General features: G+C 64.2%; 213 protein-coding genes and 2 pseudogenes (2 of these 215 only partly in view). 118 read left to right on the forward strand and 97 right to left on the reverse strand.

Features of this window, described 5'->3' with window-relative positions:
• The 3 genes in view from P8T11_RS02565 to P8T11_RS02575 are tightly spaced (at most 45 nt apart) and all read left to right on the forward strand, a layout consistent with a single transcriptional unit that may run on beyond the window.
• Positions 1-47, forward strand: partial view of an ANTAR domain-containing response regulator gene (locus tag P8T11_RS02565; protein WP_268078460.1) — the 3' portion only. 571 nt of this gene lie to the left of the window's left edge; the window shows 47 of its 618 coding nt (coding positions 572-618); the start codon falls outside the window, past its left edge; the stop codon is at positions 45-47.
• Between the two features lie 45 nt (positions 48-92).
• Positions 93-1,592 (forward strand): M81 family metallopeptidase, encoded by a 1,500-nt coding sequence (locus tag P8T11_RS02570; protein WP_268078459.1) that lies wholly within the window; start codon positions 93-95, stop codon positions 1,590-1,592.
• A 37-nt stretch (positions 1,593-1,629) separates the two neighbouring features.
• Complete coding sequence (locus tag P8T11_RS02575) at positions 1,630-2,361, forward strand: pseudouridine synthase (protein WP_050448996.1); 732 nt, start codon at positions 1,630-1,632, stop codon at positions 2,359-2,361.
• Positions 2,362-2,470: 109 nt separating this feature from the next.
• Here P8T11_RS02575 and P8T11_RS02580 read toward each other — a convergent pair whose 3' ends face one another.
• Positions 2,471-3,376 carry a LysR family transcriptional regulator gene (locus tag P8T11_RS02580; RefSeq protein ID WP_268082466.1) on the reverse strand — a complete coding sequence of 302 codons (906 nt, stop codon included), beginning with the start codon at positions 3,374-3,376 and terminating at the stop codon, positions 2,471-2,473.
• Between the two features lie 274 nt (positions 3,377-3,650).
• Here P8T11_RS02580 and P8T11_RS02585 point away from each other — a divergent pair, with 274 nt between their 5' ends.
• Genes P8T11_RS02585 through adeC form a run of 3 tightly spaced genes read left to right on the forward strand, consistent with a single transcriptional unit; the run spans position 3,651 to position 9,504 of the window.
• Positions 3,651-4,826 (forward strand): efflux RND transporter periplasmic adaptor subunit, encoded by a 1,176-nt coding sequence (locus P8T11_RS02585; RefSeq protein ID WP_277550919.1) that lies wholly within the window; start codon positions 3,651-3,653, stop codon positions 4,824-4,826.
• A gap of 14 nt (positions 4,827-4,840) precedes the next feature.
• Positions 4,841-8,020 (forward strand): efflux RND transporter permease subunit, encoded by a 3,180-nt coding sequence (locus P8T11_RS02590; RefSeq protein ID WP_268078456.1) that lies wholly within the window; start codon positions 4,841-4,843, stop codon positions 8,018-8,020.
• Entirely contained in the window at positions 8,020-9,504 is a 1,485-nt protein-coding gene (gene adeC, locus P8T11_RS02595; RefSeq protein WP_268078455.1) for an AdeC/AdeK/OprM family multidrug efflux complex outer membrane factor, read from the forward strand. Before P8T11_RS02590 ends, adeC begins: the two co-directional genes overlap by 1 nt.
• Positions 9,505-9,624: 120 nt before the next feature.
• Here the strand turns inward: adeC and P8T11_RS02600 are convergent, their stop codons facing one another.
• Together P8T11_RS02600 and P8T11_RS02605 are read right to left on the reverse strand one after the other, a co-directional pair.
• The gene (locus P8T11_RS02600) at positions 9,625-9,876 is read right to left on the reverse strand and encodes a GlsB/YeaQ/YmgE family stress response membrane protein (protein WP_259248605.1); all 252 of its coding nucleotides are present in this window, start codon (positions 9,874-9,876) and stop codon (positions 9,625-9,627) included.
• Positions 9,877-10,013: 137 nt separating this feature from the next.
• Positions 10,014-10,628, reverse strand: coding sequence for an SCO family protein (locus tag P8T11_RS02605; protein ID WP_268078453.1), 615 nt, complete (start codon positions 10,626-10,628; stop codon positions 10,014-10,016).
• A gap of 247 nt (positions 10,629-10,875) precedes the next feature.
• On the opposite strand from P8T11_RS02605, the gene P8T11_RS02610 reads away from it, so the two are divergent.
• On the forward strand, positions 10,876-11,712 hold the full coding sequence (locus P8T11_RS02610; protein WP_277549429.1) for a methyltransferase domain-containing protein: 837 nt from the start codon (positions 10,876-10,878) through the stop codon (positions 11,710-11,712).
• Between the two features lie 271 nt (positions 11,713-11,983).
• On the opposite strand, the gene P8T11_RS02615 is transcribed toward P8T11_RS02610, so the two are convergent.
• From P8T11_RS02615 to P8T11_RS02635, 5 genes are all read right to left on the reverse strand, one after another.
• Positions 11,984-12,961: an IS110 family transposase gene (locus P8T11_RS02615; protein ID WP_268077791.1), complete on the reverse strand. Its 978-nt coding sequence runs from the start codon at positions 12,959-12,961 to the stop codon at positions 11,984-11,986.
• Between the two features lie 389 nt (positions 12,962-13,350).
• Positions 13,351-15,417 carry a M3 family metallopeptidase gene (locus P8T11_RS02620; RefSeq protein ID WP_268078451.1) on the reverse strand — a complete coding sequence of 689 codons (2,067 nt, stop codon included), beginning with the start codon at positions 15,415-15,417 and terminating at the stop codon, positions 13,351-13,353.
• A 480-nt stretch (positions 15,418-15,897) separates the two neighbouring features.
• Complete coding sequence (gene folD, locus P8T11_RS02625) at positions 15,898-16,749, reverse strand: bifunctional methylenetetrahydrofolate dehydrogenase/methenyltetrahydrofolate cyclohydrolase FolD (protein WP_050448987.1); 852 nt, start codon at positions 16,747-16,749, stop codon at positions 15,898-15,900.
• Complete coding sequence (locus tag P8T11_RS02630; protein ID WP_043545730.1) at positions 16,746-17,372, reverse strand: response regulator transcription factor; 627 nt, start codon at positions 17,370-17,372, stop codon at positions 16,746-16,748. Before P8T11_RS02630 ends, folD begins: the two co-directional genes overlap by 4 nt.
• The gene (locus tag P8T11_RS02635) at positions 17,369-19,123 is read right to left on the reverse strand and encodes a PAS domain-containing sensor histidine kinase (protein WP_050448986.1); all 1,755 of its coding nucleotides are present in this window, start codon (positions 19,121-19,123) and stop codon (positions 17,369-17,371) included. The genes P8T11_RS02630 and P8T11_RS02635 overlap by 4 nt, the downstream gene beginning before the upstream one ends.
• A 356-nt stretch (positions 19,124-19,479) precedes the next feature.
• Between P8T11_RS02635 and aceE the strand changes: the two genes are divergently transcribed.
• From aceE to lpdA, 3 genes are read left to right on the forward strand one after another with little or no spacing between them, the layout of a single operon-like run.
• On the forward strand, positions 19,480-22,188 hold the full coding sequence (aceE, locus tag P8T11_RS02640; protein WP_268078449.1) for a pyruvate dehydrogenase (acetyl-transferring), homodimeric type: 2,709 nt from the start codon (positions 19,480-19,482) through the stop codon (positions 22,186-22,188).
• A gap of 12 nt (positions 22,189-22,200) precedes the next feature.
• Complete coding sequence (aceF, locus tag P8T11_RS02645; RefSeq protein ID WP_268078448.1) at positions 22,201-23,865, forward strand: dihydrolipoyllysine-residue acetyltransferase; 1,665 nt, start codon at positions 22,201-22,203, stop codon at positions 23,863-23,865.
• 12 nt (positions 23,866-23,877) lie between these two features.
• Positions 23,878-25,674, forward strand: a complete 1,797-nt coding sequence (lpdA, locus tag P8T11_RS02650; protein ID WP_268078447.1) for a dihydrolipoyl dehydrogenase — start codon at positions 23,878-23,880, stop codon at positions 25,672-25,674.
• Between the two features lie 139 nt (positions 25,675-25,813).
• Here the strand turns inward: lpdA and P8T11_RS02655 are convergent, their stop codons facing one another.
• From P8T11_RS02655 to P8T11_RS02710, 12 genes are all read right to left on the reverse strand, one after another.
• Positions 25,814-26,005, reverse strand: coding sequence for a putative motility protein (locus P8T11_RS02655; RefSeq protein WP_046806427.1), 192 nt, complete (start codon positions 26,003-26,005; stop codon positions 25,814-25,816).
• Positions 26,006-26,284: 279 nt separating this feature from the next.
• Positions 26,285-27,241 (reverse strand): hypothetical protein, encoded by a 957-nt coding sequence (locus tag P8T11_RS02660; protein ID WP_268078446.1) that lies wholly within the window; start codon positions 27,239-27,241, stop codon positions 26,285-26,287.
• Between the two features lie 284 nt (positions 27,242-27,525).
• Positions 27,526-28,026: an acyltransferase gene (locus tag P8T11_RS02665; protein WP_268078445.1), complete on the reverse strand. Its 501-nt coding sequence runs from the start codon at positions 28,024-28,026 to the stop codon at positions 27,526-27,528.
• 16 nt (positions 28,027-28,042) lie between these two features.
• The gene (locus P8T11_RS02670) at positions 28,043-28,798 is read right to left on the reverse strand and encodes a cephalosporin hydroxylase family protein (protein ID WP_277549419.1); all 756 of its coding nucleotides are present in this window, start codon (positions 28,796-28,798) and stop codon (positions 28,043-28,045) included.
• Positions 28,799-29,626, reverse strand: a complete 828-nt coding sequence (locus P8T11_RS02675) for an NAD-dependent epimerase/dehydratase family protein (protein ID WP_268078444.1) — start codon at positions 29,624-29,626, stop codon at positions 28,799-28,801.
• On the reverse strand, positions 29,626-30,867 hold the full coding sequence (locus tag P8T11_RS02680) for a class I SAM-dependent methyltransferase (protein ID WP_268078442.1): 1,242 nt from the start codon (positions 30,865-30,867) through the stop codon (positions 29,626-29,628). The genes P8T11_RS02675 and P8T11_RS02680 overlap by 1 nt, the downstream gene beginning before the upstream one ends.
• Positions 30,864-31,421, reverse strand: a complete 558-nt coding sequence (locus tag P8T11_RS02685) for a dTDP-4-dehydrorhamnose 3,5-epimerase family protein (protein ID WP_268078440.1) — start codon at positions 31,419-31,421, stop codon at positions 30,864-30,866. The genes P8T11_RS02680 and P8T11_RS02685 overlap by 4 nt, the downstream gene beginning before the upstream one ends.
• On the reverse strand, positions 31,418-32,488 hold the full coding sequence (gene rfbG / locus P8T11_RS02690) for a CDP-glucose 4,6-dehydratase (RefSeq protein WP_268078439.1): 1,071 nt from the start codon (positions 32,486-32,488) through the stop codon (positions 31,418-31,420). Before rfbG ends, P8T11_RS02685 begins: the two co-directional genes overlap by 4 nt.
• Complete coding sequence (rfbF, locus tag P8T11_RS02695; RefSeq protein WP_277549415.1) at positions 32,473-33,243, reverse strand: glucose-1-phosphate cytidylyltransferase; 771 nt, start codon at positions 33,241-33,243, stop codon at positions 32,473-32,475. The genes rfbG and rfbF overlap by 16 nt, the downstream gene beginning before the upstream one ends.
• Positions 33,240-36,668, reverse strand: coding sequence for a methyltransferase domain-containing protein (locus P8T11_RS02700; protein WP_278072164.1), 3,429 nt, complete (start codon positions 36,666-36,668; stop codon positions 33,240-33,242). The genes rfbF and P8T11_RS02700 overlap by 4 nt, the downstream gene beginning before the upstream one ends.
• 258 nt (positions 36,669-36,926) lie before the next feature.
• The gene (locus P8T11_RS02705; RefSeq protein WP_277549413.1) at positions 36,927-38,615 is read right to left on the reverse strand and encodes a flagellin; all 1,689 of its coding nucleotides are present in this window, start codon (positions 38,613-38,615) and stop codon (positions 36,927-36,929) included.
• A gap of 319 nt (positions 38,616-38,934) precedes the next feature.
• On the reverse strand, positions 38,935-39,690 hold the full coding sequence (locus tag P8T11_RS02710) for an RNA polymerase sigma factor FliA (RefSeq protein ID WP_050448970.1): 756 nt from the start codon (positions 39,688-39,690) through the stop codon (positions 38,935-38,937).
• 432 nt (positions 39,691-40,122) lie between these two features.
• Between P8T11_RS02710 and flhD the strand changes: the two genes are divergently transcribed.
• The 16 genes from flhD (at position 40,123) to flhF (ending at position 59,231) form a co-directional block, all read left to right on the forward strand.
• On the forward strand, positions 40,123-40,446 hold the full coding sequence (gene flhD, locus P8T11_RS02715) for a flagellar transcriptional regulator FlhD (RefSeq protein ID WP_006219025.1): 324 nt from the start codon (positions 40,123-40,125) through the stop codon (positions 40,444-40,446).
• Positions 40,447-40,478: 32 nt separating this feature from the next.
• Positions 40,479-41,060 (forward strand): flagellar transcriptional regulator FlhC, encoded by a 582-nt coding sequence (gene flhC, locus P8T11_RS02720; protein WP_111886197.1) that lies wholly within the window; start codon positions 40,479-40,481, stop codon positions 41,058-41,060.
• A 129-nt stretch (positions 41,061-41,189) separates the two neighbouring features.
• Entirely contained in the window at positions 41,190-42,059 is an 870-nt protein-coding gene (gene motA, locus P8T11_RS02725; RefSeq protein ID WP_100855423.1) for a flagellar motor stator protein MotA, read from the forward strand.
• An 11-nt stretch (positions 42,060-42,070) separates the two neighbouring features.
• Positions 42,071-43,060 carry a flagellar motor protein MotB gene (motB, locus tag P8T11_RS02730; RefSeq protein ID WP_268078436.1) on the forward strand — a complete coding sequence of 330 codons (990 nt, stop codon included), beginning with the start codon at positions 42,071-42,073 and terminating at the stop codon, positions 43,058-43,060.
• Between the two features lie 2 nt (positions 43,061-43,062).
• Positions 43,063-43,443 (forward strand): response regulator, encoded by a 381-nt coding sequence (locus tag P8T11_RS02735; RefSeq protein ID WP_100855425.1) that lies wholly within the window; start codon positions 43,063-43,065, stop codon positions 43,441-43,443.
• Between the two features lie 30 nt (positions 43,444-43,473).
• Positions 43,474-45,624: a chemotaxis protein CheA gene (cheA, locus tag P8T11_RS02740; RefSeq protein ID WP_268078435.1), complete on the forward strand. Its 2,151-nt coding sequence runs from the start codon at positions 43,474-43,476 to the stop codon at positions 45,622-45,624.
• Positions 45,625-45,640: 16 nt separating this feature from the next.
• Positions 45,641-46,141, forward strand: coding sequence for a chemotaxis protein CheW (gene cheW, locus P8T11_RS02745; protein ID WP_006219029.1), 501 nt, complete (start codon positions 45,641-45,643; stop codon positions 46,139-46,141).
• 93 nt (positions 46,142-46,234) lie between these two features.
• Positions 46,235-47,938, forward strand: coding sequence for a methyl-accepting chemotaxis protein (locus tag P8T11_RS02750; protein WP_268078433.1), 1,704 nt, complete (start codon positions 46,235-46,237; stop codon positions 47,936-47,938).
• Positions 47,939-47,946: 8 nt separating this feature from the next.
• The gene (locus P8T11_RS02755; protein ID WP_268078431.1) at positions 47,947-48,801 is read left to right on the forward strand and encodes a CheR family methyltransferase; all 855 of its coding nucleotides are present in this window, start codon (positions 47,947-47,949) and stop codon (positions 48,799-48,801) included.
• Between the two features lie 20 nt (positions 48,802-48,821).
• Positions 48,822-49,880, forward strand: a complete 1,059-nt coding sequence (locus P8T11_RS02760) for a protein-glutamate methylesterase/protein-glutamine glutaminase (protein WP_268078430.1) — start codon at positions 48,822-48,824, stop codon at positions 49,878-49,880.
• A 50-nt stretch (positions 49,881-49,930) separates the two neighbouring features.
• A complete protein-coding gene (cheY, locus tag P8T11_RS02765; protein WP_043545108.1) occupies positions 49,931-50,320 on the forward strand; it encodes a chemotaxis response regulator CheY in 390 nt (129 codons plus the stop codon).
• Positions 50,321-50,328: 8 nt separating this feature from the next.
• On the forward strand, positions 50,329-50,964 hold the full coding sequence (gene cheZ / locus P8T11_RS02770; RefSeq protein WP_050450353.1) for a protein phosphatase CheZ: 636 nt from the start codon (positions 50,329-50,331) through the stop codon (positions 50,962-50,964).
• A gap of 181 nt (positions 50,965-51,145) precedes the next feature.
• A complete protein-coding gene (locus P8T11_RS02775) occupies positions 51,146-52,660 on the forward strand; it encodes a methyl-accepting chemotaxis protein (protein ID WP_268082463.1) in 1,515 nt (504 codons plus the stop codon).
• 110 nt (positions 52,661-52,770) lie between these two features.
• On the forward strand, positions 52,771-53,925 hold the full coding sequence (gene flhB / locus P8T11_RS02780) for a flagellar biosynthesis protein FlhB (RefSeq protein ID WP_268078429.1): 1,155 nt from the start codon (positions 52,771-52,773) through the stop codon (positions 53,923-53,925).
• 3 nt (positions 53,926-53,928) lie between these two features.
• Positions 53,929-56,049 (forward strand): flagellar biosynthesis protein FlhA, encoded by a 2,121-nt coding sequence (flhA, locus tag P8T11_RS02785; RefSeq protein WP_268078428.1) that lies wholly within the window; start codon positions 53,929-53,931, stop codon positions 56,047-56,049.
• A gap of 650 nt (positions 56,050-56,699) precedes the next feature.
• Complete coding sequence (gene flhF / locus P8T11_RS02790) at positions 56,700-59,231, forward strand: flagellar biosynthesis protein FlhF (RefSeq protein WP_418910344.1); 2,532 nt, start codon at positions 56,700-56,702, stop codon at positions 59,229-59,231.
• A gap of 390 nt (positions 59,232-59,621) precedes the next feature.
• On the opposite strand, the gene P8T11_RS02795 is transcribed toward flhF, so the two are convergent.
• The 3 genes from P8T11_RS02795 to flgA form a co-directional block, all read right to left on the reverse strand.
• Positions 59,622-60,098 (reverse strand): flagella synthesis protein FlgN, encoded by a 477-nt coding sequence (locus P8T11_RS02795; RefSeq protein WP_268078427.1) that lies wholly within the window; start codon positions 60,096-60,098, stop codon positions 59,622-59,624.
• A gap of 32 nt (positions 60,099-60,130) precedes the next feature.
• Positions 60,131-60,424 carry a flagellar biosynthesis anti-sigma factor FlgM gene (flgM, locus tag P8T11_RS02800; protein WP_268078426.1) on the reverse strand — a complete coding sequence of 98 codons (294 nt, stop codon included), beginning with the start codon at positions 60,422-60,424 and terminating at the stop codon, positions 60,131-60,133.
• Between the two features lie 127 nt (positions 60,425-60,551).
• Positions 60,552-61,268, reverse strand: coding sequence for a flagellar basal body P-ring formation chaperone FlgA (flgA, locus tag P8T11_RS02805; protein WP_268078425.1), 717 nt, complete (start codon positions 61,266-61,268; stop codon positions 60,552-60,554).
• A gap of 177 nt (positions 61,269-61,445) precedes the next feature.
• Between flgA and flgB the strand changes: the two genes are divergently transcribed.
• The 17 genes and pseudogenes from flgB (at position 61,446) to P8T11_RS02890 (ending at position 82,111) form a co-directional block, all read left to right on the forward strand.
• Entirely contained in the window at positions 61,446-61,853 is a 408-nt protein-coding gene (flgB, locus tag P8T11_RS02810; protein WP_268078424.1) for a flagellar basal body rod protein FlgB, read from the forward strand.
• Positions 61,854-61,875: 22 nt separating this feature from the next.
• Positions 61,876-62,295 (forward strand): flagellar basal body rod protein FlgC, encoded by a 420-nt coding sequence (gene flgC / locus P8T11_RS02815; protein ID WP_100855436.1) that lies wholly within the window; start codon positions 61,876-61,878, stop codon positions 62,293-62,295.
• Positions 62,296-62,314: 19 nt separating this feature from the next.
• Positions 62,315-63,016, forward strand: a complete 702-nt coding sequence (locus tag P8T11_RS02820) for a flagellar hook capping FlgD N-terminal domain-containing protein (protein WP_268078423.1) — start codon at positions 62,315-62,317, stop codon at positions 63,014-63,016.
• Positions 63,017-63,087: 71 nt separating this feature from the next.
• Positions 63,088-64,554, forward strand: coding sequence for a flagellar hook-basal body complex protein (locus P8T11_RS02825; protein ID WP_268078422.1), 1,467 nt, complete (start codon positions 63,088-63,090; stop codon positions 64,552-64,554).
• A gap of 33 nt (positions 64,555-64,587) precedes the next feature.
• Complete coding sequence (locus tag P8T11_RS02830; protein WP_259248501.1) at positions 64,588-65,349, forward strand: flagellar basal body rod protein FlgF; 762 nt, start codon at positions 64,588-64,590, stop codon at positions 65,347-65,349.
• Between the two features lie 63 nt (positions 65,350-65,412).
• Positions 65,413-66,198: a flagellar basal-body rod protein FlgG gene (gene flgG / locus P8T11_RS02835; protein WP_050450233.1), complete on the forward strand. Its 786-nt coding sequence runs from the start codon at positions 65,413-65,415 to the stop codon at positions 66,196-66,198.
• Positions 66,198-66,887 (forward strand): flagellar basal body L-ring protein FlgH, encoded by a 690-nt coding sequence (locus P8T11_RS02840; protein ID WP_268078421.1) that lies wholly within the window; start codon positions 66,198-66,200, stop codon positions 66,885-66,887. Before flgG ends, P8T11_RS02840 begins: the two co-directional genes overlap by 1 nt.
• A 2-nt stretch (positions 66,888-66,889) precedes the next feature.
• Positions 66,890-68,026, forward strand: coding sequence for a flagellar basal body P-ring protein FlgI (locus P8T11_RS02845; RefSeq protein ID WP_268078419.1), 1,137 nt, complete (start codon positions 66,890-66,892; stop codon positions 68,024-68,026).
• A gap of 5 nt (positions 68,027-68,031) precedes the next feature.
• Positions 68,032-69,009, forward strand: coding sequence for a flagellar assembly peptidoglycan hydrolase FlgJ (gene flgJ, locus P8T11_RS02850; RefSeq protein ID WP_268078418.1), 978 nt, complete (start codon positions 68,032-68,034; stop codon positions 69,007-69,009).
• Positions 69,010-69,082: 73 nt separating this feature from the next.
• Positions 69,083-70,755, forward strand: a pseudogene (gene flgK, locus P8T11_RS02855) (flagellar hook-associated protein FlgK).
• A 47-nt stretch (positions 70,756-70,802) separates the two neighbouring features.
• A complete protein-coding gene (gene flgL / locus P8T11_RS02860; protein ID WP_268078415.1) occupies positions 70,803-72,062 on the forward strand; it encodes a flagellar hook-associated protein FlgL in 1,260 nt (419 codons plus the stop codon).
• A 132-nt stretch (positions 72,063-72,194) separates the two neighbouring features.
• Positions 72,195-74,141, forward strand: coding sequence for a methyl-accepting chemotaxis protein (locus P8T11_RS02865; protein ID WP_268078414.1), 1,947 nt, complete (start codon positions 72,195-72,197; stop codon positions 74,139-74,141).
• A 110-nt stretch (positions 74,142-74,251) separates the two neighbouring features.
• Positions 74,252-76,150, forward strand: a complete 1,899-nt coding sequence (locus P8T11_RS02870) for a methyl-accepting chemotaxis protein (RefSeq protein WP_268078413.1) — start codon at positions 74,252-74,254, stop codon at positions 76,148-76,150.
• 29 nt (positions 76,151-76,179) lie between these two features.
• Positions 76,180-76,650 (forward strand): hypothetical protein, encoded by a 471-nt coding sequence (locus tag P8T11_RS02875; protein ID WP_268078412.1) that lies wholly within the window; start codon positions 76,180-76,182, stop codon positions 76,648-76,650.
• A gap of 138 nt (positions 76,651-76,788) precedes the next feature.
• Positions 76,789-78,516: a methyl-accepting chemotaxis protein gene (locus P8T11_RS02880; protein WP_268078411.1), complete on the forward strand. Its 1,728-nt coding sequence runs from the start codon at positions 76,789-76,791 to the stop codon at positions 78,514-78,516.
• A gap of 479 nt (positions 78,517-78,995) precedes the next feature.
• On the forward strand, positions 78,996-79,973 hold the full coding sequence (locus P8T11_RS02885) for an IS110 family transposase (protein ID WP_268077791.1): 978 nt from the start codon (positions 78,996-78,998) through the stop codon (positions 79,971-79,973).
• Positions 79,974-80,515: 542 nt separating this feature from the next.
• Positions 80,516-82,111, forward strand: coding sequence for a methyl-accepting chemotaxis protein (locus P8T11_RS02890; RefSeq protein ID WP_268078410.1), 1,596 nt, complete (start codon positions 80,516-80,518; stop codon positions 82,109-82,111).
• Positions 82,112-82,282: 171 nt separating this feature from the next.
• Here P8T11_RS02890 and fliR read toward each other — a convergent pair whose 3' ends face one another.
• The 13 genes from fliR to fliF form a co-directional block, all read right to left on the reverse strand.
• On the reverse strand, positions 82,283-83,071 hold the full coding sequence (gene fliR, locus P8T11_RS02895) for a flagellar biosynthetic protein FliR (protein WP_268078408.1): 789 nt from the start codon (positions 83,069-83,071) through the stop codon (positions 82,283-82,285).
• A 34-nt stretch (positions 83,072-83,105) separates the two neighbouring features.
• A complete protein-coding gene (gene fliQ, locus P8T11_RS02900; RefSeq protein WP_006219058.1) occupies positions 83,106-83,375 on the reverse strand; it encodes a flagellar biosynthesis protein FliQ in 270 nt (89 codons plus the stop codon).
• 16 nt (positions 83,376-83,391) lie between these two features.
• On the reverse strand, positions 83,392-84,183 hold the full coding sequence (fliP, locus tag P8T11_RS02905) for a flagellar type III secretion system pore protein FliP (protein ID WP_268078406.1): 792 nt from the start codon (positions 84,181-84,183) through the stop codon (positions 83,392-83,394).
• A gap of 27 nt (positions 84,184-84,210) precedes the next feature.
• A complete protein-coding gene (fliO, locus tag P8T11_RS02910) occupies positions 84,211-84,534 on the reverse strand; it encodes a flagellar biosynthetic protein FliO (RefSeq protein ID WP_100855450.1) in 324 nt (107 codons plus the stop codon).
• A gap of 12 nt (positions 84,535-84,546) precedes the next feature.
• On the reverse strand, positions 84,547-85,116 hold the full coding sequence (gene fliN / locus P8T11_RS02915; RefSeq protein WP_268078405.1) for a flagellar motor switch protein FliN: 570 nt from the start codon (positions 85,114-85,116) through the stop codon (positions 84,547-84,549).
• Complete coding sequence (fliM, locus tag P8T11_RS02920) at positions 85,109-86,116, reverse strand: flagellar motor switch protein FliM (RefSeq protein ID WP_268078404.1); 1,008 nt, start codon at positions 86,114-86,116, stop codon at positions 85,109-85,111. The genes fliN and fliM overlap by 8 nt, the downstream gene beginning before the upstream one ends.
• Before the next feature lie 2 nt (positions 86,117-86,118).
• Positions 86,119-86,733 (reverse strand): flagellar basal body-associated FliL family protein, encoded by a 615-nt coding sequence (locus tag P8T11_RS02925; protein ID WP_268078402.1) that lies wholly within the window; start codon positions 86,731-86,733, stop codon positions 86,119-86,121.
• A 170-nt stretch (positions 86,734-86,903) separates the two neighbouring features.
• A complete protein-coding gene (locus P8T11_RS02930) occupies positions 86,904-88,295 on the reverse strand; it encodes a flagellar hook-length control protein FliK (RefSeq protein WP_268078401.1) in 1,392 nt (463 codons plus the stop codon).
• A 38-nt stretch (positions 88,296-88,333) separates the two neighbouring features.
• Positions 88,334-88,783, reverse strand: a complete 450-nt coding sequence (gene fliJ / locus P8T11_RS02935) for a flagellar export protein FliJ (protein ID WP_268078400.1) — start codon at positions 88,781-88,783, stop codon at positions 88,334-88,336.
• Positions 88,776-90,209 (reverse strand): flagellar protein export ATPase FliI, encoded by a 1,434-nt coding sequence (gene fliI / locus P8T11_RS02940; RefSeq protein WP_418910343.1) that lies wholly within the window; start codon positions 90,207-90,209, stop codon positions 88,776-88,778. The genes fliJ and fliI overlap by 8 nt, the downstream gene beginning before the upstream one ends.
• Before the next feature lie 62 nt (positions 90,210-90,271).
• Complete coding sequence (gene fliH, locus P8T11_RS02945) at positions 90,272-91,015, reverse strand: flagellar assembly protein FliH (protein ID WP_268078399.1); 744 nt, start codon at positions 91,013-91,015, stop codon at positions 90,272-90,274.
• Positions 91,008-92,018 (reverse strand): flagellar motor switch protein FliG, encoded by a 1,011-nt coding sequence (gene fliG, locus P8T11_RS02950; protein WP_268078398.1) that lies wholly within the window; start codon positions 92,016-92,018, stop codon positions 91,008-91,010. Before fliG ends, fliH begins: the two co-directional genes overlap by 8 nt.
• Positions 92,008-93,687 carry a flagellar basal-body MS-ring/collar protein FliF gene (gene fliF, locus P8T11_RS02955; RefSeq protein ID WP_268078397.1) on the reverse strand — a complete coding sequence of 560 codons (1,680 nt, stop codon included), beginning with the start codon at positions 93,685-93,687 and terminating at the stop codon, positions 92,008-92,010. The genes fliG and fliF overlap by 11 nt, the downstream gene beginning before the upstream one ends.
• Before the next feature lie 320 nt (positions 93,688-94,007).
• Here fliF and fliE point away from each other — a divergent pair, with 320 nt between their 5' ends.
• Positions 94,008-94,340 carry a flagellar hook-basal body complex protein FliE gene (gene fliE, locus P8T11_RS02960; RefSeq protein WP_268078396.1) on the forward strand — a complete coding sequence of 111 codons (333 nt, stop codon included), beginning with the start codon at positions 94,008-94,010 and terminating at the stop codon, positions 94,338-94,340.
• 90 nt (positions 94,341-94,430) lie between these two features.
• On the opposite strand, the gene P8T11_RS02965 is transcribed toward fliE, so the two are convergent.
• The 7 genes from P8T11_RS02965 to P8T11_RS02995 form a co-directional block, all read right to left on the reverse strand.
• A complete protein-coding gene (locus P8T11_RS02965) occupies positions 94,431-95,234 on the reverse strand; it encodes a flagellar brake protein (RefSeq protein ID WP_268078395.1) in 804 nt (267 codons plus the stop codon).
• Between the two features lie 23 nt (positions 95,235-95,257).
• Positions 95,258-95,599 carry an EscU/YscU/HrcU family type III secretion system export apparatus switch protein gene (locus P8T11_RS02970; protein ID WP_268078394.1) on the reverse strand — a complete coding sequence of 114 codons (342 nt, stop codon included), beginning with the start codon at positions 95,597-95,599 and terminating at the stop codon, positions 95,258-95,260.
• A complete protein-coding gene (locus P8T11_RS02975) occupies positions 95,599-96,951 on the reverse strand; it encodes a flagellar hook-length control protein FliK (protein ID WP_268078393.1) in 1,353 nt (450 codons plus the stop codon). The genes P8T11_RS02970 and P8T11_RS02975 overlap by 1 nt, the downstream gene beginning before the upstream one ends.
• The gene (locus P8T11_RS02980; protein ID WP_268078391.1) at positions 96,948-97,301 is read right to left on the reverse strand and encodes a flagellar protein FliT; all 354 of its coding nucleotides are present in this window, start codon (positions 97,299-97,301) and stop codon (positions 96,948-96,950) included. Before P8T11_RS02980 ends, P8T11_RS02975 begins: the two co-directional genes overlap by 4 nt.
• A 47-nt stretch (positions 97,302-97,348) precedes the next feature.
• Positions 97,349-97,777 carry a flagellar export chaperone FliS gene (gene fliS / locus P8T11_RS02985; protein ID WP_050446577.1) on the reverse strand — a complete coding sequence of 143 codons (429 nt, stop codon included), beginning with the start codon at positions 97,775-97,777 and terminating at the stop codon, positions 97,349-97,351.
• Between the two features lie 24 nt (positions 97,778-97,801).
• The gene (gene fliD / locus P8T11_RS02990) at positions 97,802-99,190 is read right to left on the reverse strand and encodes a flagellar filament capping protein FliD (protein WP_268078389.1); all 1,389 of its coding nucleotides are present in this window, start codon (positions 99,188-99,190) and stop codon (positions 97,802-97,804) included.
• A gap of 143 nt (positions 99,191-99,333) precedes the next feature.
• A complete protein-coding gene (locus P8T11_RS02995) occupies positions 99,334-99,711 on the reverse strand; it encodes a flagellar protein FlaG (protein WP_268078388.1) in 378 nt (125 codons plus the stop codon).
• A gap of 142 nt (positions 99,712-99,853) precedes the next feature.
• Between P8T11_RS02995 and P8T11_RS03000 the strand changes: the two genes are divergently transcribed.
• Positions 99,854-100,591: an IclR family transcriptional regulator gene (locus P8T11_RS03000; protein ID WP_268078387.1), complete on the forward strand. Its 738-nt coding sequence runs from the start codon at positions 99,854-99,856 to the stop codon at positions 100,589-100,591.
• A gap of 63 nt (positions 100,592-100,654) precedes the next feature.
• Here P8T11_RS03000 and P8T11_RS03005 read toward each other — a convergent pair whose 3' ends face one another.
• The 4 genes from P8T11_RS03005 to P8T11_RS03020 form a co-directional block, all read right to left on the reverse strand.
• Complete coding sequence (locus tag P8T11_RS03005; RefSeq protein WP_050446573.1) at positions 100,655-101,821, reverse strand: acyl-CoA dehydrogenase family protein; 1,167 nt, start codon at positions 101,819-101,821, stop codon at positions 100,655-100,657.
• Positions 101,821-103,053 carry a CaiB/BaiF CoA transferase family protein gene (locus P8T11_RS03010; protein WP_268078386.1) on the reverse strand — a complete coding sequence of 411 codons (1,233 nt, stop codon included), beginning with the start codon at positions 103,051-103,053 and terminating at the stop codon, positions 101,821-101,823. The genes P8T11_RS03005 and P8T11_RS03010 overlap by 1 nt, the downstream gene beginning before the upstream one ends.
• Positions 103,050-104,024: a Bug family tripartite tricarboxylate transporter substrate binding protein gene (locus P8T11_RS03015; protein WP_268078385.1), complete on the reverse strand. Its 975-nt coding sequence runs from the start codon at positions 104,022-104,024 to the stop codon at positions 103,050-103,052. The genes P8T11_RS03010 and P8T11_RS03015 overlap by 4 nt, the downstream gene beginning before the upstream one ends.
• Positions 104,025-104,092: 68 nt before the next feature.
• Positions 104,093-104,509: a cupin domain-containing protein gene (locus P8T11_RS03020; RefSeq protein WP_268078384.1), complete on the reverse strand. Its 417-nt coding sequence runs from the start codon at positions 104,507-104,509 to the stop codon at positions 104,093-104,095.
• Between the two features lie 163 nt (positions 104,510-104,672).
• Between P8T11_RS03020 and folC the strand changes: the two genes are divergently transcribed.
• From folC to purF, 4 genes are read left to right on the forward strand one after another with little or no spacing between them, the layout of a single operon-like run.
• Positions 104,673-105,983, forward strand: a complete 1,311-nt coding sequence (gene folC / locus P8T11_RS03025; RefSeq protein WP_268078383.1) for a bifunctional tetrahydrofolate synthase/dihydrofolate synthase — start codon at positions 104,673-104,675, stop codon at positions 105,981-105,983.
• A gap of 54 nt (positions 105,984-106,037) precedes the next feature.
• Entirely contained in the window at positions 106,038-106,877 is an 840-nt protein-coding gene (locus P8T11_RS03030; RefSeq protein ID WP_268078382.1) for an SPOR domain-containing protein, read from the forward strand.
• The gene (locus P8T11_RS03035) at positions 106,877-107,365 is read left to right on the forward strand and encodes a CvpA family protein (protein ID WP_088588337.1); all 489 of its coding nucleotides are present in this window, start codon (positions 106,877-106,879) and stop codon (positions 107,363-107,365) included. Before P8T11_RS03030 ends, P8T11_RS03035 begins: the two co-directional genes overlap by 1 nt.
• A gap of 30 nt (positions 107,366-107,395) precedes the next feature.
• On the forward strand, positions 107,396-108,916 hold the full coding sequence (purF, locus tag P8T11_RS03040; protein WP_268078381.1) for an amidophosphoribosyltransferase: 1,521 nt from the start codon (positions 107,396-107,398) through the stop codon (positions 108,914-108,916).
• Between the two features lie 84 nt (positions 108,917-109,000).
• Here the strand turns inward: purF and dld are convergent, their stop codons facing one another.
• From dld to map, 7 genes are all read right to left on the reverse strand, one after another.
• The gene (gene dld, locus P8T11_RS03045) at positions 109,001-110,803 is read right to left on the reverse strand and encodes a D-lactate dehydrogenase (protein WP_268078380.1); all 1,803 of its coding nucleotides are present in this window, start codon (positions 110,801-110,803) and stop codon (positions 109,001-109,003) included.
• Positions 110,800-111,567, reverse strand: coding sequence for a transcriptional regulator LldR (gene lldR / locus P8T11_RS03050; protein ID WP_268078379.1), 768 nt, complete (start codon positions 111,565-111,567; stop codon positions 110,800-110,802). The genes dld and lldR overlap by 4 nt, the downstream gene beginning before the upstream one ends.
• 179 nt (positions 111,568-111,746) lie before the next feature.
• Complete coding sequence (locus tag P8T11_RS03055; RefSeq protein ID WP_268078378.1) at positions 111,747-112,268, reverse strand: M48 metallopeptidase family protein; 522 nt, start codon at positions 112,266-112,268, stop codon at positions 111,747-111,749.
• 87 nt (positions 112,269-112,355) lie between these two features.
• Positions 112,356-112,838: a disulfide bond formation protein B gene (locus tag P8T11_RS03060; RefSeq protein WP_268078377.1), complete on the reverse strand. Its 483-nt coding sequence runs from the start codon at positions 112,836-112,838 to the stop codon at positions 112,356-112,358.
• Positions 112,839-112,888: 50 nt separating this feature from the next.
• Positions 112,889-113,602, reverse strand: a complete 714-nt coding sequence (locus P8T11_RS03065; RefSeq protein WP_050446563.1) for a MarC family protein — start codon at positions 113,600-113,602, stop codon at positions 112,889-112,891.
• 146 nt (positions 113,603-113,748) lie between these two features.
• Positions 113,749-116,355, reverse strand: coding sequence for a [protein-PII] uridylyltransferase (locus tag P8T11_RS03070; protein ID WP_268078376.1), 2,607 nt, complete (start codon positions 116,353-116,355; stop codon positions 113,749-113,751).
• A gap of 18 nt (positions 116,356-116,373) precedes the next feature.
• Complete coding sequence (gene map / locus P8T11_RS03075; RefSeq protein ID WP_268078375.1) at positions 116,374-117,195, reverse strand: type I methionyl aminopeptidase; 822 nt, start codon at positions 117,193-117,195, stop codon at positions 116,374-116,376.
• Positions 117,196-117,985: 790 nt separating this feature from the next.
• Between map and rpsB the strand changes: the two genes are divergently transcribed.
• The 18 genes from rpsB (at position 117,986) to P8T11_RS03165 (ending at position 134,751) form a co-directional block, all read left to right on the forward strand.
• Positions 117,986-118,735: a 30S ribosomal protein S2 gene (rpsB, locus tag P8T11_RS03080; RefSeq protein ID WP_259248421.1), complete on the forward strand. Its 750-nt coding sequence runs from the start codon at positions 117,986-117,988 to the stop codon at positions 118,733-118,735.
• 181 nt (positions 118,736-118,916) lie between these two features.
• The gene (tsf, locus tag P8T11_RS03085; RefSeq protein WP_050446559.1) at positions 118,917-119,795 is read left to right on the forward strand and encodes a translation elongation factor Ts; all 879 of its coding nucleotides are present in this window, start codon (positions 118,917-118,919) and stop codon (positions 119,793-119,795) included.
• Between the two features lie 177 nt (positions 119,796-119,972).
• Positions 119,973-120,689: a UMP kinase gene (pyrH, locus tag P8T11_RS03090; protein WP_006219097.1), complete on the forward strand. Its 717-nt coding sequence runs from the start codon at positions 119,973-119,975 to the stop codon at positions 120,687-120,689.
• Between the two features lie 15 nt (positions 120,690-120,704).
• Complete coding sequence (frr, locus tag P8T11_RS03095) at positions 120,705-121,265, forward strand: ribosome recycling factor (RefSeq protein WP_100855474.1); 561 nt, start codon at positions 120,705-120,707, stop codon at positions 121,263-121,265.
• Positions 121,266-121,442: 177 nt separating this feature from the next.
• Complete coding sequence (gene uppS / locus P8T11_RS03100; RefSeq protein WP_268078374.1) at positions 121,443-122,207, forward strand: polyprenyl diphosphate synthase; 765 nt, start codon at positions 121,443-121,445, stop codon at positions 122,205-122,207.
• 52 nt (positions 122,208-122,259) lie between these two features.
• Positions 122,260-123,117 carry a phosphatidate cytidylyltransferase gene (locus P8T11_RS03105; RefSeq protein WP_268078372.1) on the forward strand — a complete coding sequence of 286 codons (858 nt, stop codon included), beginning with the start codon at positions 122,260-122,262 and terminating at the stop codon, positions 123,115-123,117.
• Positions 123,114-124,313: a 1-deoxy-D-xylulose-5-phosphate reductoisomerase gene (locus P8T11_RS03110; protein WP_268078371.1), complete on the forward strand. Its 1,200-nt coding sequence runs from the start codon at positions 123,114-123,116 to the stop codon at positions 124,311-124,313. Before P8T11_RS03105 ends, P8T11_RS03110 begins: the two co-directional genes overlap by 4 nt.
• A 43-nt stretch (positions 124,314-124,356) precedes the next feature.
• Positions 124,357-125,688, forward strand: a complete 1,332-nt coding sequence (gene rseP, locus P8T11_RS03115) for an RIP metalloprotease RseP (RefSeq protein WP_268078369.1) — start codon at positions 124,357-124,359, stop codon at positions 125,686-125,688.
• 53 nt (positions 125,689-125,741) lie between these two features.
• A complete protein-coding gene (bamA, locus tag P8T11_RS03120; protein ID WP_268078368.1) occupies positions 125,742-128,075 on the forward strand; it encodes an outer membrane protein assembly factor BamA in 2,334 nt (777 codons plus the stop codon).
• 108 nt (positions 128,076-128,183) lie between these two features.
• A complete protein-coding gene (locus tag P8T11_RS03125) occupies positions 128,184-128,744 on the forward strand; it encodes an OmpH family outer membrane protein (RefSeq protein WP_006219105.1) in 561 nt (186 codons plus the stop codon).
• A 17-nt stretch (positions 128,745-128,761) separates the two neighbouring features.
• Positions 128,762-129,859 carry a UDP-3-O-(3-hydroxymyristoyl)glucosamine N-acyltransferase gene (gene lpxD, locus P8T11_RS03130; RefSeq protein ID WP_268078366.1) on the forward strand — a complete coding sequence of 366 codons (1,098 nt, stop codon included), beginning with the start codon at positions 128,762-128,764 and terminating at the stop codon, positions 129,857-129,859.
• Between the two features lie 67 nt (positions 129,860-129,926).
• Positions 129,927-130,382: a 3-hydroxyacyl-ACP dehydratase FabZ gene (fabZ, locus tag P8T11_RS03135; RefSeq protein ID WP_006219108.1), complete on the forward strand. Its 456-nt coding sequence runs from the start codon at positions 129,927-129,929 to the stop codon at positions 130,380-130,382.
• The gene (gene lpxA, locus P8T11_RS03140; protein ID WP_268078365.1) at positions 130,383-131,177 is read left to right on the forward strand and encodes an acyl-ACP--UDP-N-acetylglucosamine O-acyltransferase; all 795 of its coding nucleotides are present in this window, start codon (positions 130,383-130,385) and stop codon (positions 131,175-131,177) included.
• The gene (lpxB, locus tag P8T11_RS03145) at positions 131,174-132,370 is read left to right on the forward strand and encodes a lipid-A-disaccharide synthase (RefSeq protein ID WP_268078364.1); all 1,197 of its coding nucleotides are present in this window, start codon (positions 131,174-131,176) and stop codon (positions 132,368-132,370) included. Before lpxA ends, lpxB begins: the two co-directional genes overlap by 4 nt.
• On the forward strand, positions 132,357-132,965 hold the full coding sequence (gene rnhB, locus P8T11_RS03150) for a ribonuclease HII (RefSeq protein ID WP_418910253.1): 609 nt from the start codon (positions 132,357-132,359) through the stop codon (positions 132,963-132,965). The genes lpxB and rnhB overlap by 14 nt, the downstream gene beginning before the upstream one ends.
• Positions 132,962-133,750: a TrmH family RNA methyltransferase gene (locus P8T11_RS03155; protein ID WP_268078363.1), complete on the forward strand. Its 789-nt coding sequence runs from the start codon at positions 132,962-132,964 to the stop codon at positions 133,748-133,750. The genes rnhB and P8T11_RS03155 overlap by 4 nt, the downstream gene beginning before the upstream one ends.
• Positions 133,751-133,912: 162 nt before the next feature.
• On the forward strand, positions 133,913-134,284 hold the full coding sequence (locus tag P8T11_RS03160) for a hypothetical protein (protein ID WP_268078362.1): 372 nt from the start codon (positions 133,913-133,915) through the stop codon (positions 134,282-134,284).
• Positions 134,281-134,751 (forward strand): DUF2846 domain-containing protein, encoded by a 471-nt coding sequence (locus tag P8T11_RS03165; protein ID WP_268078359.1) that lies wholly within the window; start codon positions 134,281-134,283, stop codon positions 134,749-134,751. Before P8T11_RS03160 ends, P8T11_RS03165 begins: the two co-directional genes overlap by 4 nt.
• Positions 134,752-134,781: 30 nt before the next feature.
• On the opposite strand, the gene ppsR is transcribed toward P8T11_RS03165, so the two are convergent.
• Positions 134,782-135,609: a posphoenolpyruvate synthetase regulatory kinase/phosphorylase PpsR gene (ppsR, locus tag P8T11_RS03170; protein WP_264616026.1), complete on the reverse strand. Its 828-nt coding sequence runs from the start codon at positions 135,607-135,609 to the stop codon at positions 134,782-134,784.
• A 180-nt stretch (positions 135,610-135,789) separates the two neighbouring features.
• Here ppsR and ppsA point away from each other — a divergent pair, with 180 nt between their 5' ends.
• Positions 135,790-138,156 carry a phosphoenolpyruvate synthase gene (gene ppsA / locus P8T11_RS03175; protein ID WP_050446543.1) on the forward strand — a complete coding sequence of 789 codons (2,367 nt, stop codon included), beginning with the start codon at positions 135,790-135,792 and terminating at the stop codon, positions 138,154-138,156.
• Between the two features lie 84 nt (positions 138,157-138,240).
• Here ppsA and P8T11_RS03180 read toward each other — a convergent pair whose 3' ends face one another.
• Both P8T11_RS03180 and P8T11_RS03185 read right to left on the reverse strand, forming a co-directional pair.
• A complete protein-coding gene (locus tag P8T11_RS03180) occupies positions 138,241-139,086 on the reverse strand; it encodes a bifunctional transcriptional activator/DNA repair enzyme AdaA (RefSeq protein ID WP_268078358.1) in 846 nt (281 codons plus the stop codon).
• A gap of 93 nt (positions 139,087-139,179) precedes the next feature.
• Positions 139,180-139,917 carry a glutamine amidotransferase gene (locus tag P8T11_RS03185; RefSeq protein ID WP_268078357.1) on the reverse strand — a complete coding sequence of 246 codons (738 nt, stop codon included), beginning with the start codon at positions 139,915-139,917 and terminating at the stop codon, positions 139,180-139,182.
• Between the two features lie 168 nt (positions 139,918-140,085).
• Here P8T11_RS03185 and P8T11_RS03190 point away from each other — a divergent pair, with 168 nt between their 5' ends.
• The 3 genes from P8T11_RS03190 to P8T11_RS03200 all read left to right on the forward strand — a co-directional run bounded on the left by P8T11_RS03190 (position 140,086) and on the right by P8T11_RS03200 (position 142,745).
• Positions 140,086-140,523, forward strand: coding sequence for an NfeD family protein (locus P8T11_RS03190; RefSeq protein ID WP_268078356.1), 438 nt, complete (start codon positions 140,086-140,088; stop codon positions 140,521-140,523).
• A gap of 88 nt (positions 140,524-140,611) precedes the next feature.
• On the forward strand, positions 140,612-141,538 hold the full coding sequence (locus tag P8T11_RS03195) for an SPFH domain-containing protein (RefSeq protein ID WP_050446539.1): 927 nt from the start codon (positions 140,612-140,614) through the stop codon (positions 141,536-141,538).
• Positions 141,539-141,563: 25 nt separating this feature from the next.
• A complete protein-coding gene (locus P8T11_RS03200) occupies positions 141,564-142,745 on the forward strand; it encodes a GGDEF domain-containing protein (RefSeq protein ID WP_268078355.1) in 1,182 nt (393 codons plus the stop codon).
• Between the two features lie 85 nt (positions 142,746-142,830).
• On the opposite strand, the gene smpB is transcribed toward P8T11_RS03200, so the two are convergent.
• Positions 142,831-143,304: an SsrA-binding protein SmpB gene (gene smpB, locus P8T11_RS03205; protein ID WP_006219123.1), complete on the reverse strand. Its 474-nt coding sequence runs from the start codon at positions 143,302-143,304 to the stop codon at positions 142,831-142,833.
• A 146-nt stretch (positions 143,305-143,450) separates the two neighbouring features.
• On the opposite strand from smpB, the gene P8T11_RS03210 reads away from it, so the two are divergent.
• From P8T11_RS03210 to P8T11_RS03240, 7 genes are all read left to right on the forward strand, one after another.
• Complete coding sequence (locus tag P8T11_RS03210) at positions 143,451-143,885, forward strand: type II toxin-antitoxin system RatA family toxin (protein WP_006219125.1); 435 nt, start codon at positions 143,451-143,453, stop codon at positions 143,883-143,885.
• Positions 143,875-144,222, forward strand: a complete 348-nt coding sequence (locus P8T11_RS03215; protein ID WP_268078354.1) for an RnfH family protein — start codon at positions 143,875-143,877, stop codon at positions 144,220-144,222. Before P8T11_RS03210 ends, P8T11_RS03215 begins: the two co-directional genes overlap by 11 nt.
• 262 nt (positions 144,223-144,484) lie before the next feature.
• Positions 144,485-145,639 (forward strand): acyl-CoA dehydrogenase family protein, encoded by a 1,155-nt coding sequence (locus P8T11_RS03220; RefSeq protein WP_268078353.1) that lies wholly within the window; start codon positions 144,485-144,487, stop codon positions 145,637-145,639.
• The gene (locus P8T11_RS03225) at positions 145,636-146,811 is read left to right on the forward strand and encodes an enoyl-CoA hydratase/isomerase family protein (RefSeq protein WP_268078352.1); all 1,176 of its coding nucleotides are present in this window, start codon (positions 145,636-145,638) and stop codon (positions 146,809-146,811) included. Before P8T11_RS03220 ends, P8T11_RS03225 begins: the two co-directional genes overlap by 4 nt.
• 77 nt (positions 146,812-146,888) lie before the next feature.
• Positions 146,889-147,779: a 3-hydroxyisobutyrate dehydrogenase gene (mmsB, locus tag P8T11_RS03230; protein ID WP_268078351.1), complete on the forward strand. Its 891-nt coding sequence runs from the start codon at positions 146,889-146,891 to the stop codon at positions 147,777-147,779.
• Between the two features lie 15 nt (positions 147,780-147,794).
• Positions 147,795-148,232: a PaaI family thioesterase gene (locus tag P8T11_RS03235; protein ID WP_268078350.1), complete on the forward strand. Its 438-nt coding sequence runs from the start codon at positions 147,795-147,797 to the stop codon at positions 148,230-148,232.
• A 78-nt stretch (positions 148,233-148,310) separates the two neighbouring features.
• On the forward strand, positions 148,311-149,000 hold the full coding sequence (locus P8T11_RS03240) for a VIT1/CCC1 transporter family protein (RefSeq protein WP_268078349.1): 690 nt from the start codon (positions 148,311-148,313) through the stop codon (positions 148,998-149,000).
• Positions 149,001-149,094: 94 nt separating this feature from the next.
• Here P8T11_RS03240 and P8T11_RS03245 read toward each other — a convergent pair whose 3' ends face one another.
• Positions 149,095-150,093, reverse strand: coding sequence for a YgfZ/GcvT domain-containing protein (locus P8T11_RS03245; protein ID WP_268078347.1), 999 nt, complete (start codon positions 150,091-150,093; stop codon positions 149,095-149,097).
• Positions 150,094-150,246: 153 nt separating this feature from the next.
• Here P8T11_RS03245 and mltG point away from each other — a divergent pair, with 153 nt between their 5' ends.
• From mltG to P8T11_RS03310, 13 genes are all read left to right on the forward strand, one after another.
• Entirely contained in the window at positions 150,247-151,314 is a 1,068-nt protein-coding gene (mltG, locus tag P8T11_RS03250) for an endolytic transglycosylase MltG (RefSeq protein ID WP_268078346.1), read from the forward strand.
• On the forward strand, positions 151,311-151,934 hold the full coding sequence (gene tmk / locus P8T11_RS03255; protein ID WP_268078344.1) for a dTMP kinase: 624 nt from the start codon (positions 151,311-151,313) through the stop codon (positions 151,932-151,934). Before mltG ends, tmk begins: the two co-directional genes overlap by 4 nt.
• Positions 151,931-152,980 (forward strand): DNA polymerase III subunit delta', encoded by a 1,050-nt coding sequence (gene holB, locus P8T11_RS03260; RefSeq protein ID WP_268078343.1) that lies wholly within the window; start codon positions 151,931-151,933, stop codon positions 152,978-152,980. Before tmk ends, holB begins: the two co-directional genes overlap by 4 nt.
• Positions 152,981-153,048: 68 nt before the next feature.
• Complete coding sequence (locus P8T11_RS03265; protein ID WP_268078342.1) at positions 153,049-153,819, forward strand: TatD family hydrolase; 771 nt, start codon at positions 153,049-153,051, stop codon at positions 153,817-153,819.
• Between the two features lie 38 nt (positions 153,820-153,857).
• Positions 153,858-154,730: an ankyrin repeat domain-containing protein gene (locus P8T11_RS03270; protein ID WP_268078341.1), complete on the forward strand. Its 873-nt coding sequence runs from the start codon at positions 153,858-153,860 to the stop codon at positions 154,728-154,730.
• A gap of 173 nt (positions 154,731-154,903) precedes the next feature.
• A complete protein-coding gene (locus P8T11_RS03275; RefSeq protein ID WP_100855507.1) occupies positions 154,904-155,644 on the forward strand; it encodes an IclR family transcriptional regulator in 741 nt (246 codons plus the stop codon).
• A 137-nt stretch (positions 155,645-155,781) separates the two neighbouring features.
• Positions 155,782-156,525 carry a transporter substrate-binding domain-containing protein gene (locus tag P8T11_RS03280; protein WP_268078339.1) on the forward strand — a complete coding sequence of 248 codons (744 nt, stop codon included), beginning with the start codon at positions 155,782-155,784 and terminating at the stop codon, positions 156,523-156,525.
• Positions 156,522-157,190, forward strand: coding sequence for an amino acid ABC transporter permease (locus P8T11_RS03285; protein ID WP_268078338.1), 669 nt, complete (start codon positions 156,522-156,524; stop codon positions 157,188-157,190). Before P8T11_RS03280 ends, P8T11_RS03285 begins: the two co-directional genes overlap by 4 nt.
• Positions 157,187-157,969 carry an amino acid ABC transporter ATP-binding protein gene (locus P8T11_RS03290; RefSeq protein ID WP_277549353.1) on the forward strand — a complete coding sequence of 261 codons (783 nt, stop codon included), beginning with the start codon at positions 157,187-157,189 and terminating at the stop codon, positions 157,967-157,969. Before P8T11_RS03285 ends, P8T11_RS03290 begins: the two co-directional genes overlap by 4 nt.
• On the forward strand, positions 157,966-158,913 hold the full coding sequence (hutG, locus tag P8T11_RS03295; protein WP_268078337.1) for a formimidoylglutamase: 948 nt from the start codon (positions 157,966-157,968) through the stop codon (positions 158,911-158,913). The genes P8T11_RS03290 and hutG overlap by 4 nt, the downstream gene beginning before the upstream one ends.
• A 310-nt stretch (positions 158,914-159,223) precedes the next feature.
• A complete protein-coding gene (locus tag P8T11_RS03300; RefSeq protein ID WP_268078336.1) occupies positions 159,224-160,513 on the forward strand; it encodes a Glu/Leu/Phe/Val family dehydrogenase in 1,290 nt (429 codons plus the stop codon).
• Positions 160,514-160,711: 198 nt separating this feature from the next.
• Complete coding sequence (locus P8T11_RS03305; RefSeq protein WP_268078335.1) at positions 160,712-161,191, forward strand: thioesterase family protein; 480 nt, start codon at positions 160,712-160,714, stop codon at positions 161,189-161,191.
• 257 nt (positions 161,192-161,448) lie between these two features.
• The gene (locus P8T11_RS03310) at positions 161,449-162,558 is read left to right on the forward strand and encodes a porin (protein ID WP_268078334.1); all 1,110 of its coding nucleotides are present in this window, start codon (positions 161,449-161,451) and stop codon (positions 162,556-162,558) included.
• A 250-nt stretch (positions 162,559-162,808) separates the two neighbouring features.
• Here P8T11_RS03310 and P8T11_RS03315 read toward each other — a convergent pair whose 3' ends face one another.
• The 6 genes and pseudogenes from P8T11_RS03315 to P8T11_RS03340 all read right to left on the reverse strand — a co-directional run bounded on the left by P8T11_RS03315 (position 162,809) and on the right by P8T11_RS03340 (position 166,983).
• On the reverse strand, positions 162,809-163,618 hold the full coding sequence (locus P8T11_RS03315; protein ID WP_268078333.1) for an RsiV family protein: 810 nt from the start codon (positions 163,616-163,618) through the stop codon (positions 162,809-162,811).
• Between the two features lie 32 nt (positions 163,619-163,650).
• Entirely contained in the window at positions 163,651-164,427 is a 777-nt protein-coding gene (locus P8T11_RS03320) for a lipoate--protein ligase family protein (protein ID WP_268078331.1), read from the reverse strand.
• The gene (locus P8T11_RS03325; protein WP_268078329.1) at positions 164,424-164,699 is read right to left on the reverse strand and encodes a lipoate protein ligase C-terminal domain-containing protein; all 276 of its coding nucleotides are present in this window, start codon (positions 164,697-164,699) and stop codon (positions 164,424-164,426) included. Before P8T11_RS03325 ends, P8T11_RS03320 begins: the two co-directional genes overlap by 4 nt.
• Before the next feature lie 30 nt (positions 164,700-164,729).
• Positions 164,730-165,194, reverse strand: coding sequence for a GNAT family N-acetyltransferase (locus P8T11_RS03330; protein WP_268078327.1), 465 nt, complete (start codon positions 165,192-165,194; stop codon positions 164,730-164,732).
• Between the two features lie 26 nt (positions 165,195-165,220).
• Positions 165,221-165,922 (reverse strand): glutathione binding-like protein, encoded by a 702-nt coding sequence (locus P8T11_RS03335; RefSeq protein WP_268078325.1) that lies wholly within the window; start codon positions 165,920-165,922, stop codon positions 165,221-165,223.
• A gap of 153 nt (positions 165,923-166,075) precedes the next feature.
• A pseudogene (locus tag P8T11_RS03340) lies at positions 166,076-166,983 on the reverse strand (DMT family transporter).
• A gap of 139 nt (positions 166,984-167,122) precedes the next feature.
• Here P8T11_RS03340 and P8T11_RS03345 point away from each other — a divergent pair.
• Positions 167,123-167,590, forward strand: a complete 468-nt coding sequence (locus P8T11_RS03345) for an Lrp/AsnC family transcriptional regulator (protein ID WP_268078321.1) — start codon at positions 167,123-167,125, stop codon at positions 167,588-167,590.
• A gap of 54 nt (positions 167,591-167,644) precedes the next feature.
• On the opposite strand, the gene P8T11_RS03350 is transcribed toward P8T11_RS03345, so the two are convergent.
• The 3 genes from P8T11_RS03350 to P8T11_RS03360 form a co-directional block, all read right to left on the reverse strand.
• Positions 167,645-168,136, reverse strand: coding sequence for a glutathione peroxidase (locus tag P8T11_RS03350; RefSeq protein WP_268078318.1), 492 nt, complete (start codon positions 168,134-168,136; stop codon positions 167,645-167,647).
• 126 nt (positions 168,137-168,262) lie between these two features.
• Positions 168,263-169,468 (reverse strand): DUF1501 domain-containing protein, encoded by a 1,206-nt coding sequence (locus P8T11_RS03355; protein WP_268078316.1) that lies wholly within the window; start codon positions 169,466-169,468, stop codon positions 168,263-168,265.
• 10 nt (positions 169,469-169,478) lie between these two features.
• A complete protein-coding gene (locus P8T11_RS03360; RefSeq protein WP_268078314.1) occupies positions 169,479-171,017 on the reverse strand; it encodes a DUF1800 domain-containing protein in 1,539 nt (512 codons plus the stop codon).
• A 243-nt stretch (positions 171,018-171,260) separates the two neighbouring features.
• Between P8T11_RS03360 and P8T11_RS03365 the strand changes: the two genes are divergently transcribed.
• Positions 171,261-171,593: a hypothetical protein gene (locus P8T11_RS03365; protein ID WP_268078312.1), complete on the forward strand. Its 333-nt coding sequence runs from the start codon at positions 171,261-171,263 to the stop codon at positions 171,591-171,593.
• A 79-nt stretch (positions 171,594-171,672) separates the two neighbouring features.
• On the opposite strand, the gene phrB is transcribed toward P8T11_RS03365, so the two are convergent.
• On the reverse strand, positions 171,673-173,091 hold the full coding sequence (gene phrB, locus P8T11_RS03370) for a deoxyribodipyrimidine photo-lyase (RefSeq protein WP_268078309.1): 1,419 nt from the start codon (positions 173,089-173,091) through the stop codon (positions 171,673-171,675).
• 261 nt (positions 173,092-173,352) lie between these two features.
• Here phrB and P8T11_RS03375 point away from each other — a divergent pair, with 261 nt between their 5' ends.
• Positions 173,353-174,801 carry a CoA transferase gene (locus P8T11_RS03375; protein ID WP_268078307.1) on the forward strand — a complete coding sequence of 483 codons (1,449 nt, stop codon included), beginning with the start codon at positions 173,353-173,355 and terminating at the stop codon, positions 174,799-174,801.
• An 85-nt stretch (positions 174,802-174,886) separates the two neighbouring features.
• Here the strand turns inward: P8T11_RS03375 and P8T11_RS03380 are convergent, their stop codons facing one another.
• The 6 genes from P8T11_RS03380 to P8T11_RS03405 form a co-directional block, all read right to left on the reverse strand.
• The gene (locus P8T11_RS03380) at positions 174,887-175,423 is read right to left on the reverse strand and encodes a peroxiredoxin (protein WP_268078305.1); all 537 of its coding nucleotides are present in this window, start codon (positions 175,421-175,423) and stop codon (positions 174,887-174,889) included.
• Between the two features lie 82 nt (positions 175,424-175,505).
• A complete protein-coding gene (locus P8T11_RS03385) occupies positions 175,506-176,831 on the reverse strand; it encodes an adenylate cyclase (RefSeq protein WP_268078303.1) in 1,326 nt (441 codons plus the stop codon).
• A 94-nt stretch (positions 176,832-176,925) separates the two neighbouring features.
• A complete protein-coding gene (locus P8T11_RS03390) occupies positions 176,926-177,090 on the reverse strand; it encodes a hypothetical protein (RefSeq protein ID WP_268078300.1) in 165 nt (54 codons plus the stop codon).
• A gap of 254 nt (positions 177,091-177,344) precedes the next feature.
• Positions 177,345-177,752 carry a DoxX family protein gene (locus P8T11_RS03395; RefSeq protein ID WP_268078297.1) on the reverse strand — a complete coding sequence of 136 codons (408 nt, stop codon included), beginning with the start codon at positions 177,750-177,752 and terminating at the stop codon, positions 177,345-177,347.
• Between the two features lie 218 nt (positions 177,753-177,970).
• Positions 177,971-179,359 (reverse strand): ATP-dependent RNA helicase DbpA, encoded by a 1,389-nt coding sequence (dbpA, locus tag P8T11_RS03400; protein WP_268078295.1) that lies wholly within the window; start codon positions 179,357-179,359, stop codon positions 177,971-177,973.
• A gap of 71 nt (positions 179,360-179,430) precedes the next feature.
• Positions 179,431-180,189 carry an IclR family transcriptional regulator gene (locus tag P8T11_RS03405; protein WP_268078293.1) on the reverse strand — a complete coding sequence of 253 codons (759 nt, stop codon included), beginning with the start codon at positions 180,187-180,189 and terminating at the stop codon, positions 179,431-179,433.
• Positions 180,190-180,384: 195 nt separating this feature from the next.
• Here P8T11_RS03405 and xsc point away from each other — a divergent pair, with 195 nt between their 5' ends.
• The 4 genes from xsc to P8T11_RS03425 all read left to right on the forward strand — a co-directional run bounded on the left by xsc (position 180,385) and on the right by P8T11_RS03425 (position 185,210).
• Entirely contained in the window at positions 180,385-182,196 is a 1,812-nt protein-coding gene (xsc, locus tag P8T11_RS03410) for a sulfoacetaldehyde acetyltransferase (RefSeq protein WP_268078291.1), read from the forward strand.
• A gap of 71 nt (positions 182,197-182,267) precedes the next feature.
• Positions 182,268-183,200: a bifunctional enoyl-CoA hydratase/phosphate acetyltransferase gene (locus tag P8T11_RS03415; protein WP_268078289.1), complete on the forward strand. Its 933-nt coding sequence runs from the start codon at positions 182,268-182,270 to the stop codon at positions 183,198-183,200.
• 197 nt (positions 183,201-183,397) lie between these two features.
• Positions 183,398-183,790, forward strand: a complete 393-nt coding sequence (locus P8T11_RS03420) for a nuclear transport factor 2 family protein (protein ID WP_268078287.1) — start codon at positions 183,398-183,400, stop codon at positions 183,788-183,790.
• 7 nt (positions 183,791-183,797) lie between these two features.
• Positions 183,798-185,210 carry an NAD(P)/FAD-dependent oxidoreductase gene (locus tag P8T11_RS03425; RefSeq protein ID WP_268078286.1) on the forward strand — a complete coding sequence of 471 codons (1,413 nt, stop codon included), beginning with the start codon at positions 183,798-183,800 and terminating at the stop codon, positions 185,208-185,210.
• Between the two features lie 16 nt (positions 185,211-185,226).
• On the opposite strand, the gene P8T11_RS03430 is transcribed toward P8T11_RS03425, so the two are convergent.
• From P8T11_RS03430 to tauA, 4 genes are all read right to left on the reverse strand, one after another.
• Positions 185,227-186,759, reverse strand: a complete 1,533-nt coding sequence (locus P8T11_RS03430; RefSeq protein WP_268078283.1) for a PLP-dependent aminotransferase family protein — start codon at positions 186,757-186,759, stop codon at positions 185,227-185,229.
• Between the two features lie 112 nt (positions 186,760-186,871).
• The gene (locus P8T11_RS03435) at positions 186,872-187,699 is read right to left on the reverse strand and encodes an ABC transporter permease subunit (protein ID WP_268078281.1); all 828 of its coding nucleotides are present in this window, start codon (positions 187,697-187,699) and stop codon (positions 186,872-186,874) included.
• Positions 187,692-188,522 (reverse strand): taurine ABC transporter ATP-binding protein, encoded by an 831-nt coding sequence (locus P8T11_RS03440; protein WP_268078280.1) that lies wholly within the window; start codon positions 188,520-188,522, stop codon positions 187,692-187,694. The genes P8T11_RS03435 and P8T11_RS03440 overlap by 8 nt, the downstream gene beginning before the upstream one ends.
• 63 nt (positions 188,523-188,585) lie before the next feature.
• Positions 188,586-189,614 (reverse strand): taurine ABC transporter substrate-binding protein, encoded by a 1,029-nt coding sequence (tauA, locus tag P8T11_RS03445; protein WP_268078279.1) that lies wholly within the window; start codon positions 189,612-189,614, stop codon positions 188,586-188,588.
• 411 nt (positions 189,615-190,025) lie between these two features.
• Here tauA and P8T11_RS03450 point away from each other — a divergent pair, with 411 nt between their 5' ends.
• On the forward strand, positions 190,026-191,759 hold the full coding sequence (locus P8T11_RS03450) for a methyl-accepting chemotaxis protein (RefSeq protein WP_277549343.1): 1,734 nt from the start codon (positions 190,026-190,028) through the stop codon (positions 191,757-191,759).
• Positions 191,760-191,911: 152 nt separating this feature from the next.
• A complete protein-coding gene (locus tag P8T11_RS03455; RefSeq protein WP_268078277.1) occupies positions 191,912-193,255 on the forward strand; it encodes an amidohydrolase family protein in 1,344 nt (447 codons plus the stop codon).
• A gap of 44 nt (positions 193,256-193,299) precedes the next feature.
• On the opposite strand, the gene P8T11_RS03460 is transcribed toward P8T11_RS03455, so the two are convergent.
• The 6 genes from P8T11_RS03460 to P8T11_RS03485 all read right to left on the reverse strand — a co-directional run bounded on the left by P8T11_RS03460 (position 193,300) and on the right by P8T11_RS03485 (position 199,766).
• Positions 193,300-193,992: a response regulator gene (locus tag P8T11_RS03460; protein ID WP_268078276.1), complete on the reverse strand. Its 693-nt coding sequence runs from the start codon at positions 193,990-193,992 to the stop codon at positions 193,300-193,302.
• Between the two features lie 679 nt (positions 193,993-194,671).
• The gene (gene folE, locus P8T11_RS03465; protein ID WP_268078275.1) at positions 194,672-195,217 is read right to left on the reverse strand and encodes a GTP cyclohydrolase I FolE; all 546 of its coding nucleotides are present in this window, start codon (positions 195,215-195,217) and stop codon (positions 194,672-194,674) included.
• A 735-nt stretch (positions 195,218-195,952) separates the two neighbouring features.
• Entirely contained in the window at positions 195,953-196,930 is a 978-nt protein-coding gene (locus P8T11_RS03470; RefSeq protein ID WP_268077791.1) for an IS110 family transposase, read from the reverse strand.
• A 312-nt stretch (positions 196,931-197,242) separates the two neighbouring features.
• Positions 197,243-198,238 carry an arsenic resistance protein gene (locus P8T11_RS03475; RefSeq protein ID WP_268078274.1) on the reverse strand — a complete coding sequence of 332 codons (996 nt, stop codon included), beginning with the start codon at positions 198,236-198,238 and terminating at the stop codon, positions 197,243-197,245.
• A 126-nt stretch (positions 198,239-198,364) separates the two neighbouring features.
• On the reverse strand, positions 198,365-198,868 hold the full coding sequence (locus P8T11_RS03480) for a hypothetical protein (RefSeq protein WP_268078272.1): 504 nt from the start codon (positions 198,866-198,868) through the stop codon (positions 198,365-198,367).
• 142 nt (positions 198,869-199,010) lie between these two features.
• Positions 199,011-199,766: an SDR family oxidoreductase gene (locus P8T11_RS03485; protein WP_268078271.1), complete on the reverse strand. Its 756-nt coding sequence runs from the start codon at positions 199,764-199,766 to the stop codon at positions 199,011-199,013.
• Positions 199,767-199,931: 165 nt separating this feature from the next.
• Here P8T11_RS03485 and P8T11_RS03490 point away from each other — a divergent pair, with 165 nt between their 5' ends.
• Together P8T11_RS03490 and P8T11_RS03495 are read left to right on the forward strand one after the other, a co-directional pair.
• Complete coding sequence (locus P8T11_RS03490) at positions 199,932-200,828, forward strand: AraC family transcriptional regulator (RefSeq protein WP_268078270.1); 897 nt, start codon at positions 199,932-199,934, stop codon at positions 200,826-200,828.
• Positions 200,829-200,941: 113 nt separating this feature from the next.
• Entirely contained in the window at positions 200,942-202,156 is a 1,215-nt protein-coding gene (locus P8T11_RS03495) for an alpha/beta hydrolase family protein (RefSeq protein WP_268078269.1), read from the forward strand.
• A gap of 38 nt (positions 202,157-202,194) precedes the next feature.
• Here the strand turns inward: P8T11_RS03495 and P8T11_RS03500 are convergent, their stop codons facing one another.
• Positions 202,195-202,848, reverse strand: a complete 654-nt coding sequence (locus P8T11_RS03500) for a hydrolase (RefSeq protein ID WP_268078267.1) — start codon at positions 202,846-202,848, stop codon at positions 202,195-202,197.
• A 152-nt stretch (positions 202,849-203,000) separates the two neighbouring features.
• Between P8T11_RS03500 and P8T11_RS03505 the strand changes: the two genes are divergently transcribed.
• A complete protein-coding gene (locus tag P8T11_RS03505; RefSeq protein WP_268078266.1) occupies positions 203,001-203,885 on the forward strand; it encodes a LysR family transcriptional regulator in 885 nt (294 codons plus the stop codon).
• Positions 203,886-203,904: 19 nt separating this feature from the next.
• Here the strand turns inward: P8T11_RS03505 and P8T11_RS03510 are convergent, their stop codons facing one another.
• The gene (locus P8T11_RS03510; protein WP_268078264.1) at positions 203,905-204,684 is read right to left on the reverse strand and encodes an alpha/beta hydrolase; all 780 of its coding nucleotides are present in this window, start codon (positions 204,682-204,684) and stop codon (positions 203,905-203,907) included.
• 155 nt (positions 204,685-204,839) lie between these two features.
• Here P8T11_RS03510 and P8T11_RS03515 point away from each other — a divergent pair, with 155 nt between their 5' ends.
• Complete coding sequence (locus tag P8T11_RS03515; protein ID WP_268078263.1) at positions 204,840-205,310, forward strand: MarR family winged helix-turn-helix transcriptional regulator; 471 nt, start codon at positions 204,840-204,842, stop codon at positions 205,308-205,310.
• A gap of 112 nt (positions 205,311-205,422) precedes the next feature.
• Positions 205,423-206,463: a Kelch repeat-containing protein gene (locus tag P8T11_RS03520; protein WP_268078262.1), complete on the forward strand. Its 1,041-nt coding sequence runs from the start codon at positions 205,423-205,425 to the stop codon at positions 206,461-206,463.
• A 23-nt stretch (positions 206,464-206,486) separates the two neighbouring features.
• Here the strand turns inward: P8T11_RS03520 and P8T11_RS03525 are convergent, their stop codons facing one another.
• Positions 206,487-207,383: a LysR family transcriptional regulator gene (locus P8T11_RS03525; RefSeq protein ID WP_268078261.1), complete on the reverse strand. Its 897-nt coding sequence runs from the start codon at positions 207,381-207,383 to the stop codon at positions 206,487-206,489.
• 139 nt (positions 207,384-207,522) lie between these two features.
• Between P8T11_RS03525 and P8T11_RS03530 the strand changes: the two genes are divergently transcribed.
• The 4 genes from P8T11_RS03530 to P8T11_RS03545 all read left to right on the forward strand — a co-directional run bounded on the left by P8T11_RS03530 (position 207,523) and on the right by P8T11_RS03545 (position 210,918).
• Positions 207,523-207,951, forward strand: coding sequence for a DUF2231 domain-containing protein (locus P8T11_RS03530; protein WP_268078260.1), 429 nt, complete (start codon positions 207,523-207,525; stop codon positions 207,949-207,951).
• Positions 207,952-207,962: 11 nt separating this feature from the next.
• Entirely contained in the window at positions 207,963-209,291 is a 1,329-nt protein-coding gene (locus P8T11_RS03535; RefSeq protein WP_268078259.1) for a PQQ-dependent sugar dehydrogenase, read from the forward strand.
• A gap of 144 nt (positions 209,292-209,435) precedes the next feature.
• Positions 209,436-210,041, forward strand: coding sequence for a TetR/AcrR family transcriptional regulator (locus P8T11_RS03540; protein ID WP_268078258.1), 606 nt, complete (start codon positions 209,436-209,438; stop codon positions 210,039-210,041).
• A gap of 199 nt (positions 210,042-210,240) precedes the next feature.
• Complete coding sequence (locus tag P8T11_RS03545) at positions 210,241-210,918, forward strand: type 1 glutamine amidotransferase domain-containing protein (RefSeq protein ID WP_268078257.1); 678 nt, start codon at positions 210,241-210,243, stop codon at positions 210,916-210,918.
• Here the strand turns inward: P8T11_RS03545 and P8T11_RS03550 are convergent.
• The gene (locus P8T11_RS03550) at positions 210,915-211,445 is read right to left on the reverse strand and encodes a GNAT family N-acetyltransferase (RefSeq protein WP_268078256.1); all 531 of its coding nucleotides are present in this window, start codon (positions 211,443-211,445) and stop codon (positions 210,915-210,917) included. The two genes, P8T11_RS03545 and P8T11_RS03550, sit on opposite strands and share 4 nt — an antisense overlap.
• A 5-nt stretch (positions 211,446-211,450) precedes the next feature.
• Complete coding sequence (locus tag P8T11_RS03555; RefSeq protein WP_268078255.1) at positions 211,451-211,894, reverse strand: bleomycin resistance protein; 444 nt, start codon at positions 211,892-211,894, stop codon at positions 211,451-211,453.
• A 99-nt stretch (positions 211,895-211,993) separates the two neighbouring features.
• On the opposite strand from P8T11_RS03555, the gene P8T11_RS03560 reads away from it, so the two are divergent.
• A complete protein-coding gene (locus tag P8T11_RS03560) occupies positions 211,994-212,296 on the forward strand; it encodes an ArsR/SmtB family transcription factor (RefSeq protein WP_268078253.1) in 303 nt (100 codons plus the stop codon).
• Positions 212,297-212,358: 62 nt separating this feature from the next.
• A complete protein-coding gene (locus P8T11_RS03565; RefSeq protein ID WP_268078252.1) occupies positions 212,359-213,327 on the forward strand; it encodes a zinc-dependent alcohol dehydrogenase family protein in 969 nt (322 codons plus the stop codon).
• On the opposite strand, the gene P8T11_RS03570 is transcribed toward P8T11_RS03565, so the two are convergent.
• On the reverse strand, positions 213,324-214,235 hold the full coding sequence (locus tag P8T11_RS03570; RefSeq protein WP_268078251.1) for a LysR substrate-binding domain-containing protein: 912 nt from the start codon (positions 214,233-214,235) through the stop codon (positions 213,324-213,326). The two genes, P8T11_RS03565 and P8T11_RS03570, sit on opposite strands and share 4 nt — an antisense overlap.
• A gap of 108 nt (positions 214,236-214,343) precedes the next feature.
• On the opposite strand from P8T11_RS03570, the gene metC reads away from it, so the two are divergent.
• The 5 genes from metC to P8T11_RS03595 all read left to right on the forward strand — a co-directional run bounded on the left by metC (position 214,344) and on the right by P8T11_RS03595 (position 219,683).
• Positions 214,344-215,495, forward strand: coding sequence for a cystathionine beta-lyase (gene metC, locus P8T11_RS03575; protein ID WP_268078250.1), 1,152 nt, complete (start codon positions 214,344-214,346; stop codon positions 215,493-215,495).
• A 67-nt stretch (positions 215,496-215,562) separates the two neighbouring features.
• The gene (locus P8T11_RS03580) at positions 215,563-216,666 is read left to right on the forward strand and encodes an amino acid ABC transporter substrate-binding protein (protein ID WP_268078249.1); all 1,104 of its coding nucleotides are present in this window, start codon (positions 215,563-215,565) and stop codon (positions 216,664-216,666) included.
• A 25-nt stretch (positions 216,667-216,691) separates the two neighbouring features.
• On the forward strand, positions 216,692-217,834 hold the full coding sequence (locus tag P8T11_RS03585; protein WP_268078248.1) for an amino acid ABC transporter permease: 1,143 nt from the start codon (positions 216,692-216,694) through the stop codon (positions 217,832-217,834).
• Positions 217,831-218,925, forward strand: a complete 1,095-nt coding sequence (locus P8T11_RS03590) for an amino acid ABC transporter permease (protein WP_268078247.1) — start codon at positions 217,831-217,833, stop codon at positions 218,923-218,925. Before P8T11_RS03585 ends, P8T11_RS03590 begins: the two co-directional genes overlap by 4 nt.
• Before the next feature lie 29 nt (positions 218,926-218,954).
• Positions 218,955-219,683 carry an amino acid ABC transporter ATP-binding protein gene (locus P8T11_RS03595; protein WP_268082458.1) on the forward strand — a complete coding sequence of 243 codons (729 nt, stop codon included), beginning with the start codon at positions 218,955-218,957 and terminating at the stop codon, positions 219,681-219,683.
• Positions 219,684-219,770: 87 nt separating this feature from the next.
• Here P8T11_RS03595 and zigA read toward each other — a convergent pair whose 3' ends face one another.
• The 3 genes from zigA to P8T11_RS03610 all read right to left on the reverse strand — a co-directional run bounded on the left by zigA (position 219,771) and on the right by P8T11_RS03610 (position 223,400).
• Positions 219,771-220,985 (reverse strand): zinc metallochaperone GTPase ZigA, encoded by a 1,215-nt coding sequence (gene zigA, locus P8T11_RS03600; protein ID WP_268078246.1) that lies wholly within the window; start codon positions 220,983-220,985, stop codon positions 219,771-219,773.
• Between the two features lie 194 nt (positions 220,986-221,179).
• A complete protein-coding gene (locus P8T11_RS03605) occupies positions 221,180-222,400 on the reverse strand; it encodes a M20 aminoacylase family protein (protein WP_268078245.1) in 1,221 nt (406 codons plus the stop codon).
• A 16-nt stretch (positions 222,401-222,416) separates the two neighbouring features.
• Entirely contained in the window at positions 222,417-223,400 is a 984-nt protein-coding gene (locus tag P8T11_RS03610) for a Bug family tripartite tricarboxylate transporter substrate binding protein (RefSeq protein WP_268078244.1), read from the reverse strand.
• A 108-nt stretch (positions 223,401-223,508) separates the two neighbouring features.
• Here P8T11_RS03610 and P8T11_RS03615 point away from each other — a divergent pair, with 108 nt between their 5' ends.
• Positions 223,509-224,468 carry a LysR family transcriptional regulator gene (locus P8T11_RS03615; protein WP_268078243.1) on the forward strand — a complete coding sequence of 320 codons (960 nt, stop codon included), beginning with the start codon at positions 223,509-223,511 and terminating at the stop codon, positions 224,466-224,468.
• Between the two features lie 27 nt (positions 224,469-224,495).
• Here the strand turns inward: P8T11_RS03615 and P8T11_RS03620 are convergent, their stop codons facing one another.
• Positions 224,496-225,026, reverse strand: a complete 531-nt coding sequence (locus P8T11_RS03620; RefSeq protein ID WP_268078242.1) for a GNAT family N-acetyltransferase — start codon at positions 225,024-225,026, stop codon at positions 224,496-224,498.
• 126 nt (positions 225,027-225,152) lie between these two features.
• Here P8T11_RS03620 and P8T11_RS03625 point away from each other — a divergent pair, with 126 nt between their 5' ends.
• Positions 225,153-225,413, forward strand: coding sequence for a hypothetical protein (locus tag P8T11_RS03625; RefSeq protein WP_268078241.1), 261 nt, complete (start codon positions 225,153-225,155; stop codon positions 225,411-225,413).
• 60 nt (positions 225,414-225,473) lie between these two features.
• Here the strand turns inward: P8T11_RS03625 and P8T11_RS03630 are convergent, their stop codons facing one another.
• Positions 225,474-225,728, reverse strand: a complete 255-nt coding sequence (locus tag P8T11_RS03630) for an RNA-binding protein (RefSeq protein WP_268078240.1) — start codon at positions 225,726-225,728, stop codon at positions 225,474-225,476.
• Between the two features lie 110 nt (positions 225,729-225,838).
• On the reverse strand, positions 225,839-226,235 hold the 3' end of the coding sequence (locus tag P8T11_RS03635; RefSeq protein ID WP_268078239.1) for a hypothetical protein. It continues 851 nt past the right edge of the window; 397 of the gene's 1,248 nt are visible here — the last part of the coding sequence; the start codon falls outside the window, past its right edge; its stop codon occupies positions 225,839-225,841.

The following is a 226,235-nucleotide window of genomic DNA, read 5'->3' on the forward strand; positions in this document are numbered from 1 at the left end:
CCAGCGAGGCCATGGAAAAACTCGGCCTGGGCGGCGCGCGCCCATGACCGCCGCAACAGGGTTCCAAGCGCCCGCCTGCAAAGAGGAAAACAATGAAAGTCATGATCGCTCGCCTGAATCACGAGACCAATACGTTTTCGCCCGTGCCCACGCCGCTGGCGGCGTTCGGCAACGAGGGCCCCGCCTTCGATGCGCAGGCCTACAACGACAACAAGGGCAAGCGCACGGCCATGTCGGCCTTTATTGATCTTGCCGAGGCGAACGGCGCGTCGCTGGTCACGCCGGTATCCGCCACCGCCTATCCCAGCGGCCGGGTGGACGCAGCGGCCTATCGCACGCTTTGCGACGCGATCGTAACGGGCGCGCGGGGATGCGACGCGATCCTGCTGGACCTGCACGGCGCCATGGCGGTCGAAAGCACCGATGACGGCGAGGGCGACCTGCTCGAGCGCCTGTGCCAGCAGACGCCCGACGTGCCGATTGCGGTGGCGCTGGACCTGCATGGCAACGTCACGCCCAAGATGATGGCCAACGCCGACGTGATCATCAGCTTCAAGACCTACCCGCACGTGGACATGTACGAAACCGGCGAGCACGCGGGCCGCATCCTGTTTGACTGGCTTAACGGCGGGCCGCGCCCGGTGATGGCGTGGCGCCGCCTGCCGTTGATGACGCACACGTTGCGCAGCGCCACGGCGCAAGGCGCCATGCGCGACGCCGTGCAGGCGGCCCGGCTGGCCGAAGCCGGTGGCATGCTGGGCGTGTCCGTGCTGGCGGGGTTCGCCCTGGCCGATATTCCCGCTCCGTGCCTGAGCGTGGTGGTGGTGGGCGCGGGCGACCCGGCGCAGGCGGAACAGGCGGCCACCAAAATGGCGCAAACCCTCTGGGCCGCGCGCGACGGGTTTTTCTATGACAGCGAGCCCTTGGCCGCTTCGTTGGCCCGCGCCGTTGAACTGGCGTGCGGCGCCGGCAAGCCGGTGCTGTTGCTGGACCATGGCGACAACTGCATGTCCGGGGGCACGTGCGACACCATGGAAGTGCTGATGGCGGCGGTCGACGCCGGGTTGACCGGCATCGTCGCCGGTCTGTATTGCGACCCCGAGGCCGTGGCGGCGTTGACGGCGGCGGGCGAGGGCAAGCAGGTCGAGATCCAGGTGGGCAACAAGCGGCCCATCCCGGCCATCGGCCGTCCGGCCGCGCCGGTGCTGTTGAAAGGGCGGGTCGGCGCGGTCACTGACGGCCAGTATGTCATCACGGGTCCCACCTACACCGGCCAAACGGCTTGCATGGGCCGCAGCGCGGTGCTGGATATCGGCGCCGCGCAATTGGTGATCACCGAGAGGACACACGAACCCTGGGACCTGGGCGTATTCGAAAGCATGGGACTGGACCCCCGGCGCGCCCGCTTCGTGCTGGTGAAGTCCCGGATGTACTGCCGGCCGGTGTTCGAACCCATCTCGCAGGCGCTGGTGGAATGCGCCAGCGCGGGTGTCACCAGTTCGGATTTTTCACTGTTTCCCTATGAGCGCCGGCACCGCCCGCTTTATCCGCTGGAACCCATGGCCCCGTCCGACTACGATCCTGCCGTTTGATCCGCATGGCGCTTGGCGTCCGCATACAATACCGCCCATGGAAAAAGTACGTATCTCCAAGCTCATGTCCGAGCGCGGACTCTGCTCGCGCCGCGAGGCCGACAGCTATATCGAACGCGGCTGGGTCCGCGTGGACGGTGTTGTGGTGTCCGAACTGGGCGCCAAGGCGTTTCCCGACCAGGTCATCACGCTTGAGCGCGCCGCGCAGGCGCGCCAGACCTCGCGCGTGACCATCCTGATCAACAAGCCGGTGGGTTATGTGTCGGGCCAGGCGGAAAAGGGCTACACGCCAGCGGTTGCGCTGATTGACTCGCGCTCGCGCTTTGCCGGCTGCCGCCATCCGCAGCGCTTCGAACGCGCGCATCTGGAAGGGCTGGCCGTGGCTGGCCGCCTGGATATCGATTCGCAAGGCCTGCTGGTGCTGACGCAAGACGGCCGCATCGCCAAGCATCTCATTGGCGAAGACTCCAGCGTCGACAAGGAATATCTGGTGCGGGTGCAGGGTGACTTGCCCGACCGTGGGCTGGAACTCTTGAATCACGGGCTGTCGCTGGATGGCAAGGCGCTGAAGCCCGCGCACGTGCGCTGGCAGAACCACGACCAACTGCGCTTTGTGCTGCGCGAAGGCAAGAAGCGCCAGATTCGCCGCATGTGCGAACTGGTCGGCCTGAAAGTGGTGGGCTTGAAGCGCGTACGCATCGGCCGCGTGCAATTGGGTGACTTGCCGCTTGGCCAGTGGCGTTATCTGCGCGACGACGAAGGGTTTTGATCCTTCTTTTTTGATTCATCATTCAGGGAATATTCAGCTTCCCTGTTCGGCTCAGCCGACAACTGATGTCGGTGCCCAGCAGATTTTTCAGTCTGTTTCCGACCCCCCTTTATTTCATGAAAGCGGGGGTATCCTTCGCTTGCCCGTTGCTGCCCAGGCGCTCCATCAGGAATTCGATGAAGATCCGGGTCTTGGCCGGCAGCAACCGAGTTTCGGTGACCGCATAGACAGGGAAGGGGCCCAATTGCCAGTCTGGCAATACGCGCCGCAATTGCCCTGATTGCTGTTCGGCCGTCTGGCCGCCCACCAGCACCGCGATGCCCGCGCCCAGCATGGCCAGGCGCCGCGCCATCGCGACACCGTTTACCGAAAACCGGTTGCCCGGCGTGAACTCGATGTGCTGGTCGCCGCAGTTGAGCGGCCAGCGCGTGACGCGGCCCGCGCCTTCCGCGCGGAATTCTATGCACTCGTGACGGGTCAAGTCACTGGGGTGCTTGGGTTCTCCGTGCTTTTCCAGGTAGTCGTGCGAGGCATACAGGTGCGCGGGCAGCATGCCCAGCAGCCGGGCGATTTGCGTCGAATCGGGCAGTTCGCCGATTTCGATCGAGATGTCGCAGGTCTGGAACACGCGCGAGGCGTGGTCCGGGTTTGCCAGGTCCAGGAAAAACGTGACGTCGGGAAAGCGGCGGGAGAACTCCATGAACGATTCAGCCAGGAAGTCCGTGCCGAAATCGGCGGGCATGTTCACCCGCAACGGCCCGGCTGGCGTGTCGACCAGTTTCTGCAATTCTTCATGGGCAATCTGCGCTTCGGCCACGATGCGCTGGCAGCGTTCAAAGTACAGCCGCCCGGCGTCGGTCAATTCCACCTTGCGGGTGGTGCGGCTCAACAAGCGCAGGCCCACGGATTTTTCCAATTCGGCCACCTGGCGAGACAAGGTGGATTTAGGCACGCCCAGCGTTGCTGCAGCGCGGCTAAAACTACGTGTCTTGGCCACTTCGACGAAGAGCTCCATGCCTTGTAAGCGTTTCATGTCGAGATTCTTTCACAGACTCGGAGTGGGAAATTGTCCCATAAATGGAATGATGTTTTCTTTCCGCGCCCCTTTGTTTCCAGGGCGGGATAACTCAGAATGCGGGTTCTGCAATGCAGCAATGCACTAAAGCCCTTCTTGCGTTTTCAATGCCAATCCACCCCTTTGATGCACAAGACCTCCCCCCTTACCGCGGGCGGGAGGCGGGCTCCTTTTTTGTCGGAAATCGGGAATATCTATGAATAAGAAAAGCGCTATGTGGCGCAGCGCGGCAGTGCTCACGCTGACGGCATCGGCTCTCACCCTGGCCGCTTGCGGCAAGAAGCAAGACGCACCGCAGGCGGGCAAACCGCAGGTCACCGTGGTGACCTTGGCCACGCAGCCTGTTTCCCTGACCACCGAATTGCCGGGCCGCACCTCGCCGTTTCGCGTGGCCGAAGTCCGGCCGCAGGTGAACGGCATCGTGCAAAAGCGCCTGTTCACCGAGGGCGGCGAGGTCAAGGCCGGCCAGCAGCTTTATCAGATCGACCCCGCGCTGTACCAGGCCAGCGTCGACAGCCAGAAGGCGGCGTTGGCCCGCGCCCAGGCGCAGCAGAAGACGGCTGCCTTGCTGGCCGAACGCTACAAACCGCTGGTGGCCACGCGCGCCGTCAGCCAGCAGACCTACGACAACGCCGTGGCCTCCCGCGACCAGGCCGCCGCCGATGTGCTGTCGGCCAAGGCCGCGCTGGATACGGCGCGCATCAACCTGGTCTACACCAAGGTGCTGTCGCCCATTGCAGGCATCATCGGCCGTTCGTCGGTGACCGAAGGCGCGCTGGTCACGGCCAACCAGACCGCGGCGCTGGCGTCGGTGCAGCAGATTGACCCGATCTACGTCGACGTGACCCAGTCCAGCGTGCAACTGCTGCGCTTGCAGGACGCACTGGCCAGCGGCCAGTTGAAGCGTGCCGACGGCGAACAGGCCGCGCTGGTCACGCTGACGCTGGAAGACGGCTCGCAATACAAGCAGAGCGGCAAGCTCCAGTTCTCGGAAGTCACGGTGGACCCGGGCACGGGTTCCATCACGCTGCGCGCGGTGTTCCCCAACCCCGACCGTCGCCTCTTGCCCGGCATGTTCGTGCGTGCGCGGCTGGCTGACGGCGTGGCCGCCGACGGCTTGCTGGTGCCGCAACGCGGCGTGACGCGCAACCAGCGCGGCTTGCCGACGGCGCTGGTCGTCAACGCCAAGAACCAGGTGGAACTGCGTGAACTGAAGACCGACCGCGCCATTGGCGACAAGTGGCTGGTTACCGACGGCCTGGCCGCCGGCGACAAGGTCATCGTGGAAGGCCTGCAGATGGTGCGTCCGGGCGTTGAAGTCGTCGCCACCGAAGCCGGCGCCAAGGCGCAGCAGCCCCAGGCGGCCAATGCCGCCCCGGCCAAGCAGTAATCAGGGAGCCATGCATGGCAAAGTTTTTTATCGATAGGCCGGTTTTTGCCTGGGTGATCGCGATCGTGCTGATGATGGCCGGTGCGCTGTCCATCCTGCAATTGCCGGTCTCGCAGTATCCCAACATCGCGCCGCCCGCCATCGGCATCGCGGTGACCTACCCGGGCGCGTCCGCGCAGACCGTGCAGGACACCGTGGTGCAGGTCATCGAACAGCAGATGAACGGCCTGGACGGCTTGCAGTACATCTCGTCGGAAAGCAATTCCGACGGCAGCATGTCCATCACGCTGACCTTCAAGCAGGGCACCAACCCGGATACGGCGCAGGTGCAGGTGCAGAACAAGCTATCGCTGGCGCAGCCGCTCTTGCCGCAGGAAGTGCAGCAGCAGGGCATACGCGTGACCAAGGCCACCAAGAACTTCCTGATGGTGGCGGGCTTTGTGTCCACCGACGGCTCGATGACCCGCGACGACCTGGCCGACTACGTGGCCTCGTACATTCAAGACCCCATCAGCCGCACGCAAGGCGTGGGCGACTTCCAGCTGTTCGGCTCGCAGTACGCGATGCGTATCTGGCTGGACCCCGCCAAGCTCGTGAACTACGGGCTGACCACGGTGGACGTGGTGTCGGCGATCAAGGAACAGAACGTGCAGGTGTCGTCCGGCCAGTTGGGCGGCCTGCCTTCCGTGCGTGGGCAGCAGTTGAACGCCACCATCATCGGGCCGTCGCGCCTGGAGAAGCCGGAAGACTTCGGCCAGATCCTGCTCAAGGTCAATACCGATGGTTCACAAGTGCGTTTGCGCGATGTCTCGCGCATTGAGCTGGGCGGGCAGACCTACGCCATCGACAGCTACTACAACGGCAACCCGGCCGCGGGTCTGGCGATCAAGCTGGCGCCGGGCGCCAACGCGCTGGATACGGCGCAGGCGGTGCGCGACACCATCAACAATCTGAAGCCATACTTCCCGCAGGGCATGGACGTCGTGTATCCGTACGACACGACGCCGTTCGTCAGCCTGTCGATTCATGAAGTGTTCAAGACGCTGGTGGAAGCCATCATCCTGGTCTTCCTGGTGATGTACCTGTTTCTGCAGAACTTCCGCGCCACCATCATCCCCACGCTGGCCGTGCCGGTGGTGCTGCTGGGCACGTTCGGCGTGCTGGCCGCGTTTGGTTATTCCATCAATACCTTGACGATGTTCGGCATGGTGCTGGCCATTGGCCTGTTGGTGGACGACGCGATCGTGGTGGTGGAAAACGTGGAGCGCGTGATGGCCGAAGAGGGCTTGACGCCCAAGCAGGCCACCCGCAAGTCCATGAGCCAGATCACCGGCGCGCTGATCGGCATTGCCATGGTGCTGGCCGCCGTGTTCGTCCCCATGGCGTTCTTTGGCGGTTCCACGGGCGTGATCTATCGCCAGTTCTCCATCACGATCGTGTCGTCGATGGTGCTGTCGGTGCTGGTCGCCATCGTCTTCACCCCGGCCTTGTGCGCCACTTTGCTCAAGCCCATTCCCAAGGGCCATCACGGTTCCAAGCGGGGCTTCTTCGGCTGGTTCAACCGCGCGTTCGAACGCAGCAGCAACGGTTACGCCAACACCGTTGCGCGCGGGCTGAACCGCACCAAGCGTCTGATGATCGTGTACCTGGCCCTGGTCATTGCCATGGGCTGGTTGTTCACGCGTATTCCCACCGCCTTCCTGCCGGGCGAGGACCAGGGCATTTTGTTCGCCCAGATCCAGACGCCCGCCGGCGCCACCGCCGAAGCCACCAAGGCCGTCATCGACGACGCCACCAAGTACCTGCTGACCGAAGAAAAGGACGCCGTGACCTCGGTGTTCGCGGTCAACGGTTTCAACTTTGGTGGCCGTGGCCAGAACGCGTCCATCCTGTTCATCAAGCTGCGTGACTGGGAAGAGCGCGGCGACGCCCGGCTGAAGGCGGCCGCCGTGGCGGGGCGCGCCAACGCGCACTTCGCCAAGACCGAGCGCCGCGCGCAATTGTTCGTGGTGCCACCGCCATCGGTGATGGAACTGGGCAACGTCACCGGCTTTGACTTCCAGCTGATGGACCGCGCCGGCGTGGGCCATGAAAAGCTGCTTGCCGCGCGCAACCAGTTGCTGGGTGAAGCCGCCAAGAGCCCGGTGCTGGTGGGCGTGCGCCCCAACGGCATCGAAGACGCGCCGCAGTACCAACTGGACATCGACCGCGAGAAAGCGCGCGCGCTGGGCGTGGCCGTGTCCGACATCAACAGCACGCTGGCCACCGCCTGGGGTTCGTCATACGTCAACGACTTCATTGACCGTGGCCGCGTGAAGAAGGTGTTCGCGCAGGGCGAGGCATCATCGCGCATGCTGCCGGACGACCTGAACAAATGGTATGTGCGCAACAGCGCGGGTGACATGGTGCCGTTCTCGGCATTCTCGAAGGCCACGTGGAGCTTCGGCCCACAAAAGCTGAACCGCTATAACGGCGTGCCGTCCTACAACATCCAGGGCCAGGCGGCGCCGGGCTACAGCTCGGGCGCGGCCATGGAAGAAATGGAAAGGCTGGCGGCCAAGCTGCCGGTGGGCGTGGGCTTTGAATGGACGGGGCTGTCGTTTGAAGAGCGCTTGTCGGGCTCGCAGGCGCCGGCGCTGTACGCGATTTCCTTGATCGTGGTGTTCCTGTGCCTGGCCGCCTTGTATGAAAGCTGGTCCATCCCGACGGCGGTCATGCTGGTGGTGCCGCTGGGCATTATCGGCGTGCTGCTGGCGACGCTGGCGCGCGGGCTGTCCAACGACGTGTACTTCCAGGTGGGGCTGTTGACCACGGTGGGGCTGGCGGCCAAAAACGCCATCCTGATCGTGGAGTTCGCCAAGGAACACTTCGAGTCCGGTGCAAGCCTGACGGAATCGGCCATCCACGCCGCCCGCCAACGCCTGCGTCCCATCCTGATGACGTCGCTGGCGTTCATCCTGGGCGTGACGCCGCTGGCGATCTCGTCGGGCGCCGGGTCGGGCAGCCAGAACGCCATCGGCACGGGCGTGATCGGCGGCATGCTGACCGGCACGTTCCTGGCCATCTTCTTTGTTCCGGCCTTCTTCGTGATCATGCTGCGCGTGTTCAAGGTCAAGCGCATCAGCGAAAACCAAGACAAGCACGATGCCAGCGCCAACGGCTCGAAGGACGTGTCCGCCGAGGGGCAACCATAATGAAACTTCAGATGAGAACCTTGTTGTCTGTTTCCCTGGCGGCGGCCCTGGCGGGCTGCTCGCTGGCCCCTACCTATGAACGGCCGGACGCGCCGGTCAGCGCAACTTATCCCACCGGCCCGGCCTACAAGGCGGACGGTTCCAATGCGGCGTTGGGGATGTCCACAGCCGATATTGGCTGGCGTGATTTTTTCAGCGACCCGCTGCTGCAACAGTTGATTGAACTGTCTCTGGAGAACAACCGCGACCTGCGCGTGGCGGCCTTGAATGTGGAGGCGGCGCGTGCGCAGTACCGCATCCAGCGCGCCGACCTGCTGCCCAGCGTGGGCGTGGCCGGCCAGGAATCCGCCCAGCGCACTCCGGCGGACCTGTCCGCCAGCGGCCGCGCCACCACCAGCCGCAGCTACCAGGTGGGCGCCGCCATGTCGGCGTGGGAACTGGACTTGTTCGGCCGCATCCGCAGCCTGAGCGACCAGGCGCTGGAGTCCTATCTGGCGCTGGACGAAACGCGTACGGCCACGCAGTTGACGTTGATTGCCGAAGTGGCCAACGCCTACCTGACGCTGCGCGCCGACCAGGAATTGCTGAGCCTGACGCGCGACACGCTCACGAGCCAGGAAGATTCCTTCAAGCTCACGCAGCAAAGCTATGACCAGGGCCTGTCAACCGCGCTGGACTTGAGCCAGGCGGAAGTGTCGCTGCGCACGGCCCAGCGCAACCTGTCGCAATACACGCGCCAGGCCGCGCAGGACCGCAATGCGTTGACGCTGCTGGTGGGCCAGCCCATGTCCCCCGAGATTGTCGCGGCGCTGGACCAGGCGGTGAAGCTGGACGACAGCATGCTGCCGACCACCTTGCCCGCCGGCCTGCCGTCCGACCTGCTGGCGCGCCGCCCGGACATCCGTGCGGCCGAGCATCAGCTTAAAGGCGCCAACGCCAATATCGGCGCGGCGCGCGCGGCGTTCTTTCCCACCATCAGCCTGACCGGCCAGGCGGGTACCGCCAGCGCCAGCTTGGGCGGCTTGTTCGAAGGCGGTTCGGGCGCCTGGAGCTTCGTGCCCCAGATCACCGTGCCGATCTTCGCCGGCGGTTCGTTGCAGGCGGGGCTGGATTTGGCCAAGGTGCAAAAGAACATCCAGGTGGCGCAGTACGAAAAGTCCATCCAGACGGGGTTCCGCGAAGTGGCGGACGCCCTGGCCGGGCGCGGCACGCTGGACGACCAGATTGAAGCGCAGCGCTTGCTGGTGAATGCCAATCAGCGCGCCTACGACGTGTCGGACCAGCGTTTCCGCCAGGGTATCGACGACTACCTGAGCGTGCTGGATTCGCAGCGTTCGTTGTATACGTCGCAGCAGGCCTTGGTGGATACGCGCCTGGCGCGCTTGTCGAATCTGGTTACCTTGTACAAGGTGCTGGGCGGCGGCTGGACCGAACGCACGGTGGCGGCGCAGACGGCGCCGGCCGTGCCGGTCACGGGGTCGTAAACCGCGTGCGCTGAAATTTTGCGGCGCAAAATAAACTCAGCGCAAAAGACACTCAGCGCAAAAGAAACGGGCCGATCGAAAGATCGGCCCGATTTTTATTGATGTTGCCTTAGCAGGGCGTCAAGTGCGCTTGCGGGCGATCATGCCAACCACGAACAGCACGATGATGGCGCCTATCACTGACGCGATCCAGCCCGCGGGTTCGCCTTCCGCATACCAACCCATCGTCTGTCCCAGGAACCCGGCCACCACGGCGCCAACGATGCCCAGGATGGTGGTCATGATGATCCCCATGTTCTGGTCTCCGGGCATGATGGCGCGGGCGATCAAGCCCACGATGAACCCGACGATGATCATGATGATAATGCTCATGCGCGTACTCCTTGCTTTGGAAAAAAGGGGGCGATGCGCAATGATGATACCCACGCTCTTTATTAGGCGGCTGTAACAACTGGTATGTGGGGTTGCCATGCAACATGCTGCGGTGCACGGTCGCCGGGGCGTCCGGCTCAGGACGTAATGTCGATCAATTGGCGGACGTCTTTGGTCAGGGCTTCGACGCTGTCGGTGTCGGACGCCAGCAGGCGCGCATGGCCGTCCTTGTCGAAAATGTATACGCCGCGGCTGTGCGTCACTTCGTACATGTCGGCGTCGTCGCCGGGGCGCGGCTTTTCAATCTGGTAGGCCACGCGGTAGCGGCGGGCCAGGTCCGCCACCTGTTTTTCGTTACCGGTCACGCCGATGGCGCTGTTGTTGAAGGCATTGACATAGGCCTGCAGGATGTCGGGCGTATCGCGGTGCGGATCGACGCTGACGAACACGATGCGCACGTTCTTGGCCTTGTCGCCCAGGTTTTGCAGCACGGCGGTCAGTTGCGCCATGGTGGTGGGGCAGATGTCGGGACAACTGGCGTAGCCGAAGAACAGCATCACCGTCTTGCCCTTGAGGTCGTCGCTGCTGATGGTTTTGCCGCCCGCGCCGGGCAGCGAGAATTTCAGGTCGGGCAGGTGGCCCTTGACGTTGTAGAGCGTCCAGTCCGCGTTCCGATCGCCGCAGGCGGCAAGAAACACACACAGAGCCAACAGCAGACCGCGCCAGGCGCGGCCGGTAATGAGGTGTCGCATGAGTCCTGGAGGTGCCAAAAGGTTGAACGAAGGGCAAGCCCGTGCAAGCTTGTTGATTCTACCTTCATGGCCGGGGTAGGGCGGCGGGCGGGGTGGCGTCGCGGGCTTGGTGCGAGGGGGATGTTTGTCCTGCCGCAAACTTATGGCGCGTTGCTTACCCCTTTCAACAGACCGCGACGCCGAAGTACATTCGGTGCGTCGTCAGTATTGATGTCAGGAGAGTGTGAACGTGGATATGGCAGCAAGCATGGCCTTTCGTTACCCGTATTACCCGGTGGTCATCGATATCTTGCGCTCGCGGGGTGCCGAGCAGGTGCTGGACGCGCCTTGCGGCGTGGGCTGGTTGGGTGAGGCGCTGTCCGCAGGAGGCGGCGGGCAAGTAACCGGTGACGGCGGGCAAAAGGCCGGTGACGGCGGGCAAGTGGCTAGTGATGGCGGGCAAAAGGCCGAAGTCGGCGGGCAAGTGGCTAGTGATGGCGGGCCGGTAGCCAAAGGCGGCGGACAAGTAGCCGTTGACGGCGTGGGCCTATGGGAATTCCCGCCGGCCAGCGCGGGATACCGATCGGTGACCGAACACGATCTGGATACGCCGCTGAGCGTGGCCAAGGCCTATGACGCGGTGGTCTGCTGCGAGGCGATTCATCTGATGACGAGTCCGGGCGTGATGCTGCAAAGTTTGCACGATGCGCTGCGCCCCGGGGGCACCGTGATCATCACCACGCCGAATACCTGGAACATGCGGTCAAGGCTGCAGTTTCTGATGCGCGGCTTCCATTCCGGTTTCCGACCCATGGTGGGGCGCAAGCGGGGCGAGGACTACATCACGTATTTCCCATGGAGCTTTCCGCAACTGCATTTGCTGTTGTCGCACTACGGTTTCGTGGATATCACGCTGCACGAGGTTGATGAACCGAAACCGAAGCGGATGTTGGAACATGTGCTGGCGGTGCCGTCACGGTTTTATTATCGACGGCGTGTGAAGCGGGCAGAGGATGCGGATATTCGCGGGTTCTGGAAGCAAGCGGGGTCCAGCCAGTCGGTGCATGGAAGGTGGTTGGTGGTGTCGGCGCGGCGTGCTGCTTGATGGGTTGCGCGCGGCGGATGCTGTACTTTTTGCTTTGATCGTGCCGCGCTTCACCCATCCTACGTCGGCGACGGCGGCTCTTTGTAGGATGGGTGAAGCGCGCGATGCGGGGCAGAAAATCAATGGCCTGAATCGCGCGTAACCCATCTGGTGGCGCTGGCGTGATGGTGCCGGCTGCTGATGGGTTACGCGCGGCAGATGCTGTGCTTCTTGCCTCGATCTTGCCGCGCTTCACCCATCCTACGGTGGCGACGGCGGCTCTTTGTAGATTCTATGGTTTGGCGCAAGCTTGGCTGACCATAAAGAGGTTTACATCGAAGGGTTTGCGCGATTTCCATACGCCGAAGGCGATGCGTAGGAGTTTTCTGGCGATGATGTTTAATGCCTGCGTTGAGGCCCAGCCCTTGGCTCGTAACGCTGCGTAGAGGGGTTTGAAGGCAGCTGTTCGGCTTGCTGAGGATGCCGCGTTGTAGGCAAGGCTTCTCAGGGCCGCATCGCCTTGCTTGCTGAGTTTACGCAGGCCTTTGTAGGCGCCAGACTCCTTGGGCCTGGGGTCCAGCCCCGCGTAGGCCACCACTGCGTCCGAGGAGGCGAACGGGATGCGGGCGAAGGCCGTCACCAGTGCGGCCCCAGTCAGCTTTCCCACGCCGGTAATGCTGGTGATTAAGTTGAAGTCGTCGGTCAAGGCGGGTTCGGCAGCGATCTGATCGAGCATTTCGCGCTCAAGAGCATCTGCCAACTGCGCCAAGGCATCCAACGCTTGCTGGACCTGAGCTTGCGAGCCCACGTGTTTGTGCCGATCGCTGGACAGGCGCAGCCTCGTGCGCGTCGTGACCGCCACCTTGCGTAAGCGTTGGATCTGACTCAGGCGCTCGATGTGCTCCGGGCAAGGTTCGTAGCTATGCAACCGCTCGTGCTCGAGCGCCACGTAACGCGCAATCATGACAGCGTCGAGTCGGTCGGTCTTGCCCCGTTGAGCCTGCGACTTGGCGTAATGGTGCAAGGCCTTGGGGTTCAGCACATAGACGCGCAGTCCACGCTCATATGCCAGGTCGGCCAACAGGCGCTCGTAGCCACCGGTGGACTCCATGGCAAGAACGCTTCCGGACGGCAGCGTTTGCAACCATTTTTCCAAGCCAGTCGTTGAGTTTTTGACGGCTCGGGTCAACGGCTTGGCCGCCCCGTGCATCGCCACAACAACCTCGGATTTCCCCACATCCACACCAAAGAAAGATTGAGACGTTTGCATCTCTAGACTCCCTGCGATAGCGTTGTGTCTGCTGGGGAAGCCACGCCCGATTCGTTACCTTGCGATCAATCGGCGGTCACGGCCGCTAGATTCTTAATCGACGTATTTGGGCGGGGTGGGATATCTACCGACGTCAGTCCGCTGGTGACGGCTGATGGATGGGTGCGTCCCGATCCCCAGCACCCCCGAAGCAAGATCGGTAAGTGCTATGAAAACATACAAGGATGGGTGAAGCGCGCGATGCGGGGCAGAAAATCAATGGCCTGAATCGCGCGTAACCCATCTGGTGGCGCTGGCGTGATGGTGCCGGCTGCTGATGGGTTACGCGCGGCAGATGCTGTGCTTCTTGCATCGATTTTGCCGCGCTTCACCCATCCTACGTCGGCGTTTTACGTGCCGCTCATGCCGCTGTGGCGCAGCAGGGCGTCGATGCGGGGGGGGCGGCCGCGGAAGGCGGCGAAGGAATCGGCGGCGGGGCGCGAGCCGCCTACGGCCAGGACTTCGCGGCGGAAGCGGGCGCCGGTTTCCGGGTCCAGCGTGCCCAGCGCGTTGTCGGGCTGCTTGGCGGCGGCTTCTTCGAAGGCCTCGTAAGCATCCGCCGACAGCACTTCGGCCCACTTGTAGCTGTAGTAACCCGCGCCGTAGCCGCCCGCGAACAGATGCGAGAACGCGTGGGGCAGGCGGTGCCACGACGGCGGGAACAGCACCGCCACTTCCTGGCGCACTTCCTGCAGCAGTGCCAGCACTTCCGAAATGGATGCACCCTTGGCGCGGTCGTGCATCAGCATGTCGAACAGCGCGAATTCAATCTGGCGCACGGCCTGCATGCCGCTTTGGTAATTGCGCGCCGCGACCAGGCGATCGTACAGCGCGCGCGGCAGCGGTTCGCCCGTGTCCACGTGTGCCGACAGCTTCTGCACCACCGCCCATTCCCAGCAGAAGTTCTCCATGAACTGCGAGGGCAATTCGATGGCGTCCCACTCCACGCTGGCGAAGGCCGCCGCGCCGGGTTCGTCCACTTCCGACAACAGCGCGTGCAGCGCATGGCCGGTTTCGTGGAATAGCGTGATGACATCGTCGTGCGTGAGTACGGCAGCGCGGTCGCCGTTGGGGCGCGAGAAGTTGCAGGTCAGGTAGACAACCGGCGTCTGCACCTGCCCCGCCACCACGCGGCGAGCGCGTTCGCTATCCACCCAGGCCCCGCTTTGCTTGCCCGAACGCGCATACAGATCCAGGTACAGATAACCGATCAAGCCGCCGTCCGGGCGTTCCACGCGCACGCCGCGTGCGTCGCTGTGCCAGGTGGAGACGGGCGTTTCGGTCAGGCGCACGTCGAACAGTTTTTCAATGACGTCGAACAGGCCAGCCAGCACGCGGGGTTCGGTGAAGTACTGCTTCACTTCATCTTCGGAATACGCATAGCGCGATTCGCGCAGGCGTTCCGAGGCGAAGGCCACGTCCCAGGGTTGCAGCTCGTCCAGGCCCAGTTCGCCGGTGGCGTAGGCCTTGAGTTCGGCCAGGTCACGCTGCGCGAACGGCTTGGCGCGCTTGGCCAGGTCGCGCAGGAATTCGGTGACTTCGCGGGCGTCGCGAGCCATGCGGGTTTGCAGGCGCAGCGATGCGTAGGTGCCCAGGCCCAGCAAGCCGGATTCCTCGGCGCGCAGGGACAGCAGTTCTTCGATCAGCGGAGAATTGTCGAACTTGGCTTCGCCTTGTTCGGAAGCAACGGTGCCGTAGCCACGGTACAGCGCTTCGCGCAAGGCGCGATCTTGCGCGTACTGCATCACGGGCAGGTAGCACGGCATTTTCAGGGTCAGCTTCCAACCCGGCTTGCCGTCTTCTTCGGCGGCGGCGCGGGCGGCTGACAGGACGTCGGCGGGGATGCCGGCCAGGCGGGATTCATCGTCTACCAGCAAGGACCAGGCGTCGATGGCGTCCAGCACGTTTTCGGAAAACTTCTGTGATGCCTGGGCTTCGCGGTCGGAGATTTGCGCATAGCGCTCGCGGTCGGCGCCTTGCAGTTCCACGCCGCTCAAGCGGAAGTCGCGCAGCGCCATCTCGACGATGCGGCGGCGCACGGGCGACCACGACGCAAAATCGGGGGCAGCGGCCAGGCGCTGGTACTGCCGGTACAGGCCTTCGTGCAGCCCGACCCAGGTGGAAAATTCGGTAATGAGCGGCAGCGCGGCGTTATAGGCTTCGCGCAGTTCCGGCGTGTTGACTACCGCGTTCAGGTGGCCAGCCACCGACCAGGCACGCCACAGGCGTTCGGACGCGGTGTCCAGCGGTTCCACCACGGCTTCCCAGGTGGGCGCCAGCGCGGAATCAGCGGCATGGTCGACCGCTTGGCGGGCGATGCCCAGCAGTTCTTCCACGGCCGGGACAATATGCCCCGGCTTGACGGCCGCATAATCGACCAGGTCGGAGACAGGGGCAAGCAGAGGATTCTGGGTCATGGTGTTACCGGAAAAGGCGAGAGACATAGGGAGCAGATAGGGGCGATCTGTCCAAAAGCAAGGGCAGGAATGCGCGGTTCCGTGCGCGTCGAGCGCCGTTCGGCGCGCGTCGTGGGGCGTTCATCGCGCGACCTTCACCGTGCGGCGTTCACCGTGCGGCGTTCATCGTGCGGCGTTCATCGTGCGGCGTTCATCGTGCGACGTTCATCGTGCGACGTTCATCGTGCGACGTTCATCGTAGGATGGGTGCAGCGCGAACGACTATACAGAAGAACCCCGGCAATTAACGCGCGAAACCCATCATGCAGCGTCGGCACCACGGCAAACGCAGCCACATGGTATGCAGGTTTTTTTACCCGGTCCCGCCACGGCCCCGGCGTTGCTTGATGGGTTTCACGCGATTGGCGGTGGTGTTCTTTTCCACCGTCAATCGCGCTGCACCCATCCTACAGGCCATATCAGCCCGTCTTACAGGCAATATCAACCCGCCGCGCGTTCGGCGGCTTCTACCGTGTTGACCAGCAGCATGGCGATGGTCATGGGGCCTACGCCGCCGGGGACGGGGGTGATGGCGCCGGCCACTTCCTTGGCGGAGGCAAAATCGACGTCGCCGCACAGCTTGCCGTCTTCGCCGCGGTTGATGCCTACGTCGATCACCACGGCGCCGGGCTTGATCATCGAACCGTCGATCATGCCGGGCTTGCCGGTGGCCACAACCAGCACATCCGCGCGGCGGGTCTGGGCCGCCAGGTCGCGCGTCTTGGAATTGCAGATCGTGATGGTGGCGCCCGCTTGCAACAGCAACATGGCCATCGGCTTGCCGACGATGTTGCTGGCGCCGACGATCACGGCTTCCGCGCCGCGCAGCGTCACGCCTTCCGATTCCAGCATCTTCATCACGCCGTAGGGCGTGCAGGGGCGGAACAGCGGCTGGCCGGTCATGAGCAGGCCGGCGTTGCTGATGTGAAACCCGTCCACGTCTTTCTCGGCCGCGATGGCTTCGATGACCTTGTGGGAATCCATGTGCTTGGGCAGCGGCAACTGCACCAGGATGCCGTGTATGGTCGGGTCCTGGTTCAACACGGCGATGCGGGCCAGCAGTTCGGCCTCGGTCATCTCGGCCGGGTACTGTTCCTTGACGGAATGCAGGCCGGCTTTCTCGCAGGCGGCAACCTTGTTGCGCACGTAAACCTGGGACGCGGGGTCCGCGCCCACCAGCACCACGGCCAGACCCGGGCGCGTGCCCTTGGCCGCCAGGGCCGCAACACGTTGGGCCACTTCTTCGCGAATGCGCAGCGACAGGGCCGCGCCGTCAATAATCCTAGCGGTCATGCATGTGCCTCGGGTTTGGCCAAGGCCACTTTCATCAAATCAGCAACGGTAGTCACTTCCAGTTTTTCCATAATGTTGGCGCGATGCGCCTCGACGGTCTTGATGCTGATGCCCAGGTCGTCGGCAATCTGCTTGTTCAAGCGGCCGGCGACAATGCGCTCCAGCACCTGCTGCTCGCGCGCGGTCAGGCGTGCCAGCATGGCTTCGTGGTCTTTTTGGGCCTGGTGCTTGCTGACCCGCTGCGTAGCCTGCTCCAGCATGCGGGCGACGATCTCGCGCAGGTCGGATTCGTTGAAGGGCTTTTCCAGAAAGTCGACAGCGCCTTTCTTCATCGTGGACACCGCCATGGGCACGTCGCCGTGGCCCGTGATGAACACGATGGGCAGGGGGGCGTTGCGGGCGATCAGTTGTTCCTGGAGTTCCAGGCCGCTCATGCCGGGCATGCGCACGTCGGCGATCAGCACGCCTACCTGGCTGGCGTCGTAGTCTTCCAGGAAGGACTCACCGCTGGCATAGGCGCGAACGCGATAGCCATTGGCTTCCAACAGCCAGCGCAACGAATCGCGGACCGCTTCGTCGTCGTCAACTATGAATACCGTGCTCGACAGGTGGGGCGTGTTCATGCGTGCAACTCCTCTGACTGATCATTCTGGGCCTGCGGCTGGGATGCAGCGCAGGGCAGGGTAAAGCGGAAAATGGTACCGCCGGCGGGGTTCGGGTCCGCCCACAGACGGCCGTGGTGCGATTCAATAATGGTACGGCAGATATTCAGCCCCATGCCCAGGCCCTGGGACTTGGTGCTGAAGAAGGGTTCGAACAGGCGTTCGGGCTCGGCCAGGCCATGACCGCGGTCCACCACGGCCACTTCGATGTGCTGCTCGTGCAGGATCACCGCCACCTTGAGCTCGTCGACCTCGCTGTTTTCCATGGCTTCCAGTCCGTTCTTCAGCAGGTTCAACAGCACTTGTTCAATCAGGATGGGGTCGGCCAGGACGTCAGGCGCGTTGGACGGCACGAAGCTGTCGATGCGGATGCGGCGCTTGCGCGCGTCGATTTCGGCAAAGCCGATGGCGTTGTCGACAATGCGGCCAATGGCCACGCGCTGACGGCGCGGCTCGCTGCGCTTCACGAATTCGCGGATGCGGCTGATGATCTTGCCGGCGCGTTCGGCCTGTGATGCGGCCTTTTCCAGCGCGGGCAGCAGCATGTTGGGGCTGGTGTGGCCGGCCTTGACCAGGGCCACGGCGCCCATGCTGTAGTTGGCGATGGCGGTCAGCGGCTGGTTCAGTTCGTGCGCCAGGGACGAGGCCATTTCGCCCATGGTCGTCAGGCGGCTGGTCAGTTGGATCTTTTCCTGCTGCACGCGCGACGCTTCTTCATGGCCACGGCGCTCGGTAATGTCGCGCGCCACCTGCATGCGCACGCGGCGGCCGTCGGTCCAGGCCAGCATGCGGTGGTGCACTTCAAACCAGCGTTGTACGGAAGGCGCGAACACTTCCACCGATTCGTCGGTGAAGCGGCCACGGCGGCCGGCCAGCAGCTCGTCATGGCCGCCCGTCTGCGCGCCGAACACGCGGCGGTAGGTGCGGTTGGCGAACAGCAGTTCCAGGCCATCGTGCGTGTCGGCCGTGACCGAGATGGCGTCGTCCAGGCCTTCCAGCACTGTCATGAAACGTTCGTGGGCGGCCGTCAGGGCTTCGCGGATGCGCTTGGGTTCGGTGATGTCGGTCATCGACGTCATCCAGCCGATCTGGTTGCCGTTGGGGTCCAAGAGCGGCGACACATACATGCGCGCGGTAAAGCGCGAGCCGTCGCGCCGTTGCGCTTCCACTTCCAGGCCGCTGCTGGGCGTCTTGCCCGACATCAGCACGTCCAGCGTGTGCTGGTGCTGTTCGTGGCGGCCGGGCACCCAATAAGGGAAGGGCGGGCTGCGGCCGATGAGGTCGGCTTCGTTCCAGCCGATCATGCGGCAGAAGGCCGGGTTCACGTAGGCGATGCGGCCTTCCATATCCAGCACGCGCATGCCGGTGGACATGGAGTTTTCCATGGCGCGGCGAAAACCGGTCTCGGCGATCAGCGCGGCTTCGGCGGTGGAGCGAAAGCGGGTATAGCGCCACAGCATCAATAGGCTGATGACGATGACGCAAGACAAAGCCAGCACCACCCATATCAGGCGTTGCTGGCGCATTTCCTGGTCGATCGTCACAAACATGACGCTATCGTCATGAATGCGCTGCAGCCAGAAGAACACCCCCATCACACAGAGGTATAGGATCAGCACCATGGCGGGCGTGACCCAATACACGCCGCGGCGGCGGGTGCGGGCGTGATCGTGGAACGGCGTAGGAATATTTGACTTGGGCGCGCTGGACATGGAATTCGGGCCGGATAGACCGCGCATTTTAGTGCGTGTTGGCCGGGAATTGCCGGGAATCAACCCCTGCTTTTGGCGTACAGCTTAAAAAGTACCGGCATCGGCCATTCAGCTTGCGGTCAACATTTCACATTACGAAATGCCGTACCGCAACATGAAATTTTCCTTGCGACCGGTTAATCTTCTTTCTTAGAATGCCGGCTGATAGGGAACCGACCCAAAGCAGGTCTCTAGAAAAACACCCCCCGACCCATGCCTGTCATGGCAGCCCGGATGATCCCGGCTACCATGCAGAGTCCGCGAGTTGAACGAATAAGCGGGTGTGGTCACGAACGAACCCCAACAGGAGACACACGATGTCCTCTTTCGCCCAGGCTGGCGCCCCGCAGGCTGCCAACGACGAAGACACCCTAGAAACCCAGGAGTGGCTCGAAGCCCTGGCGGCAGTCCTTGATCGCGAAGGGCCGCAGCGCGCGCACTACCTGCTGGAACGCCTGATCGACGAAGCCCGTCGTTCCGGCGCCCACATCCCGTTCTCGCCGAATACCGCTTACGTCAACACGATTCCGCCCGGCCTGGAGCCGGCGCATCCGGGCAACCTGGAACTGGAATCGCGCATCCGTTCGTACGTGCGCTGGAACGCCATGGCCATGGTCGTCAAGGCCAACAAGCACAACCCGCCGGACGGCGGCGACCTGGGCGGCCACATCGCGTCGTTCGCCTCGCTGGCCACCATGATCGGCTGCGGCCAGAACCACTTCTGGCACGCGGAAGACGAAGGCCACGGCGGCGACCTGGTCTACTTCCAGGGCCACACGTCCCCCGGCATGTACGGCCGCGCCTACCTTGAAGGCCGCCTGACCGAAGAACAGCTGAACCACTTCCGCCAGGAAGTGGACGGCAAGGGTTTGTCGTCGTACCCGCACCCGAAGCTGATGCCGGACTTCTGGCAGTTCCCGACGGTGTCGATGGGCCTGGGCCCGCTGATGGCCATCTATCAAGCCCGCTTCCTGAAGTACCTGCACGCCCGCGGCATTGCCGACACCAGCAACCGCAAGGTCTGGGTGTTCTGCGGCGACGGCGAAATGGACGAACCCGAATCGCTGGGCGCCATCGCCCTGGCCGCTCGTGAAAAGCTCGACAACCTGATCTTCGTGGTGAACTGCAACCTGCAGCGCCTGGACGGTCCGGTGCGCGGCAACGGCAAGATCATCCAGGAACTGGAAGGCGACTTCCGTGGTTCGGGCTGGAACGTGATCAAGCTGATCTGGGGCGGCTACTGGGATCCGCTGTTGGCGCACGACAAGGAAGGCATCCTGCGCCAGATCATGGAAGACACCGTTGACGGCGAGTACCAGGCGTACAAGGCCAACGACGGCAAGTTCGTCCGTGAACACTTCTTCGGCAAGCACCCCAAGCTGCTGGAAGCCGTCTCGCGCATGAGCGACGAAGACATCTGGCGCCTGAACCGTGGCGGCCACGATCCCCACAAGGTGTTTGCCGCGTTTGACGCCGCCACCAGCCACACCGGCCAACCCACCGTCATCCTGGCCAAGACCATCAAGGGCTACGGCATGGGCCACGTGGGCCAGGCCAAGAACCCGACCCACCAGCAAAAGAAGCTGGAACTGGAATCCATCCGCGAATTCCGCGACCGCTTCGGCATCCCGATTCCGGACGATCAACTGGAAGACCTGCCGTACTTCAAGCCGGCCGATGATTCGCCCGAAATGAAGTACCTGCACGAGCGCCGCGCCGCGCTGGGCGGCTATCTGCCGCGCCGCCGCGCCAAGGCCGACGAGCAACTGAAGGCCCCCGCGCTGGAAGCCTTCAAGGCCGTGCTGGAACCCACCGCCGAAGGCCGTGAAATCTCCACCACCCAAGCCTTCGTTCGCATCCTGAACCAGGTGCTGCGCGACAAGGAACTCGGCCCGCGCGTGGTGCCGATTCTGGCCGACGAATCGCGTACCTTCGGCATGGAAGGCCTGTTCCGCCAGATCGGTATCTATGCGCCGGAAGGCCAGAAGTACATCCCGGTCGATAAAGACCAGGTCATGTACTACAAGGAATCGGCCGACGGCCAGCTTCTGCAGGAAGGCATCAACGAAGCGGGCGCGATGAGCTCGTGGATTGCGGCGGCCACGTCGTACTCCTCGAACAACCGCATCATGATTCCGTTCTTCATCTACTACTCGATGTTCGGGTTCCAGCGCATTGGCGACCTGGCCTGGGCAGCGGGCGACATGCAGGCGCGCGGCTTCCTGTTGGGCGGCACCGCCGGCCGCACGACGCTGAACGGCGAAGGCTTGCAGCACGAAGACGGCCACAGCCACATCCTGGCGTCCACCATCCCGAACTGCGTGTCCTACGACCCGACGTTCGGCCACGAACTGGCCGTGATCATCCAGCATGGCTTGAAGCGCATGGTGGAAGACCAGGAAAACGTCTATTACTACCTGACGGTGATGAACGAAAACTACCCGCAGCCCGGTCTGACCCAGGGCGACGAGGAAGGCATCATCAAGGGCATGTACAAGCTGAAGTCGCACGGCAAGGGCAAGAACCGCGTGCAACTGATGGGCTCGGGCACGATCCTGCGCGAAGTCATGGCGGCGCAAGACCTGCTGGACGCCGATTGGGGCGTGGCGTCGGACATCTGGAGCGTCACCAGCTTCACCGAACTGCGCCGCAACGGCCTGGACGCCGAGCGCCACAACATGCTGCACCCCGACGAAAAGAAGCCGCAAGTGGCTTACGTCACGGAACAGTTGGCCAAGACGGAAGGCCCGATCATCGCGTCGACCGACTACATGAAGCTGTTTGCCGACCAGATCCGCCCGTTCGTGCCCAAGGGCCGCGAATACAAGGTGCTGGGCACCGACGGTTTCGGCCGCTCGGACTTCCGCGCCAAGCTGCGTGAGCACTTCGAAGTGGATCGCCACTTTGTCGTGGTTGCCGCGCTGCGTGCGCTGGCCGACGAAGGCAAGGTTCCGATGGCCAAGGTGGCGGAAGCCATCAAGAAGTACGGCATCAATCCGAACAAAGCCAACCCGCAATACGCCTGAGGGTAAAGAGACATGAGCAACATCGTGCAAATCAAGGTTCCCGACATCGGCGACTTCAAGGAAGTGGAAGTCATTGAGGTGTTGGTGGCGGTGGGCGACACGATCAAGGCCGAACAAAGCCTGATCACCGTGGAATCCGACAAGGCCTCGATGGAAATCCCCGCGTCGCAAGGCGGCGTGGTGAAGTCCATCACCGTGAAGGTCGGCGACAAGGTCGCCGAAGGCGCGGTCGTGCTGGAAGTGGAAGCCGAAGCCTCGGACGCCGCCCCGGCCGCCAAGGAAGAGGCCCCCAAGGCCGCCGCCAAGGAAGCGCCGAAGCAGGCTGCTGCCGCTGCCCCCGCCGCCAAGGCGGAAGCGGCCGCGCCCGCTGCCAGCGGCCCGGTGGAAATCGAAGTGCCGGACATCGGCGACTTCAAGGAAGTGGAAGTCATCGAAGTGATGGTCGCCGTGGGCGACACCATCAAGGCCGAGCAAAGCCTGATCACCGTGGAGTCCGACAAGGCCTCGATGGAGATCCCGGCCTCGCAAGGCGGCGTGGTCAAGGAAGTGAAGGTCAAGGTTGGCGACAAGGTCGCCAAGGGTTCGGTCGTGGTAGTGGTGGAAGGCGGCGCTGGCGCTGCCCCTGCCGCAAAGACGGAAGCCAAGGCAGAAGCCAAAGCGGAAACCAAAACCGAAGCCAAGGCTGACGCACCCGCCGCCGCACCCGCTTCGCGTCCGGCACCCGCCGCCGCGCTGGAAGACCCCAACCTGAAGCCCGGCCAACTGCCGCACGCTTCGCCTTCGGTGCGCAAGTTCGCGCGCGAACTGGGCGTGAACCTCAGCAAGGTCAAGGGTTCGGGTCCCAAGGAACGCATCACCGCCGACGACGTGCGCGGTTTCGTCAAGCAAGCGCTGGCCGCCGGCCCCGCAACCGCCGCTGCCGGTGGTTCGGCCGATGGCGCCGCGCTGGGCTTGCTGCCGTGGCCGAAGATCGACTTCACCAAGTTCGGCCCGATCGAAGCCAAGCCGCTGTCGCGCATCAAGAAGATTTCCGGCGCGAACCTGCACCGCAATTGGGTCATGATCCCGCACGTCACCAACAACGACGAAGCGGACATCACCGACCTGGAAGCGCTGCGTGTCACGCTGAACAAGGAAAACGAAAAGTCGGGCATCAAGGTCACGATGCTGGCCTTCCTGATCAAGGCCGTGGTCGCGGCCCTGAAGAAATTCCCCGAGTTCAACGCGTCGCTGGATGGCGACAACCTGGTGTTGAAGCAGTACTACCACATCGGTTTCGCCGCCGACACGCCCAACGGGCTGGTGGTGCCGGTGATCCGCGATGCCGACAAGAAGGGCATCCTGCAGCTCGCGCAAGAAATGACGGACCTGTCCAAGAAGGCGCGCGACGGCAAGATCTCGCCCGCTGACATGCAGGGCGGCTGCTTCTCGATCTCGTCCCTGGGCGGTATCGGCGGCACGTCCTTCACGCCGATCATCAACGCGCCCGAAGTGGCCATCCTGGGCGTGTCGCGTTCCGCGCACAAGCCCGTCTGGGACGGCAAGCAGTTCGTGCCGCGCCTGATGGTGCCGCTGTCGCTGTCGTATGACCACCGCGTCATCGACGGCGCCTCCGCTGCCCGCTTCAACGCCTATCTGGGCGCCTTGCTGGCCGACTTCCGCCGCATCGCGCTGTAAACGGGGAGCCCTATGAGCAATACCGTTCAAATCAAAGTGCCGGACATCGGTGACTTCAAGGAAGTGGAAGTCATTGAAGTGCTGGTCGCCGTGGGCGACACGATCAAGGCCGAACAAAGCCTGATCACCGTCGAATCCGACAAGGCCTCAATGGAAATCCCCGCGTCGCAAGGCGGCGTGGTGAAGTCCATCGCGGTCAAGGTCGGCGACAAGGTCGCGGAAGGCGCGGTCGTGCTGGAAGTGGAGGCATCTGATGCCGCCGCCGCGCCGGCTGCCAAGGAAGCCCCGACCAAGGATGCCCCCAAGGCTGCTAAAGCCCCCAAGCAGGCCGAAGCCGCTGCGGCTCCGGCCGCCAAGGCTGCCGCACCCGCCGCGTCCAGCTTCAAGGGTTCGGCCGACGGCGAATACGACATGCTGGTGCTGGGCGCGGGCCCCGGCGGCTATTCCGCCGCCTTCCGCGCTGCCGACCTCGGCCTGTCCGTGGTCCTGGTCGAACGCTACCAAACGCTGGGCGGCGTCTGCCTGAACGTGGGCTGCATCCCGTCCAAGGCGCTGTTGCACAACGCCGCCGTCATCGACGAAGCCCGCGAGCTGGCTGCCCACGGCATCAGCTTTGGCGAACCCAAGATCGATCTGGACAAGCTGCGCGGCTACAAGGACAGCGTGGTCGCCAAGCTGACCGGTGGCCTGGCCGGCATGGCCAAGGCCCGCAAGGTCACCGTGGTGACGGGCGTGGGCGAATTCGCCGACCCCTACCACCTGACCGTGACGTCCGCCGACGGCAAGAGCCAGACGCTGCGCTTCAAGCAAGCCATCATCGCCGCCGGCAGCCAGTCGGTGAAGCTGCCGTTCATGCCCAAGGACGACCGCGTCGTCGACTCCACCGGCGCATTGCTGCTGCGTGAAGTGCCCAAGAAGATGTTGATCGTGGGCGGCGGCATCATCGGCCTGGAAATGGGCACGGTGTATTCCACGCTAGGCGCCCGCCTGGACGTCGTGGAAATGCTGGACGGCCTGATGCAAGGCGCCGACCGCGACCTGGTCAAGGTCTGGCAAAAGAAAAACGCCTACCGCTTCGACAACATCATGTTGAAGACCAAGACCGTGGGCGCCGAAGCCAAGAAAGACGGCATCTACGTCACCTTCGAAGGCGAGGGCGCGCCCAAGGAACCGCAACGCTACGACCTGGTTCTGCAAGCCGTGGGCCGCAGCCCCAACGGCAAGAAGATCGGCGCCGACAAGGCCGGCATCGCTGTGACCGACCGCGGTTTCATCGAGGTTGATCGCCAGATGCGCACCAACGTGCCGCACATCTACGCCATTGGCGACATCGTCGGCCAGCCGATGCTGGCGCACAAGGCCGTGCACGAAGGCCACGTCGCAGCGGAAGCCGCGGCCGGCCAGAAGTCGTTCTTTGACGCGCGCGTCATTCCGTCGGTGGCCTACACCGATCCGGAAGTGGCATGGGTAGGCCTGACCGAAGACGAAGCCAAGAAGCAAGGCATCAAGATCGAGAAGGGCGTGTTCCCGTGGGCGGCTTCCGGCCGCGCCATCGCCAACGGTCGCGACGAAGGCTTCACCAAGCTGATTTTCGACGCGGAAACGCATCGCATCCTGGGCGGCAGCATCGTGGGCACCCACGCTGGCGACCTGATCAGCGAACTGGCCCTGGCCGTGGAAATGGGCGCCGACGTCGTCGACATCGCCAAGACCATCCACCCGCACCCGACCCTGGGTGAATCGGTGGGCATGGCAGCCGAAGTCGCCGAAGGCGTCTGCACCGATTTGCCGCCGATGAAGAAGAAGTAATTGCCGGTGGGGCGGCTTGGCCGCCTCACGCAAGCCACGCAACGGCAAACAAAAAGCGCCGGCCCTGTTCAGGGTCCGGCGCTTTTTTTATCGGCGGGCCGCGTAGGTGGGCGGCGCCGTGGGACGGAACGCGTGCGCGTCAGGCCTGGGTATTGATGCGCGAACCCAGCGTGCTGTCAATCGCCATCGGTGCCACGGATTGCATCAACGTTGCGACCGTATCGGCTTGCGCGTTCAACGCCTTCTTGAGCACGGTGGCCTGCACTTCCTGGACCACATTCGCGTCCTTCAAAGCCAGCGCGGTGTTGACGGTGTTGTTGATGGAATCCATGGTGTGTGTCCTTGTAGAGGAAAGCGTGTGGCAGGCAATACGGCTAAGCCGATGCGGCCTGGCCAAAAGAAACATGTCGCATTATTACGCAGGTTTGCGGTTTTGGTGCAAAGAATTGTCGGTGTTTTGCGTGGCCGGGGTGTGACAGCGTGGGGCGTGAACTACTGTCTCGGTTGCTGCCCGAGTTGCTGCGTCAACAGTTGCCTGATTTGCTGGGTGAGCCGGTGTCTTAGTGGGCGCCTGATCGAGCTAGGGACAGCAAAATCAGGCTGATCAAAGTCAGGGCCGGGCAGGGCATTCCTTGACGACGCCCCAGCCGTGGTTCGGCTCGCAAAACTGCCTGCGTGCTTCCCAGGCGCAGTCCGGACGTTCAAAGAAGCCCAGTTCCGCGCAACTGGCCAATTCGCTTTTCAAGGTGTCGACCCAGGCCAAGGGGTTTTCCGGGGGAATCACGGTGATGCGCAGCGTGGAATGCGGCGCGGTCGACGTCGCGGGTGACATATCGCTTGGCGTTGTGTCGGATGTCGCAGTGGAAGTGGCAATCGACGCGTCGCTTGATGCGCCGTCCGGTGCGCCGTTTGTTGCTCCGTTTGTTGCTCCGTTTGTCGTTCCGTCTGTCGCTCCGTTTGTCGCGTCGCTCGACGGCGATTCCTCATGCGGCCCATGCGGCGCCTCGCCGGGCATCGCATCCAGGGACGGCGCGGGTTGCGCGTCTGGGGCCGGCACAGGCGTTGACCCCGCCGTCTCCCAATCGCCGGGAGCGCCGTCAGTGGGCTGCAGCGGCAACCGTGTCAGCGGCACGCGGCCCGAGCCGGCCGGCGTCGCGCCAGGGCCGGTGATGCCATTGTTCGGCGCGTTCCAAGACACCACAAGCAGCACCAGCGCCGCATAGATGGCCAAGGTGTACAGCACGGTCAACGTCGCCGAGCCAACCTTGCGCCCGGTAATCGGCGCGTCGTCGTCACGACCCAACAAGGCACGCCAGCCCACCAGCGCGGCGCCCGGCGCCGAAATAAGCGCCCAGCCGATGCGGCGTAGACAGCTTGGCTGGGGCGGTGGAGGCGGGGGCGGCGGCGGGGGCGCAATGGCCTGCACCTGGGCGGCCAGCAGTTCGCGCAATGCGCGGTTCTCTTCACGCAGACGCCGGGTCTGCGCATCATCGACCGGTGCCGTGGCATCTGGATCCGTCGTGCTGTCGTGCTGCGTAGCGAAAGGATCGGGTGGCGTGGCGGTCATGGGGCGGAAAAATATAGATACAAAAGCGGTGCGACGGCAATTATGAAGGAAGCAGCAAGGACCTCAAAAGGGGAATAGCGTGGAAAAAGTGCGGTTTGGTGAGGATTGGGCGTGGGGGCCCGGTTGATGCGGGCGACTTAGCCCGTTGGCGCATGGCTTGACCTAAAGGGCTGAATAACCTACCGGACCGAGAGGGCTGAATGGGGCCAACTGGGACCCCCCGGGGCCAATGTGACGAATGGCCCGAATGGAACGACTGGGCCGCACGATGCCGCCACGCCCATTCAGGCGCCGCTATCTTCGCGCCAGCCCAGCACCGCCATGGGGTTTCCGCCCTGTATCGAAAATGCCGCGACTTCGCCGCGCACAATCGTGCCCGCCGCAATCACGCAGCCCTGGCGCAGGATCGCCCCATCCAGCAAAACGCAGTTGGCGCCGATCCAGACGTCGTCTTCAATTACGATGCCGCCCTTGCTGGGACGGAAGCCCTGCTCACGGATCGGCAAGTCACGGCGGCGGAACTCGTGGTTAGCTGGGGCAAACGTGCAGTTCGCCGCAACCGCCACGCGCGCGCCCATGCGGATACCGTTACCGGTGTAGAGCACGCAGCCGGAATTGATGACGCATTCCGGCCCGATCTCCACATCGCCCGATCCGCCTGCGGGCTTGATCTTGACAAAGGAATCGACCACGGCCCTGGGGCCGACCACGATACGTGTGCCGCGCGTGGAATCCTCGATGTCGGCAAGCGGCGACACGCGTGCGGTGGGATCGATCAGAATCACAATGTCGCCTGGCTCGTCAGGCCTTGCGGCGCAGAAAGCCATCCGGCGCGGATGTGACCAGCAGGCGGTCTTCCACCGAGCGGTCGATCTCGAACTCGGGGTGCTGCTTGATCCATTCCCACACTGCGGTCTTGGGGTTGTTGCCCTTGCCCCAGTGGCGGCCCGGCCATTCGTAGTCGGCGGGCATGTCTTCCACGAAGGTGTCGAAGACCACGCAGTAGCTGCCGACGCTGACCAGATCGGCGTAGGCATTCAGTTCCGCCAGCACGTGGTCGTGCGTGTGGTTCGAATCCAGGCAGACCATGATGTTCTTCTTGCCCTCGGCATGCGCGCGCACTTGCGCGATGGTCGCGGGATCAATGCTGGACCCTTCAATCAGGTGGATACGCTGCGCCAGCGGATGGGCTTCGATGGCCTTGCGGTTGTGCTCGCGGATCTCGATGTCCACGCCCACCACGTCGCCCGCGCCCAGCAATTGCAGCATGGACGCCGACAGCATCAACGAGCCGCCGTGCGCAATACCCGTTTCGATGATCAGGTCCGGCTTCACGGCCCAGATCAGCTCTTGCATGGCCATGGCGTCCATGGGCAGTTGGATCAGCGGACGCCCGGCCCACGAGAAGTTGTTCATGTACTTGCGTTCCAGCGCCATTTGGCGCCACGCAATGGACAGCTCGCGAAATTCCTGGTCGGTGGCGAAGCCGGCAATGCGGGCCTGCTTTTCCTGGCGGTATTCGGGGTGCGCGTCGGGCGTGGTTTCAAGGTAGGACATTCAGATTCCTTTGTGCAGGCGGTACTGCGCCAGAAAATTCGGGAAATAGTCGGAGAAGGCGCGCGGCGCAACGCCGCAAAGCGCCTGGATGCGGCTTACGTCCACAGCGGCAAAGGCCCATTCAGGCGAACCGGGCGCCACGTTGCAGCGGTAGCCCAGTGCCTGTTGCAACCAGTGGGCAACCTCGCGGTTGTCGACGCTTGCGCCATGCGCCACGTTGAAGATGCCGCTGGCGTCTTCGGATTGCGCAATAGCCAGTATTTGCGACACCGCGTCGTCGATGTAGAGATAGTCTTTGCGCGAAGAAAGCGAGGTGCGCAGCGTAATGCCGTTGCCGCGCGCGCCTTCTTCCAGCAATTGGTCGATAAAGCTGTCGGGCGTATCGCGCAGGCCCACGATATTGGACAGGCGCGCCACCTTGGCGCCGCGGCGCCCACAATGCAGGCACAGCGATTCACCCATCAGCTTGGACAGGTTGTAGAGGTCGCTCGGGTCATTCGGGTTGACGGCAAGCGTTGCGCTTTCGCGCGTATCGGCAGAGCCTGCGTAGACCCGCGTGCTGGACAGGTAGGTCAGGCTGTCGAAATTGCCGGCCGCAAGCAGGCTGCGCAGCAGGCAGACGTGCGCCTCCACCGTGTCCAATGGCCGGCTGCGGAAATCCGACGTCAGGCCGATGGCGTAGATGACGTGGCCCAAGGGGCGCGTCATCAAGCCAGGGTCATGGCGTGGCGGCGCCTGGCAAGGCGTGCCGTCGGTGCGCAGGCGCGCGACCAGGTGCCGGCCGATGAAGCCCGTGGCGCCCAATACCGTGACCGGCTGCTTGTTCATTACTGCGCCGCGCTCTCGATGGACAAGGACGGAATGGCCGTGACCAGCTTCGCATGCCATTCACGGCGCGCGTAGTCCAGCTGCGCGGACACCTCGGTCTTCAAGTTCCAGGGCAGGATCAGGATGTACTCGGGCATGTCTTCCCGAAGCTTGGCTTCCGCGACGATGGGAATGTGGCTGCCGGGCAGGTACTTGTCTTGTTTGGCGGGGTTCAGGTCCACCACGTAGGCCAGCAGGTCGGGGCGCACGCCGGCAAAATTCAGCAGCGTATTGCCTTTGGCGGCCGCGCCATACGCGGCGATGCGCTTGCCGCTGCGGCGCAATTCCACCAGGAAGGCCAGCAGGTCGTTCTTGACGCGCTCCGCCTGTTCCTGAAAGCGCGAATAGAACGCGGGGCCGGTCATGCCGGCCTGCTGCTCTTCGGCCAGGGTGCGCGCCACCTCGGCGGTGACCTCATGCTTGCCGGTGTCCAGGCGTTGCGCAAAGACGCGCAGGCTACCGCCGTGGGTGGAAAGAGGTTCTACGTCGAACACCGCCAGCCCGTTGGCGGCAAAGATCCGCGACACGGCGGTCAGCGACAGGTACGAGTAATGCTCGTGGTAAGCGGTGTCGAACTGGCTTTCCTGCACCATGCGCAGCAAGTGCGGGAATTCAAACGTGGCAACACCCTGGGGCTTGAGCAGCGCCGCAAAGCCCGAGACGAAATCGTTGATGTCCGGCACGTGCGCCAGCACATTGTTGGCGGCGATCAAGTCCGCCGCGCGGCCCTGTTCGGCCAACTCGTCGCCAAGTTCCACGCCAAAGAACCGTTGCACGATGTCGATGCCGCGCTCGCGCGCGGCTTGCGCGGTGCTGGCGGTGGGTTCGACCCCATAGCAGGGGATGCCGGCCGCCTGCACGTACTGCAGCAGGTAGCCATCGTTGGCGGCGATTTCGGTGACCATGCTGCCGGCGTTCAGACCGAACCGGCCGATCATCTCGTCCACATAGCGGCGCGAGTGCGCCAGCCAGGAAGACGAAAACGAGCTGAAGTAAGCGTAGTCGTCGGTGAAGAGGGCTTCGCGGCCGGCATGGTCTTCGGTCTGGACCAGCCAGCACGTTTCGCACACCAGGATGCGCAGCGGAAACCAGGTCTCGGGACCGCGCAGGGCGGTGGCGCTCAGGTAGGCGTTGGACGGGGGCGCGTGGCCCAGGTCCAGAAAGGGCAGGCGCAATTCAGCCTGGCAATGACGGCACTTCACAGTGCGACTCCCGGAAATGCAGGGTCCAGGCGGGGGTGTTGCTGATCACGCTCGGACACTTGGGTAAGGGGAAGGGGCCAAGCGATACCCAGCCGGGCGTCCTGGAAGTGCAGGCCGGCCTCGGACTGGGGCGCATACGGCGCGGAATGGCAATAGAGCATGTCGACGTCATCGGTCAGGGTTTGAAAACCGTGAGCGAAGCCTTCCGGGATCAACAGCGCGCGGCCGTTGTCGGCGGACAGGCGTTCGGCATGCCATTGAAGAAAGGTGGGAGACCCCTGGCGCACATCCACGGCAACATCCCAGACGGCGCCACGGATGCAACTGACAAGCTTGATCTCGGCATGGGGCGGCAGTTGGTAATGCATGCCGCGAACGGTGCCGGCCTGGGCGGTGTAGGTGTGGTTGACCTGCTCCATGCCCCCGGTCCAGCCGCAGGCGCGCAGGTCGGCACCATCAAACAGTCGGGCCAGAAAGCCGCGCGCGTCGCCACGGGGATGGCGTTGCACGATCTTCAAGCCGGCAAGCGGCGTGTCCAGGATGTCCAGGCTCATAGCCGCGCCTCGTACAGATCGATATCGGCGTTGCACAGCGCGCGGGCGTCTTCGCCCGCGTCAAAGCGGCGATACCAGTCCATGCTGCGCGTTACCGCCTGTGCCAGCGGCCAGCGCGGCGTGACCTGAAGCGTGGCGCGCGCCTTGGCCGTGTCCAGCGTCAGCAGGCCCGCTTCATGCGGGCCGTCGATGTGCTCGGCATAGCATGTGCGTCCGCGGCCATAGGCGTCTTGCGCCAGGTCCACCACGGTACGAACCGCCGCCGCCTCGGCAGAGTCGGGGCCAAAATTGTAGGCATCCGCCAGGGCCGAGTCGGCCCACAAGGCTTGGGCCAGCGTCAGGTAACCCGCCAGGGGTTCCAGCACATGCTGCCACGGCCGCACGGAATCCGGCCGCCGCACATGCAGCTCGCCGTCGCGTTGCCAGGCGCGCACCGCGTCCGGCAGCAAGCGGTCCACGGACCAGTCCCCGCCGCCGATGACATTGCCCGCGCGCGCGGTCGCGACCGATACGCCTTGTGCCCGAAGGAAGGCATCTCGGTACGACGCGATGACCAGTTCGCTGGCCGCCTTGCTGGCGCTGTAGGGATCGTGCCCGCCCAGCGTGTCGCTTTCGCGGTACGGGTACGGCCATTCGTTGTTGCGGTAGACCTTGTCGGTCGTGACCATGACCGCCACGCGCGCGGACGGCGTGGCGCGCAGCGCATCGAGCAGATGCGCCGTACCCATGATGTTGGTGGCGAATGTGTCCACCGGCTGCGCGTAGCTGGGCCGCACCAAGGCCTGCGCGGCCAGGTGCAGCACGATCTCGGGCTGGGCGGCCACGACGTGTTCACGCAGCGCGGCGGCGTCGCGGATATCGCAATAGCAGCTTTTGATCAGGTCGCCAACGCGGGCGGCTTGATACAGGCTGGGCTCGCTGGCGGGGGGCAGGGCGATACCGGTAACCTGCGCGCCAAGGCGATGCAGCCACAGGGCCAACCAGCTTCCCTTGAAGCCGGTATGCCCGGTCAGCACGACACGCTTGCCGCGCCAGAACGCGGCGCTGGGGATCACCAGACTTTCCATGGCGCCTTGCCCGTGCTCCACAGCGATTCCAGCAGGTTCTTTTCACGCAGGGTGTCCATCGGCTGCCAGAAGCCCAGGTGTTCAAAAGCATGCAGCTCGCCGTCGCGGCTAAGCGATTCCAGCGGGCCGGCTTCCCAGGTCGTGTCGTCGTCATCGATCAGGGACAGCACGCTGGGCGACAGCACGAAAAAGCCGCCGTTGATCAGGCCGCCATCGCCGCGCGGCTTTTCGGTAAAGCCGGTCACGCGGTCACCGTCGCGGCGCAATGCGCCGTAGCGTCCGGGCGGCTGCACGGCGGTGACCGTGGCGGCCTTGCCATGTTTGCGATGAAAGGCGATCAGTGCGCTGATGTCGATGTCGGCCACGCCGTCGCCATAGGTGAAGCAGAATGCCTCGTCTTCCTTCACGTAGTCCGCCACGCGCTTCAGGCGGCCGCCGGTCATGGTCGTTTCACCCGTGTCCACGAGCGTCACGCGCCAAGGCTCCGCCTTTCGCTGGTGAACTTCCATGCGGTTGTCGGCCATGTCGAAGGTCACATCCGACATGTGCAGGAAGTAGTTGGCGAAGTACTCCTTGATCATGTAGCCCTTGTAGCCGCAGCAGATCACGAAGTCGTTCACGCCGTGGGCGGAATAGGTCTTCATGATGTGCCACAGGATGGGCCGCCCGCCGATCTCGATCATCGGCTTGGGGCGCGTGTGGGTTTCTTCAGAGATCCGGGTGCCCAGGCCCCCGGCAAGAATGATGGCTTTCATGCTTGGGATTCGCACCAGGTATTGAACATGCCGCGCAGGGCGGTTTCGAACTTGCGGGCGAACGCGGGTTCGTCCATCAAGGGGCTGGCGTGCATTTCAGCGCGCAGGCCGGCACGGGTGCGGGCCAGCGTCGGCAAGTCACTGGCCAGGGCCACGACCTTCTGGATGTATTCCTCTTCGGTCTGGGCGATCCATTCCGGGCGGCCGATGCCGTTCAGGACGGAACTGCCGATGCGGCCAACGCTGGGGCGGCTGGCCAGCGTGACGTAGGGCACACCCATATAGAGCGTTTCCACCAGCGTGACGCCCGAGTTGTGCGGGAAGCAGTCCAGGCCGATGTCCATGTTGCGCAGGACATTCCATGGGGGCGATTCCCAGCCGATCAGCAGCCGTTCGCGCTCGATGCCTTGGGCCATGAAGCGGCCAGCCAGCTCTTCACGCATGGGGCCGTCGCGATAGCTGTTGCTGTTGACCACCAAGCGGGCATTCGGCAGACGGCGCAGAATATCCGACCACACCCGCACCACCTTGTCGTTCATGCGGATCGCACGCGTCAGGCTGCCCAGCGTGATGTAGCCGTTCTTCAGCGCGGGAAGCTCGCCGCAGTCGCCCATCGTTGTGCCTGCGCGATAGATGAAATTGGTGTCGGCCAGGCGCCAGGGCTTTTCCGAGAACAAGGCTTCGGAGCCGGTGGGCGCCATGACTTCATCGCTCATGATGTAGTCGATGGCATTCAGGCCGGTGGTATAGCCGAAGCCAAGCCAGGTCAGCGAAACCGGAGCCGGCTTGCGGGCGAAGACGCCCAGGCGGTTGCCGCCCGTGTGGCCGGCGACATCGATAAGTATGTCGATGCCGTCGGCGCGAATGCGCTCCGCCAGTGCGCTGTCGCTCATGCCGGCGGTCGGCGTCCACTGATCGAAGTAGCGTTCAAAGCGTGCGGTGACCGCGTCTTTCGCCACGAATTCGGCATAGGCGCAGAGTTCGAAGGCCTCGCGATCATGGTTGGCCAGCAGGGGCTCGATAAAGTAATTGCCCGAATGCTGGCGAAAATCCGGCGATACGTAGGCTACGCGAATGCGGCGGCTCGTATCACGCTTGTTCGTGTGCGCCTGCCACGTCGCGCGCAGTGCTTCGCAGTGCGTGCGATTGTATTGGCGGTATGCCTCGAACACTTCTTCGGCGCTGGCGCTCGGCGAGTAGTTCAGGGCAAACAGCAGGTTGTTGTGGGGAATAAGCGCCTTGGGGGCAATGGATACCGCGGCCCTTGCGGCGGCGACCGCGCCTTCGGCGTCGCCCCGGTCCATGAGGATCTTGCTGAGATTGGTCCTGGCCTTTTCTTGCAGGGGATCCAAAGCCAAGGCGGTCAGGCAGCTTGCCTGCGCCTCTTTGTAGCGCAGCTCCGCGCATAGCGCGTCGCCCAGCACGCCGTGGGCATTCGCATCCTTGGGGGCAAGCTCTACCGCGCGGCGCGCGGTGCCGATCGCTTCAGACGTGCGCGTCAACGCGGTAAGGCAAGACGCCAGGATGATGTAGCACTGAGCCCTGGCGGGCGCCAGGTCCAGCATCTGCAACGCGGCTGCGAGGGCCTCCTGGAAGCGGCCGGTATTGCACAGGGTGACAGCCAGCGGTTCCCACGCGGCGGACGCGCCCGGCACCGTCTTGGCCAGTTGCCGGGCCAAGGCCTCGGCCTTGTCGAATTGGCGCTCGTTCAGCAGGTCCTGGATACGCATCGCCATGGATTCGGCGGAGGAGGGTAGCCCGCCTCGCATCGCGTTGGCGGACAGTATCCGTTGGTTCAGGCATTGGCGTGCCAAGGCGCCGCTATACAGTCCGAAGAACTGCGCCTGGCCGCCGCTTGCGGACAGGGCTTCACCAAGCATGGACGCCCATGACGCCGCCGAACCCTGACACAGCCCATAGCGTTTGAGCAAGCCCAGGAATTCAAGCAGGCTCGACGTATCCTGGGTGATTCCCTCTTCGGTCGAAGCGGGGGCGGTATTCACCTGTAGCAGCGGCATGCCCTCGCCAAGGCGGCGGGCCATCTCGCGCTGGTTTTCCGACAACACCAGCTTCACAGGCTCGTGCCACAGGTTGAAGCAGGTTGGCGTCGGGACCGAACCCGGCTCGAGTTCTGAGACTGCAACGCAAGGCAGCGGACGGGAGGGCGCGTCGTCGTCCCGATCGTAAGGCCCGGCATCCAGGCAGTAGTGGACGAGGTCGTGCTCCATCAGCGTCAGCAACGATTTGTCCAGCAGCTTGCGGGCTGCCGAATCGTCCAGTCCTTCCGCATGCATGAACACGGCGACCAGCGTCGTGTAGGGCAAGGAACCGGGCCAGGCGTGCCACAGTGTGTCCAACAGCCTGACCATATGCGGTTCCGTGGTCACCAGGCCACGGGCCAGGTGGTTCACATACGTGGCTCCCTGCTCCTGGCCGTTGGCGGCAAGACGTTGCGCGCCACTGGCCCAGCGCAGGTCTTTCATGCGGGCCAGATCGGGACGCGGCTTGGTTTGTTCAGCGTTTGTCTGCGTGGTGAACAGGCTTTGGCGGAAGCCGCGTCCCGTCGCGAAGTCCAGGTATTGCTGTTTGACGGTCGCAGGCTGCCCCATCGTAAGCAGGCTATTCGTCAACGAAACGTTCTGCCCCATGTGCAGCGGAATTTCCGCCAGCGCCTGGGCATCACCCACATAGCCCAGGCCCGCTTGTGCGGCTCGTCCGGCAAACTCGATGAAGTAGCACGGGTTGCAGGCGAACGGGTCAACGGTGGCTTGGGTCTGCCCGTCCAACGCGCGCTGGACCTGGGCGGCAACGACGGCCAACTGATTCGCCATCGGATTGGCGCCGGAGACGCCTTCCGTGAACAGCGTCAGCGCGGCGGTCGCGCTGCTTCGAAGTTGCTCTTGCGAGTGCGCGGCATGCCCGTGCAACAGAATGGCGTCTCGAACGATTTCCTGCGCCTTGGCGCCTGGGTATACGTGGTAATCCACATACAGGACGCCATTCGTCGTGAGCAGCTGGCCGCAGCGCTCAAGCAAGGCTTGGGCGTGTTCGGCTGGCAAGTAACTATAGAGGCCCGTCGCAATGATGTAATCGAACGGCCCCTGTTCCGGCCCCAGGTTGTCGTAACCCTGCGCCAGCAGCGTGACATTGGCCACACCCAACGAGGCCGCCATCTGCTGGCCTTGCCCGATAGCGGCTTCCAAGGCATCAATGCCGATGATCTGGGCCTCGGGGTAGGCCAGGGCAAAGGGGAACAGGCCTTCGCCAGTGCCGCAGCCCAGGCTGAGCACCCGCGAATGTTCCAGCGCTGGCGCTGTCACTCCATATAGATAGGCGGTTGCCCGCAAGTGAATAGGAGAGTGGCTGGGGGCAAGAAGTCCCGGTTCGGCGATCGCCTGGCGGTGAAAATAGGCCGGATTCGACATGAGTGCTTGTAACGGGAAGGCGCTGGGCCTGTGGGTGGAGTCTCGATGATTCTACGAACTGCCCCCATCCTTCATTCCGTGAATCAGCGTCGGAATTCCGCGCCACTTTCCCGAAAGAGGCCGCTTGGCGCGACAGACGAAAAAAAACCCGCTGAAAGCGGGTTTCTTGAGATGGCCAGGCCCGGCGCGAAGGACCGGTACTGGCCGCCAGCCGGGGAAACCGAAGTTTCCCCCGCGGGTTCGTGTCTTTGCCGAGAATTAACGCAGCAGCGACAGAACCGTTTGCGGCACTTGGTTGGCTTGCGCCAGAACCGAGGTACCAGCTTGTTGCAGGATCTGAGCCTTGGACATGTTCGACACTTCCGTGGCGTAGTCGGCGTCTTGAATACGCGAACGAGCGTTGGACAGGTTGTTGACCACGTTGTTCAGGTTCGAGATCGTCGATTCCAGACGGTTCTGCACAGCACCCAGTTCGCCGGTCAGCTTGTCCAGCTTGGTGAAGGCAGCGTCCAGCGTCTTCAGCGGATCGGTGGTCTTCGTGCCCTTGCTGGTGTCTTCCGTGGTCAGCTTGCCCGAGCTGTTGACCTTGGCTTCAGCACCAACCTTGGCTTCGTAGTCGCCCGTGCCCGTGCCGCTCTTGACCGTGGCCTTGCCCGTGTTGGGGTCAACGGTGTAGGTCGTGTCGAACGTGTCGGTCGTGGTGAACGTGCCCTTGTCGTCAACGTACGTGTTGGTCGACTCGCCGCTGGTGAAGCTGACGCTGGCGCTGGTGATGCCTTGACCCAACGTGATGATCACGTCGTCGGCGGTGGCGTTGGAATTCACCGCAGCCAACAGAGCATCCGAAGCGATGGTGTTGGTGAAGGACAGTTGAGCACCCGTACCCGTGTTGGAGTACGTCTTGCCACCGATCGACACCGACGAGTTGCCGGCGCCGCCGCTGCCGTTCGAGGCGGCGGTCATGACGGTGCCCAGCGTGGCAGCGGTGGCGCTGTTGCTGTTGGTGGTCAGGTTGCCAGCGGCATCCAGGTAGGCGTCTTGGCCGCCGACCGTAACCTTGCCCGTAGCGTCGACTTCGAACGAGGTCGAAGCGGAGCCGTTGGCGTGGGTGTAGGTGCCGGTGGCGGTGCCGGTGGCCGGGCGCAGCGAGGTCGCCAGAGCCGTAACAGCGGCAGCGTTCGAAGCCGACTTGTCGGTGAACGTGAAGTTCTTGTTGGCGGCGTCGTACGTGTAGGTCACGCCGGTGGCGCCAGCGCCAACGCTGACGGTGTTGCCGTTTTCCAGCTTGGCGAAGGTTTGGTCAGCCGTGGCAGCAGCGTGCGTGGTGGTGACGGTCCAGTCGTTGCCGACGGCGGTGCCACCAGCAGCTTGCAGGTCGGACACGGTGGCCGAACGGTTTTGGGTCACGCCCGAGCCGTTGACGTTGAAGCCGTCCAGACCCAGCGTCTTGACGCTGATTTCCGACAGGTTCAGGGTGATCGTTTCGCCGTCGTTGGCGCCAACTTGCAGCGTCAGGGGCTTGGCCGAATCCGACAGAACCTTCACGCCGTTGAAGTCGGTTTGTTCCGAGATGCGGTCGATGTCCGACAGACGTTGGTTGATTTCGTCTTGCATCGAGTTCAGCTGTTCTTGCGAGTAGCTGCCGTTGGCGGCTTGCACCGACAGTTCGCGAACACGTTGCAGGTGGGTGTTGACTTCGGAGGCGGCGCCTTCCGTCGTCTGAGCCAGCGAGATACCGTCGTTGGCGTTACGAGCGGCTTGGGTCAGGCCCTTGACGTTCGCGGTGAAGCGGTTGGCAATGGCCATACCGGCGGCGTCGTCCTTGGCGCTGTTGATGCGCAGGCCCGACGACAGGCGTTCGATGGCGGTACCCAGGGAAGATTGCGACTTGTTCAGGTTGTTCTGAGCAACGAGCGACAAGTAGTTGGTGTTGATAACTGCAGCCATGTTTAGGCTCCCAAGAGAGAAAGGCTTCTTCAAACCGGGCAGCGGGGCCGCCCATCGTGTTAACGGGAGAATTCGCTTTCTTGCGTCTTCGAATTTCTCCGTTGTCAGGATTACGGCAGTCGCAAATCAATCTTTAGCCCTATTTCGCGAAAGTCGAATTTATTGTTGTATCCGTCGAACGATGGATGTTGCGTGGCGTGGTCCGCGCTGGCTGTAGGTCTCGATGAACGGGAACGGGCGCCAGTTCGTCACTGAGCGCCCGTTCTTGTCTTGTGCTGGGAGCCGCCGCGCTATCGCAGCTTCTTCCTATATATAGGCATCAAATAATCTGCGCGATCTGCCCTTCCAGCGGCAGTTCCTGCCAGGCCATCTCTTTCAACTTGGCCCGTATCCGCGCCGTCGCCTGTGACCTCAACTGGCACACCCGCGCCTCGGTCACATTCATGATGGCGCCGATTTCTTTCAAATTCAGCCCCTGCTCGTAACACAGCGACAGCAACAACTTTTCCCGATCAGGCAAGGCATCAATCGCCTGCACCAGCGCCTGACGGAAATCACCAGCCAGTAACGCATCCAGCGGATTCCCACCGGCCGAGCCGTGGTTCAGCGTGGCGGTCCAGTCGGATTGGCCGGAGGCGGAGTCGGGTTCGGTGGTGAAGTCTTCGTAATGCACGATCTGCACGCCTTGGGCGTCGTGCAGCAGGGATTGGTATTCCCCGATCGGCATCTCAAGCTGCGCGGCGATCTCGGCTTCAGAAGGCGCGCGCATCAGGCGTTGTTCCAACTGCTGGATGGCTTGTTCGATCTTGCGCGCCTTGGTGCGGACGCTGCGCGGCAGCCAGTCCTGGCCGCGTAGCTCGTCCAGCATCGCGCCACGAATACGGGTCGTGGCGTAGGTCTCGAATTGGGCGTCTGCGGTTTCCTGATAGCGCCTTACGGCGTCAAGCAGGCCGATCATGCCGGCCTGTATCAGGTCGTCGAGCTCAACACTGGCGGGTAGCCGGGCGAGCAATTGCAGGGCCAGCTTCCGCACTAGCGGGGCATATTCGACCAAGCTGTCATCTGCGTGGGGCATTGCGGGAATGTCAGGCTGTGTCCATCGTGACGCATCGTCGGACGTTGTCAATTTGCGACATTGTCGACAAACGCGCGGCTGCGCTAAAGCGACCAGGATTGAGTGATCGGCAAGGTGTCATTGTCGGCACTACACAACATTTCATTCGCGGAAGTACGCAATGTTTTGAATGCTTATTTGCCAAATTGACGTAAATTCGTCACGAGTTTCTATGTCAATGTGTATCTAAACTCACAGGTTGCGCAATATCAACAAAGATTTGTCATATAAGTCATAGAAAATGACATCACCTGTGGTAAATTTTACTTAAATTGCGAACAAATGATACATTTCGCATTAAAACAGGATGCAGCAGCATTCAGGCGCTATTAAGGCGCCGGTGCTTTTGGTCATAGAGCCCCCGTGGGTGGGATTTGGGATAGGGAGTAGGGCGTGCAACAAGTCGAAAATTCATTGCTGGCAGACATTCGCGAAGTGAATCTGTCATATCTGTTACTTGCGCAACGTATGTTGCGTGATGACTACGCAGCATCAATGTTCCGTTTGGGATTCAGCAACGAAGTTGCCGACATCCTGATGCGTTTGTCGCCGGCGCAATTGGTAAAGCTGGCCAGCTCCAGCTCGCTGCTGTGCCGGTTCCGCTTTGATGATTACAGCCTGCTGTCCGCGCTGACCCACGACGTGCTGGGTGGTGCGCTGCAACAAGCCCACGCTACGATCCTGTTGGCCAAGCAACCTGTAGAAGAACTGGCCTGACGGCCGCTCGACCACCCACTCGGACTCGCGTAATGGCCTCCAAAAGCGTATCTCAGGAAGCGGACGACATCCTGCTTGCCAGCTCCATGATTACCCTGGGGGCCCGGTTACAGGTTCTTGAGGCGGAAACCAGCCTCAGCCACGACCGCCTCGCACGCTTGTACCGTGAAATTCGCGGTTGCTCGCCACCCAAGGGCATGCTGCCGTTCTCGGTTGACTGGTTCATGACCTGGCTGCCGAACATCCACTCGTCGCTGTTCTACAACGTTTATTCGTTCTTGAACGCGCGCACCAGCAGCAAGGGCATACGCGCCACCATCGACGCCTATCGCCTGTACCTGGAAAACGCCGGCCTGGATACGGCCGAAAGCACCGAGCCGGTGCTGAGCTTCACCCGCGCCTGGATGCTCGTGCGTTTCTTTGATAGCGGCATGCTGCAACTGTCCGCCTGCCGCCAATGCGGCGGCCACTTCATTGCCCACGCCCACGATCCGCAATCGGATTTTGTGTGCGCCATCTGCCGTCCGCCACCTCGCGCTGGCAAGACGCGCGCAGCGGCCAAAGCGCGCGCCGGCACGCGCCCCGCGCCTCTCTTCGGCGACGCCCGTCCCTGAGCGGATTGGCGCAGTTTGCGTCCAAATACATCAAAAGCCCTGGAAAACTCCCCGTAACCCGCCTTTTTGGGTCGGGGGGAACAGGGGATCATTGACGCTAGTTTTAGACTTCGTTGGCAGGGGCCTGATGTGTTGATTGTTATCGGTTTTCTCGTGGTGATCGTGTCGGTCGTCGGCAGCTTCATAGCGCTGGGCGGCCACTTGGGCGCGCTTTACCAGCCCTTCGAGCTGACGCTGATCTTTGGTGCGGCCTTTGGGGCTTTTCTGGCCGGCAACAGCAAAAAGTCGCTGATGCTGGTGAAGGCGGCGCTGCCCGACGCGCTGAAAAGCTCGCGCTACAGCAAAGACGTGTACATGGAGCTGATGGCTCTCTTGTATGTGTTGCTGAACAAGGCGCGCCGTGAAGGCCTGATGGCCATCGAATCGCATATCGAGGATCCGGCGTCCAGCCCGATCTTCAGCGAATATCCCCGCATCGCCAAAGACGCGAAGCTCATGGAGTTCATTACGGACTACCTGCGCATCATGATCAGCGGCAACATGAGCTCGTTTGAAATCGAAACGCTCATGGATGAGGAAATCGAGACCTATCGCCATGAACGCGAAGTGCCCGCGCACGCGCTGCAGCAAATGGCCGACGGCCTGCCGGCCTTCGGTATCGTGGCCGCGGTGCTGGGCGTGATCAAGGCGCTGGCCGCCGTGGACCAGCCGCCCGCCATTCTGGGTGACCTGATCTCCAAGGCCATGGTCGGCACCTTCCTGGGCATCTTGCTGGCGTACGGCTTCGTGGGGCCGCTGGCCTCGCGGGTTGAGCGCCGCAACGACGAAGCCATGAAAGTGCTGGAATGCATCAAGACCACGCTGCTGGCCAGCATGAACGGCTACCCGCCCCAGTTGGCGGTGGAATTTGGCCGCAAGGTGCTGTTCTCGTCCGTGCGTCCGACCTTTGGTGAGCTGGAAGAGCATGTCCGGCAGACCAAGTCGACCGGCAAGGCCTGACGGAGCGGGCCATGAGCACGGTAAACAACCACCGTGTGGTGATCCGCCGCAAGAAGGTCAAGGGCGGCGGACACCACGGCGGAAGCTGGAAAATCGCCTACGCCGACTTCATCACCGCGATGATGGCGTTTTTTCTGGTGCTGTGGCTGATCAGCATCGTGCCACGCGAAGAACTCAAGGGCATCGCGGAGTATTTCCGCATGCCCTTGCGCGTGGCGATCACGGGCGGGCCCAGCAGCTCGGCCGAAACCAGTGCTGTGCCGGGTGGGGGGCTCGACCCCTTGCGCAGTGAGGGAGATGTCCGCAAGGGCCAGGGCAACCGGGTTGAGTCCCAGCCCATGGGCGACGCCGAACGGCGCGAGCAGCACCGCCTGGAAAACCTGAAAAAACGCCTTGAAAACGTCATCGAGACCAGCCCCGTCCTGAAAAGCTTCAGGCCGCAGTTGCTGATCGACCTGACGACGGAAGGCCTGCGCATTCAGATCATCGACAACCAGAACCGCCCCATGTTCGCCACCGGCCGCGCCGAAGTGCAGCCGTACATGCGCGACATTCTGCGCGAGCTGGGGCCGGTGCTGAATGAGCTGCCCAACAAGGTCAGCATCTCGGGCCACACCGACGCGTCGCAGTATGCGCGCGGCGAACGCGCCTATAGCAATTGGGAATTGTCGGCCGACCGCGCCAATGCCTCGCGCCAGGAATTGGTGGCCGGCGGCATGAACGAAAGCAAGGTCATGCGCATCCAGGGTCTGTCTTCCAGCATGAGTCTGGTTAAAGATGATCCGTATGCAGCCGTTAATAGACGTATCAGCCTCGTGGTGCTCAATATGAACACCCAAAAGCGCATCGAAAGCGAGAACGCCGCCGCTGCGGATATCAGCGCCAAAGATGCCCGCGAGGTGGGGACGGCCGTGGAGGCGGTGCAAGCCGCTGTCCAGGCTGGGACGGCAACCAAACAAGGCGAAGCGGCGAACGCGCCGCCCGCGCAAGGGGTTCGATAGCAATGGCGGCAACGATTCTGGTGGCGGACGATTCGGCGACGATGCGGATGATCGTGCAGGCGACGTTGACGGGCGCGGGATGGAAGGTGCTGACGGCCGGCAACGGCCAGGAAGCGCTGGATGTGGCCAAGAGCCACCCGGTGGACCTGGTGGTCAGCGACTGGAACATGCCCGTCAAGGGTGGGCTGGAGCTGATCCAGGGCCTGCGTGAACTGGACCAGTACCTGGATGTTCCGGTGCTGGTGCTGACCACCGAAGACGATGTGGATAGCAAAATGGCCGCTCGGGATCTGGGCGTTTGTGGCTGGCTGTCCAAGCCGGTCGACCCCGATGTGCTGGTGGAATTGGCGACCGAGCTGCTCGATGAGCAGGCCGGCGCGTAAAGCAGGTTCATTTATGAAGGCGTACGGGTCATGAGTTCTGGTTTGGACCTCAGTCAGTTTTACGAGACCTTTTTCGATGAGGCGGACGAGCTGCTCGCGCAGATGGAGCAGCTGCTGCTTGAACTCGACGTGGGTTCTCCCGACATCGAACAGCTCAATGCCATCTTCCGCGCGGCGCACTCCATCAAGGGCGGCGCGGCGACATTCGGCTGTTTTACGCAGTTGGCGGGCACCACCCACCTGCTGGAAAACCTTCTGGACGCAATCCGCCGTGGCGAAATGGCGCTGCGTACGGACATGATTGATATCTTTTTGGAAACGAAAGACGTGCTCAAAAGCCAACTGGATGCCTATCGGGCCTCCGAAGAGCCCGATGAAGCCGTGTTTGAGCGTATCTGCGCTGTCTTGAGGCAGTTGGCGCTGGAGCATAAAGACCCGGCCGCGGCCGCGCCAGCGGCGCCCGCTCCCGTGGTGGCGGCTCCGGCTCCTGCCCCCGCACCCGCACCCGCGCCCGTCGCGGCTGCGCCGGCCCCCGCGCCCGTCGCGGTTGCGCCGGCGCCCGAACCCGTGCCGCCGGCGGCCGACGTCGGCGACTTGCCGCTCAAGGTCAGGATCACCAAGGTGTCCGACAAGGACGCGGCGTCCCTGCTGGAAGAAATGGGCAACCTGGGCAACGTGCGCGCAAGCGAACGTGCCGACGGCGCCCTGACCGTGTGGATGGACAGCACCTGCACGCCGGACGACATTGAAGCGGTGTGTTGCTTCATTGTGGATGGCGACCAGCTTTCCATCAGCCGCGAAGCCGCGCCCGCCGCCCAGGCCGCCACCCCGGTGGCCGAACCGGTGGCTGCGGCGCCCGTGGCAGCGCCTGCGCCCGTCGCGGCGGAGCCCGTGCCCACGGTGGCGGATACCGCCGCCGCGGCCGAGGCCATCACGCAAGCCGCTGCCCGCGCCTCGCGTCCGGCGGCGTCCGCGCATGCCGACAAGGAATCGACGTCCATTCGTGTGGGCGTTGAAAAAGTCGACCAGGTGATCAACCTGGTGGGCGAACTGGTCATCACGCAGGCCATGCTGGCGCAAACGGCTTCCACGCTGGATCCCGTCCTGCACGACCGCCTGCTGAACGGCATGGAGCAGTTGGAACGCAACGCCCGCGACCTTCAAGAAGCGGTGATGTCGATCCGCATGATGCCGATGGACTACGTGTTCAGCCGCTTCCCGCGACTGGTGCGCGACATTGCCGGCAAGATGGGCAAGCAGATCGAACTGCAAACCTACGGCCGTGCCACCGAGCTGGACAAGAGCCTGATCGAACGCATCATCGACCCGCTGACGCACCTGGTGCGCAACAGCCTGGACCACGGTATCGAAACGCCCGAAAAGCGTATTGCCGCGGGCAAGGACCCGGTCGGCCAACTGGTGCTGTCCGCGCAACACAATGGCGGCAACATCGTCATTGAAGTCAGCGATGACGGCGGCGGCCTGAGCCGTGAAAAGATCCTGAAGAAGGCCATGGCCCAGGGCATGGCCGTCAACGAGAATTCGCCCGACGATGAAATCTGGCAACTGATTTTCGCGCCGGGTTTCTCCACCGCCGAAAAGGTCACGGACATCTCGGGCCGTGGCGTGGGCATGGACGTGGTGCGGCGGAACATCCAGGACATGGGTGGCCACGTGCAACTGTCGTGCGAGCCGGGCAACGGCACCACGACGCGCATCGTGCTGCCGCTGACGCTGGCCATTCTGGACGGCATGTCGGTGCGCGTGGGTGAAGAAACCTTCATCCTGCCGCTGAACCACGTGACGGAATCGCTGCAGCCCACCAACGACCAGATCTATTCGGTGGCCGGCAACGAGCGCGTGATGCACGTGCGCGGCGAGTATCTGCCGCTGGTGGAAATGCACCGCGTGTTCTCGGTCGGCCAGGCGCAGACCGATCCCACGCAGGCCATCGCCGTCATCATGCAGGCCGAAGACCGCCGCTTTGCGTTGCTGGTGGATCACCTGATCGGCCAGCACCAGGTGGTGGTGAAGAATCTTGAATCCAACTACCGCAAGGTTCCCGGCATCTCGGCGGCCACCATCCTGGGTGATGGCAGCGTGGCCCTGATTGTCGACGTATTTGCGCTTGCGCGCGCCAACCGTGAACGTTGGTCGCAGCCCGAAGCCATTTTGAATTGATGGAGCATTAAAAATCATGGCAGCCAAACCGCAAGCGCAATCCGCGCGCAATGAAGATGTCGGCAGCGAATTCCTGGTCTTCACGCTGGGCGACGAAGAGTACGGCATCGACATCCTGAAAGTGCAGGAAATCCGGGGCTACGACGCCGACACGGTGACTCGCATCGCCAACGTTCCGACCTTCATCAAGGGCGTGACGAACCTGCGCGGCATCATCGTTCCCATCGTTGACCTGCGCATCAAGTTCAACCTGGGCCGCGTTGACTACAACGAGCAGACCGTCGTCATCATCCTCAACCTGGATCGCCGTGTCGTCGGTATCGTGGTTGACGGCGTGTCCGACGTGCTGATGTTGAACGCCGGCCAGATTCGTCCGGCGCCGGAATTCGGCGCCACCTTGTCCACCGAATACCTGACCGGTCTGGGCACGGTGGACGAACGCATGCTTATCCTGGTCGACATCGAAAAGATGATGACCAGCGACGAAATGGCGCTGGTGGAGAAGGTTGCCTCCTGATCGGAGTTTGACCGGAACGCGGGGTAGAGGCGCCATATTCAATCCGAAGTGGCGCTTTCCTTTAACGATTGCAGTCAATGGGTGGTTCTTGAGATGCGCAAGTTTTTCGCGAACATGACGATACGCAGCAGCCTGTTGTGGGTGCTGGCGTTTTTCTCATTCATGTTGGTGATCGGGGCGGCGCTTGGCGTGCTGTCCCTGCGCATCAGCAACGGCACCCTGGCCGAGATCAAGCAATCGCAGGAACTGAATGACGCGGTGAGCCGGGTCGTGTCCAGCTACAAGGACACGATGAGCGGCCTGGGCCGCGCGGCGACCGCCAACTATGCGGACATCGTCAGCAACGTGGGCCAGGCCACCTTGCTGACGCAGGGCCTGTCGGCGGAAGCCACGGGTTTGCTGGAACGCGCCAAGGCGTCCATGAACAAGGGCCAGGCGGAATTCGAGTACTACAAGACGCTGCCCCAGCCCCCGGACGCGGCCGAGTCGTTGAAGGAAATCGAGGCGTCCTACGCCATGCTGGTGCAGCAAGGGCTGACCCCGTTGGTCAGCGCCTTGGAAAAGGCCGACATGCCGGCCTACCAGAAGCAGGTTCAAACGGTGCAGGACGCGCTGGAAGGGCGTTTTTCACGCGCCATCGAAGCCTTTGATTTCTGGCGCGCCAGCAAGATGATGGACGCGCATGACGTGGCCCAGGTGCGCTATCAATTCGTGCTGATGGCGGTGGCGGCGGGCGGTGTGATCGCCGCGCTGCTGGTGTTCGCCACCTATATCTTCCTGCGCCGCCGCGTGCTGCTGCCCTTGAAGGAAGCCGGCCAACACTTTGACCGTATCGCGGGCGGCGACCTGACCGCCCGGGTGGACGCGCGCAACACCAATGAAGTGGGTCAGTTGTTCGCCGCCCTGAAACGCATGCAGGAAAGCCTGACGCGCACGGTCGCGACGGTGCGCCGTGGCGTGGATGAAATCAACGTGGGCTCGCATGAGATCGCGGCCGGCAACACGGACCTGTCCAGCCGCACGGAACAGCAGGCGGCATCCCTTGAGGAAACCGCGGCCTCCATGGAAGAACTGGCGTCCACCGTGAAGCAGAACGCCGACAATGCGCGCCAGGCCAATCAGTTGGCGGCCAGCGCATCGGACGTGGCTGAAAAGGGCGGTTCGGCGGTGTCCGAAGTGGTTGCCACCATGCACGACATTTCGGCCAGCTCGCGCAAGATCTCGGAAATCGTTTCCGTCATCGACGGCATTGCGTTCCAGACCAACATCCTGGCGCTGAACGCCGCCGTGGAAGCGGCGCGCGCGGGCGAGCAGGGCAAGGGCTTTGCGGTGGTGGCGGGCGAAGTGCGCTCGCTGGCACAGCGCAGCGCGCAAGCCGCCAAGGAAATCAAGGGCTTGATCGAAGACTCGGTCAGCAAGGTCGGCGCGGGTTCGCAACAGGTGGAACGAGCGGGCGCGACGATGCAGGAAATCGTGGCGTCGGTGAAGCGCGTGACGGACATCATGGGCGAGATCTCGGCGGCGTCCGAAGAGCAGTCCAGCGGTATCGACCAGGTCAATCGCGCCGTGTCGCAGATGGACGAAGTGACCCAACAGAACGCGGCGCTGGTGGAAGAAGCCGCGGCCGCCGCCGGCTCGCTGCAAGAGCAGGCGGAACGCCTGGCCGACGCCGTGGCGGTGTTCAAGATCAATGCGGGCGAAGTCATCGAGGTGCCGGCACAACGCCTGTCTTCGGTGCGCTCGTCCGATGAAGACTCACGTTTGCAATCGCCCGATGCGCTTGCGCTTGGGCACTGAGGAATCGCGTGGCAACTGCGGCAACCCAGGCGCCGTCCGTTTCGGTGGACCGCCAATTCGATTTTCGCGACGCGGACTTTTCCCGCGTCCGCAAGATGATCCACGCGCGCGCGGGCATCTCGCTGGGCACGCACAAGCGTGAAATGGTCTACAGCCGCCTGGCCAGGCGTTTGCGCGCCCTGGGCCGCCAGGACTTCGGCAGCTATCTGGACCAGTTGGAACACGAACCCGAGGCGCACGAGTGGGAAGAATTCGTCAATGCCTTGACGACCAACCTGACCGCTTTCTTCCGCGAATCGCACCACTTTCCCATCCTGGCCGAGTTCGCGCAAAAGCGCGGCGGCCCGGTGTCGGTGTGGTGCTGTGCGGCGTCCACGGGCGAAGAGCCGTATTCCATTGCGATGACGCTGGTAGAGGCCCTGGGCCCGCGCGCGTCATCGTCCACGGTGCTGGCCACCGACATCGACACCAATGTGCTGAACCGGGCGCGCGCCGCCGTCTACCCGGCCGAACGCGTGGCCAAGATGGAAGACGAGCGCCTGCGCCGCTTCTTCCTGAAAGGCCGTGGCGCCAACGCCGGCCAGGTGCGGGTGCGGCCCGAGATCGCCGACATGGTGCGCTACGAAACCTTGAACCTGTTGGCGCCGTCATGGCCGATCAACGAAAAGTTCGACGTGATCTTCTGCCGCAACGTGATGATTTACTTCGACAAGCCGACGCAGGCGAAGATTCTGGAGCGCTTTGCGCCGCTGCTCAAGCCGGGCGGCCTGCTGTTTGCCGGGCACTCCGAGAACTTTACCTACATCAGCCGGGATTTTCGTCTGCGCGGGCAGACCGTCTACGAATGTGCGAGTAAGGCCTGAACGGGCCAAGGCAGCAAACAATGAAAAAAATAAGCGTTTTGTGTGTGGACGACTCCGCGTTGGTGCGTGGGCTGATGACCGAAATCATCAACAGCCAGCCCGACATGGAAGTGGTCGCGACCGCGCCCGACCCCTTGGTGGCGCGCGACCTGATCAAACGGCACAACCCGGACGTGCTGACGCTGGACGTGGAAATGCCCCGCATGGACGGGCTGGATTTTCTTGAAAAGCTGATGCGCTTGCGGCCGATGCCGGTGGTGATGGTGTCGTCCCTGACCGAACGCGGCGGTGAAATCACCTTGCGCGCGCTGGAACTGGGCGCGATCGATTTCGTGACCAAGCCCAAGCTGGGCATTCGTGACGGCCTGCTGGAATACACCGAGATCATCGCGGACAAGATCCGCGCGGCCTCGCGCGCCAAGCTGCGCGCGCCCACGCCGCATTCGGCGCAGGCAGCGCCCGCGCCGATGTTGCGCCGTCCGCTGTCCAGCTCGGAAAAGCTGGTGATCGTGGGCGCGTCGACGGGCGGCACGGAAGCCATCCGCGAAGTGCTGCAACCCTTGCCGCCGGACAGCCCGGCCATTCTGATCACGCAGCACATGCCCGCCGGCTTCACCCGTTCGTTCGCGCAGCGGCTGGATGCGTTGTGCGCGGTGACGGTGCGCGAAGCGGTCCACGGAGACCGTGTGCTGCCGGGCCACGTGTATCTGGCGCCGGGCGGCGACATGCACATGCGGCTGGGCCGCAGCGGCGCCAACTACGTGATCGAGCTTGAAGCCAGCGAACCCGTCAACCGCCACCGCCCGTCGGTGGATGTGTTGTTCAATTCCGCCGCCGTGGCCGCGGGCAAGAACGCCATCGGCGTCATCCTGACCGGCATGGGCAAGGACGGCGCGGCCGGCATGCTGGCCATGCATCGCGCGGGCGCGCACACCATTGCGCAAGACGAAGCCAGTTGTGTGGTGTTCGGCATGCCCCGCGAAGCCATCGCCATGGGCGCCGCGGATGAAGTGGTTGCGCTGTCGGCGATTAGCGAACGCATTCTGACTCGCCTGGGCGACCGTGGGCACCGCGTTTGACGCGACTGCACCCACGATCGGTCTCAAGCAAATTTCTTCTGGAGTGAAAGATGGTAGACAAGGGCATCAAGATTCTGGTGGTGGATGACTTCCCCACCATGCGACGAATCATCCGCAACCTGCTCAAAGAGCTGGGTTTCGAGAACGTGGACGAGGCCGAGGACGGCGCGATCGGGCTGGAAAAGCTGCGCAACGGCGGTTTCCAATTCGTCGTGTCCGACTGGAACATGCCCAACCTGGACGGCCTGGAAATGCTCAAGCAGATCCGTGCCGACGCATCGCTGGCCTCGCTGCCGGTGCTGATGGTGACGGCCGAAGCCAAGAAGGAAAACATCGTTGCAGCGGCCCAGGCCGGCGCCAACGGTTACGTGGTTAAGCCTTTCACGGCGGCGACGCTGGAAGAAAAGCTCAACAAGATCTTCGAGAAAATTGCCGGCTGAGGTGTGTAATGAGCCCCACGGAACAAGTTGAAGCCGCCGCCGAGAATCCGGATCTGATCCACCGAATCGCCTCGCTGACGCGCATGCTGCGCGACAGCATGCGCGAACTGGGCCTGGATCAGGCCATCAAGGACGCGGCCAATGCCATCCCCGATGCGCGCGATCGCCTGCGCTACGTGGCGCAGATGACCGAGCAGGCGGCCAACCGCGTGCTGAATGCCACCGAGCAGGCCGGCCCCATCCAGGACGGCATGTCGCGTTCGGCGCAGGCGCTGGATAGCCGCTGGCAGCAGTGGTACGACCAGCCGCTGGAATTGCCCGAAGCGCGCGAACTGGTGAAAGACACGCGCGCCTTCCTGGCGGACGTGCCCAAGCAGACGCAGCAGACGCAGTCCCAGCTGATGGAAATCATCATGGCGCAGGATTTCCAGGACCTCACGGGCCAGGTCATCATGCGCATGATGGATGTGGTGGGCGCGATTGAACGCGAGCTGCTGCAGGTGCTGCTGGACAACGTGCCGCAGGAACGCCGTGACGAAGCCAACAGCCTGTTGAACGGACCGCAGATCAGTCCGCAAGGCAAGACGGATGTCGTCACCAGCCAGGATCAGGTGGACGACCTGCTGGCCAGCCTGGGGTTCTGATCGACCCATCGCGCCGACCGGCCTGGCCGCCGGCGGCGCGTGCATAGAAGAATAAGCAGGGGGGCCTTGCAGTACGAGACAAGGCGCGCGCCGCGCGCCAGGCAACGGACGCCCACAGAAGGCGATCCGGGCCAGCACAAGGAGGTCCATCATGGCCAGATCCGTATTCCGCCTGGGCGGTATGTGGGCACTGCTACGCCGCTTGAACCGGGGCGATGGCACGCTGTCGGAACGTACCCTTTCCCTTAGCCCCGCGGTCTTTTCCCTGCATCGTTTCCTGGCGCGCATGCGCGGGCGCATCGTCACTGTGCGGCAATCCAGCATCGAAATCGCCTTGAACGCGGCGCGCACGCAATACCAGGCGGGGCGCTGCTCGGCCCTGGCGCAAGAGCAGGCGCGCGCGGCGGGCGCCCTGGCTGACAGCGGCGCGCAGATTGCCGCCTTGTCCACGTCCACATCGACCCATGCGCGCCAGATTGCCGACGTGTCCGGCCATAACCTGCACGCGGCCGAGCAGGCCTTGTCCGAGCTGTCCGACGTGAAGGCGCGGGTAGACCGGATGACCCGCGAGATGGCCGCGTTTACCGACGTGGTGGGCCAGTTGACCTTGCGCGCGCGTTCGGTGGCCGACATCAGCAAGCTGATCAAGGACATCGCGCTGCAAACCCAGTTGCTGGCCTTGAATGCGGGCGTGGAAGCCGCCAGGGCAGGGGACGCGGGCCGCGGCTTCGCGGTGGTGGCCAGTGAAGTGGGCCGCCTGGCCGAACGGGTGAACGCCGCCACCAGCGACATCGGGCGGCATACCATCGAAATGCTGGAACTGGTGGACACCACCCAACGCCAGACCGGTACCCTGCGGGAAGACGTGGATGCCTCCGGCGCGGTGCTGGACCGCACCTGCTCGGACTTCGAACGCTTCGTGCGCGATTTCGACAGCATGAACCGGCAGGTCGGCGAGGTGGTGCAGGCGATTGGCGAAGTGGATGCCACCAACCACGGCATGAGCCAGGAAGTGGGGCGCATTGCCGCGCTGAGCGCCGACGTGCTGGATCGCGTGGGCAGCATGTCGAACGAAATTGACCGTATCCGCCGGCAGACGGAAAGCGTGCAGGAAGTGCTGGCGGACGTGCGCACCGGCAAGACCGCTTTCGACGGTCTTTGCGACACGCTGGAAAGCTTTCAGGCCGCCGCCGAGCGCCTGCTGGACGACGCCCGGCGCCGTGGCGTGGATGTGTTCGACCGCCATTACCAACGTATCGCGGGCAGTGAACCGCCGCGCTATCACACGCGCTATGACCGGGTCATTGACGAGGCGTTGACGCAGTTGCTGGACGGCGTGCTGGACGCCGTACCGGGCGGCATCTATACGCTGGTGGTCGACGCCCGGGGCTACGCGCCCGCGCACAACGGCCGGTTTTCGCACCCGCCCACGGGCGACCCGAAGGTGGACATCGCGCGCTCGCGGCACAAGCGGCTCTTCGACGACCCCGTGGGCGCCCGGCTGGCCGCCAACACCGGCGCGATGCTGTTCCAGACCTATTCCCGCGATACCGGCGAGATCATCAACGACATTTCGATTCCGCTGTATTTGGGGTCGGAACACTGGGGCGCGGTCCGCATCGGGCTGGACTACGTCAGCTTCCAGGCCGCGCTGGATGGCGCCGCGCCCGCCACCCTGCTGCGCAGCGCGGAATAGCACCGCTTTCTTCCCGCTTCTTGGCTTATCGCCCAACCCCGGGCGATCCTAGAATCTCGGCGGGCGGCTCGTAATCCGAAAATCCGCGAGCCGCAACAGAACCGCAGAGCATGGCTGAAGAAAGCGACCTCGAGAAATCCGAAGCAGCCTCTCCCAGGCGCCTGGAAAAGGCGCGCGAGGAGGGGCAGATTGCGCGTTCCCGAGAATTGGGCACGTTCATGATGCTGGCCGCGGGTGTCGGCATGATCTGGGCCGGCGGCAGTTCGCTGTATCAGGGTCTGAGCGGCGTGCTGCACAGCGGCCTGGCGTTCGACCAGCGCATTGTGACGGACCCGGGCGTGATGGTTGAACAGGCGGTGGTTGGCTTTGGCCACGCCCTGATGACGCTGTTGCCTATTTTCGGCGTGCTGATGGTGGTGGCCGTGTTGTCCAGCGTGTTGCTGGGCGGCATCGTGATCTCCGGCAAGCCCTTGCAGGCCAATTTTTCGAAGCTGAGCCTTTTTGCAGGCCTGAAGCGGATGTTCTCGTCGCAGACCGTGGTGGAACTGATCAAGGCGCTGGCCAAGGCCCTGCTGGTGGGCGGCGTGGCCGTCTGGGTCATCTGGCGCTACCACGACGAGATGATGGGCCTGATGCACGTGGCGCCGTCTGCCGCGCTGATCAAGGCGCTGTCGCTGGTGGCGCTGTGCTGCGTCTTCATCGTGTCGTCCCTGCTGGTGATTGTGCTGTTGGATGTGCCCTGGCAGATCTGGAGCCATTTGAAGAAGCTGCGCATGTCCAAGGAAGACGTGCGCCAGGAACACAAGGAAAGCGAAGGCGATCCGCATGTGAAGGCGCGCATCCGCCAGCAGCAGCGTCAGGCCGCGCGCCGCCGCATGATGTCGGAGGTGCCCAAGGCGGACGTGGTGGTGACCAACCCGACGCACTACGCCGTGGCGCTGAAGTATGACGAGGACAAGAGCGGCGCCCCGCGCGTGATCGCCAAGGGTACGGGCCTGATCGCGGCCAAGATCCGCGAACTGGCCGCCGAGAACCGCATTCCCACATTGGAAGCGCCGCCGCTGGCGCGCGCATTGCATCAACACGTAGAGCTGGGGCAAGAAATCCCGGCCGAGCTATATACCGCGGTGGCGGAAGTGCTGGCGTGGGTCTTCCAGCTGCGTTCGTGGCGTTCAGGATGGGGGGCCGAACCGTCGGTCCCGACCAAACTGGCCGTGCCCGCAGCGCTGGACCCGCAGGCATCAACCGCAGCACAAGGAGTCTAAGGAATGAGCGCTTTGCTCACCATGTTGAAGAGTAGCGGGGCCGGCCATGCGCGGCTTCTGGCAGGGCCGATCCTGATCGTGATGGTGCTGGGCATGATGGTATTGCCCCTGCCCACGTTCCTGTTGGACTTGCTGTTCACCTTCAACATTGCGCTGTCCGTGATGATCCTGCTGGTGGCCATGTTCACGCGCAAGCCGCTGGACTTCGCCGCCTTTCCGGCCGTGCTGCTGTTCGCGACCTTGCTGCGCCTGTCGCTGAACGTGGCGTCCACCCGGGTCGTGCTGCTGAACGGCCACACCGGCCCCGATGCGGCGGGCAAGGTGATCGAGGCGTTTGGCCACTTCCTGGTTGGCGGCAACTTTGCCGTGGGGATCATCGTGTTCGTGATCCTGACCATTATCAACTTCATCGTGATCACCAAGGGTGCGGGGCGTATTGCCGAAGTGGGCGCGCGTTTCACCCTGGACGCCATGCCCGGCAAGCAGATGGCGATCGACGCCGACCTGAACGCCGGCCTGATCGGCGAAGACGAAGCACGCAAGCGCCGCGCCGAAGTCTCGCAGGAATCGGACTTCTTCGGCTCGATGGACGGCGCCAGCAAGTTCGTGCGCGGCGACGCCATCGCCGGCCTGCTGATCATGGTGATCAACGTGATCGGCGGCCTGATCGTGGGCGTGGCCCAGCACGACATGTCGATGGCCGAGTCGGGCCGCGTCTACACGCTGCTGACCATCGGTGATGGCCTGGTCGCGCAGATTCCGGCGCTGGTGATCTCGACGGCCGCCGGCGTGGTGGTGTCGCGCGTGTCGACCGACCAGGACGTCGGCCAGCAGATCATGAGCCAGTTGTTCTCGAACCCGGCCGTGCTGTTCCTGACGGCGGGCATCATCGGCATCATGGGTCTGATTCCCAACATGCCGCACGTGGCTTTCCTGACGCTGGCCGGTGCGCTGGGCTGGGGCGGCTGGATGCTGCACAAGCGCCGCCTGGCCGCCGCGCAAGCCGCCGAAGAGGTGCCGCCGCAAGCGATCACGCAGGCGCAGGCCGCGGCCGCCGAGGCCAGTTGGGACGACGTGTCCATGGTGGATCAACTGGGGCTGGAAGTGGGCTACCGGCTGATTCCGCTGGTGGACCACGCCCAGAACGGCGAACTGCTGCATCGCATCCGCAGCCTGCGCAAGAAGTTCGCGCAGGACGTGGGCTTCCTGCCGCCGGTGGTGCACATACGCGACAACCTGGAACTGAAGCCGAACGATTACCGCATCCTGCTGTCGGGTGTCGAGGTGGGGCAGGGCGTGGCGATGCCGGGCCAATGGCTGGCCATCGACCCAGGAGGCGTCACGGTACAGATCAAGGGCACGCCCACCACCGACCCGGCCTTCGGCTTGCCCGCGCTGTGGATCGACGGGGGCTTGCGCGACCAGGCGCAGGTGGCGGGCTATACGGTGGTGGACGCGGGCACGGTGGTGGCCACGCACTTGAACCATCTGATGCACCGCCACGGTTCGAACCTGTTGGGCCGCCAGGAAGTGCAGCAGTTGCTGGACCGCATCGGCCGCGACGCGCCCAAGCTGGTGGAAGACCTGGTGCCCAAGACGCTGTCGCTGACTGCCTTGCAGAAGGTGCTGCAAGGCTTGCTGTCGGAAGAAGTGCCGATCCGCGACATGCGCACCATTATCGATACGCTGTCCGAGCACGGCCCGCGTCTGGCGGCGCAGGCGGCGGGCACGGGCGGTCAGCCCGACATCAACGAGCTGATCATGTTGGTGCGCCGTTCACTGGGCCGCGCGATCACGCAGCAATGGTTCCCGGGCGAGGGCGAGCTGCGGGTGATCGGGCTGGATGTGAAGCTGGAGCGCGTGCTGTCGCAGGCCATGACCACCAGCGGCGGGCTGGAGCCTGGCCTGGCCGATACCTTGCTGCGCGAAACGCAGGCCGCCGTCGAACGCCAGGAATCGCAGGGCAATGCGCCGGTGTTGCTGGTGTCGCCGGTGCTGCGCGCGCCGCTGTCGCGCTTCTTGCGGCACCACTTGCCGCAATTGGGCGTGTTGTCGAATACGGAAATACCCGATGAACGCATGGTCCGCGTGACCGCGATGATCGGCGGGAGCAACGGGCAATGAAGATAAGCCGTTTTTTTGGGGTCAACAGCCGTGAAGTGATGCGCCAGGTGCGTCAGGTGCTGGGGCCGGACGCCTTGATCGTGTCGAACCGCAGCGTCGATGGCGGTGTGGAAGTGTTGGCCACGGTGGATGGCGCGTTTGAGGACGCGGCATCGGAAACGCTGCAGCGGGAAGCGGCGGGGGGCGCCGCGCCTGCGGTGGATGCGCGACAACCCGCGCCGGCCAGTTCGCCCTTTGGTGGGGCGGCTGTGCAGCAGCCGATGCCTCGGCCTTCGGCGATGCCGCCGCCTGTGCATCCGGGGATGCAGCAGCCTGTGCATCCGGAGATGCAGCAACCTATGCATGCGGCGACGCCGTCGCCGATGCAGGCGCCGATGCCGCAGACCGGTTACTCGACGCCGTCGCCCGGGCAGGCGCCGATGCCGCAAACCAACTACTCGACGCCGTCGCGCTCCATCGCGGCGTACCAGTCCGCCTTTGCCTCGTCGGCAGTGCCGGAGATGGAGGCGATGCCGGAGTCGAACGGCGCCGTTGCGCCTCAGTCGGCAGCACCCCAATCCGCTGCGCCTCAACCTGCCACGTCCCAACCCGGCGCGACCCATCCATCAGCGCCTGCGTGGCCACAGCCGCTGCCCGCGCAGCAGGCACCCATGCCGCACGCAGCCCCCGCGCAAGCGGCTGCCCCGTCCGTTGCCGCGCAGCCCGCTGCGCCGCTGACCGGCACGGCAACCCGTGTGGAACTGCCGGCCTTGCCGCCGGCCCGGCCGGCGACGCCTGCCTATGCGCCGGCCACGTCTGTGCCTGCGTCGGCAACCGCCTATGTGCCGCCTGCGTCCGCGCCTGCGTCGGCACCTGCCTATTCGCCGGCCGCGTCCGCGCCTGCCTATGTGCCCGCTGCGTCCACGCCTGCGTTGGCTCCCGCCTATGTGCCGCCGGCCTCCGCGCTTGCTTCGGCGCCCGCCTATACACCGGTTGCTTCGGCTGCCGCGCCTGCACCGTCCATGGCCCGCATGCCGGACGCGCCGTTGCGTCAGGCGCCGCCCATGGCGCCGCCATCGTTGCCGGCGAACTCCACCGCCGGTTTGCAGGACGCCATCAGCGCCCTGCGCGGTGCGTTGGAAACGCGCATGGATGGCCTGCTGTGGGGCGGTCGCCCGGGCTCGGGCCGCGAGCCCGCCGCCGCCGCGCTGTTCCGTAGTTTGCTTGACGCCGGCTTCAGCACGAAGCTGGTTCGCACGCTGGTCGACCGCCTGCCGCAAGGCCTGTCAACGGAGGCCGCCCAGGCCTGGGCGCGCAACGAGCTGGTCACGCACCTGCCGGTGGTCCGCTCCGAAGACGAATTCCTGGCCGGTGGCGTCTATGCCCTGGTCGGCCCCACCGGCGTGGGCAAGACCACTACCCTGGCCAAGCTGGCCGCCCGTTGCGTGGCGCGCGAAGGCCGCGACCAGGTGGCGATGCTGACGACCGACCTGTTCCGGATCGGCGCGCTTGAACAGTTGCAGATCTACGGCCGCCTGATGGGCGTGCCCGCCCATTCGGTGCGCGACGCGGGCGAGCTGCGCCGCATTCTGGCCGAACTGGGCAACCGCAAGATCGTACTGATCGACACCACTGGCATCAGCCAGCGCGACCGCCTGGTGGCGGAGCAGGCCACGATGCTGTGCAACGCCGGCAAGCCGGTGCGCCGGCTGCTGGTGCTGAATGCCGCCAGCCAGGGCGATACCCTGGATGAAGTGGCGCATGCCTACCGCAATGGCGTGGGCGAGGATGTGGCCGGTTGCATCATCACCAAGCTGGACGAAGCCACGCGCCTGGGCGCGGCGCTGGATACGGCGATCCGCCATCGCCTGCCGATTCACTACATGTCGGTGGGGCAGAAGGTGCCGGAACACATGGAACTGGCGCGCGCCGACGTGCTGATCGACCGCGCTTTCCAGATGGTCGAACGCGCGCGTGCCTTGTACACGCCCAGCGAAGCAGACCTGGCGTCGCTGGTGCCGTCGGCCCGCGAGGCGGATGCGGTGGACCCCGCGCGCCGCCGGCAACTGCTGGCGTCCGCGATTTTGCGCCCGCAAGGCGGCTCGGCCTCGGTCGCGGCGGCACAGAATCTGGACGACACGATCGGGCTGTTGGACAACGACCCGGCCTGCGTGCAAGCGCGCGCATCCTGGCGTGAATATGTGGGTGATGGCGCGGGCGCAAGCCTGGCGGGATTGGCTGACGAGCCGCTGGCGATGGTGCGGCGGGAATTTTCGTCGGTGTGCAACCGGCACCTGCTGGCCATGCACGGCAAGGCCAGCATGAAGGGCGAGGGCTTGCCGGGTGGCGTGTTGATGGGGTCCCTGCTGATGAGCGATCGCGGCGTGGCCTTGGCGGCGCCCGCGCAGCAATTGGCGCTGGCCCACGGCATGCTGACGTCGTTTGCACCCGCGGCGCCTGGTCTGGCGGATGCCGGCCCGGCGCTGGAGGCGCGAGTGCGCTGGCTGGGCGAGCAGTTGCCGCGCCTGCCGCTGGTGCATCTGCTGGAGGCGGGTACGTCGGCGTTGTGGCAGTCGTTAAGCGGGCAGGGCGCGTCATGGGTGGCGCGCTGCCCAGGCGGCATGCGTGTGGTGCAGGATGAGTGCCCGACGAATTTGAATGCGGTTGGCAAGAGCGTGGGTTATTTGCCCGTGGGTCAGCCGGGTGATATGCCGGGGCTGGTCAGCGAGCAGGGCGGTAAGCAGGTGCCGTTGGCGCTGTGGGCGTCGGGCACGGAAATCGCCTTGCCGGGCCGTGGCGAGAATGCAGCGTTCCGTTTGGTGTGCGCGCGCTTGATTGATACGGCAAGCGGTGAAGTGGCGGGCCAGTTGTTTGGCGTGACGAACCTGGCGGCATCACAAGCCGACGCGGCGACGGTGGCGCGATGGCTGGTGTTGCAGGATGAGGCCAAGGCAGGCTTCCGTTATATGGCGAACGCCTGGCAGGCATTGCCGGCGGTTGATGGTGCGCATACCTTGGCCAGGCAGTCGCTGATGGCGGGCCAACTGGGCGCGGCGTGCTGGCAGATGGCGCATTCGACGTCCGCCGAGGTGGCCCGGGGACCGTTGTCGGGAATTATGGGGTCGGAGAGAAAGCTATCGGGGAAGCTGCTGCCGGTGGCGATATTGAAGATGTTCGCGATGTTGGAGATGGCGGCGGGGTGATGTAGCCATCCTGCGGGATCTGGATTTTGGGTGGTTGATGGGTTTCGCGCGTTGTGCGCTGGTGTTTTTTTGGCGGGCGTGCCGCGCTGCACCCATCCTACGGGATGCGGATTTTGGGTGGGTGGTTGATGGGTTTCGCGCGTTGGGCGCTGGTGCTTCTTTTGGCTGGTGTGCCGCGCTCCACCCATCCTACGGGATGCGGTGGTGCTTGTAGGATGGGTGGAGCGCGCGGGGGCCTTGGCTAGATCGCTGGGGCTGCATCGCGCGTAACCCATCTGGCGGTGGGCGGTGTACATCCAACCGCTGCTGATGGGTTTCGCGCGTTGGGCGGTTGTTTTTTTTGGCGGGCGTGCCGCGCTCCACCCATCCTACGGACCTATCCGTACGGAATTATCCGGCGACGATGGGTTTGCGGCTGGGGGCGCCTCGGGCGCCGCGGCCGTAGGCGTCGTATGTGACGTTGCCCTTGGCGCCGTTGATGTCGCGCAGCGCGTCCAGCGATTGCTGGGTGTAGCGCAGATGCACGTCGATCAGCGCGCCATTGCGCAGGTTGATTTCATTGGCCGACGCCGACTTGCTCAACAACGCTTGCCAGATTCCCGACAATTGCGGATGCAGCACCGCCGCCTGCTCGGTGCCGGTGTGGCCGGCGGGCAGGCCGATTTCGGCCAACAGGCCGTCGCGCGTATCGCTCAGATCCACCAACTGCTGTGCCACGCGGCCCTTGCGTTCCGTAATGGTCTGCAGCGCGCCCACATTGCCCGGCCCGACCAGGACCTCGGTCTCTTCTTCCAGAATCGCCGAGAACTCGGTGATCAGGGCGTCTTCCTGACGCATGCAGGACTGGAGGGCGTCGACGGGGTTCATGGTCATGCTTCTGATCAGGCGTTGAACAAGGATTACTTCAGCAGATCGCGCGCGCTGGCGATCAGGCTGTCGGCAATGCGGCCGGTGTCGATCTTCAATTGGCCGGAGGCAATCGCGGCACGGATGGCGGCCACGCGCTCGACGTTGATGTCGTTCGAGCCGTCTTGCAGGGCCAGCATCTTGCGCGACGCCGAGCTCAACGCCACTTGCGAGCTGCTTGAGCCCGTGGCGTTGCTGGCGCCATACGCCTGCGCAACGGCGGAATCCGGGCGCTGGCTGACGGCGTCGGCCGAAAGAGGCCGGTTGGAGGTCGAATTGATTTTCAAGGTTTTCTCCGCAGGGCGTCCTGGGTCGGTTTGCGACGGATCCGCCTACTTATGTCTGAGTAACGACAGGGTCGGATGGAACTTTAGGGCAGCTTGCCCGCCGCCGCAACGCGATTTGTAACAGACCCTACAGTTGTATTTCCACCAAGCCCGCGTTGCGCACCACACCGCTGACCACCTGGCCGTTCGCGGTGCGGACCTGCACCCGGGCGCCGGGCGCCGCATTGTCCAGCGCCTCGCCTTCACTGCTGACCACGAAACCCTTGCCGCGCGCATTGATTCGCACGTTGGAGCCGCGCAGCACCGTTTGGGCATTGCGTAAAGAAGAACTGCGCACCGGCTGGCCCGCGTTGATGCGGTACACGGCCGTCATGCCCTCGACCATCTGGGGGTCGGTGATGGCGCCGGGCGGTAGCGACACCAGGTCGCCATCCCGGGGGGTAAGGTCGTCCGGTGTCAGCGCCTGGCCCGCCGCGATCAAGCGCGAAGCGACGTAATAGTACCCGGGCACGCTGACCGTGGCCTGCACATAGGTGGTCCAGGGCTTGGGCGCGCTGCACCGCACGCCCACCGTCATCCGTGAACGCAGCCGCATGCCAGAGGGCATGAACGGGGCCATGGCGTCGCAGGGCGTCAGGTGTTCCACGCGCGGCGGGTCCACGGTAACGGCGGGCTGGCCGGGCAGGCCGGCCAATTGGTCCAGCAGATAGTCTTGCGCCGCGGTTGCGACCGCCCCGGGCGGCTGGCTGGCCACGCCTTGGGCCAGCGCGGCCCCGGAACCGGCCAGCGCCAGAACGATCAGGCCGCTTGCGCGCGCAAGGAGGAGTCGTGCGGAGATTTTCATGATGACTGAATTGTAGGAGTCCGCGGCGCTTGGCAATACGGGAATTGGATGAGAAATGGCAGGTTATTTGGCTGATTGTGTTACGCCGCCGGCCCCTATGATTCCGTCATCCAATGGGATACCGGTGTGTTCGGCGTCCCGTGCTCTATCCGTATTGCAACGCACGAAGGCGCCACGATGCTCGACAGGCTTAATGAAGATTTCCGGTTCTACCAGCAGGCTTTGGGACTGCGCGCGCAGCGCCAGGAAGTGCTGTCGTCCAACATCGCCAACGCCGACACGCCGAACTACAAGGCTCGCGACTTTGACTTCAAGACCGCGATGCAGAACGCCATGGAAGATTCCAAGCGCCTGGCCGACACCTCGTTGACGCTGACCTCGGCACGCCACATTCCCGCCAAGGCCGTCTCGCAAGGCCCGACCGACCTGCTGTACCGCCTGCCGTACCAGCCCAGCATGGACGGCAACACGGTGGACATGGACATCGAGCGCGTGCAGTTCGCCGACAACACCTTGCACTACCAGAGCACGATGCAGATGATCTCCGGCCGCATCCGGACGCTGCAAACCGCTATTCAGGATTGATCCATAAAGGGAGCAACAGGCTATGTCCTTGTTGAGCATTTTCGATATCGCCGGTTCCGCGCTCAGCGCGCAGTCGCAGCGCATGAACGTGTCGGCCAGCAATATGGCCAACGCCGACAGCGTCGTCGGCCCGGACGGCCAGCCGTACCGCGCCCGTCAGGTCGTGTTCCAGGTCAACCCGGCGCCCGGGCAGGCAATGGGGCAGGAGATCGGCGGCGTGCGCGTGGCCGGCGTCATCCAGGACCCGTCGCCCTTGAAGCAGGTCTACGACCCCAAGCATCCGCTGGCGGACGCCCAGGGTTACATCAGCATGCCCAACGTCGATCCGGTGGCCGAAACGGTCAACATGATCGCGGCGTCGCGGTCCTATCAAGCCAACGTCGAGGTGTTGAACACCGCCAAGTCGTTGATGCAGAAGACCCTGACCATTGGTCAATCCTAATCCCTGACAGAGTGCATCCATGACCACCGTCGATCAAAACACCAGCGCCACCGGCATGGCCCTGGCCCAAACGGGTTCCACCAGCTCCATCACGGCGCAGGGCCTGCAGGACCAGTTTCTGAAGCTGCTCACGACGCAGTTGCAGAACCAGGATCCGCTGAACCCGATGGAAAACGCCGAACTCACCTCGCAGATGGCGCAAATCGCGACGGTGGAAGGCGTCAATAACCTCAAGAACACCATGCTGGCCATCAGCGGCCAGATCGACGTGTCGCAGTCGATGAACGCCGTGGCGATGATCGGCAAGGGCGTGCTCGTTCCCGGCAACAAGATCAAGGTCGGTGTCGACGGCGACAACGCCGCCGAGCGCGTGGTCACCCCTTACGGCCTGGACTTGCAAGCCGACGCTCAGAAGGTGCAGGTGCGCATCGCCGACGCCAATGGCGCCATCGTGCGCACCATTGAAATGGGCGAACAGAAGACCGGCGTGTACACGCTGGATTGGGACGGCAAGAACGACAGCGGCGTGGTGCTGGAGCCGGGCGCGTACACCGTGTCCGTCCTGGCCACCGACGGCGACGGCAAGAAGGTCAATTCGGAAGTGCTGAGCTACGGCCAGGTCAAGAGCGTGGCGTATTCCACCGAAGGCTTGCGTCTGGACATGGGCCTGGACGGCCAGGCCAGCATGCTGGATGTGCGTAAGGTAATCGGCGGCGCCTGAATCGGGCGGACATGAAACGGTGCCGGCGCACGGGCGGCGGCTTTCCTAGATAAAGATCAGCGAGAGAAAACATGGGCTTCGGACAAGGACTAAGCGGCTTGAACGCCGCATCGCAAAACCTGGACGTTATCGGCAACAACATTGCCAACTCCGGCACCGTCGGCTTCAAATCGGCCACCGCGTCGTTTGCCGACGTCTACGCCAGCTCGCGTGTGGGCCTGGGTGTGAAAGTGGCCGCCATCAACCAGCGTTTCACGGTGGGTACCGTGCAGGGCGGCGGCGGCGAATACGACATTGCCATCGACGGCGCCAAGGGCATGTTCCGCCTGACCGACCAAAGCGGCGCGGTCATGTATTCGCGCAACGGCGAATTCCTGGTCGACAAGAACAGCTACATCGTCAACGCCCAGGGCTACCGCCTGACGGGCTACCCGGCGGGCGCCATCGGCGCGAATCCGGTCGAACTGCAAGTGCCCACCGCCAACGTGGCGCCCGAGGCCACCACCACGGGCACCACCGTGGCCAACCTGAACGCCAACGCCAAAGTGGTGTATTTGACGGATACCGTGACCACGCCGGCCGTCAACGGCACAGTCAACCTGGGCGGCACGGACTATGAATTCACGCGCAACGCGACGGGTGATCTGGTCTGGGCAGCCGGTGTGCCGCCCGACGCCACGTACGGCACCGCGCCGAACGAGATCGTTGTTGCCGGGGGCGTTATCACTTCGGGCGACATCACCCAGGTTCCGGGCTACGTCAACTACACCGCCGAGGTCACGGAAATCGGCCGTCCGTTCGATCCGACCATTTCCAGCAGCTACACCAACGCCTCGCCCATGACGGTGTTTGACTCCCTGGGCAACTCGCACCAGGTGATGCAGTACTTCGTCAAGCGTCCTGCCGACGCCGCGGGCAACAGCGTCTATGACGTGTACTACACGATGGACGGCCAGGCCATGGCGCCGACCACGCAGGCAGGCGGCGTGTGGGGCAACCCCCAGCAGTTCACGTTCAACAAGGCCGGCGCGATGACCAGCGCCCCGGTCGTGACGCTGAGCTTTGCCACGCCCGGCGGCGACGTGACGCCGGCCGACCCGCTCAGCATCGCCATGAACTACACCGGCACCACGCAATACGGCAGCGACTACAAGCTGGTGGCCAAGCCCGACGGCTACACCTCCGGCGAATTCAGCGGCATCAACGTGGGCGCCGACGGCAGCCTGGTGGCCAGCTACACCAACGGCGAAACGCAAGTGGTCGGCAACATCGTGCTGGCTGACTTCTCCAACCTGCAAGGCTTGCAGCCCGTGGGCAACAACGCCTGGACCGAAACGGCCGCCTCCGGCCAGCCGATCCTGGGCCAGCCCGGCACCAACGGCATGTCCCGCGTGGTCGGTCAGGCCACCGAAGCGTCCAACGTCGACATGAGCAAGGAACTGGTCAACATGATCATTGCCCAGCGCACGTACCAGGCCAACTCGCAAACCATCAAGACCCAGGACGAAATCATGCAAGTCCTGATGAACCTGAAGTAAAGCTGGCTCGCGACGACACCGACGGAATAGGCAATGGACAGAATCATCTACACCGCCATGAATGGCGCAGCGCGTATCACTGAGCATCAGGCCGCGCTCTCCAACAACATGGCCAACGTGAACACGACGGGCTTTCGCGAGCAGATCGCGCTGTACCGCTCGGTTCCGATGGCGGACGGGGTGAGTCTGCCGACGCGGGTTTCGACGGTGGCGTCCACCCCCGGCAACAGCTTCCAGATGGGCACGATGCAGACCACGGGCCGCGACCTGGACGTGGCGCTGGCCAGTGAAAACGGCTGGATCGCCGTGCAGACCCCGCAAGGCGAGGCCTACACGCGCAACGGCAGCCTGCAAGTGGGCATCAACGGCCTGTTGCAGACTTCCCTGGGTCAGCCGGTGCTGTCGGACCAGGGCGGTCCCATCGACGTGCCCGACCAGGCCGCGCTGAGCATCACGTCGGACGGCACCATCACCGCCATTGGCGCGGGCGACGGTCCGAACAACATCCTGAACCTGGGCCGCCTGAAGCTGGCCAACCCGAACAACGCGCAACTGGTGCATGGCGACGACGGCGTGTTCCGCATGGCGCCGGTCAATGGCCAGCCGGCGCCGCCCGTGCCCGCCGACCCCGGCCTGCGCCTGTTGTCGGGCGTGCTGGAAGGCAGCAACACCAATCCGATGAAGGCGATGGTGGGCATGATTGAAAACGCCCGCCGCTTCGAGCAGCAGATGCAGGTGATCCAGCAGTCCGACCGCAACGCCGAACGCGCCAACGGCATCCTGTCCGTCAGCTGATTCGGCCGCTGATTCAAACAATTTTCGCGCGCGGCCGGGCCGCGCCACTAGGAGTACTTCATCATGATGCGTTCACTGTGGATTGCCAAGACGGGCCTGGAAGGGCAGCAGATGTCCATGGACGTGATCTCCAATAACCTGGCCAACGTCTCCACCAACGGGTTCAAGCGCGGCCGCGCCGTGTTCCAGGACCTGATGTACCAGACGCTGCGCCAGCCTGGCGCCCAGGTGGGCGACGCCACGCAACTGCCGTCCGGCCTGCAGCTGGGCACGGGCGCGCGCGTGGCCGCCACCGAACGCATCCACACGGATGGCAACCTGAACAACACCGGCGGCGAAATGGATATCGCCATCAACGGCCGGGGTTTCCTGCAAGTGGAACTGCCTGACGGCACCCAGGGCTACACCCGTGACGGCGCGCTGCAACGCGACCAGAACGGCCAGTTGACCACGGTGTCCGGCTACGTGATCCAGCCGCCGATGAACGTGCCGGACAACGCCTTGTCCATCTCCATCGGCAAGGACGGCATCGTGTCGGTGACGCAGCCTGGCGCGGCCGGCGTGAACGTGCAGATCGGCCAATTGCAGATCGCCACCTTCATCAACCCGACCGGCCTGCAAAGCATTGGCGAAAACCTGTATCTGGAAACGGATGCCTCCGGCCCCGCCAACCTGCTGCAGCCGGGTGTGGACGGCGCGGGTTCGATCATGCAGAACTACGTTGAAACCTCGAACGTGAACGTTGCTGAAGAACTGGTCAACATGATCACGACCCAGCGCGCTTATGAAATGAACAGCAAGGCCGTCAAGACCTCTGACGAGATGCTGGCCCGCCTGTCCCAACTGTGATGCCCATGTCTGTCCTGCGTCTGGTATTCAGTGCGGCGCTGGCGTTGCTGGCGGCCGGTTGCGCCATCATTCCGCCCGAGCCCATCGTGACCGGGCCGACGACCGCCGCGCCGCCGCCGCCGCCCATGCCCATGGCGCAGCCCACGGGCTCGATCTATCAGCCCACCACCTACGGCAACTATCCCTTGTTCGAAGACCGGCGGCCGCGCAATGTGGGCGACATCGTCACCATCGTGCTGAACGAGCGCACCAACGCGTCCAAGAACGTCGCCACGAACACCAACCGCACCGGCTCGACCACGCTGGGCATTGCGGCGGCGCCGTCGTTCATGGGCAGTTGGGCCAACGCCAATCTGAATACCGAGGCCAATGGCGGCAACGTCTCGCAAGGCAAGGGCGACAGCACCGCCAACAACGCCTTCACCGGCACCATCACCACCACGGTGGTGGGCGTGATGTCCAACGGCAACTTGCAGGTGGCTGGCGAGAAGCAGATCGCAATCAACCGCGGCAGCGAGTACGTACGCTTTGCCGGGGTGGTCGACCCGCGCTCCATCACCGGCACGAGCACCGTGTCGTCCACGCAAGTGGCTGACGCCCGCATTGAATACCGCAGCAAGGGCGTCATGGACGAAGTCCAGACCATGGGCTGGCTGCAACGCTTCTTCCTGCTTGCCTCGCCGTTCTGATCATGACAAAAACCACTCCGATATCCGCCGCGCTGTCCTTGTTCGCCCGTGTGTGCGTGGCGGTGGGGCTGCTTGCCGGCGCCGGCGCGGCGCAGGCTGAAAGGCTCAAGGATCTGGCGTCGATCCAGGGCGTGCGGGGCAACCAGTTGATCGGCTACGGCCTGGTCGTGGGCCTGGACGGCAGCGGCGACCAGGTGCGCCAGACGCCCTTCACCCAGCAAAGCCTGACCAACATGCTGTCGCAACTAGGCATCACGGTGCCCGCGGGCAGCAACATGCAATTGAAGAACGTGGCGGCCGTGATGGTCACCACCACTTTGCCGGCGTTTGCCCGGCCCGGCCAGACGCTGGACGTGGTGGTGTCGTCCATGGGTAATGCCAAGAGCCTGCGTGGCGGCACCTTGCTGATGACGCCGTTGAAGGGCGCCGACAGCCAGGTCTACGCGATTGCCCAGGGCAACATCCTGGTGGGCGGCGCGGGCGCGTCGGCCGGTGGCTCCAGCGTGCAGATCAACCAATTGAACGGCGGCCGCATCAGCGCGGGCGCCATCGTCGAACGCGGCGTGCCCACCACGTTCTCGCGCGACGGCTATATCCACCTCGAACTGAACAACACCGACTTCGGCACGGCGCAGAACGTGGCGGTGGCCTTGAACCGCAAGTTCGGCCAGGGCACGGCCACCGCGCTGGACGGCCGCGTGGTGCAGGTGCGCACGCCCATGGAGCAGTCCTCGCAGGCGCGCTTCCTGTCGCAGGTTGAAGACCTGCAGGTAACGCGCGCGCCCACGGTCGCCAAGGTCATCATCAATGCCCGCACGGGTTCGGTCGTCATGAACCGCACGGTCATGATTGAAGAAGCCGCCGTGGCGCACGGCAACCTGTCGGTCATCATCAACCGCCAGAACCAGGTGTCGCAGCCGGACACGCCCTTCACCGAAGGGCAGACGGTGGTGGTGCCCAATACGCAGATCGAAGTGCGGCAGGACAATGGTTCGTTGCAGCGCGTGAGCACGAGCGCCAACCTGGCTGACGTGGTCAAGGGCCTGAACGCCCTGGGCGCCACGCCGCAAGACCTGCTGGCAATTCTGCAGGCCATGAAGTCGGCGGGCGCCTTGCGTGCCGAACTGGAAATCATCTGACGGCCATGGCAATTACCCAAGACGCGGCGCGCGGCGCCACCCGGCAGGACTCGGTGTTCGACATGGGCCGCCTGTCGGACCTGAAGCGCGACGTCAAAAAAGACCCCGCCGGCACCGAGCAGCAGCGGCAGGTCGCCAAGCAGTTCGAAGCCCTGTTCCTGCAGATGATGGTCAAGCGCATGCGCGAGGCCACGCCCAAGGAAGGGCTGTTCGATTCGCAACAGACGCAGATGCTGCAGTCCATGGCGGACGAGCAATTGGCGCTGCACCTGGCGTCGCCCGGGATCGGGCTGACCCAGTCCATCCTGGCGCAGATGCAGCAAGGCAAGCCGGCGGACATGTCCGACGACGCCGTGCGCGCCATCGCCCAGGGCGGTGACCTGGATTTCCGCACGGGCGGCTCGCGCGAGGTATCTGCGCTGCTGAACGTCATGCGCAACAACCGCGCCAGCGACCGCGCGCTGGCGGCGGCCGAGGGCGCGCCCGACCACGTGGTCGACTTCGTGTCGAAGATGTCGCGCGCGGCCAACCTGGCGTCGCAGGAAAGCGGGGTGCCGGCTCGCCTGATCATGGGGCAGGCCGCCCTGGAATCGGGTTGGGGCAAGCGCGAAATCAAGCATCCGGATGGCAGCACCAGCTACAACCTGTTCGGCATCAAGGCGGGCGGCAGTTGGAAGGGCCAGGTCGTCAATGTGCTGACCACCGAATACGAAGACGGCGTCGCGAAAAAAGTGACGCAGCCGTTCCGGGCCTATGCGTCCTACGAAGAATCGTTCGCGGATTACGCCCGCCTGATCGGCAACAGCCCGCGCTATGAAGCCGTCACGCAGGCCCGCAACGAAATCGACGCGGCCCGCAAGATCCAGGATGCCGGCTATGCGACCGACCCGCGCTACGCGCAAAAACTGATCGGCATCATGGGCCAGTTACGTGGGGCAGCGTCCGACGTGGAAATTTCTCGTCAGATGTTGGAAGGACTCTAAATTTGGACGATCTCCTGCCGTTATTGGAGTATCCAGAGATATCACCTGCGGTTACACACGGGGCATTGTTAGCATGAACTTGTACAAAACAGCGCTGGGCGGGCTGAATGCCGCCCAGGCAGGCTTGGCAACCACCACCCACAACATCAACAATGCCACCACGGTGGGCTACAACCGTCAGCGCGTGCTGACGTCGACCGCCGGCGCCCAAGCCACCAGCAACGGTTACATTGGCCGCGGCGTGCAGGTTGACACCGTTGAACGCAGCTACGACAGCTTTCTGTACAAGCAGTTGGTCGGCTCGACCGGCAGCGGCGCGCAGTTGCAGACGCAGTTTGCCCAGGTGTCGCAGATCAACAACCTGTTTGCCGACCGCACCGTGGGTATCGCCCCGGGCCTGACCGACTTCTTCACCAGCATGAACACGGTCGCCAGCAAGCCGGCCGACCCGGCGGCGCGCGCCGACCTCCTGGGCAAAGCCAATAGCCTGACCACGCAGATCCGTTCGGCCTATACCGAAATGCAGAATCAGCGTGAAGGCCTGAACACGCAGATCACCACCACGGTTGAACAGGTCAACAGCTACCTGGGCCGTATCGACGACCTGAACACGCAAATTTCGCTGGCTTCCGGCAAAGCCGGTGGCAGCCCCCCAACGACCTGCTCGACCAACGCGACCAGGCCGTGCTGGAACTGAACCAGCTTATCGGCATCACGACCTATCCGCAGGGCGACAAGATCAATATCTCGTTGACCAAGGGTGGCCAGTCGCTGCTGGCGGGCACCACGCTGTATCCCTTGCAGGCCGTGCCGTCGACCAAGGACGCCAGCCGCACGGTCATCGCCTACACCCTGCCGGCCGGTTCGGGCAAGACGGTGGCGGTGGAAATGGACGACAGCGAAATCACCGGCGGCACGCTGGGTGGTCTGTTGCAGTTCCGCTCGTCGTCGCTGGACCTGATGCAGAACCAACTGGGCCAGATGGCCGTTGGCCTGGCGCTGTCGTTCAACGAACAGCACACCCAAGGCCTGGACCAGAACGGCAACCCGGGCACCGATTTCTTCAGCGTCAGCTCGCCCGAGGCCGTACCGAACACCGCGAACAAGAGCAACGCGCAGATCACGGGCGAATTCACCACCCTGGGCAACATCAATGCCAAGGACTACGAGATTTCGTTCGACGGCACCAACTACCAGGTGCTGCGCATGCCGGAAGGCTCGCGTGTCTATAACGGACCCGCCACCGGCACGCCGCCCAACGCCACGCTGAACCTGGACGCCGAGATGGGCGTGACGCTGACGATCGATGCGCCGCCCCAGGCCGGCGACAAGTGGTCGCTGTCGCCCACGCGCAATGCCGCGCGCGACATCAACGTGCTGATTACCGATCCGGAAAAGGTGGCCGCGGCTGACGCCGAGGGCGGCGACGCCAACGGCAAGAACGCGCTGAAACTGGCGCAACTGCAAAGCGCCAAGGTGTTGGGCCACGGCACCATGAGCACCACCGACATGTTCGCGCAGGTGGTGAACACGGTGGGCGTGCAGACCGCCCAGGTGAAGTCGGCCGCCACCGCGCAAGCCAACCTGATCAAGCAGACCACCGCTGCCCAGCAGTCGGTGTCGGGTGTCAACCTGAACGAAGAATACGTCAGCCTTTCGTTGTACCAAGAGCAGTACCAGGCCAGCGCGCGCATCATCGATGTGGCCAGCACCGTGTTCGACACGCTGCTGGGCCTGCGTGGTTAATACGAGCGTTCTATTGTGATGACTAAAAAGAATTTCGGAGCTGCACCATGCGCCTGAGCACCACGATGATGTATTCGAATGGCCTGAGCGGCATTCTGAATCAAGAGTCGGACATGAACCGCCTGGTCGAGCAGGTGGGCAGCGGCCGCAAGTTCCTGACGCCCGCGGATGATCCCTTGTCTGCCTCGCTGTCCATCGGCGTGGCGCAGACCAAGAGCATGAACAGCACGTACGGCATGAACCGCGACGCGGCGATGACCAGCCTGGGCCAGGAAAGCAATGTGCTGGATTCGATCACGACCGCCTTGCAGGACGTGCGTACCCGTGTCATCCAGGCCGGTAACGGCACCTTTGCCGACAGCGACCGCCAAGCCCTGTCGACCGCGCTGAAAAGCGCCCGCGATGCACTGCTGGGCCTGGCGAACAGCACGGACGGCAACGGCCAGTACCTGTTTTCGGGTTACCAGGGCGGTGTGGTGCCTTATTCGCAGGACACCAACGGCAAGATTGTCTACAGCGGCGCCACCGGCGAACGCACGATGCAGGTGGACCAGTCGCGCCAGTTGTCCACCAGCGACCTGGGCAGCGATATTTTCAATCGCGCCAATCCCGGTTCGCAGGCGTATGTCAGCACCGCCGCCGACGCCAACGTCGGCACCGCCCAGTACGGCACCGTGTCGGTGACCCCGGGCAGCGCCAACATCGGCAAGAATTTCCAGGTTCAGTTTGAAGCGGATCCGGCTACGGGCAACATGGGCTACCGCGTGACGACGACGGACCCGAACGCCAACCCGCCGGTCCCGCCCGTGATCGCGCCGGCCCCGCCGGCCGCGCCTACGCCCTACACGGCGGACTCGGCCATCGACTTCGGTGGCGTGTCGGTGGTGATCAAGGGCACGCCCGCCAACGGCGACGTGATCAACGTCGAGACCGTGCAGTCGGCGGACATGGATATGTTCAACACGCTGGACAGCCTGATCAAGGTGCTGGATTCGCCGATTGCCGGCGACGAAGTCGCCCTGGCCAAGCTGAATAACGAGTTGGCGACCGCCAATAAGAAACTGGCCAGCAACTACGACAACGTCTTGACGGTCTCCGCATCGGTCGGCGCCCGCATGAACGAGCTGGAAGCGCTGGACGCGACCGGCACGGCGAAGGGCTTGAACTATTCCAAGACGCTGTCGGATCTGGAAGATTTGGACTATTACGCCGGCGCCAGCCAGCTTGCCTTGCGCCAGGTGGCGCTGCAGGCGGCGTCCGCCGCGTTCATGACGATTCAGGGATCCAGCCTGTTCAGCCGCCAATAAGCGGCGGGTTCCCAGGCCGCGCCTCGGCGCGGTTGTACGCCATTCTCGGACGCTGCCGGTCAAGGACCGGGGCGTCCGTGGTTGCGTTCAGGGTAGGTTGTGTCGTTTCACTGCTTAACGCTCGGGTATTTCATGCTTGTCAATTTGAAAGTCCGCACCTGTATCGTTCTGGTGCTCGTGCTCTTCACTGGCGCCATGTTCGTTTCGAACGGCGTGGCCTGGTTGGGGCTCAATTCCAGCAACGGAAAGCTGGAACAGGTCAATGACGCCTATTCCAATCAGGCGACCCAGTTGAATCGCGCCTATATCGCGTTCTTGCGCGGCCGGCTGTTGCTGGCGAACTCGCTGATGGATATGCAGCAGGGCAAGACGGAGCAGGCAACGTCCCAAGCCAAGCGCGCCGATACGCTTATGCAGGAAGGAAACCAGCAGCTTGACGCGTTCCGCAAGGTGCCGCGAATGGCCGGTTCCGAAGCCTTGATCGAAAAGTTGGAAACCGCGTACAGGCAGTTCGACGGCGTTTACAAGCGCCAGGCCGCGGCCTTGACCAACCTGGCCATTCAAGAATATCTGGACCTGAACGACGACGGCGCCGCCGCCAATACCGCATTCCGTGAATCGGTATATGGCGTGCTGCAATTCCTGGATGGGCGCACCAACGAACTTGTGGTGCAGGCCGAAGCCGACCATCGCATTTCGCGCACCGTAACGATTGCGATGCTGGCGATCACGCTTTTGCTGGCGCTGGGTTGCTGGATCTTCATCAACCGCACCGTGCTGCGTCCGCTGCACCAGGCGGGCAATCACTTCGACAAGATTTCGGGTGGTGACTTCACCGGCCGTATCGATGTGCGCAGCACCAATGAGATCGGCCAGTTGTTCGCGGCCATCAAGCGCATGCAGGAAAGCCTGACGCGCACGGTTGCAACCGTCCGCCGTGGCGTGGACGAAATCAACGTGGGCGCGCGCGAGATTTCCGCGGGCAACACCGACTTGTCCAGCCGCACGGAACAGCAGGCGGCATCCCTTGAGGAGACCGCCGCGTCGATGGAAGAGCTGGCATCCACCGTGAAGCAGAACGCGGACAACGCGCGCCAGGCCAATCAGTTGGCCGCCAGCGCGTCGGACGTGGCCGAGCGTGGCGGTTCTGCGGTGTCGGAAGTGGTCAGCACGATGCAGGGCATTTCGGCCAGTTCGCGCAAGATCTCGGAAATCGTTTCCGTCATCGACGGCATTGCCTTCCAGACCAACATCCTGGCGCTGAACGCGGCCGTGGAAGCGGCGCGGGCGGGCGAGCAGGGCAAGGGCTTTGCGGTGGTGGCGGGCGAAGTGCGCTCGCTGGCACAGCGCAGCGCGCAAGCGGCCAAGGAAATCAAGGGCTTGATCGAAGACTCGGTCAACAAGGTCGGCGCCGGTTCGCAGCAGGTGGAACGCGCGGGCGCGACGATGCAGGAAATCGTGGCGTCGGTGAAGCGCGTGACGGACATCATGGGCGAGATCTCGGCGGCGTCCGAAGAGCAGTCCAGCGGTATTGACCAGGTCAACCGCGCCGTGTCGCAGATGGATGAAGTGACGCAGCAGAACGCGGCCTTGGTGGAAGAAGCGGCCGCCGCGGCGGGCTCCTTGCAAGAGCAGGCGCAGCGCCTGGCGCAAGCCGTGGCGGTGTTCAAGATCAACGCGGGCGAAGTGATTGAAGTGCCGGCGCAGCATTTGGCCAGCCAGCAAGCCGCGCCGCGTGTGCCGTCGCCGCAAACGGCGCCACGCGCGCCGTCGCCGGCCCAACATTTGGCGCATTCGGCGCAGCCGGCAGGCACGGCATCGACGTCCGCCACGGCCGCATCCCAGGCCGAGACGTCGGAGCAGGAAACCGACGAAGCACCGGCCGCACCGAAGCCCGCGCCGCGCAAGACGCAGGTGGCGCGTCCCAAGCCGGCCGCCACGGCGGCGACGGTGGTTCGCCCGCTGCGCCGTCCGGCCACGCGCGCGGACAACGCGGCCAGCAAGGCAGAGACCAAGCCGGCCGCTTCGGCAGCCAGCCGCAGGGCCGCGCCCGCCGATGATGATTGGGAGTCCTTCTGACGAATCCCGCGTCAGTGCATTGAACAGGCAGTCGATTACAAACAGTACCCCCCCTTTACGGACCGCCGGCCATCGCGCGCCATCGGGACGACTACCGGAACTATTGGAAAATGTTCAGCAATCTGAAGGTGCGTACGGGCTTGATGCTCGCTCAGTTGGCAGTCGCCCTGGCCGCACTGGTTGCAATTGGTTTGGGCTGGAACAGCATGCGTGCCAGCGCCGTGACGATCAACACGCTCGACTCGCTGAGCGTGCAGCAGAGCAACCTGATCAAGGATGCCTACACGCAGATGCTGCGCGCGACGATTCGCGCCGACATTGCCGCCGCGCAGCGCGCGACCGGTGACGCCAATGGCGCGGCTGACAACGCGCGCACGGTGCAGCAATTGATCGGCGACGCGAAGAAGAAGATGGACGCCTTCAAGGCCATTCCGAAGATGACGGAAACGGGCAAGGCCTCCGAAGGCCAACTGATCGCGTCGTTCAACGGCTTTTCCGATGCGTTGCAGTCGATGATGGGCGCCTTGGACAAGGGCGACGCCGCCACCTACCTGACCTTGAAGAACACCAAGGCGGGCGCGGCCAGTGGTGCGTTCTTCAAGGAACTGTCTGCCTTCGCCGACAACATCAGCACCTACAGCGCGCAGCAGGTGCAAACCGCGCGCGCCGAGTCGACGATGATGGCCTACGTGTATCTGGGCCTGGCCGCGTTGATCGTGGCCGTGTCCCTGGCGGCTTTCCTGTTCATGAACCGCGTCGTGCTGCGCCCCTTGCGCGCCGTCAGCGACAGCTTTGACAAGATCGCGGCCGGTGACCTGACCGTGCGCGTGGAAGCCTCGTCAACGAACGAAATCGGCCACCTGATGGCTGCCGTGAAGCGCATGCAGGAAAGCCTGACGCGCACGGTGGCGGCGGTGCGCCGTGGCGTGGACGAGATCAACGTGGGTTCGCGTGAAATCTCCGCGGGCAATACCGACCTGTCCAGCCGCACGGAACAGCAGGCGGCATCCCTTGAGGAGACCGCCGCGTCGATGGAAGAGCTGGCCTCTACCGTGAAGCAGAACGCCGACAACGCGCGCCAGGCCAATCAGTTGGCCGCCAGCGCATCGGACGTGGCCGAGCGCGGCGGTTCGGCGGTGTCAGAAGTGGTCAATACCATGCACGACATTTCGGCCAGCTCGCGCAAGATCTCGGAAATCGTTTCCGTCATCGACGGCATTGCGTTCCAGACCAACATCCTGGCGCTGAACGCGGCCGTGGAAGCAGCGCGGGCGGGCGAGCAGGGCAAGGGCTTTGCGGTGGTGGCGGGCGAAGTGCGCTCGCTGGCACAGCGCAGCGCGCAAGCGGCCAAGGAGATCAAGGGCTTGATCGAAGACTCGGTCAACAAGGTCGGCGCCGGTTCGCAGCAGGTGGAACGCGCGGGCGCGACGATGCAGGAGATTGTGGCGTCGGTGAAGCGCGTGACGGACATCATGGGCGAGATCTCGGCGGCGTCCGATGAGCAGTCCAGCGGTATTGACCAGGTCAACCGCGCCGTGTCGCAGATGGATGAGGTGACGCAGCAGAACGCGGCACTGGTGGAAGAAGCGGCGGCCGCGGCGGGTTCGCTGCAAGAGCAGGCGGAACGCCTGGTGCAAGCCGTGGCGGTGTTCAAGATCAACGCGGGCGAAGTGATTGAAGTGCCGGCGCGCCAGTTGGCGCAGCCTGCCCAACCGCAGCGCGCGCCGCGGGTTGCCGCGCCGGCTCCGGCCAGGGCCCAGGCCGATACGCCTGCCGAAGCGCCTGCGCGCTCGGCGCCTGCCCGCTCGGCGCATGCCCGCTCGGCGCAAGCCGCCCGCTTGACCCACGCCGCGCGTGCCAAGCCAGATGCCGCCGCCGAGGGCGCAAGCGCCGCGCGTCCGTTGCGCCGTCCGGCGCCGCGTCCGGCAGCACCGGCGGGCGAGGCCAAGCCGGCGCCCGCGGCAAGCCGCCGACAAGCACCGTCCGACGATGATTGGGAATCTTTTTGATGCCGGCACCGCTGGCGTACAGGTAGGGTATGCGAGGCTATAGACATCTTCTGGCGGCCGCCGCCATCGCGTTGTTGCTTGGCGGCTGCGCGGCTACGGGCCATAACTTCGACCCGGGCAAACTGGGTACGCTGACCCCTGGCCAGACGACGCTGGAAGAAGCCGCGCGGGCGCTGACCGCGCCACCCGACAAGATTTACCGACAGACCGACGGCTCACAGTTGGCGCTTTGGTCGCACAAGATCACGTTTATCACCGACGGGCTGTACAGCCGCAAGGAAGCGCTGCTGCAGTTCGGCCCGGACGGCCGCTTGATGCGGCTGGTTGATAGCACCAATATTCTGCTGGAACCTTGGGAACGCCAGAAGTTGCTGGGTCCCGCGCCCATGCCTGACGCGCGTCAGGATTGGCCGCCGCCCGTGGCGGAACCCGAGGTGCAAATTATCTACATACCCGGTCCGGGAGAGCCGGCCGGGTTGGCTCCGCAGGGTAAGCAGTAGGGCTGGGTAGCCCGGCAGATAGCATTGCGGCGCGCGCCGCAATGTACGTCGCCTTGAATGTACCCGCCATGTAACAGGGCGTGTCGGCAAGGTGGTTTTTCATTTGGTCAGAGCAGTTCCTGAGGGATGGGGAAAAATATGGAAGCGAGTCTCGAATCCGGCGCAAAGGCCGGCAAAAGCAGGAAAAAGGCCGCGCGCGCGCCCAAGGTAAAACGCAAGCTGCGGCTGCGTGACGCCCGCGTCGGTACGATGCTGCTGTGGGTGATGGCGTTTTTCGCGATCCTGATCGCGGCGGTGGGCGGCCTGGCCGCATTTTTCCTGCAGCACAATTACGAGTCCATCCGCGAAGTGAACGCGCTGACCGAGCGCGCCAAGCAGGTCGAGACGATCAACACCGACATGCTGCGCGCCCGCGTGAGCCTGATGGTGGCGGCGCGCCACCTGCAGGAATCCGGCTGGGGCAGCGGTGAGAACTCGGCCCGCGACGCGGCCGCCGCGCTGAAGGCCGCCACGGACCTGCTGACGGGCGTGCGCAGCCGTTTCTCGGACTTCCAGAAGAACATGCTTCAGGACGACACCGGCCGCCAACTGTCGATGAACCTGGTGCGCCGTTATCGCTCCTACATCGACGACGGTGTGGACACGATGGTGGAAGCCTTGCGCAGCGAAGACTATTCGACGTTCTATATGGTGAACAACGAATACGGTACGCCGCGCAGCGCCGCCTTCATCGCGGCGATCGACGACTTCAGCAAGTACATCGGCGACCAGCAGCAAGCCACCATTGATCAAGCCGAAGCCAACTTCAACCGCGCCATGGTGGCCGTGGCCGTTGCGGTGGGCCTGGCCCTGCTGTTGATGGTTTTCTGCCGCATCTTGTTCGGCCGCCTGGTTGTGCGCCCGCTGGTGGAAGCCGGCCAGCACTTCGACAAGATCGCCGCTGGCGACTTGACGAGCCGTGTGGAAGTGAAGTCGCACAACGAAATCGGCCAACTGATGGCGGCCGTCAAGCGCATGCAGGAAAGCCTGACGCGCACGGTGACGACGGTGCGTCGTGGCGTGGACGAGATCACCGTGGGTTCGCGTGAAATCGCAGCCGGCAACACGGACCTGTCCAGCCGTACCGAAGAGCAGGCGGCTTCCCTTGAGGAAACCGCTGCGTCGATGGAAGAACTGGCGTCCACCGTGAAGCAGAACGCCGACAACGCGCGCCAGGCCAATCAGTTGGCGGCCAGCGCGTCGGACGTGGCCGAGCGCGGCGGTTCGGCGGTGTCGGAAGTGGTCAGCACGATGCAGGGCATTTCGGCCAGCTCGCGCAAGATCTCGGAAATCGTTTCCGTCATCGACGGCATTGCGTTCCAGACCAACATCCTGGCGCTGAACGCGGCCGTGGAAGCGGCGCGGGCGGGCGAGCAGGGCAAGGGCTTTGCGGTGGTGGCGGGCGAAGTGCGCTCGTTGGCACAGCGCAGCGCGCAGGCCGCCAAGGAAATCAAGGGCTTGATCGAAGACTCGGTCAACAAGGTTGGCGCGGGTTCGCAGCAGGTGGAACGCGCGGGCGCGACGATGCAGGAAATCGTGGCGTCGGTGAAGCGCGTGACGGACATCATGGGCGAAATCTCGGCGGCGTCCGAAGAGCAGTCCAGCGGTATTGATCAAGTCAACCGCGCCGTGTCGCAGATGGACGAAGTGACGCAGCAGAACGCGGCCTTGGTGGAAGAAGCGGCCGCCGCGGCCGGCTCGTTGCAGGATCAAGCCCACCGCCTGGCCGAAGCCGTGGCGGTGTTCAAGATCAACGCCGGCGAAGTGATTGAAGTGCCCGCGCATCAACTGAGCGGCTACGCGTCCCCGACGCTGACGCAAGGTTGATAGGCAAGACCGCCGGGGGAAACCCCGGCGGGACGCGACGGTGCAATGCCGTTGTTGTGGATGCGGCAACGCAATGCCGTTGATGATGCGACGCCGTTGATGCGATGGCGGACCGTATTCCATGCCGGTGCCGTATTGGGTTGTGATGATGGCACGTAATCCTTATCCCGGCCCGCCACACCGCAACCTTCGTCTGATGGGTTACGCGCGTTTGACGTTTGTTTGCGCGGGGTGGACGGTGCGCGCTCCACCCATCCTTGTATGTTTTCATAGCACTTACCGATCTTGCTTCGGGGGTGCTGGGGATCGGGACGCACCCATCCATCAGCCGTCACCAGCGGACTGACGTCGGTAGATATCCCACCCCGCCCAAATACGTCGATTAAGAATCTAGCGGCCGTGACCGCCGATTGATCGCAAGGTAACGAATCGGGCGTGGCTTCCCCAGCAGACACAACGCTATCGCAGGGAGTCTAGAGATGCAAACGTCTCAATCTTTCTTTGGTGTGGATGTGGGGAAATCCGAGGTTGTTGTGGCGATGCACGGGGCGGCCAAGCCGTTGACCCGAGCCGTCAAAAACTCAACGACTGGCTTGGAAAAATGGTTGCAAACGCTGCCGTCCGGAAGCGTTCTTGCCATGGAGTCCACCGGTGGCTACGAGCGCCTGTTGGCCGACCTGGCATATGAGCGTGGACTGCGCGTCTATGTGCTGAACCCCAAGGCCTTGCACCATTACGCCAAGTCGCAGGCTCAACGGGGCAAGACCGACCGACTCGACGCTGTCATGATTGCGCGTTACGTGGCGCTCGAGCACGAGCGGTTGCATAGCTACGAACCTTGCCCGGAGCACATCGAGCGCCTGAGTCAGATCCAACGCTTACGCAAGGTGGCGGTCACGACGCGCACGAGGCTGCGCCTGTCCAGCGATCGGCACAAACACGTGGGCTCGCAAGCTCAGGTCCAGCAAGCGTTGGATGCCTTGGCGCAGTTGGCAGATGCTCTTGAGCGCGAAATGCTCGATCAGATCGCTGCCGAACCCGCCTTGACCGACGACTTCAACTTAATCACCAGCATTACCGGCGTGGGAAAGCTGACTGGGGCCGCACTGGTGACGGCCTTCGCCCGCATCCCGTTCGCCTCCTCGGACGCAGTGGTGGCCTACGCGGGGCTGGACCCCAGGCCCAAGGAGTCTGGCGCCTACAAAGGCCTGCGTAAACTCAGCAAGCAAGGCGATGCGGCCCTGAGAAGCCTTGCCTACAACGCGGCATCCTCAGCAAGCCGAACAGCTGCCTTCAAACCCCTCTACGCAGCGTTACGAGCCAAGGGCTGGGCCTCAACGCAGGCATTAAACATCATCGCCAGAAAACTCCTACGCATCGCCTTCGGCGTATGGAAATCGCGCAAACCCTTCGATGTAAACCTCTTTATGGTCAGCCAAGCTTGCGCCAAACCATAGAATCTACGTGTGTCGTTGTCGCAGAAGTGATGACGGCTCGTAGGATGGGTGAAGCGCGTACGGCTGTGGGCCAGAACAAGGCTTCCGATCGCGCGTAACCCATCGGACGGTGCGGCGGTTCTTAACCGGTGCCGTGGTTCTTAACCGGATCCGCCACAACGCCACGTTCGTCTGATGGGTTACGCGCGTTTGGCGCTTGTTTTCGCGGGGCGGACGGTGCGCGCTTCACCCATCCTACGGCCACCACCGGCCACCACCGGCCACCACCGGCCACCACCGGCCACCACCGGCCACCACCGGCCACGGACATCGTGCGAATCGCGTCAAGCACCGATTAATACGCACGTTAAGTTTTCATTAAAAATACCGTTAATAACAATAACGCCTGGAAGAGGGCGGTGAACTGGGTTTGATGGCTGGATAGCGCGTGAGGGCGCGCCGGCCAGACGAACCGGGCGGGGTCAGGTCGATGCGGGGCGCAACGTCCCGGTTTGCTCGCTGCTATTCATTCGCTGCTCTATTGATGTCACTGGAGACTAGCTGTGCGCGTGAACCTACCCATCACTGATGTGGAAACCAAGCTGCGCGAAGATCAATACCTGATCTCGCGAACCGACACCAAGGGCCGCATCGTTTATGCGAACCCGGCGTTCGTTGACGTCAGCGGCTTTACCCGCGAAGAACTCATCGGCAAGCCGCACAACATCGTGCGCCATCCCGACATGCCGCCCGAGGCCTACGAAGATCTGTGGGAAACCTTGGAAGCCGGCGAATCGTGGCTGGGCCTGGTCAAGAATCGTCGCAAGGACGGTGGCTACTACTGGGTGCTGGCCAATGCCACGCCCATCGTTGAAAACGGCGAAGTCGTCGCCTATTCCTCGGTGCGGGTGCGGCCTTCCGAAGACCAGATCGAAATGGCCGAAGAACTCTATGCGCGCATGCGCGAAGGCTCGGCGCGCGGCATCCGCATCAAGCGCGGACGGCCGGTGCGGGCCGGCTGGCGGCGTGGCCTGGACGTGGTGGCGTTTCCGTTCAAGCGCAGCGTGCGCAGCCAGATGTTCCGCCATGCCCTGGTGTCCGCCGGCATCGTCGCGGGCGCGGGCGCCTATGGCTTGCACGCCAATTGGGACAGCCTGGGCACCTGGGGTGCCAGCCTGGGATGCGGCGCCATCGCGCTGGGCGTGATCGCCATCTTCGGCATGGGCTGGAGCCTGTCGCGGTCTCTGCTGGACCCGATGCTGGACGCCGCCAACATGGCGCGCCAGGTTGCCGCCGGCAACCTCACCACGCAGATCATCGCGGACTCGGATGACGAAGTGGGTAGCCTGAAGTTCTCGCTGGAAGTCATGCGCAAGAGCCTCATCGGCATTGCCCAGGACGTCTATCGCGGTATCGAAGGCACCACCCATGCAGCCGTGCACATCGCGCGGGGCAACCAGGAACTGGCCGGCCGCACGGAAGGCCAGGCGTCGTCCTTGCAGCAAACCGCCGCCAGCATGGAGCAACTGACCTCCACCGTGCGCCAGAACGCGGACAACGCCCGGCAGGCTAACCAGTTGGCCGCCAGCAGCATGGACGTGGCGCGGCGCGGTGGCGTGGCCGTGGGGCAGGTGGTCGACACCATGCACGGCATCTCGGCCAGCTCGCGCAAGATCGCCGACATCGTCAGCATCATCGAAGGCATCGCGTTCCAGACCAACATCCTGGCGCTCAACGCGGCGGTGGAAGCGGCCCGCGCCGGCGAAACCGGCAAGGGCTTTGCGGTGGTGGCGGGCGAAGTGCGCAGCCTGGCGCAGAAAAGCGCGCAGGCGGCCAAGGAGATCAAGGGCTTGATCGAGGATTCCGTGGACCGCGTGTCGGAAGGCTCGGCGCAAGCGGAGCAGGCGGGCGCAACGATGGAAGAAATCGTGGCGGCCGTGCATCGGGTCACCGACATCATCGGTGAAATTTCGCAAGCGTCCCAAGAGCAGTCCAGCGGTATCGAGCAAGTGGATACGGCGGTGTCGCAGATGGACGTGATGACCGTGCAGAATACGGCGCTGGTGCAGGAACTGGGCGGCGCGGTGATGCAGTTGGGCACGCAATCCGGTGCGCTGCGCGAGACGATTCGCGTGTTCCGGCTTACCGGTCAACCCTGAGCTGATTCGCAAGCGTCCCACGGACGCGACATCCTGAGCTTGTGCGCGTCAAGCCCCTCCCGGTCGATTTTTCGGGGAGGGGCTTTTCAATTGGTCAATGGCCGAGGGCCAGTAGCCAGTAGCCATTAGCCATTAGCCATTAGCCATCCACGATAGGCTTGACCCTTTTCCCTACCGCCCCGCCAACGCATCCACCACCCGGCTCATCGCTTCCAGGCCAGACTCAAACAAGTTTTCCAGGAACGGCCCTGAGTGCGGCAGCACTACCGTCAGCACCACTACGCCGATGATGAGCGTGACGGGAAAGCCCACCGAGAACACGGAAAGTTGCTGCGCGGCGCGGTTCAGGATGCCCATGGCCAGGTTGATGGTCAGCAGCGCGCAGATCAGCGGCAGCGCCAGCAGCAGGCCCGAGACGAACACGGTCTTGCCCCATTCAACCACCACGCCCCAGCCGTTCTGATGCAGTTGGATCATGGCCACGGGCAAGGTGTCGAAGGACCGCACCAGGGCGGCCAGCACAAGCAGGTGGCCGTCCAGCGCCAGGAACGTCAGCATCGCCACCATGTTGAACAGGCGCGACAGCACGGCGGTGTTGGCGCCGGCGCTGGGGTCGAAGAACGAGGCAAACGACAAGCCCATCTGCAGGCCGACGAATTCGCCGGCCGTCTGCACGGCGGCAAAAACGATGCGCATCGTGAAGCCCATGGCGATGCCGATCAGCACCTGCTGCATCACCATCCACAGGCCCGCGTAAGAGCCGGGCGCAATGGGCGGCATGGGGTCCAGCGCAGGGCTGACCGCCACGGCCAGCACGAACGACAGGCCCACCTTGACCTTCACGGGGACGGCGGATTCAGAGAACAGCGGGGCGGTGCCAACCAGCGCCAGGATACGCACGAACGGCCAGAGAAACTGGCCGATCCAGCCGTTGAGCTGTTCGAGCGTGAAGGCGATCATAAGAAGACGTCCGGGGCCGGGCGGCGCGGGCCGCTCAGGACACCAGCATGGGGATCTGGCCGATCAGTTGCCGGATGTAGTCGACCATGACGCCGATGAGCCAAGGGCCCAGCAGCACCAGCACGCCGCACATGGCCAGCAGCTTCGGAATGAACGACAGCGTCATTTCGTTGATCTGCGTGGCGGCCTGGAAGATGCTGATGACCAGACCCACCACCAGCACCACCAGCAGCAGCGGGCCTGCCATCGCCAGGACGATCTTCATCGCCTGGTAGGCCATGGTCATGACGGTTTCAGCGGTCATGGCGATTGCTCCGGCGTTATTGGTAGAAGCTCTGGGCCAGGGAACCCATCAGCAGGTTCCAGCCGTCGGCCAGCACGAACAGCATCAGCTTGAACGGCAGCGCCACGGTCACGGGCGGCACCATCATCATGCCCAGCGCCATCAGCACGCTGGCCACGACCAGGTCGATGATCAGGAACGGAATGAAGATGGTGAAGCCGATCTGGAACGCGGTCTTCAATTCGCTGGTGATGAAGGCGGGCACCAGGATGCGCAAGGGCACCTGCGACGGGTCTTCCAGCGCGGGCTGCTTGGCCAGGTTCGCGAACAGCGCCAGATCGTTCTCGCGCGTCTGGTGCAGCATGAACGTACGTAGCGGTCCGGCGGCGCGTTCGACCGCGGTCTCGAACTGGATCGACCCTTCGGACAAGGGTTTGTAGGCGTCGGCGTAGATCTTGTCGAACACCGGCGACATCGTATAGAAGGTCAGGAACAGCGCCAGCCCGATCAGCACGTGGTTGGGCGGCGACATCGCGGTGCCCATGGCGCTGCGCAACAGGCCCAGCACGATGATGATGCGGGTAAAGCCCGTCATCATCAGCAGGGCGGCCGGCAGGAACGACAGCGACGTCATCAGCAGCATGGTCTGCATGCTGAGCGAGTACGTCTCGGAGCCGTTGGGGCCGGGGGTGGCGGTCAGGGCGGGCAGCGTGGCCTGGGCGACGACTCCGGCCGGAAAAAATGCCAGGCCCAGCACCGCGGCGGCCGCCAGCATGGGCAGGGCGCGCGGACGGGCGGGCAGGAGTGTCGTGCGAGAGAGAAAGCTCATGGGTGTCGCAAAGATGCGCGTGTCGCGCTAGCGGCGCTTGAGCGCCTGGCCCAGCTTGGCCGCGAAGGCCGCGGCGGGCAAGGGCGAACCCTCCGGCATCTGGCCGGCGGGCAGGGTGTGCAGGGTAGTGAGCTGGTTCGGGCCTACGCCCACCACCAGCCAGGTGTTGTCGATTTCGACGACGACGATGCTTTGGCGCGCGCCGACGGGCAGGCTCGCGACCTGCTTGAGCAGGTTGCCGCCGCCGCGCTGGGTCAGGCCGGCCCGCCGCGCCAGCCAGGCCGAAGCCAGGATGGCGGCCACCACCAGCACCAGGCCGATGACGACACGCAGCAGGGCGGATTCTGTCATGGCGCCCGACTGCTAGCGGCGGTTGTTCAAGCGGTTGATCCGCTCGGACGGGGTGATGATGTCGGTCAGGCGGATGCCGTACTTGTCTTCGACGACCACGACTTCGCCTTGGGCGATGAGGTAGCCGTTGACGAAGATGTCCATCGGTTCGCCGGCCAGGCCGTCCAGCTCAACCACGGAACCCTGGCCCAGTTGGAGCAGGTTCTTGATGGTCAGGCGGGTGCGTCCCAGTTCAACCGTCAGCTGGACGGGCACGTCCATGATCAGGTCGATGTCGTTGCCGGAGCCGCTCGTCGCGCCAGCCAGCGGCTTGAACACCGACTGCGCCGCCGATTGCGCGGCGGGAGCAGCGGCGGCCGTTGCCGCGGCGGCCGGTGCCGCGGGAGCCGCCGGCGCCGGGGCAGGCGCCGGGGCCTCGGGCGGCGTGGAGGCGGTTTGTTCAGCCATCGCGGCCGCCCAGTCGTCCTGCGGCTTGAGGCCGTCGGCTTGGGTGGGCGGATTGGCGCGGGATTGTTCGGCGAGCGCGTCGGCCCAGTCGTCGGCCGGGGACGAGCCGGTGCCAGGCTCGTTCTTGTCAGTCATGGTCGGGGGCCTCGTTTGAATCGGTATCGTAGGTAAACATGTTCTGTACGCGAAGCGCGTACTGGCCGTTGAAAACGCCGTAGCCGCATTCCATCAGCGGCACGCCATCCACATGGGCAATGACGGTCTGGGGCACGTCCACGGGAAGGACGTCGCCCACCTTCAAATTCATCAGCTCGCGGATCGACGACGGGATGCGCGCGAATTCCGCGACCACGTCGATGTCGGCGCTGCGCACCTGGCGCGACAACTGCTGCGACCAGCGCTGGTCAACCTCTTCCATCGTGGTTTCTTGCAGCGGCCGCGTCAGCAGATCGCGCACCGGCTCGATCATGGAGTAGGGCAGGCAGATGTTCAGGTCGCCGCCGGTCGCGCCGAATTCGATGTGGAACGAGGTGACGACCACCACTTCATTGTTGCCGGTGATGCTGGCGAACTTGGTGTGCATCTCCGAGCGCACATACTCGAATTCGATGGGATAGACGGGGTCCCAGGACTTGCCGTAGCTTTCCAGCGTCAGGTTCAGCAGGCGCCGGATGATGCGTTGTTCGGTCGTGGTGAAGTCCCGGCCTTCGACGCGCGTGTGGTAGCGGCCATCGCCGCCGAACAGGCTGTCGATGACCAGGAACACCAGGTTCGGGTCATAGGTGAACAGCGCCGTGCCGCGCAGAGGCTTCATCTGAATCATGTTCAGATTACTGGGCACGGGCAGGTTGCGTTCAAAGTCCGCGTACTTCTGGATCTTGATCGAGCCGACGGTGATGTCGGCGCTGCGGCGCATGAAGTTCAACAGCACGTTGCGCATGTGGCGCGCAAAACGCTCGTTGATGAGCTCCAGCGTCTGCATGCGGCGGCGCACGACCCGCTCGGGCGAGCTCAGGTCGTAGGCGCGCGCGCCATCGTTGGGGTTCGCGGCCGCTGATTTGCTATCGCTCTCGCCGGTGACGCCGGCTAGCAGCGCATCGACTTCGTCCTGCGAAAGGAATGCCTCGTAGGCCATGCTTATTGCACCACGAACGCCGTGAACAGTACGTCGGTGACATACTGGCCGTCAGGCAGGGGCGAGAACGGCTGGTTGACCGCGGTCTTGATCGCGTTGGCCATTTCGGTCTTGCCTTGCTGCGTCTGCACGCCGGTGGGCGATTGCGCGGACAGCACCATCAGGATGCGGCTGCGCACTTCAGGCATGTACTTTTCAAGGCGGGTACGGGTCTGCTCGTCGCTGACGCGCAGGGTCAGGCCCACATGCATGATGCGTTCGGTTTCCGCGTTTTGCAGCGTGACGGTGAATGCTTCGATCGGGACGAAGATCGGGGCGGGCACCGCGATGGGGCCGGCGGGCGGCGCCACAAACGTGGTCGGCGTGGCTTGGGGGCCCTGGCCGGGCTGACCGGGCTGACCCGGTTGGCCGGGCTGGCCGCCGGGCACCTGGCCCACGCCCAATTGCACGGGCGCGCCGGCTTGCGGTTGCTGCAGGCGTTGGGTGATGAACCAGGTTGCGCCCGCACTGCCGGCGGCAACAAGGAGCAAGACCAACAGGCCCAGCAGCAGACGAAGTATGCCGCCGCCGGATTTCTTTGCGCCCGACGGCGCGGTTATGGGTTTGGTAGTCGCCATCTCGGTTTCGATGCGTATTGAGCCGCTGGTGAAAACGGATTCTTAGTGGATGAAAGCATTCTGCCCCAAACTACGCCTCGGCTTGGAGGCGAAAAACAGGGCGAAAGCCGCGTATCTCAAGCTATTGCTGCACTGCCCGCGTCCGTTGCCGGGCGCGGGCCGCGCATTTGTCACGCAAAGGTGTCGACCAGAGCGTTGGCGTTGCGCGACGCCGTCGTGGTGGGGGTAGCAATGTCGGTCGATGCATCGGCAAGGGCCGATCCGTTGCCCGATTGACGCTGCGAGCCGCCGTTGCCTTGCTGTTGCGCGAATTCCTGTTGCGCGGACTGTTCGCCCACGCTGGTCTGGCCCAGCGAAATGCCGGCTTGCGCCAAGGCTTGCTGCAATTGCGGCATCGCGGTTTCGATGGCCTGGCGCACGGAAGCATGCGCTGAGACGAACGAGGCGCTGGCCACGCCGTCGGCGATGTTCAGGCTGACGCGCAGCGGGCCCAGGTCGGGCGGATCCAGCCGCAGTTCGGCGGTCTGCATGCCCTGGCGCGCGTTGGTGCTCATCATCACCACTTGCTGACCCAGTTCAGTGCCCCAATGCGTGCCGCCGACCGGGGTGGCAACCTGCATCACGAGCGGCACGGCGGGTGGAGCGAAGGCCGATTGATTCACGACGGGCGCGGCCTGGCGTTGGGTGGCGGCGGCGATTGCCTGCGCCAGATGGTCCTGCGCCGTGGCGCCATGCGGTGCCTGGAATTGCTGGGTGGTGGCGGTCAGGGCGGCCAACACGTCTTCTTCGGAGTGCGCGGGCAAGGTCGTGGTGCCGGGCTCGGCGTCGGTCTTGGTTTCGCGCGCAACGCGGGGCAGCGGCAGTTCGGCGGCGGCACGCGGTGCTTCGGCCTTGACGGCCGGCTGGGCGGTCGGCGCGGCGGCAACGACCGGGGCTGCGGCGCTGCCTGGCTTGACGGCGGCGGTCAGGACCGGCTGCGCAACCTGCGCGTCGCGTGCCGCGATCGCGGCGGCGGCTTCGGCTTGCGCGGCGGTCACGGCGACCGGCGTGCGGGCGGTGGCGGGGGCAGCAACGTCGGCCGCGTTCAGCGCGGCGGTCAACACGGCGGCGCCGCTGCCGAGTGCCGCGGCGGCGGCTTCTGCGCTGCCGCGCGCCATCTGTACTTGCTCGGCGGCCTGCGCCGCGAGTTCAAGCGTTTGCTGCGGCAGGGCGGGTGCGGACGGCTGCGCGGCGGCGACCGCCAGCGCGCCGGCCTCGGCGGACGCCGCGGTGTTCACGGCGTCGTTGATGGCGCCGGCGGCGGCGTCTTCAGCCTTGCTGGCAGGGTCGGTGCCGGCGTCGGCGGTCTTGCCGGGTGTCTTGCCGGGTGTCTGGGCTGGCGTCTTGGCGCCATCGTTTGCCGGACGCGAATCGGCCGACGGCTTCGGACGTTGCTGAGCCAGCACGTCCGAGAAGCTCGGGCCTTTCTTGTTCGCGGGTGCGGGCTTGTTGGCGCCCAACGCGTCGGCGATGGACGTTTTCGCAACAGGCGCGATAGTCGGCAAGGGCAGGGGAGCGGTCATCTTGGGCTTCCTGTTAGGTGCAGCTTTATAGGTGCTGCTTAATGCATCCCGGCCTGGCGCTGGACCAGGCGGGCGGAATATTCATCATTGGCGCGCTGTTCGCGGCGCGATTCCACGACGGCTTGCGCGCGCATCTCGCGCTGCGCCAGGGCGTCGTAGGAACTGAGCTTGCGCTTTTCCTGCTGCCAGTACTGGCGGCCCTTGGCCAGGTTGTCGTCCGCCTGGCGCAGCACGGCTTGCTGCTGGCCGATGGCGTCATCCAAGGTGCCGATGAAGCGCTGGTAGTTGTGGCAATCGCTGGCTGACATGCCGGTCGTCATGGCTTGCTGCAAACGCTCCAGATAGTCCTGGCGGTAATCGTTCAGCATGCCAAGCTGGCGCTCGGCATTGGTGCGCTCGGTGCTAAGCCGGCCCAGCAGGCGCGCGGCTTCATCCGTGCTTTCCTTGGCCAGGTTGATCAACATGTCCAAGGGCAATTGGCTAGGCATAGGTATCCCTTAACTCGAAACTGGCGCGCAACTGGTTGACGGCGTCGTCGTAACCGATGTTTTCGCCGATGTCTTGCTGCAAGTAGGCTTCCAGGCGCGGATAGCGCGCGATGGCTTCGTCCAGCTGCGGATCGTTGCCGGCCGCATAGGCGCCCACGGCGATCAGGTCGCGGTTGCGCTGGTAGCGCGACAGGTTCTGCTTGAAGCGGCGCACGATGGAGAACTGCTGCGGCGTGATCAGCGAGGTCATCGCGCGCGAAATCGATGCTTCGATATCGATGGCGGGGTAGTGCCCGGCTTCGGCCAGATGGCGCGACAGCACCACGTGGCCGTCCAGGATGGCGCGCGCCGAGTCGGCGATCGGGTCTTGCTGATCGTCGCCTTCGGCCAGCACCGTATAGAACGCGGTGATGGAACCGGCCTTGCCCGACGGGCCCGGCGCACCCATGCCGGCGCGTTCCACCAGCATTGGCAGCTTGGCGAACACCGACGGCGGGTAGCCCTTGGTGGCGGGCGGTTCGCCGATGGCCAGCGCGATTTCACGTTGCGCCATGGCGAAACGGGTCAGCGAATCCATGATCAGCAGCACGTCTTGGCCCTGGTCGCGGAAATGCTCGGCCAGGCGGGTGGCGTAGGCCGCGCCCTGCAGGCGCAGCAACGCGGACACGTCGGCGGGCGCCGCCACGACTACCGAGCGGGCCAGACCTTCGGGGCCCAGGTTGTGTTCGATAAATTCCTTGACTTCGCGGCCACGTTCACCGATCAGGCCCACGACGATCACATCGGCCTTGGTGTAGCGGGCCATCATGCCCAGCAGCACGGATTTACCCACGCCGGAGCCGGCGAACAGGCCCATGCGCTGGCCTCGACCCACGGTCAAGAGGCCGTTGATGGCGCGCACGCCCGTGTCCAGCACGGTGTCGATCGGGGCGCGCGACAAGGGGTTGATGGGCTGCGCGGACAGTGGCGCCAACTCGGCGCCCGTCAAGGGGCCCAAGCCATCCAGCGGGCGGCCGGCGCCGTCCAGCACACGGCCCAGCAGCGCGTTGCCCACGGGCAGGTGGCGGCCCAGTTGGGGCTTGGCGTTGCCATTCAATTCGGCCTTGCGCGGCAGCGGGATCGCGCGTTGCACGGGCGGTTCGCCGGGCACGACGCGCGCGCCGGGCGGCAGGCCGGAAATGTCGGCCTGCGGCATCAGGTACAGCGTGTGGCCGTCAAAACCCACCACTTCGGCGTCGGCCCAGTGGTCATGGCCGCGCGCGATTTCGATGCGGGCGGCGGCGCCCACGGGCAGGCGCAGGCCGGTGGCGTGCAGCACCAGGCCGGTGGCACGCGTGATCTTGCCGCTGACCAGCCAGGGGTCGGTGGACGCCGCGCGGATCGAGCCGATCTGCAACTGCGTCTGCCAGCGTTCCAGCACCGGCACGGTGGCGGCAGGCGTGGCGGGCGCGGCCGTCAGGCCGGGTTGTGCCGGAGACGGATTGCCGCTCACGCCGGATCCTCCCAGGACACGTTGCGGCCCAGCGAGGCCGCGACGCGGCGCCAGCGCGTTTGGAGCGTGGCGTCGATGTCGCCAAAAGGCGTCTCGGCGCGGCAACCGCCGCGCGCGATGGATTCATCGGCCAGCACGCGCCAATGGCCTTCCTTGAGTTCGTCGGCCAGGTGCAGGCGGATCAGTTCGATGTCGTCGGGGTTGGCCCACAAGCGCATCTGGCCATTGGTCGACGGGTTGATGTGCAGCACGTCGCGCACGGCCGCGGCCACGGCCTCGGGTTGTTCGGACAGGGTGGTGCGCACGACCTGCTGCGCAATGTCCAGTGCCAGCGTCAGCAGGCTCTGGCCCATTTTTTCTTCCAGCGCGCCTACCGACGCGGCGCAAGCCTGCACCAGCGCATGCAGGCGCTGCGCTTCTTGGGCGCCTTGCTCGCGCGCCTGCGTCAGGCCTTCGGCGTAGCCGGCTTCACGGCCCGCGGCGTAGCCCGCTTCGTGGCCGGCCTGCTGGCCGGCTTCCACGCCGGCCGCATGGCCTTGCGCGTAACCGTCCTCGCGTCCTTCGGCCATGGCCTGGGCGCGCAGCTGCGCCATCACCACGGCGGGATCGGGGCCCGGGTCGGGTTCCGGCTCGGGCTCCACCTCGACGGTCTCCGGCTCGTCGAACGACAGCATCTGCCAGCGCCGCCAGGCGGCACTGCGCGAGATGAGCGTCGTCGTGCCGTTGTCCGCTTCAGACATACGCGTCGTCTCCGGAGTTGCCCAGCACGATCTGGCCGCTTTCGGCCAGGCGACGGGCGATCTGCAGAATCTTCTTCTGTTCGGCTTCGACCTTCGACATGCGGATCGGGCCCTGGGCTTCCAGGTCCTCGCGCAGCATTTCGGCGGCGCGGCTGGACATGTTGCGCAGGAACTTGGCGCGCAGCTCTTCCTGGGCGCCCTTGAGCGCGACCATGAGCGTGTCGTTGTCGATTTCCTTGAGGATGAGCTGGATGGCGCGGTCTTCGACGTCGAGCAGGTTGTCGAACACGAACATCTCGTCGATGATCTTCTGCGCCAGGTCGTTGTCGCGTTCGCGCAGGCTGGCCACAACGGTTTCCTCGTCCGAGGAATTCATCATGTTCAGGATCTCGGCCGCGGTGCGCACGCCGCCCATCTTGCTGCGCTTGGCGCCTTGGCCGGCCAGCACGGAGTTCAGCACTTCGGTCAGCTCGGACAGGGCAGCGGGCTGCACGCCGCCGAACGTCGCGATGCGCAGCATGACGTCATTGCGCAGGCGGTCGGTCAACAGTGCCAGCACACCGGCGGCGCGGTCGCGCTCCAGGTGCACCAGGATCGTCGCGATGATCTGCGGGTGTTCGTCGCCGATCAGCTCGGCCACGGTGTTGGGGTCCAGCCAGTTCAGCGCGTCGATGCCGCTGCCACCGTCGCCGGCTTCCAGAATGTCTTCGATCAGGCCGGCCGCGCGGTCGCTGCCCAGCGCCTTGGTCAGCACGCTGCGGATGTAATCGTCCGAACCCAGCGTGACGGCCATGAACTGGTCGGCTTCCTGGCGGAATTCTTCCAGCACCACGGCCACGTCGTTGCGCGTGACCTGCTTAAGGCTGGCCATCGCGCCACCCACCTGCTGCACTTCACGGGCGCTCAGGTACTTGAAGACTTCGGCCGCGGCGTCCTCGCCCAGCGACATCATCAGGACGGCGCTGCGCGTCATGCCGTCCATCGGAGTGGAATCATTTTTCATCTTTGCTCATCCAGGTGCGCAGAACCATCGCGACGGCGCGCGGGTCCTTGTTGGCCATCGTGCGGGCGCGTTCCAGGTTGTCTTCGTAACGGTTGACTTCCTTGGCGCGGGCCACGTCCTGGGCCTCGCGAACCGCTTCCTGGCGCTCGGCTTCAGCCATTTCCGGATCCACCGGCGGGTACAGGTATTCGGTGACCGAGCGGCGTACCTTGCGGTACAGCCACAGGGCAAGCACCAGACCCACCAGCCACGCAAGAATGGTCTTGAACAGGGCGATCATTTCCGGGTCGCGCCACATCGGCAGCGGCGGCGGGCCATCGTTGAACTGACTGTTGACCAGGTTCAGCGAGTCGCCACGCGTTTCGGAATAGCCCATGGCTTCACGAACCAGGTTGGTCAGCTTGTTCAGTTCTTCGGGCGGCAGGGCCTGCGGCTCGCCGTCCTTGTCGCGCACGTAATTCACCACCACGGCGACCGACAGGCGCTTGACGTTGCCCACCGGCTGCTTGATGTGGCTGATGGTGCGGTCCACTTCATAGTTGGTGGTGGCGTCGCGGCGCTCGTTCAGGTTGGCGGTGGCCGCCTGGGTGCCGGTCTGCTGTTGTTGCTGTTGTTGTTGCTGCTGTTGCTGTTGTTGCTGGGCATTGGCCGGCGGCTGCGGCGGCTGCGCGGGCGGGTTCACCAGCGGGGCCTGCGCGTTGGGCGGCGCCTGGTTGGACAGCGCGCCGGGCACGCCTTGCGCGGGGTTCACGCCGCGCTGCGTGGAATCGCTGGTTTGCTGGCTGCGCACGGCGGCCTGGCCAGGTTCCTGGTTCGGGCGGTAGACCTCGGAGGTTTCTTCGCGGCGGGCGAAGTCGACGTCGGCGCTGGCCTGAGCGTGGACGTTGCCCGGGCCGACCAGCGGGTTCAGGATGGTCAGGATGCGTTCGACGGTGCGCTGTTCCACTTCGCGTACAAAGCGCATCTGGTCGGCGTCCATGCCGCGGCCTTCGCCCAGCGGGGCCGACAACAGCCGGCCATTCTGGTCCACGATGGACACGTTTTCGGCGGGCAGTTCTGGCACGCTGGAGGCCACCAGCCAGGAAATTGCCGACACTTGCGCGTCGCTCAGGCTGCGGCCGGGGTACACGTTCAGCAGCACCGAGGCCGTGGGCGCCTGGCGTTCGCGCACGAACAGCGACTGGCGCGGCATGGCCAGGTGGACGCGGGCGTGCTGCACCGTGTTCATGGCTTCGATCGAACGAGCCAGCTCGCCTTCCAGGCCGCGCTGGTAGTTGATCTGTTCCGAGAATTGGCTGGCGCCGAAACGGGCGTTGTCCATCAGCTCGAAGCCGACGGAGCCGCCGCGCGGCAGGCCTTGCGAGGCCAACTGCAAGCGGGCGTCGTAGACGCGGTCCGCCGGCACCAGCAGCGCGGTGCCGTTTTCGTTGTAGCGGTAGGGCACGTTCATGGAACCCAGGGCCGTCACGATGGCGCCGCCGTCGCGGTCATCCAGGTTCGAGAACAGCACCTTGTACTGGGGTTCGCTGCTCCACATCACCGTGGCGACGATCAGCGCGATGACGGCGGCGGCTGCGCCAAGCAGGATGGGCTTGGGCAGTGCGCGGACCTTTTCCAGCACAGGGAACTTCGCCAGCAGCGACGAGCTCAGAGTGGCCTGCTGATTCATCGATGGCTCCCGCTGGCTACGCGGCGCAAGGAAAAAGTCTTCATGTCTTGGTAGGGCAGATTACACATGCAACGTGCTTCTGGTCTGGGGAGAGCCTGGATTATTGCCGTTGGGTCCACAATCCCAATCGATGAAAACAGCAGGTTTTTGGCGTTACTTATCCTCTATGTCGATAGAAGGGCAAGCGATGCGGCCCCGGTTGGCGGCATTCAAGGAAATGTCGGGTTTTTTGGCGGTTTTTAGCGGCTATGGGCGCGCGCGATCGGCGTTACGCTCTGCGGCAACATTGGCGATATGCCCAACCAGCAAGGAATCAGGTAATGGCTGTATCAGGCTTGAACGGCATCGAAAGCATGCTCCAGCAGATGCGCACCGTCGTGAGCAAGGCGGAAACCGGCAATCTCGCCGCGGGGGAATCGGTCGGCCAGCCCGACGGTTTCGCCGCCGAGTTGCAGCGCTCGATCCGCCGCGTGACGGCGGCCCAGAACGCCTCGTCGGCGCAGGCGAGGGCCTTTGAGATGGGTGCGCCCGATCTTGCGCTGAACGATGTGATCATCGACATGCAGAAAGCCAGCCTTGGCTTTCAGACAGCGGTGCAGGTGCGCAACAAGCTGGTTGCCGCCTACAAGGAAATATCGTCGATGGCCGTGTAAGCGCGTCGATCTGAAAAAGGCCTTTCCATTGATTGGAAAGGCCTTTTTGCATTGGTGCTTTGCTTTTTTTTCTTCGCGGGTGGTTTTGTCTTAATTGCGCTGCGCGCCTTTCTCCAGCCGCCACACCACTTTCTGTAGCCAGTTTTCCTGGCGCGCATCCAGGTTCAAGAACACGGCGCCGACGTGGCTCATCGGCGGTTCGCCGGTCAGCGACACGTGCCGGGGCGCGGCGTCGTCAGGGCTGTCGGGCTGTATCATCGGCTGCCCGGAAATGGGGTAGATATTGCGCACTTCCAGCTTGGCGCTAAGCGTACCCAGTTCGCCAAAATCCAACTGCACGTCTTCCATCACCGTGCCGCGCTCCGGCAAGGCGGGCACGGCAAGCGCGGCCCGCAGGCCCACGCCATCCACCGAAATATCGCGCACCGTGAACTGAAAAGGCTTGGTCTTGGGATCGGGTTGCCAACGGGCTTGGCATTGGCCGGCGCCCGTGGCGAGCGAGGCGCGAAACATCTTGCGCCGCTGGATGCGGGCCAGACGATCGGGGAAGGGCGACATCAGCGCCGCGCTGCCGTCGTCGAAATGGATGACTTCGGGGCGCTGCACGCGAAAGCGGATCTGCACGCCGCCATAGGCGGTGGCGTGAAAATGGAACGTTGTGCCGCTTAACAGGCCCATGTTGTCGGACTGCTCGAAGTCAGCGCCGGCGTAGTCGCGCGGCCGCCAGAAGAACTGGCGCGTTTGCTTGTCGGCGCCCAGCACCAGCACCGCCATTTCACGGTCGGCGGCGTCGCGCACCAGGATGTGGCTGTCGGGGTGCGTCAGCTCGAAGAGGGCGGAACGCATGTCTTCCGGCCGGGTCAGCAGGAATTCCGGGTCGCTGGCATCCAACACGATGGTGGTCCTTAGAGAGTGAGTCAGGCGGGCGGCGCCGCTTGGGGAAGCTCGCGCGATTCCAGGCGATAAAGCCAGGCCAGCAATTCTGCCACTGCTACGTACAGTTGGGGAGGAATATGTGCATCCAGGTCCACCTGCATGAGCAGGCCGACCAATTCACGCGATTCGTGCACATACAGGCCATTCTCTTCGGCGGCGCGCACGATGGTGTCGGCCAGTTGCCCGTAGCCCTTGGCCACGACGCGCGGCGCGCCGTCCTTGTCGTCATAGGAAATGGCTACGGCGGCATTGCGGTTGGCGTTGGGGCCATCGCTTGGGGCGACGTTCAGGCCGCCGCCCTGGGAATTGGGGGTATTGCTCATCAGAAATCAGTCGGGATGACGGGGCGCGGTTCCGTCACGCTGACCGCCAGATTGCTTAAGGTCAGGCCCGCGGCCAAAAGGCGCGAGCGCAGTTGGTCGGAGGCATCATTGATCTCGGCCGCGGCCAGCGGCGCGACCAACTGCAATACGATCTGGTCGCCCGCCAGATTCAGCCGTGCATCCACCAGCCCCAGGCGGGGCAGGTCGAGCTTGAGCCGGGTGGCCCAGGTGGGCGTGGCCGAATCGGGGTCGCCGCCGTAGGGGTCGCGTTCCACTTCCCATTCCATCGGCGTGCCGGGCCAGGCTTCGCCTTGCCAGGCCAGGGATTGGTTGGCCAGCACGTCCAGCTGCTGGCGCACCAGCACGGTCAGGTCCTGGTGTATGCCGGTCACGGGCGTGCCGGGCGCGGGTGAGCCGCTGCCCGACGTGGCCTCGGCACCGCCACCGGTACGCGCGGTGCTTGATGTGTCCGAACGGCTGCGCGCCGCCGTGGCGTTTTGCTGGGCGGTGTCGCGGCTCATCCTGGCCTGCGGCTCTTCCTGCAGCGCGGCCGGGTTGGTGCGGCCGAACACCATGTCGGTCAAATGTGATTCATAGAACAAGCCGCTGGTCTGCAGGGCTTGGCGCAGCGCCTGGCCCAAGAGGCGGGCGGACGGGCCGCCCGCCGCCAGCGAGGCATGGGCCGCGGCGTCGGCGCCGCGTGCCGCATGGGCATCGGCCTGGCCGGCGGGCCGCGTCAGCTTCGCGGCAGCGGCGGCATCCGCGCTGGTCGTGGCGGTTGCGGCTGCGGTGGCGGTGGTTGGTGCGACGGGCAAGGCGGGGGCCGGGGGCTGCCCAGCGCCGGCGGCTTGACCGGGCGGCATGGGTTGGCCCGCGCCGGGCGTGGGCTGCGGCGAGGCTTGCGCGGGAGCTTGCCCGGCGGCTTGCCCGGCCGCGCCGCCATTGGCGTTCCAGAGCGGCGCGCGCCCCTGGACGGCGGGTGCGGCTTCGGGGAACTGGGCCAGCAAGGCAAGAATTGTCCGGGCGGTGGTGCCCAGCGTGGTCGGGGCGGATGCGGTGGTGTCGCTGCTGGTGACCAGCCCGCGCGCGGCCAGCGCCAGCGCGGCCGCCGTCTTGGCGTCGACAACGGCATTCTGGCGGTCGCCTCGGGCGCCGCCAGTTTGTATGCCTTGCCGGGGATCGCGGGTGGAACCGTCCGACGACCCGGGCTTTTCCGGGCCCCCGGGTTGGCTGACGGCGTCTGGCCGTGCGCCCGACACCTGATTGGCGTTCGCGGCGGACATCGTCGTGCCAAGCACGGCGTCCAACCGCTGCACCAGGACGTTACCGAGTGCGGCGGGACCGACGCTCATTCTTCAGGCGCCTGATATCCGTAGGCCGACAGCAGCGTCTGCTGGCGCTTCATGCGTCCCAGCAGCTCGCCCAGGCGGGCCAGTTGCGGGATAGCCAGCTCGCGCGTCAGCGCATCGTTTTCCAGAATCCGCACGAGCAGGTCGTACTTCATGGCGCGGCCGGCTTCGTCCAGCGGCTCCTTTTGTTCGGTCTGGCGCAGGAGCTCTACACGCTCGCAATATTGCTGGCCATGGACCATGGCCAAGTCCCAGTCGCCTGCCTTGGCGGCGGTCAGCATTTCGCCCGTGATGAAAGCGATCTCCTGGTAGTGTTCCAGGATGGCGGGCAGGGACTGGGTCAGGGACGTCATGGAAATCTCGGGCGTTCTCAGGCTGGCTAAGGGCATGGTTCGGGCCATTACGGCTCCATGCCGCCAGCCGGCCGGTCGATGGAAGTCTGCCAAGCTTCGGCCAGATCGGCCAGCAGCCGGTCGGCAATATCAAGCTGCTCGACATCCGCCTTCAGGTTCGCTGTCAGCAGCGTACGGATGATGTAGTCGTAAAGCAGGGCGAGGTTGGCGGCGATGTCGCCGCCGGCCTCCATGTTCAGCCCCGTTTTCAGGCCTTCATCGACAATCTTGATCGCTTTCGAGATGGCCGCGCCGCGTTCAGCGATGCGGCCTTCGTTCAAATGGATGCGCGCCTGCCCGATGGCCGCCCGCGCTCCCAGATAAAGCAGGGTGATCAGCCGCTCCGGGCTTGCGCCCAGGACTTGCGTTTCCAGGCCGATATCGGCGTAGGAACGAACAGAATAAGACCCTGAGGGCCGTCGGGCGGCATACGTCATTTAATGCATCTTCTATTAAATTGATTACGAGTTGGACTTGTTCATGGCCTCAAACTGCTGGGTCAGATAGCTGCCCGTACTTTGCATCTGCATGTAGAAGGTGTCCAGCGCAACGAACTGCGTGCGCATCCGCTCAATTTCAGCATCGCTCGATGCCTTGGCGCGCGCCTGCTGCGCGGTCAACGCGGTGATCGACTTGGCCAAGCCGTCCTGGCGCGTCTTCAACGAGCCGGTCGAACCCAGCACATCCTTGAGCGCGGCGTCGATGTTCTTCGCCAGGCCATTTTCGCCCGTCAACAGCTTGGTGACGTCGGCGGGGTTCTCGGTCAGGGCCTTGGTGAGCTTGGTCGTGTCCAGCTTCAGTTCGCGGGCGGTGGCATCGGTGGTGATACCCAGATCGGCCAGCGAGCGCAGCGTGCCGTCGCCCAGCACGCCTTGCAAGGCGCCGGACAGGGCCGACTGGATTGAGCGCGTGGTGCCGTCGCCCGTCAGCGGCTGGTTGGTGGCCGCCGAGGCGTCGAACGCGGTCAGGTTCTTGATCGTGGTTTGCAGCGTCTTGTACTTGGTGACGAAGTCCTGCACCGCCTTGCTGGCCACCGAGGTATCGGCTTCCAGTTTCAGGGTGATGGGCTTGTCGGTTTCGGTCTTTTCGGCCAGGTTCAGCGTAATGCCGTCGATGGCGGTCGAAATGTTGTTCGAACCGCTCTTGACCGTGATGCCGTTGATGATGACTTCGGCGTCCTGCCCGGCGGTGGAGGTCATGCCGGAGGTCACGCCGTTGGCATCCGTGCTGAACGTCAGAATGTCTTTCAGCGATTGGTCGCCGTTGACGGTAATGGACTTCACCGATGCTTCCGTGCCGGTTTCGCGAGAGGTCAGCATCAGATAGTTGTTGCCATTGCCGTCGTTGATGACGGTGGCGCGCAGGCCGGTCTTGTCGTCGGCGTTGATGGCCTTGACGATGCCGTTCAAGGACGTATCGTCCTTCAAATCAACCGTGCGCTTGGTGCCGTCGGCCAGTTCGATTTCGAAGGTGCCGGTCGTGCCGTTCTTGGCGGTGCGGTCAGCCACGGCTGACGATTGCAGGCTTTGCGCCCGCGCCAGGTTCTTCACTTCGATGGTGTATTCGCCGGCAACCGCGCCTTCGGCGGCCACCGTGGCCGTCAGGGCGGAACCGCCGGTGACGCTGCCCTTGATGGCAGCCATCGTTTCAGTCTTGCCCAACACGGCGGCCGACGACTGCAGGGCTTCCAACGCGCTTTGAAGCTGCGAGTAAGCGTCGATACGGGTTTGATAGCTTTCGGCGCGGGTCGTGTAGACCGAAAGCTTTTTCGTCTCGGCGTCTTGCAGGTCCGACAGGATCTTTTCCAGCGGCAAGCCGGACACGGACCCAAGGTTGGTGATAGAAGCCATGTGATTTCCTTCCTAGCGAAGCGATTCTGACAAAAATAGGGTGCCGGCGATTGGCCGGGTAAGGGCATAAGGCGGGCCTAATTCGGGGTTTCCCTCACGCATAGGCGCCAAAACAGTTGAAGAACACTGTTTTAAGGGTCAGGTCATGCTGTGGTTTTAATGCCGTTGCCTTGCATGTTCACGATCATTTTGGCGATTTTGAGTACCGTTTCGCTGGGGATCGTGCGAATGACGTCGCCCGACTCCGCATCCACGACCGACACCACCACCTGATGCACATTCGGATCGATTTCGAACTGCAATTGGGTCGACCACGCCTTCATCTGGTCGTTGATTTCGTCCAGCGCCTTGTCCAACGGCAGCTTCTGCGAATCTGATTGATCCGACGTGGCGCTGTCGGAGGCGTCGCTGTTGGTCGCGGCTGCGGCCGGCGTCACATTCACGGCCGGTTCGGCCAAGATGGGCGCCTGCACGGGCGCAGCGGGCGCGAACGTAGCGGGGGCTAGGGGGGTTACGGCCATGATCACTCCAGCGGCGATAAGGGCGTCTCGGAGGAACGCGCTGTTTTCAGGGTATTCTCAGCTACGATAACGGCAGGCCCGCAGGGAACTTTAGCCCCCGGCGAGGCAGGTGTTTCACGTGCTAATCAGTTTGGATCGGGCAATGAGTGTCAAGACGGCGCTGCGAGTCATCGAAATCATCGAAACCTTTGCCCGCGAAAAACGCGCGCTGCCCTTGTCGGAGCTGGCCCGCTTGCTGGATGTGCCGGTGTCCAGTTGCCTGGCGCTGATCCGCACGCTGACTGGCCTGGGTTACCTGTATGAAACCGGTCGGCGCCAGGGCTACTACCCCACCGGCCGCCTGTTGGCCATGGCCCAGCGCATCGCGCGTGCCGACCCCGTTTTGGACCGCGTCTACCCCAGCCTGGCCGAATTGCGGGACGCTACCCGCGAAACCGTCGTGTTCGCCAAGCTGACGCAAGACGGGCGCGTGGTCTATCTTGATGTGCTGGATTCCCCACATACCATCCGATACGCGCCGGTTGCCGGCGAGTTCAAAGACGTACACGCCAATTCGCTGGGAAAGGCGCTGGTGTCGCTGATGGACGCACCCTTGCGCCAGAGCTTGCTGTCCGACATGCCGATGACGCGCTACAACGAGCGCACGCTGGTCACGCCGCAAGCGCTGGAAGACGACCTGCAACGGTCGCGCCAGCGCGGCTGGTTCATGAACAGCGGGGAATCGATCGCCGACGTGGGCGCCATCGCCTGGCCCGTCACCTTGTCGGGCGAGCACTATGCGATTTCGGTGGGCGGCCCGATCTACCGGATCGAGCCGCAGCAAGAGGCCTATGCGCGCATCTTGCGGGCGGCGTGCACCGCCCTGGAACAGCAGGCCTGAACATGGCGCGGGCGCGGGCCTGCGTCGGCCTGCATCGCCGAGCATCGCGCCCGGCGCGCGTCTTCAGTACGACTTCGGCAGGCCCAGCACCTTTTCCGCGATAAAGCACATGATCAACTGCGGGCTGACGGGTGCGATGCGCGGAATGAAGCTTTCGCGCAGCAGCCGTTCCACGTGGTATTCCTTGGCGTAGCCCATGCCGCCCAGCGTCATCACGGCCGTTTGGCAGGCGTTGTAGCCGGCTTCGGCCGCCAGGTACTTTGCCGTGTTGGCATACGGGCCGCAGGGCAGGCCGGCGTCGTACAGGCTGGCGGCCTTGAACACCATCAGGTCGGCGGCTTCCAACTGCATCCAGGCTTGCGCCAGGGGATGCTGGATACCCTGGTTCTGGCCGATGGGGCGGCCGAACACGGTGCGTTCCCCGGCGTATTTCACGGCGCGGTCCAGCGCGGCGCGGCCGATGCCCACGGCTTCCGCCGCGATCAGGATGCGTTCGGGGTTCAACCCGTGCAGGATGTATTCAAAGCCGCGGCCTTCTTCGCCGATGCGGTCGGCCACCGGAATGCGCAAGCCATCAATGAACAGCATGTTCGAGTCCACGGCCTTGCGACCCATTTTCTCGATTTCGCGGACCTCGATTTTTTCGCGGTCCAGATCGGTATAGAACAGGGACAGGCCCTGGGTGGGCTTGTCCACCTCGGACAGCGGGGTGGTGCGCGCCAGCAGCAGCATTTTGGTCGCGACTTGCGCCGTCGATATCCAGATCTTGCGGCCATGCACCACGTATTCGTCGCCTTGGCGCACTGCACGGGTCGACAGCTTGGTGGTGTCCAGGCCCGCATCGGGTTCGGTCACGGCAAAGCAGGCCTTCTCGCGGCCGGCGATCAGCGGCTCCAGCCAGCGGCCGCGCTGTTCGTCGGTGCCGAACACCACCACGGGGTTCAGGCCAAAGATGTTCATGTGCACGGCGGATGCGCCGGTAAAACCCGCGCCGGACGCGGCGATGGTCTGCATCATCAGCGCCGCTTCGGTCATGCCCAGGCCCGCGCCGCCATATTCCGGGGGCATCGCAATGCCCAGCCAGCCGTCGCGGGCCAGGTCGGCGTGCAGCGGCTCGGGAAAACCGCCTTCGCGGTCGCGTTCCAGCCAGTATTCGTCGGGGTAGCGGTCGCAGATGCGTGAAACGGCGTCGCGCAGCGCCAACTGCTCAGGGGTGAAGGCAAAGTCCATCAGTGGTTTCCATCCTGGGTAATGCCACGGGCGACCAGCGCGTCGATCCGGGCGTCGTCGTAGCCAGCTTGCGCCAGCACTTCGCGGCTGTGCTCGCCAAGCCGGGGGGCGGGCCGGCGCAGGGACGTGGGCGTGCCTTGGTACTGGCCCAACGGCGCTGGGGTGCGCAGGGCGCCTTCGCTGGGGTGATCCACGTGGCGGATGAAGTCGGTGGCGACCAAGTGCTCGTCCACCAGCAGGTCGTCCACCGTGTAGAGCTGCGACGCGGGAATGTCCGCGCGGGCCAGGGCGTCCAGCCACTCCTGCGTGGGGCGGGTGCGGATCACGTCCGCCACGTAGGCGTAGACCTCACCGATATGCGCGGCCCGCGCGCCGTGCGTGCAAAAGCGCGGATCTTCGGCCAATTCGGGCTGGCCTATCAGATTGAAGAAATTGCGCCAGTGCTTGTCGTTGTAGATCAGCAGGCAAAGGTAGCCATCGGCCGTTGCGTAGGGCCGGCGGTGGGGCGCCAGCAGGCGGGCGTAGCCGGTCGGGCCCATGGGCGGCTCAAACGTCGCGCCGCCCAGGTGATCGCCCAGCACCAGGTGGGCCATGCCTTCGAACATGGGGATTTCCACCTGTTGGCCGCGTCCCGACGTCTTGGCGTGCAGCACGGCCGACACCAGGGCAATGGCCACGTGCAGGCCCACCGCCCGGTCGGCCAGCGTCAGCGGCGCGTAGCGGGGCACGTCGCCGCTTTGCTGGGCCGACAGCGCGGCGATGCCCGTCTGCCCCTGGATCAGGTCGTCGTAGGCGGGCCGGCCGGCGTACGGCCCGGCCTCGCCAAACCCGTAGGCGCCCAGGTAGACGATGCGCGGGTTGCGCGCCGCCACGGTGTCGTACGACAAGCCCAGCCTGGCCATGGCCTGGGGCCGGATGTTGTAGAGCAGGGCGTCGCAGCTTTCGGCCAGCTTCAGGCATGCCTCCAGCCCTTCTGGCGTCTTCAGATCCAGCACGATGGACCGCTTGTTGCGGTTCAGGTGCAGGTACAGGTGGCCCATGCCGGGATTGCGCATGGGCCCCACGGCCCGCATGTTGTCGCCGGCGGGCGACTCCACCTTGATCACATCGGCGCCCAGGTCCGCCAGGGTCTGCGTGGCGTAGGGACCCATGACGACTGAACTCAGGTCCAGGATGCGCACGCCGGTCAGCGGGCCGGCCGGCGGGGCATCAGGGGCGGGGGGTAAGGTCATTGCTGTTCGATTCCTGCATCTTTGATCAGCTTGCCCCACAGCGTGCGCTGCTCGCTGACGAACTGCGCGAAGGCTTCGGGAGTGCTGGAAAAGGCGTCAAAACCCAGGCCCGCCAGGCGCTTCTTGACCTCGGGCTTGGCCACCACCTGGTTGATGGCGGCATTCAGTTTCGCCACCACTTCCGGCGGCAGGCCGGCCGGGCCGAAATAACCGTTCCAGGAATTCAGGTCAAAGTCCTTCACGCCGGCCTCGGCCATCGAGGGCAGGTCGGGCACGATGACGCTGCGTTCGGCGGTGGACACGGCCAGGGCGCGCAGTTGGCCCGACTGCACAAAGGGCAGGCCGGAAGCCAGGTCGGTAAACATGAAGTCCACCTGGCCGCCGACCACATCGGTCAAACCTTGCGGAGTGCCTTTGTAGGGAATGTGCAGCAGGTCGATGCCGGCGCGGTTGGCCAGCGTGGCGCCCGCGACGATGCCCGTGCTGTTGCCGCTGGCATAGGTGATGCGGCCCGGGTTTTTCTTGGCGTCGGCCACCAGTTCGCCGACGTTCTTCCAGGGGCGTTTCGGGTTCACGACCAGGATGAAGGGCAGGTTGCCGCCGCGCGCGATCGGGGTGAAATCCTTGACCGGGTCATACGGCACGTTCTTCATCAGCCAGGGGGCGGCCGAGTGCGACGTATTGGTGGTGACGAAGAGCGTGTAGCCGTCGGGCTTGGCTCGGGCCACATAGTTGGCCGCGATAGTGGCGTTGGCGCCCGGCTTGTTTTCCACGACGATCTGCTGGCCCAGGATGGCCGACAGTTCAGATCCGAATATCCGGCCGACCGCATCGGTGCCCGAGCCGGCCGGGAAGGGCACGATCAGGGTGATGGGCTTGTTGGGGTAGTCGGACGCCGCCTGGGCGACGGGGGCGGCCATCAAGGTCGCGCCGCTGATCAGGGCGGCGCTTAGCAAACGGAAAGGGTGCATGGGGTTGTCTCCAGTTTTATAGGGAATTCAGGCGCGGCTCTGCGTCCGCTGCCTGTTGCCGCCGGGTGTCAGGCGGCGGGCGGTGGCGCCGGAAAGTCCCGGATCACGCGATCGGGGGATTCTTCATACGGGGGGGTATAGATCACCAGCAGCCTGGCGGGCTCGTCGCTGGTCACGGTAAAAACGTGGGGCACGTCGGGCGGGAAGTAACAGCAGTCGCCCGCCACCATGTCGGCCGATTCGTCCTGCACCTGCGCGCGCGCGGTACCCGACAGCAGGTAGCAGACCTGCTCGATGCCCGGATGCGCGTGCGGCAGCGCGCCCTGGCCTTTTTCAATCACGCCCAGCAGCACTTCGACGCCGCGCGAGCCCACGGTATCCGGCCCGATCAGGCGGCGGTTCAGGGTGCCGGTGTGATTGGCGGGGTGGTAGCCGGGCACCTCGGCTTCGCGGACCAGCCAGCTAGGGGTTTTTGCTTGCGTCATGTTCATCCGTCTAAATTCTCATACGTAAATTCATTTTCACGTATGAGAAAAACATCGGCAAGCGATTTTTCGGGCGGGATACTGTGTCGCGCTCTAGGGGATTAGGGAAAACACCGTGCGCGGACTGCTAAAATCCGGCGCTGATCTTCTTTCACGGCCCGCCATGTCTTCCGTTTGTCCGCCTGACGCCTCCGCCACCCTGTCTGATTGGTTGCAGTATCTGGAATCCATCCACGCCACGGCAATCGACATGGGCCTGGACCGCGTGCGCGAAGTGGCCGCGCGCATGGGGCTTGAGCTGTCGGGCGTGAAGTTCGTTGTGGGCGGCACCAACGGCAAGGGTTCCACCTGTGCCATGCTGGAAGCCATGTTGCTGGCGGCCGGCTACAAGGTGGGGCTGTATACGTCGCCGCACCTGATCGACTTCAACGAGCGCGCCCGCGTCAACGGCGAGATCGCCTCGGACGGCGACCTGATCGCCCAGTTTCAGGCTGTCGAGGCGGCGCGCGGCGAGGTCTCGCTGACGTACTTCGAATTCACCACGCTGGCCATCCTGCGCCTGTTTTCGCAAACGCGCCTGGATGCAATCGTGCTGGAAGTGGGCCTGGGCGGCCGCCTGGACGCCGTCAACATCGTCGATGCCGATTGCGCCATCGTCACCAGTGTTGACCTTGACCACACCGACTGGCTGGGCGATACCCGCGAGAAAATCGGCTTCGAAAAAGCCCACATCTATCGCGCCGGCCGGCCCGCCATCTGCAGCGACCCGGTTCCGCCGCAATCGCTGTTGGACTACGTGGAAAAAATCGGCGCCGACCTCTGGCTGTTCGGGCGCGACTACAACTATTCCGGTGACCGCCAGCAGTGGGCGTATGGCGGGCGCGAACAGCGCCGCAGCGCGCTGGCCTATCCGGCGCTGCGCGGCGCCAACCAATTGTTGAATGCGTCGGCCGCGCTGGCCGCGCTGGAATCCGTGCGCGACCGTTTGCCGGTGCAACAGCAGGCCGTGCGCCTGGGGCTGCTGCAGGCGTCGTTGCCGGGCCGTTTCCAGATCCTGCCGGGCCAGCCCGCGGTGATTCTGGACGTGGCGCACAATCCGCATGCCGCCGCCGTGCTGGCGCAGAACCTGGACAACATGGGGTTCCATCCGTACACCCACGCGGTATTCGGCATGCTGAACGACAAGGACCTCGCCGGGGTGGTGGCCAAGCTGGGCACCCGCATCGACCACTGGTATTGCGCGGGCCTGCCCGGGCCGCGCGGCATGTCGGGCCAGGCGCTGGCCGAGAAGGTCGCCGCCGCTTTGCCGCCATCGCCCGCGGGGGCTGAAAGCCCCAGCATCGCCGCCTTCGAAAATCCCGCCCAGGCCTATGCCGCGGCGCGCGAACGGGCGGTCGAGAATGATAGAATCGTCGTGTTTGGGTCGTTTCTCACCGTGGCCTCGGTTTTGCAGGCACTGGGTCGCAAGGCATAGGCAAAAACGGGTCATGGCGGCCCGCCGCCACATTGCCGCAAGGAATTCTCTTCCATGGGTTTTTTCAATCGCAAAGATCCTGCCGACCAGGCGCAGTCCTCTAAACGGGCGGCAGTGCCTAGCGAGGTTCAGGCTGCGGAGCTGCGCGGTCGCGCGCGGCGCAGGTTGGCAGGCGCCGTCGCCTTGGTGCTGGCGGCAGTCATCATTCTGCCCATGGTGCTTGATTCGCAGCCCGTGCCGGTTGCCGACAACATTCCCATCCGCGTGCCAGACCGCAACACCCCGTTCCAACCCCAGGTAAGCGACCCGCAAGCCGGCGCCAGCGCGTCGGCCCCGGCGGTTGCCGCCGACGGCACCACGCCCGCGGATTCTTCCGTGCCGACGCCGCCGCCCGTGACCGCCACGCCGTCCACCCCGCCCACGGCTTCCGCGCCGCCCGAGTCCGCAGCCCCGCACACGACCACCGTGCAGGTGACGCCGCCGCTCGTGGCGCCCAAGCCTGAAGCCAAGCCCAAGCCCGAAGCCAAGCCCGAGGCGAAGCCCGAAGCCAAGCCGGCTCCCAAGCCCGACACGCGCTCCGACGACGGTGCGCGCGCCTTGGCATTGCTGGAAGGACGGGCCGCGCCGGCCGCGGCACCGGCACCCAAGCCTGCCGCCAAGGGCAATTTCGTCTTGCAGATCGCGGCCTACACCACGTCGGAAGACGCCCAGTCGCGCCGCGCCAAGCTGCATCAGGCCGGCGTGACCAACGCATTTGTGGAACAAGCCACCATCAGTGGCAAACAGCAGTACCGTCTGCGTGTGGGGCCGTTCCCCTCGCGCGAGGCGGCGCAGGCGGCCCAGGCGCGATTGCGCACCTTGGGCTATGACAATGGTTTTATTGCCGCCCAATAGTGACCGGCTTCGACTTCGTCGTGCTGGCCATCCTGGCGGTCTCGGGTGTGCTGGGCCTGGTGCGCGGCCTGCTCAAAGAGGTGCTGTCGCTGGTCGCCTATCTGCTGGCTTTCGTGGCCGCGATATGGTGGGGCCCCACGGTATATACGTGGCTTGAGCCCTATATTGAAACGACGCTGCTGCGCATGGGAGTCTCATACGCCGTGGTGTTCATCCTAGTGCTGCTCGGTGTGGGTTTGGTCAACATGACGCTAGCCGCCTTGATCCGCAGTACCGGACTCAGCCCCGCCGATCACGGCCTGGGCGGTATGTTCGGGCTGGCCCGTGGTCTTGTGATCGTGCTGGCCTTGGTGGCCGCTGCCGGCTATACGCCGTTGCCCCAAGAGCCGTGGTGGAAGGACGCCATGTTTTCGCATTCGGCCATCGAGGCCATCAAACATATCAAAACGTGGCTGCCGCCGTCTTTGGCGACTTGGCTGCCGTATTGATTAGCTTCAAATCAACCAGGAAATCTCACCATGTGTGGAATCGTAGGGGTCATCGGGCGCGGGCCGGTCAACCAGCTGCTCTATGACAGCTTGCTGCTGTTGCAGCATCGCGGGCAGGACGCCGCGGGCATCGCGACGTCGCAAGGCAACCAATTCAATATGTACAAGGCTCACGGCCTGGTGCGCGACGTCTTCCGTACGCGCAACATGCGTTCGTTGCCCGGTACGTCCGGCGTCGGCCAGGTCCGCTACCCCACCGCGGGCTCCAGCGCCAGCGAGGAAGAGGCCCAGCCGTTCTACGTCAACGCCCCGTTCGGCATCATGTTTGCCCACAACGGCAACCTGACCAACTGGCGTGAACTGCGTGAATCGCTGTACCGCGTCGACCGCCGCCACATCAACACGAATTCCGATTCCGAAGTGCTGCTGAACGTGCTGGCCCACGAACTGCAATCGTCGGCCAACGGGGTGTCGCTGGATGACGACGCGATCTTCCGCGCGGTGTCGGCGCTGCACAAGCGCGTGCGCGGCGCCTATGCCGTGGTGGCCCAGATTTCCGGTTACGGCCTGCTGGCGTTCCGCGACCCGAACGGTATCCGCCCCTTGTGTATCGGCCGCATGGAAACCGACGAAGGCGTTGAGTGGATGGTGGCCTCGGAGTCGGTGGCGCTGGAAGGCAGCGGCTTTGTCTTCGTGCGCGACGTCGAACCCGGCGAAGCCGTATTCGTCGACCTGGACGGCCGCTTCGTCAGCCGCCAGTGCGCCGACAACCCGCAACTGGTGCCGTGTATTTTCGAATACGTGTACTTCGCGCGTCCGGATTCGCTGATCGACGGCGTGTCGGTCTACGACGCCCGCCTGCGCATGGGCGAATACCTGGCCGACAAGGTCGCGCGCAACATGCGCCTGGGCGACATCGACGTCGTCATGCCGATCCCGGATTCCTCGCGTCCCGCCGCCATGCAGTTGGCTGCCCGCCTGAACCTGGACTACCGCGAAGGGCTCATCAAGAACCGCTACGTGGGCCGCACCTTCATCATGCCGGGCCAGGCCGTGCGCCGTAAGTCCGTGCGCCAGAAGCTCAATGCCATCGGCATGGAGTTCAAGGGCAAGAACGTGCTGCTGGTCGATGACTCCATCGTGCGTGGCACCACCAGCCGCGAAATCGTCGACATGGCGCGCGCCGCCGGCGCCAACAAGGTGTACTTCGCATCCGCCGCGCCGCCGGTCCGTTTCCCGAACGTGTACGGCATCGACATGCCCACGCAATCGGAACTGATCGCCACGGGCCGCAGCGACGAAGAAATCGCCCGCGCCATTGGCGCCGATTCGCTGATCTACCAAGATCTGTCTGACATGCAGCAATCGGTGCGTGACCTGAACCCCAAGATGACCCGCTTCGAGGCTTCGTGCTTTGATGGCGAATACATCACGGGCGACATCACCGCTGAATACCTGGCCCGCCTGGGCCAGTCGCGCGCTGAACCCGGCCAGGACGAAGGCGCAAGCGGCCTGCAATTCAACATGGGCTACGCCGCCAACGACGCCTGACCCTCCAGGGCAGGGGCTTCAACAAAAATGCCGTTCACGCGAGTGAACGGCATTTTTTTCTGCACGCCCGCTTTGCTGATGGCGCTATCTTGTCCCCTGGGCGGCTTCGGCTTCGGCTTCGGCTTCGGCATCGGCATCGGTATTGAGGCCGTAGGCGGCCGGCATGCCTTGTTGCCCGCAGCACGCGCCCCAGTTCAGCAGCTTCGAGGTGTGCCCGATGCCTGGGTTGAACGTGTTGGTGGGGTCCAGTTCCCGATAGAACGCGGTCAGCGCCGGCTTGGCGACATACAAGTGCCCCACGTTGTGCTCGGCCGGATATTCCGCCTGCCGCGCGTCCAGCAATGCCCACATGCGATGCTCCATCGCGACCGGGTCGACGCCCTTGCGCACGATGTAGTCCTGGTGAAACACGTGGCAGAAGAAATGCCCGTAATACAGCTTGTGCACAATGTCGCGTTCCATGTCGGCCGGCAGGGTCTCGACCCATTCCCGGTCGTTGCGGCGCAAGGCGATGTCCAGTGGCACGATATCCTGCACCGTTGCGCGATGCGTGTCGCGATAGCGAATTGCCGCGCCCGCGATGGCAAAGCGATGCAGGAACGCCTTGCGTCCTTCCTCGGCGTTGCATTCAAAGAATGCCGCATCCGCGCGCCCCGCGAAGTGCTGCGTCAAAAAGGCGCGCGTAGCCTCGACCGTATCGTTGGACACGCGCAGCAACAGGTGGTGTTCGTAGCGGTCGCGGTAGTCGCGCATGCGGCGCGGCAGATGATTCGGCAGCAGCGACACAAGGGCCTGTATCGCGCGGTCCACCAAGCCCGGCAGACCCAGCCGTTCCGCCATGCCGTCCAGCCGGCTCTTGATGGCAAAAGCCTTGGGCACGCGCGCGGTGCCCAGTTTGTCGATCAGCAGAAACACGTCTTTGCCGTAGCGCGCGCCGATATCGAAGGCGTCGCGATGGATGTATTCGCCCGCGATTGGCAGCCGTGGAAGATTGGCCAGCAGTTCGCGGCGCACGGCGGTCAGGTCGTCGGGCAGCTTGCTGGCGATATAAAACACTGTGCTGGGTTCGCGCTCGAACGTGTCCAGCCGCACCGCGAAGAGGCAGACGCGGCCGGCCGAGCCGGAGGCTTCGTGCAGACGCGAGGGGTCCGCATTGAAGCGCGCCGGCGTGGGGGCATCGATCTGACGCACATGGTCGGCATAGTTCGGGTCCGACGCCGCGCCCACGTCATCCCGGATATCGCCGGGGCCATAGTCGCAGGCCTGCAAACGGGTCAGGATCTCTTCGGGCGTCCGGCCCAGGTCGATGCCCAGATGGTTGACCAGGCTAAGCGAGCCACCTTCGTCCACGCGCGCGTATAGCGCCAGTTCGGTGTACGCCGGGCCACGCCGCAGCAGGGCGCCACCCGAGTTATTGCACACGCCGCCCAGCACCGACGCCCCGATGCAGGACGACCCGATCACCGAATGCGGCTCGCGACCCAGCGGCGCCAGCGTCTGCTCCAGCCGGTCCAGCGTGGCGCCCGGCAGGCACACCACCTGTTTCCCGTCGCGGATCACTTGCACACCCGGAATGCGCAGCGTGCTGATCAGCACGATTTCGCGGTCGTACTGATCGCCATCGGGCGTGGACCCGCCAGTCAGGCCGGTATTGGCCGCCTGCATGATGACGATGCGGCCCGATTGCACCACGGCTTGCAGCACACGCCACTGCTCCAGCAAGGTGCCCGGGCGCACCACGGCAAGCACACGGCCTTCGCCCGTACGGTGGCCGCGACGAAAGCGGCGCGTGGCCGCATCGCCGGTCAGCACATGCGCGTTGCCGACAACGTCGCGCAATTGGGTCAGCAGCTGGATGCCAGTGTCGGGGGCGGAGGGGGGCGTCATGGTCGGGGCGAGGGTGGGGTCGAGGAGGGCAGGCGGGTGGCGCGGTCGCGGCGGGCGGCGTCTTCGTCCATTTTGACGAGCGTGGCGCGGATGTAGTCCAGGTGCTGGTCGATGACGGCGCGCGCCTGGTCGGGGTCGCCATCCAGGATGCTTTGCATCAGCGCCTGATGTTGATGCGTCAGCTTGTCTTGCGAGGCCGGACTGTCCTGGATGACCATGATGCGGCGGTTTTGAGCCACGGTGGACAGCATCAGGTCGAACAGCCCGCGCATCACTTGCAGCAGCACGAGGTTGTGCGAGGCTTCGGCGATGGCCAGGTGAAACTGCGCGTCGGCGTGGGCCGAGAGTTCGGCATTGCCGCGTTGCTGGTAGTCGATCATCTGATCGAAGCAGCGCTGTATCTTGGCCTTGTCCGCATCGGTGGCGCGCTGCGCCGCGTAGCTGGCGGTGCTGGTTTCCAGCGCGCAGCGCGTTTCCAGCACGTCATAGCGGTACTGCGGATCGTGCTGCATCAGCGCGGCCAACGGCGACATCGATTCCTGAGGCCATTGGTGCGCGTCGGCGGCCAGAAACGTGCCGGCGCCGACGCGGCTGATCAGGATGCCGTGGCTGGACAGCTTTTGAATGGCTTCACGCAAGGCGGTGCGTGACACGCCCAGGCTTTGCGCCAAGCCGCGTTCGGCCGGCAGCCTTCCACCCGGCGGGATGCCGTGGGCCTGGATCAGGGATAACAGCTTTTCAGCGACTTGGTCTGACAAACGCATGGGATATTGGTACGACCAATTTTTCCGTCCAATTCGGGCGGCAGCGCTTGCCAATCAGGCGCCGGGGGCAATGATACCCAAGAATCGCCAATGGACTCGCCATCGCGCTCGTTAAATCGCGCGATTTTCAAGAAAATTGGTATGACCAATGTGTCGAGCGTGGGTGAGCAGCCCGACCTTCAGGCAGCCGGTGCCCACAGGGTTTCGCGCGTCGCTTCCAGATGCGTCAGGTAGAGCCGCAGGTCGAATTCATACTGGTGATAGTGCGGTTCCATGCGCAGGCACAGGTTGTAGAAGGCCTTGTTGTGGTCCTTCTCTTTCAAGTGCGCCAATTCGTGCACGGTGATCATCTTCAGGAATTCGGCCGGCACGGTCTTGAACAGCGTCGCCACCCGGATCTCGTGCTTGGCGCGCAGCTTGCCGCCCTGCACGCGCGAAATGTAGGTGTGCTGGCCCAGTGCATGCTGAATGACATGGATCTTGCTGTCGTAGGCAACTTTATTGATCAGGTCGCCATTGCGCAGATAGGTGTTCTTCAGGTCAGTCACGTACTGGTATAGCGCGCGGTCCGTGCGGACATCGTGCGGGCCGTCCGGATAACGCGACAGCAGGGCGGCGCCCAGCTTGCCGCGCTCAAGCAGCGTTTGGGCCTGGGCGAGCAGGGGCTCCGGATAGCCGGTCAGGTATTTCAGGGTAGTCACAGCTGGGAAAATACTTCCACGCGGCCGCGCCGGCTTAGGGGGCGCGCAACCGGCGCGGTGTTGTCAGGCGTGTGTCGGCGTTTGGATTCAGGCTCGGGCGCGGCCGAAGACGGCAGGCAGCGCCATGAAGAACAAGACCACGAAAAGCGCCAGGCTCCACAAAGCGTATTCGATGCCCAGCACCGGCACCTTGGCGTCCATGCAGGTCGCGAAAATGCCGAACAGCCACGGCACATTGCCTTCCAGGCCGATGCCGGTCATGAAGCGGTCGGCAAACGTCTGGTCGCACGACAGCATGTTGGCCGCCACGGTGTATTGGTACCAGGCCGCCACCACGCCGGACAGCGACAACAGCGCCGCCAGCGCGGCGGCGATGCGGGTCAACGCCCGGCCACCGCCAAAGCCGCCAATCAGGGCCACCACGCCAATCACCAGATAGATCAAGCGTTGCAGCACGCACCACGCGCAGGGTGGCATGTCGAAAACGTGTTGGGAAATCAAGGCCGCGCCAACGGCGCCGAAGGAAAACAGGGCAATCAGGCGAAGCAGGCGTTCAGAGCGGGTAGTCATTTTTTATCTATTCTTGAGATTGAGCGATGCGGGCGCGGCCCGGCCAACGCTTAGGCCTTGGGAACCGGAATTGGTTGCATCACTTGCGTCAACAACCCCAGCATCAGGTCGCGCGCGCCTTCCCAGAAGATCTGCACGCCCAGGCACAGCATGATGAACGCGGACAGCCGCATGAACACCGCCGTGCCGTTGTCGCCCAGGCGATGCAGCATCTGGGCGGCAAAGCGCAGGCAGACGTAAAGGGTCAGGGACACCGCGATAATGCCGGGAATGGAGCCGCCCAGCCGCACCAGGCTCAGCACGTGGTTCTGGTCGCGCAAGGACACGCCTACGGTGATGGCGGCGGCGATGGAGCCGGGGCCGCAACTGATGGGAAACGTCAGCGGGTAGAAGGCGCGCGCCTTCGCCATTTCAGGCGTGAACGATTCGGCCATGCGCGCCACGCGCTCGGTGTCGGCGTCGGGCGAATTCACCAGCCGCCAGGCGCTGGCAATCACCAGCATGCCGCCGCCGACGCGCACGATCGACAAGGAAATGCCGAAGAAGCTGAGCAGCACGTTGCCGGCCACCATGGCCACGATCAGCATCAGGCAGACATTGACCGCCACCCGTTTGGCCAGCACCACGCGTGTGGCCGACGAGGCGCCTTCGGTCAGCGACAGGAAAATCGGCGCAATGGCGGGCGGGTTCAGGAAGGGCAGCAGCGTGGCCAGCGCGAAAAAGAAGCTGCCACCGAAGACGCGCAGATAGTCGTTGAGCTGCATGGGAGCGGGGATCGCCTGGCCGAAAAACGGGATTGTATGCGGATCCGGCAGGGGTTGGCGATCTGATCGGACGGCCCGATCAGGGACCCCTTGATCAAGCGACCCGATCAAGCGACCCGATCAAGCGACCCGATCAGGCCGCCCGATCAGGCTACCCGCTGTTGCGCCTCGTCGCCTGCCAGCGCGTCGAGGATGTCGCGTTCGAACTGCATCTGGATGCGGGGTCGCGCCAGCGCCGAGCCATCCACGATGAACACGTCTTCCACGCGGTCGCCCAGCGTCATGATCTTGGCCATCAGCAGGTTTATCTCGTGCTGGGCGAATACGCGCGCCAGGGCGTGCAGCAGGCCGGGGCGGTCGGTGGCGGTAACGGACAACCGCCACGACGTGCTGCGCTCGTCCGGCTGCAGCTCGGCTTGCGGCATGACCGGGAACACGCGCGACACACGCGATTGCCGGTTACGGCCGTAGTAGCCGCCACGGCTGGGCTGCGCCTGGGCGGCGGCGTGCGGATCTTTCAGGCGTTCCGCCAGTTCGTGTTCCACCAGCGTCGCCTGGGCGCGCAGGTCGCTGGCGCCCTCGGGCAGCAGCACGATAAAGCTGTCCAGCGCCCAACCATGCCGCGTGGTGTGGATGCGCGCGTCTTGAATCGACAGGTTCTTGGCGTCGAAGTAGCCACAGATGGCCACGAACAGGTCCGGCGCATCGCGCGTGTAGACCATGATCTGCAGGCCTTCGCCTTGCTCGGTGGGACGCGCCTTGACCACCGCCTGGGCCGGCGCCACCTGGTGGTACAGGTGGCGCGTGTGCCAGGCGATGTCCGAGGCGTCGTGGCGCAGGAAGTAGGCCACGTCCAACTGGTTCCAGAAGGCTTCGCGCGCGTCGTCGCGCAGGCCGGCCCGGCGCGTCAGTCGGGCCGCTTCTTCCTTGCGCTCGGTCAGTACCGTGTGGGCGTCCGCATGGGCGCCGCCCAGCGCGGCCAGGGTCAGTTTGTACAGGTCTTCCAGCAGCTTGCCCTTCCAGGCGTTCCAGACCTTGGGGCTGGTCCCTCGGATGTCGGCCACCGTCAGCAGGTAGAGCGCCGTCAGATGGCGTTCGTCCTTCACCGTGGCGGCGAAATCCTGCACGACGGCCGGGTCGGACAGGTCGCGCTTTTGCGCCACCGCCGACATCAGCAAGTGCTGGCGCACCAGGAATTCCACCAGCTTGGCGTCTTCGGGATCCATGCCGTGGTCTTGCGCGAACTTGCGCACTTCGCGGGCGCCGAGTTCGGAGTGGTCGCCGCCGCGGCCCTTGGCAATGTCGTGAAACAGCGCCGCCACGTACAGCAACCAGTGCCGGTCCAGGCCCGCAATCAATTGGCTGGCCAGCGGGTATTCCTGGGCGTGCTCGGGCATGGTGAAGCGGCGCAGGTTGCGCACCACCGCCAGCGTGTGCTGGTCCACCGTGTACGCGTGAAACAGGTCGTGCTGCATCTGGCCCACGATGCGGCGGAACACCGGCAGGTAGCGGGGCAGGATGTTCAGCATGGTCATGCGTCGCAGTTCGTGCACGATGCCGCGCGGCTGCTGCAGGATCTGCAAGAACAGCTTGCGGTTGACCGGGTTGCGGCGGAACTGCGCGTCGATACGATGGCGCGAATGCCAGATGGCGCGCAGCGTGCGCGCCGACATGCCGGTGAGTTCGGGGTGTTGCTGCATCACCAGGAAGGCGCGCAGCAGCAGGGTGGGGTTGCGTTCGAAACCGTCGTCGCGAATGATGTCCAGGCGGTCGCGCAGGTTGCGAAAATCGTCGTCGATGTCGCGCGCGTCGCTATCGGGGCGCGGGAACAGCCGCTCTTCGATGTTCTGCACCAGGATGCCGTTCAACTGCGTCACCAGGCGCGCGGCCCAGTAATAGCGCTGCATCAGCAGTTCGCTGCCCCTCCGCGTGGCGGTGGCGTGGATGCCATAGACTTCGGCCAGCGCCGGCTGCAAATCGAACAGCACGCGGTCTTCGCGGCGGTTCGACAGCAGATGCAGTTCAATGCGCAGCCGCTTGAAGGCCTGTTCGGCCTTGCGCAGGTCGCGCGCTTCGGAAGAGGTCAGCAGGCCCGCTTGGGCGACCGACCGCCAACTATTGCCGAAACCGGCGGCGCGCGCCATCCACAAGATGACTTGCAGATCGCGCAAGCCCCCGGGCGATTCCTTGCAATTCGGTTCCAGCGCGTAAGGCGTGTCCTGGTAGCGCGCATGACGCTGCTGCATCTCGACCCGCTTGGCCAGGAAAAAGGCGCGCGGATCCAGCCGCGACTTGGTGGCGGCGTCGAACTTGCGCATCAGGATGCGGCTGCCCGCCAGCCATCGCGATTCCAGCAGCGCCGTTTCCACGGTGATGTCGGCATCGGCCTCGCGTTCGCAATCTTCAATGGTGCGCACGCTGTGGCCGGGTTCCAGGCCCAGGTCCCACAGCGACGCCACCAGCCGTTCAATGGCCGATTCCTCTTCGGGCGTGGGGGCGTGCGGCAGCAGGATCAGCAGGTCGACGTCAGAGTGCGGATAAAGCTCGCCCCGGCCATAACCGCCCACCGCCGCCAGCGTGGCGCCCAAGGGTAGCGGGCAATGCTTGACCAGGTCGCGCAGCGCGGCGTCCACGATGCGCCGCAATTCGGACAACAGCGTGTCCGGGCGCTCGTGCTCGCGGAACTGGGTTACCGCGGCGCGTCGGGCTTGCTGAATGCGTTCACGCAGGGAGCTGAGGAATTCGGCGGTCATGGGGCGGGCGGCGGTGCCTTACACGGCGGGAATGACGAGGGGCTCGGTGATGAAGGCGGGCGGCGGCGGCATGCCGGGCGACAGCGTCAGCACCTCGTAGCCGGTATCGGTGACGCAGACGGCATGTTCCCACTGCGCCGACAGGCTGTGGTCGCGGGTCACGACCGTCCAGCCATCGGCAAGCTGGCGGATTTCGCGGCGGCCGGCGTTGATCATGGGTTCAATGGTGAACAACATACCCGTCACCAATTTCACGCCCGTGCCGGGCTTGCCATAATGCAGTACCTGCGGATCTTCATGGAAACGCTGGCCGATACCGTGGCCGCAGAATTCGCGCACGACCGAAAAGCCGTTGGATTCCGCGTGCTTCTGGATGGCATTGCCCACGTCGCCCAGGAAGGCGCCGTTCTTGACCTGCTGGATGCCTTTCCACATGCACTCGAAGGTGATCTCGGTCAGGCGGCGCGACAAGATGGACTGTTCGCCCACCGCGTACATGCGGCTGGTGTCGCCGAACCAGCCGTCTTTAATGATGGTGACGTCGATATTGAGCGAGTCCCCGTTTTTCAGCACCTTGTCGCCCGGAATGCCGTGGCAGACCTGGTGGTTCACGGACGTACAGATGGCGCCAGTGAAGGGCGGGTAGCCGGGCGGGGCGTAGCCCACAGTGGCGGACTTGACCTTCAATTCGTCAGTCAGGTATTCCAGGCACAGGCGGTCCAGGTCGCCGGTGGTGACCCCCGGCTTGACGTGGGGAGTGATGAAATCGAGAACTTTGGCGGCGTCCTGGCAGGCGGCGCGCATCTTGGCCAGGTCGGCCGGATTGGTAATTGTGCCCATGGAGTAACTTGACGATCTCTCGCTTGAATGTCTGCTTGAAAGAATAGTAGAATTATAGGCTTCCCTAAAATTTTGGGGAGCAATCGGGTTACGGCAAGAGCCGATCCCGACGAAGGTGGGACGAAAACCGAAGTCCACTTTCTCAAGGCCATTCATTGGCCCAAACGATCTGTTTCATGAGATCGGCGGCAAGCCCTGAAGTTTCACCGCAAGCGAAGGTTGTGGAGCGAAATCGGGCAGGCTGTCAGGTTCTGAGGCGGGGCGGGCGGGGCGATGGGGGTCGGGAGCCGCAAGTGGAATTGGCTGGAAATCTTACTCAAGTTGGGGCACGGCGTGCTTGTAAGCCCGGTCATGTTTTTGAGCGGCGATGCAGGTTCGGTATGGGCGCCAGATTAAGTTCTTGAAAACCTTCGGGTTTTTTGAAGAAATGCCCTGGTGGTCTGATGCGCAAGATGGCGTCAAGCCTGAATGCGAAGAGCTGGATTTCGCTGCCAACAAAACAAGTCCGGGTGCGCTGAACCCCGGAAACTTCCAGGAATCTCCTGGAGTGTCTGGCTCAGCGCCTGCTTGTGTAGAACAAGCATGAGCAAGTGTGCGGTGCAGGGTTTCTGTCGTGTCGGTCGTCTGGGTTTATCGCGGAAGCAGTAGTTTTATTGCGGCAGTGATCGGTCGGCCCGGTTAAAATTTTGTCCATCCCGCGTGTTGCGGGAAATCGCGCGTCTCACCACCCAGGGTGTCAGCCAGAGGCTGATGCAGGTGCGGCGCAAGAAATCAACCCTTGGAGAATTACATGTCTTTGATGCGCGAAATGCTGGAAGCGGGTGTCCACTTCGGTCACCAAACCCGTTACTGGAACCCCAAGATGGCTCCGTACATCTTCGGTCACCGCAACAAGATTCACATCATCAACCTGGAAAAGACGGTTGATAAGTACCAGGAAGCCACCAAGTTCGTGAAGCAGCTGGCTGCTCGCGGCGGCAACATCCTGTTTGTCGGCACCAAGCGCGCTGCTCGCGAGCTGGTCGCCTCCGAAGCCGCCCGTTGCGGCATGCCCTTCGTCGACGCCCGCTGGCTCGGCGGCATGCTGACCAACTTCAAGACGGTCAAGACCTCGGTCAAGCGCCTGAAGGACATGGAAGTCGTCGTTGCCGAAGGCGGCGCCGAGCGCATGATCAAGAAGGAAGGCCTGCTGTTCCAACGCGAACTGGACAAGCTGAACAAGTCGATCGGCGGCATCAAGGACATGAACGGTCTGCCTGACGCCATGTTCGTCATCGACGTCGGCTACCACAAGATTGCCATCGCCGAAGCCAAGACGCTGGGTATCCCCGTGGTCGCCGTGGTTGACACCAACCACTCGCCCGACGGCATCGACTACGTCATCCCGGGTAACGATGACTCGGCCAAGGCCATCGCGCTGTACGCCAAGGGCATCGCCGACGCCGTGCTGGAAGGCCGCGAACAGAACATGAACGGTCTGGTCGAAGAGCTGGGTGAAGGTCAGGAAGAGTTCGTCGAAGTGCAGGACAACCAGGCCTAAGCCTGCTGTCATGTCCGGCGGTTAGTGTCCGGGAGCGGCTTTTGAAACAGAACCGCTCCCGCCTCGCCGGCACTGCGAAGGTGGGCTCCCATCTTCCTGGCCCGCCACTGGCGGGCGTCCCATCGAATCAAATCACTGCCCCGGCGAGCCGGGGCGTGTCTTAGCAAAATTTGGAGCAAACATGGCTGAAATTACCGCTGCCCTGGTCAAGGAACTGCGCGAGAAGACCGACGCGCCCATGATGGAGTGCAAGAAGGCCTTGACGGAAGCCGAAGGCGACCTGGTTCGCGCCGAGGAAATCCTGCGCGTCAAGCTGGGCAACAAGGCCAGCAAGGCCGCTGCCCGCGTCACCGCCGAAGGCCTGATCGGTCTGTTCATCTCCGCCGATGCCAAGCAAGGCGCCGTCGTCGAAATCAACTGCGAAACCGACTTCGTCGCCAAGAACGACGACTTCGTCGGCTTCGTGAACAAGCTGGCTGAACTGGTCGCCACGCAGAACCCGGCCGACGTCGCCGCTCTGTCGGCCCTGCCGTTCGGTGAAGGCACCGTTGAAACGACCCGTACCGCCCTGATCGGCAAGATCGGCGAAAACATCTCGATCCGCCGCTTCGAGCGCATCGAGACGCCGAACGCGCTGGCCAGCTACGTGCACGGCGGCAAGATCGGCGTGCTGGTGGAATACTCCGGCGCCGAAGAAGTGGGCAAGGACCTGGCGATGCACATCGCCGCCACCAAGCCCAAGGCCCTGAACGCCGACGGCGTGAACCCGGCCGACATCGCCGCCGAGCGTTCGGTTGCCGAGCAGAAGGCCGCCGAATCCGGCAAGCCGGCTGACATCGTCGCCAAGATGGTTGAAGGTTCGGTCGCCAAGTTCCTGAAGGAAGTGACCCTGCTGTCGCAACCTTTCGTCAAGAACGACAAGCACACGGTCGAACAGCATCTGAAGGCCAATGGCGCTTCGATCAGCAAGTTCGTGCTGTTTGTTGTCGGCGAAGGTATCGAGAAGAAGACCAGCGACTTTGCCGCTGAGGTTGCAGCTGCCGCCGCCGGCGCAGCCTAACCGTCAGGGGTAGTGCTTAAAGGCCGGCACTAGATTAAATTCTAGTCCGGCCTTTTTACGCCGCGGGGCCGGTTCAAGGGGGGAAACCTTCTGGGCACAGGGCGAATCCGCGGCATTGAGGGGGCTCCCTCATCTTTGTCTTACACTTTCGTCGGATTGTTCTTCGGGATATCACCTATGAGCAGCAGAGCATACAAACGGGTTCTTCTCAAACTTTCCGGCGAGGCGCTGATGGGCGAGGATGCTTTTGGCATCAACCGTTCCACCATCGTCCGCATGACCGATGAGATCGCCGAAGTCGCCGCCACCGGCGTCGAACTGGCCATCGTCATTGGCGGAGGTAACATTTTCCGTGGCGTCGCCCCGGGTGCGCAGGGCATGGACCGCGCCACCGCCGACTACATGGGCATGATGGCCACCATCATGAACGCGCTTGCCCTGCAAGACGCGCTCAAGCACAAGGGTATCGACACCCGCGTACAATCCGCCCTGAACATCGATCAGGTCGTCGAACCCTACATCCGCCCGAAGGCTTTGCGCTACCTCGAAGAGGGCAAGGTCGTCATCTTCGCCGCGGGTACGGGCAACCCCTTCTTCACGACCGACACCGCCGCCGCCTTGCGCGGCGCCGAAATCGGCGCGGAGATCGTGTTGAAAGCCACCAAAGTGGACGGCATCTACAGTGCGGATCCCAACAAGGATCCCACCGCGACGCGTTATGCGCGGATCAGCTTCGATGAAGCGATTGTGCGCCGTCTGGAAGTCATGGACGCCACGGCCTTCGCGTTGTGCCGTGACCAGAAACTGCCGATCAAAGTGTTTTCGATCAATAAGTCGGGCGCGCTCAAGCGAGTGGTCAGCGGCGAAGACGAAGGCACGTTGGTACACGTTTAAAGAAAAGGAAATTTCATGAGCGCAGCAGAAATCCGCAAATCCGCCGAAGCCAGGATGGCCAAGTCGCTTGATACGCTCAAGATCAACCTGGGCAAGATCCGGACGGGCCGCGCCCACACCGGCATCCTGGACCACGTGCAGGTCGACTACTACGGTTCGCCCGTGCCGGTCGGCCAGGTCGCCAACGTCAACCTCGTGGACGCCCGCACCATCAGCGTGCAGCCCTACGAAAAGCAAATGGCCGGCCCGATCGAAAAGGCAATCCGTGAATCGGATCTGGGCCTGAACCCGATCTCGATGGGCGACACCATTCGCGTGCCGATGCCCGCCCTGACCGAAGAGCGCCGCCGTGACCTGACCAAGGTCGTGCGCAGCGAAGGCGAAGACGCCAAGATCGCCGTGCGCAACCTGCGCCGCGAAGCGAACGAAGCGTTGAAGAAGCTGGTCAAGGACAAGGAAATCTCCGAGGACGACGAGCGTCGCGCCCAGGACGATGTCCAGAAGCTGACCGATCGTGCCGTGACGGACATCGACAAGATGGTCGTCCAGAAAGAAGCGGAAATCATGACCGTATAATCCGTGATTGTTTCGGGGTAGACGGATAGCCCGTTTTCCCCGGCGTCAGGATTTTCTTGCCTATGCGCCGTCCTTACCATTGCTTCGCAGCACCGCTATGCAGCAATGGAACGACGGCGCAGGTTTTTCTCCCGTATTTCTGATTTTCGCCGGCCTTCCGCGCGCAGTCCCACACCCATGGCAACCAGTTCGACCCAGGCGGTTCCCGATACTCGCGACATACCCGAACACGTCGCCATCATCATGGATGGCAACGGGCGATGGGCTACGCGGCGGCTGCTGCCTCGCACTGCCGGCCATGCCAAGGGTGTGCAGGCCGTGCGCCGCGTGGTCGAGGCCTGCGGGCGTGCCGGGGTGCGTTACCTGACGTTGTTCGCGTTTAGTTCCGAGAACTGGCGCCGGCCCGCCGAAGAGGTCTCGCTGTTGATGCGCCTGTTCGTGCAGGCGCTGGAGCGCGAAATCGGCAAGCTGGACGAGCAGGGCGTGCGCTTGCATGTCATCGGCGACCTGAGCGCCTTCGAACCCCGCTTGCAAGAGCTGATCGTGGCCGCGCAGGCACGCACCGCGCACAACGACCGCCTGCATCTGACAGTTGCCGCCAACTATGGCGGACGCTGGGACATCCTTCAGGCCACCCGCGCGATGCTGGCCGCCGAACCCGAGCTTGCGTCCCACCCCGAGCAAGTCAATGAAGAGCGCCTGGCCCGGCATCTGTCGATGTCCTGGGCGCCCGAACCCGATCTGTTCATCCGTACCGGCGGTGAGCAGCGCATTTCCAATTTCCTGATCTGGCAGATGGCCTACGCGGAGTTCTACTTCACGGACCGCTATTGGCCGGATTTTGGCGCCGCCGAGCTACAAGCGGCTTTTGACTGGTATCGCACCCGCGAACGCCGCTTCGGCCGCACCAGCGCGCAAGTCAGCGAAAGCGGCGCGCAGTAAGCAGACGGCGACAAGCGCGTCTTTCCAGAGCAGCACACGAGGAGACCGTCATATGTTGGGCCAGCGTATCGTTACCGCCGTCATTCTGTTGGCCATTCTGGCCGCCGCGATGATCAGCGCCAACCCCTGGTGGTTCGTCGCCTTGCTGGCCTTGGCCGCCGCCTGCGCCAACTGGGAATGGCTGCGCCTGACGCTGCCCCAGCCTCCGTCCCCCCTGATTTCCATCGGCGTCGCCGTGCTGCTGTTCGGCGGCATGCTGGCGCTGGCCTCGGCCTGGCTTGCCGGTGGCGGCGTGGGTTGGCGCGATCCGGCCTGGGTGATGCGCTATGTGGTGCCCGCTGTCGCCGCCGTCTGGCTGTTCGGCGGTGTTACCGCCGTGGTTCGCGGCCGTTCCGATGCGCCACCGGCCAGCCTGGGCTGGTCTGTCTTTTCCGTACCCGCCGCCTTGGCCGCCTGGGCCGTACTGGCGCAGATGTTCGTCGCGCGCGGCGCGGGCTTTGTGGTGTCGCTGCTGGCACTGGTCTGGGTGGCTGATATTGCCGCATATTTCGCTGGCCGCGCCTTCGGCAAGCGTAAGCTTGCCCCTAGGGTCAGCCCGGGCAAGACCATCGAAGGGGCCATTGCCGGGGTGCTTGGCGCGGTGGTCTGGATCGGGCTGTCCAGCCTGTGGGCCGGCTCGTTCGGCCACGCGCTGGTGGAACGCTGGAGCTTCTGGCTGGCCCTGCCGATTGCCGCGCTGCTGGGCGTGGTGTCCATCGTGGGCGACCTTTTTGAATCGCTGCTCAAGCGCCGCGCGGGCCGCAAGGATTCCAGCACGCTGTTGCCTGGCCATGGCGGGGTGTATGACCGAATCGACGCGATTCTTCCGGTCGCGCCGTTTGCGTTAATTTTGTCTGGAGTGCTGTTTTGACGGTTTTTCAACGCGTCGTCGTGCTCGGGTCGACCGGATCGATCGGTGAAAGCACGCTGGATGTGATTGCCCGCCACCCTGAGCGCCTGGGGGTTTATGCGCTGTCCGCCCACAGCCGGATGGAGCGTCTGGCCGAGCAGGCCCTGGCCAGCCGCGCGGCCGTCGTGGTGGTGCCTGATACGGCTGCCCGCAAGCGATTCATTGCCGCCTGGACGGGCGCGCAGCCCATGCCCGACATCCGGGTGGGCGCGCAGGCGCTGGCCGACACGGCGGCGGACCCGCAGTGCGATTCGGTCATGGCGGCCATCGTGGGGGCGGCCGGTTTGCCCGCCGCGCTTGCTGCCGCCCGTAGTGGCAAGCGGGTGTTGCTGGCCAACAAGGAAGCGCTGGTCGCCGCGGGCTCGCTTTTCATGCGGGCCGTGCGCGACAACGGCGCGGAACTGCTGCCGATCGATAGCGAACACAATGCCATTTTCCAGTGTCTGCCCCACGGCGGGCGAGCCCAGGCGCCCGATGCGCCCGCGCCCGGCGTACGCCGCCTGTTGCTGACGGCCTCCGGCGGCCCGTTCCGGGGTCGCGATCTTGAAGACCTGCACGATGTGACGCCCGCCCAAGCCTGCGCCCATCCGAACTGGAGCATGGGGCGCAAGATCTCGGTGGACTCGGCGACCATGCTCAACAAGGGGCTGGAAGTCATCGAAGCGCATTGGCTGTTCGCCATGCCCGCTGACCGGATCGAAGTAGTGGTGCACCCGCAAAGCGTCGTGCATTCCATGGTCGAGTACGACGATGGCTCCGTGCTGGCGCAGTTGGGTCAGCCCGACATGCGGACCCCCATTGCCTACGGGCTAGGCTTTCCTGAACGTCTGGAAAGCGGCGTCGGGCCGCTGGACCTGACCCGCCTGGGTCGCCTGGATTTCGAAAAGCCTGATCTGGCCCGTTTTCCTTGCCTGGCCCTGTCCTTTGACGCCTTGCGGGCCGGGCAGGGCGCCTGCGTGGCGCTCAACGCCGCCAACGAAGTCGCCGTTGCCGCATTCTTGGACGGCCGCCTTCCCTACACCTGGATCGCGCGCGTGATCGAAGCCACCCTGGAGTGGCAGGCAGGGCAAGCATCTGTTACGCTCAACAGTCTTGACGAAGTGCTGGCGCTGGACGCCGATGCGCGCACCTTCGCAGGTAACCTTGGGCTGGCCTGACGGCTGGCCCCGCTTGCTTCTGATTCCCTAGATCCCGATCCCCATGCTTTTCACCCTGCTGGCCTTTGCGGTAGCGCTTGGCTCACTGATCACCTTCCATGAGCTGGGACACTATTGGGTGGCCCGTCTGTGCGGCGTGAAAGTGCTGCGCTTCTCGTTGGGGTTCGGCAAGGTCATCCTGCGCCGCACGGACAAGCACGGCACCGAATGGGCCGTGTCCGCCTTGCCACTGGGCGGCTACGTCAAGATGCAGGACGACGCGCCCGCCGGCGCCACGCCGGCCGAAGCCGCCAGCGCGTTCAACAACAAGCCGGTCGGCCAGCGCATCGCCATCGTCGCGGCCGGCCCGCTATTCAATCTGATCCTTGCGGTAGTCCTGTATGCCGGGCTGAATCTGGCCGGCACGGACGAACCGCAGGCCATCATCGCCCAACCCACGGCGGAATCGCCCGCCGCGCAGGCCGGCCTGCTGGCCGGCGACCGCATTCTTGCCATTGATGGGCAAGAGGTGGCGTCGTGGTCGGATGCGCGTTGGCGCCTGATGGACGTCCTGTCCACCGGCGGCCGCGCGCTGGTCGAAGTCAGCACGCCGTCGGGCTCGGTCCAGCAACGTGAACTGAACTTGCAGCCCAACGCCATGGATCCTTCCGCTGGCGATCCGCTTGCCGCCGCCGGTATCCGCCTGGCTCAGCCCAAGCCGGGCGTGCGCGCCGTCAACGACGGTGGCGAAGGCCAGGCCGCTGGCCTGCGCACGGGCGACACCATCGTCGCCATCAACGGCCAAGCCACGCCGGAAACGGGCTCGGTCATCAAGCAGATCCAGCAAAGCGCCGGCCAGACGCTGACGCTGACGCTGCTGCGCGATGGCGCCAATATTTCGCTGAATGTCACGCCGCGTCCCGAAATGGTGAACGGCCAGGAAATCGGCCGGCTTGGCGTCCAGCTGGGTGGTGACGTGCCGATGGTGACGGTGCGCTATGGCCTGTTCGAAAGTGTATGGCTGGGTGCGGTCCGCACGTGGGATACGGCCTGGTTTTCGCTGCGCATGATGGGTCGCATGGTCACGGGTGATGTCTCGTGGCGCAACATCAGCGGCCCGGTCACCATTGCGGACTATGCCGGGCAGACCGCCAGAATCGGCATTGTTGCGTATATCGCCTATATTGCGTTGATCAGTATCAGCCTGGGCGTATTAAATTTGCTTCCCATTCCTATGCTGGATGGTGGCCATCTGCTGTACTATCTCGTCGAAATTGTGCGGGGTAGCCCGCCGCCTGCGAGGTGGATCGATATTGGACAGCGCGCCGGCATAGGTTTATTGGCAGGCCTTATGGGGCTTGCGCTGTTTAACGATTTCACGCGGTTATTTACCTAATCGCGATTTAGCATAAAATCCCCCGCCATTTGCACGACCGAGGATAGTCAAGGATGTCTTTTCGCCGGATGTTTCATCACAAAAAGGGTGTACTGCCGGGTCTGATCGCCGCATTAATGCTGCCGGCCATGGCCCAAGCCTTCGACCCTTTTGTCGTGCGGGATATCCGCGTAGAAGGAATTCAACGGACTGACGCCGGCACCGTCTTCGGTTATCTCCCTGTGAAAGTGGGCGAGAAATTCACCGAAGAAGAAGCCACCGAGGCCATCCGCCGCCTGTACGGCACGGGCTTTTTCACCGACGTGCAGATCCAGACGGACAACAACGTTGTTGTGGTCGTGGTGCAGGAACGGCCGACCATCGCCTCCGTCAATTTCAACGGCATGCGCGAATTCGACTCCAAGGCGATCACCACGTCGCTGGGGCAGGTCGGCTTCGCCGAAGGCCGCATCTTCGACCGCTCCATGCTCGAGCGCGCGGAATACGAACTGAAGCAGCAATACCTGTCCAAGGGCAAGTACGGCGTTGAAGTCACGTCCACCGTGACGCCGCTGCCGCGCAACCGCGTTGGCGTGAGCTTCGACGTGTTCGAAGGCGATGTCGCCCGCATCCAGGAAATCCGTTTCGTGGGCAACAAGGCTTTCTCGGAAAGCGATCTGCTTGACGAATTCAAGCTGACCACGCCGGGCTGGCTGACCTGGTACACCGATACCGACAAGTATTCCCGCGAAAAGCTCGAAGGCGATCTTGAACGCCTGCGTTCGTTCTACCTGGATCAGGGTTATCTTGAGTTCTCGGTTGAGCCTCCCCAGGTCACTATTTCGCCCGACCGCAAAGACATCCGCATCACCATCACCGTCCACGAAGGCGAACCCTACAAGGTGCGCAGCGTGAAGCTGGCGGGCAACCTGCTGGGCCTGGACAAGGAAATCAACGCGCTGTTGCAGGTCAAGCCTGACGAGACCTTCTCGGCGGCCAAGGCCAACGATTCCGCCAAGGCCATTACCGATTACCTGGGCGAACTGGGCTACGCGTTTGCCAACGTCAACCCCAACCCGCAACTGGACCGCGCCAAGCACGAAGCCGACCTGACGTTCTACGTCGATCCAAGCCGCCGTGTTTACGTGCGCCGCATCCAGATCGGCGGCAACACCCGCACGCGCGATGAAGTCGTGCGCCGCGAAATGCGCCAGCAGGAAGCCGCCTGGTACGACGCCAAAGACATCAAGACCTCGCGCGACCGTGTCGACCGCCTGGGCTATTTCAGCGACGTCAACGTCAAGACCGATCCGGTTCCGGGCTCGCCCGACCAGGTCGACGTGAACGTCGACGTGAAAGAAAAGCCCACCGGCATGATCAACCTGGGCGTGGGCTATGGCTCGTCTGAAAAGGCGATTCTGTCGGCTGGTATCAGCGAAGACAACGTATTCGGCAGCGGCACCAACCTGACGCTGCAGTTGAACACCAGCAAGACCAACCGCGCGATCGTGCTGTCGCACACCGATCCGTACTGGACCAAGGACGGCATCAGCCGCACCACGTCCGCGTACTACCGCGTGACCGAGCCCTGGAACAACAACGACGGTGACTACCGCGTCAAGGCCATCGGCCTGGGCATGAACTTCGGTATTCCGATTTCCGAATACGACCGGATCTTCCTGGGCGCGAACTTCGAGCACAACCAGATCGACCTGTTCACGAATTCGCCGCAGGCCTACAAGGACTTCGTGGGGCAGTACGGCGATTCGACCAACTCGGTCATCTTCAGCACCGGCTGGTCCAAGGACACGCGAGACAGCGCCCTGGCACCCACCAGCGGTTCGTACACGCGCCTGAAGGCCGACGTGTCCACGGTGGACCTGCAATACACCATGCTGACGGGTCAGCAGCAGTACTTCCTGCCGCTGGGCGGCTCCTATACGCTGGCCTTGAACGGCATGGTGGATTGGGGCCGCAGCTACGGCAGCAAGGATTACCCGGTTATCAAGAACGTCTATGCCGGCGGTATCGGCACCGTTCGCGGCTACGAAGGCTCGTCGCTGGGTCCGCGCGATACGCTCACGGGCGATTACCTGGGTGGCACGCGCCGTATCGTCGCCAATGCCCAGCTGTATCTGCCGTTCCCGGGCGCCACCAAGGACCGCACGCTGCGTTGGTTCATCTTCAGCGACGCGGGCCAGGTTGCTGCCGGCAGTGGTCTGAGCTGCACGCGCGGCCGCGACAACACCGAGGTCGAAGATCCTTGCGGCTGGCGTTTCTCGGCCGGTATCGGCCTGTCGTGGCAGTCGCCGATGGGGCCGTTGCAGTTGTCTTACGCCCGTCCGCTCAACTCCAAGCAGGGCGACGACAAGCAAAGCTTCCAGTTCCAGATCGGAACCGGATTCTAAGCGCGCCGTTACGCTTGAAAACAAGGGAGGGGCCCCGTGGGCCGGCTCCCTTGCTGTTTAGTGGCACAATACACACTTTGGCTTTGCCTTACGGAAGGTGAGATTTTCATGATGTCTGATTTCGCACTTAAATCATCGAATACGCCGCGCGCCAAGCGCCGTGGCAAGCTGGGCGGCTCCATTGCCCTGGTGGGTGCGCTCATTCTCGGTTCGGCTGCTGCGATTCCCGCGCAGGCTCAAAACACCAAGATCGGCTTCGTCAACACTGAACGGATTCTGCGTGAATCGGGTCCGGCCAAGACGGCGCAAAGCAAGATCGAAGCCGAATTCAAGAAGCGCGACGACGAACTCCAGCGCCTGAACAACAGCCTGCGTTCGCAAGCCGAGAAGTTCGACAAGGACGCGCCGGTTCTGTCGGAGTCGGATCGTGTGAAGCGCCAGCGCGAGTTGTCCAATCTGGATACCGACCTGCAACGCAAGCGTCGTGAATTCCAGGAAGACTTCAACCGCCGCCGCAATGAAGAATTCTCGGGCATCGTGACGAAGGCCAACGAGGCCATCAAGCGCATCGCCGAGCAAGAAAACTACGACCTGATCATTCAGGACGCCGTGACGGTCAACCCGCGCATCGACATCACCGACAAGGTGATTCAGAGCCTGGGCAAGTAAGCAGTACCCGTCGCACCATGCCGGTTTTACTGGATCTTGCTCGCGCGCCGACCCTTGAAGCACTGTTGAGCGCCGCCAATACCCAGGGTATGGACTGGCGCGTCAGCGCGCCTCCCGGCGTAGAACCCTTCAAGGTCCGCGGTATCGGGACCTTGTCTTCCGCAGGTAGCCAGGAAATCACCTTCCTGGCCAACCCGCGCTACCAGAGCCTGCTTGGGTCCACCCAGGCGGGGGCGGTCATCGTCTCGGCTGACGTGGCCGAAGCGCTGGAAGCCGACGGCGCCAATCGGCCGCCCTTTGCGCTGGTGGTCTGCAAGCACCCCTATCTGCTTTACGCCCGCGTGGCGCAATGGTTCGACGCCGCGCGTCGGCCGGCGCTGCCGGGGTCCACGCATCCTTCCGCCGTCGTTGCGCCTGATGCCGTCCTCGAAGAGGGCGTGCGTATTGGCCCTAATTGCGTGGTGGAAGCGGGTGCGCGCATCGGTCGAGACACCATACTTGGGCCAGGCTGCGTCGTGGGGGTGGGTTCATCCATCGGCGCGGGCAGCCGCCTGCACGCACACGTCACCCTTTACGAAGGGGTGAAAGTGGGCGAACGGGCCATCATCCACAGTGGCGCCGTGTTGGGCGCGGACGGTTTCGGCTTTGCGCCGGACCCGACGCTGGGGCAGGGCGCCTGGGGCAAGATCCCTCAATTGGGCGGCGTGTCCATAGGCAACGATGTCGAAATCGGGGCCAATACCACCATCGACCGGGGGGCCCTGGACGACACCGTGGTGTCGGACGGCGTCAAGCTGGACAATCAGATCATGGTGGCGCACAACGTGCGCATCGGTGCCCACACCGCGGTGGCGGCATGTGTTGGCATTGCTGGGTCCACGACCATCGGCGAACGTTGCACCATCGGCGGCGCCGCGATGCTGTCCGGCCATTTGACCTTGGGCGACGACGTGCACATTTCAGGTGGCACGGCGGTTACCTCCAGTATTAACAAGCCTGGCCGCTATACGGGCGTGTTCCCGTATGCCGAGCATGGCGACTGGCAGCGCAACGCCGCCGTGATACAACAGTTGGCGCAACTGCGCCGCCGCGTGCGCACGCTGGAAAAAGATTAAGAGGCGCGATTGCCGCCTTGGCGTGCACGCGCCAAAATAATTTCATCTCGCAGGAAAGCATAGAAAAATGGAACTCGACATCAAGGGGATCATGGAGAGGTTGCCGCATCGTTATCCGATGCTGCTGATTGATCGCGTCGTTGAAATGGTGCCCGGCAAATCTATCGTGGCCATCAAGAATGTCTCGATCAATGAACCGTTTTTCAACGGCCACTTTCCCCACCATCCGGTGATGCCGGGCGTGCTCATCGTGGAAGCCATGGCCCAGGCCTCGGCGCTGTTCTCGTTTACCGACGAAAACGGCGGGCTGAAGTGCGATAGCTCCAAGACCGCCTACTACCTCGTCGGTGTCGATGGCGCGCGCTTCCGCCGCCCCGTGGTGCCCGGCGATCAACTGCGCATTGAAGTCGAAGCCGAACGCCTGAGCCGCAGCATCTGTAAGTACGCTGCGCGCGCGACGGTTGACGGACAAGAAGTGGCGTCCGCCAAGCTGATGTGCGCGATTCGTAGCCTGGAAGAGTAAATGGCAGGAAACATCCACCCTACCGCGGTCGTTGACCCGGCCGCGAAAATCGACCCGAGCGCCGTGATCGGCCCGTTCGCCGTGGTGGGGCCAGACGTCACCATCGGCGCGGGGACCGAAATTGGTCCGTACTGCATGGTTGATGGCGTGACCACCATCGGGCGCGACAATCGCTTCTATCGCTACTGCTCTATCGGCGGCATGCCGCAAGACAAGAAGTACGCGGGCGAAAAAACGCGCTTGACGATCGGCGACCGCAACACCGTGCGCGAATTTGTCACGCTGAACACTGGCACCGTCCAGGATGGCGGCGAAACCACGCTGGGCAGCGACAACTGGATCATGGCGTATGTGCACGTTGCACATGACTGCCACGTGGGCAGCCACACGATCTTGGCCAACTCGGTGCAGTTGGGCGGACACGTGCATGTGGGCGATTGGGCCATCATCGGCGGACTGACCGGCGTGCATCAGTTCGCCCGGGTGGGTGCGCACACGATGACGGGCGGCAACAGCTCGCTCATGCAGGATTCGCCGCCTTTCGTGCTGGCAGCCGGCAACCCGTGCCGCCCCGTCGGCATCAACGTCGAAGGCCTGAAGCGCCGCGGCTTTACGCCCGTGATGGTGTCGGCGCTGCGCGAAGCCTACAAAATCATCTACCGCCGTGGCTTGCCCTTGGACGCCGCGCGCGCCGAGATCCTTAAGCGCCAGCAGGAAACTCCGGAAGCCGCCGAGCATCTGCAAACGATGCTTGATTTTCTGGACGTCGCATCGCGCGGCATCATTCGTCCATGAACACGCGGATCGGCATGGTGGCCGGCGAGCCTTCGGGCGACTTGCTGGCCGGTCGTATCATTGCCGGTCTGCAAGCGCGCGACGCTGGCGTGCGCTGCGAAGGCATAGGCGGGCCGCAAATGCAGGCGCGCGAATTCGATACCTGGCATCCCATGCATGCGCTGACCGTGTTCGGCTACGTCGATGCACTCAAGCGCCTGCCCAGCTTGCTTTCCACCTATCGCGACGTCAAACGCCGCTGGCTGGCCGAGCCGCCCAAGGTGTTCGTGGGCATCGACGCGCCTGATTTCAATTTGCGGCTGGAACATCAACTGCGCCTGGCAGGTACGCCCACGGTGCATTTCGTGGGGCCGTCCATCTGGGCGTGGCGCTATGAACGCATTCATAAGATCCGCGAATCGGTGTCGCACATGCTGGTGCTGTTCCCGTTCGAGGAAGAGATCTACCGGAAAGAAAACATTCCGGTGACGTATGTGGGCCATCCGCTGGCCGGCGCCATTCCCATGCAGCCGGACCGCGCCGCCGCGCGCGCAAGCCTCGGCATCGATCCGAACGCGCGCGTGCTGGCCATCTTGCCGGGTAGCCGTTCGTCCGAGATCCGCCTGCTGGCGCCGCGCTTTCTGCAAGCGGCGCAATTGCTGCTGAAAAAAGATCCCGCTTTGCAGTGCGTCGTGCCCATGGTCAACGACCAGCGGCGCGCCGAATTCCAGGCGATTCTGGCCGAGCACCCGGTGCCCGGCCTGCGCTGCATCACCGCTGACGATCTGCATGGTGCCGGTGGCGACCGCAAGGCCCCGGTGGCCTGGTCGGTCATGGAAGCCGCCAACGCGGTGCTGGTGGCCAGCGGTACCGCCACGCTGGAAACGGCGCTGTACAAGCGCCCCATGGTGATTTCCTACGTCTTGTCGCCGTGGATGCGCCGCATCATGACCTGGAAGTCGGGGCAGCAACGGCCGTATCTGCCGTGGGTGGGCCTGCCCAACGTGCTGTTGCGCGACTTCGCCGTGCCCGAATTGCTGCAAGACGACGCCACGCCCGAAAAGCTGGCCGAGGCGACATGGGCGTCCTTGACCGATGATGCGCTGATTGCCCGCGTTGAGGCCCGCTTTACCGCCATGCACCAGGAATTGCTGCGCGACACGCCAGCCCTGGCTGCCCAGGCGATCCTGGAGGTGGCGGGTGGAGCAGCCTGACCTGTTCGCGGCCCCGGTGCAGCCCGCCATGGTCACGGCCGGCGTCGACGAGGCGGGCCGCGGCCCGTTGGCGGGCGCCGTCTACGCGGCGGCGGTAATCTTGAACCCCGCGCGGCCCATTGACGGGCTGGCGGACTCCAAGGTGCTGAAGGCCGCCACCCGAGAAGCCCTGGCGCTTGAAATCCAGGAATACGCCTTGGCCTGGTGCGTCGCCAGCGCCAGCGTAGAAGAGATCGACACCCTGAATATTCTGCGCGCCACCATGCTGGCGATGCAGCGGGCAGTGCAGGGGCTGTCCATCCCGGCGCAGCTTGCACTGGTGGACGGCAACCAGGCGCCCAAGCTGGGTTGCACGGTGCAGACCGTCATCAAGGGCGATGCGCTGGTGCCCGCCATTTCCGCGGCGTCGATCCTGGCGAAGACGGCGCGCGATGCCGATCTGCTGCGCCTACATAGTCTGTATCCCCAATATGCGTTCGACCAGCACAAGGGCTACGGCACGGCGCTGCACCTGCAGATGCTGCGCGAACATGGTCCCTGCGCCGAACATCGGCGCAGTTTCGCGCCCATCAAGGCATTCAGCCTGGCGTCATGAAGCACATCAGTTCCCGTGAGAACCCCGCGGTCAAGGCTCTGGCCAAGCTGGCTGGCACGGCTGGCAAGCGCGGCGCGCCCGTCCTGCTTGATGGCGTGCACCTGTGCCAAGCCTGGTTGCAGCACCATGGCGCGCCCTATCAGGCCGTCTTTGACGTTGATCGCCTGTCGCAACCCGACATTGCCGCGCTTGCGGCCGCCGTGCCTGATGAACGATGCCTGGCCCTGGACGCCCGGCTGATGCAGTCCTTGGCCAGCGTGGAAAGCGGGCAGGGGGTGGCGTTCCTGGTCACGCCGCCCGTCCTGGACATGCCGGCCACCGTGGAAGAAAACTGCGTGCTGTTCGATCGTATCCAGGACCCCGGCAACGTCGGCACCTTGTTGCGCACTTGTGCCGCCGCCGGTGTGAAGCGCGTGTTCCTGGCAACCGGCACGGCCGCCGCCTGGTCACCGAAAGTCTTGCGCAGCGGGCAGGGCGCCCATTTTTCGCTGGCGATCCACGAGCACGTTGATCTGACGGATCTGCTGGCGCGGTTGCGGCTGCCCTTGGTGGCCACAGCCCTGGACGGCGCGCAAAACCTGTATTCAGGAAGCCTGCCGCAACGGTGTGCATGGGTCTTCGGGCATGAAGGCCAAGGCGTGGCGCCGGCATTGCTGGCCGCGGCCAGCCTCAAGGTCTGCATCCCGCATGACATGGACGCGGTCGAGTCGCTGAATGTCGGCGCGGCCGCGGCGATTTGCCTGTTCGAGCAGCGCCGTCAGGCGTTGGCCGCGCCAGCCCGCTGACAAGGCGCAAACCGCACCGCCGTAGCGGAAGCTGTCGCGATGCGGCACGTTTTGTAAAAGTCTGTCGTACTCATATACTTCACGCTTTGCAAATCCGAGGTGGCTATGGCGTCATCGCAGTTTCATAGATTTCATGCGCGTTTTGCACGCGGGGCGCAGGGCTTGCTGCTGGCGTCTTGCGTGGTCGCGCTGGTGGGATGCATGTCGGTCAGCACGCAGAAGATCGGCATGGTCCCGGTGGCGGCGGCAGACCCCGTCTACACCATTCAACTGTCCAGGCTGGTCATCGCGTCGTTGCCGAACGAAAGCAGCGTAACGCTGCGGGCAGGCTCGCAATGGCGTCGCGTGGGCGCCTTGCCGCAGGGCGACGTCTACCGCGCCCAGGACGGCCTGTTCACGATTCAAACCCGGCGTCAGGGTGAGGCCTATCTGGTTGCCTCGTCGGGTCGGCTGCTCGGTTTTTACTTGCCGGGCGAAAGCGCGTATATGCCGCTTACCCGTCCTGTCACATTGCCCGTGGAGATGCGTCAATGAAATCGTGGTTCAAAGGCTTGGCGGCAGCCGCCATCGTGACCGTGCTGGCGGGTTGCGCCGGGGGCAAGTATGAAGCGCTGCAAGGCAGCATTCCGCCCATTGCCCAGGGTAATGGCCGCATCTATTTCTATCAGCCGCAGCCGACCAATCTGGCAGCCGCGCAGCAGAAGATGCGCGTCAATGGCGAAGTGGTCGGACGCAATAAGCCCGGCGCCTTCTTCTTTGTTGACCGGCCTGCCGGCAGCTATGTCGTCACCAACCTGTACTGGACCGGCGACGGCGTGAGCTTCATGCTGGATCCCGGCCAGACGCGCTATATCCGCGTCATGGCCGAGGTGTATGGCGCCACGGGGGCCGTGGGCAATTTGTCGATGCATCTGGTTGATCCGCCGGAATTGGCAGAAAACGAAATGCGCGGCTTGCGCTATTGGGGGGCCGCGAGCCCCGAGCGGGTGCCAGGCCTGTAAGGCTACGAGCGGGCAACCCGCTCAACCCGCTCAACCCCGATCCAGCCCCACTTCCTGCAGCACCGTCGTGGCGATCTCTTCGATCGACTTGGTGGTGCTGGACAGCCACGAAATGCCCTCGCGGCGCATCATGCGTTCGGCTTCGGCCACTTCGTAGCGGCACTGCTCTAGCTGCGCATAGCGGCTGTTGGGACGGCGTTCGTTACGCACTTCCGCCAGGCGTTCGGGCTGGATGGACAGCCCGAACAGCTTGCCGCGGTGCGGGGCGATGGTCGAGGGCAGGGTGCCGCGCTCGAAGTCATCGGGCGTCAGCGGGAAATTGGCCGCCTTGATGGCGTACTGCATGGCCAGGTACAGGCTGGTGGGCGTCTTGCCGCAGCGGGACACACCCACCAGAATGACGTCGGCCTGGTCCAGTTGATTGACGAACTGGCCGTCGTCATGCGCCAGGCTGAAGTTGATGGCGTCGATCCGGTTGCGGTATTTTTCCGAGTTGGCCTGCATGTGCGAGCGGCCGATGGAATGGCTGGACTTCAAGCCCAGCGCCTGTTCGATGTGGCTGACAAAGGTACCAAACAGGTCCATGAAGATGCCGTTCGCCTGGCGAACGCGCGCCAGGATCTCGGGGTTGACCAAGGTGCTGAACACAATGGGCGGCACGCCAGCTTCAAGCGCGCTGCGGTCGATGCGCATGGCGACCTCGGCCGCCTTCTCCAGCGTGTCGACAAAAGGCAGCCGGATGGGCTTGAATTCCACCTCTTCGAACTGGGACAGCACCGACTGGCTGAAGGTCTCGGCGGTGATGCCCGTGCTGTCGGAAACGATGTATACCGTGCGTGCGATCGGGGTAGATGTCATGTGTAAAAAATTCCAACCAGTCAGATAGCCGAGGGTACTCCACCGAGTACAATCAGGCCCCTATAAGTCACCCCAAGGGCGGTCCAAGGCCAGTTTGGTCAGCGTCTGAAAAAGCGGGATTTTCCGCCGATTCGTGCTTTGACCTAACTCGCTTTCATTCCATTGTAAAAGGTGACTTCAATGTCGTATGTTGTTTTGTTCGAGCAGCTCCGCATGACGGACGTGGACTCGGTAGGAGGCAAGAACGCATCACTAGGCGAAATGATCAGCCAGCTGTCTGGCGCGGGCGTCCGCGTGCCGGGCGGCTTTGCCACGACCGCCGACGCTTTCCGCGATTTCCTGAAGGCTTCGGGCTTGGATCAGCGCATTGCTGAACGCCTGACCACGCTGAACCCCGAAGACGTGCGCGAACTGGCCAACGCCGGTGCGCAGATTCGCCAATGGATCGTCGAAGCGCCGTTCTCGGCTGAATTCGAAGCACAAATCCGTGCAGCCTTTGCCAAGCTCGACGCTGACGGCAAGGGCTCGTTTGCGGTGCGCTCATCCGCCACGGCGGAAGACCTGCCCGATGCGTCCTTTGCCGGCCAGCAGGAAACCTTCCTGAACGTCGTGGGCATCGATGACGTGCTGGACAAGATCCGCCACGTGTTCGCCTCGCTGTACAACGACCGCGCCATTTCCTATCGCGTGCACAAGGGCTACGCCCACGCCGATGTGGCCCTGTCGGCCGGCATCCAGCGCATGGTGCGTTCCGACAAGGGCAGCGCCGGCGTCATGTTCACCATCGACACCGAATCCGGCTTTGAAGACGTCGTGTTCATCACGTCGTCGTACGGCCTGGGCGAAACCGTGGTGCAAGGCGCGGTCAACCCCGACGAGTTCTACGTCTTCAAGCCCACGCTGGCCCAAGGCAAGTTCCCCATCGTTGGCCGTCGCATCGGCTCCAAGCTGATCAAGATGGAATTCGACCCCGAGCGTCCGGAAGGCCGCGCCGTGCGTACCGTGGACGTGCCCGTGTCCGAGCGCAACCGCTACTCGCTGACCGACGACGAGGTCAATGAACTGGCCCGCTATGCCGTCATCATCGAACAGCACTACAAGCGCCCGATGGACATCGAATGGGGCCGTGACGGTGTCGACGGCAAGATCTACATCCTGCAAGCGCGCCCGGAAACGGTGAAGTCGCAGCAGGGCGTGAACGATGTGCAGCAACGCTACCGCCTGAAGGCCACCGGCCAGGTCCTGATCACCGGCCGCGCAATCGGTCAGAAGATCGGCGCAGGCCCCGTGCGCGTGGTGGGCGACATCTCCGACATGGACAAGGTCCAGCCGGGCGACGTGCTGGTCACCGACATGACGGACCCCAACTGGGAACCCGTGATGAAGCGTGCCGCGGCCATCGTGACGAACCGTGGCGGCCGTACCTGCCACGCCGCGATCATTGCGCGCGAACTGGGCATTCCGGCTGTGGTGGGTTGCGGTAACGCCACCGACCTGCTGAAGGAAGGCCAGGCCGTGACCGTGTCTTGCGCGGAAGGCGACGAAGGCCGCATCTATGACGGCCTGATCGAAACCGAAGTGGAAGAAGTGCGCCGCGGCGAAATGCCCGCCATCGATCTGAAGATCATGATGAACGTGGGCAACCCGCAACTGGCCTTCGACTTCGCGCAGATTCCGAACGGCGGCGTGGGCCTGGCGCGTCTGGAATTCATCATCAACAACAACATCGGCATCCACCCGAAGGCAGTCCTGGACTACCCGAACGTGGACGGCGAACTGAAGAAGGCCGTGGAATCGGCCGCCCGTGGGCATGCCAGCCCGCGCGCGTTCTTCGTTGAAAAGATGGCCGAAGGCGTGGCGACGATTGCCGCTGCGTTCTACCCGAAGCCAGTCATCGTGCGCATGTCGGACTTCAAGTCCAACGAATACCGCAAGCTGGTGGGCGGTTCGCGCTACGAGCCCGAGGAAGAGAACCCCATGCTGGGCTTCCGTGGCGCATCGCGCTACATCGCCGAGGACTTCGCCGAGTGCTTCCGCATGGAATGCGAAGCGCTGAAGAAGGTTCGCGACGACATGGGCCTGACCAACGTTGAAATCATGGTGCCGTTCGTGCGCACGCTGGGTCAGGCCGAGAAGGTTGTGAACCTGCTGGCCAAGCACGGCCTGGCGCGCGGTGAAAACGGCCTGAAGCTGATCATGATGTGCGAAGTGCCGTCCAACGCCATCCTGGCCGACGAATTCCTGCAATTCTTCGACGGCTTCTCGATCGGTTCCAACGACATGACCCAGCTCACCCTGGGCCTGGACCGCGATTCCGGCATGGAGCTCCTGGCCGCCGACTTCGACGAACGCGACGAAGCCGTGAAGTTCATGCTGCGCCGCGCGATCAAGGCTTGCCTGGCCGCCAACAAGTACGTGGGTATCTGCGGCCAAGGCCCCAGCGACCACCCGGACTTCGCGCAGTGGTTGAAGGACGAGGGCATTCTGTCGATGTCGCTCAACCCGGATACCGTGGTCGACACCTGGCAGCGCCTGGCCAAGCAATAAGCGGCTAAGCCCCCAACAAAAAGCCCTGCATCGTTATTGGTGCAGGGCTTTTTTTCGTCAGGAGTCGGGGTAGGGGAAGGCGAGCTAGGCCGCCTTCAATTCGCGCGCGATCAACTCGCGCTTGCGGTCCACGCCCCAGCGATAGCCCGCCATCGACCCGTCGGTGCGGACGACGCGATGGCAAGGGATGGCCAGCGCGATGCTGTTGGTGGCGCAGGCGCGTGCCACCGCCCGCACGGCGCGCGGCGAGCCGATGCGTTCGGCCACTTGCGAGTAGGTGGCGGTGGTGCCCACGGGAATGTCGCGCAGCGCTTCCCACACCCGGCGCTGGAAGGCGGTGCCGCGCACGTCCAGGGGCAGGTCCAGCCCGCGCGACGGGTCTTCAACAAAGCCCACCACGGCCGCCACCCAGGTTTCGAATTCGTCGTCGGCCCCGATCAGCCGGGCGGCCTTGAAGCGGTCTTGCAAGTTACGCACCAGTTGTTCGGGGTCGGCGTCCAGGGCGATCTCGCAGATGCCGGTACCGGTGGCCGCCACCAGCAGCGCGCCCAGCGAGCACTGCGCCACCGCGAAGCGGATGTCGATGCCCGCGCCGTTTTTGCGGAAGGCAGTGGGCGTCATGCCCAGGATGGCGGGGGCGGCCTCGTAGAAGCGGCCGCTGGAATTGAAGCCCGCGTCATACATCGCGTCGGTGACGCTGGCGCTGCGTTCCAATTGCAGGCGCGCGCGGCTGGCGCGCAGCGCGTTGGCGTAGGCCTTGGGGGTGATGCCCGTAGCTGCCTTGAAGACGCGGTGAAAGTGAAAGCGGCTCATGCCGGCCTGTTCGGCCAGCGTGTTCAGGTCGGGCGGCTGCTCGGCCTCCAGGGCGCGGCAGGCGCGCTCGACGGCGGCAGCGTGCTGTTTGCTCAAGGGGGCGGCGGCGTGGCTCATACGTGACTCCTGACATGCGCGGGGTGGATTGCGCTTGGGTCCATCGTCTCAGTCCCCGCCGGGCGCCGCACTCCGGATGTTGCGCGCGGCCGTTCAGGCGGGCGCGTAGGCGTCCAGGAAACGGCGCAGCAGCCCGCCCGCCACCGGAGTGGCGCGCACGTTCGCCGTCAGGTCGGGAATATCCAGGTTTTCGGCCGCGTACCGGCGGCTGTAGCGGTCCAGGTGGGCGCGCACGAAATCAGGGCCGAATTCGGGATGGAACTGGGTGGAAAAGACGTTACGGCCGATGCGGATCATTTGGTGCTCGTCCAGGTCCGAGCGCGCCAGCACGGCCGAGCCGGGCGGTGGTTGCAACACGGTCTGGGCATGCAGCATCTGCGCGGGGAAGGTGCGAGGCAGGCTGGCCAGCAGCTTGTCGCCAGAGGCTGGCGGCAGCAATTCGACGGTTTGGGTGCCGACTTCGCGGCCCGCCGGGTTGTAGCCCACCTTGCCGCCCAGCGCATACGCCAGCAACTGGTGGCCATAGCAAACGCCGAACATGGGCAGTTCAGCGGCGGCGGCTTCGCGCAGCCACGCGGCGGTGTCTTCGCTCCAGGGTTCCTTGTCCGTGACCATGGCGGGCGAACCCGTGATCAGCGCGGCGCGGTAGTGGGCGGGGGGCTGGGGGCGTTGGCCCTCGTGGACGGAGACGATTTCGACGGCGTCGGCGGCCAGTCCGGCCGCTTCTTTCAATTGTTCGGCATAGCCGCCGAACTGGCTTTTAAGTGTGTCTTCCGGATCGCCGGTGTGCAGGATCAAGACGGGCAGGGCAGGGGATATTGCAGCGGTCATGGGTAGGTGTGCTTGGAATAGGCCGACACGGGCAATCCGGGTGGGATCGGCGCGTCAGGGCACATCATAATCCAGCGCAAACATTCCTGATGGCGGCTGCCTTACCGTTGCGTCCCGGAAATACGTACAATCCGCACACGACTCATCCTTTCGGGCGGCATTACGACTATGTGGATCTGGCTGGGATTGGCCGCGCTGGCCCTTATCGGGGAATTGGCGACGGGTACTTTCTATCTGCTGCTGGTGGCCCTGGGGCTGGCGGCAGCCGGGGCCGCCGCCTGGTTCGGCAGTGGCCTGGAATGGCAATTGGTGGCGTGTGGCGTGGTGTTGCTGCTGGGCTTGCTGGTGTTGCGCAAGACGCGCGTGCTGAAAAAGCGCGAGGTCAATTCCGCGCGTAACGCCGATGTGAATCTGGACATCGGCCAGACGGTTTCCGTGGATTCGTGGTCCGAACACGGCACCACCCGCGTCTGGTATCGCGGCGCCCATTGGCAGGCAGAACTGGCGCCGGGGCAAACGCCCGCCGCCGGCGAATACATCATTACCGAACTGCGCGGCTCGACCCTGGTGCTGACGCCCATGGCCGCGCCGGGTACGGCAAGGTAGAACCGGCTCGCGCCACGCGCGGCCCGCAAGGCGCTCTTGGCTTCAGGCCGGAGCGCCATCGCATTTACTCCAGGAGAGGTTCCAAATCATGATCGATACATCCACTATCGTCCTGCTCGTTGTTGTCGCGCTGGCGGTCCTGATCGTCATCAAGTCGATTGCCATCGTGCCCCAACAGCATGCCTGGGTGGTCGAGCGCCTGGGTAAGTTCGACCGCGTGCTGTCGCCCGGCGCGGGCTTTGTCATTCCCTTCATCGAGCGCGTGGCCTACAAGCATTCGTTGAAGGAAATTCCGCTGGACGTGCCCAGCCAGGTCTGCATCACGCGTGACAACACGCAGTTGCAGGTTGATGGCGTGCTGTACTTCCAGGTGACTGATCCGATGCGCGCGTCGTACGGCTCGTCGAACTACATCTCGGCCATTACGCAGTTGTCGCAAACCACCCTGCGTTCGGTCATCGGCAAGATGGAACTGGACCGCACCTTTGAAGAGCGCGATTCCATCAACAGCAACATCGTGTCGTCGCTGGATGAGGCCGCGCTGAACTGGGGCGTGAAGGTGCTGCGCTACGAGATCAAGGACTTGACGCCGCCCAACGAGATCCTGCGTTCGATGCAGGCGCAAATTACCGCCGAACGTGAAAAGCGTGCGCTGATCGCGGCCTCGGAAGGCCGCCGCCAGGAACAGATCAACATCGCCACCGGCGAACGCGAAGCCGCCATTGCCCGTTCGGAAGGCGAGAAGCAGGCGCAGATCAACCAGGCGCAAGGTGAAGCCGCCGCGGTGCTGGCCATTGCCGAAGCCACCGCCAAGGCCATTACGCAGGTGGCCGACGCCGTGCGCCAGCCGGGCGGCATGGAAGCCGTCAACCTTAAGGTGGCCGAACGCTACGTCGAGGCATTCGCCAATGTGGCCAAGGAAGGCAACACGCTGATCCTGCCGGCCAATATGTCGGACGTGGGCGGCATGATTGCCTCGGCCATGACCATCGTGAAAGCCACGCGCAACACCTGACCCCGCGCTTCGCGGCGCGCCGCCCATGATCGCTCCCGTTAATTTGCTTTTGATAGCAGCACTGGCGGGGGTGCTATCGCTCTGCGTGCTGGGGTCGCTGGCTCGCAGCGGCATGGCCGGCATCCGCGAAACCATACGCGCCAACTTGCTAACGCTGTTGGCGTTTTTTACGTTTGCGCTCCAGAACACGTCGGCGCCCTGGTGGTTGTCGGTGGTGGTGCCGAACGCGGCGATCGGGCTTGCGCTGTTCTCGTATTACTCGGGCGTGCGGCGGCTGTTGGGTTTAAGCGTGCCCAAGCACCTGATGACGCTGGCTTGCCTGCTGGCGCTGGTGGTGCTGCTGGCCTACACCTATGTGGATTGGCGGGTCGGGCCGCGCATCGTGGTGATGTCGCTGCTGCAAATGGGCTTTCTGCTGGCGGTGGCAGTCACGGTTCAGCGCAACATGCCTACGCACCGTTCCCGCTACAGCTACCGTTTCGTGTGGGCGGTGTCTGTCATTTCCGCGGCGCTCTGCGCGTTGCGGGCCGCCGTCTATCTGCTGGAATGGGCGCTGCCGTTGCCGTTGCTGGAGCCCAGCGCCTGGAACATCGCCTTCCTGACCCTGGGCGTGCTGATCATGCCGTGTCTGACGCTAGGCACCATCATGATCATCCACGACCGCATGCTGGCAGACCGCGAGCAGGAAGCGAATACGGATTTCCTGACGGGGTTGATGTCGCGCAAGGCGTGGTGGCTGCAGGCCGAGCGCTATTGCGCGCAGGCGCTGCGCACGCGGCGGCCCTTGACCTTGCTGCTGCTGGATGTCGATTACTTCAAGCGCATCAACGATACGCATGGCCATGTGGCGGGTGATGCCGTGCTGCGCCATTTTGGCTTGCTGGCTACCGCCACATTACGTACGGGTGACCATGTCGGCCGCGTGGGTGGCGAGGAGTTCGGCGTGTTGTTTCCGGACATGCGGGCCGACGCCGTCATGGACGTGGCGGCCCGGTTGCTGGACTCCGTGCGGCGCACCCCTTGCTCGCATGGTGGCAGCACCATTTCCTATACGTTCAGCGCGGGCGTGGCCGAATGGGTGCCCGGCGAAAACCTGCAGGTGTTCTTCGAGCGCGCCGACCGCAAGCTTTACAGAGCCAAGGAGGCGGGGCGCAACCGCATCGTCGGGCCGGGCGAGCCGGCCAACCGCTTGCCGGCGGCGGCCTGAATCAAACGGTGTGGATGAGTCGGTCTGGTTCAGTCGGCCTGGTTCAGTCGGCCTGGTTCAATCGGCTTGGTTCAAGCGGGCTGGTTCAATCGTCCTTGTCTTTGCGCGGCGCGCGCGTGTCGTGCTTCATGATGCGTTCTTTCTCACGCTGCCAGTCTTTTTCGCGCGCGGTGTCGCGCTTGTCGAACAGCTTCTTGCCACGGCCCAGCGCGAAGTCCAGCTTGATGCGCCCATTTTTGTAGTGCAGGTTCAGCGGCACCAGCGTGTAGCCGCGCTGCTCGACCTTGCCGATGAGCTTGCTGATTTCCTCGGCCTTGAGCAACAGCTTGCGCGTGCGCATGGCATCGGGGTGAATGTGGGTGGACGCCGTGGGCAGCGGGCTGACGTGCATGCCCAGCAGGTACAGTTCGCCGTCGCGTACGATGACGTAGCTTTCCTTTAGCTGCACGCGGCCGTCACGGATCGCTTTGACTTCCCAGCCTTGCAGGACAAGGCCGGCTTCGTAGCGGTCTTCAATGAAATAGTCGTGCGAGGCCTTGCGGTTGTCGATAATGCTCATAACGCCTTTTTGCGCTTAGCGCCTTTTTTGCTCATAACGCCTTTTTTCTGGATAACGCCAATTTGCTCGCTGCAAAAAGCGCCTCATTAGGCTCATGGTGCGCGGTGCCGGTAAAATCTTGCCATTCTAGCCATTTGCGATAGTCGATGCACAAAGTACAACGATCCGTCCTGGTGCCTTACAGCGCCGCCCAGATGTTCGACCTGGTTGCCGACGTGGAGAAGTACCCCGAGTTCATGCCGTGGTGCGGCGGGGCCGAGGTGCAAAGCCGCGATGAGCACGGCATGCAGGCCTCCATCCTGATCAGTTTTGCGGGCATGAAGCAGCGCTTCACCACGCGCAACACCCACGTCTATCCCGACCGGATCGACCTGGAACTGGTGGATGGCCCGTTTTCCAGCCTGGTCGGGCATTGGGAATTCCAACCCTTGGCGGAAGACGCCTGCAAGGTCCTGTTCACCATGGAGTACGCGTTTTCGAACCGCGCGCTTGAAATGGTGGTGGGGCCCGTCTTCAACCGTATCGCCACCAGCTTCATTGATTCCTTCACCAAGCGGGCGCAGGCCAAGTATGGCGAATGAGCCCTCCGTGGCCGCGCTGATCAACGTCAGCGTCTGCTATGCCTTGCCGGGCCATGTGTGGTTGCGCGAACTGCGCCTGCCCGAGGGCGCCACCGTGTCCGACGCGTTGGCGGCCAGCGGGTTCGCGCAAGCGTTTCCCGTGGTGCAAGCTTGGGAGCGGGGCGTGGGTATTTTCGGCAAGGCGGCCGAGCCGCAGTCCAGACTGGCGGAAGGTGACCGCGTTGAAATCTATCGTGGCCTGAGCTTCGACCCGAAGGAATCACGCCGCCGTCGCGCCGAACACCGGCGCGCCAAGACGGCCAGGAACGGCCGGGTGCGGCCAGCCGGGCTGCTGTGATCGGGCAGCTGTAACCGAGCTGCTGAAATCTGGCTGCTGTAATCGAGCCGCTGTAACACGCCGGCGCGCCTCACGCGCGCTGGGCGCTCGCCCGGGCCGACATTGTCACTATTAAGACAAATCCCGTCCGGGCATCCGGCGTAACATAAACGCGGTTTCATATTTACGTTTACGTTAACGTCATGCCAAAATCGACCGGCGGACGTTCACGAGACAACCCGCTACGCCAACAGACAACACCGACACCATCAGGAGACAGGCTGTGGACTTGGAACTGACCGACGAGCAGCGCGCGTTTGCGCAGGCCGCCCGCGACTATGCCGAGGGTGAACTGGCCCCCCATGCCGCGCGCTGGGACGCCGAGGGCATCTTTCCCCGCGAGGCCTTTGCCCGGGCCGGCGAAATGGGCTTCTGCGCCATCTATGCCAGCGAAGACATCGGCGGCCTGGGCCTGCCGCGCCTGGACGCCACCCTGGTGTTCGAGGAAATGGCCGCGGTGGACCCGTCGACCACGGCCTTCCTGACCATCCACAACATGGCGACGTGGATGGTCGGCAAATGGGGGCAGCCTGCCTTGCGCGAGGCCTGGGGCCCGCAACTCGCCAGCGGCCAGAAGCTGGCGTCGTACTGCCTGACCGAGCCCGGCGCGGGTTCCGACGCCGCGTCCCTGTCCACGCGCGCGCAGCGCGATGGTGACGATTACGTGCTGAACGGCGCCAAGGCCTTTATTTCGGGCGGGGGCGACACCGACCTGCTGGTGGTCATGGCGCGCACCGGAGGCGAGGGCGCAAGCGGCATCAGCGCATTCGCGGTGCCCGCCGACACCCCGGGCATCAGCTACGGCCGCAAAGAAGAAAAAATGGGCTGGAACAGCCAGTCCACGCGGCCCATCACTTTCGAGAACGTGCGCGTGCCGGCCGGCAACCTGCTGGGCCAGGAGGGCGAAGGCTTCAAGATCGCCATGAAAGGGCTGGACGGCGGCCGCATCAATATCGGCACCTGCTCGGTGGGCGCGGCCCAGGGCGCGCTGGACGCCGCGCGCCGCTACATGGACGAGCGCCACCAGTTCAACCGCCGCCTGGCGGAATTCCAGGCGCTGCAATTCAAGCTGGCGGACATGGCCACCCACCTGGTCGCGGCGCGCCAGATGGTGCGCCTGGCCGCCTGCAAGCTGGATGCCGGCGCGCCGGATGCTGCCACCTATTGCGCCATGGCCAAGCGCTTCGCCACCGACATGGGATTTCAGATCTGCCTGGACGCGCAACAGATACACGGCGGTTATGGCTACCTGAAGGACTATCCCTTGGAGCGCTTGGTGCGCGATACTCGCGTTCATCAGATTCTGGAGGGCACCAACGAGATCATGCGCGTGATCATTGCCCGCCAATTGTTGGAAAAAGGAGCCGACATAAGATGAATGCACCGGTGTTGTTCGAAGAAAGAAGCGCGGCGAACGGCGTGCGCTTCGGCATTGCGACGCTGAACGCGCCGCAGACGCTGAATGGCCTGTCGCTGGAAATGGTGGACTTGCTGGCGGAGCGCCTGGACGAATGGGCGCGCGATCCCGGCGTGGCGCTGGTAGTGCTGCAAGGCGCGGGCGAAAAGGCGTTTTGCGCAGGGGGCGACCTGCACGGCCTGTATCGCAGCATGACCGAAAACCAGGGCAAGAGCGGCTGGAGCAACGCCTACGCGCGCCGCTTCTTCGAGCACGAGTACCGCCTGGACTACCGCATCCATACCTATCCGAAGCCCGTGCTGTGCTGGGGCCATGGCATTGTCATGGGCGGCGGCATCGGCCTGATGATGGGCGCCAGCCACCGCGTGGTCAGCGAAAGTTCACGGCTGGCGATGCCGGAAGTGTCAATCGGCCTGTTCCCGGACGTGGGCGGCAGTTGGCTGCTGAACCGCATGCCGGGCCGCATTGGCCTGTTCCTGGCGCTGACCGGCGCCCAGATGAATACGGCGGACGCCTTCTTCGCGGGCCTGGCGGACTTCCGCCTGAACCACGCGGACTGGCCCAAGTTGCTGGCGTCGCTGGAAGAACAGCCCTGGGCGGGGCTGACGGCGGGCGCATCGGAAGAGGCCATGGCACCGCGTTCCATCAATGACGGCCTGCTGCGCCGCGCGCTGACCGCGCTGGAGCCGCAGACGCCGTTGGACCCCGGCCACCTGCGCCAGCATTCCTTCCTGATCAACAACCTGTGCAACGGCAACCGCCTGGACGAGATCTACGAAGAACTGGCGCTGCTGAAAGACCACGCCGACCCCTGGCTGGCGCGCGCGGCATCCACCATGCTGGCGGGTTCGCCGGGCTCGGTGCGCCTGGCTTTCGCCTTGCAGCAACGTACGCGTCTGCGCTCGCTTGACGACGTATTCCGTGCCGAATACATCGCGGCGCTGGCATGTACCGCCCATGGCGATTTCGCCGAAGGCATCCGCGCCTTGCTGATCGACAAGGACAAGAATCCACGCTGGAATCCCGCCGTCATGGACATGGCCACCGACGCCTGGGTGCAGAAGTTTTTCGAAGAACCCTGGCCCGAGGGCGAGGCGCATCCGCTGGCCGATCTGGGCCAGGAAGGGCGCTGACGCAACAGCCCGGGCACCCGTCATGCAGGTCACGATGAATCCATACCTATAGCAATAGCAACAGGAGACAAAACATCATGAGCAGTATCGCGTTTATCGGTTTGGGCAACATGGGCGCGCCCATGGCATTGAATCTGGTCAAGGCTGGCCACAGCCTCACGGTCTTCGACCTGGTCCCGGCGGCGGTCAAGCTGCTGACCGATGCCGGCGCGCAAGCCGCGGCATCGGCGTCGGAAGCCGTCAAGGGCGCCGACGTTGTCGTGTCCATGCTGCCGGCCAGCAAGCACGTGGAAGGGCTGTACCTGGGCGAAGACCTGCTGGGCAAGATCTCGTCCAGCGCGCTGGTCATCGAATGCAGCACCATCGCACCGGATTCGGCGCGCAAGGTGGCGCAGGCGGCCGAGGCGCGCGGCATCACCATGATCGACGCGCCCGTCTCGGGCGGCACCGGCGGCGCGGCTGCAGGTACGTTGACCTTCATCGTTGGAGGGCAGGCGGAAGCGCTGGAGCGCGCGCGCCCCGTGCTTGAGAAAATGGGCAAGAACATCTTCCACGCCGGCCCCGCGGGCGCGGGCCAGGTAGCGAAGATCTGCAACAACATGCTGCTGGGCATCCTGATGGCCGGCACCTCGGAAGCGCTGGCGCTGGGCGTGGCCAACGGGCTGGATCCGAAGGTGCTGTCCGACATCATCGCCAAGAGCTCGGGCCGCAACTGGGCCACCGAACTCTACAACCCGTGGCCGGGCGTGATGGACCACGCACCCGCATCCAAGGGCTATGCCGGCGGCTTCGGCGTGGACCTGATGCTGAAGGACCTGGGCCTGGCCGCCGAAGCGGCGCTATCGGCGCGCGCCTCGATTCCGCTGGGCGAACTGGCGCGCAACCTGTATTCGCTGCACAGCTCGGGCGGCTCGGGCAAGCTGGACTTCTCCAGCATCGTCAACTTGGTCAAGCGCGAGCAAGACTGACATGAGCGCACAACGATGAGCGCACCACAGGCGCCGACCGACCCCGCCGCGCGGGTCAAGGAAAGCTTCGACCGGCAAAGCATCATGCGGCTGCTGGGCGCCGGGCTGGACGTGGTGGAGCCGGGCAGGGTGGACATCGTGCTGCCTTACCGGGCCGATCTCTGCCAGCAGAACGGCTTTCTGCACGCGGGCATTTCCACCACGATCGCCGACAGCGCGGGCGGCTACGCCGCCTACACACTGTTTGGCCCGGGCGAAGACGTGCTGACCTCGGAGTTCAAGATGAACTTCCTGGCGCCCGCCAAGGGCGATCGCTACGTGGCCAGCGGCCGCGTGGTCAAGCCGGGCAAGCGTTTGTCCATCTGCCAGGTTGAAGTGCATGCCTACGAAGGCGAGCAGGCCACGCTATGCGTGATAGGCTTGCTCACCGCGGTGCGCGTGACGCCGCGATGAATCCGGCGCGCCGCGCGTGTCGCCCTTGACGGGGCGCAGGCGCGGCGCGCTTGTCACGCGTCGCATGAGTACGAGGCCATGCCTGCAAAAGAACACCACCGTATTTTCCGCAGCAACTGGCTGCGCGCCGCCGTGCTTGGCGCCAACGACGGCATCGTTTCCACGGCCAGCCTGATTACCGGCGTGGCCGCCGCGCAGGCCTCGCATGGCGCCATCCTGACGTCGGGCCTGGCCGGGCTGGTGGCGGGGGCCTTGTCGATGGCTGCCGGCGAATATGTGTCCGTGCGCTCCCAGGCCGATACCGAGGCGGCCGATCTTCGGCTTGAGCAGCGGTCGCTGAAAGGCAATTCAGAAGAAGAGCTGGCCGAGCTGGTCGATATCTATGTGGGCCGCGGCCTGACGCGCAATCTGGCGACGCAGGTGGCGCGCCAACTGACGCGCCACGACGCGCTGGATGCGCACGCGCGCGACGAACTTGGCATTTCGGTGCATAACCGCGCGCAACCTGTGCAAGCGGCGGTGGCGTCCGCCGCCTCGTTCGCGGCTGGCGCGGCATTGCCGCTGGTCGTTGCCGTGACGGCGCCCCTGCCGCAATTGATCGCCTGGGTGACCGGTGCGTCGGTGGTGTGCCTGGCGGCGTTGGGCGCCCTGGCCGCGGGGGCGGGCGGTGCACCCAAGGGGCCGGCCGCCTTGCGCGTGACGATTCTGGGTGCGTTGGCCATGGCGGCGACGGCGGCGGTAGGTGCACTGTTCGGCGTGGCCGTCTAGCGCTGCCGGATGCTGGGTGAGCAGGCTGCCGGTGCCGGGTTGGCAGGCTGCCAGCGGGATGCCGGATTGGCAGGTTGCCCGCTGGAGCGCTGGTTCAGGGCGTAATAGAGTAGGGCAGCGGCGTGGTGCTGATGCGCGGGCCGTCTTCCGCGCCCAGCCGCAGATCGCCCTGGGGCAGCGCGGCAAGCGTGGTTTCGAACAGCACAGCGGCCACGCCCGCGTCACTGGCGCCGTCCACGATGCGGCCAATCGGCTCACCCGGCTGGGTGGCGTCGAAGACGTCCACACCGGCCAGCGCCGCGCCTTGCACGCTGGCGTCGTCAATGGTGCCGTAAGCCATGCGCCGCTTCACGGTGCCCCGGTAGTGGCTGCGCGCCACCACTTCCTGGCCCGGATAACAGCCCTTGGTGAAGCTCACGCCCTGCACCAGTTCCAGGTTGACGGTTTGTGGGATGAATACATCCTGCGTGGCCGTGGCAATCCAGGGGATGCCGGCGGCCAGATCCGCCATGTGCCATTGCGAGGCGGGTGCCAGACCAAGCACGCCGGCCAAGGTTTGGGATTGTTCCAACTGCTCGTCGGACGCGATCCACCACCAGCGCAACTGGGCATCCGCCGACGGCGCCGCGATCCAGGTGCCGGACGGCAGGTCCACCCGTTGCCAGTCCGCGCGCGGCAAGGCGCCGGTCACGGCTTCCAGCGCGGCGGCCTGTTCGTTTGTTGCCTGCACGCCGGCCACGTTCAGCGCGGTGGCGGCAAGCTTGACCTTGGCGCGCAGCACGAACATGGACAGGCGCTTGAGCAGGGCTTGGGACAGGTCCTGGCGCACCAGGCCGTAGAGCTGAGGGCCATCTTCCGCGCCGGGGGCGGCGCGCCACATGACCAGGGTGGCCAGCAGCCGGCCCTTGGCCGTGCAATAGCCCGCCAGGCGGGCGGCATCAGCGGGCAGGCCGGTGACGTCTTGCGTCAGTTGGCCGTGCAGGAAAGTCAGCGCGTCGGCGCCGGACGCGCTGAAAACCAGGAAGTCATCCAGCGGCGCGCATGGCGCGCAACCTTCGGCGCGGACGGGAATCGAAGAATAGAAAGCGTGCATGGCGGCGGTGTGATCACGTCATCAAAGTGCAGATGATAGCCGCCTTCCCGCAGGCCATGGCCCATGCCCCCGATGGGCAAAGGGCCGCGCGATGGGCGCTGGCCCCGTTTTTGCCACGCCAGATTCTCGCGATCCATTAAACTTCCGGGACTTATGAAAAAGCGACTCAGTTTCTACGTCTTGTGCTTGTTCTTGCTTATCGTGATCGCCGCCGCGGCAGCGGTGGGCGCCGCCTGGAGCTGGATGCATCGGCCTATACATCTGTCGACTGACAGGATCGATTTCGTGGTGGACCCGGGCAGCAGCCCGCGCACCGTCGCGCGCGCGCTGAACGCCGTGGGCGTGCCGATCTGGGAACCCGGATTCGTCTGGATGGCTCGCCTGTCCGAGCAGGACAAGCTGTTGAAGGCGGGCGGCTATCAGGCCATCGATGGTGACACGCCCTGGCTGTTGCTGGAACGCATGGCGCGCGGCGACATGACCCAGCGCCAGATCACGTTCCTGGAAGGCTGGACGTTCCGCCAGATTCGCCAGGCGCTGCGCGATAACCCCGACGTCAAACAGACCCTGAACGACGTCAGCGATGAAGAATTGATGACGCGCCTGGGGTCGGACATCAAGCATCCGGAAGGCATGTTCTTTCCGGACACCTATATCTTCACCCCCGGCAGCACTGACTACGACCTGTTGCGCCGCGCCTATCAGGAAGGCCAGCGCATCCTTCAAGACACCTGGGCCAAGCGCCAGCCGAACCTGCCGGTGGCCACGCCTTACGAAGCGCTGGTGCTGGCGTCCATTATCGAAAAGGAAACGGGCCACGGTCCCGACCGCCGCCGCGTGGCCGGCGTGTTCACCAACCGCTTGAAAATCGGCATGCTGCTGCAGACGGATCCCACCGTGATCTATGGCATGGGCGAGGCCTATCAAGGCCGCATCCGCAAGCGCGACCTGCAAACCGACACGCCCTGGAATACGTACACGCGACCGGGCCTGCCGCCCACGCCGATTGCGGCGGCGGGCAGGGCAGCGCTGCTGGCTGCGGTGCAGCCCGAGCAGCACAAGTACCTGTTCTTTGTGTCGCGCGGCAACGGCACCAGCGAATTCTCGGAAAATTTGTCGGGGCACAATCGCAACGTGGCGCGCTACATCCTGGGGCAGAACACCCGCCCGGATTCCGCTTCCGGGTCCAAACCCGAACCAGCACAAGGACAAGATCAATGACCCCTCGCGGACGCTTCATTACGCTTGAGGGCGTTGACGGCGCGGGCAAGAGCACGCACACCGACTGGATTGCGGATTTCCTGCGCGGCCAAGGGCGGGAAGTCATCTCCACGCGCGAGCCGGGCGGTACGCCCTTGGGCGAAAAACTGCGCGCCCTGGTGCTGACGGACCCGATGGGCCTGGATACCGAAACGCTGCTGATGTTCGCGGCCCGCTGCGAACACGTGCGGCAGGTGATCGAGCCGGCGCTGGCCCGCGGCGCGTGGGTGGTATGCGACCGTTTTACCGATGCCACCTACGCCTATCAAGGTGGGGGCCGCGAACTGGGCGCCGAGCGCGTGGCGGTGCTGGAGCAATGGATGGGGGCGGGGCAGCCCGACCGCACCTGGCTTTTCGACGTGCCGCTGGAGGTAGCGCGTGCGCGCCTGGCGGATGCGCGCGAGCCCGACCGTTTCGAGCGCGAAGGCGCGGCGTTCTTTGAACGCACTCGTCAGGCCTATCACGCGCGCGCCAAGGCGGACCCCGGCCGCATCCATATCGTTGATTCCACCCAGTCCATCGCCCAGGTACGCGCGGCGCTCGAAGCCGGGCTGCGTGCGCTGCTGGCGGTTCCGGCATGAGCGCACCCCAGTTTCTGCCCTGGCAGATGGAGACGGCACGTGCCTGGCTAGGCAATCGCGACCGTTTCGCGCATGCATGGCTGGTGCATGGGCTGGCTGGCATCGGCAAGCTGGACTTTGCCGTGGCCGCCGCCGCCAGCCTGCTTTGCGAGACGCCAGACAACGGCCTGGCCTGCGGCCATTGCGCCGCCTGTGCCTGGTTCGCCAGCGGCAACCACCCCGATCTGCGCCGCATCCGGCCCGAGGCCGTGGCCGTGGAAGAGGGGGCGGATGCCGCCGAACCGACTGAGGACGCCGAGCCCGCCTCGGGCACGGCCAAGCGCGCGCCATCCAAGGAAATCCGCATCGACCAGATCCGTTCGCTGGAATCCTGGTTCAACACCGCGACCCACCGGGGCGGTTGGCGGGTTGCCTTGCTGTATCCGGCGCACGCGCTGAATGTGGTGTCGTCCAATGCCTTGCTCAAGGTGCTGGAAGAGCCGCCGCCACATACCATTTTCCTGCTGGTTGCCGATGCGCCCGACCGCCTGCTGCCGACCCTGGTGTCGCGCTGCCGTCGTTTGCCCCTGCCGGCGCCGGACCCCGATACCGCGCTGCAATGGCTGCGTGCCCAGAACGTGGAGCCGGCGCGCGAATGGTTGGCGGCGGCTGGCGGCGCACCCCTGGCCGCCTTGCGGCTGGCGCAGGCCAGCGACACGCCTTGCCCGCCCTGGCTGTCGCAATTGATCAACCCCTTGGCGCAAGGCCAGGCACCTGACGTCGGCACCTTGGCGGAAAGCCTGGAAAAGGTGCCTGCCAGCGAGTGGATCGACGCCTTGCAGCGGCTATATACAGACCTGATGCTGGCCAGCGCCGGCGCGCCCGTGCGCTACTTTCCCACCCTGGCCACGGGCGTGGCCCAGGTGGCCGCGCGCATGAACACGGCCCGCGTGGCCGAGGCGGCGCGCTGGCTGACGCGACAGCGCGCGCTGGCCACGCACCCCCTGAACGCCAAGCTTTTCGCGCACGCCACCCTGCAACGCGTGGTGCTATCCTGCCAGGCGTAAGTCTCTGATCCAGCGGCGTTTTGCCTGCCCGCAGGCCAGGCGCCGCGGTCCCTTTATGTAGTCACATCATGTACGTTGATTCGCACTGTCATTTGAATTTTCCCGAGCTGGCGGCCGATCTTCCCGGCATTCTTGACCGAATGGCGGTCAACCAGGTCACCCACGCGCTGGTGGTCAGCGTCAACATGCCCGATTGGCCCGGCTTGATGTCGCTGGTTGAGCCGCATGCCAACTTGTGGGCCTCGGTGGGCGTCCACCCCGATTACGAAGACACGCCGGACCCGTCGCCGGAAGAACTGGTACGTCTGTCGGAAAACCCCAAGGTGGTGGCCATAGGCGAAACCGGGCTGGACTACTACCGCCTGTCGGAACCGCTGGACTGGCAGCGTGAACGCTTTCGCCGGCACATCCGCGCCGCGCGCGACACAGGGCTGCCCCTGATCGTGCATACGCGCGCGTCCGCCGAAGACACGGTGCGCATGCTGAAGGAAGAAAAGGCGGCGGAAGTGGGCGGGGTCATGCACTGTTTCACCGAAAACTGGGAAGTGGCCCAGGCCGCGCTGGACCAGAATTTTTATATCTCGCTGTCGGGCATCGTGACATTCAAGAATGCCCAGGTGGTGCACGAAGTGGCCACCAAGGTGCCGCTGGACCGCCTGTTGATCGAGACGGACTCGCCGTACCTGGCGCCCGTGCCGTATCGTGGCAAGCTCAATGACCCCTCCAAGGTCATCCACGTAGCCGAGAAGATTGCCGACCTGAAGGGCATTTCAGTGGCGGACGTGGCGCGCGCGTCGACGGAAAATTTCTTTAATCTTTTCAATAAGATAAAGAAGTAAGTTCACTTTAAATCTTTAATGTTGATTCTAGGATAGCCATGGCCACCCGCACGCTGAACTCCCGTTTTGTCCTGTCGCGGTGCCGAGGCGCGCTGTTGGCGCTGGCCATCGGGCTAGCCGCGCCGACCGCTCACGCCGCCAAACCGGGCGACTGGTGGGTGTATGTGGCCAACGACTATCCCGACGACGTCAAAAGTCTGCTGGCGCAAGGCGCCGACCCCAACGTCCGCTACCAGAACGGCCAACCCGCCCTGATGCGCGCGGTGGTGGACGGCGCCTGGAAGGTGTTTGACGTGATCGCCGCCGACAAGCGCACCGACGTCAACGCCGAGAACCCGGCCGGCGAGACGCCCCTGATGTACCTGGCGATTGCCGGCCAGACCGAACGCGCGAAAAAGCTGATTGCCCGGGGGGCGCAGGTCAACCGCCTGGGCTGGACGCCGCTGCACTATGCCGCGTCCAAGGGGCAGATGGAGATGGCGCGCATGCTGCTGGGCAAGAAAGCCATGGTCAACGCGCCGGCGCCGGGTGGCGAGACGCCGTTGATGATGGCCGCCCTGGGCGGCAACCGCGACATGGTGGACCTGCTGGTGAAAGCGGGGGCGGACGTCACCACGCGGGATCTGAAAAACCAAAGCGCGGCTGACTGGGCCCGCAACGGCAAGTCGGCGTCGTTGGCTACCTATTTGACCTCTTTGGTGGCGCAGGCGGACGACGCCAAGCGGGCCCGCCGCGCGGCAGGCGCCGCGCCGGTCGAGGCCGAAGGCGTCGCGGCACCGGCCGCCTTGCAGCCCGCCACGCCGGCTACCGCGCAGCCGGCGCCGTCCGCGGCGCCCGCCCCGGCGACGCCCAGCGTGGGCGGCGTGTCCGGCGTGCGTTTGAACGACTACGACACGCCCGCCGCGCCCTGATTATGCGACCACAAAGCTAAACCCCCACCAGACCGCCTAGCGGTCTTTTTTTGTACCAATTTTTCGTACTTATCTGGGGTTTTCCCTGCTTATTCTCAGTATTCGGGAATAAATCCAAGGCTGACCACCACAAATTGATAATCTCGGCCCTTGATTGCTTGGAGCTGAGTTTGATGTCGGAACCCTCGGTCGGGGCGGGCGCGGATCGTGTCCTGTACGTGTTGGCCACCTTGGCCCGGCACGATGGCCCCCTTACGATTGCCGCGCTGGCCGAAAAAACCGGTCTGGCGCAAAGCACCCTGTACCGTCAGGTGGCCTTGCTCAAGCGCTGGGGTTTCGTGGCCGAACATGAAGGCGAATACGGGCCGGGTCCGCTGTGCGTGCAACTGGCCTGGGGCTTTGATCAGTCTTCGTTCCTGATCCACGAAGCGCAGCCCGACATGGCGGCGCTGGCCGCCGCTTCCGGCGAAACCATCGGCCTGCTGGTCGCCGTGAAGGACCAGGCCGTTTGCCTGGACATGGTCGAAAGCCAGCATCCGCTGCGGTGTTCCTTCACAAAAGGCCGTGGCCTGCCGCTGGCCCGGGGCGCGTCCGCCAAGTCGCTGCTGGCCTTCATGCCGCTGGCCCGCTTGCAGACCGCGCTGGACTATCTGGCCGCCGAGGCCGGCGTGGACGCCGCCCGCCTGAGCGACGAGCTGGAACTGATACGCGGGCAGGGCTATGCCGTCACCGACAGCGAAGTGGACGCCGGCGTCTGGGGCGTCAGCGTCCCGATTTTCCAGCGCCCCAACCAGGCGGTCGCCTCGATCACGCTGATGGCGCCGTCCACGCGCGCGGCGCAACGCCCGGACGCCCTGATCGCCATGACCGTTGCCGCCGCCCGCCGCATCTCCGAACGGCTGAAGGTGCACTGACGGCCTTTTTGCCCAGACCCCTGACTGTTCTTGACTCACTCTTGATCCGATCTTCCCCCGAATTCCACGCTGTACCGCATCCCGGCTTCAACCTTCCGACGTACCCATCGCCGTATCCCTACGCATAGGACTTGACCATGACCACTCGCCGCACACTGCTGACCGCCGCCCTGACGCTGGGCCTCGCCTGGAGCGCGGGCGCCGCCCACGCCCAGGACACCATCCGCGCCGTCACCGACGCCACCTTTCCGCCGATGGAGTTTGTCAAAGACGGCAAGCGCACCGGCTTCGACATTGAATTGGTCGAGGCGCTGGCCGGCGCAATGGGCAAGAAGGTCGAATGGATCGACATCGACTTCAAGGGCCTGATTCCCGCCTTGCAAGCCGGCCGCGCCGACATCGCCGTGTCCGCCATCTACATCACCCCCGAGCGCGCCAAGGTGGTGGATTTCACCGACCCGTACTACGCCGGCGGTCTGGTCGTGCTGACCAAGACCGATGGCCCCATCAAGACGCTCAAGGACCTGGACGGCCGCAAGGTGTCGGTGCAGGTGGGCACGAAGTCGGTCAACTATCTGAAGGACAACTTCCCGGCCGTGCAGCGCGTGGAAGTCGAGAAGAACCAGGAAATGTTCAACCTGGTGCAGATCGGCCGCGCTGATGCCGCCGTGACCGGCAAGCCCGCCGCTAAGCTGTTCGCGCAAAGCACCAAGGACCTGACGGTGCTGGACCACCAGATCACGACCGAGGACTACGGCATCGCCGTGCCCAAGAACAAGCCCGAGCTGACTCGCGAGCTGAACGCCGCGCTGCAAAAGCTCAAGAGTGACGGCAGCTACCAGGCCATCGTGAACAAGTGGTTCGAGGCCCCCAAGAAATGAACCTGGAATTCGCCCCCGTCTTCGCCGACTTCGACGCGCTGCTGCGGGGCGCGGTGGTCACCGTCGAGGTGACTGCCGGCGCCTTGCTGCTGGGCTGCGTCATCGGCCTGCTGGTCGGCGTCGGCCGGCTCAACCCGCAGCGCTGGATTGTCTACAACCTGTGCAGCGTCTACCTGCTGTTCTTTCGCGGCACGCCCTTGCTGGTGCAGTTGTTCATCTGGTTCTTCGGCCTGCCGCAGTTCGGCCTGACCTTGCCGGCATTCGCCTGCGGGGTGCTGGGCCTGGGCATGTATTCGGGCGCCTATGTGTCGGAAATCGTGCGCGGCGCCATCCAGTCGGTGGACCGTGGCCAGACCGAAGCAGCCCGATCCTTGGGCATGTCGTCCGGCCAGGCCATGCGCATCATCATCCTGCCGCAGGCTGTGGTGCGCATGATTCCGCCGCTGGGCAACGAGTTCATCGCGCTGATCAAGAACTCGGCGCTGGTCTCGCTGTTGACCATTCACGATCTGATGCATGAAGGGCAGAAGATCATCAGCGTGTCGTACCGCTCGCTGGAAACCTATCTGGTGGTGGCCTTGATTTATCTGGTGCTGACGACGACCGCCATGCTGATTTTGCGCAGGGTTGAACATCGCTTGCGCGCCGGGGGGATGGTGCAATGAACCAGTTTGGCAAACCGCGGGAAATGATCCGCATCCGTGGCCTTGAAAAGTCTTTCGGCGACCATGCCGTGCTGAAGGGCATCGATTTCGACGTGCTGCCGTCGCAGGTGGTCGTGGTGATCGGGCCCAGCGGGTCGGGCAAAAGCACCTTGCTGCGCTGTTGCAATGGTCTGGAAGTGGCCCAGGCGGGCACCGTGGACATCTGCGGCCAGACCCTGCTGGACGAAGGCACGCTATTGCCCGAAGCGGCGCTCAATCAACTGCGCATGCAGGTGGGCATGGTGTTCCAGGGCTTCAACCTGTTCCCGCATTTGTCCGTGCTGGAGAACGTGACCGTGGGTCCGCGCAAGCTGCTTGGCCTGGGCAGAGACGACGCCAATGCGCTGGCCGAAGACCTGCTGAAAAAGGTGGGCTTGTCGCAGAAGGCGGCGGCCATGCCGGCCAGCCTGTCGGGCGGGCAGAAGCAGCGCGTGGCCATCGCCCGCGCGCTGGCCATGCAACCCAAGGTCATGTTGTTCGACGAGCCGACCTCGGCGCTGGACCCCGAGTTGGTGGGCGAGGTACTGCAAGTGATGAAGCTCTTGGCCCGCGAAGGCATGACGATGATGGTCGTGACGCACGAGATGGGCTTCGCGCGCGACGTGGCCGACGTGGTGGCGGTGATGGATGGCGGGGTCATCCTGGAATCCGGCCCGCCTGACGTGATCTTCACCGAACCGCGCGAACCCCGCACGCGGGAATTCCTGCAAGCGGTGCTGAGCAAGGGAGCGACGACGTGAGCGTGCCGCAACTGGATAAAAGCCTGTGGAAGGCGCGCGACGATAGCGCCGAGCAGGGCGACACGCGCCGGCTGGCGCATATCGTCGAACCCGCATCGGGCCAGGTGGAAGCGGGCGAAGCGGTGCTGTTGGGCTTTGCCTGCGACGCCGGCGTGGCGCGCAACCAGGGGCGTGTGGGCGCAGCCGAAGGCCCGGCCGGCATCCGCAAATTCATGGCGGGGCTACCCGCGCATGGTCTGACCCGCCTGCTGGATGCTGGCGACGTCGTCTGCCAGGGCGATCTGCTGGAAGCCGCGCAAGAGCAGCTTGGGCTGCGCGTGGCCGAACTGCTGGAGCAGGGCGCCCGGCCCTTGGTGCTGGGCGGCGGCCACGAAATTGCATGGGGCAGTTTCCAGGGACTGGCCCGCTGGCTGGAAGCCCATGGCGACACCGACCCGGTGCTGGTGCTGAACCTGGATGCGCACTTCGATCTGCGCACCGGCCGGCCTGGCAGTTCCGGTACGCCCTTTGACCAGATCGCGCGCGACTGCGAAGCGCGCGGACGGGCGTTGCAGTACGCGTGCCTGGGTGTGTCGCGGCTGGCGAATACGCCGGCGCTGTACGCGCGGGCCGCCGAGGTCGGCGCCGTGTGGGTGGAAGACCGCGACATGCAGGAACGCCATCTGGACGCGCGCCTGGCCAATGTGGACGCCTTGCTTGCGCGCGTGCGCCACGTCTACCTGACGATCGACCTGGATGTGCTGCCGGCGGCGGTCATGCCGGGCGTGTCGGCGCCGGCGCCCTACGGCGTGCCGATGGCCGTCATTGAAGAGATCGTGTTGCGCGTCAAGGCCAGCGGCAAGCTGCGCCTGGCCGACATGGCGGAATACAGTCCGCGCTTTGACCTGGATGGCCATGGTGCGCGCGCCGCGGCCAGGTTGGCCTGGCATCTGATGACGCCTTGAAGCGGTAGCGCCTGCAGGTCAACGACCGCTACGCAGGGGCAGGCAGGGCAAAGGCAAAGGGGCAGTTCTCGATCGAGGCTGCCCCTTTTTTCATTGCTTGGCGACAAGCGCCGTACCGATGCGGCTTGCGGTGGCCCGAGGCTGGACGCTTCCGGTTTGGCGGCATAGGATAGGGCAGTTTTCGAGCCGGGCCTGTGACCCGCACGGTATCCACTACTTATATGTCACCATTTAAAATATTTAGCATTTAAATGGGGACGCTATAGTTTTAGTGGATAAAATGGCGCAACTTTGTCAGGAGATCATGCTCATGTCTCACACTCCCACCCATGTCTTGCCGTCTTATCTGAATGCCGATGACCTCGGTCCTTGGGGTAATTACCTGCAACAAGTCGACCGGGTGACGCCGTATCTCGGCACCTTGGGTCGGTGGGTCGAGACGCTGAAGCGTCCGAAGCGCGCCTTGATCGTCGATGTGCCGATCGAACTGGACAACGGCACCATCGCCCACTACGAAGGCTATCGCGTGCAACACAACGTGTCGCGCGGCCCGGGCAAGGGCGGTGTGCGCTTCCACCAGGACGTGACCCTGTCCGAAGTCATGGCGCTGGCCGCCTGGATGTCGGTCAAGAACGCCGCGGTCAACCTGCCTTATGGTGGTGCCAAGGGTGGCATCCGCGTCGACCCGCGCATGCTGTCGCAATCCGAACTGGAACGCATGACCCGTCGCTACACCAGCGAAATCGGCGTCATCATCGGACCGGCCAAGGACATTCCCGCCCCCGACGTCGGCACCAACGCCCAGGCCATGGCCTGGATGATGGACACGTATTCCATGAACGAAGGCGCCACCGCCACCGGCGTGGTGACGGGCAAGCCGATCGCCCTGGGCGGCAGCCTGGGCCGTGTGGAAGCCACCGGCCGCGGCGTGTTCGTCGTGGCGTGCGAAGCCGCCCGCGACCTGAACATCGACGTCTCCAAGGCGCGCGTGGTGGTGCAGGGCTTTGGCAACGTGGGCGGCACCGCCGCCCGTCTGTTCCATGAAGCCGGCGCCAAGGTCATTGCCGCGCAGGACCATACCGGCACGGTGCACAACGCCGCGGGCCTGGATGTTCACAAGCTCTTGTCGCACGTGTCGCAACACGGCGGCGTGGGTGGTTTTTCGGGCGGCGAAGCGTTCGACAAGGACGAGTTCTGGACGCTGGAAACCGAATTCCTGATTCCCGCCGCACTGGAAAGCCAGATCACCGCTGAAAATGCCACCAAGGTGCGCGCGAAGGTCGTGGTGGAAGGCGCCAACGGTCCCACCACCCCGGAAGCGGACGACATCCTGTTTGAGCATGGCGTGTATGTGGTGCCGGACGTGCTGGCCAACGCGGGTGGCGTGACGGTGTCCTACTTTGAATGGGTGCAGGACTTCTCCAGCTTCTTCTGGAGCGAAGAAGAAATCAACCAGCGCCTGGAACGCATCATGCGCGAAGCCTACAGCGCCGTGTCGCAAGTAGCCAAGGAACACAAGGTGACGCTGCGCACGGCGGCGTTCATCGTGGCTTGCACGCGCATTCTGCAAGCACGCCAGGTGCGCGGCCTGTATCCGTGATGCAGACTCAGCGATGCGTCGTTGACGTATCGCCGAGGAGGCAGAGGTAGACAAACCCGGAAATCGCCCCGCAAGGGGCGATTTTCTTTGCGCGCTCGGCGGCGTGTTCGGTCGAGCTGTTCATTGGCTGCTCACATAGAATGTGCCCAACCGGCGGATACCAACCCACGCCGGATCCAAAGCCATCTGGAGGAATTCATGACCCAAGCCCTGCCATCCACCACGCTTGCGGTGGACCCCGCCTGGATTGACGCCTACGGCCATTTGAATGCCGCGCATTACGTCGGCATCTTCGACCGGGTGGGATTCGAATTGTTGAGCCAGGTGGGCGTGGGGCTGGACTACACCGAAGCCACGCGCTGCGGTATCTACACCATGAACGTGCACGTGGCCTATCTGCGCGAGGTCTTTGCCGACGACCCGCTGATGCTGCGCGTGCGCTTGCTTGAAGCCGACAACAAGCGGCTGCTTTGCCTGATGGAATTGACGCAGACGCGCGACGGCTATCTGGCCGCCACGATGGAGCAACTGTCCTTGCACGTGGATCTGAACACGCGCCGGTCCACGCCATTTCCCGCCGAACTGGCGCAGCGGCTCGCCCGCACGGTGACGGAACATGCCGCACATCCGCTGCCACAGGGGTATCGCCGACTGCTGCCCTTGACAGGAACGCGCTGAAACGCATGCCGTGATTGCGTTGTGCGTCGCGCCTTCTTAACATGCGGACGTGACGTGCTTGCTGCCGTGCAGACTTTCAAGCCCGACTGTAGAGCGCAAACCACGAATGGGGTTTTTTCTGCGAATCGGGGCCGTTAGTCCTTGCGTACCAGTTTCTGACACATTGCGTCCCTAGAATTCGTTTCTGCCATGCGCCACGCGCCGCTTGCGATGCAGGCAACCCGCTGCGCATGCATGTTCAATCTAAGGAATAGGTAATGAAAAAGACTCTGCTCGCAACCGCGCTGTTGGCCGCCGTATCCAGCGTGGCCCACGCCGAAACCTCGGTGACCTTGTATGGCTTGATCGATACCGGTATCGGCTACCAGCGCATCAAGGGCGACGGCTATCACGAATCGAAGGTCGGCATGGCCAACGGCGTGTCGAGCGGCTCGCGTTGGGGCTTGCGCGGCGCCGAAGATCTGGGCGACGGCCTGAGCGCCGTGTTCACGCTGGAAAGCGGCTTCAATTCGGGTAACGGCCAATCGGGCCAAAGCAGCCGCCTGTTCGGCCGCCAAGCCACCGTCGGCCTGAAGTCGGCGTCGTGGGGCCTGCTGGAATTGGGCCGCCAGACCAACATCGCGTCGAAGTACCTGGCAGCCATCGATCCGTTCGGCGGCAGCTACGGCCAAGCCAACGTGGGCGTGGCCTTCAGCGCCGCCAACACCGTCCGCTACGACAACATGGTGCAGTACTCGACCCCGTCGTTCAGCGGCTTCCAGTTTGGCGTTGGCTACTCGTTCAACGCGGCTGACACGACCGCCGCGCAAACCGGCTTCCGGACCGCCGACAACACGCGCGCCATCACCACCGGCCTGCGCTACGTCAATGGCCCGCTGAACGTGGCCGCCACGTACGACCAACTGAACCCCGCCAACCAACTGAACAACGACGCCACGCCCAAGTCCTGGTCGGTTGCCGCCGCCTATGACTTCGAAGTGGTCAAGCTGGCATTGGGCTTTGGTCAGACGCGCGACGGCTGGTTCGCCGGCCAGGGCGTCAACGCGCTCGGCAGCGGCAGCCCCACGGCCAGCGGCTTCGGCACGAACGTTGCCGTGTCGGGCTTCAAGGCCAATTCGTATCTGGTGGGTTTAAGCGTGCCGCTGGGCGCCAGCAACATCATGGCGTCGTGGCAGCGCGCCGACCCCAACGGCAACCCGCTGACCGCCGGCAACGAGTCGACGATGAACGTCTACAGCATCGGCTACACGTACAACCTGTCCAAGCGCACCAACCTGTACGCGCTGGGTTCGTACGCCACCGACTACGCGTTTGTTGACGGCGTCAAGAGCACCGTCGGCATCGTGGGTGTGCGCCACCGCTTCTAAGCGTGCCAGGCAGGCCGGCGGCAAGCAGAATGCGCGCCGCCGGCGCTTTCATGCCGCGGTTGTACTGAGCGGACTGGGCGTCTTACCCGGCCACAGACGCGAAAAAAGCGGCCACCTCCCTAGCTCCATCCTCAGTCCGCTCACCTGAACCCCGGCCTTCAGCAGGCCCTGCGCCGCTCGGCGCAAGCAATGACCGGCAGTGGGCTGCCGCCCATCGCCGGTCACTCCGCGTCAACAGGGGCGGCGGCGCCTACGAGGGCAACAACAGCTCCGGCTTCAACACGCCGCGCAAGTCGGCGTAGGGAATGCTCAGTTCCGGTTCGCCATGCGAGTAGGGCGCGATGGAATAGGCGTCGTACTTCACCACCATGCCGTCGCGGGTCAGCGCGAAGTTATCGCTTTCCTGGAACGGCCACATCTTGTTGTAGGCAGCGGGATCACGCTTGGCGTCGGGGTTTTCCGCCAGCCATTTCGCGTGGGCGGCTTTAAGTGCCGCGACATATTCCGCGCGGCGGCCCGGTATCAACGCTTCGTCCAGACTCATCACGCGGCCGCGTGAACGCTCCCAGTTCAGGTATTGCGTGGCCGGAATGCCGTGCGCGGCGCCGGTCAGGAACTGTTCGGTGTGCAGTTCGATCGACACGATGTCGCCCACCGTATCCTTGACCGAGGCCTTGAAATACGTGGCGTCGCGTGGGCGCGCCGTGGACCAGAAATACTGCGTGTATTCCGACAGCGTGTTGTAGGGGCCACGGCGGTTGGCGTCGGTGCCGGTCATGTAGGCCAGCACGTGGTCCACCAGCGCGGTCAGCTTGGGGATGCCGGGAAACGCCACGCTGTCGATTTCAATGCGTGGGCAGTCGCCTTCGCAGCCCGGCTTGCTTGATGCCCACTTGATGCGCTCGGTGGACAGGTCCCCCACCTTTTCGGACGTGGTCGAGGCGGATTCGGCCAAAGTGATGTTGGCCGGCGGCGTACTGCCGCAGCCGGCCAGGGCCAGCAGGGCGGCGCCCAGGATCAAACCGCTTATCGCGCCTTGCGGCGTGAACGTGCGACGCATTGAACTACCTCCACAAAATCTGACGCTTGCCGTCAAGGCACCACACCCGTCCATTCCGGCGTGGAGAACTTCTCGTCGGCCTGTTGCTGGGCGCGCGCCAGCGTGTCGCTGCCGATTTGCCCCGGAGTCAGACGATGCATGCCGGCAAAAGTTTCCAGCATGCGCTCGATTATGACTTCGCGCGCCAGGCCGGTTTGCGTGCGCAGCGGGTCGACGCGCTTCTTGGCGCTGGTGGTGCCCTTGTCGGAAAGCTTCTCGCGGCCGATGCGCAAGACCTCGACCATTTTATCGGCGTCGATGTCGTAGGACATGGTCACGTGGTGCAATACCGCGCCCGCGCGGCGGGCTTGCGCGGCGCCGCCGATCTTGCCGATGTCGGAGGCGATGTCGTTCAGGGGCTGATACCACGCCTTGATGCCCAGGCCTTGCAGCGCCGTCAGCACCCAGGCATCCAGGAACGCATACGATTCCTGGAAGCTCATGCCATGGACCAGGGCTTGCGGCGCGCTGAGCGAGTAGGTGATGGAGTTGCCCGGTTCAATGAACATGGCGCCGCCGCCACTGACGCGGCGCACGACTTCAATGCCGTGGCGCTGCGCGCCGTCGGGGTCCACTTCGTTTTTCAGGGATTGGAAACGGCCGATGACGACGGCGGGGGCGGCCCATTCCCAGATGCGCAAAGTGGGCGGGCGCTGGCCCGCGCCCACTTCGTCGGTAATGACGGCGTCCAGCGCCATGTGCAGCGACGGGGCCTGCGGGCCTTCGTGGATCAGTTGCCAGTCGTAGTCGTTCCAGTCAGTGCGCGTCATGCAAGCGCCCTCCGCAGCACCACGGCCACGGCCTCGGCCGAAAAGCCGAACAATTCGGCGTCAGCGGGCAGGGCGGATTGCACCGCCACCGCCAATTCCAGCTCGCCGGCGTCGGCGGGCATGCCGTTCAAGCCTTCGTTGATGGCCTCCAACGCTTCGGGCGGCTCAAGAAAGAAGTCGCCGCTGATGCGCACGTTGGCCAGGCGGCCGTCCTGCACATCAAGATCCGCGACGACCAGCTTGCCGCCGGGGACTTTGTATTCACCATGCATGGGGGCTCCTTGCGAAATCAATATCAAAAACTAAAGGTTGAGCTTCATGCCGTCATGGCTGGCCTTGAAACCCAGGCTTTCATAGAACCGGCGCGCATCGGGGCGCGCGCGGTCGGTGGTCAGTTGGACCAGGCCACAGCCCTGGGCGCGGCATTGTTCAATGGCCCACTTGAACATGGCGTGCCCCAGGCCCTGGCCGCGCGCCGACGACGCGATGCGCACGCTTTCGATCTGCCCGCGCCACAGGCCCAGCCGCGACAGGCCGGGTATGAACGATAACTGCAAACAGCCGACCAGGTCTTGGCCTTGCTCGACAACGGCCAGGAATTGGTTGGAGTCCTGGGTGATGGCGGCGAAGGCGGCCGTGTAGCCAGGGTTGAGCGGCACCGAGGTGTCTTCGCGCGTGGCGCCCAGCTCGTCGTCGGCCAACATGGCGACGATGTGCGGCAAATCTTCTTGCCGCGCGCGGCGAAAGACCAATTGGGGGGCGGACATGGTCGGGCTCCTGCGGCGGTGACGTTTTAGCGGGCGATGTTCTGCGCGGTCTGGCCGAACAGGATGCGGCGCGACTCATCGTCGCTGATCGAGGGCGTGGTGTTGACGCTATCGGCCAGTGCATAGGCGCGCTGCGTGGCGGGGCGCGCGGCAATGGCGTTGAACCAGCGTTGCAGGTGCGGGAAGTCGTTCAGGTCTTGGCCCTGCTTGGCATGCGGCACGATCCAGGGGTAGGCGGCCATGTCCGCGATGGAGTAGTCGCCCGCGACGAATTCGCGGTCGGCCAGGCGCTTGTTCAGCACGCCGTACAGGCGGTTGGTTTCCTTCACGTAACGGTCGACGGCGTAAGGGATGCGTTCCGGCGCGTAGCCGGAAAAATGGTGGTTCTGGCCGGCCATGGGGCCCAGGCCGCCCATCTGCCAGAAGAGCCATTGCGAGACCTCGGCGCGGCCGCGCACGTCGGCGGGCAGGAATTGGCCGGTCTTCTCGGCCAGGTACAAGAGGATGGCGCCGGACTCGAACAGAGGGATGGGCGCGCCGCCGTCGGCGGGTTGCGTGTCGACGATGGCGGGGATGCGGTTGTTGGGCGCGATGGCCAGGAATTCGGGTTTGAATTGATCGCCGCGGCTGATGTTCACCGGGTGCATCTGGTAGGGCAGGCCGGCTTCTTCAAGGAACAGCGTGATCTTGTGGCCGTTGGGGGTGGTCCAGTAGTAGAGATCGATCATGAGGGGCGTCCAGGGAATCAAGGCGCCGCCGAACGTGTCGGCGGGTGGAAAGCCATGATAGCGGCAGGCATCGGGCACGCCCCCGAATAACCGGGGCCGGAATCGGGTTTCTACCTGCCCGGCGGGTGCGGAGCCGGGCCGTGCGTCGATTCACTACGCCGCCCCGGCACCGGGGCGGGGCCGCCCGGGCAGACGCCACGTCCAGTTCAGGCTGACGCCCGCGGCGGCCAGGAAGATCATCGCCACGCCCACCACTTGCAGCGGTTCCATGCGCTGGCCGTAGACGACCAGGTCCAGCATGATGGCCACGGCCGGGTAGATGAAACTGAGTGCCGCGGTGGATGTGGTCGGCAGTTTCTGAATGGCCGAGTACATCAGGATGTACATCAGGCAGGTGTGGATCAGGCCCAGCGCAACCAGATAGCCCCATTGCAAGGGGCGGCCGGCAGTGCGTTGAAGTCCGCCATGGGCAACAGCATGAAGGCGCCCAGCGTCACCTGTACCAGGGCCAGCACTTGCGGCGGTATGCCCTTCAAGCGCTTGACGATGACCGCGGTAACGCCGTACAGCGCTGCCGCGCCCAGGCCCAGCAGCAGCCCCGACAGATACGCGCCGCCAGGGGCCTGTGCGTCCGTCAGGCGCAGCACCAGCAGCAGGCCGGCGAACGCCACCACCGACCAGGCCAGCTTGCCGCGCGACGGACGTTCCCCCAGGAACAGCACGCCCAGCCCGATCAGGAAAAAGGGCTGTACGTTGTAGACGGCCGTGGCCAGCGAGATCGACGCCAGCCGGTACGCCGAAAACAGCAGGACCCAGTTCATGACCAGCGCGGCGCCGGCCAACAGCGCCAAGGCCAAGGTCTTCCCGGTGAACAGGCCCGGCTTGAGCAGGCCGCGCGCCCAGCAATACAAAAACAAGGAAAGCGCACCGAAGACGCAGCGGAAAAAGACGACGTTCCAGGCGCTTTGGCCGGATTCCAGAACAAACACGCCTAGCGTGCCGGACAAGGTCATGGCGGCTGCCATTTGCGCCAGGCCAAGGCGTTCGGATGCGGGGGACATAAGGATTCTCCGAGTGGGCCACGTGTTGATCACGACGCTGGCCACGATTTCGATGGAGAAATTATCCCAGGCAGATCAAGCCAGCTATATGATCATCGTGTGGTACTTTGAATCCCGTGCCTTCATTTTGGTGAAAGTTATGCAAAATGACCTAAAAAACGAAAGCCCTGTCCTGGACGGCATTGACCGCCGCCTGGTGCAGACCCTGGCGGCCAATGCGCGTACCACCACGGCAGACCTGGCGCGGCAGGTGGGCATGTCAGCCCCTAGCGTGGCGGATCGGCTGCGGCGGCTGGAGGAATCCGGCGTGATCCGGGCCTACACGCTGGATGTGGATCCGGTGGCGCTGGGCTATACCTTGCAGGCTATCGTGCGCATCCGCCCCTTGCCGGGGCAATTGCGCCACGTGGAAGGGCTGATCAATGAGATTCCGGAATTTGTCGAATGCGACAAGGTGACGGGCGATGACTGCTTCATCGCCCGGGTGGTGCTGCGGTCGATCTCGCACCTGGATGGCATCCTGGAACGGGTAACGGAATTTGCCGAAACCAATACCGCCATCGTCAAGGCACATACGGTGCGCCGCCGCCTGCCGCCGTTGCGCTAGCGCTTGCGCGGCCTGGCAGCAGCGCAGCGGCAGCGCTGTCGCGGCGGGATGGCTTCAGACCGGCGCGGACAGCGCCTGCACCACGTCGTCTTTCAGGCCCGCCGGCGTGTCGGTGGGCCCGTAGCGCTTGATGACCTGGCCGTCGCGACCAACCAGGAACTTGGTGAAATTCCATTTGATGCCTTCGGTGCCGAAGACGCCAGGTTTTTCGCCCTTGAGCCAGCGGTACAGCGGATGCGCGTTGGCGCCGTTGACGTCGATCTTGGCGAAAAGCGGGAAGGTGATGTCGTATTGCGTGGCGCAGAAACTGCGGATCTCGGCTTCGTCGCCCGGCTCTTGATGGCCGAACTGGTCGCACGGAAAACCCAGCACCGTGAAGCCGTCGTCGCGCAGCGAGCGGTAGAGTTCTTCCAGGCCCGTGTATTGGGGCGTAAAGCCGCACTTGGACGCCACGTTGACCACCAGCAGCACGCGGCCGCGATAGGTGTCCAGGGATAGCTCCGTGCCCTGGATGTCGCGGGCGGAAAAATCGAAAAGGGTGCTCATGCGGGCTCCTGTATCGGTCGGCTTTACGCGGGCGCGTCAGCGCGCCAATCAACCGTCGAGTGTAGCGCTACGAGTACCGACCGGCACCGTGCCATGCACGGGTGGCAAGTGGATTCGGGATAAATATCAGACTAGTCCTAGGTCTATCGGCGCCACACCCGGAAACACCCGTGCCAGGCGCGCTGGGTCCAGGCCGTACAGGCGCGAAAACAGCCCGGCGAAGACGGCGCGGTATTCGTTCAGCACCGGGTAGTCGCGATCCTGGAACAGGGTGTCGTGCCTGACCGGCACCTGCCGCCCCGCAATGCGTCCGCCTTGCACATTTCCACCCATCACCCAATACACCGTGCCGTGGCCGTGGTCGGTTCCCTTGTTGCCGTTTTCGCGGAACGTACGGCCGAATTCGCTGATGACGACCACGGTGGTCTGCGCCCAGGCCGACCCCATGGCATCGGCATAAGCGGCCAGCGCGCGGCCAAGCTGCCCGAAGCGGCCAGCCAATGCGCCGGTGGCGGCCCCCTGGCCGACGTGGGTATCCCACCCGCCCACGTCGACAAAGCCCAGGTTGTAGCGGTTGGTCATGAAGCGGGCGATGCGGCGGATTTCCTTTTCCAGCTTGTCAGTGGATACCGCGTTGCCATTGGCGGCCTGCATCTCGGCTTCCAGCTCCTGGCGCGTGGCGCCCATGATGCGCTGGCCTTCGTCCACGGAAGCATGCAGGTCCGTGTTGCGGTACATGGCGGCGATGGCGCGGTTGTCGGCCGCGCTCAGACGCGATTTCCGATTTGCCCCGCCCAGATCAACATTGGGCACGCGCGTCTCGCCCCTGAAAATCTGCGGCACTTCCGACGTGAATGCCGCCGGCAGGGCGCGCGCCGTGCTCGCCGCGTCCAAGGTGGTGGCCAGGCGATTCAGGAACCCCGACCGGTAATTGCCGTCTTGCTTTGCGCCGCGACCCAGCTCAATACCATTCTGGGTTTCAAAATGGCTGCGGCTCAGGTCGTCGGTGCCCGCGAAGGGCACGAAGGCCAGTTGCTTGTTGCGATAGAAGGGCAGCAGGCTGTCTGCCAACGCGGGGTGCAGGCCCCAGCCGTCGGCCAGGGGCAGCGCGGCGCCATCGCCCGAGCCTGGCCGGCCGATGGCGATGCTGGGGCGCGCTTCGTAATAGAAGTCGCTGGACGTGGGCACCAGCAGGCTGGCAGCGTCGTAAGCCCCGCGCATGAACACAATCAGCAAGCGGTTGCCCGAGGCGGCGGGCGCCGCGTACAGTCGGCTGCCCCCCAGCGCCAAGGGCGCGGCGGCCATCATTTGAAGCAAGCGGCGGCGGTCCATGGGTATTCTCCTAGCGGCGCATGAACTCTGGCGAGGCCAGCAGGTAGGTGTTGGCATCCACGGGCTTGCCGGCCTGGCCGATCGCATCGCGCGTGGCCGTCGACAAGTGCGGGAACAGCTCTTGGGCGGCGTCGAGCAGCCTGGGAATCTTGGGTAGTTCAACCGGCCTGGGCGGATCAGCCGGCGCGTCGGCGTCGATGGTCCGATAGAAAACCTGGGGAGCGCCGGCAATGCCGCGGGCAATTTCAAAACGCTGCGTCATCTGCCCGGAACCTGACCAGTCCGACTGCGACATCGGGTAGCCGTCGGGTGTCTGGCGTTGATACAAGCCTTGCCCCATCTGGCGCAGCATCGACAGCGCGGCCTTGGGGTTGCGGATGGGGGGCAGGTTGGCGTAGGTCAGCCGCAACGACGAATACACATAATGAACCGGGTCCTTGAACACGCCCGTCTTCAGGGACCGCTTGAACTCCGGCGACGCAAACAAGGTTTGCAGTGTGGCCGCGATGTCGCCGTCTTGCGCCAGAAACGTCTTGGCCATGCGATCGACCAGCGCGGCCGGCGGCGATTCGCCCACAAAGTAGGCCGCCAATTTGGCGCTGACGTGACGCGCCGTGGCAGGGTGGCGCGCCAGCAGGTCGATGGCCTGATCCACTTCCGCCAGCCCGCCACCGCGAATCTTGTGTCCCAGGAATACCTTGTCGCCATGGTCATGGCGCGCCGGGTTGAAGAGGAACAAGCCGTCTTGCACCAGATCGCCGCGCAGCGCGGGCTTGGTCTTGGGTGCCTTGTTGCTGTTGTGTACACCCAGGCCCGTCAGAATGCGCGCCAGTTCCTGGACGTCGCCCTGCGTATAGCCGCCGTTGACGCCCAGGGTGTGCAGTTCCATGAGTTCGCGCGCGTAGTTCTCGTTGATATGCCCTGCGATATTGCGGGTGTTGTCCAGGTACACCAGCATGGCCGGAGAGCGGACGGTGGCCCGCAGCATGTCGCGAAAATTACCCAGCGCGTGCGGGCGGATGGCGCGGTCTTCGTACTGCGCCAGATAGGTGCCGACGTCACCCTTGCCCGCGAACACGTTGAAGTGGTTCATCCAGAACCAGGTCATTTGTTCCTGCAATTGGTTGGGCGAATACAGCGCGCGCCAGACCGCGCGCTGGGCGGTGTCGTCGGCGCGTTGCCGCGAAATGGCGCGCGCCGCGCGTTGCGCCTTCAGCTTGGCTTCGGGGTCGAGCTTGCGGGCCTCTTGGCGCATGTTGCGCTGCAGGGCCTGCGCCTCTTGTTCAGACTGGCGGTTGATGGACAAGGCGTCGATCCCTTGCTGCACCGGGGCAGGCAGTTGCGCCTTGGCGTCAGGGTGCAGTTGGGCTTGCAGATAGCGCTGGGCTCCCATCTCGTGGAAGCGGGCAAGTTCCGCCGGCGTTGCGCCCCAGGTCACGCGGTTGAGCAAGGCAACGTCGTGCTCGGCGGGCTGAGCATGGGCAGCGGCTCCCAGCGCCAGGCACAGCATGGGCAGGGCTTTCAACAGCGCTGTTCGCAATCGCGTCATGAAGCAAACCTCTTTAGGGCGACAAAACGTCTGACACGATAATCCCCCCGAACATTCCCGGACGGGGCGCGTTGAAACGCAAGGAAACCGCTTGTTGTCGCGTCGGTGCTTATCCGGGCGGGCGATGGGGCCATTACCCCGGCCGGCCGGCGTGCCGTCCTATCATTGCCGCTGTGCAAGTCTGCAAGCGGTGGGTGCCAGCCAAGGCGGCAAGCCGGGGCGGCAAGCAATAGGAGCGTAGTGATGGAAGGAATGATCGAACGCCTGGAGGCAATGCTGGCCAAGGGCACCGACAACATGTTGTTGCGGTTCTCGCTGGGCAAGGCCTATGCCGAACAGGACTGCTTCCGCGAGGCAGAAACCCACCTTCGCGCGGCGCTGGCTTTTGATCCCGCCTATTCGGTGGCGTGGAAATGGCTGGGCAAGGCCTGCCTGGGGCTGGGCGACCAGGACGGCGCGCGCGCCGCCTGGAACAGCGGCCTGGCGGCGGCGCAGGCGCGTGGCGACAAGCAGGTGGAAAAGGAAATACAGGTGTTCGTCCGGCGCCTGGACAAGCAGGCGGCGGCGCAATCCTGATGGGGGCCGTGAGGCCCGACGATAAGCGAACCACCTGAGCGAACCCTTGGAGCCATGGGGCCGCCCCGGGCCCCCGCGATCACGCAGCCGGCAAATTGCCGAAGGCTTCCAGTGCCCGCAACCTGCTTTGCGCCAGGTCCACGATGGGCGAGGGGTACCCAGCCGCCGCGCGCTCCATGGGGCTGGGGTCGTGGATGGCCTTGTCGTCCAGGTGCGCCAGTTCAGGCAGCCATTCACGCAGGAACACGCCGCGCGCATCAAAGCGCTTGGATTGCGACAAGGGGTTGAACACGCGGAAGTACGGCACCGCGTCGGCGCCCGTGGATGCACTCCATTGCCAGCCGCCGTTGTTGGCCGCCAGGTCGCCGTCAACCAGATGCGCCATGAACCAGGCTTCGCCCAGCCGCCAATCAATCAGCAGATTCTTCGACAGGAACATGGCCGTCACCATGCGCAGCCGGTTGTGCATCCAGCCCAGCGTCAGCAACTGGCGCATGGCCGCGTCAACGATGGGAATGCCGGTCTGGCCTTGCTGCCAGGCGCGCAGGTCGTCGGGTGCGTCGCGCCACGGCACGGCGGCGGTTTCGGGCTTCATGGGCTGGTGCATGGACAGCGACGGATAAGCGGCCAGCAGATGCTGGTAGAACTCGCGCCACAGCAGTTCGTTGATCCACGTCGCCGCGCCCGCCTTGCCGCTGTCCAGCTCGCCATGATTGGCGGCCAGCGCCGCGCGTAGCGCCTGGCCGGGGGACAGCACGCCCGCCGCCAGATAGGGCGACAGGCAACTGGTGGCGGGTAGCGACGGAAAATCGCGTTCATCCTTGTAGGCATCGATGACGCCGTCGGTAAAGGCGTCCAGCCTGTCGCCGGCCGCCGTTTCGCCCGCGGGCCACAGCGCCCGCACCGCGTCGCTGGGCAGAGCAAAGCCCTCGAAGGCGTCGGGCAAGGGGTCCGCCCGCCAGTCGGGCGGGGTCTGCGCGCGGGGAGCGGGCAGGGCGGCGATGGGCGCCGTGCGCAGGCGCTCACGGCAGGTGCGCGCATACGGCGTGTAGACGCGATAGCACTCACCTTTGCCGGTTTGCACGGTGCCGGGCCGCAGCAGTGTGGCTCCGTGATGCAGCGTCCAGTCCACCCCGATCGCCTCCAGTGCGCCCGCCACCGCTGCATCGCGGCGGCGTTCGTTGATGGCCCATTCGGTATTGGCGTGCACTTGAGAGATGTCGTGCGCCTGGCAGAAGGCGGCGATGGCGGCGGGCGCCTGGCTCCAGTCGGCCACGGTCAGCAGCTTCAGGGGAATGCCACGCTCGCCCAGGCTGCGCGACAGTTCGTGCAGGTTGCGCAGCCAGAAGTCCACCTTGGCCGGCGCGTCGCCATGCTGGCGCCATTGCTCGGGCGCGGCCAGGAACAGGGCGGTCACCGTGCCGTTTTCGGCGGCGGCGGCCAACGCGGGGTTGTCGTGCATGCGCAGGTCGGTGCGCAGCCAGAGCAGGGTATTCATGGATGGCGGGTCCAGGGCAAAAAAAGGGCGGACAGCACGGCTGACCGTCGAGGCTGGCATTCTATATTGGCCTGTGGTCTGGAAGACGATGTAAAAACTACGAGTAGATGTGACGGAGCCGTATGGGTGGCGCACCCGGTGCCGCACCCGCTAGGGCCCCAATAGCCGTCAAACCGTGAAACACGCTGCCCCAAGGTTTGTATTGACGCGCTGGGGCCGTCGCCATGTAATCGGTTCAACGACCAAAAAAAATTGAACGCTATGGGAAATCTGATGGACCTTCGCCCGTCCTTTCTACGAGGACGCACATCCGCCGGCACGACCCCTCGCGACGCCCTGCAGGACTTGTGGCGTTCACTTGATTTGCCGGGCGAGTCACTGGATCACGTGTCGCTGACGGGCTCCGATCCCGTGTTTCCGTCTTCGTTCGCGGTGGGCACCGCCGCCCAAACCAGCATGGCGGCAGCGGCGCTGGCCGCGGCCGAGCTCTGGCATCTACGCGGCGGACCGCGCCAGCAGGTCAGCGTCGACATGTTGCACGCCGCACAGGAATGCCGCGGCCACTTCACGATCAACGGCGTCACGCCCAACATCTGGGACCCCATCAGCGGCCTGTACCGCTGTGGCGACGGAGGCTGGGTGCGCATCCATGCCAACTTTGCGCATCACCGCGACGGCGCGCTGGCGCTCTTGGGTTGCCCCACGGGCGAAGGCACCACGCGCGAAACGGTGGAAGCGGCATTGAGCCGCTGGAAAGCGCTGGACTTTGAACAGGTGGCCGCCGATGCAGGCATGGTGGTGTCCGCCATGCGCACCTTTGACGAATGGGACCGGCACCCGCAGGGCCAGGCCGTTGCCGCCCAGCCCTTGCTGACGGTCGAACGCATCGGCGAGGCCGACCCCCGGCCCTTGCCCAAGTACGGCAATGACGCGCGGCCGCTGAAAGACATCCGGGTGCTGGACCTGACACGCATCATCGCCGGCCCCGTCTGTGGCCGCACGCTGGCTGCCTATGGCGCCGACGTGATGTTGGTGAATTCACCCCAATTGCCCAATATCGACAACATCATCGAAACCAGCCGGGGCAAGCTGTCGGTGACGGCGGACCTGGATACGGCCGACGGACGTATCGCGCTGGGTAATCTGCTGCGCAGCGCGCACGTGTTCGTGCAGGGTTACCGGCCGGGCGGCCTGAATGCGCTGGGCTTTGGGCCGCAGGACGCCGCGCGTATCCGCCCGGGTATTGTGTATGTGTCGCTATCCGCGTACGGAAACGAGGGGCCTTGGGCCAACCGCCGCGGCTTTGATTCGCTGGTGCAAACCGCCACGGGCTTCAACCACGCCGAAGCGCAGGCGGCGGGCCAGCAGGCGCCCAAGCCTTTGCCCATGCAGGTTCTGGACTATGCGTCGGGATACCTGATGGCGTTTGGCGCGCAGGTGGCCTTGGCCCGCCAGGCGACTGAAGGCGGCAGTTGGCACGTTCGCGTATCGCTTGCGCAAACCGCGCATTGGCTGCGTGGCTTGGGCAGGGTGGACGGCGGACTGGACTGCCGCATGCCCGGTTTCGACGGCCTGTTGGATACCGAAGCGTCGGGCTTTGGCGAACTGGTGGCCGTGCGCCACGCGGCTCGTTTTTCCGACACGCCGGCCCGCTGGACGCGCCCGTCGAGCCCGCCGGGATCGCATCCCACGGTATGGCCGTTCAATTAGGCCGGCCACTCCGTTCAATGCCAAGGCGCCTTCGGGCGCCTTGTTTTTTTTTGCTGCCTGTTTTTGACCGCCGGTATGTGGAAGCCTATTGCTTGGCCTTCCAGTCGCGCAGCGCGCGCATGGTGTTGGCCACGTGGGATTCGGGGCTCATGTCGGTGAATTCATACAGGATCTTGCCTTCTGGCGAGATCACATACGACACGCGTTGTGCGTATTCCGGGCGCTTGTCGTGCACCGCGTCATAGGCCTTCATGATCTTGCCGTCGCCGTCTGCCGCCACGGCGAATTTGCCACGGCATTCGCTGACCGAGAATTTGTTCAGCGTGTCGATGTCATCGGTGGATACGCCGATGACGGTGGCGCCCAGCGACTTGTATTCGTCGGTGGCTTCGGCGAAGTTGTGCGCTTCGATGGTGCAGCCTTGCGTGAACGCGGCGGGAAAGAAATACAGCACGACGGGGCCTTGCTTGAGCGCGTCGTTGAGCTTGAACGTGAAGACTTTGCCGCCCAGCGAGGCCTGTGTGCTGAAGTTTGGAGCGGGTGCGCCGACATCCAAGGCGGCCTGGGCGGACGTGGCCGCGAGCAGGCCGCAGAACATCAGGCAAGGTACAAGGCGCTTCATGGGGGTCTCCAATAATTAACGTGGCGCGCGGTGGTCGGCGGCAAGTGGACTACTGTAGTCCGCGCGCGCCCGGGGGTCCAGTTCAGTCGCGGTTCGGGCCGCCGCCTCGGCCATCGCCCCTGCCTTCGCCCCTGCCTTCGCCGCCGCCTTGCTGGCGCTGCTGAGGATGTTCGCGTGCCTGCTGCGGGCGAGCTTGTTGCTGCGGACGGTCTTGCTGCGGGCGCGCTTGCGCCTGTTGTCGGGGCTGTTCGCGCGCTTGTTGCTGTCGCGCTTGCTGCTGACGCGCCTGCTGCTCCCGGGCTTGGTGTTCCCGTGCCTGTTGCTGGCGTGCCTGCTGCTGTTGCTGTTCGCGGCCTTGCTGCTGGCGTTGCTCGCGCTCCTGCTGCTGGCGTACTTGTTGCTGTCGATCTTGTTGCTGCTGCTGACGAGCCTGCTGATCACGCGCCTGCTGTTGGCGCGATTGCTGCAAGGCGGCTTGTTGATCTCGCTGTTGATCGCGTTGCTGTTGATCCCGCTGCGATACATCGCGTCCCGGCGACGGCCCCGGGCCTCGGGCCTGTTCTCCACGACCTGGGTTGTTGCCGCGATCGACGTCGGGGCGCTTGTTGTCGCCACCGGGGCGTGGCCCTTGCGAGGGTCGCCCGTTGTCGCGATGGTCCACGAAGGCTTGCGGCGGGCGGCCCTTGTTGTGGTCGTAGAACTGCGCGCGGTTGCTGCCGGCATCGCGGACGTAGCGGCGTTGGATGTCGGTGGGCGGCGCGTGGCGGTCTTTGCGGGCAGCCAGTTCGCGCGGGTCTGCCGCGCGTCGGATGCCGTTGGGGCCGCCGTGATAGCTGACACGTCGGTTATCGATGTTGTTGACGACCACGGTGTGGTTGTACACGTTGGTGACGCGCGTGACGTTCACGTTGGTCACCGAGCGGTTGTAGTAGAAGCGGTCGCGCTTCCAGTAGCCGCCTACATACCCCAGGCCCACATAGCCAAAGCCGTAGTTGATGCCGCCATAAAAGCCGACGTGGGGGCCCCAATAGCCGGCGTTCCACACGTACAGGCCATTGGTGAAGCCCCAGTAACCAGGCGTCCAGAGCGCGCCGGCGTAGGGGGCGAGCACCCAGGCGCCCGGCACCCAGAAAAAGCCGTACTGATTGCGGCTCCAGTAGCCGGGCACCCACATATAACCATCGGCCGGCGCGGGTGGCTGCACGTAGACGGGCAGGGGTGGAGGCGGCTCGGGGCTGCGGTCCACCAAGGCAAGATTGGCGCTGGCGGGGTCGCCGCCGTCATAGGCGGGCGCCACGGGTGCGGGAGGCGGCGCGTACGTTTGCGCCATCGCGCCCGCGCATAGCGTCAGCAGCGTGACGGCCGCCACGGCGGGGCGAAGCAGGGAGATCCGGATAGAGGGCGTCATGGCAGCTCCTGGAACACGTCGCAACGGACGGTCAATAACGCGACGGTCAATAACGCAAGGGTCAATAACGACGCAAGGGTCAACAACGCGACGGTCAATATCCACGGTGGTAATAATGCGGCGTGGGATACACGGGGTAGTAGTAATGCGGCGTGTAATAGACCGGCGCGGGGCGATAGTAGGCCGGGCGGGCGGGCACCACGACGCAACCGGTCAGCGAACTGGCCATCACCATCATCAACAGAAGGCTCTTTTTCATTTTCATGCTCCCAACCCGCGCCAGGCGTGGCTTACGCCCTTGATGCGCTGGTAGGGATTAGGCCATACCGGATGACCGCGGTTCGCCTTTGTAATCGATCCGAAACAGCTTTCGCGTGACCGATGTTTGCGCCTGCGTGACGGCGCATGTCGTTGGTATCAATCTTTGCCGCAAAAGCAACGGGGCCGCATAAGCGGCCCCGTGTTGCGTAACGCCGCGTCATGCGGCGTTACGGCGATGGCGCATGGCTGGCGTCAGTTCCAGCGACCGCCGTTGCCGGCCAGGCTGAAACGGCCGGCACCCATGAAGGCCAGCGCCAGCGCGGTGAACAGGAACATGCCTTGCAGTTCCAGCGCCCAGCCGCCGTTGTTGGTCAGGCTGCCCAGTTGGCCGGTATGCGCCAGCAAAATGGCAACCACCATGTTGATGGCGATGATCAAAGCGCCCAGGCGCGTGTACACGCCAATGATGAGCAGCACGGGCGCGATGATTTCGCCCACATACACGCCATAGGCCAGAAAGCCCGGCAGGCCATGCGAAGACAGCATGCCGCTGATGCCCGTTACGCCGCCGCCCATCAGTTTGGACAGGCCGTGAAGCAGGATCAGAATGCCAAGGGTCAGGCGCAGGATCAGCTTGCCGGTATCGTCGGACTTGATCATGGTGAGTTTCTCTTGTGATGGTTGAAAAGGGACAAGGCTTCGTTGGAACCCACCGCGAACCCATGGTTCCAAGTCCACACCGCCGCGCGCCAAGCGTGGCGGCTGCGTCAAGCGGCGCCATTATTGCAAATGCCCAGCGAAATCATCAAGCTTTCATCACGCAGGCATCGCAATCCGGCGCGCGATGCCTTCCCAAACGTATCCGGTCAAGCCAGGAATCAGAATTCCTCAAGAAAGCGCATGCGGAAGCGCCGGCCCTTGATATTGCTGTTGGACACCCGCGAAAACACCTGCTTGGCAATCTGGCGGTCCAGCGCCACATAGGCGTTGAATTCCGTGATGTTGATCTTGCCCACCTGTTCAAAAGTCAGCCCGCCGTCGCCGGTCAGGGCGCCCAGCAGGTCGCCCGGGCGCAGCTTGTCTTTCTTGCCGCCCTGGATGCACAGCGTGACCATGGGCGCGCGCAGAGGGCGGTCGGCCTTGGGCTTGAGCGATTTGATGTCGCCCCATTTCAAGGGCGAGCCCTGGTATTGCTCAACCAGGTTTGCCCAGCGCATCTCGTCGGGCGAGCACAGGCTCAGCGCCAGGCCCTTCTGGTCGCCCCGGCCGCTGCGGCCGATGCGGTGCACGTGCACTTCGGTGTCTTTCGTGACGTCCACATTGATCACGGCGCCCAGGTTCTGGATGTCCAGGCCACGGGCGGCCACGTCGGTGGCCACCAGCACGGCGCAGCTCTGGTTGGCGAACTGGATCAGGATTTCATCGCGTTCGCGTTGTTCCAGATCGCCGTTCAGGGCTTGCGCGCTGATGCCGTCGGCCTGCAGGCGTTCAACCAGGTCGTGGCTGCGGACCTTGGTATTGCAGAAGGCCAAGGTGGATACCGGGCGGAAATGGGCCAGCAGGCGGGCCACGGCGTCCAGGCGGTCTTTGCCGTCGATTTCGTAGAAGATCTGTTCGATGCGGCTGGAATCGTGCTGCGCTTCCACCTTGACTTCGGCCGGGTTGCGCAGGAACCGCGCGCTGAGCTTGCGGATGTTGTCCGGGTAGGTAGCCGAAAACAGCAGCGTCTGGCGCTTGGTGGGGCAATGCGAGGCAATGGCGACGATGTCGTCGTAGAAGCCCATGTCGACCATGCGGTCGGCTTCGTCCAGCACCAGCGTGGTCAGGCCGTTCAGGTCCAGGCTGCCGCGTTCCAGGTGGTCTTGAATGCGGCCGGGCGTACCCACGACCAGGTGCGCGCCGCGCGCCAGCGATTCGGCTTGGGGGCGGGCGGGCGCGCCGCCGCACAGGGTCAGGATCTTGACGTTGGGAATCAGGCGCGCCAGGCGGCGCAATTCCTGCGCGACCTGGTCAGCCAGTTCGCGCGTGGGGCAAACCAGCAGGGCTTGCGGCGTCAGCGTGGTGGTGTCCAGCTTTTGCAGCACGCCCAGGCCGAACGCCGCGGTCTTGCCGCTGCCGGTCTTGGCTTGCGCGATGATGTCGCGGCCTTCCAGGATCAGCGGCAGGCTTTGCGCCTGGATAGGCGTCATTTGCTCGAACCCCAGGCTTTGCAGGTTGTCGAGCAGGGTGGGCAAGAGGGGCAGGGTGGAAAAGGGCGTGTTGGTCACAATATGGCGGATTGCAAAATCCGCGAAAAAACAAAGTCGACCGACAGTGTAAGGCCTGCCATGGCCAGGCCCTAGCCTTCTGATTCGTAAGTGCCGGCCAGCGCCTGGGCGGCTTCTTGCATGCGCGGCAGCCAGGCGCGCGCGCCATCAATCGACAGGCGCGCCACGGGCGCGTGCAGCGCCACGGCGGCAATCACGCGCGACCCCCGCAAAATGGGCACCGCCATGCACACAATGCCCAGCAGAAACTCTTCGCGGTCGAAACTGGCGCCTTCCTTGCGGATGGCGCGCAGCTCTTGTTCCAGCTCACCCACGTCGCACAGCGTGTTGGGCGTATAGCGCGGCAAGGGGGCGGCGGCCAGCAGCCGCGCGCGCGCTTCGCGCCGCATGTGGGCCAGAAACAGCTTGCCGCTGGCCGAGCAGTGCAAGGGCACGCGTGACCCGGTTTGCAGGTTCACGCGCAGCGGCCAGGCGGTTTCCACGCGGTCCAGGTAGATGACTTCGTCGCCGTCGACCATGGTGCAGTTGCAGGTTTCACCGATCTCGTCCACCAGGCTGTCCAGGATGCGATGGCGTTCGCCCCGCAACGGGGAATTCAGCAAGGTGTCGCGCGCCAGGGCGCTTAGCCGTGGTCCGCTGACATAGCTTTTGCCGGCGGGCTCGCGCAGCAGCATGCCGGCGTCGACCAGGCGCGTCAGGATGCGCAGTACCGACGGTTTGGGCAGGCCCGTGGCCTCGGTCAGCGCCGCCAGCGACACCGGCGCGTCGGACTGGGCCACCTGTTCCAGCAGGGTCAGCGCGCGCAGGGCGGCGGAGGATTCGTCTTTCATCTTTCAATAATTGAAGATTCAGCGGCGGTGGGGCAGCGTTGCACGGATTTTGCAGAAAATGGAACGCGCCGGTATGGGAAACGCGGGATTTCTCCGGCAGTATCGAATCACCCCGGCCATGATGCAAGCACGAAGCGAGCCCCCGGCACGCTTTCCGCAAGCCTCCCACGGCGCCGGCCTGCCAGGAGAGAGACCATGAGCAGCAAGCAACACATGACCCCCAGTGAAGCGTTCGTTGAAACGCTGGTCGCGCAGGGCGTCAAAGACGTATTCGGCATTGTCGGTTCGGCCTTCATGGACGCGCTGGACCTGTTCCCCGCCGCCGGCATTCGTTTCGTACCGACCGTGCACGAGCAAGGCGCCGCCCACATGGCCGACGGCTATTCGCGGGTGACCGGCCGCCACGGCGTTTGCATTGCGCAGAACGGGCCGGGCATCACCAATTTCGTGACCGGGGTGGCCGCCGCCTACTGGGCGCACAGCCCCGTCGTGGCGATCACGCCCGAAACCGGCACGGCCGGCATGGGCCTGGGCGGCTTCCAGGAAACCGAGCAACTGCCCATTTTTTCGCGCATCACCAAGTATCAGGCGCACGTGAACCGGCCGGATCGCATGGCGGAATTCACGGCCAAGGCCTTTGACAACGCGCTGGCCGAACGCGGCCCGACGCAACTGAACATTCCGCGCGATTATTTCTACGGCGAAATCGACGTGGCCATCCCCGAGCCACGCCGCATCCGGCGCGGGCCGGGTTCAGAAGAAGACCTGGAAGCGGCCGCGCGCCTGTTGGCCGAGGCCAAGTTCCCGGTCATCGTGGCCGGCGGCGGCGTGTTGTTCTCGGAAGGCCAGGCCGAATGCGTGGCGCTGGCTGAATTGTTGGGCGCGCCGGTCGTCACCAGCTATCTGCACAACGACGCGTTTCCCGCCAGCCATCCGCTGTGGTGCGGGCCGCTGGGCTACCAGGGCGCCAAGGCCGGCATGAAGTTGCTGTCGCAGGCCGACGTGGTGCTGGCCTTGGGCACGCGCCTGGGACCCTTCGGCACCTTGCCCCAGCACGGGCTGGACTACTGGCCCCAAGGCGCGCGCATCATCCAGGTGGATGCCGACCACCGCATGCTGGGGCTGGTGCGCCCGGTGTCGGTGGGCATCTGCGGCGACGCCAAGCCGGCCGCCGCCGCCCTGACCGCCAAGCTGACATCGCGCGAGGTCGCGTGCGTGCGCACCAAGGCGGCGCGCGGCGACGACATCGCCTCGCAGAAGGCGGCGTGGGAAGCAGAGCTTGACGGCTGGTCGCATGAACGCGACGAATGGAGCCTGGACATCATTGAACAAGGCGGCGGCCGCATGCACCCTCGGCGCATGCTGCGCGAGCTGGAACGCGCCATGCCCAAGCATGTGATGGTGTCCACCGACATCGGCAACATCTGCTCGGTGTCCAACAGCTACCTGCGCTTTGACGAGCCGAACTCCATGCTGGCCGCCATGAGCTTTGGCAACTGCGGCTACGCCTTGCCGGCGCTGATCGGCGCCAAGCTGGGCCGCCCCGACCGGCCGGCCGTGGCCTATGTGGGCGACGGCGCCTGGTGCATGAGCTTCCAGGAACTGCTGACCTGCGTGCGCGAGAAAATTCCCGTCACCGCCGTCGTCTTCCACAACGGCCAATGGGGCGCCGAAAAGAAAAACCAGGTGGACTTCTACGGCCGCCGTTTCGTGGGCAGCAACCTGCTGAACCCCAACTTTTCTGAACTGGCGCGCGCCATGGGGGCCGAGGGCATCCGGGTCGAGCACGCGGACCAGGTGGGCGCTGCGTTGCAGGCCGCCTGCCGGGCGCAATCCGAAGGCAAGACCACCGTGCTGGAAATGATGGTCAGCCAGGAACTGGGCGACCCCTTCCGGCGCGACGCCCTGAAGCAGCCGGTGCGCTTCCTGGACAAGTACAAGCCTTACGTGAACCAGCCGTTCCAGGCGGGCGAGGTGCCTTTGCCGATAGCTCCCGCGGGGCGCTGATCGCAGGCGGAGTCTGCGCCCGGCGCCTTCGCGCCGGGCGTTCGTTTCCTGGCTCGGGGAGCACGGTCTATATGGCTAGCGATCGATTGTTCGCGCCGCTGCGCGATGCCGCGCTGTCGGCGGGGCGCCTGCGCACGGCGGTGGCGTATCCCCTGTCCCCATCCAGCCTTGAGGCCGCGGTCCAGGCGCAACGGGCCGGCCATATCGAGCCGGTGCTGGTGGGGCCGGCGCGCAAGCTGCTGGAACGCCTGACGCAAGCGGGCTTGAGGCCGGGGGATTTCGACATCGTCGATACGCCCGATGATGAACGGCTGGCCGCGCAGACGGCGGCCGCGCTGGCGCGCGACGGCGCGGTGCAGATGCTGATGAAGGGCAGCCTGCATAGCGATAACTTCATGGCGGCCGTGGTGTCGCGCGAATCCGGCCTGCGCACGAATCGGCGCATCAGCCACGCCTTCGTGATGGCAGTGGAGGCCTACGCCAAGCTCTTCATCCTGACGGACGCGGCGGTCAACATCGCGCCCACGCTGATGGAAAAGGCTGACATCGCGCAGAACGCCATCGACCTGGCGCAGTCGCTGGGCATCGCCCGGCCCAAGGTGGCGGTGCTGTGCGCCACCGAATCCGTCAACCCGGCCATGCCGGCCACGCTGGACGCGGCGGCCTTGTCCAAGATGGCCGATCGCGGGCAAATCCGGGGCGGCGATATCGATGGCCCGCTGGCGTTCGACAACGCCATCTCGCGCGATGCGGCGCGGGAAAAGGGCATTGAGTCGCGGGTGGCGGGCGACGCCGACATTCTGCTGGCGCCGGATATCGAGGCGGGCAACATGCTCTACAAAGAGCTCACCTGGCTGGCGGGCGCGGGCACCGCCGGGCTGGTGCTGGGCACGCGCGTACCGGTGCTGCTGACCAGCCGGTCCGATTCCGTGCAGGCGCGCGTCAACAGTTGCGCCATTGCCGTGCTGCACGCGCGCGCGATGCTGGCGGCGCGCGCCGCCTGATGCAGGCTCGGCAACCTCAGCAACTTCAGCAGCTTCAGTTTTTTCAAACCACCCGCCACCGCCGCCTTGCCGTTAGCGCCGTTCTGGTGCAACCGATTCCCCGCGTCTGGTTCTAGACCCTGCCACCCCCGCCACGTACCTTGAGTCCAGACGCCCGCGCGCGCTTCGCGCCGGCCTTTCAAGTAGAGGGGTAGGCAATGCAAAACACCGTCACCGTCGACATGCTGGCCGAATTTGCGGCCGCCTGGAACCGCCACGATATCGATGCCCTGATGGGCTTCATGAGCGACGACTGCGTGTTCGAAACCGTGGGCGGCCCCGACGCCTGCGGCAGCCGGCACACGGGCGCCGACGCCGTGCGCGCGGCCTTCGCGGCGGCCTGGAAGAACTTTCCTGACGCGCAATGGAACAACGGCCGGCATTGGGTCGCGGGTGATCGCGGCGTGTCGGAATGCACGTTCACCGGCACCGCCGTCGACGGCTCGCGGGTAGAGGCGGACATGGTCGACATCTTCACCTTCCAGGACGGCAAGATCCGCGTGAAGAATGCGTTCCGCAAGCAGCGCCCCGCCTTGCCCGCGCGTGCGTGAGACGCGCATGGATACCCAAATGTCCTTCGAACCTTCGCGCCCGACGCCCGAAGCCGGCGCGCGGTCCGCCTACAACCCCACCTATGACCCGCTGGTGTCGCCGCCCGGGCAGGGACAGGACTACGCGCCCACCTACTGGGTCGCCACGGCCGGCGCGCCGCCCGAAGATGATGGCCCCATCCAGGGCGACGTCGATGCCGATGTGGTGATCGTGGGCTCGGGCTTCACCGGCCTGTCGGCGGCGCTTACCTTGGCGCGCGACTTCGGCGTGCGCGCGCTGGTCTTGGAAGCCAACCGCGCCGTGTGGGGCTGCACCAGCCGCAACGGGGGCCAGGGGCAGAATGCCTCGGGGCGCTTGTACCGGTCGCAATGGATCAGCCGTTGGGGGCTGGACACCGCCAAGCGCCTGGACACCGAAATCCGCGAGGGCTTCGAGTATTGGAAAAGCCTGGTCGCGCAAGTGGACTGCGACGCGCAGCCGGGCGGGCACCTGTACACCGCGCATCGCCAGAAGAAAATGGCGTTCCTGGCCAACGAAGCGCGCGTGATGCGGGACGTGTTCGGCTACGACGCCAAGATGCTTACCCAGGCCGAACTGCGCGAGCGCTACGTCCACGACCACGAGGCGGTCGGCGCCATGCACGAGCCCGACGGCGTGGGCGTGCACCCCTTGAAACTGGCGTACGGCTATTTGCGCCAGGCACGTGCGCTGGGCGTGAGGGTGCATCCGTCCAGCCCAGTCCTGGGCTGGCGCGTGGACAAGGGCGCCATCCTGCTGCGCACCCCCGCAGGCGTGGTGCGCGCCCGCCGCGTGGCCTTCGCCACGGGTGGCTACACCGCGCAGGGCGTGAACCCGTTGCTGGACAACCGCATCATGCCGGTGCTGTCCAACTCCATGGTCACCCGCGTGCTGACGGACGCCGAACGCGCCGCCGCCGGCCTGAAAAGCACGGTCTTCATCACCGACACCCGCACGCTGCGCTTCTACTACCGCCTGCTGCCCGACGGCCGCATGCAGATCGGCAGCCGCAGCGCCCTGCACGGCGCCGACGCGCAACACCCGCGCCATCTGGCGCTGTTGCGCGAAGGGCTGGCCAGGAAATTTCCGTCGCTACGCGATGTCGAGGTGGCGTATTCGTGGTGGGGGTGGGTGGACGTCAGCCACGACATGATGCCGCGCGTCACCCAACCCGACCCCGCCCAGCCGGTGTATTACGCCTTCGGCTACGGCGGCAACGGGGTAGCGTTCTCCGCGCAAGCCGGCAAGCGGCTGGCCCAGCGGATGATGGGCAAGGACGGCGCACCGTGGAACCTGCCCATCTACGATTCCCCGCTACCCGGCCATCTGTTCGCCCCGTTCAGACGGCTGGGGCAGGGCTTGCTGTACCGCTGGTATCACCTGCGGGATGAGCATTTGTAGTGCCTGTCTTTGCCCCCTAAGCCGCCGCCCGCAACCGAAATCGGCGCACCACTTGCGCCAGCTTTGCAATACCCGGTTCGATCAGTTCCGGGCGGATCGACGTGAAGCCTACGCGCAAGACGTTGCCGGGGGCGTTGGCGCCGTTCATGAAGAAGACGTCGCCGGGTTCCACCACCACGCCTTCGGCCAGTGCGGCTTCTGATAATTCGGTGGCGTTCAGCCACGGTGGGCCTTGCAGCCAGCAGGACGACGAACCCGTGATAGGGGTGGGCGTGAAGTCGGGCAGGTGGCGGGCCAGCGCCTGGGTCAGTTCGGCGCCGCGTTTCTGGTAGGCCTGCGATTGCTTGCGCAGCAGCGAATGGTGGTGGCCCAGAGAAATAAATAGCGAAAAGGCACGCTGGATGTAGGCGGAAGGATGGCGCAGCATCAGCCGGCGCAGCGCGCGCAGTTCGCGGGTTAGCTCGCGTGGCGCGACGATATAGCCAATGCGCAAGCCGGGTGCGAACGACTTCGCCAGGCTGCCCACGTAGATGACGCGGCCATCGCGATCCAGGCTTTTCAAGGCCGGGATGGCGCCTTCGCCCCAGCGGCTTTCGCTTTCAAAATCGTCTTCAATGATCATGCTGTCGGCCTGGCGTGCCAGGGCCAGCAGGGTTTCGCGGCGTTCCATCGACAGCGTGACGGTGGTGGGGCATTGATGGCCCGGCGTCACAAACACATAGTCGCAGCCCAGCAGGTGCGTGCCCGTGCACAAGCCGCCTTCGTCCACGGGCATGGGCAGCAGGTGGCGCGTGTGGCTGGCGAAGATGTTGCGGGCGTCGGGGTAGCCGGGGTCTTCCATTCCCACCACCGTGTCTTCGTTGACCAGCAGGTCGGCCAGCAGATACAGCGCATGCTGCGCGCCGACGGTGATGACGATTTCCTCGGCGTCGGCCCATACCCCCCGGCGCGGCAGCACTTGCGTGCGGATCTGTTCGATCAGCGCGGGGTCGTCGTGGGTGATCAGGTCGGGCGCCCAACTGCGGATGTCCAGCACCGACAGCGCCTTGATGCAGCACTCGCGCCATTCCGCCGTGGGAAACAGGTCGGGGTCGAACTGCCCGTAGACAAAGGGGTAGGGCTGCTTCTGCCAGTCTTGCGGCTTGCTGATATTGCGCTGGCGCGACGGGCGAAAGCGCAGCCGTTCGTCCCAGCGGATCTGTTGCGGGTGGTCAGCAGGGGACACGGTTGCCGCCGCTTCGCTGGCCGACCCCGAATGCCCCTCCATGACCGAATCGCAGACGAAATGGCCGCTGCGTTCGCGTGACACCAGATACCCCTCGCTGACCAGTTGCTGGTAGGCGAAGACGACGGTGTTGCGCGCAATGCGCAGTTGGTCGGCCAACTGGCGGCTGGATGGCACGGGCATGCCGGGCGGCAGATGCCCGCTGAGTATGGCCGACACCAGCATCTGCCGCACCCGCCCTTGCAGGCTGAGGTTGGGCGCGCTTTCGCGTTCGAACAAGCGGTCCCACAACACAGGCTTTTGCATCGCGGCCTGGCTGGACATGACGGCTCCTTGTGTAGGCGGCGCGGGTCCCCAAGACGGGGGCCGCGCAATCCGCTCCCCAGAATAGAGGACGCCAAAATGGGACGGAATGGGGGATTGCCCTGCCGGCAATCTAGATGCGCCCCTTCCACGGAATGGCGAATTTTTCCACGTAGCGCACCAGCAGATCGAACGCGAAGGCGAACACGCCGATCACGATGATGCCCATGATGACGATATCGCTGGCCAGGAACTGCGCGGCGTTCAGCACCATGAAGCCCAGGCCGCGGTCGGCGGCCACCATTTCCGCCGCCACCAGCGTGGTCCAGCCCACGCCGATCCCGATGCGCAGCCCCGTGAAGATCTCGGGCATGGCCGCTTTCAGGATCACGTGCCAGACGATCTGCATCCGCGTGCCGCCCATGGCATAGGCCGCATGGATCTGTTCGATGGATACCGACCGCACCCCGGCGCGCGCCGCGATCGCCATCGGCGCGAAGATGGCCAGGTAGATCAGCAGGATCTTCGGAAATTCGCCGATGCCGAACCAGATGATGATGAGCGGCAGGTAGGCCAGCGGCGGCAGCGGGCGGTAGAACTCGATGGGCGGGTCGAAGATGCCGCGCGCGTAGCGGTTCACGCCCATCAATATGCCGATGGGCACGGCGGTTACGCAGGCCAGGAAAAACGCCGAGAACACCCGCGTCAGGCTGGCCATGGCGTGTTCGGCCAGCGTGGAATTGGCCACGCCGTCGGTCATGGCCGAGATGAACTTGTCGTAGACCGCAAAGGGTGACGGCAAAAACAGCGGCTTGACCCACCCCGTGCTGGTGGCCAGGAACCACAGCGCGATCAGCGCGATGGTGGTGATCAGGCTGATGTGGCTGCTGTAGCCCGCGCCGGGCGCGCCATAGACCTTGCCGGGCGCCGCGGGCTTGTGGCCGCCACGCGCCTTACGCATGAGCGGGCTCGTGGGCGGCAAGCTCGTCGCCGTAGATGATGCCAAGGACTTGCTCGCGCATGGCGATGAAATCGGGGCTGGATTTGATGCGGCGGCCATCGCGGGTCTCCAGGTAGCGCCGGTTGAAGTCCGGCGTGAAGGTGTGTGTGATGCGGCCCGGGCGCGGCGACATGACGATCAGCCGCGACCCCAGGAACAGCGCCTCTTCCACGCTATGGGTAATGAAGAAAAACATCTTGTTGGTCTGACGCCAGATGTCCAGCAGCAGCTCCTGAATGGTTTCGCGCGTTAGCGCGTCCAGCGCCGCCATCGGCTCGTCCATCAGCAGCATGGCGGGATCGCAGGTCAGGGCGCGGGCGATGCCCACGCGCTGCTGCATGCCGCCGGACAACTGGTAGATCATGTGGCGGTGAAAGTCCTGCAGGCCCACCAGCTCCAGGTTGCGGCGGGCGCGGGCGCGCCGGGTGGCTTTATCCACGCCTTGCAGTTTCAGGCCGAACTCGGTGTTCTCCAGCACATTCAGCCACGGCAGCAGCGCGTGCTTCTGGAACACCACGCCGCGCTCCGCGCCGGGGCCGGTAATGGGTCGCCCGCCCAGCGTGATCTCGCCTTCGGTTGGCGACAGAAACCCGGCAAGCAGGCTCAGCAAGGTGGTCTTGCCGCAGCCGGAGGCGCCCAGCGCCACCACGAATTCGCCGGGCTCGATGGTGAGGTTGACGTCGTGCAGTGCCACCACCGGGCCGCTGTCATGCATGCCTGGGTAGGTGACGCCGACGTGGTCCGCGCGCAAGGCCAGGGCGGCGGGTTGGGATGGCTGGGTCATGCGGATTCCCCTTATGACGGCACGCCCGCGGCAAGGCGGGCGTGCAGCGCAAAGACCGCGCGGCTACTTGGCCGCGGCCTTCGCGTACTGGTCCGTAACGTGCGGGCTGTAGTCGGTCAGTGCCCGGTCGATCTGCTTCTGGTCTTTCAGGAACTTGGCGCTGGCGTCCAGCGCCCGCACCGCGCCCGATTCCTTGCCGCCGCCCAGCCAGGTGGGCGACGCCTGTTCCTGTGCGGTCGGGAACACCAGCAGCTTGAGCGCGCTGACGATGTCGTCCGGCTTGCCGCCGATCAGCCGCACGATGCCCTTGACCTCGGGCGACTCGGGCGTCCACTTGGCGCCGTTGGCGTGGTAATCGGCGTAGGACTTGGCCAGCACGCTGGTGAAGGCGGCCATGAACTTCGGGTTCTTGGCTGCCCAGTCGCGGTCCACGACGATGCCGTCAAACGTGGGAACGCTGGCGCGGCCAATGGCTTCGGAGTCGGCGATGACCTTGCCGGTCTTTTCGATTTCCGTCAGCGCGGGCGGCCACACGTAGGCAGCGTCGATGTCGCCGCGCTGCCAGGCGGCCACGATCTGCGGCGGCTGCATGTTCAGGATGCGCACGTCGCGCGGGTTGATCTTCCAGACCTGGTCCATGCCCACCAGCAAGTGGAAGTGCGAGGTGGACACAAACGGCGTCGCCACGCGCTTGCCCTTGAGGTCGGCCGTGCTGTTGATGCCCGAGCCATTGCGCGCCACCAGCGCTTCGGACTTGCCGATGTTGTCCAGGATCCAGAACAGTTGCAGGTCCACGCCGCGGGTCGCGGCCGACGTAATGCCCGTGGATCCCAGCACGCCCACGGGCACATTGCCCGAGGCCAGCGCGGTGGAAATGTCGCCGCCCGAGGTGAACTGGCGCCAGTCGACCTGGTAGCCGGCGTCGTTCAAGGCCTTGTCGAAACTGCCGTCGGCGATGGCGGACAGAAAGGGCCCGACGATGAGCTGGTAGCCGACCACCAGCTTGGTCTGCGCATAGGCAGGCGCCGCCAGTAGCGCGGCGGCAAGGCCGGCCAGGGTGCAGCGGCGGATGAGGCGGTAAATCGCGTTCATGGTGATCTCCGAAAGAGAATGGGCCGCGCCCCGACGCGACCGGCTTTGTGCCGGTGCGGCCTGGTGCCAGTTTGCCCGGATAGGGGCAGAACGCTAGGTCCAGATGGGGGGTTCAGTAGGAGCCAAACCGCGTTGCGGCGGGCAGGTCCCAGGGTGTGCCGGGGCCGGGGCATCGGGTATCGGCCATATGCCCGATGCCTTGATACGGGATGCGAACCAAGGGGCGCGAATACCACGCAGGCCCTGATTCAGCAGTGACGGAAATGTCATTCATTTGTTAACGATTTGTCCAGAGTGCTGGGATACAGTCGTTTCGTCCGGTCAGGCGGGTGCGATGGACGGCCAAGCGCGTCGGTTTCCCACTGGCGGCAGGCCGAAGCCCCCGGCGGCCATGAATTCCGTCGAGGTCGTATGTTCACCAATCTGAAAATCCGCAGCTGCCTGGGCATTCTGCTCGCGCTGTTCTTTATCGGCATGTTGGCCGCCAACGGCGCGGCCTGGCTGGACACGCGGTCCAGCAACGCCAAGCTGAGCCGGGTCAACGAGGCCTATTCGATGCGTGTGGTGCCCGCCTACGAGGCTTACACCCTGATGCTGCGCGCGCGGCTGGCGATGGATGCCGCCATGATCAACCGGCAGGTCGGCCGCACGCAGCAAAGCGAGGCCGACGCCGCCCGCGCTGAAGATCTGTGGCGCCGTTCGCGCGCCCGCTTCGAGGCCTTCTCCAATGAGGTTCGGACCCCCGCGCTGCAAGAGAAAGCCGCGCCCGTGGCGGCCGCGTTCAAACACTATGACGCGCTGGCCGCCGAACAGTTCGAATCCATGCGCGGCCAGGATGCCCGCGCCTTCGCCTTGCAGATGGATGCGGTGCAGGGCGCGCACCTGGCGTTCGACCACGAGGTGGCCGACTACCTGGTCTATGTGGATGCGCAAACCAATGGCCTGGTCGCCGCTGCAGCCAGCCAGCACCTGCGCGCCAATACCCTGATCGCGGCGCTCCTGGCCGCCGCGGTGTTGCAGAGCATCGGCGCCGCGCTGTTTGTCAGCCGGTCCGTGCTGCGCCCCTTGCTGCGCGCCGGCACCCACTTCCAGAGCATTGCCGACGGCAATTTGACCAACCATATCGAGATCAAGTCCCACAATGAAATCGGTCAGCTTTTTCTTGGCCTGCAACGCATGCAGGCCAGCCTGGCCAAGACGGTGGCCGCCGTCCGCCAAGGCGTGCAGCAGATCAGCCGGGGTACGCACGACATTGCGGACGGCAATGTGTTGTTGTCGTCGCGTACCGAGCAGCAGGCTGTCACTCTGGAAGAAACCGCGTTGTCGATGGGTCGGCTGGCGGTAACCGTCAAGGAAAATGCCGACAACGCGCTGCGCGCCAACCAGCTTGCCGAGGGTGCGTCGCAAGTGGCGGGGCGCGGCGCGGCCGTGGTGGCGGACGTGGTCGGCACCATGCAGGACATCAGCGCCAGTTCGGCCAAGATCACGCACATCGTGTCGGTCATCGACGGTATTGCCTTCCAGACCAACATCCTGGCGCTCAACGCCGCGGTCGAGGCGGCCCGCGCGGGCGACCAGGGCAAGGGCTTTGCGGTGGTGGCCGGCGAAGTGCGCGCGTTGGCGCAACGCAGCGCGCTGGCGGCCCGTGAAATCAAGCAATTGATCGCCGATTCGGCTGGCCGGGTCCAGGCGGGCGCGCAGCAGGTGGAGCTTGCGGGCGCCACCATGCGCGAAATCGAGAACGCCGTGCATCGCGTGACCGACATCATGGGTGAAATCGCCGCCGCATCCAGCGAGCAGGCGCAAGGCATCGACCAGGTCAACCTGGCGGTGTCCAGCATGGACGAGGCCACGCAGCAGAACGCCGCGCTGGTCGAGCAGGCTGCCGCATCCGCGCGGGCCTTGCGCGACCAGGCTGAAGGCCTGGCGCAAACCGTCGCCATCTTCACCGTGTCGCAGCGCGTCGTGATCGACATCCCCGCCACGCGCGAACCGGTCCAGGCCCACGCAGAAGTGCTGGCCCAGGCCAAGGTCCAGACCGTGGCCGGTGCCAGGGCCCAGGCGCCGCGCCACCGCGTGGCCTTGCAACGGCCCAAGGCGGCTGGCGCTGGCGCCGATGTGCAAGACGATTGGCAAGTGTTCTGACGAAGCGGCGCCGGAAGGAGGATCTGGCGCCTGCCCGGTAGTATCCGGTGGCCCACTTCCGCGGGGAGCAGGCCAGCGGTCGATCAACGCTACGCATGCGTGCGTCCCCGGGGATCGGGGCAGGCGCGTGCTCTCACGACAAGAAGAAAACAATGAGCGATTTCGACATGGTGATACGCGGTTCGCTGGTCAGCGCCGATAGCATTCTGGAAGAAGGTTGGTTAGGCATCGTGGACGGCAAGATCGCGGCAATGGGCAGCCACAGCCCGCCCACCGCGCGCGATCAGGTGGATGCGCGCGGGCTGTGGGTGCTGCCGGGCGCGGTTGATAGCCGTACTTATATAGGTGGCTGGGCAGACGGTTGCGGCATCGGCCGCGCGTCCCGCGCGGCGGCGGCGGGTGGGGTGACGACGTTGGTGGACATGCCCTACGAACACGCCGAAGTGATAGCCAGCCGCGCGCAGTTGGACGCAATGGTGTCGCGCATCGGCCGTGATGCGCACGTGGATGTGGCGGTGGCCGGCACCGTCAACACCGAACACGGCCTGGACGCGGCGGACGCCCTGGCGCGGGGCGGTGTCTGCGCGTTTTCCATACCCACCTTCGAGGCCGAGCGGCAGCGCTTCGCGCATCACGAAAGTGATTTGCTTCAAGCCTTTCAGGGCATTGCGCGCTTTGGGCTGGCGTGCAGCATGCACAACCACGCCCGCCTGACCGCCAGCCGCAACGCGCGGCGGCTTCTGGAAGCCGGCAGGCCAGGCAGGGAAGTGCTGGCCCGCGCCAACCTGCCGTTGATCGAAGGCTTGACCACGCGATTGCTGTGCCGCGTGGGCGCGGCCGCCGGCGTACGCATGCAGGCCGCCGACGTGTGGTCCGAACAGGGCTATGCCTTGTGCGCCAGTTACCGCCAGGCCGGGCACTGGGTCACCATCGAAACCAGCCTGCGCAGCCTGATGATGAGTACCGAAGACGCGCTGCAGCAGTTTGGCGGCACGGCGGACGACTATCCGCTGCTGCGTCCGCGCGTGGAAGTCGATGCGCTATGGCGGCGCCTGGCGACCGACATGTGCACGTTCGTGTCGTCCGGCTATCAGGCCCGCAGCGACGATGGCGGCGAAGGGCCGGCGCCCACGGTCGACTACGGGCCCGACCTGCTTCTGCCCGCGCTGTGGTCGGGTTGCGAAGCTCGCGGCCTGTCGCCGTCGCTGGTGGTGCGCCTGCTGTCGCAAAAGCCCGCCGAACATTTCTTGCTGGACGATCGCAAGGGGTCTTTTGATATCGGTAAGGACGCGGACTTCGTGGTGCTGGCACCCGGGCGTTCGGCCACGCAGCAAAGCGAGACCTTTGGCCGGCCCTATACCGTGCACGTGTTTGGAACGTGGCGGCGCGGGGAACTGGTGTATGACGGCAGCCGCGTGCAGGGCGAGCCGGGCACGGGCCGCTACCTTCGGCCGCGCGCCGTGGCCCGCGAAGACCACGGCGCCATGATGATGTGATGGGGGGGATGGCTAGCCGATGCCGAACTGACGCGCGTGGCGCATCAGTTCGGCGGGTCCCGCTGTTCCATGACGTAACCCAGGCCCCACACGGTATGCAGCAGGCGCGTGCTGAAGGGGTCGTCCATCTTCATGCGCAGCCTGCGCACGGCGACGTCGATGGCGTTGGTGCCACGGTCGAAGTTGATGCCCCAGACATGCGAGGCCAGGTTCATGCGGGATTGCACTTCGCCGTGCTTGCGCATCAACCGTTCAAGCAGTGCGAATTCAATCGCGGTGAGTCGGATGCGCTGACCTTCGCGCAAGGCCTTGCGGCTTAGCAATTGAAGTTCAAGATCGCCCACGCGCAAGACATGCTGCGCGCCCGCATCGTCGTTGGGCGAGGACCGTCGGCTGATGGCCTTCATCCGCGCGACGAGCTCGCATGTGGCGTAGGGTTTGGCCAGGTAGTCGTCCGCGCCTTCGCTCAAGCCTTGAACGCGGGCTTGCAGTTCGTCGCGGGCGGAGACGATCAGCACGGGCACATTGCTTTCCTTGCGCAGTTCCCGCAGCACGGTGAAACCGTCCATGACCGGTAGCTGCACATCCAGCAGGATCAGGTCGTAGGGAAACGTCTTCGCGATGCGAAGGCCGCTTACGCCGTCGGTGGCAATGTGGACGATTTGGCCTTGCTCGGCAAGCGTGTGGCTCAGTGCTTCGGCCGAGATCTTGTCATTGTCGATTACGAGGACTTTCATGGGTTACTGCATCGAATGGATGCCGTTGGCTTGCGGGCCGCGCCAAGGCGCGATTTGCAAAGCTGACGGCGTTCCTCACACGGACTGGCGCAACGAAATGCAGCGGTAAGGCGTGCACGCCAGGCGACCCGTCATGCTGACGGCTAATAACGCTCTTGTGAATTGGAAGAGTCTTAAAAGTGCCCCGGCCGGCAGGCCGGCCGGGGTAAAGTTGCTGCGAACGGTGCGCCAGATCGGGGGGGGGAAGGCGGCAACACCGTTTTTGCTGCGACGACTGCAACTTCTAACAACAACCAGATAGTTCACGACGTTTGCTTTCAGAGGCTGTGGCGGCTCCGATCGCTTGGCCGAGATTCGCAGCGTAATGATTGTGAGGGGGCTGCGAATGACTCCAATGTAGAGCGCCCCTTCGTCAGCCGTTCGCATGAGAACCGCTGCTTGCAACGGCGATTTGAGCCGTTTCAATTGGCCGTGATACGGTCCGTCAAGATAGGAATTTGGTCTGATATTTAGCGTGGTTCGCACAAGCCGCGCGAAACCGCCCCATGGGCGCGAAAGGCTTGCAGGCAATTGACCGAGCAAGGGCCGGGGCGGGGGCTATCTCTGCCGATTCAATGCCAAGTGAAACGGGCGGTGCAGCCTCGTTGGCCGCACCGCCCGTGGTGGAAGTGGGGGAGTATCAGCGGATCAGGCTGAGGAATTCGGCCCGCGTCGACGGGTTGTCGTGAAACTCGCCCAACATGACCGAGGTCACCATGGACGAATTCTGCTTTTCCACGCCGCGCATCATCATGCACATGTGCTGGGCTTCGATCACCACCGCCACACCGGCCGCGCCGGTCACGCTTTGCACGGCTTCGGCCACCTGGCGGCTCAGGTTTTCCTGGATTTGCAGGCGGCGTGCATACATTTCCACAATGCGTGCCACCTTGGACAGGCCCAGCACCTTGCCGGCCGGCAGATAGGCCACATGCGCCTTGCCGATGAAGGGCAGCATGTGGTGCTCGCACAGCGAATACAGCTCGATGTTCTTCACCAGCACAATTTCGCGCGTGTCGGACGTGAACAGCGCGCCGTTGACGATTTCGTCGAGGTTCTGCGTGTAGCCACGGCACAGATGACGCATGGCCTTGGCCGCGCGGGCGGGCGTATCGGCCAAGCCTTCGCGGGACGGGTCTTCCCCTAGCGCTTCGAGAATGGCGGTGTAGTTCTTTTCCAATGACATGGGGGGACTCCTGGGGCAACGCGTTCGTCGTGGCGTCGTGTCGTGCCGCGTCGGCGACGCGGGATTGCAGGCAAGTCTACCGCAGCACGGGATTGTCTACCGTGGCGCGGGATTGCCTGCGGTGGTGTGGGGATTGTCTGCCGTGACGTGGGATTGCCTGCCATAGCCGCCGCCGCTGATGGGTTCCGTGCGATAGGCGCTGGTTTTCGCGGGTCGGCGTTGCCGCACTTCACCCATCCTACGATCCACCATCCGTAGGATGGGTGAAGCGCGCCATACGCTATGCAAGAACCCCGCCAACAATCGCGCGCAACCCATCGTGCGCAGCCGCCGCTGATGGGTTCCGTGCGATAGGCGTTTGTTTTCGCGGGTCGGCGTTGCCGCACTTCACCCATCCTACGATCCACCATCCGTAGGATGGGTGAAGCGCGCCGCACGCTGTGCAAGAACCCCGCCAACAATCGCGCGCAACCCATCGTGTGCAGCCGCCGCTGATGGGTTCCGTGCGACAGGCGTTTGTTTTCGCGGGTCGGCGTTGCCGCACTTCACCCATCCTACGATCCACCATCCGTAGGATGGGTGAAGCGCGCCGCACGCTATGCAAGAACCCCGCCAACAATCGCGCGCAACCCATCGTGCGCAGCCGCCGCTGATGGGTTCCGTGCGACAGGCGCTGGTTTTCGCGGGTCGGCGTTGCCGCACTTCACCCATCCTACGATCCACCATCCGTAGATTCTATGGTTTGGCGCAAGCTTGGCTGACCATAAAGAGGTTTACATCGAAGGGTTTGCGCGATTTCCATACGCCGAAGGCGATGCGTAGGAGTTTTCTGGCGATGATGTTTAATGCCTGCGTTGAGGCCCAGCCCTTGGCTCGTAACGCTGCGTAGAGGGGTTTGAAGGCAGCTGTTCGGCTTGCTGAGGATGCCGCGTTGTAGGCAAGGCTTCTCAGGGCCGCATCGCCTTGCTTGCTGAGTTTACGCAGGCCTTTGTAGGCGCCAGACTCCTTGGGCCTGGGGTCCAGCCCCGCGTAGGCCACCACTGCGTCCGAGGAGGCGAACGGGATGCGGGCGAAGGCCGTCACCAGTGCGGCCCCAGTCAGCTTTCCCACGCCGGTAATGCTGGTGATTAAGTTGAAGTCGTCGGTCAAGGCGGGTTCGGCAGCGATCTGATCGAGCATTTCGCGCTCAAGAGCATCTGCCAACTGCGCCAAGGCATCCAACGCTTGCTGGACCTGAGCTTGCGAGCCCACGTGTTTGTGCCGATCGCTGGACAGGCGCAGCCTCGTGCGCGTCGTGACCGCCACCTTGCGTAAGCGTTGGATCTGACTCAGGCGCTCGATGTGCTCCGGGCAAGGTTCGTAGCTATGCAACCGCTCGTGCTCGAGCGCCACGTAACGCGCAATCATGACAGCGTCGAGTCGGTCGGTCTTGCCCCGTTGAGCCTGCGACTTGGCGTAATGGTGCAAGGCCTTGGGGTTCAGCACATAGACGCGCAGTCCACGCTCATATGCCAGGTCGGCCAACAGGCGCTCGTAGCCACCGGTGGACTCCATGGCAAGAACGCTTCCGGACGGCAGCGTTTGCAACCATTTTTCCAAGCCAGTCGTTGAGTTTTTGACGGCTCGGGTCAACGGCTTGGCCGCCCCGTGCATCGCCACAACAACCTCGGATTTCCCCACATCCACACCAAAGAAAGATTGAGACGTTTGCATCTCTAGACTCCCTGCGATAGCGTTGTGTCTGCTGGGGAAGCCACGCCCGATTCGTTACCTTGCGATCAATCGGCGGTCACGGCCGCTAGATTCTTAATCGACGTATTTGGGCGGGGTGGGATATCTACCGACGTCAGTCCGCTGGTGACGGCTGATGGATGGGTGCGTCCCGATCCCCAGCACCCCCGAAGCAAGATCGGTAAGTGCTATGAAAACATACAAGGATGGGTGAAGCGCGCCGCACGCTGTGCAAGAACCCCGCCAACAATCGCGCGCAACCCATCGTGTGACGTACCCCACAACGTGCCGGCGCTATCTGAACAGGTACCTGGGTATCAGCCACACATACGCCACCATGCCGAACAGTTCCACCAATGACTGCGCCACGATCACCACCGCCGCCACCTCCCCGCCGGCAGGAAGCAACAGGGCCAGGGGCAGCACCACGAATGAATTTCGTGTGCCCATGCTGAATGCAAGCGTTCGCCCTTGTTCGACGGGCAGGCGTAGCCAGCGCGCAATGCCCTTGGCCAGCAAGGCGGCGGCCAGCAGGAACAGCACAAAGGCGGGCAGCGTCTGTTGCAGTTCGTCCATGGCGCGTGCGACGGTACCCACCTGCGCGCCCGCAATCAGGAACACCACCAGCGACAGCAGCGGCACCGGCCACCAGGCCATGGCGTCTTGCAGGCGTTGGGCTTTGGGATGCGCCGCGATCCACCGTTCCGCCAGCGCCGCGCCGGCCAGGGGCGCCAGCACGATCAATACGGCGGGGGCCAGCGTGGCCCAGTCCCATGAGCCCAGGCTTTGCGTGTCCGCCATCAGCCACAGGTACAACGGCAGCAGGATCAACTGCAACACCAGATTCAGCGGAGTGATGGCAATGGCGCGGGGCACGTCCCCCTTGCCCAGTTGGCTGAATGTGATGAACCAGTCGGTGCAAGGCACCAGCAGCACCAGCAGCACGCCCAGGCGCACGACCGGATCAAAGTCGAACGCCTCCACCAGCAACCAAGTCAGCAGTGGAAGCATCACGAAATTGCCCAGCAGCACCGCCAGCAAGAAGCGCCGATCGCGCAGGGCATGTCGCACATGCAGCAGCGGTACTTGCAGAAAGGTGGCGAACAGCAGCGTCGCCAGGGTGGGCCACAACAAGGTTTCCATGGTCGGGCCTGCCTGCGGCCATGCGGTGCCGGCGGCCAAACCCAAGCCGATGGCAAGCAGATAGGCCCAGACCTGATAGCGTTCCAGCGTCAGGCGGGTCATGACCAGCGCCTCGCCGTGGTGGTACGAACAGCTAAGCGTGGGCAAGGATGCCCCATCGCTCTGTGGCTCAGCCTTGCTCTGTCGCTCAAACTTGCCCTATCGCTCAAGCTTGCTCTGTGGCTCAAGCTTGCTCTATCCCACAAGCCTGCTGTGCCCATCATGCTTGCTCTATCACCCCTGCTTGGGAAAACCGCCACTGGCCCACTCCGATGCCCGCTGCACGCTCAGCTTGTACGTCGGCGCAACCTGGACTTGCGCCAGTTGTTCGCCGGATTCGTCGTAAGCGCTCAGCAACGCATACGGCTCGTAGTCGTCGGGCACGATGTCCAGCTTGATGGTCAGGCGGCCGGCGTCGGTGTCGATCTTCACGCTCTTGTGCAGCGTGGCATGCAATTGCTGCTCGTGGCGTCGCAAAACTTCGTTGGCGGTCTTGACCAAGGTGATGAACGCTGGCGAGTCCAGCGGCTTGGGGTTCTTTTTGTCACGGCCCATGGTCCAGGGGCCGACCAGGGCGGGTTCGGCTTGCCCGTCCAGGGTCATCTCGACGGCCCAGCCGTCGTCGTCTTCGTTCTTGATGATGCGTGCCGTCCAGCCGTCATCGCGCCACAGCCTGGCTTCCTGTTCCTTGCGGTCTTCGGACATGCCGGCGTCGTCGGGGGTGGAGGTGTCTGTCACTGCGGTACTGCTCCTGGATTGTTGTGCTTGAATATCGGCACTGTAGCCGAATGCCGGCCTTGTTTTCCGGCGCACAAGATCCCTGCCCGACATTTGACATGACCACGTAGGGGCGGGCTCGGGCAAGCCGCCCCGATACGCCCTAGATGCCTTGGCCGCCGGATATCTCGATCCGCTGAGCGTTGATCCACCGATTGTCCTGGGCAAGCAGGTTGGCAACCGCCGGCCCGATGTCGTCCGCCACGCCCACACGGCCCAGCGCCGTCATATCCGCGAAGAATTTGTTGAATTCCGCCGTGTCGCGCACCGCGCCGCCGAAGAAATCGGTCTCGATCGCGCCTGGCGCCACCACGTTGACGGCGATGTTGCGGCTGCCCAGTTCCTTGGCCAGGTAGACGGTCAGCACCTCGACCGCGCCCTTGACCGCCGCATAGACCGACCAACCAGGCGCCGAGATACGGGTCAAGGCCGTCGATAGATTCACGATGCGACCCCCATCCGCGACCACCGGCAGCAGCGCCTGCGTCAAAAAGAACACGCCTTTGAAGTGCACGTCGACCAATCGGTCGAACTGCGCCTCGGTCGTTTCGGCGATCAAGGCCACATCGCCGTGGCCGGCGTTATGGACGATGTGGTCGACCGTGTCGCGCTGCCAGGTGTCGCGCAGCGCCGTCTTCAGGCGTTGAACGAATGCGGGAAAGGCGGAGGTGTCGCCGACGTCCAATTGCAGGGCGACCGCCTTGCGGCCCATCTGTTCGATGTCGGCCACGACGGCCTGGGCATCCGCTTCGCGGCTTTGGTAGGTAAAGACAATATCGCCGCCTTTGCGGGCGATATTCAGGGCGGCGCTACGGCCCAGGCCACGGCTGCCGCCGGTGATGAAGGAAATTGTGCTCATGCTAAGGCTCCTAGGTGGTCGGGAATCAGGGTGTGATTTTGAAACGCCTGATCTCCGCGGCCTTTGCCTGAATCGTGAAGTCCTTGGCCTGTTCCTACAAAGGTGCCGTTTCGGCCGGGAAATGTCCGTTACGATCACAGCGAACGAAGATCACTGCGCCAGCGTATGAACGACCCCCTGCTCAGAGCTGTCCGACGTTACGTCGAAGCCAACGCCAACCCCGCCGGCGTGGCACCCACCCCCATTCCCGGTCTGACCGCCATTCGGTCCACCCAGCCCAGCGGGCTGGAATATGCCATCTCGCGGCCCCTGGCCTGCTTGGTGTTACAGGGCAGCAAACGGGTGTCCATGGGCACGAACACCGTCGACTTCAGCGCTGGCGATTCGTTGCTGATTACGGCGGATGTGCCGACTGTCAGCCAGATCACGGTCGCCAGCACCGACCAACCCTACCTTTCGCTGGTGTTGGATCTGGACATGGCGGTCATCGTGGAACTGGCCGTGGACATGAAGCTGCGCCCCGTGGCGCAGGACGCTCCGGTGCTCGCCGAGCCCACGGATGCCGAAGTCTCTGATGCGGCGCTGCGCTTGATGCGCCTGATTGATCGGCCCGACGCGTTGCCAGTGCTGCAAGCGCAAGGCTTGCGCGAACTGCATTACTGGCTGCTGGCGGGCCGGCATGGCGGCGCGATTCGTCAGCTTGGCGGGCCTGGCAAGCACGCCCAGCGCATTGCGCGTGCCATCACCCTGATTCGAGCCGACTTCGCCCGGCCGCTGCCGATGGAGCGGTTGGCGGCCGAGGCCGGCATGAGCCCGTCGTCGTTCTACCAGCATTTCCGCGCGGCGACGTCGCTGTCGCCGCTGCAATTCCTGAAGCAGTTGCGCTTGATCGAGGCCAGGCGGTTGATGGCCACGGGGGAATTGTCGGCCAGCAGCGCCGCGTTTTCAGTCGGCTATGAAAGCGTGCAGCAGTTCACCAGGGAGTACCGTCGCCTGTTCGGTTTGCCCCCGGGCAAGGCCTCGGAAGCGCTGCGGGCCCACATGTCGGAGGCGCAGGCGTAAGCTTGCGTGGCGTCATGCGCCGTGGCCTGGCGTAAAGTAAATAAAGTGTGTGAAGCGTGTGAAGTGTGTGAAGTATGGGACGTATGAAAAATATGGGACATATGGAGAGCACCATGGGCTTGGCATTCAAAGATCCGATGCATGACGAGTTCGGCACGTGGCCTGTTGCCTACATTCCGTACGGCGGTGCGGATATGGGCGAGATCCTTGCCGTTGGTCAGGCGGTGGGTGAGGGCGACGACAGCGCGTTTCATAAAGCCTGGATGGCAGCGGGCGACCGTTTGTTCGACGAAGCCGTTCAGACGCAAAACCGTGGCCTGCACGCCAGCGCAAGAGAGCTGTTCCTGCGCGCCAGCGTGTTTTATTCGGCGTCTTACCACCCGCTTTATGGCCCGCAGCGCGACCCGCGCCTGCTTGCGGCCTTTCGCAAGCAGACTGACGCGTTTGACAAGGGCTTGGCGCTATCCGACGTTCCCATTGCGCCCATCCGGATCCCCTTCGAAGGCACTTCCATGCCCGCGTACCTGATTCCGGCCGTCGGCCGGGAACAGGAAACGCGTCCCCTCGTCATCTTCACCAATGGGTACGACGGCACCGTCACGGATCTTTATTTTGCCTCTGCCGTGGCGGCATCGCGCCGTGGCTACCATAGCCTGATCTTCGACGGGCCGGGGCAGGGCGAAATGTTGGTTGAGCAGCGCATTTATCTGCGCCCGGACTGGGAAACCGTCATCGCGGCGGTGGTTGATGTGGCGCTGGGATTCAACATCGTCGACCCCAAACGCATGGTGCTCAGCGGCTGGAGCCTGGGCGGCTATCTTGCCCCGCGCGCCGCATCCCAAGAGCATCGCCTTGCCGCCTGCATCGCCGACCCCGGGTTGTGGGGCATGGCCGGGCCGTTCCGCGCGCTGGCCCTCAAGCTGGGCGCATCCCCCGACACGGTGACGGACCTGGGGAATCTTGACGACAAGACCCTGGCGCAATTCGAGCAGGTGATCGCGAACGACCCCGGTCTTAAGTGGAAGATTTACCAGCGCGGCTTCTGGACCCACGGGGTGGACAATCTACGCGATTTCCTGCGCAGCGCGGAACCCTTCACCATGGACGGGCGCGTCGGCGCCATCTCATGCCCGGTGCTGATGACGCATGCCGAACATGATGGCTTGTCCGCCGGCGCCCAGGCCTTCTTTGACCAGCTTCAAAGCCCCACAAAAACCCTGCTTCGGTTCAGCGCCGCCGAAGGCGCCGGCATGCATTGCGAAATGAGAAACCGGTCGCTGTTGAACCGCAGGGTTTTTGACTGGCTGGACCAGGTGCTTGGCCGCTAGCCGGAAGCTACGGCCAGCCCCGGCCAGCCCGGCCTGTCTCAGCCCGCCTTGCCCGGCACCGGCGTGTTCAGCAACTGCTGCTCCCACAGGTACGCGATGCCGCTGCCGCCCGCATGCTGCGTGATCACTTCGGTCAAGGCGGCCGCTTGTTCGGCGCGGGCCCAGTCGCGCTGCCATTCCGCCGCCACCGCCAACCAGGTCATCATGTTGGCGCCGGCCGCGATCATGCGCTGGATGGCCACCTGATGGGCTTCGACCGACACCGCGCCCGACGCATCGGTGACCACGGTGACGTCCCAGCCTTCGCCCAGGGCCTGGATGGTGGGCATGGCCACGCACACCTCGGTCCACAGGCCGGCGATGATCAATTGCTTGCGGCCCGTTGCCTTGACCGCGTCCACCACGCGCTGGTCCTGCCAGGTGTTGATGAGCGTGCGGTCAATGATCTCGTGCTTGGGAAACACCTCGGTGATCTGGGGGAAGAGAAGCCCGCCCCGTTCAGCGATCACGGTGGTCAGGATGGTAGGCACGCCGAAGGCGCGCGCGGCCTTTGCCAGACCCGCCGTGTTGTTGATCACCATCTGCGGTTCGTGGCTATTCACGTTTGCAAGCTGGTAGGGCTGGTGGTCGATCAGAACCAGTACCGAATCCTCGGGGCGAAGCAGGGAGTCAAGGCCGTTGCGAAAAGTCATTGATGCATCCTTATTGCTGTGGGGTCAGAGAGTGGCTCCAAGGCATCTGCGCCAGTGGCGGCGTTGCCCGGAACCCGTATTCTGTTGTTCCCGAATTCGATGCGGTAGTACCATTTTGCGCTGAGCTGTGTCGCGCAATGGGGAACGCAAAAGTGGATATTGAAGAACTACGTACCTTCGTGGAAGTCGCCGATGCGGGGGGGATTTCGCCTGCCGCGGCCAGGCTTGGCGTGTCGAAATCCATCGTCAGCCGTCGGCTTGCGCGGCTGGAATCAGAGCTGGGTGTGTTGTTGTTGGCGCGAACGACACGCGGGGCGGCGTTAACCGAAGCCGGGGCCGCGTTCCGCAACCATGCCGCGCGCGTCTGCACCGAGATTGACGTGGCCCGCGAAGCGGTCCTGCCGGCCGGCGAGCTTCGTGGCCGCCTGCGCGTTGCCGCGCCGCTGTCTTTCGGCGGGGCCCACTTCGCGCCCATTCTTGCCGAGATGGCGCGACGCCATCCCCAACTGCATATCCAGACCTGCTATAGCGACCGCTTCGTGGACCTCATCGCGGAAGGCTATGACTGCGCGATACGGGTGGGCTATCTGCAGGACTCGAATCTGGTCGCGCGACGTATCGGCCCGGTCCTGGGAAAGCTCGTGGCCAGCCCGGATTACGTCCAGGCGCATGGGGCGCCCGAGACGCCGGAAGAACTGGTCGCTGATCACCAGGCCCTGATGCAAGGCACCGAAACCTGGCAGCTCAAGGATGGTGACAAGATCATCACGGTTCGTCCGCAAGGGCGCTTCAAGGCGGACAACGGCACGGCCTTGCTTGCCGCGGCGGTGGCAGGGCTGGGCATCGGGTATCTGCCCGACTGGCTCACCCACGAACACCTGGCTTCCGGCGCGCTTGTGCCGGTGATGACTCGGTATCCGCCGCCGCCGGCAGGCGCTTATGTCGTCAGGCCGCCCGGTCAGCATCCCGCCAGAAAGATACGGGTGCTGACCGAACTCTTGATTGAATATTGCGACCAGGCCGAGCACCCGGTGTAGGGGGCGCCCGGCCTTGCGCTTAACGGGCAATGCTGCGCGCGGCGGCGTCGATTGAGTCGGCCACGGCTTTGGGCTGCGTGAAAAACGACACGTGGCTTCCCACGACCTCGGACCACGTGGCGCCGATCTTGTTGGCCGTATAACGCAGCAGCTTCGGGTCGATCGCCTTGTCCTGCGTGGCGATGATGGCCCAGCTTGGCTTGGTTTTCCAGGCGGCGTGGCTCACCTTGGCGTTGAAGATCTCCATGTTGATCGGCACTTGCGAATCGCGCAGAAAGGCGGCGTCGGCGTTGGTCGTGCCGCCAGCGAAACCGGCCTTGAACTTTTCAAGGTTGACGAAACCGTAGCCATCTTTTTGCGTATCGATCACGAATTCGGGCGGGGGCGGGATGTCCTTGAACTGCGATCCCGTGGTCTCGCCGACGTCGGGCGCCAGCGCGGAAACATAGACCAGGCCCGCAACCTTGGGGTCCACGCCGGCTTCCGTGATCACCGTTCCGCCGTAAGAGTGGCCGACCAGCAGCGTCGGGCCGTCCTGGCGATCCAGCACGCGCTTGGTGGCGGCAACATCATCGGCCAAGGACGTCAGCGGGTTCTGCACCACGGTGACGCGGTAGCCGCGACCGGTCAGTTCGTTGTAGACGCCGCGCCATCCCGAACCGTCCGCAAACGCGCCGTGGACCAGTACTACGTTGCGCACGACTTGCTGGGGGGATATGGGCTCGGCCGCGTGGGTGAGGCTGGCCGCTGCAATACCTACGATGGCGGTCGTGGCGGCGAGGAGGGCTTTGATCTTCATGGCGAGGTCCTTTGTGTTGTGTGATAAGAATTATCGCGATAGTTAAGTGCGACGAACGAATGCTAGGGCTCGCTTTTAGTGCTGTCAAGCGATAAATATTAGCGCGATATGTATTCTCGCGGCATGTTATTCTTCACGCACCCTGGAGCGAAGCAATGACCCCCGAAAAAGACACGTCCCCGCCGCCGCTGGATGGCCAGCTTTGCTACGCCGTGTACTCGGCCGGCATTGCCATCCAGCGGATCTACAAGCCCTTGCTGGACAAGATGGGGCTGACCTATCCGCAGTACCTGGTGTTGAATGTGCTTTGGCGGGAAGACAGCCAGACCGTCAGCGGCATCGCGGAAAAATTGGCCTTGGAGCCCAGCACGCTGACGCCGCTTCTGAAGCGGCTGGAAGTGGCCGGCTTTCTTGGCCGCCTGCGCAACCCGGACAATGAGCGTCAAGTAGTGGTGGCACTGACCGAGCGCGGCCGTCAGCTTCAAAATACGTCGGGCTGTCTGGGCGAATCCTTGCTGGCCGCGTCCGGCCAATCGCCTGCCGAACTCGCCGAGCTGAATACGCAGATTCGGCAACTGCGTGACGCGATCTACACGCATCTGGATGGCTGGACGCCGCCTGCGTAGCGGTTCGCCGGATTGTTAATCCAGGCTGAACACCGTGCTAAGCATCGTGCATCTAGTGCGCGAAGCGCAGGCTACCTACCATGGTCCTACCTGCCATTCACAAGGTTCGACCATGCAACGACGCGACATCCTGCGCCAGGGCGCCGCCCTGGCCGCCACCCTGGCCGCAACCCCTTTTCTTCGCTCCGCCTACGCGCAGTCTGCCGCATCGCACTGGACCACGGCGGCCGCGCCTTCACTGGCCCGCCAGGAACTCTATCCCGAAGTGCTTGACGGCCGCATCTACGTCGCTGGCGGATTGTTGACGCCCAACACCGGCTATTCCGCGCACTTCGAATCCTATGACCCGGCAACAGACAAGTGGACGCGGCTGGCGACCTTGCCCGAAGCGCGCCACCACATCGCGCTTGCCGCTGCGGGCGGCCTGATCTACGGCGCGGGCGGCTTCAGCGGCGGGTTTCCGAACTGGCGCGCCCAGGCCTCGACCTATATCTACGACCCCCGCGGCAATCGTTGGCGTGACGGCGTTGCCATTCCTTATCCCTCGGCCGAAGGCGTATTCGCGGCCATCGCAGACCGGCTGTATTTGGTGGGCGGACGCATCCGTGCCCACGATGACGCGCGCCATTTCAACGACCACGTGGATACCGCGCAAGCCTTGATGTTCGACCCCGCCACCGGGCGCTGGTCGGCCATTGCCGATGCACCCACCGCGCGCAACAGCGCGGCGGCGGCGGTCATCGATGGGCGTCTCTTCGTCGTGGGTGGGCGGCAGGCCCACAAGCAAGCCGATGGATCGTTGCGCCAGGTCAATGTGCCGCGGCTAGAGGTCTACGATCCGAAGACCGATCGCTGGAGCGTCCGCGCGCCCATGCCCCAGGCCCAGGGCGGGCTGGCCGCCGCCACCTATGACGGCCGCCTGTACGTGTTCGGCGGGGAACAGTGGGTGCCCGAGCAGAAAGTGTTCGACAACGCCTGGGTCTACGATCCGGCAAGCGATCGCTGGAGCGTGCTGCCGCCGCTGCCCACGCCCCGGCACGGCCTGGGTGCGGCCACTTTGGGCAATCGCATTCATGTGATCGGGGGCGGCACGCGCGTCGGTGGCGACCATGCCAGCGCCGTGCATGAAGTGCTGGTGCTACCCGAAGCGTAGGCCTGGCCCGCGCACGGCGGGCATCAGGACCAGTCGTAATCGCGGACGTAGGCCAGGAAGGCGCGCATTGCGGCGCTAGGGTGGCGGCGGCTGGGGTAGTACAGGCACCAGCTGGGCAGCGTCTGCTTCCAGTCGACCAGCAGCTCGACCAGGCTGCCTTGTTCGATGTGCTCGCGCACGTAATCCTCGAACAGATGCGCGATGCCTGCCCCCGCCAGCGCGGCTTGAAGCTCTTGCTGCGTGGAACTCAGCGTCAAGCGCCCTTGTGGCAAAAACTCTTCCGCCTTGCCGTCTTTGGCGAACTTCCACGTGACCGTCGTGCCGCCGGGAAAGCGGCGCCGGATGCAATCGTGCGCCGCCAGGTCGGCGGGCAGGGCGGGGCGCGGGTACTTCTGAAGATAAGCCGGCGATGCCACGATCGCGTAGCGCAGTGCCGCGCCCAAAGGCATGGCGACCATGTCCTGCGCCAACTGCGTGCCAAAGCGCACCCCTGCATCGAAACCTTGCTCAACGATATCGACAATCGCCGCGTCACTGATGATCTCGACCTTCACGTCCGGGTACGTCTCCATGAAGCGCAACGCCAACGGACACAGCACGTGGTCCACGGCAGGACCCGGCGCGTTGATGCGCAAGGTGCCGGTCGGGTTCTCGCGAAATTGATTCAGCTCGTCAACGGCGGCCCGGATGTCGAGCAGGGCGGGCGTCAGCCGCTCAAGCAGGCGCTCGCCCGCCTCGGTGGGCGCCACGCTGCGGGTGGTGCGGTTCAGCAGCCGGATGCCCAACGTGGCCTCAAGCGCCGTGATGGACTGGCTGATCGCCGACGACGAGACGCCCCGCTTGAGCGCCGCCGCCCGAAATCCGCCGTGCCGCACCACGTCCGCAAAGATTTCCAGACTGTCCAGGCGCAGGGATGACATGGTGAATTTTCCGCTTGAGTGGTTGGGGATGCAGGGGCCCTTGGCCGATCCATGGTCGAGACGGCGTGGCGCGGGAACGGTATTTGCTGCGCGTGCCGCATCCCTGCGTTCGAGTCCACCACCAAGGAGGCGATCCAAAGTGAACCCTATCATTGAACATCGGTATGCCCTGACCGTGCATCCGGTCCATGCGGTATTTCTGGCGGGGATGCTTCCCTGGTTTCTGGGCGCCGCGCTTGCCGATGCGGCGTATGCGCAGACTTTTGACATCCAGTGGAATAATTTTGCGTCGTGGTTTCTGGTGGGCGGTTTGGTGTTCGGCGCCTTCGCGCTGCTCTTTGCCGTCGTTGATGTGTTCCGGCCAAGTCAGCGCGCGCGCGGAATCATTCCGTATGCCCTGGTCTTGCTGGCGACATGGGTCGTCGCCGTTTTGAACGCGCTGATCCATGCCCGCGACGCCTGGGCAAGCATGCCTGCCGGCTTGATCTTGTCGATCGTGGTCGTGGTGCTGGCCTGGGTGGCGGTATGGCTGGGCTTTCGCACACCGCACATCAGGGGAGCCGTATGAAACACCACCGCATGAAAACCAAAACCACCAGTTGGCTTGCCGCTATTCCCTTGTCCGCCATGATGGGCGTGTGCGCAGGCCAGGCCGGCCCGTCGCAGGTGGGGCCCGACCCGACACTGCCCAAGCCCGAACGGGGGCTGCTGCCCAATATGGTCATTGCAGAACCGGCCCCTTGGGGAGACAAGACGCCCACCGTGCCCGATGGCTATACGATCACCGCCATCGCCACGGATCTGAAAATCCCACGGCAGACCTTGATTCTGCCCAATGGCGACATCCTGGTGGCCGAGGGCAAGGGCGGCAATGCGCCAAGCCTGAAACCCAAAGACGTGATCGCCGGCATCATCAAGGCCAAAGGCACCAGCTCGGTCAAGGGCGGAGACCGGCTGACCTTGCTGCGCGACGCCGACGGCGACGGCAACTATGACGTGTTGACGTTCGCCGAGAACCTGAACGCCCCCTACGGCCTGGCCTTGGTGGACAACCATCTCTACGTCGCCAACCAGGACGCGGTGGTGCGCTTCGACTACCAGCCAGGGCAAACCAAGGCCAGCGGCCCCCCCGAAACCGTGACGCCGCTGCCATCGGCAATCAACCACCACTGGACCAAGGCCATGACCGCCAGCGCCGATGGCCAGTACCTGTACGTGGGCATCGGTTCCAACAGCAACATTACCGAACGCGGCATGACGGCGGAAGTCGACCGGGCCCGCATTTGGCGGATCAACGCCCAAACCGGTGAACACAAGTCGTATGCCACCGGCTTGCGCAACCCCACCGCGCTGACCATCCAGCCCGGCACCGACCAGTTGTGGGCGGTGGTGAACGAACGCGATGAGATCGGCCCCAATCTGGTTCCCGACTATCTGACCTCTGTTCAGGAAGGCGCCTTTTATGGCTGGCCGTATAGCTACTGGGGGCAAAACGTGGACGAGCGCGTGCGGCCGCAGGATCCGAAAAAGGTCGCCTCGGCAATCAAGCCCGACTACAGCCTGGGCTCGCACGTGGCGGCGCTGGGCGTGGATTTCTCGAACGAGGCAATGGGCGCACAGTTTGCCGACGGCGCTTTCGTCGGCGAACACGGTAGCTGGAACCGCAAGGATCCAGTCGGCTACAAAGTGGTCTTCGTGCCGTTTCGCGACGGCAAGCCCTTTGGCGCACCGGTGGACTTCGTGGCCGGCTTTCGCGATAAGGACGGCACGACACGCGGCCGTCCGGTGGGTGTGACGGTGGACCCGAAGGGCGCGCTGATTGTCGCGGATGATCTGTCGAACACCATATGGCGCGTTACGCCGACGCAGGCGGCAAAGTCGCAGCAGCCGGTTGCGGCAGCGCGGTAGTGGGAAGATCAGGGCAGGGGCCATATGACGCCATCCGTGTGCGTCTTCGGTCCTTGCTTCTGGCTGGTGGATAGTCGGTTGTCGAAAAATACTTGCGCAAATATTTGTAGACGACCGGTCTAATCGCATGTAAAGTGCGAACCCATGAACTCAGCCACCACCTCCCAAGCTACTGACGTCCGCGAAAAGATCCTGGCCACCGGCCAGCGGATCATGGGCGGTAAAGGGTTTTCGGCGGTGGGCCTGAATGAAGTGCTGACGTCCGCAGGCGTGCCGAAGGGCTCGTTCTATCACTACTTTGGATCGAAAGAAGCGTTTGGCGAGGCCTTGCTGGAGAACTACTTCCAGGATTACCTGGCCGACATGGACCGTATATTCGGCCAAGCGGATCAGACCAAAGCGCAGCAGCTCGGCAACTATTTCCTGGCCTGGAAAGACAACCAGTCCTTCGAAGACTGCCAGGGCAAGTGCCTGGCGGTGAAGCTGGGCGCCGAAGTCGCCGACCTTTCCGACACGATGCGAGCCGCTCTGAAACGCGGCACGTCGGCAATCATCGAACGTCTGGCCCGCGCGATTGCGGCCGGGGTGGAAGAGGGTTCTTTATCGGTAGAGGGCGATTCGACAGCCGTTGCGCAAAGCCTGTACCAACTTTGGTTGGGGGCGAGCGTAATGGTCAAGATCGTGCGCAACACGCAGCCCTTTGAAAACGCGTTGAGCACGACAACGCAGGTTCTGCACCTAGCTCGCTAGGACGGGCAGGTACACGACGCAGTATCACGAAGCAGGTTTATGAAGCACGTTCGTGTAGCAGGTCCCCACGTAGCAAGCCCATGTAGCAAGCCTATGTAGCAAGCCTATGTAGCACTTCAAACAGAAGTGCTTTTTTATCCACCAGAAACTAGACGACCGGTCTAATATTTCTAATCCATTCCTCGAAAGGAGCATCACCATGAAAGTCCTCATCGTTCTGACCTCGCATGATCAGCTAGGCAATACCGGCCGCAAAACCGGCTTCTGGCTCGAAGAGTTGGCCGCGCCGTACTACACGTTCAAAGACGCTGGCGCCGACATCGTGCTGGCCTCGCCCCAAGGCGGGCAACCCCCGCTGGACCCGAAAAGCAACGAGCCGTCTTTTCAGACCGAATTCACCCACCGCTTCGAAGCCGACGCGGCCGCCAACGAACAACTGGCCAACACCGTGCGCCTGGACAGCGTCTCGCAAGCCGACTTCGACACCGTGTTCTACCCGGGCGGCCATGGCCCCCTGTGGGATCTTGCCGAAGATGGCAACTCCATCTCCTTGATCGAATCATTCATCGAAGCCGGCAAGCCGGTCGCGCTGGTCTGCCACGCGCCGGGCGTGCTGCGCCACGTGAAGGCAGCCGACGGCCAGCCGCTGGTCGCCGGCAAGCAGGTCACCGGCTTCACGAACACCGAAGAAGACGGCGTCGGCCTCACCGACGTGGTGCCGTTTCTGGTTGAAGACGAACTCAAGGCGAAGGGCGGGGTGTACTCGAAGGGTCCGGATTGGGGCTCGTATGTGGTCAGCGACGGCCTGCTGATCACCGGCCAGAACCCGGCGTCGTCGTTGGAAGCCGCTGCTGTGTTGATGAAGCGGTTCGCCTAGGTCGAGATGGGCGCACCCAACGCCTTGCTCATGATGATGCTTCGATAGTTGGTGTGCACCCATTGCGCGAATTCGATCGGCCGGTAGCCGCGCGAGGCATACCAGGCTTGTAAATGCGTGGCGGGTTCTGCGGTGTCCAAGGCGATCTCCTTGGCGCCGCAGGCTGCTGCCCGTGCTTCCGCCCACGCCATCAATCGGGCGCCCAGCCCTGAGCGTTGCAGGCTCGGCTCGACACCAAGCTGATGAAGGCTCGCCACGTCGGGACGGTCGAGCCAGGGGGTGCCCGCTGTGCGCAGCGGCGGGATGAAGAGCACCGTGCCCACAAGAGTGGTGCCGACAATCGCGACGTAGCATTCGCCTGCTGCCATGCGATGCCGCGTGACATCGTCGCTTTGATCCACCGCCTTGAACTTCAAGCCCTTTGCACCCAGCGTCGCGTACGCGCGATGGAGCAGGGCGGTCAAGGAGCTGACGTCGTCGTCGGGCGCGAATAGCCGAATTTCAACAGTGCCTGCGTCGATTGCCATGTGCGTTACTCCGCACCGCTAGCTACGGGGCGGTCCCCAATCCACTCTGAAAAACGCAACAGATAACCGTCGGGGTCCTGCACCAGGAACTGCCGCACCCCAATTTCGACGTTATCGCTTCGGTACCAGCGTTCCTGCATTTGCCGGTACAGCGGCCAGCTTGCATCCACCAGGCGCTCGTGCAGCGCGTCGATCGACTTCACCTTGATCTCGAAATTCACGCCACGGCCCAGGGGCGCTTCCAGTGGCGCAGTGATCCAGCCGTCGTCGCCACGCACTTCTTCCAGCATGAATTGCGCGCCGTCCCGATCCAGGAAGACAAAGCCTTCCTCTTCGCGCTGATAGACCACTTCGAAGCCGCACAGGTCGATCCAGAATTGCCGGCTGCGCGCCAAGTCCTTGACCAGCAGCTCCGCCACCATGCGCGCCCGGTACGATTTGTCTTCCATCGTTTCTCCTTATTGGGCGGCCATGATAACGGGCGACAAACCCCACAACACCCGCAATCATCGTATTGACATATCGGGAAATCCAGATATCATCACGCCATGGAATTACTCGACATCTTCAAAGCCCTCTCGAACCGTACGCGCCTGGAAATCCTGAAAGGGTTGAAGGACCCGGCGAACAGCTTCCCGCCGCAGGATGAAGGCGATGTTCATACGGTTGGCGTCTGCGTCAGTAGCATTCAAGAGGGCGTCGGGCTGTCGCAGTCAACGGTGTCTGATTACCTTGCCACGCTGCAACGCGCGGGCTTGGTGGACGCCACGCGCATTGGTCCGTGGACGTATTACAAGCGCAATGAAGCAAACATCAGGGCTCTTGCCGAGATCATCGGGAAAGACCTGTAATTTTTTTATCCCTAGATATCGGAATATCCCGATATCCCACTTTACCGATAAGAGGTGATGCAATGAAAGCTGTCGTACTTAACTCATTTGGTGGCCCGGAAGCGTTCAAGCTGCGCGAAGTGCCCAAGCCTGTGCCGCAAGCGGGACAAGTTCTGGTGCGCGTCCATGCCACGTCCATCAATCCCTTGGATTACCAAGTCCGGCGAGGCGATTACCCCGACCTCGTGCCACTGCCGGCCATAACCGGGCACGACGTATCCGGCGTGGTTGAAGCCGTGGGGCCGGGGGTGACGGCATTCGCGCCAGGCGACGAGGTCTGGTACACGCCGCAAATTTTCGACGGACCAGGAAGCTATGCCGAATACCACGTTGCCGCTGAAAGCATCATCGGCAAGAAGCCACCGTCGCTGAGCCATCTTGAGGCTGCCAGCCTGACGCTGGTTGGCGGAACGGCGTGGGAAGCGCTGGTCGTGCGCGCGGGCTTGAGAGTAGGCGAGAGCATCTTGATACACGGCGGCGCGGGCGGGGTTGGCCATGTTGCGATCCAGCTTGCCAAGGCCATCGGTGCAAAGGTGTACACGACCGCGCGCGAAGCCAATTTCGAGTTCGCCCGGCGCATGGGCGCCGATGTCGTCATCGACTACGCAAAGGAAGATTACGTCGACACCGTCATGCGCGAAACCGGCGGCCGTGGGGTCGACGTGGTATTCGACACCATCGGCGGCGACACCTTGTCGCGCAGCGCCGACGTGCTTGCGCAACTGGGCCGCGTGGTCTCGATCGTGGACATCGCGCAACCCCAGAACCTGCTGCAAGCCTGGGGCAAGAACGCCAGCTATCACTTCGTCTTCACCCGGCAACATCGCGGCAAGCTTGACGAGTTGAGCGCGTTGATCGAGCGCGGTCAGTTGCGACCACATGTGGGCGCCGTCTATTCGCTGGCCGACATTGCACAGGCCCATGCCAGGCTTGAGACGCCCAACAATGGCCTGCAGGGAAAGATCGCGATTGCGGTTGCGTCGTCTATTTAATCCAACGCCGCCCGCATCTTCTTCAGATCGTTTTCCAGCTGGATGCGCATCACCTTCAGCAGCTCGCGGGCGTTGCCCGACAAGGGCATGCCCGAGCGGAACACCAGCAGGCTGGTGAAGCTGATTTCCAGTGACACCCGCTTGATCGTGAGCCCGCGCGACAGATAGTCCAGCGCCATGATGGGATGCACCATGCCGATGCCCACGCCATTGAGCGCGAACTCGCAGACCGAGTTGGAATAGGGCGTTTCCAGCATGGGCCGCAGATTCAGGCCAACCGCCTGCATCGCGGCTTCCAGGCGGCGTCGGCTGGCGTCTTCCGGGTTGAGCGCAATGAAAGGGTGTTCAACGAGGTCTTGCGGGTCAATCACTTTCTTGCGCGCCAGCGGATGGCGGTTGTGCATGGCGATCACGCCCGGCGTGCGCAGGAATTCCGAGTGTTCAAGGCCCAGCACCGAGAGTTCGTCGGCCATCAGCCCGAAGTCGAGCTGGCCGGCCGCCACCTGGCGCAGCACCTCGCGCGAACTCATGATCTGAAACGACATCTGCAAGCGGCGGTCGGCAAGGCCGAAGGCGGCGATGGCGCGTGGCATGAAGCCGGTGCCCAGCGCGGGCAACGAACCAATCGCCAGCCGGCCCACGCCAAACGATTTAAGGCTGCGAATGCGGTGTTCGATCAACTCGAAACCGGCAAAGCAGCGATCCACCTCTTCCATCAGCGCGCCGGCCTCGGGCGTGGCGACCAGCCGGCCGCGCACCCGTTCAAACAGGCGCAGCCCCGAGCTGTCTTCAAGTTTGCGGATTGACTGGCTGATGGCGGGTTGGGACACCCCCAGCAGGTTGGCGGCCTTGCTGGTTGTACCGGCCTGCATGACGGCGCGGAAAACCTGGATTTCACGCATATCCATATATAAGTCCTGCTTATCGACTAAGTCAGTTCAATTGTTGAGGGAATTGGTCTGAGCGTCCAGACTGCGTGTCATCGAGATCTCTCCTACGTGCCGAAAATAGTTTAAATGAACACCAAAAGCCCCTCGAATACTGATTTCGCCAGCCTGTCGCCGGCTGTCCAACGCGCCTCCACGGTGGTGTTCGGCTCGCTTGCCGACTTCGTCAACCGCAAGCAGCGCCAGCCCGACGGCTATAGCTATGGCATTACCGGCACGCCTACGGCGCGGCTCCTGGAGCAGCGCATCGCGGCGCTCGAAGGCGCCCGCCACTGCGTGATTACCCCCTCGGGGGCGTCCGCGCTGATGACCGTTGTGATGGGATTCGTGCGCGGCGGCGATCACCTGCTGGTGTCGGCGGCCTGCTATGGCGCGCTTAAGACCTTTGCCGAGAAGTGGCTGGCCCACATGGGCGTGGAAGTCGAGCTCTACCAGCCCGCCATTGGCGCGGAGATCGAGGCGCTGATCCGGCCGACCACCCGCATGATCTGCATGGAAGCGCCCGGCACCGTCACGATGGAAATGGCCGACATTCCGGCGATTGCCGAGGTGGCGCGCCGCCATGGCGTGCTGACCATGATGGACAACACCTGGGCCAGCCCGCTGGGGTTCCAGCCCCTGGCGCATGGCGTGGATTTCAGCGTGGAGGCCGCCACCAAGTTCTTCAGCGGCCATTCCGATGTGCTGATGGGCAGCATCAGCCTGAACGATGCCGACCACTACGCCGTGCTGCGCGAGACGCAAAGCATTCTGGGCCAGCAGGTCAGCCCGGAAGATTGCTTTCTGGTGCTGCGCGGCCTGGAAACCCTGGACCTGCGCGTGCGCGCGCAAAGCGCCGCCACGCTGGAGATCGCGCAGTGGCTGCAAGCCCAGCCCCAGGTTGAACGCCTGCTGTATCCGCCGCTTGAAGGCGACGCCGGCCATGCCCTGTGGCGGCGTGATTTCCGCACCAACGGCTGCCTGTTCTCGTTGATCCTGAAGCCGGGGCCGGAGCACGCATTCAACGGTTTCTTCGACACGCTTGAACACTTCGCCATTGGCGCGAGCTGGGGCGGGGTGCATAGCCTGGCCGCGTATTACCCGGCGCCGTTGCAGGCCGGCCGCGTGCATCCGGCCACGGATCAGCCGGTGGTGCGCCTGTCGATCGGGCTTGAGGGAATCGACATTCTGAAGGAAGACCTGCGCCGGGCGCTTGACGCCTACGCCCGTCAGGCACGCTGATATTCATCCTGGGCCAGCCGCCAACAAGAGCTTCATGGCCCGTCAACACATTGCAAGGGGAATTGCCATGTACCGTATCCGTACCGTTTCGCGCGCGCTCATCCTGGGCGCCGCCGCCATGCTGCCCGCCCTGGCCGGCGCGCAAAATGCCACACCCGCCACGCCCGCCACACCCACCACCACACCCGCCGCCTCGCCGGTGGTCTCCGCGCCCAGCAACAGCCCGACCGTGGACCAGATCCGCGCCCGTGGCTATGTGATCTGCGGATCGGGCCACGGCACCACCGGCTTTTCGGCGCCAGACAAAGACGGCAACTGGAAGGGGCTGGATGTGGAAACCTGCCGCGCCATCGCGATTGCCGTGCTGGGTGACGGCACCAAGGTGCGCTTCGTGCCGCTGACCGGCCAGCAACGCCTGACCGCGTTGCAGACGGGCCAGATCGACGTGCTGCCGCGCACCACCTCCTGGACCTTGCGGCGCGATGCCAACGGCATCAACTTCACCTATCCCAATTACTACGAGTACGACGCCTTCATGGTGCGCAAGGACCTGGGTATCACGCACACCAAGGACATGCAGGGCGCCACCATCTGCGTGCAAACCGGATCGACCAGCGAAGTGACGGTGGCCGACCTGTCGCGCAAGTTCAAACTGGGCCTGAAGACCGTGTTGTTCGACAACGTGGCCGCCTCGCGCCAGGCCTTTTTCACGGGTCGCTGCGATGGCTTGATCACGGACTCGTCGGCGCTGGCGGCGGTGCGCGCCACGCAGGCGCAGAACCCGGACGACTACGTCATCTTTCCGGCCAGCGGCAACAGCGAAGCCCTGACCCCGGCGGTGCGCCATGGCGATGACCGCTGGTTCGACATCGTCAAGTTCGTGGTCCAGGTGCCGATCGCGGCCGAAGACATGGGCATCACGCAGGCCAACGTGGACGACATGCTCAAGTCGGGCGATCCGCGCATCGCCCGCTTCCTGGGCGTGGAACCGGGCAACGGCAAGGCGCTGGGCCTGGACGAACGCTGGGCCTACAACATCGTCAAGGCGCAGGGCAACTACGGCGAGATGTTTGAACGCAACGTCGGCAAGAACAGCCCGTTGAAGCTCGAGCGCGGCCTGAACCGGCTGTATCGCGACGGCGGCCTGATGTACCCCTACGTTTTCAATTGACCCGGGTGCCGGGCGGGGCTGATTCATGTTCAAGCGACTTTGGTACGACGCGCGGGCGCGGTCCGTGCTGGCGCAGGTGCTCATTGCCTGCGTCTTCTTTGGCACGCTGTCCTGGCTGGTGTGGAACGCGCATTACAACCTGACCCAGCGCGGCATCACCACCGGTTTTGGGTATCTGGGGGACGCGGCGCGCTTCCCGGTGTCGGAAAGCCTGCTGGCTTACCGGCCCACCGACAGTTATGGGCGCGCGTTTGTCGTCGGGCTGGTCAACACGCTGTATATCTCGGCGCTGGTGATCCTTGCCTCGACGGTGCTGGGATTCCTGCTGGCGCTGGCACGCCGCAGCCGGCATCCGCTGGTGCATGGCATCGCCACGCTCTATCTGGAAATCACGCGGAACACGCCGTTGGTGGTGCAACTGCTGTTCTGGTATAGCCTGGTCACCATCAATCTGCCTTCGCCCCGGCAGGCGCTCAACCCGTTGCCCGGCGTATTCCTGTCGATTCGTGGCCTGTTCTTTCCCAGCGTGCAGTCGCAGGGCGATTGGCTGCCGTTGTTGTGCGTGCTGTTGGCGGCGCTGCTGGCCTGGTGGGGCTTGCGCCCGCTGCGCAAGCAGCGTCCGGCCCTGCCGCTGGGCCGCATCGTGCTCGTCGTAACGGCGCTGGCAAGTGTGGCGGCCTGGCAGTGGGGCGGCCTGACATTGAGCAGCACCGCGCCGCAACTACGTGGGCTGAACTTCGTTGGCGGCACCGCGCTGACGCCCGAATTCACCGCGCTGCTGGTTGGCCTGACGCTGTATTCGGCGGCGTTCTCGGGCGAGATCATCCGTGGCGGAATCGAGGCCGTGGCGCAGGGCCAATGGGAGGCGGCGCAGTCGCTTGGGTTGCGTCCCTGGACCACGCTGCGCCACGTGATCGTGCCGCAATCGCTGCGCGTGATTGTGCCGCCCATGACCAGCCAGTACCTGTCTATCGTGAAGAACACCACGCTGGCGCTGGCGGTGGGGTATCCGGACCTGTCGTTCGTGATCACCACCACCATCAACCAGACCGGCCAGGCCATCGAAGGGCTGGCGATTCTGATGGGCGTGTATCTGTGCATCAGCCTGAGCGTGTCGCTCTTCATGAATCTCTACAACCGGCGCATCCTGCGGACTGAACGCAAATGAACACGACCGTGATCTCTACAGATATGCCGTCCCGGCCCGCGCCGGTGGATCGCCGGGCGGGCGTGCCCCAGCGACTGTTTGGCAATATTCCCAGCAGTATCGCCACCTTGCTGGCGTTGGGCCTGGCGCTCTATGCCATGGGGAAGTTCATTGATTGGTCGCTGTTGAACGCCGTGTGGCCGGGCGAACCCGGCGCCATGTGCCGGCAGGCCAGCGGGGCGTGCTGGGCGTTCCTGGCCGAAAAGCTGAATCAGATTCTGTTCGGCATTTATCCGCGCGCCGAGCAATGGCGGCCAGCCGTGGTGTGCGTGGCCATTCTGGCCATGGTGGTTGTGTCGCTTGACCCGCGCCAATGGCGGCTGCGCACGGTCGGGCTGTGGCTGGCGGGCATGGCCGGCGCGTTGGCGCTGATGCTGGGCGGTTGGGCGGGGTTGACCCAAGTGCCGACCGCGTCGTGGGGTGGCCTGCCCGTGACGCTGCTGCTGGCGGTGTGCGCGCTGGGCGTGGGCATGCCGCTGGGCATCCTGCTGGCATTGGCGCGGCGCGGCTCGCTGCCGATGGCGCGCTTCATCGCGACCTGCGTTATCGAACTGATCCGTGGCCTGCCGTTGATCAGCCTGTTGTTCATGGCGTCCATCGTGCTGCCCATCATGCTGCCGGCCGGCATGACCATCGACAGCCTGCTGCGCGCCGGCATCGCGCTGACGATTTTCTCGGCCGCCTATCTGGCCGAGGTGATCCGTGGCGGCTTGCAATCACTGCCGGCGGGGCAGATGGAAGCCTCGCGCGCGCTTGGCCTGTCGTGGTGGCAGATGACGCGGCTGGTGGTGTTGCCACAGGCGATGCGCAAGGTGATCGCACCACTGACCAATACCGCCATCGTGATGATCAAGAACACCAGCCTGGTGCTGATCGTGGGCTTGTTCGACCTGCTGAGTTCGGGGCGCGCCGCCTTGACGGATCCGGCCTGGCCCACGCCCTATGTAGAGACTTATCTCTTTATCGCGGGCATCTATTTCTGCATCTGCTTCGGCCTGTCGCGCTATTCGATGTGGCTGGAGCGGCGCTTCAAAAAAGGGGAACTACGTTGAACCAGCAACAAGGCGGCGTGGCCGCGCCGATGGCCGTAAGCATTTCCGGCATGAGCAAATGGTATGGCGATTTTCAGGTGCTGCATGACATAGACCTGCACGTGGCCGCGGGCGAACGCCTGGTGATCTGCGGGCCATCGGGCTCGGGCAAGTCCACGATGATCCGCTGCATCAATCGGTTGGAACGCCATCAGGAAGGCAGCATCGTGGTCAACGGCATCGCGCTGGCCGACGACCTGCGCGCCATTGACGAAGTGAGGGCGGATGCGGGCATGGTGTTCCAGCACTTCAATCTGTTTCCGCACCTGACCGTGTTGGAGAACTGCATGCTGGCGCCGATGCACGTCAAGCGCATGGCGCGCGCGCAGGCCACCGAACTGGCGATGCAATACCTGTCGCGGGTGCGCATCCTGGACCAGGCGGACAAGTATCCCGGCCAGCTGTCCGGCGGCCAACAACAGCGCGCGGCCATCGCGCGATCGTTGTGCATGCAGCCCCGCATCATGCTGTTTGACGAGCCCACGTCCGCCCTGGACCCGGAAATGGTCAAGGAGGTGCTCGACACCATGACCGAGTTGGCCGACGACGGCATGACCATGCTGTGCGTCACGCACGAAATGGGCTTCGCGCGCAGCGTGGCCGATCGGGTCGTGTTCATGGACGGCGGTCGCATCCTGGAGTCGGCCGCGCCGGACGCCTTCTTCGACCACCCTCGGCATGACCGCACACGCGCATTCCTTGAACGCATCCTGCATTGAGCAAAGGCAAGGTAAACGCCGGCCTTTGAGGACGCAGCGTCGCGTCCTTGACCACCGCATTTAATGAGGCATTTGCCGGTTGCAGGCTCAAGGCCAGTTCGGAAAGGGGTTCTTCCACGTCTTCCACACTAGCGGGCCCTGGGCCATTTCTTGGTCGGTCAGCAAACAGGCATTGAGCTTGGCGCGTAGCGCTGGTTCGTCCATGTCGATACCGATCAGCACGAGTTCCTGGCGCGCATCGCCCACGCCGTCCGCCCATTTTTGCCGGATCATGGCGGCGGCCTCGGGATCATCCGGCCACTGCTCGGGCGGCATCGCCGCCCACCAGTAGCCGGCCGCGCCGTGGCGGGCGACGGCACCGGCCTGCGACCACGAACCGGCCATTTCAGGATGGCTGGCCAGCCAGAAGTAGCCCTTGGAACGCACGACCCCCGGCCATTCGCTTTCGACACAGGCAAAGAATCGCTCGGGATGCAAGGGCCGCCGCGCCTGATAGACAAAGCTGCGGATGCCATATGCTTCCGTCTCCGGAGTGTGCTGGCCGCGTAGCTCGCGCAGCCAGCCCGGTGCTTCGGACGCTTGCGCAAAGTCGAACAGCCCCGTCTCCAGCACCCGGTCCAGCGGCAGCTTGCCGAACTCGGCAACTTCGATGCGGGCGCGCGGGTTCAGGGTGCGCAAGATGGCCATCAGGCGCTCGCGCTCGTCGGCTGCAATCAGGTCGACCTTGTTCAGCACGATGACGTCGCAGAACTCAACTTGCTCGATCAGCAGGTCGACCACCGTGCGTTCGTCCTCTTCACCCAGGGACTCGCCGCGTTTTTGCAGACTGTCTTGCGAGCTGTAGTCGCGCAGGAAGTTGAAGGCATCCACCACGGTCACCATCGTGTCCAGGCGGGCCACTTCGCTCAGGCTGCGTCCGTCTTCGCCTTCAAAGGTGAAGGTTTCGGCAACCGGCAGCGGCTCGGAAATGCCGGTGGATTCGATGACCAGGTGATCGAAACGCCCGTCGCGGGCCAAGCGCTCGACTTCTATCAACAGGTCTTCGCGCAAGGTGCAACAGATGCAGCCGTTGCTCATTTCGACCAGCTTCTCGTCGGTGCGGGACAGCGCCGCGCCGCCTTCGCGTACCAGGGCCGCGTCGATGTTGACTTCGGACATATCGTTGACGATCACGGCAACGCGCCGGCCTTCACGATTGTTGAGGATATGGTTCAGCAGCGTGGTTTTTCCGGCGCCGAGAAAGCCGGACAGAACAGTGACGGGCAGCTTGTTCTGGGTAGAGAGTGGGGTGTCTGTTTTCATCGCGCGAGGGGCTTGGGCGGTAAAGGGAAGGGCTATGCGGAGGGGCCGCTCCAACTCGGCACGAATTTTAATTCAAAACGTTATAACATAACAATATCGGCGCAAAGATACTGGTGATGGTTCAGAAATTGAGGGACAAGGGCGGCCGGTGAGCAGCGGCTTGCGCAGCGCCCACCGTTATCGCGATAGCAGCTTCAGCTTTCGTCCCGCGCCAGGAACCGCTGCGCCAGCCGCACGAAATACGCCGCGCCCAAGGGGATGGCGTCGTCATTGAAGTCATACGACGGGTTATGCAAACGGCAAGGCCCGGGGCCATGTCCCGGCTCTCGGTGCGCACCCGCGCCGTTGCCCAGCAGCACATAACAGCCCGGCCTTTCCGCCAGCATGAACGAGAAGTCCTCGGACCCCATCAGCCGGGCCATGTTGTCCGACACGCGGTCCGCGCCGGCCACTTCGCGCATGACGTCCACCGCAAAGCGGGTCTGTTCCACGTCGTTCACCAGCGACGGGTAGCAGCGTTCGAACGTCAGGGTGGCCGTGCAGCCGAAGGTGGCGGCGGCGCCGTCCGTGATTTCACCGATGCGCCGTTCGATCATGTCCAAGGTGTCGTCGCGGTGCGTGCGTACCGTACCGCCCAGCCACGCCTGCTGCGGGATGACGTTGACCGCGTCGCCGCCGTGAATCTGCGTGACGGACAGCACCGCCGGTTCGTCGGGCGCGCGGTTGCGCGAGATGACGGTTTGCAGCGCCAGAAGGATGTGGCCCGCGCAGATCAGCGGGTCGACGCTTAACTCGGGCTGCGAGGCGTGGGCGCCCTTGCCGGCGATGTCGATACGAAAGCGGTTGCTTGACCCCATGAACGGGCCGGCGCGCACGCCTAGGCTGCCCACGGGCAGGTCGGGCCAGTTGTGCAGCGCGAAGACGGCATCGCAGGGAAAGCGTTCGAACAAGCCGTCTTCGATCATGGCGCGCGCGCCGGCCTGGCCGCCTTCCTCAGCGGGCTGGAAGATGCAGTGGATGGTGCCGTCGAACTCGGCGTGATGCGCCAGGTACCAGGCGGTGGCAAGCAGGATGGCGGTGTGGCCGTCGTGGCCGCAGGCGTGCATGCGGTTGTCGTGCTGCGACTTGTGCGCGAAGGCATTGGCTTCGGGCATGGCCAGGGCGTCCATGTCGGCGCGCAGGCCAATGTGACGGGAACCCTTGCCGCGCTTCAGCGTGCCGACCACACCGGTGCCGCCGATGCCCGTCGTCACCTGCCAGCCCCAGGCGGCCAGCTCGCGCGCCACCAAGGAAGCGGTGCGATGTTCTTCAAAGCCGATTTCCGGATGCGCGTGCAGGTCGCGGCGGATATCGCGAAACGCGGGGTTGGCGCTGATCGTGCCGAGGATGTCTTGGATGTCTTGGTGCGGGTTCATGCGGATCCTTAAGGCTTCAAGGCTGCGTCGGCAGGTTCAAGGTGCGCAGGGCAGCGACGTCGTCGCGGATGCGGGCCTCAAAGCTGGCCTTGTCGTAGGCGCTTGCCGACACCATGCCCATGGACAGCACGCGCTCGCGCACCTCGGGCTTGTCCAGCACGGCTGCAAGCGCGTCGCGCACCCGTTGCAGGCGCTCGGGCGGCACGCCCTTGGGCGCCAGCACGCCAACCCAGCCCACCATTTCCATGCCTTGCACAGTCTTGCTTTCGTTGATGGTGGCCAGTTCAGGGTAGGCCGCCAAGCGTTGACGGCTGATGACCCCCAGCGACTTGATGCGGCCTTGCTGCAAGTGCGGCAGCGCGGTGGGCGGGGCCATGACCGCCATGTCGATCTGGCCGCCCAGCAGGTCATTGATCAAGGGCGATGCGCCCTTGTAGGGCACGTGCAGCATCTTCGTGTCGGTGCGCCGTTGCAGGTCTTCCACCACCACCTGCTGGAACGTGCCTTGCCCCGGGCTGCCGTAGCTCAAACTTTCTGGGGCGGTGCGCAGCGCCTGCACCACCTCGTCGATATTCGATTGCGGCAGGTCCTTGCGCGCCACCAGGATCAGCGGCGACGTGAACACCAGGGAAACCGGATCGAAGTTGTCGGTGCCATAACGCAGGTTGCGATTCAGCAGCGGCTGCAAGACCACGTCGTTGATGCTGCCGGCCAGCAGCGTCGTGCCGTCCGCCTTGGCCTGCGCGACCCGGCCCGCACCGATGGCGCCGCTGGCGCCGCCCACGTTCTCGATGACGACCGTCTGGCCCAGCCGTTCGCTCAGTTGCGGGGAAATCGCCCGCATCACGGCGTCGATCGAGCCGCCGGCCGGGAAGGGGATGACGATGGTGACCGGCCTGTCGGGCCAGGTTTGCGCCTGGGCCGGCGCGGCCGTAGTACCCAAGACCAGCGCGGCGGACAGCACCGCGCGCAGGCGCGCACGACGTAGAAAATGCAGCATGTGGAACCCCTTGTGTTGTTGGTGTCAGGCCGCTATTGCGCCTTGAATAGCTATACTTGAACAGTGAAATATCACTTATAGATATTCTGTTTTGGAATAGGTAAAGCTATGTCCACCGCCACCCCCGGCACCCCCTCGTCCGCCGCCACGCTCTTGAACCGTCTGATCGCGCGCACGCGGCTGCGTCATTTGCAATTGATCGTGCTGGTGGCCGAACTGGGCAGCGTGCAGCACGCCGCCGCGCAAATCGGCCTGAGCCAGTCGGCCGCCACAAAAATGGTGCTGGAAGTAGAGCGCGTGCTTGAAGCCCGCCTGTTTGAACGACACGCGCGCGGCATGCGGCCCACCTTTGCCTGCCGCGACTTGCTGCCCTTGCTACGCAACGTCATGAACAGCCTGACGGGCTGCGCCGAAGCATTGGCGGCGGCGGGGGCGGGTTTTGACGGCACCGTGCGCGTGGGCGCGATCACGGCGGGCGTCACCGGCGTGATCAACCCGGCGCTGCCGGCGTTCTTTGCCAGTCAGCCGCACGTGCGGTTGGAATTGTTTGAAGACGCGCTGCCCGTGTTGTTGGGTCGCTATGCGGACGGCGAGCTGGACTTCCTGGTCACGCGCGAACCCGCGCAACTGGCGCCGGATTCTCAGTTTCAGGCCTTGCTGGCCGATGTCTGCGTGGTGGCATCAGGCCCCGGACACCCGCTGGTTGGGCGTCGCAACCTGCAAGCCGCCCAGCTGCTGCGCTTTCCCTGGGCCAGCCCGCCGCTGGACAGCCAGACCTACCGCGCGTTCGAAGCCTTGTTTGCCACGTGCGGCGAACTTCCTGCCCAGCAGCCGCTTAGCACGCGGTCGTTTGCGACCATGGTGCATTACCTGGGCGCCAGCCAGGCCCTGATGATGGGCCCCTTGAGCTTCGTGCGCGAAGGGCTGGAGTCCGGGGCACTGGTGCGGCTGGACTGCACCATTGCCGAATCGCTGCCGCCCCTGGGACTGGTCAGCCGTGTTGACGCCCGCAACCGCAGCGTGGCGGCCTTTCAGGCGCATCTGCTGGATGCGCAGACGGGGACGTGATGCCCGGAAAGAACCCGCTGTTGCGGGCTAGGGCACAAGCGAGAACATTGCCGCCGACACCGGCCGCCCATGCAACTGGAGCCGGTTCCGGGCCTTGCCTTCAAACTGCGCGCCCACTTTGCTAGCAAGCGCCTCGCTTGCCGTATTGCCTTCGGCAATCACGATCTCAACGCGTTGCATGCCCAGGGTGTTGAAGGCATAGGGCAGCATCGCCTGCACCGTGCGCAGCGCCACCCCGCGTCGTTGCGCGGACTGCCGTACCCAGTAGCCAAGATTGCAAAACAGGTGTTGATGATTGATCGAATTCAGGCCCACGCCGCCCATCAGCTTGCCTGACGCTTGCGCGAACACGCCGAATTCGTAGCCTGCCTGGGAACTGCGGCCGCTACGGCACAGCTCAAACCAGTCCAGCGCATTCTGCTCGGAAAACGTAGACGTACACCACGGCATCCATCTGCCTACGGTATCGACGGACTCGCGCGCGGCGTTCGCGAACGCTTCGGCGTCGTCATCAAGGAATTCACGGATAACCAGGCCTTCGAAAATGATGGGCTGCATGGATCTGATCTTGAGTCGGGGGCAGGGTAAATACTATCAGGGCGCACTGCATTGCGAGTAAGGTAGCGGAATCAAGGCCTGGCTTGTCCGGCACGTGGGCCTGTGCCATCTGCGGAAACTGAATTCATGAAGATAACTCGTTTAGCACTGCGACTGGCGCTTGCCATGGCCGCGTGCGTCTCAATCACCGCTTGCGCGGGCAGTCAGCCCCAGTCAACCGATATGGACTATAAAAGCCGGCCACCTTCGTCGGCGCAAGGCAAGACCAGCAACTCCGGCACTCCAGGCTCATCAGGCCAGCGCTTGACCATACAGTCCGGCGAAGGGGAAAGGTTGAACCTGCCCTGGTTCATCCAGGACACGCAGGACTGGATCAATAGCAACTGACCTGAATCTTAGTGTCAGATCGACCGTTATCCGTGGCGGGGCCTCGTGTCAGGAGCAAGCTCATTCAATAGGCTCTCGCATTACCAATGCGGAAATGGTGTGGTTCTTCCAGAAAACCTGATGGATCCTTGGTAAGAGTTCCCGCAGTTCCGCCGGGGTGCAACTGTTGAATGCAAGCAGAACGGAAGGGCGGGAACCGGTGCTGGGCACCCGTTCAATATGATCGAATGCAGGAAAGCCATACTTCGTAAGAAATTCCCTGATCTCGTCGTCGGACGTGCTTTCTTCTACATGGTTGATCAGCAAGGCGGCCATGGTGTGTTCTCCTGAATGGTTCAGAAAACTGAAGATCTCGCAGGAAACGCTGTGACGCTGCCATTGACTGTAGCGCCGAATACCAAACCTTGCGTGCGAAGAAGCTACCGCTAGCGCGGCGTAACTAGCCTGATTTCATCAATCTGGCTGGCATAGCTGGCGCCTTGCAGCAGCAGCGCCGTCTGCGGGTTGCCGTTGCGTCGGTCCATCCATTGCGACAAGGTGCCCGGCGTTTTCTTGCGGAACCGAATGTCGTAGTCGGCCGCCGCGTTGTCGTAGGGCAGGCGCACGTCTATCCAGCTTTCGCCCAGCAGGCGGTTGATGGTGCGGCGGCTGTCGCCCACTTTCAGGCCCACGATGCTGCCCGTGAACGGTGCGCGCACGCCAATGGAATCCACCTTGCCGTCGAAGCTGAACATGAGTTCAATGCCGCGCTCGGGAAAGTCCAGCTTGGTCTTGCCGGACTTGCCGGCCGGCTCGGGCATGCGGGTGGTGCCGAAGGCGGTT

Origin of the sequence: Achromobacter spanius, assembly GCF_029637605.1 — a bacterium.
Lineage (GTDB): Bacteria > Pseudomonadota > Gammaproteobacteria > Burkholderiales > Burkholderiaceae_B > Achromobacter > Achromobacter spanius_E.

Bases quoted from the DNA above. Each gene is read 5' to 3' on its own strand.
- P8T11_RS03235 (WP_268078350.1), top strand. From the start codon at position 147,795: ATGAGCGCACCACAGGCGCCGACCGACCCCGCCGCGCGGGTCAAGGAA.
- P8T11_RS03540 (WP_268078258.1), top strand. From the start codon at position 209,436: ATGAACTCAGCCACCACCTCCCAAGCTACTGACGTCCGCGAAAAGATC.
- P8T11_RS03060 (WP_268078377.1), bottom strand. From the start codon at position 112,838: ATGACTACCCGCTCTGAACGCCTGCTTCGCCTGATTGCCCTGTTTTCC.
- P8T11_RS03335 (WP_268078325.1), bottom strand. From the start codon at position 165,922: ATGATCGATCTCTACTACTGGACCACCCCCAACGGCCACAAGATCACG.
- P8T11_RS03225 (WP_268078352.1), top strand. From the start codon at position 145,636: ATGAATGCACCGGTGTTGTTCGAAGAAAGAAGCGCGGCGAACGGCGTG.
- flgC (WP_100855436.1), top strand. From the start codon at position 61,876: ATGTCCTTGTTGAGCATTTTCGATATCGCCGGTTCCGCGCTCAGCGCG.
- P8T11_RS02840 (WP_268078421.1), top strand. From the start codon at position 66,198: ATGCCCATGTCTGTCCTGCGTCTGGTATTCAGTGCGGCGCTGGCGTTG.
- P8T11_RS03620 (WP_268078242.1), bottom strand. From the start codon at position 225,026: ATGCAGCCCATCATTTTCGAAGGCCTGGTTATCCGTGAATTCCTTGAT.
- P8T11_RS03380 (WP_268078305.1), bottom strand. From the start codon at position 175,423: ATGAAGCGCCTTGTACCTTGCCTGATGTTCTGCGGCCTGCTCGCGGCC.
- P8T11_RS03215 (WP_268078354.1), top strand. From the start codon at position 143,875: ATGGCGAATGAGCCCTCCGTGGCCGCGCTGATCAACGTCAGCGTCTGC.
- P8T11_RS02750 (WP_268078433.1), top strand. From the start codon at position 46,235: ATGCGCAAGTTTTTCGCGAACATGACGATACGCAGCAGCCTGTTGTGG.
- map (WP_268078375.1), bottom strand. From the start codon at position 117,195: ATGGGCACAATTACCAATCCGGCCGACCTGGCCAAGATGCGCGCCGCC.
- fliR (WP_268078408.1), bottom strand. From the start codon at position 83,071: ATGATCGCCTTCACGCTCGAACAGCTCAACGGCTGGATCGGCCAGTTT.
- P8T11_RS03435 (WP_268078281.1), bottom strand. From the start codon at position 187,699: ATGCGTAAGGCGCGTGGCGGCCACAAGCCCGCGGCGCCCGGCAAGGTC.
- P8T11_RS03285 (WP_268078338.1), top strand. From the start codon at position 156,522: ATGAACCTGGAATTCGCCCCCGTCTTCGCCGACTTCGACGCGCTGCTG.
- P8T11_RS03545 (WP_268078257.1), top strand. From the start codon at position 210,241: ATGAAAGTCCTCATCGTTCTGACCTCGCATGATCAGCTAGGCAATACC.
- fliD (WP_268078389.1), bottom strand. From the start codon at position 99,190: ATGGCTTCTATCACCAACCTTGGGTCCGTGTCCGGCTTGCCGCTGGAA.
- P8T11_RS03450 (WP_277549343.1), top strand. From the start codon at position 190,026: ATGTTCACCAATCTGAAAATCCGCAGCTGCCTGGGCATTCTGCTCGCG.
- P8T11_RS02870 (WP_268078413.1), top strand. From the start codon at position 74,252: ATGTTCAGCAATCTGAAGGTGCGTACGGGCTTGATGCTCGCTCAGTTG.
- aceF (WP_268078448.1), top strand. From the start codon at position 22,201: ATGAGCAACATCGTGCAAATCAAGGTTCCCGACATCGGCGACTTCAAG.
- P8T11_RS03355 (WP_268078316.1), bottom strand. From the start codon at position 169,468: ATGGACCGCCGCCGCTTGCTTCAAATGATGGCCGCCGCGCCCTTGGCG.
- P8T11_RS02970 (WP_268078394.1), bottom strand. From the start codon at position 95,599: ATGAGCAATACCCCCAATTCCCAGGGCGGCGGCCTGAACGTCGCCCCA.
- P8T11_RS03350 (WP_268078318.1), bottom strand. From the start codon at position 168,136: ATGAGCACCCTTTTCGATTTTTCCGCCCGCGACATCCAGGGCACGGAG.
- P8T11_RS02995 (WP_268078388.1), bottom strand. From the start codon at position 99,711: ATGGCCGTAACCCCCCTAGCCCCCGCTACGTTCGCGCCCGCTGCGCCC.
- P8T11_RS02590 (WP_268078456.1), top strand. From the start codon at position 4,841: ATGGCAAAGTTTTTTATCGATAGGCCGGTTTTTGCCTGGGTGATCGCG.
- P8T11_RS03305 (WP_268078335.1), top strand. From the start codon at position 160,712: ATGACCCAAGCCCTGCCATCCACCACGCTTGCGGTGGACCCCGCCTGG.
- P8T11_RS03630 (WP_268078240.1), bottom strand. From the start codon at position 225,728: ATGGCCGCCTTGCTGATCAACCATGTAGAAGAAAGCACGTCCGACGAC.
- P8T11_RS02585 (WP_277550919.1), top strand. From the start codon at position 3,651: ATGTGGCGCAGCGCGGCAGTGCTCACGCTGACGGCATCGGCTCTCACC.
- P8T11_RS03000 (WP_268078387.1), top strand. From the start codon at position 99,854: ATGAGTGTCAAGACGGCGCTGCGAGTCATCGAAATCATCGAAACCTTT.
- P8T11_RS02580 (WP_268082466.1), bottom strand. From the start codon at position 3,376: ATGGAGCTCTTCGTCGAAGTGGCCAAGACACGTAGTTTTAGCCGCGCT.
- P8T11_RS03190 (WP_268078356.1), top strand. From the start codon at position 140,086: ATGTGGATCTGGCTGGGATTGGCCGCGCTGGCCCTTATCGGGGAATTG.
- frr (WP_100855474.1), top strand. From the start codon at position 120,705: ATGAGCGCAGCAGAAATCCGCAAATCCGCCGAAGCCAGGATGGCCAAG.
- P8T11_RS02710 (WP_050448970.1), bottom strand. From the start codon at position 39,690: ATGCCCCACGCAGATGACAGCTTGGTCGAATATGCCCCGCTAGTGCGG.
- P8T11_RS03605 (WP_268078245.1), bottom strand. From the start codon at position 222,400: ATGAACCCGCACCAAGACATCCAAGACATCCTCGGCACGATCAGCGCC.
- P8T11_RS03415 (WP_268078289.1), top strand. From the start codon at position 182,268: ATGGCTAGCGATCGATTGTTCGCGCCGCTGCGCGATGCCGCGCTGTCG.
- P8T11_RS03520 (WP_268078262.1), top strand. From the start codon at position 205,423: ATGCAACGACGCGACATCCTGCGCCAGGGCGCCGCCCTGGCCGCCACC.
- P8T11_RS02615 (WP_268077791.1), bottom strand. From the start codon at position 12,961: ATGCAAACGTCTCAATCTTTCTTTGGTGTGGATGTGGGGAAATCCGAG.
- P8T11_RS03125 (WP_006219105.1), top strand. From the start codon at position 128,184: ATGATGTCTGATTTCGCACTTAAATCATCGAATACGCCGCGCGCCAAG.
- bamA (WP_268078368.1), top strand. From the start codon at position 125,742: ATGTCTTTTCGCCGGATGTTTCATCACAAAAAGGGTGTACTGCCGGGT.
- P8T11_RS02635 (WP_050448986.1), bottom strand. From the start codon at position 19,123: ATGTCCAGCGCGCCCAAGTCAAATATTCCTACGCCGTTCCACGATCAC.
- P8T11_RS03275 (WP_100855507.1), top strand. From the start codon at position 154,904: ATGTCGGAACCCTCGGTCGGGGCGGGCGCGGATCGTGTCCTGTACGTG.
- P8T11_RS02735 (WP_100855425.1), top strand. From the start codon at position 43,063: ATGGCGGCAACGATTCTGGTGGCGGACGATTCGGCGACGATGCGGATG.
- P8T11_RS03325 (WP_268078329.1), bottom strand. From the start codon at position 164,699: ATGCATGGTGAATACAAAGTCCCCGGCGGCAAGCTGGTCGTCGCGGAT.
- folE (WP_268078275.1), bottom strand. From the start codon at position 195,217: ATGTCATTGGAAAAGAACTACACCGCCATTCTCGAAGCGCTAGGGGAA.
- P8T11_RS02775 (WP_268082463.1), top strand. From the start codon at position 51,146: ATGTGGGCACTGCTACGCCGCTTGAACCGGGGCGATGGCACGCTGTCG.
- folC (WP_268078383.1), top strand. From the start codon at position 104,673: ATGTCTTCCGTTTGTCCGCCTGACGCCTCCGCCACCCTGTCTGATTGG.
- P8T11_RS03535 (WP_268078259.1), top strand. From the start codon at position 207,963: ATGAAAACCAAAACCACCAGTTGGCTTGCCGCTATTCCCTTGTCCGCC.
- uppS (WP_268078374.1), top strand. From the start codon at position 121,443: ATGGCAACCAGTTCGACCCAGGCGGTTCCCGATACTCGCGACATACCC.
- P8T11_RS02705 (WP_277549413.1), bottom strand. From the start codon at position 38,615: ATGGCTGCAGTTATCAACACCAACTACTTGTCGCTCGTTGCTCAGAAC.
- metC (WP_268078250.1), top strand. From the start codon at position 214,344: ATGAACACCAAAAGCCCCTCGAATACTGATTTCGCCAGCCTGTCGCCG.
- P8T11_RS03455 (WP_268078277.1), top strand. From the start codon at position 191,912: ATGAGCGATTTCGACATGGTGATACGCGGTTCGCTGGTCAGCGCCGAT.
- adeC (WP_268078455.1), top strand. From the start codon at position 8,020: ATGAAACTTCAGATGAGAACCTTGTTGTCTGTTTCCCTGGCGGCGGCC.
- P8T11_RS03550 (WP_268078256.1), bottom strand. From the start codon at position 211,445: ATGGCAATCGACGCAGGCACTGTTGAAATTCGGCTATTCGCGCCCGAC.
- rseP (WP_268078369.1), top strand. From the start codon at position 124,357: ATGCTTTTCACCCTGCTGGCCTTTGCGGTAGCGCTTGGCTCACTGATC.
- flhB (WP_268078429.1), top strand. From the start codon at position 52,771: ATGGCTGAAGAAAGCGACCTCGAGAAATCCGAAGCAGCCTCTCCCAGG.
- flgL (WP_268078415.1), top strand. From the start codon at position 70,803: ATGCGCCTGAGCACCACGATGATGTATTCGAATGGCCTGAGCGGCATT.
- aceE (WP_268078449.1), top strand. From the start codon at position 19,480: ATGTCCTCTTTCGCCCAGGCTGGCGCCCCGCAGGCTGCCAACGACGAA.
- fliG (WP_268078398.1), bottom strand. From the start codon at position 92,018: ATGAAAAATGATTCCACTCCGATGGACGGCATGACGCGCAGCGCCGTC.
- P8T11_RS03555 (WP_268078255.1), bottom strand. From the start codon at position 211,894: ATGGAAGACAAATCGTACCGGGCGCGCATGGTGGCGGAGCTGCTGGTC.
- flgB (WP_268078424.1), top strand. From the start codon at position 61,446: ATGCTCGACAGGCTTAATGAAGATTTCCGGTTCTACCAGCAGGCTTTG.
- P8T11_RS03195 (WP_050446539.1), top strand. From the start codon at position 140,612: ATGATCGATACATCCACTATCGTCCTGCTCGTTGTTGTCGCGCTGGCG.
- P8T11_RS03595 (WP_268082458.1), top strand. From the start codon at position 218,955: ATGGCCGTAAGCATTTCCGGCATGAGCAAATGGTATGGCGATTTTCAG.
- P8T11_RS02865 (WP_268078414.1), top strand. From the start codon at position 72,195: ATGCTTGTCAATTTGAAAGTCCGCACCTGTATCGTTCTGGTGCTCGTG.
- purF (WP_268078381.1), top strand. From the start codon at position 107,396: ATGTGTGGAATCGTAGGGGTCATCGGGCGCGGGCCGGTCAACCAGCTG.
- P8T11_RS02760 (WP_268078430.1), top strand. From the start codon at position 48,822: ATGAAAAAAATAAGCGTTTTGTGTGTGGACGACTCCGCGTTGGTGCGT.
- P8T11_RS02570 (WP_268078459.1), top strand. From the start codon at position 93: ATGAAAGTCATGATCGCTCGCCTGAATCACGAGACCAATACGTTTTCG.
- P8T11_RS02655 (WP_046806427.1), bottom strand. From the start codon at position 26,005: ATGGATTCCATCAACAACACCGTCAACACCGCGCTGGCTTTGAAGGAC.
- P8T11_RS03290 (WP_277549353.1), top strand. From the start codon at position 157,187: ATGAACCAGTTTGGCAAACCGCGGGAAATGATCCGCATCCGTGGCCTT.
- P8T11_RS03625 (WP_268078241.1), top strand. From the start codon at position 225,153: ATGAAGATAACTCGTTTAGCACTGCGACTGGCGCTTGCCATGGCCGCG.
- P8T11_RS03470 (WP_268077791.1), bottom strand. From the start codon at position 196,930: ATGCAAACGTCTCAATCTTTCTTTGGTGTGGATGTGGGGAAATCCGAG.
- P8T11_RS03320 (WP_268078331.1), bottom strand. From the start codon at position 164,427: ATGACGCGCACTGACTGGAACGACTACGACTGGCAACTGATCCACGAA.
- P8T11_RS02675 (WP_268078444.1), bottom strand. From the start codon at position 29,626: ATGAACAAGCAGCCGGTCACGGTATTGGGCGCCACGGGCTTCATCGGC.
- fliQ (WP_006219058.1), bottom strand. From the start codon at position 83,375: ATGACCGCTGAAACCGTCATGACCATGGCCTACCAGGCGATGAAGATC.
- fliS (WP_050446577.1), bottom strand. From the start codon at position 97,777: ATGACGTATGCCGCCCGACGGCCCTCAGGGTCTTATTCTGTTCGTTCC.
- P8T11_RS02660 (WP_268078446.1), bottom strand. From the start codon at position 27,241: ATGACCGCCACGCCACCCGATCCTTTCGCTACGCAGCACGACAGCACG.
- rfbF (WP_277549415.1), bottom strand. From the start codon at position 33,243: ATGAAAGCCATCATTCTTGCCGGGGGCCTGGGCACCCGGATCTCTGAA.
- flhC (WP_111886197.1), top strand. From the start codon at position 40,479: ATGGCCTCCAAAAGCGTATCTCAGGAAGCGGACGACATCCTGCTTGCC.
- P8T11_RS03010 (WP_268078386.1), bottom strand. From the start codon at position 103,053: ATGACCTTACCCCCCGCCCCTGATGCCCCGCCGGCCGGCCCGCTGACC.
- P8T11_RS02795 (WP_268078427.1), bottom strand. From the start codon at position 60,098: ATGAACCCCGTCGACGCCCTCCAGTCCTGCATGCGTCAGGAAGACGCC.
- P8T11_RS03200 (WP_268078355.1), top strand. From the start codon at position 141,564: ATGATCGCTCCCGTTAATTTGCTTTTGATAGCAGCACTGGCGGGGGTG.
- P8T11_RS03460 (WP_268078276.1), bottom strand. From the start codon at position 193,992: ATGAAAGTCCTCGTAATCGACAATGACAAGATCTCGGCCGAAGCACTG.
- lldR (WP_268078379.1), bottom strand. From the start codon at position 111,567: ATGCGTTTGTCAGACCAAGTCGCTGAAAAGCTGTTATCCCTGATCCAG.
- tmk (WP_268078344.1), top strand. From the start codon at position 151,311: ATGACCCCTCGCGGACGCTTCATTACGCTTGAGGGCGTTGACGGCGCG.
- zigA (WP_268078246.1), bottom strand. From the start codon at position 220,985: ATGAAAACAGACACCCCACTCTCTACCCAGAACAAGCTGCCCGTCACT.
- P8T11_RS03525 (WP_268078261.1), bottom strand. From the start codon at position 207,383: ATGTCATCCCTGCGCCTGGACAGTCTGGAAATCTTTGCGGACGTGGTG.
- fliO (WP_100855450.1), bottom strand. From the start codon at position 84,534: ATGACAGAATCCGCCCTGCTGCGTGTCGTCATCGGCCTGGTGCTGGTG.
- P8T11_RS03585 (WP_268078248.1), top strand. From the start codon at position 216,692: ATGTTCAAGCGACTTTGGTACGACGCGCGGGCGCGGTCCGTGCTGGCG.
- cheZ (WP_050450353.1), top strand. From the start codon at position 50,329: ATGAGCCCCACGGAACAAGTTGAAGCCGCCGCCGAGAATCCGGATCTG.
- P8T11_RS03265 (WP_268078342.1), top strand. From the start codon at position 153,049: ATGTACGTTGATTCGCACTGTCATTTGAATTTTCCCGAGCTGGCGGCC.
- lpxA (WP_268078365.1), top strand. From the start codon at position 130,383: ATGGCAGGAAACATCCACCCTACCGCGGTCGTTGACCCGGCCGCGAAA.
- mmsB (WP_268078351.1), top strand. From the start codon at position 146,889: ATGAGCAGTATCGCGTTTATCGGTTTGGGCAACATGGGCGCGCCCATG.
- P8T11_RS02885 (WP_268077791.1), top strand. From the start codon at position 78,996: ATGCAAACGTCTCAATCTTTCTTTGGTGTGGATGTGGGGAAATCCGAG.
- P8T11_RS02575 (WP_050448996.1), top strand. From the start codon at position 1,630: ATGGAAAAAGTACGTATCTCCAAGCTCATGTCCGAGCGCGGACTCTGC.
- phrB (WP_268078309.1), bottom strand. From the start codon at position 173,091: ATGAATACCCTGCTCTGGCTGCGCACCGACCTGCGCATGCACGACAAC.
- P8T11_RS02605 (WP_268078453.1), bottom strand. From the start codon at position 10,628: ATGCGACACCTCATTACCGGCCGCGCCTGGCGCGGTCTGCTGTTGGCT.
- P8T11_RS02980 (WP_268078391.1), bottom strand. From the start codon at position 97,301: ATGACGTCCCTGACCCAGTCCCTGCCCGCCATCCTGGAACACTACCAG.
- P8T11_RS03300 (WP_268078336.1), top strand. From the start codon at position 159,224: ATGTCTCACACTCCCACCCATGTCTTGCCGTCTTATCTGAATGCCGAT.
- P8T11_RS03560 (WP_268078253.1), top strand. From the start codon at position 211,994: ATGGAATTACTCGACATCTTCAAAGCCCTCTCGAACCGTACGCGCCTG.
- P8T11_RS02820 (WP_268078423.1), top strand. From the start codon at position 62,315: ATGACCACCGTCGATCAAAACACCAGCGCCACCGGCATGGCCCTGGCC.
- P8T11_RS03610 (WP_268078244.1), bottom strand. From the start codon at position 223,400: ATGCTGCATTTTCTACGTCGTGCGCGCCTGCGCGCGGTGCTGTCCGCC.
- P8T11_RS03490 (WP_268078270.1), top strand. From the start codon at position 199,932: ATGAACGACCCCCTGCTCAGAGCTGTCCGACGTTACGTCGAAGCCAAC.
- xsc (WP_268078291.1), top strand. From the start codon at position 180,385: ATGAGCAGCAAGCAACACATGACCCCCAGTGAAGCGTTCGTTGAAACG.
- P8T11_RS03270 (WP_268078341.1), top strand. From the start codon at position 153,858: ATGGCCACCCGCACGCTGAACTCCCGTTTTGTCCTGTCGCGGTGCCGA.
- P8T11_RS03590 (WP_268078247.1), top strand. From the start codon at position 217,831: ATGAACACGACCGTGATCTCTACAGATATGCCGTCCCGGCCCGCGCCG.
- P8T11_RS02925 (WP_268078402.1), bottom strand. From the start codon at position 86,733: ATGGCGACTACCAAACCCATAACCGCGCCGTCGGGCGCAAAGAAATCC.
- P8T11_RS03185 (WP_268078357.1), bottom strand. From the start codon at position 139,917: ATGACCGCTGCAATATCCCCTGCCCTGCCCGTCTTGATCCTGCACACC.
- P8T11_RS03565 (WP_268078252.1), top strand. From the start codon at position 212,359: ATGAAAGCTGTCGTACTTAACTCATTTGGTGGCCCGGAAGCGTTCAAG.
- P8T11_RS02975 (WP_268078393.1), bottom strand. From the start codon at position 96,951: ATGAGCGTCGGTCCCGCCGCACTCGGTAACGTCCTGGTGCAGCGGTTG.
- P8T11_RS02620 (WP_268078451.1), bottom strand. From the start codon at position 15,417: ATGACCCAGAATCCTCTGCTTGCCCCTGTCTCCGACCTGGTCGATTAT.
- P8T11_RS03240 (WP_268078349.1), top strand. From the start codon at position 148,311: ATGCCTGCAAAAGAACACCACCGTATTTTCCGCAGCAACTGGCTGCGC.
- lpxB (WP_268078364.1), top strand. From the start codon at position 131,174: ATGAACACGCGGATCGGCATGGTGGCCGGCGAGCCTTCGGGCGACTTG.
- P8T11_RS03015 (WP_268078385.1), bottom strand. From the start codon at position 104,024: ATGCACCCTTTCCGTTTGCTAAGCGCCGCCCTGATCAGCGGCGCGACC.
- P8T11_RS02880 (WP_268078411.1), top strand. From the start codon at position 76,789: ATGGAAGCGAGTCTCGAATCCGGCGCAAAGGCCGGCAAAAGCAGGAAA.
- P8T11_RS02630 (WP_043545730.1), bottom strand. From the start codon at position 17,372: ATGAACACGCCCCACCTGTCGAGCACGGTATTCATAGTTGACGACGAC.
- P8T11_RS03580 (WP_268078249.1), top strand. From the start codon at position 215,563: ATGTACCGTATCCGTACCGTTTCGCGCGCGCTCATCCTGGGCGCCGCC.
- flgA (WP_268078425.1), bottom strand. From the start codon at position 61,268: ATGAAAATCTCCGCACGACTCCTCCTTGCGCGCGCAAGCGGCCTGATC.
- pyrH (WP_006219097.1), top strand. From the start codon at position 119,973: ATGAGCAGCAGAGCATACAAACGGGTTCTTCTCAAACTTTCCGGCGAG.
- flgG (WP_050450233.1), top strand. From the start codon at position 65,413: ATGATGCGTTCACTGTGGATTGCCAAGACGGGCCTGGAAGGGCAGCAG.
- P8T11_RS03495 (WP_268078269.1), top strand. From the start codon at position 200,942: ATGGGCTTGGCATTCAAAGATCCGATGCATGACGAGTTCGGCACGTGG.
- P8T11_RS03065 (WP_050446563.1), bottom strand. From the start codon at position 113,602: ATGCAGCTCAACGACTATCTGCGCGTCTTCGGTGGCAGCTTCTTTTTC.
- P8T11_RS02670 (WP_277549419.1), bottom strand. From the start codon at position 28,798: ATGTCCTACCTTGAAACCACGCCCGACGCGCACCCCGAATACCGCCAG.
- P8T11_RS03430 (WP_268078283.1), bottom strand. From the start codon at position 186,759: ATGTCCAGCCAGGCCGCGATGCAAAAGCCTGTGTTGTGGGACCGCTTG.
- P8T11_RS03395 (WP_268078297.1), bottom strand. From the start codon at position 177,752: ATGATCAAGTCCGACGATACCGGCAAGCTGATCCTGCGCCTGACCCTT.
- flhF (WP_418910344.1), top strand. From the start codon at position 56,700: ATGCCGCACGCAGCCCCCGCGCAAGCGGCTGCCCCGTCCGTTGCCGCG.
- P8T11_RS03510 (WP_268078264.1), bottom strand. From the start codon at position 204,684: ATGAAGATCAAAGCCCTCCTCGCCGCCACGACCGCCATCGTAGGTATT.
- holB (WP_268078343.1), top strand. From the start codon at position 151,931: ATGAGCGCACCCCAGTTTCTGCCCTGGCAGATGGAGACGGCACGTGCC.
- P8T11_RS03515 (WP_268078263.1), top strand. From the start codon at position 204,840: ATGACCCCCGAAAAAGACACGTCCCCGCCGCCGCTGGATGGCCAGCTT.
- dld (WP_268078380.1), bottom strand. From the start codon at position 110,803: ATGACGCCCCCCTCCGCCCCCGACACTGGCATCCAGCTGCTGACCCAA.
- rpsB (WP_259248421.1), top strand. From the start codon at position 117,986: ATGTCTTTGATGCGCGAAATGCTGGAAGCGGGTGTCCACTTCGGTCAC.
- folD (WP_050448987.1), bottom strand. From the start codon at position 16,749: ATGACCGCTAGGATTATTGACGGCGCGGCCCTGTCGCTGCGCATTCGC.
- P8T11_RS03420 (WP_268078287.1), top strand. From the start codon at position 183,398: ATGCAAAACACCGTCACCGTCGACATGCTGGCCGAATTTGCGGCCGCC.
- ppsR (WP_264616026.1), bottom strand. From the start codon at position 135,609: ATGACATCTACCCCGATCGCACGCACGGTATACATCGTTTCCGACAGC.
- P8T11_RS03570 (WP_268078251.1), bottom strand. From the start codon at position 214,235: ATGGATATGCGTGAAATCCAGGTTTTCCGCGCCGTCATGCAGGCCGGT.
- P8T11_RS02600 (WP_259248605.1), bottom strand. From the start codon at position 9,876: ATGAGCATTATCATCATGATCATCGTCGGGTTCATCGTGGGCTTGATC.
- tauA (WP_268078279.1), bottom strand. From the start codon at position 189,614: ATGAACGCGATTTACCGCCTCATCCGCCGCTGCACCCTGGCCGGCCTT.
- P8T11_RS03155 (WP_268078363.1), top strand. From the start codon at position 132,962: ATGAAGCACATCAGTTCCCGTGAGAACCCCGCGGTCAAGGCTCTGGCC.
- P8T11_RS03310 (WP_268078334.1), top strand. From the start codon at position 161,449: ATGAAAAAGACTCTGCTCGCAACCGCGCTGTTGGCCGCCGTATCCAGC.
- fliM (WP_268078404.1), bottom strand. From the start codon at position 86,116: ATGGCCTACGAGGCATTCCTTTCGCAGGACGAAGTCGATGCGCTGCTA.
- tsf (WP_050446559.1), top strand. From the start codon at position 118,917: ATGGCTGAAATTACCGCTGCCCTGGTCAAGGAACTGCGCGAGAAGACC.
- P8T11_RS03070 (WP_268078376.1), bottom strand. From the start codon at position 116,355: ATGACCGCCGAATTCCTCAGCTCCCTGCGTGAACGCATTCAGCAAGCC.
- P8T11_RS03365 (WP_268078312.1), top strand. From the start codon at position 171,261: ATGGAAGGAATGATCGAACGCCTGGAGGCAATGCTGGCCAAGGGCACC.
- lpdA (WP_268078447.1), top strand. From the start codon at position 23,878: ATGAGCAATACCGTTCAAATCAAAGTGCCGGACATCGGTGACTTCAAG.
- smpB (WP_006219123.1), bottom strand. From the start codon at position 143,304: ATGAGCATTATCGACAACCGCAAGGCCTCGCACGACTATTTCATTGAA.
- P8T11_RS02875 (WP_268078412.1), top strand. From the start codon at position 76,180: ATGCGAGGCTATAGACATCTTCTGGCGGCCGCCGCCATCGCGTTGTTG.
- P8T11_RS03375 (WP_268078307.1), top strand. From the start codon at position 173,353: ATGGGAAATCTGATGGACCTTCGCCCGTCCTTTCTACGAGGACGCACA.
- P8T11_RS03405 (WP_268078293.1), bottom strand. From the start codon at position 180,189: ATGAAAGACGAATCCTCCGCCGCCCTGCGCGCGCTGACCCTGCTGGAA.
- fliP (WP_268078406.1), bottom strand. From the start codon at position 84,183: ATGAGCTTTCTCTCTCGCACGACACTCCTGCCCGCCCGTCCGCGCGCC.
- P8T11_RS03330 (WP_268078327.1), bottom strand. From the start codon at position 165,194: ATGTCCGCCCCCCAATTGGTCTTTCGCCGCGCGCGGCAAGAAGATTTG.
- P8T11_RS03385 (WP_268078303.1), bottom strand. From the start codon at position 176,831: ATGACGCCCTCTATCCGGATCTCCCTGCTTCGCCCCGCCGTGGCGGCC.
- fliH (WP_268078399.1), bottom strand. From the start codon at position 91,015: ATGTCTGAAGCGGACAACGGCACGACGACGCTCATCTCGCGCAGTGCC.
- P8T11_RS03030 (WP_268078382.1), top strand. From the start codon at position 106,038: ATGGGTTTTTTCAATCGCAAAGATCCTGCCGACCAGGCGCAGTCCTCT.
- P8T11_RS03485 (WP_268078271.1), bottom strand. From the start codon at position 199,766: ATGAGCACAATTTCCTTCATCACCGGCGGCAGCCGTGGCCTGGGCCGT.
- P8T11_RS03280 (WP_268078339.1), top strand. From the start codon at position 155,782: ATGACCACTCGCCGCACACTGCTGACCGCCGCCCTGACGCTGGGCCTC.
- fliF (WP_268078397.1), bottom strand. From the start codon at position 93,687: ATGAATCAGCAGGCCACTCTGAGCTCGTCGCTGCTGGCGAAGTTCCCT.
- P8T11_RS03440 (WP_268078280.1), bottom strand. From the start codon at position 188,522: ATGACCCAGCCATCCCAACCCGCCGCCCTGGCCTTGCGCGCGGACCAC.
- cheA (WP_268078435.1), top strand. From the start codon at position 43,474: ATGAGTTCTGGTTTGGACCTCAGTCAGTTTTACGAGACCTTTTTCGAT.
- mltG (WP_268078346.1), top strand. From the start codon at position 150,247: ATGAAAAAGCGACTCAGTTTCTACGTCTTGTGCTTGTTCTTGCTTATC.
- P8T11_RS03020 (WP_268078384.1), bottom strand. From the start codon at position 104,509: ATGACGCAAGCAAAAACCCCTAGCTGGCTGGTCCGCGAAGCCGAGGTG.
- P8T11_RS03005 (WP_050446573.1), bottom strand. From the start codon at position 101,821: ATGGACTTTGCCTTCACCCCTGAGCAGTTGGCGCTGCGCGACGCCGTT.
- P8T11_RS03500 (WP_268078267.1), bottom strand. From the start codon at position 202,848: ATGACTTTTCGCAACGGCCTTGACTCCCTGCTTCGCCCCGAGGATTCG.
- P8T11_RS03345 (WP_268078321.1), top strand. From the start codon at position 167,123: ATGCAAAATGACCTAAAAAACGAAAGCCCTGTCCTGGACGGCATTGAC.
- P8T11_RS02700 (WP_278072164.1), bottom strand. From the start codon at position 36,668: ATGTCGAATCCGGCCTATTTTCACCGCCAGGCGATCGCCGAACCGGGA.
- fliJ (WP_268078400.1), bottom strand. From the start codon at position 88,783: ATGCCTAGCCAATTGCCCTTGGACATGTTGATCAACCTGGCCAAGGAA.
- P8T11_RS03425 (WP_268078286.1), top strand. From the start codon at position 183,798: ATGGATACCCAAATGTCCTTCGAACCTTCGCGCCCGACGCCCGAAGCC.
- P8T11_RS02825 (WP_268078422.1), top strand. From the start codon at position 63,088: ATGGGCTTCGGACAAGGACTAAGCGGCTTGAACGCCGCATCGCAAAAC.
- cheW (WP_006219029.1), top strand. From the start codon at position 45,641: ATGGCAGCCAAACCGCAAGCGCAATCCGCGCGCAATGAAGATGTCGGC.
- P8T11_RS03315 (WP_268078333.1), bottom strand. From the start codon at position 163,618: ATGCGTCGCACGTTCACGCCGCAAGGCGCGATAAGCGGTTTGATCCTG.
- fliN (WP_268078405.1), bottom strand. From the start codon at position 85,116: ATGACTGACAAGAACGAGCCTGGCACCGGCTCGTCCCCGGCCGACGAC.
- P8T11_RS02610 (WP_277549429.1), top strand. From the start codon at position 10,876: ATGGCCTTTCGTTACCCGTATTACCCGGTGGTCATCGATATCTTGCGC.
- P8T11_RS02685 (WP_268078440.1), bottom strand. From the start codon at position 31,421: ATGAGCCTGGACATCCTGGACACGCCGCTTGCCGGCTTGAAGATCGTG.
- P8T11_RS03180 (WP_268078358.1), bottom strand. From the start codon at position 139,086: ATGAGCCACGCCGCCGCCCCCTTGAGCAAACAGCACGCTGCCGCCGTC.
- P8T11_RS02930 (WP_268078401.1), bottom strand. From the start codon at position 88,295: ATGACCGCTCCCCTGCCCTTGCCGACTATCGCGCCTGTTGCGAAAACG.
- motB (WP_268078436.1), top strand. From the start codon at position 42,071: ATGAGCACGGTAAACAACCACCGTGTGGTGATCCGCCGCAAGAAGGTC.
- P8T11_RS03165 (WP_268078359.1), top strand. From the start codon at position 134,281: ATGAAATCGTGGTTCAAAGGCTTGGCGGCAGCCGCCATCGTGACCGTG.
- P8T11_RS03615 (WP_268078243.1), top strand. From the start codon at position 223,509: ATGTCCACCGCCACCCCCGGCACCCCCTCGTCCGCCGCCACGCTCTTG.
- lpxD (WP_268078366.1), top strand. From the start codon at position 128,762: ATGCCGGTTTTACTGGATCTTGCTCGCGCGCCGACCCTTGAAGCACTG.
- fabZ (WP_006219108.1), top strand. From the start codon at position 129,927: ATGGAACTCGACATCAAGGGGATCATGGAGAGGTTGCCGCATCGTTAT.
- P8T11_RS03245 (WP_268078347.1), bottom strand. From the start codon at position 150,093: ATGCACGCTTTCTATTCTTCGATTCCCGTCCGCGCCGAAGGTTGCGCG.
- P8T11_RS03360 (WP_268078314.1), bottom strand. From the start codon at position 171,017: ATGACGCGATTGCGAACAGCGCTGTTGAAAGCCCTGCCCATGCTGTGC.
- P8T11_RS02830 (WP_259248501.1), top strand. From the start codon at position 64,588: ATGGACAGAATCATCTACACCGCCATGAATGGCGCAGCGCGTATCACT.
- rfbG (WP_268078439.1), bottom strand. From the start codon at position 32,488: ATGGAAAGTCTGGTGATCCCCAGCGCCGCGTTCTGGCGCGGCAAGCGT.
- P8T11_RS03390 (WP_268078300.1), bottom strand. From the start codon at position 177,090: ATGAAAAAGAGCCTTCTGTTGATGATGGTGATGGCCAGTTCGCTGACC.
- ppsA (WP_050446543.1), top strand. From the start codon at position 135,790: ATGTCGTATGTTGTTTTGTTCGAGCAGCTCCGCATGACGGACGTGGAC.
- P8T11_RS02845 (WP_268078419.1), top strand. From the start codon at position 66,890: ATGACAAAAACCACTCCGATATCCGCCGCGCTGTCCTTGTTCGCCCGT.
- cheY (WP_043545108.1), top strand. From the start codon at position 49,931: ATGGTAGACAAGGGCATCAAGATTCTGGTGGTGGATGACTTCCCCACC.
- P8T11_RS03210 (WP_006219125.1), top strand. From the start codon at position 143,451: ATGCACAAAGTACAACGATCCGTCCTGGTGCCTTACAGCGCCGCCCAG.
- fliE (WP_268078396.1), top strand. From the start codon at position 94,008: ATGGCTGTATCAGGCTTGAACGGCATCGAAAGCATGCTCCAGCAGATG.
- P8T11_RS03105 (WP_268078372.1), top strand. From the start codon at position 122,260: ATGTTGGGCCAGCGTATCGTTACCGCCGTCATTCTGTTGGCCATTCTG.
- flgJ (WP_268078418.1), top strand. From the start codon at position 68,032: ATGGCAATTACCCAAGACGCGGCGCGCGGCGCCACCCGGCAGGACTCG.
- flhA (WP_268078428.1), top strand. From the start codon at position 53,929: ATGAGCGCTTTGCTCACCATGTTGAAGAGTAGCGGGGCCGGCCATGCG.